Source organism: Halobacillus shinanisalinarum (genome assembly GCF_022919835.1).
In the GTDB taxonomy this organism is placed as follows: domain Bacteria; phylum Bacillota; class Bacilli; order Bacillales; family Halobacillaceae; genus Halobacillus_A; species Halobacillus_A shinanisalinarum.
This window is the reverse complement of the sequence record NZ_CP095074.1, coordinates 2764855-2952500: the sequence shown is the minus strand read 5'-3', so window position 1 is coordinate 2952500 and position 187646 is coordinate 2764855. Positions and strand designations below refer to the sequence as shown.

Sequence of the window (187646 nt, the reverse complement as noted above, 5' to 3'; positions counted from 1 at the left end):
GATCGTCACGTTCTGATTATCTTATCCAGTTTTCAAGGTTCACATTGAAAGATCGCTTGATCTCTCAAAACTGAACAACCAACCAGGTACATCTTCCGTATGCGGCAGCTTCCCGACTTTCTCGAAAGAGAAAGAGGTCGCCTTGCATATGTCCTTAGAAAGGAGGTGATCCAGCCGCACCTTCCGATACGGCTACCTTGTTACGACTTCACCCCAATCATTGGCCCCACCTTCGGCGGCTGGCTCACATAATGTGTTACCTCACCGACTTCGGGTGTTGCCAACTCTCGTGGTGTGACGGGCGGTGTGTACAAGGCCCGGGAACGTATTCACCGCGGCATGCTGATCCGCGATTACTAGCGATTCCGGCTTCATGCAGGCGAGTTGCAGCCTGCAATCCGAACTGAGAATGGTTTTATGGGATTTGCTACACCTCGCGGCTTCGCTGCCCTTTGTACCATCCATTGTAGCACGTGTGTAGCCCAGGTCATAAGGGGCATGATGATTTGACGTCATCCCCGCCTTCCTCCGGTTTGTCACCGGCAGTCACCTTAGAGTGCCCAACTGAATGCTGGCAACTAAGATTAGGGGTTGCGCTCGTTGCGGGACTTAACCCAACATCTCACGACACGAGCTGACGACAACCATGCACCACCTGTCACTTGGTCCCCGAAGGGAAAACCCTATCTCTAGGGCGATCCAAGGATGTCAAGACCTGGTAAGGTTCTTCGCGTTGCTTCGAATTAAACCACATGCTCCACCGCTTGTGCGGGCCCCCGTCAATTCCTTTGAGTTTCAGCCTTGCGGCCGTACTCCCCAGGCGGAGTGCTTAATGCGTTAACTTCAGCACTAAGGGGTGGAAGCCCCCTAACACCTAGCACTCATCGTTTACGGCGTGGACTACCAGGGTATCTAATCCTGTTTGCTACCCACGCTTTCGCACCTCAGCGTCAGAAACAGACCAGAGAGTCGCCTTCGCCACTGGTGTTCCTCCACATATCTACGCATTTCACCGCTACACGTGGAATTCCACTCTCCTCTTCTGTCCTCAAGTTCCCCAGTTTCCAATGACCCTCCACGGTTGAGCCGTGGGCTTTCACATCAGACTTAAGGAACCGCCTGCGCGCGCTTTACGCCCAATAATTCCGGACAACGCTTGCCCCCTACGTATTACCGCGGCTGCTGGCACGTAGTTAGCCGGGGCTTCCTCGTTAGGTACCGTCAAGGTACCGCCCTGTTTGAACGGTACATGTTCTTCCCTAACAACAGAACTTTACGATCCGAAGACCTTCATCGTTCACGCGGCGTTGCTCCGTCAGACTTTCGTCCATTGCGGAAGATTCCCTACTGCTGCCTCCCGTAGGAGTCTGGGCCGTGTCTCAGTCCCAGTGTGGCCGATCACCCTCTCAGGTCGGCTACGCATCGTCGCCTTGGTGAGCCGTTACCTCACCAACTAGCTAATGCGCCGCGGGCCCATCTGTAAGTGATAGCTAGAAGCCATCTTTTACCTTCCTCTCATGCGAGATGAAGGATTACCCGGCATTAGCCCCGGTTTCCCGGAGTTATTCCGATCTTACAGGCAGGTTGCCCACGTGTTACTCACCCGTCCGCCGCTCATTCCACAGGCTTCACCCCGAAGGGGATCCGCCTGCTTCCTGCGCTCGACTTGCATGTATTAGGCACGCCGCCAGCGTTCGTCCTGAGCCAGGATCAAACTCTCCATAAAAGTTAAAGTTTGACTTGCTCATTTGCACACCGAATGTGCTTGTTTCAAATTCTCTCTATTTAATAGAAAGAATATATTGACGTACTGGTTGGTTCGTTCAGTTTTCAAAGATCAAAATTGTTCAATGGTGGGCCTGAGTGGACTCGAACCACCGACCTCACGCTTATCAGGCGTGCGCTCTAACCAGCTGAGCTACAGGCCCCTAGTGGTAGTTAAATAATGGAGCGGGTGAAGGGAATCGAACCCTCATCATCAGCTTGGAAGGCTGAGGTTTTACCACTAAACTACACCCGCGTATATTTGATTTCATCATCCTTGTTCGGATATGCCTCTTCCTCTAAAAGCTTTTTCTAGGAAATGAATCCGTCGAGGCAACTCGATGTGTATTCGGGGAAGTTTTGCTCGTGGTTGAGGTTTCACCACTAAACTACACCGTACAATATAATGTTAAGGATGGAAAATCGATGGTCGGGAAGACAGGATTCGAACCTGCGACCCCTTGGTCCCAAACCAAGTGCTCTACCAAGCTGAGCTACTTCCCGTAATGGCGCGCCCGAGAGGAGTCGAACCCCTAACCTTCTGATCCGTAGTCAGACGCTCTATCCAATTGAGCTACGGGCGCCTTTTTTGAAGCGACATCATTCAATATACCATGTTTCAGCTTGAAATGCAATGCTTTTTTTAAATAAAAGCTTAGTGCGGCCGAGAGGACTTGAACCTCCACGGGGTTGCCCCCACTAGGCCCTCAACCTAGCGCGTCTGCCGATTCCGCCACGACCGCTAATTGAATACACTGAGTTTCAGTGAATGTATATAAGTGCGGGTGGAGGGACTTGAACCCCCACGCCGTGAAGCACTAGATCCTAAATCTAGCGTGTCTGCCAATTCCACCACACCCGCTAAAAATGGTGAGCCATGGAGGGCTCGAACCTCCGACCCTCTGATTAAAAGTCAGATGCTCTACCAGCTGAGCTAATGGCTCTTAATAAAAAGTTGTATCTTGTACGTTTAAAAGTGTTCTCGTCGTGTTGTAAATTAAACCAGTGAATCTGTACCCCTCGCAAGCAAGGATGTAACTCCAATGATTCGCTTTACTAGTTGAGCTAATAGCTCTTAAGTTGAAAGGTATTCTCGTACTCTAACAACAAATGTCCTATTAACTAACTTTAGTGAAAACTTCATCTGAAAGTTTCATTTCAAATCTGTTTTCTTTTAAAAGCACAAGGAACATCATATAATTTTATTTCATCTTTGTCAACCCAAGGGACAAAATAAAAATGGCTGGGCCAGCTGGATTCGAACCAGCGCATGACGGTACCAAAAACCGTTGCCTTACCGCTTGGCTATGGCCCAAAAACATGGCGGTCCGGACGGGACTCGAACCCGCGACCTCCTGCGTGACAGGCAGGCATTCTAACCAACTGAACTACCGGACCTAACATATGTAAATCAAAGTGACCCGTACGGGATTCGAACCCGTGATACCGCCGTGAAAGGGCGGTGTCTTAACCACTTGACCAACGGGCCATTTCACAAAAAATAAAATGGCGGAGAAGGAGGGATTTGAACCCTCGCGCCGCTTGCGCGACCTACACCCTTAGCAGGGGCGCCTCTTCAGCCACTTGAGTACTTCTCCGTAATGGCTCCACCGGTAGGATTCGAACCTACGACCGATCGGTTAACAGCCGATTGCTCTACCACTGAGCTACGGTGGATCAATGTTAATATCGCTTAGCTTATCATATGTAAATATCGTTACAAGATCAGCGACGTTCTATATTTTATAACACTAAATAGTTTATGTCAAACCATTTTTAATTAAAAAGTATTTTGTTATAAAAAGGGTTTTGCTTTTTTTAAGGCTTATTTAATTTAACACGCTCCTACACAATTCGTCAATGCCTTTCTAACTCTTTTTTAATTCACCCATGCATTTCCCACATCGGTATTTTTCTATATTTATTCTTTTCCTTCGAACATACTCATTTGCACAATGCGTACATATGTAAACATGTTTCTTCTTTTCTTCAGAAGGTAGCGGCTTACAGTGCCTTGGAGACCCTGTCTTTTTTAAGAGTTCCTTAAATGCTCGGTCTTTATGAGCGAATCCTTTTCCCTCGATGTGCAAATGATAATGGCAAAGCTCGTGTTTAATAATGCCGACGAATTCTTCTTCATTCATTTCCATTAAGTATTTTGGGTTTAATTCAATAACTCTCTTTGAAGGGATGTACCTCCCTCCTGTTGTTCTCAATCTGGGATTGAAGGTTACATGATCTACATATGGTTTCCCGAAAAATTCCTGCGATATTCTGTTCGTCCACTTCTGTAAGTGTTGTTGATTTATCGACATATCGGAACACCTCTCCCCTTTTTTGCATAGTCTATTATAAAGGGGAATGTCTCCAATTACAAAAGGAGGAGATTTAATTGCCACATTGGCTTCGTAAACAGATGTTCAATGCCTTTTTAAATAAAGATAAATATCAGATCAAAATGCTGAATCAATGTTGGTACTTTTACCATCATCGATTTAAATAAAATAAACCTGGAAGAATGGTATCTCCCAGGCAGCCTTTCACCTATTTTTGAAGCATTGTAAGTGCAATTCGTTGTTTTTGCACATCTACATTTTCTACCCAAATGGTAACGACATCACCTACTGAAACAACATCCATAGGGTGTTTAACAAATTTATTCGACAACTTTGATATGTGAACAAGCCCATCTTGCTTCACACCAATATCTACAAAAACCCCAAAATCAACAACATTGCGTACTGTTCCCTCAAGCTCCATCCCTTGTTCAAGGTCCTCCATTGACAGGACATTTGTTTTAAGTAACGGTTTCGGCAAGTCATCCCTCGGATCTCGACCAGGTTCCGTCAATGATTTAATAATATCTAGAAGCGTAGGTTCTCCTATATCAAGTTGTTCAGCTGTAGCAGGAATGTCAATTTTATTAACCTTTTCCTTAATTTCTTCGTTTCCTAGCTCCTCTGGTGAACAATCTATTTGCTTAAGCAACAAGTGAGCAGCTTTGTAGCTCTCTGGGTGAATCGATGTTTTATCTAATGGTTCCTCCCTTCTAAAACGCGCAAAAAACCGATACTTTGCTCGAAAGTCTTAGCTCCTAAGCGTGGAATATCCTTTAATTGCTTTCGACTTGTGAATTTCCCTACTTCTTCTCGTTTTTTTACGACGTTATTAGCAACGCTTTTACTAAGACCCGCTACATATTGAAGTAAAGACGAAGAAGCTGTATTCACGTTAACACCTACTTGGTTTACAGCTGTTTCTACAACAAATGTGAGGGAACCACTTAATTTCTTCTGGCTCACATCATGTTGGTACTGACCTACCCCAATCGATTTCGGATCAATTTTCACAAGTTCAGCAAGTGGATCTTGCACTCTTCTTGCAATGGATACTGCACTTCGTTCTTCTACTTGTAAATCCGGGAATTCTTCTCGTGCCAGCTTAGACGCAGAATACACACTGGCACCTGCTTCGTTAACGATCATATAGGAAGCTGGCAGTGTATAATTTTGAATCATCTCAGCAATAAATTGTTCCGTCTCCCTTGAAGCTGTCCCATTACCAATAGCAATCAGTTCAATAGGATATTGATCAAAATACGCACGAATCTTTTTCTCCGAACCTTCTACATCACTCTTTGGAGGTGTTGGGTATATCACCGATACATCGAGCATCTTCCCTGTTTCGTCAACTACTGCAAGCTTACAACCGGTTCGATAGGCCGGGTCCACCCCTAGCACTACTTTCCCTTTAAGAGGCGGTTGCAACAACAAGTTCTTTAAATTACTTGAGAATACTTCGATTGCCTTCTCTTCCGCAGTCTCCGATAGAGAATTGCGTATCTCCCTTTCAACAGACGGCTGAATCAAGCGTTTATAACTGTCTTGAATAGCTTCGGTTAAAATTTCGCGGAGATCCTGAGCTGTCGCTGTATGAATAACGTTCTTTTTAAGAAAATCAATAATTGCGTCTTCGGGCGGATGTATAGCAACCTTTAATACTTCCTCCTTTTCCCCCCGGTTTAATGCGAGCACTCTATGGGAGACGATGGATCGAACAGGTTCTTGGTATTCATAGTACATTTCAAAAATTGACTTCTCATCTTTTTGCTCATTTTTCACAGAGGATTCAATCGTGCCACTGCGATGTGTTTGCTGGCGAATACGATCTCGAAATTCAGGGCTATCTGAAATCCATTCAGCTAAAATGTCGCTGACACCGAGAGTTACCTCCTCTAGCGTATGTAGTGCATGCTCCTCAGAAAAATAAGTCGCGGCTTCCTCTTTATAATTAAAGCTATGTTGCTTCCACACGAGTAACGCGAGCGGCTCCAGCCCTTTCTCTTTCGCAACTGTCGCTCTAGTTCTCCGTTTTTGTTTAAATGGGCGGTAAAGGTCTTCTACTTTTTGCAACTGGACAGCTTCTTCAATTTGCTTTTTCAGGTCATCCGTCAACTTACCTTGTTCGTCAATTAAACGGATTACTTCTTCTTTCCTTTGCGTTAAGTTTAGAACATAATTCCACTGGTCTTCAATTGACTTAATTTGAACTTCATCAAGGCCCCCGGTTAATTCCTTACGATAGCGGGCAATAAATGGAACTGTATTCCCCTCGCCTAGTAATTCAATTACCTGATTGATTGGTTTGAGAGCCAAACCCGTTTGTTTAGCTACAAGACTTGCTACATCAGTTTTTTCAATTAATTCACTCAAAAATAAACCTCCTAACATTACCTTCCACATTTTATTGTATCAGAATAGATCGCTGATTTCCTAAACATCATGAAAGGGCCTCATTCTTAATGTAAGAATAAGACCCTTTCAGTTATATTCCATGGCAATGAGTGTTGTGTCATCCTCACGTGAATGTCCATAGAGTTCCTTATACTGTTCGGTGATTAAGTGAATGTTATGAGTGTTTGTATGCTTTAAAGATAATCGGCGTTCACTGACGCCATCTGAAAAGAGTAGAAAAATCATTCCAGACTTTACGTCACCACGAGTTACTTTAAGCTTTCGTGGGTACCCGGCTAAATAACCAGCTAACGGTATGTTTCTCTGCCGTTTTCCACCTTGTTCAAGTGTAATAACTCCAATGTTACCAATTGATGAATAGGAATAGGTTTGATCATTAAAATCAATCCTGAGTATGCCTAAAACAACGCCCCGTTTACCAAATAAGGCATCATTACACTTTTTTATGATCGATTCAATCGCCAGATCAGGGAACCTTTCGATGACATCCATGACGGCTTGAGAGGACTCTTTAGCTAATTCCCCACTCCCCAAACCATCGGCTAAAGCACAGATAAATGCCTCATTGGTTTCTTTGTGAAAATAACTATCTCCGCAATGGTAATTTCCCTTTTTTGCCTTCTGATAGACAGATACATCTACATGTTTGTACTCCCCATCCATTAAAACGCCTCAACGGACTCTGTTTGTAAGGCTTCTCTCAGCTTTTTCAATGCTCTTCGTTGCAGGCGTGACACGTGCATTTGAGAAATTCCAAGTTTTTCACCAGTATCTTTTTGGCTCATATTTTCAAAGTACGTGCACTGTAAAATCTCTTGTTCACGCTCATTTAGAGTCGGTAATACTTTTTGCAAGAGCATCTGTTGATCGATTTGATCATATCCACCTTCTTGGTTACCGATTAAATCCAAAATCGTGACCGTACTGCCATCTGAATCTGCTTCGATTTTTCGATCGACAGAAAGAGCCTTATAGCTTTTCCCCATCTCCATTGTCTCTAGAACATCTTCTTCAGATACTTCTAGGTAATCCGCAATCTCTATCACAGAAGGAGACCGTTGCAGCGTACTTGTTAACTCTTCAGCAGCTTTCTTAATTTTCGGTCCAAGTTCCTTTATTCTGCGTGGCACATGGACACTCCATGTTTTATCGCGAATAAATCGCTTGATTTCCCCTATAATGGTTGGAATGGCAAATGATTCAAATGATTTGCCATAGCCAGGATCATACCTACGAATAGCTGCAAGTAATCCTAACATTCCAACTTGTACTAAATCTTCATGAATCGTGCTGTTCTTAGAATATTTGCGTGCTATTGATTCCACAAGGTCTTTGTAGACTACTACAATTTTCTCTTGAACATCTTCATCACGCGGGTTCTCTTGTAAATATGCGATCCACTCATAGACCTCATCATTGTGTTGTCGAGATTTGGTCGCCATCTTGACCCACCTCATTTTCATGAAGGTATTTTGTCATTAGAACAATTACTCCATATTTACTGTTAATTTCCACTTTATCCATTAGAGCATCAATTAAGAATAGACCAAACCCGCCTTCCCGCAATTCGCCAATATCGTCGCTTTGGTTGTAAGGTCCAATATCTTCTTTAATTTCACCTAAATTAAAACTACCGCCACGGTCGGCTACCATGACTTCCAGGCGGTTCTCATAAATACCAAAACCAATAGTAATCTCACCTTCGCCTGTTTCCTTGTAAGCGTGCTTAACTGCATTCGTAATCGCTTCTGAAATCGCTACTTTTAAATCCTCAATATCCTCGTATGTAAAACCCATACGGTTAGCGATTCCTGATGTACTTAAACGAACAACCCCAACGTATTCAGCTTTAGCAGGGACCTTAACTTCAACAAAATCAAATGTTTCCATTATTACATCCCACCCCGCACTGTATTGTCGATGTTCATAATCTCAGTTAGGCCGGTAATCTTAAACAAACGGTGTACTCGATCCTGCATCTGAATAAGCTTCAGTTCTGTATTGTGTTCCTTCGTAGATTTTAGAGCACTAATAAATACTCCCAATCCCGTGGAGTCCATGTAATTGACTTCCTGAAGGTCTACTTCAATCGTCTGGCCTTCCTCTTTTGTTAAAGGCAGTAATGATTCTTTAAGTTTAGGAGCCGTAAATGCATCTACTTCCCCAGCTAGAGAAACATGAGTTATATTTTCTCCATTTATTACATCTATGGTCAAATTCATCTAGATCTCCTCCCAATGTCGCAAAAACTTCACCAGGTAAAAGTTACCCGATCTCATCTTATCTTAAACATTTCTTCGTAAAATAATTAGTGTAAAATCATCTCTTAATTGAAAATCCTGCAATCGTTCGAAGTGTTTGTAGACCTGTTCTACTGTTTCCTGTGCTGGAAGATGGGAGTATTCTCTTATGACCTCTAGTATTTCTTCCTGTTCTATAAAGCGGTCGCCTTGTCGACATTCCGTGACACCATCTGTCAATAGAACAACCATATCCCCGATACTTATTTCCTTACTATATTCTTTATAAGTAGCTTCAGGGGATACACCTAACACAAGACCTGAAGCTTCAATTTCTTCAAATTCATCTTTATTATTACTGTAATAAAAACCAGGTTCATGACCTGCTGAAGAATATTGAAACGTGTGATTAGTAATGTCATACATCCCGTAAAACATGGTTATAAACATACTAGGATCTATGTTCCTCTCAACAACACGATTTAGACTGCTTAAAATTACACTTGGATCCATCCGCATTTCAGGAAAGCTGTCCATTGAATATTTAATCATAGACATGCACAACGCAGCTGGAACTCCTTTCCCAATCACATCTGCGATAGCAATGCCAAGTGAGCCATTGCTATCCTCTACAAAATGATGGTAGTCACCATTCATCTGCTTAGCGGGTATACTCAATGCACCGACTTCCACGTCTTGACGTTCAGGTTTCACAGTAGAAAGGAGTGTTTTTTGCATATTGGCAGCTACAGATATCTCTGACTTGAGTTCTAGCTGCTTCTCCTTCATAGATTGATGTTCTTGATAGGCCATTCCATATGAGATCATCGTTTCTAGTAAAAAATTTAAAGATAATTGAATATATTCCGGCATATTCGGGTATAAGCCTTGTAATGACTCGATGTGCACATTGACGATTTCTTCAGGTGATATATTGTGTTGCATCGAGTGCTTACTAAATTGTTCTGCCTGATATAGAGCCTGTTCGTCTTTTGTTTTAATGTATTCCTGCATTAATTCTTTGTAATTTTCAAGATCAAGCTTAAGTGTATTCATTCATCTCCAACCTCCTTTAACGGAGCCACTTTATAACTTTGATTTCTGTTCCTTTTCCGTCCTCAGATTGAATATCAAATCCATCCATTAGCCTTTTGACCCCAGGCAGCCCAGCACCAAGTCCCCCGGATGTTGAAAACCCATCCTCCATGACTTGACTCAACTCTTTAATCCCAGGGCCGTTATCTATTGCAACAATACTTAATCCTTTTTGGTTCATATTTTCAAGGGCCTCAAAGCAAACTTTCCCCGTACCAGCATACAGGTAAATGTTCCTTGCTAACTCTGAGATTGCAGTGGCTATGCGCGCTTGGTCCACCGTTCCAAAGCCTACTTTCCTGGCCATATCACGTCCAACCTGACGTGCCCCCACAATGTCCCATTCCTTTTTAATATTTACACAGGATTGGAAGTCCATATCTACTCCTCCAGTTCCTGTTGAAGTTTAATCAACCCTTGTTCTAAATCTAATGCAGTAGGAACATCTTTCAGGTGTATTCCTAAGTCAATCAAAGTCATTGCAACTGCTGGTTGTATGCCGGTAAGAACAACTTTCGCCCCCATTAAATCGGACATCGTTACAACGTCACCAAGTACCTTTGCAATGAAAGAGTCTATAATGTCAACAGATGTTAAATCTATAACGACTCCTGTCGCTCCACTCTCATGAATTTTACTCAGCAAATCCTCTTGAAACTGAATAGCAGTCTGGTCGTCTAAGTCGATTTGGATGGAAATAAGCAAATAATTATGAAGCTTTAAAATTGGGATTCTCATTATCTTCACTCCCTGTTTAGAGAATCAACTAAGTTTTCAATATCTTTATCGTTCGTTTGAGCTTCTTCAATTGTCCGATTGGTTAATTCTAATGCCGTTTTAAATCCTTTACGCAAAGAACTCTTCGTAGGGAATTTCCCTAAATCTATTCCAAGGTTTACGATTGTTTGTGCAATTTCCGGACGAATTCCTACGAGGATACAACGTGAACCGACTAAACGAACTGCCTCAGCAGCCTGAATAATATGGTGAGCCACCATCGTATCTACGACAGGTACTCCTGTAATATCAATAAGCACGACTTCTGCATTATGCTTAATGACTCCATCTAAAAGGTTTTCCATTATCAATTTAGCCCGTTCTGTATCAATAGTTCCGATCAGAGGCATGATGGTAATATCATCCATAACCGGGATCAAAGGGGCGGAGAGTTCTTGTAAAGCAACACGTTGAAGAGAAACAATGTGCTCCCAGCTTCCTGAAAACTCATTAACCAATCGATTAATGACAGGATCAACCCAATCATCCACTTTCTTAAGCACTTTTGAGAAGTACTCTGAATCAATTTGATCAGACTGGGAAAGGATGAACTCCGTTATGACCCTCCGAAATACTTGCATCCCATCTGTCAAATAACTAAGAGGCCAACCTAAATTAATCAAACGCTCAGAGAAGTCATTTATCTCTGAAGAAACCCCATGTCGTTCGATGCTTGCGAAAATCACATTAACAAACTCACGATTCGTGCTTTCAAACAGCTCGTCCGATATCGTTGCAGTATAATCACTTTTCTTATGGTTATTTACCTCTTCCAGCCACATTTTCACAATCTCATCACTATGTTCAAGTACAATATTTTTTAATTTTTCATCCATTGTTTAGACCCCCGACTAAATTCTACAATGTCTTTAAATATAATTACCGTTCATTTGCCTATACAGGTATAATTTTATCAAAATATACAATGTAAATATACTAATTAATTTTTATTCTAGCCTTGTTCAAATGAACACGCCAACAAAACCCCTCTTCTATCAACAAAAATCCATAAAAAATAAAGCTGCCTAATTAAAGTCAGCTTTATCTTAAAAGTCGATTAGACCAAGGCTGATTTGCAACGATTCATTTACACGTTGCATCATAGATCCATCTAGTTGTGTGATCTTATCGGTCAAACGTTGTTTATCAATCGTTCTGATTTGTTCCAGCAGAATAACAGAATTGCGTTCGAAACCATATTTTTCAGCATTAATCTCAACATGTGTAGGAAGTTTTGCCTTTTGTATTTGCGCAGTAATCGCTGCAATAATAACTGTGGGACTGAAACGATTCCCGATATCATTTTGTAAAATCAGAACAGGACGCACTCCTCCTTGTTCTGATCCTACAACTGGGGACAAATCAGCGAAATAAACGTCTCCTCGTTTGACTATCACAGACTTCACACCCCGCTCACTAATTGCTCCAGGGTGTGATCTGCCTCCTCTTCGGCCTGAAAAGCTTCTGAAGCGATAGTTAGATTAATTCTCGCCATTTCCATATATCCACGACGCATGGATTCTCTAATATAGCGTTGTTTCTCTTCCCGCAAGTACATTTTCGTTGCTTTACACATGAAATCGCTCCGATCACTGTTTTCGAGTTGAACATGACCATCCACTTCGTTTAGCAGACTATCTGGAATACGAATGACAATCTCCTGCATGTTGTCGGACAAAACCATACACCTCCACCATCTTCTCTCAAAAAGAAACCAGTCAAATAAGTCCAATTTAATCTTATCATTCGCCCGTGTCTATTGCAAAGGAGTCTTGGTATTTTTTTTCGAAAAATGTTGCGCGGTGATTGATTATAAGGAGTATTGTCTTACGCTTACTAATAAAACCTCATAAAGTGTTGTCTACTTCTACAATATGCCCATTTATAAAATACATGCGTGGTACCCGGTAACTTATCATACAAGGGATCTCATAGTTAATGGTTTCCAAATAATCGGCCAGCTCATCTGTATGAATGATCTCGTTACCCTGCTTGCCAATTAATGTAACCTTAGTTCCAACAGAATATTCTCGATCCAGTTTAATCATGCATTGATCCATACATATTCTTCCGACTATAGGGTGACGTTTGCCGTCCACTAACACGTCCATTCCTTGTAGCTTTCGAATCCAGCCGTCTGCGTATCCGATCGGAATCGTTCCAATCCACTCCTCTTCCTCGGTTTGGTAGGTGGCCCCGTAGCTAATCGCTTCATTGGAATCCATTTTTTTCACATGGATTAATTGACTCTTTAATGAAAAGGAAGGATTAAGGTCAATCGGTCGCTCTTTCTTCACGACAGGAGACGGATAAAGTCCGTACATACTGATACCAAACCGAACAAAATGATGCATGTGCTCCGGGAAACGCTGACTAGCCGCGCTATTGCCTGTATGAATTTCTACAGGGTGCGGCCATACCCTTTTAAAGTGTTCATACATGTCTTGAAAACGCGCTGTTTGCTCCTGATAATAGGTTAGATCTTCTTCATCCGCCGTTGCAAAGTGAGTATACAACGCCTGTAATTCAAGGAGGGGACTCGCTTTAATGACGGAGAGAAGAGTGTCCATTTCTTTTGTACTTCGAATCCCGACTCTTCCCATCCCTGTGTCCCATTTCATATGAAGTTTAAGCGGTTTGTTAAATGAGGTTTCTTTCACTTGGTCAACCCATTCTTTCTGAAAAACAGTAACTGCAATATCATTCTCTGCAGCTATAGGCATGTCTTCTGGGCGGCTCCATCCCATAACTAGAATAGGTGCCGTGACCCCTGCTCTCCTAAGCTTAACTGCCTCATCCAGCAATGATACGGCAAGTCTCTTTGCCCCGGCACGCAGTGCTTGTTTGGCTACTTGCACATCTCCATGACCATATGCGTCAGCTTTCACTACAGCATAGATCCCTGTATGCTGCGGAAGCCGTTTCTGCATTTGTTCTATATTATATTCAATCGCTGATAGATCAATTTCTGCCCAAGTATCTCTATAAAATGCTTCAATTGACAAGGGAAACTCCCCTCTCTGTTTCAATATCTTTCTATTATTGAACGAGGGAAGCCAACTGTCAACAATGTGAAGAATGAGTTTCTTCAGTTAAAGTCCAGAGCTTCCCATTAAGACTGAAGCTCAAAAACACGGAGAAAGAAAGGCGCGTACTGCACATGGGCCATTCATCGTCGTGCCTCTAAAAATAAAAGCAGACCATTAAAGCCTGCTTGCGAGATTACTATTTGGAAGAATGGCTGTTGATTGAACTGGCAATTGATACCATCTCTTCTTGAGTTAATTCTTCACTCGCCAAGTTAAATGTTGTGTCGGATTGACTCCATTGCAAACGCTGACCCGACATTGCACCGAATGTACCTCCAGTTAATTGTACTGGGTCGCCACTTACAGGCACTGCCCGTCCGGCACTGGTAGGCTCAACCTCGGCTGGCTCTTGGATGAGAGTAAAACTTTTCTCCCCTTGATAGGTCATAATCACTCGAGTACCTTCATCTGTTTTTACTTCCTGTTTATCAACCAACTCAGCTCCAAGTGTCTCTTGTGGATAGAGGATATCATTAGCTTGAGTACCTTCTTCCATATTCGAAACAGGTGCTTCAGTAGGGGCCATTGCCATGTTTTGATCTACATCGAAATCTTCCTTCTTAAGTCCATCAGCTTTAGTAAAGTCCTTAAACTGCACTTCTACTAGCGCCTGCTTGTCTTGATCAAACACTTTCACCATGACAGGTTTAAAGTTTTTCTTATCGAAATAGATCTCTTGGGAAGGAAGCGTTTGATTGTTTTGGTAGTTTGTTTTTGTTTTAAACACATAATGATTCTCTGTTGTGTTAAATTCTGCCTCAGTATCTTTCTTAATATCCTCCACTAAAGACGCATAAAGGTAAGGCTGGCTTGTGTTTTCAGGCCAATCGCTTTGAAACTTGAAACTCTTGTTTAAAGCAGGCGTTAAGACATATACTCCGTTTTTGTTCTTAAGAATGATTTGATTTCCCTTTTCATCCTCTTCATTATGAAGCTTCACTCTATAAAAATCCTCTTTTTTATGCCAGATTTGAATCTGATATTTTTGTTCTTCCTTACCTGTTCGCATGGTCATAGTTACATCCGTTTTATAACCCGCCATCTCTTCGGCTTGTTGCGATAGTTTCTTCACAACGTCTTCTTTGGACTTCTCGCCGCAAGCACTGATTACGAGCATCATTGTCACTAAGACGAACAAAAGGATCAGAAAACGTTTCTTCATGCACTCAACTCCTTTGTCTCTTCTGAAGGACAAAGGGAACGTTTATTTGTGGATCAAGAGGAAAATGTACGAAAGGTCTGGGTTAAACCTTCAACTAAATCTGTCGCAAGTAAATCAACCATGGAGTGAGCATCCTTTGTTAACATTTCAGCTGTCAGTCCGTGCAACATACATCCGTTATTTAACGCATAAGTGATAGATCCTGATTGAAGCATCATGGCAAGTAAGATACCTGATAGCACGTCACCACTCCCGCCTTTTGCTAGCCCGGCGTTGCCTGACAGGTCTACAAACTGGCTACCATCTGGAGCAGTAATGATTGTGGCAGGGCCTTTTAACACAGTGTAGACACCGTACGCTTTAGAGAATTCACGACTGTAGGAAAAAGGTGAACGTACAATTGCAGAAATCGATTGATCTACTAAATGAGCAAATTCGCCAGGATGCGGAGTGAGAATTGTCGGGTATGTCCTACTCCTTAATAAACCCACGAGATTTTTCAGTTGATAGAGGGCGTCCGCGTCGATAAGCAGTGGAGCCTTCACAGTAGAGATGAGGTGACTCACTAGGTTATTAGATTCTTGCCCCCGGCCCATCCCCATACCTATTGCTACTCCATCATAAGCAGACACATCCACACCAGCCGAATCCTTTATGACACCCCGCTCTTCAGCAAGCGGCAGAAAAGTTGCCTCCTGCACATAGGAAGCAACGGCATTCATCGCACTTTTTGGTGTAGCAATCGTTACGAGTCCAGCACCACTTCTAAGTGCAGCCTTTGCTGACATCGCAATTGATCCAGGCATATGTGCTGCCCCGCCAACAACTAACGCCTTCCCATGGCTCCCTTTATGAGAGTTGGGATCCCTTCCAGGTAACACTCGCCTGCCCCCTTCCCTTTGCCATACTTTTCTACTGGGGGAAGGGAGTTTTTTCACGGGCAAACCAATATCACAAACTTTCCATTCGCCGTAATATACTCTGGTATGCTCCACTAACGCACTCATTTTTAAGGCAGCAATGATACACGTATAATCCGCCTTAAATGCATCAAACTCAACGATCCCTTCATCAGCTGGAACGCCAGTGGGGAGATCTACAGCTACCCGGAAAGCTCGTTGCTCATTGGCAAGTTCGACCACTTGTTTGACCGGCTCGCGCAAACGCCCTTTCACACCAATCCCTAGCATTGCATCAACAATAACATCTGCACTCTTAAGAGATTCGCTTAGATCATCTGTTTTTTCTAATTTGTATAATGTATATCCTGATTTGATAAAAATCTCTTTATGATAACGTGCGTCACCTTCCACTTTAGAGTCGGATACAATTTGCCATGCTTCAACAGAATAACCACGGTTCAGAAGCGTACGCGCAATAACAAAGCCATCTCCACCGTTGTTCCCTGCACCAATCAGGATGATGACCCTTTGATGCGTCCCTAGCTTTTTCTCTAAATCGGAACTTACAGCTCGCCCTGCATTCTCCATTAATAGTCTACCGTCTAACCCAGTTGACTTTATCGCCACTCGATCCCATTCGTACATCTCTTGTGCGGTCACAACATCCATTTCGTTCCCTCCTACCCGCATTACAATGTTATGAGACAACCTATGTAATTATGTCATTTGCTCTACCTTCCAGGACAATTTGCGCAACTGCCTGCTTTTTACTATGAGAAATAGCTACCCAAATAGTAAGGGTTTCATATCCCTTTGCTTGGACGACTGGGGCTCCCGCATCATTTGATGTAACTTCGATGTCATGAAAGCTAAGTTTACCAATCCCAGTTCCAACAGCTTTAGAAAAGGCTTCCTTAGCTGCAAAACGGCCCGCTAGAAACTCAACACGTCTGCGCTCATTTAATCGCTCATACTGCTGTTGCTCCGCCTCAGTTAATATTCTTTGAACAAAGCGGTGATTTCGCTTTATACTTTGTTTAATACGATCGATTTCTATAATATCGATTCCAATTCCCTTAATCATGTCCATCTTCCTTTTTTTACGCTTCGGTGTCTAGCTGGAGCGCCTTTCTTCAGAACTAGTTGTAGTATACCCGATAATTTCTACTGTAAAAAGAATACTAGTCTGCTGATTAGCTTATATTGTGAAGTAGAACCCTTTTTAAAGGAGATAAAAAAATATGTTTGTTCGAACAGAAAGCTTTAAGGAATTCCTCAAATTTTACCCTATAGTGTCAGGGCTTGTGTTGATTAACCTGCTATTATGGCTGTTTATTTCTGTGTTTCAATTCAACTTTGCCCTGGACTTGCTGCGTGCAGGGGTAGGCAATAATTACCTTGTATCACAGGGGGAATATTGGCGGCTTGTGACCCCGATATTCTTTCACGGCGGCTTTTCACACGCTTTATTTAATTCCTTTTCACTTGTTCTCTTTGGTCCAGCCCTTGAGCAAATGTTAGGAAAAGTGAAGTTTATTACTGTTTACCTCATTGCTGGAATTGCAGGGAACATGGGAACGTACATTGTTGCACCTGACGCTTTTTACCAGCACCTTGGTGCCTCAGGTGCCATTTTTGGCATCTTTGGTGTCTATCTATTTATGGTGTTATTCCGTAAACATTTAATTGGTTCAGCAAATTCACAAATAATCACAATTATTTTTGTCTTAGGACTATTCATGACGTTTGCGCGTCCGAACATAAACGTACTCGCACATGTTTTTGGTCTTATTGGAGGGTTTGCTCTAGCACCTCCTTTATTAAAGAATGCTAGACCCTTTTCTGTTTGGCAAAACCGGGCTAAGCATGAGAACATAAGTCGAAGCAGCGCAGGGTTTGACCCTAACCGCTGGAAAAAACGTAGTAGCAAAGGAAAGGGATATGGAAAGTACATCATTTGGGGGGTCATTATCTTCCTTGTAGCGCTTGCGTTAGTTAATAATTTTTTATAATTTTGCAGCCGCGCATCTAAAGGATGGGCGGCTTTTTTCTAGTGTGTGTTCAAAAAGTTGACGAATGAGAACGTCGACAAAGAACGTCACATCCTGTGACAAAGTCGACACTAGCACGTTCCTTGTGCGTCGCAAGAAGTCGAGGCGCGACAGTTTTGGGAACCATAACGTATGCTTTTCATATGTGAGGACCGGAAAAACCGAGCAACGAAGAAATGCGCCATTTATCATTTAGTGATTTTTTGAACATCCTTTTCTATGGATTAATTGCACATTTAAGAGGATACTTGCATTATTTAACACATTTCAAATACCCCAAAATAAAAAAGCTGCCGAACTATAGAAAGTCAGACAGCTTTAAAAATGTTATTTAGCGTTAGAGTTACGCCCTTTGTTTTGGAAGCCGCGATTTCCTTTACCTTTGAAATTACGGGACTTATTGTTGTGTTTATTAAAATTTCGCTTGCCGTCTTTACGGTAAGGTTTTTTACCACCTTTACCCCCACCACTGCGCTGTGCACCTTTAACACTGATCGGCTGTACAGAAGAAAGTCGAACAGGAACCTCACTGCGTTCTTTTGTAAGCATCTTCAATGCTGCAGCAACAAGGTCAGAGGCATCATGCTGTTCAAGCAGTTCATTTGCCGATTGCTTATACTTGTTTAAATCCTCATTATTAGCGGATTCGGTCATCTTATCAACAGCCACTTGTTGTTGTCCGCGGCGCGCTTCATCAGAAGATGGCACACTCATACGTTCAACCTTTTTCTTCGTAAGCTTTTCAATTAAGTTAAGCTGTGCTTTTTCACGTGAAGTGACAAAGGAGACAGATTCGCCTTTGCGTCCAGCACGACCTGTACGTCCAATACGGTGAACATAGCTTTCAGGATCCTGTGGAATATCAAAGTTATATACGTGGGATACCTCAGAAATATCTAGTCCGCGTGCAGCCACATCTGTCGCTACAAGAATTTCAATACGTCCTTTTTTAAACTTGTTTAGCACGGACATACGTTTTCCTTGTGTCAAATCACCATGAATTCCTTCAGCACGGAAACCGCGGGCTTGCAAGCCATCTGAAACTTCGTCGACACGGCGCTTTGTCCGTCCGAATACGATCGCCAATGCAGGTGCGTGTATATCAAGAAGACGTGTTAGTGTATCGAACTTATGTTTTTCCGGAATCTCAACATAATACTGCTCGATATTTTCGACAGTCATTTCTTTCGATTTCACTTTAACCTCTTCAGGGTTTTTCATAAGTGTTGTTGCAATATTACGGATTTCCTTAGGCATAGTCGCTGAGAACAATAACGTCTGACGCTCTTCTGGAAGCGCCTTAAGAATATCACGAATATCATCGATGAAGCCCATGTTTAGCATTTCATCCGCTTCATCTAATACTGCGGTATGAACGTTCTCCAGCTTAATCGTTTTACGACGGATATGATCAAGTAAACGTCCAGGGGTTGCTACAACGATATGGTTATCTTTTAGTGCACGAATTTGACGTTCCATATTCGATCCACCATAAATCGGCAGCGTGCGTATCCCTTTATTTTTACCGAGACGGTGCACTTCTTCAGCTACTTGGATAGCCAATTCACGCGTTGGTGCAATGACCAATCCTTGAACAGACTTGACATCTTTATTAATTTTTTCGATCATCGGAATTCCAAATGCTGCTGTCTTACCTGTTCCCGTTTGCGCTTGGCCGATGACGTCTTTCCCTTGTAAACCGAGAGGGATTGTTTGCTCTTGAATCGGTGTTGTTTCTTCAAAACCCATATGGTTTAAAGCTTTTAACACCGGATTAGATAATCCTAATGAATTGAATGTTGTCACTATACTTTCATACTCCTTTTTATAAAAAATCTTCTACCTTAATTATGATTAAGACATGTAAAAAAAGCCTCCTGCCAATGCTATACGGGAGAGGCTTTGAAGCACCTGCCTGATAGATTCATCCATCATAACACACATAACAGTATCAATTCTACACAATTTTATTATGCTTTTCAAACGTATCAATGATAAAATAATGTAAAACTGTTAAGAAAAGCGTGTGGTCCTCGAGCACGAAACGCGATTACCGGGCGCTGTTGCTTGATCTCATTTAAAAGGAGGGTTACTTTTTGGATAAACCTCCATTTCATCCATATATCATGTTAGCTATAGGTGTACTATCCATATCAACTGCAGCGATCTTTGTAAAACTGGCTGGTGGAGTGCCAGCTTCTATGATCGCCTTCTACCGGTTGTTATTCGCTGTGCTAATCATGGCTCCTTATGTCATGTGGAAACACGCCCATGAATTTAAAAGCGTCACTTCAAAGGATTGGCTGTTAGCCGTATTTGCAGGAATGTTCTTGGCCTTTCACTTTATTTTATGGTTTGAATCGCTTAATTATACGTCAGTTGCCAGTTCGGTTATCCTTGTGTCCATGCAGCCTTTATTCGCTTTTCTTGGGACATTTTTATTCTTCAAGGAGCGTTTTACTGCAGGTGCCTTGCTAAGCATGGTGATCGCCATTACGGGAAGTATCATCATTAGCTCAGGTGACTTTCAAATAGGCGGACTGGCTTTACTTGGCGATATTCTAGCATTGCTTGGAGCAATAATGGTAACTGCCTATTTTCTCTTAGGACAAAACTTGCGTAAGCGTCTCTCTCTTCTATTTTACACATTTATCGTTTACGGCATTGCCATGATCAGTTTATTCGTTTATAACCTTGCTATGAGTTACCCGTTTACTGGATATTCACCTAGTCAATGGCTGATTTTTTTAGCACTTGCCATTATTCCCACGTTCTTCGGTCACACGTTATTTAATTGGTCATTAAGATGGATCAGCACCTCTACGATATCAATGAGCATTCTTCTAGAGCCAATCGGTGCTTCCATCCTAGCCTACATTGTTCTTGGCGAGCAAATCACATCATACCAGTGGCTTGGAGGTTCAATCGTTTTATTCGGACTTGTGCTTTTCATTATTAGTACTAAGAAATTGAGACAGCCTAAAATAACTCATGCATCTAAAAGGTTTTGACGTTGTTATTGTGTGCTAAAAGTGTGTGTTCAAAAAGTTAACGAATGAGTAACAAGAAGTTCGAGGCGCGCGAACGTTTTGAGGACCACAGCGTATGCCTTTCATACGTGAGGGCCGGAAAAACCGAGCAACGTGACTTTTTGAACATCCTCTAAAAGGGAGCCAAGTTACACCATTACTTGAGAGCAGGTGAAATGATGACAATTCAACTTATAATTGATGGCGGGGCAGATCTACCGCAAGTAATGGTCAAGCGCCATAACTTGAAAGTCGTGCCACTGAACATCCACTTTGGTCAGGACCAATATAAATCTGGATTGACCATTGATTTACCAACCTTTTACAGAAGGCTAAAAGAGGAAAGCGACCTCCCTTCCTCCTCTTCCCCTAGCCCTAACGATTTTTACGAAAAATATAAAGAAGTAGATGCTGAAACACCCATAATCACCTTAGCTCTCACCCAAGGTTTGAGCAGTACGTATGAAAGTGCCGTTATGGGAAAGAACATGTTACTTGAAGAGGAACCTCACCGTTCGATTGCTGTTCTGAATACAAAAACAGCCTCCTGCGGGATCGCGTTACTTGTTGACGAGGCTGGCAAAAGAATAGAAGAAGGACTTAGCTTTGATTCTCTCGTCAGGCATATGGAAGAAAAAATCGAACAGACCACAACACTTTTTATATTAAAGACACTTGAAAATGTCATCAAAAGCGGGCGTCTAGACAAAGTAAAGGGTGCTATTGCTAAAACGTTAAACATTAAACTTCTAATGAAGGCCACAGAAGAAGGCAAGATTGATGTCTCGGAAAAAGTCCGCGGGGATAAAAAATCACTTCGCCGCTTCGTCGATAAGATTGGGGAGTACTCCCATCATAATGAGAATAAAGTCATAGCCTTGTCTCACAGCAATGATGAAAAGCGCGGAAGGTCTGTACTTCAAACAATCAAAGATCGCTACAATTTCAACGATTCAATTTTCACCGAAATGGGACCGTTAATTTCGACCCATGCCGGAGAAGGTGGACTCGTTATTGCCTTTTTTAAAGACTAAGTCAGAGAAGATATCTTCTCTGACTTTACCCTTTCGTATAGTCCCCATATCGAGGTTGAGGAGATTTTAATGCCAAATTCCAGCAGTTAACGGGAATACAATGGTCAGTACGATCACCTCATAATAGCCACCTAACCAATCCTTCCTCCCTCTTTCATTCACTATGGTTTAAAAACCCTTAGCAAAGGTAAGTACATGCTTAAAAAGTTCGTCTTTGTCATCACCATGACAAATCAAATGTTTTGATTTTGCGAGAAAAATGACTTCCTTGTCTGCCACTGGAATTTCTTTTTCCAAAAAGTTCGCCGCCTTGCTTGGAACCATTCCATCTAGTTTCCCTTGCATGATTAACACAGGACACTTGACCTTCTTAAGAAAAGGTTTCGTAAACTGAACACATCTCATAAACTCTAATGTGGAGAAAACGTACGTTTGCTTCAGCTTCTTCTGATAGCGCAAAAATAATTCATTCGAATCTAGTGTGCCTTGAGTTGCACCTAAGACCATTGCAGCAATATCTTTATACATTTGCGGCAGACTTATATATTTTAATGCTGCTGACAGCAAAACCAGTCGGTCGACATTATATTTTGCCGTTAAGTATGCAGCAATCATGCCCCCCATAGAAAACCCGATGATCATAATGCGATCATGTCTTTTCAGTAGTTCCAAAAGCGCTAATTCAGCTGTTGCAATCCATTCTTGATAATAATGGCCCCTTAAATCGAGATCGTCTCCGTGACCAGGTAACGTGGGTACAGAAATTTCCCATGCTGTACGGTTGTCAAGAAATTCGACTAAGGGCTGTACTTCGCTCGGGCTGCCCGTATAACCATGTATGCATAAACAACCAACACTCATCTTCTTTCACCGCCATCAATAGTATGTAGAAAAAACGCGCATGATAGAAATAGCGCGTTTTATCGCATTCCTTTTACGAAAGATCCGATTCCTTTTACAATCGGAGATACTTGCTGTATGGTTTGCACAACTTGCCCCGTTGTTGACATCATTTTATCAAAGTCTAGCTGCCCCTGCTCATCTTGGAAATAGGAGACCACACTACTCTTTTGTCCCGCTGCTGGTTCAGCATCATTATATCCTGTATTTCCATAACCATACGTGTACGGATACTGGTGCGTATAGAACCCTTGATTCCATGTGGTCCCAGGTGCTGCATTATAGTTTGTATAGGGGTGGTAGTAATTATAATAGGAAGGTGACGGTGACGGATTTGTCCTCTGGCTGGCTTGCCGATAAGGGTAATAAGGGTAATAAGGGTAATAAGGATAATAGTACACAGATTGTTCCACCTTTTTCATTCATTTTACTAATAGCCTATGTTATGAGAAGAAAAGAGTGTAAAAAAACAAGTGATACTAAACATCGCTTAAGACTCTTAAGAGAAATGTATCGTTTTGTAGATTGAAAGCGTGTACCCTAATGAACACCTAAAGTTCGCTTCAATTGACGTTCCTGATAACCGAGGATTTTCTCATTGTCAATCATTGTAGCTGGTGTAGCATATATCCCCTGTGCTTGTAAGTCTTTAAAGTTTCGCTTGTTACCAGTAATGTTTCTCTCTTCAAAGGCTACATTCCATTCACTCAGCATGGATAGGACTCTTTCACACTGGGAACAACCGTTACTGGTGTAAACAACAACCTTTTGTTTATTCATTGATGTCCCTCCCCTCTTTCTTTGTCTGGTCGTTAGTATGGTTTAACTACGGTTAAAGATAAATTCTTCATCAAAAGGGCATACAAGAGGTGAAACCCTTGTAGCCGGAATCAATTCGCTAAGGCTTCCTGAATACGCTGATCTCCACTTAACAGATCAAAATTCTTATTCTCAGCTTTCGACTCTGAAATTAAAAAGGATAGCGTTTCGGCGACATCTTCACGAGGGATCTCCCCATGACCATTTATATGCTCTTGAATATCGACCTTACCGCTTCCAGGTTCATTCGTTAATCTACCTGGTCGAACGATTGTATAATCAAGTCCTGACTGTTTTAAATACTCATCCGCGCGATGCTTCGCGTACAAGTAATGCTTCATTGCATCTGCACCGGATTCCGGTCGGTCGGCAGCCATCGAGCTTAGCATCACGAAGCGTTTTATCCCAAAATGCTTTGCACGTTCAATTGCTTTAATAGCACCTTCCTGATCAATTAGAATCGTCTTATCTGCACCGGTATGAGGTCCTGATCCAGCCGCAAAAATTACAGCTTCTATATTGTGAAAGGCAGATTCAAAATCTTTTTCTAAATCACCGATAACTGACTTAACACCTTTGTCTTCAAACTGCGGAACTTGGTCCGTGTCCCGAACCATAGCCACTGGTTCATGTCCTGCATCGTTCAACTTGTCAATAACATATTTCCCAACTTGACCATTAGCACCTATTACTAAAACACGCACAATTTATCCTCCTTATATTTACTACTCCTAGTAAACTTCCCCAGTATTAAAAAGAATAAACGAGCATTTAACTGTAATCCAGTACAAATGAACTTCTTCTTAAGCAGAAAAGCGACCACAGAAGCTTATCTGTGGTCGCCTTTTTATGAGTTGATCCATGATTCATATAGATGCTCAATTCTCTCTGTCAGCCGTTCTTTTTTTTCATGCAGAGCCATTAATTCATCAGCATTCGGTTCCTTTCCGATCTTCCCTTCAACTATACTCAGCTTATCCTCAAGCTCCATTATCCTATCTTCTATAGACACTTCAATTTCAATCGATTTACCTTGTTGTTTCTTGGGTATAGTTGTTTGGTATTGTTGGCATGATTGATCTAACAAGACAGCCCATTTTTCTTTCGTTTCCTTATAAGATCCGAAATAACGATAGAGCCTGCCATTCACAAGATAAGCTGTTTCACTGAAGCATTGATTTAGAAAGTGACGATCGTGTGATACTCCAATTACAGTTCCTTCAAAATGCTGCAGTGCTTCTTCTAGAACTTCCTGTGATTCAACATCCAGGTGATTGGTTGGCTCGTCAAGAACTAATAAATTTACCCCTTCATGCATAAAGATAGCTAACTTGAGCCGCATGCGCTCCCCACCGCTTAAATGGGCAATTTTTTGGAACACATCATATCCATAAAACATAAAGGCGGCCAGCAGGTGCCTGGCTTGCCCTTCCGTCACTCTAATATATTGTCTGAAATAATCAATCATCCGCTGTTGATCATCCACACCTTGCAAAGGGTTTTGTGGTAAATAACCGATTTGAATAGAACTGCCTTGTTTAATTACACCTGAATCCGGCATTTCCTGCCCCAACAGCAGCCTAAGAAGTGTCGATTTGCCGCTGCCATTTGCTCCAACTATGGCCAGCCTCTCTTTGTAACGAAGTTGGAGATCGACCCCTGTTAGAATTCGTCTGCTTTCATAGTGTTTACTGGCATGGTCTGCGATTAGTACATCATTTCCGCTTCGATCTTCAGCCTGTAGTGACAGCCCCATTTTCTTAGGATCAAGAACAGGGCGGTTAAGTTTCTCCATTTTTTCTAAAGCTCGTTCCATACTCTTGGCCTTTTTAAACAGCTTCGGGTTCGGTGGGTTTGCCTCATTAGCCCACTGCCTCAGCCTCCGTATTGCTTCCTTCATTTTCTTTATCTTCTTTTGCTGTTCCTGATACTGATGAAACTCTGCCAATAGCTTTTCCTCTTTCTGTTGCTCAAAGGAAGAATAGTTTCCTTTATAGCTTCGCGCTTCGCCAGATTCAAGATCAACAATTCCTGAAACCACGCGATCCAGGAATGATCGGTCATGGGAGATCATGCATACCGTACCTTTATAATGCTGCAAGTGTTGCTCAAGCCACTCAATGGCGACTAAATCCAAATGGTTTGTCGGTTCGTCAAGTAGAAGCACATCAGGTTTTTCTAACAAAATTCTCGCAAGCGAAAGTTTTGTTTTCTCTCCACCGCTTAAGTAAGTAAATGGTTGATGCAGCAAGCCTTCCACCTTAATCCCATTGGCTACCTGACTGATTAATGACTCTATTTCATAGCCGCCTAGTTCAGTAAATTGATCCTGTAACTCTCCGTAAGCTGCAAGCGCCTTTTCCATTCTAGCTGGATCCTTCATTTTATTCTCAAGTTGCTTCATTTCCTCAGCCAAATGCTTGAGTTCATTAAATGCTTCCTCTAAATACTCTTTCGCTGTACCAGTGAATTCGTCAGGAATCTGTTTTAAGTAACCAATGGATAGTCCCTTTTTAATAAACAGATCCCCGTCATCAAGTGATTCTTCCTTTGTAATCAAACGAAATAGCGTTGACTTTCCACTGCCATTCCTGCCTACCAAGCCGAGCTTTTGTCCTTCATTTATTTCAAAAGTGAGCGATTCAAATAATACTTTGCCCCCAATAATTTTATAAACATCTTTTAATGTAATCATTTCAAATTCCTCCTAAAGACAAAAAAAGCCAGAGGTCCCGTCGCCTCTGACTCTTCATTAACTATATGATCAGGTATGAGACGTTATCTTTTTCCATTATTTAACTATAAAATTGGACATACCAGTCCCCTATACAGTTAAACCATGAAAAAGCGCACGATTGATATACAATAATTCGCGATCAATCACGTGCATTGATAACATCTTCATCCTTCCTTTGTCTTTAGTCATACATCTATTGTACATGATTAATTTAAATTTTTCTACTTCTTTTGCTGCTCTGCATGCATGCCCAGTTGTTTCAATAGGTCAATAGCTTGCAGCTTTTCTTCATCAGACAGGCCACCTGTAATCGATTCAATTTGTTTCCAATGCTCTGGGAAAATCCCGTGCAAAAGATTTTCCCCTTTATTTGTAATAGCAGCAAAGGTAATCCTTCGGTCATTAGGGGATGGAACCCGTCTAAGGTATTCTTTCTTCTCAAGTTTATCTACTACATAAGTAATACTACCGCTAGCTAACAAAATCTTTTCCCCGATTTTCTGTAATGGCTGATCACCTTCGTGGTATAAAAGTTCAAGCACTCCAAATTCCGTCGTGTTCAAACCATGACTTTGAATATCGTCCTTCACTAAATCAGCTATCGCGCGCTGAGCCTTCGACAAAACGACAAATAACTTTAAAGAAGGGTCTTGTTTCTTTTTACGATACTGTTCTTGTTCATCCATAAATCCTCGCCCTCCCATCATCCTCTAGATAAAGACAGTATATAGATAAAAAAAATAGACTGTCAAACAAGAAAAGCGGAGAAGAGCGTTTAGCCCTGAACGCATAAGCAAAACCATGACGTGGCGATCTTTGCCACAGAATGGATTGCTTATGTCGCGAAGGGCTGCGTCGAAAAGGGCTGCGACTCGAAGCTAGACAATAGAAAAGCGGAGGCGCCTTGGTCAGACTCGTGTAGTACCCGATTGAATCGACGCAGCTGGTCATAATTCGGGAGTTTTTTACGAAATGTGCAAAAAAGTCACTAAACGTGCAATTATTCTGATTTATGTGCAATTAATGAGATTTTTGTGCAATTATTCAAAATTTCGTGCAATTAACCACGGTTTTCGCGCAATTCTTTCCTCAAGGGAGGATCACTTACCCTTCAATTTGCTCGTACTAAACATCGGAGATCAGGTACTTGTTTCCACGTCGAACCAACCGCTCATTTCCCCCTTTTTCTGGGAAAACAAACTTCACCCTAACAAATCAACTTTAACCACTTTTATGAACGATCGACAATTGTTCCACAAACCATCACCACATGCTCATCAGGATCCTGGATATGGAACCAGCCAAAATCTCCATGACTCTCTATTTCCTTTGTTATTATCACTCCTTTGCCCACGAGTTCTTGATAACTCTCCACTAAATTTTTAGAGCAGAAATTGAACACAGGTGTTCTCACACGCTCAAAACTGTAATTCGAGTCGTATTTATGGTCATCAATCGTCAAGTGAACACCGCCCTTTACAGGAAGGTTATACACAGGTGAGTGAACCTTTTCTTCTTCAAAAGGGAGATCTAGTAAATCGCTGTACCATCTGGCAGACCGTTTCAAATCTTTCGTATGTACAAAGACAGCATGAACTTCAGGGAGTAAGCATCTTGTCATCATTTTTCTCTCCTTAGATTAGTTATCTCTAGTTATAATAATTCGATTTTTATTTGACTAATCCTTGTTTTTGAGTAAAAGAAGCCCGCCCAACCTGCTTTGAGCGGACTCTTTTGTATTTACTGCATATTTCCCCTCTTATTCCGTTGTACATTATTAAAAACGTTCGTATCAGCGCACAGAAATGTAAAATGATTCGGGAGCCCTTTAATAATGGTTGGTGTTTTCCCTACTATCTCACCATCCATATCCACTTCTTTATTTTCTTCCACGTCGATACGAATTTTTTCTCCTTGCATATGTGATAGTTCTTGAAATTTACTTGGATCAGATCCAGGCTTGTTCATAGTGATTAATTCTTTGAATGTAGTCAAGTTAGAATTCTTCACAATTAATACGTCAAGTTTTCCATCCTGCAACCGGGAGGAAGGCAATGGCACTTCTCTTGTCCCGATAAATCGTCCATTCATAACGAGAACCATGACTGCTTCTTCACTAACCTTCTCCCCATCAACTTCAATTATAAAAGAAAAAGGATCTATTTGACTCATTGTCTTGAAGGCGCTTATAAAATAACTCAGCACACCGATACGATTCTTTTGCTCTTTATCTATATTCGAGGATGTCTCTGTCACAAGCCCGATACCCCAGAAATTTATAAAGTAGCGATTATCAGCCTTACCTATGTCTACTTTCACTTCCTCTCCATGAAGGAGTTGTTTAGCAGCCAATTGCAGGTTTTGCGGTGTACCTAACACTCGGCTAAAATCATTGGACGTTCCTGAGGGTAGAACAGCAATAACAGGCCGTTTTTCCTGATCTGCTAGACAATTTACACACTCATGTAATGTTCCGTCTCCACCTAAAATAATCAGAATATCCACTTCAGGTCCGTATTCACAGCAAGTTTGTTTGAAATCTTCAAGTGAATCGGTTTGGATAATCGTTAATTCTTTGATCGCCTGCGAAACACTCGGTAAAGTCACGGCTAGATTTTGTTCTAAATTTTCACTGTCCGTATCGCCGTTATATATAAATAAACCACTTTTATAACGAGGCATGTCACGTCCCCCTATCCATTGTCCTATATTAATGATTACCTATTATTGAAAGTTTGAAACGCCTATTGAGGCAGAGAGTTCTTTCAAAAAGATTTCAGGTTCATCAACTGTTAGGTAGATAGTGGACACCTTTTTCTTAAACCCGAAAACCATATAGGCATCCAAAGTGGTTCTGAGCATCAATTCAAACTGTGGAGCCTTTGTTTCTAACCCGCCCAGTGTCAAGTTCACTCCTTGTTTAATTTTGGAGTATTCAGCTGTTGTTTTTTCAAAAGGGGCAATAGCGGCAATTTCCTCAAAAGGGACCGTTATGTGAAAACGAAGGCCTTTTTGAATATGAAGGACCTGCTTTTTAATGACAACAGGAGATTTTCGTACGGCTTGGTAATCGCCAATAAGAAATAATAAGGCATACACATCTAAGAAGGTGGCGAGCCAGGCGGCCGTGTGACTAAATTGAGCGATCATAGCATGAACAGCTATAATTTCAATTGCCATAGCGTGGATAAGCATGAGGAACACACTGAAATACTCACTGTTTCGATGGTAGGAAAATGATTGCTGATGTGATGGATAGGAGTCAAGCCAGGGAAATAAACTGAAACGGATGGCAGCAGCATCTGTAGCAAGAAAACCGCCCAGCCTTTCAAAATAGGCAAGCTTCCCTTTAAAGGCAAATGTTTTTTCATTGGCGTAGAATAAGCGGGGCATAAGCAGAACATGGGTTGTTTTTGCATCTTTAAAGTGTTCTCTCCACTCAGGCAACTTCCGTATGAACATAACAGCTAGTATTAATTCAACACATAGGAAGCTGACTTCAAGCATGATCACAGTGTAATTTAAGTACAGTAAGTTATCCTTGGCATAGCTAGGAACAATCCAGTGCAAAAACAGCAATCCTGAGACCATTAACGGTGCAAAAACGGTAAGAGTCGGCTTCCTGCGCAGCACAATGAGAAATAAAACAGCAGGAACAACTATCATCACATCAATAATCGTAACGTATACGAGCCAGGGCTGAACGAGACCAGTCAATCCAAGTTTTTGCACAGAAAAGTGACTTAGCAAAATAAGCAGGATTAAACTTAACCCAATGTAAAATGATCTCCGTTGCAAGTAAAGGGTACCCCATAGGTCCATCCTCCTTTAAGTGATCGTTATACATTACATTTTACTTTATTTGGCAAGAAACCACCATCCCCTATGAGGTATTTTTCCTTACTCCAAGGCAGACATTCACAAATTTTACACGTACACAAAACAATTCAGGCAACTGCCGTACCTTAACCCACAAACAAAATCATTTACCTTTAATACCCGTTGATTTATAATTATTTTGTTTAGGAGGCTAACTAATTATGGAACGAGAAATACAACCACTGCTAGGATACAACATCAATGTGATTTCACATTTTATTCAAAATATATACAATGAAAAACTTAGTGAATATGGAGTTACCCATTCCCAAGCTAAAGTCATCTATTTTTTAGCAAAATACGGGGAGCAAAGCCAATCTGAATTACAGAAAAGATTATACATTAAAGCATCTTCTATGAACGGTGTTGTTGAATCACTACAAAAAAATGAGTGCATTACCAAACAAGCCTGCACCGAAGATAAACGCGCGAAAGTGATTAAACTCACGAGTAAAGGAGTTCAGCTGGATAAAACTGTTTGGAACCTAGTTCAAGAGATGGAAGCCGAAATTGGTAAAGGTTTTACTTCAGAAGAGCGGCAAGTCATTGTTTCCTGGTTACAAAAAATACAAGAGAATTTAAAAATCTCAACTGGGAGGACATAAACTATGAAGGAACAGAGTCAACGGTTAGGTACACAACCGATCCCGAAGCTGCTATTCAATTTATCCGTTCCAGCCATGATCGGTATGTTTGTCATGGCGTTTTACAATGTTGTTGACACATTATTTATTGCGAGAGGGGTCGGAATTCTTGGAGTCGCCGGTGTAAGCATCGCCTTTCCTGTCATGATGATTATAATGGCGATTTCAGCAGCGGTTGGAATTGGAGGTGCCTCGGTTATTTCAAGACGACTCGGTGAGGATAAGCCAGAAGAGGCCAATAAAGTGTTCGGTAATATTATCTTTATGGTTCTACTCGTAAGCGTCGTTGGACTTGTTGGGGCCTTCACCTTTATGGAACCGCTCTTAATCTTGTTCGGGGCTACACCTGACATCTTACCACACGCTGTCGACTACCTTTTTCCAATTATGCTCGGGTCAATCTTTTTCTCATTCGCTTTTACGACAAACAGCATTATTCGTTCGGAGGGGAATTCACGTTTTGCCATGATAACGATGATTATCCCTGCTGTTCTCAATATTATTTTAGATCCAATTTTCATCTTTGGGTTAGACATGGGCGTCCAGGGTGCATCGATCGCTACAGTTATTTCACAAGCTTCGGTTAGTATTGTTATCCTACGTTATTTTCTTACAGGGAAATCAACTTTAGAAATGAAGCTGCCTGATTTAAGGCCTCAACTTTTAGTCATAAAAGAAACACTAACCATTGGCATGCCAGCATTCGTCCGTCAAGTAGCAGGAAGTGCCATGATTATTTCCATTAACTTTATGTTAATCAAATACGGCGGTGACTTTGAAGTAGGTGTGTTTGGTATTGTGCATAAATTAACCATGTTTACAATCATGCCTATGATTGGCGTCCTCCAAGGCATGCAGCCCATTATTGGTTATAACTACGGCGCTAAACAATTCACCCGATTAAGGGAAACCGTTGTGCTCGGCATGAAAGTCGTCACAATCATATCCGCCCTTATCTTCATCATCATGATGACTTTACCTGAAGTTCTCATGCATATCTTTACAGGGGATCAAGCTGTCATTGAATCAGGCTCACAGGCGATGCGGATCATGTTTGCAATGTCTATACTCATTGGTGTTCAAGTCGTTAGCGGAGGTCTGTATCAAGCATTAGGAATGGCTAAACCCGCCCTTATTCTTTCTATGGCGCGTCAAGTTCTATTCCTTATTCCGCTCGTATTGATCCTCCCTAATTTCTTTGGTGTGACAGGAGTTTGGCTGGCTTTCCCATTGGCTGATATTCTTGCTTTTTCGCTGTCGATCTTCTTTTTATATGGAGACCGGACTCTCTTTTTCAAGAAATCGAAAGATACCTCCGATTATATTCCAGCTCATTCAAACTAGGAAATTCCATGAAAAGCGCCGCTCCATTTTGGAGCGGCGCTTTTCCAATAATTGATAGAATCATATAGCACGCTTTGACAAATTAAGTTAAACTTAGAAGAGAATAGACAGATCTTAAAGGATGAAGCAGATGATTTATTCGACCCATGTATTTAAACTCTTCACACGACTTCATGACCAGTTATTTAAACTAAGAGAGGCCGAGCGAATACGAAATCTATGGAAAGCTTTCTTCTCTTTAATGCTATTAACTATTCTTACATACATATGGATGGCATGGCTTGGACTAGGAACCGACCCTATATCGATGAACATGACTGAATTTAATCGCACAGAGTATGAGTTTTATAAGGCATGGTTCATTATCGGGAGGATTGGCTACAGCCTTCTCTTGTTCTTCGGGGTAATTTTTATCGCTTCTCTAGTATTTTGGATCATGTTTGAGTTGCCCTACAAAAAAACAATGATTATTCAAATGAACGTTTTACTTATAATGCTGATCGAGCGGATCGCTTGGATTCCACTTATAATTTATGCCGGTCTAGACTGGTATGTATCGCCTTTCTCGTTTGGCGTTGTTGCTTCCTACATAACAAACATAGAATGGCTGATTTATTTCTTTGGTGCAATCTCTCTTTTTCAAATTCTTATCATCTGGTTTCAAATCAAATGTATATCTTTCCTTTCCACATCAAAAAGAGGCTGGATTATTACAGGTGTCATTCTGTGGCACATAATCACATGGGCGGGAGCAGCTTCCTTGGCCCATTACGGTACGTATCTCGTACATCTACTTACATCTTAACGTGAGGAGGAAGACGATGAAAACACGCTATAAAGTTAGAATCATAGGACTATGCACCATTGCTTTTCTACTACTTAATGCCTGTTTAATATCCTTTGATCGTGACAGTGAAGTGGAACGGAAATCTTACATTAATGAATGGTCCGAATCCTTTACATACGACCTCTATGAAACAATCAATACTAAAGGTGTTTTTACTGCAAGCGATACAAATGCTATTTACTTTGATCAACAAACCGGTGCGTTTCAAGAGTTCTTAGTTGAAGAAAGCGATGAAATTTCAGAAGGTGATGAGCTTTATACATATGAAGTCGTCGATTATAACACACAAGTAAATAAGCTTGAGTCAGAAGCATCCCGTTTAGAAGAGGAGATCACCTCGATCGAGACATACATCAATGAATTGGAAGGCTTCACAATACCTGAATCAGAAGCGGCTAGCCTTCCTTCTTTTCCGCAAGGGTCTGAAATGGAGGGGGATAATAACCCTTTCCTTTCACCAGCACCTTCAACAGAGGATCGCTCTTCACAAGATAGAGAGTCTCAACCACAGGAGAGGAGGAATACGGATTCAACGGTCGAAATGGAATTTATGAAAGAGCAAGCACTCGCTGAAAAAGAACTAAAACTTTCGCAAAAGCAGGCCCAGCTTACTATGATTGAAGACCAACTTGGCCAGCTTGAGGAAACAGGACAAACGATCACGGTAACGAGCGAATTTTCTGGTGTTGTAACCGATCTATCCGAAAACCTTAAATCTCCTTTGCTTACCCTTTCATCAAGCAATTTAATGGTGAGCGGGGAGTTATCTGAGAATCACAGAAAACTTGTAGAGCAGGGGATGAACTCACTTGTCCGCATCCCTGACTTAAATATTGAGTTACCTGGTACAATTGAGACCATTCACCCTTTTCCTGAAAAAATAGATGTCAATCGTACTAGTGACTATCCGTATGAAGTGATTGTTGATGGTGAAAGTGAAGAAATTAAACCTGGCTATCACGCCGATGTTGAAATCATTACAGATAAAGCGATTGATACTGTCGCTGCTTTTGATGACCTGTTAATGACGAATGAGAATACGGCCGCCTGGATCATGAATGAGCGAGGGCGCCTGGAAGAAAGACAGCTTAAAACAGGCATCACTGAAGATGGAATTGTCCAGGTGATCGAGGGATTAGAAAACAACGAACACCTCGCTGACCAGCCTGTGGATGAATTCCGTAAAGGGGCTGTCTTTTTCACCCCACTTAAGTTAAGTGACTTACAGATGCGAGATCTTTTTCATATAGACCCCTCCCTGATGTTAGATTATGGATTATTAGGGCTGATGAATAGGTGAAAATAAGTTGAAAACGCAAAATGTGAATCGCAGAATACAATATTCACAGAAACGCAGGGACCTAATACAACGGACACTCCCCTTTTGGTAGATTTTACAATTTCAAATTATTAATTTTTGCCTTCTACCTTTTCACATGGGATAATAATACTACTATTCTAAAAGGGGTAAGGGAACATGAAATTAAGTGTATTGGACCAATCCCCTGTATTAACAGGAATGAGTCCTCATGATGCATTACAACAAACGACGGCGCTCGCCAAATGGGCTGACCAGCTCGGCTTTCATAGATTTTGGGTAGCAGAACATCATAGTACAAATAGCTTGGCAGGGTCTTCACCTGAAATATTGACAACCCATTTAGCCGCACATACAGAGCGAATACGCATTGGCACAGGTGGTGTTCTTCTGCCACATTACAGCTCTTATAAAGTAGCTGAATCCTTTCGAGTACTTGAAACACTGTACCCTAATCGGATTGACTTAGGTGTTGGACGTGCACCCGGCGGCATGCCAAACGTCAACTTGGCATTAAACCGAGGGGAGATCCCGAGTATAGAGGGATACCCTGCTCAGGTCGAGGAATTAATCGCCTATCTGCATGGCAAAGACCCTCAAGATATGGGTATCTTCGCCTCCCCACAAGGTGATACCGCGCCACCCGTCTGGATGCTTGGTTCAAGCGGAACAAGTGCAAGAGTTGCAGCGGATATTGGGGTTTCCTACTCCTTTGCACATTTTATTAATGGGTATGGCGGCGCTCGCGCAATGGATCGCTATACGAATAATTTTCAACCATCCCTTCAGCAGCAGACGCCTCAGGGGAACGTCTCCATATTCGTCGTTTGTGCAGAGTCCGATGAACAAGCTGAATACTTGGCAGCCAGTTTGGATCTTGCCCTTTTAAAAATTGAGCAAGGCGGAATCCGTCATCACTTCCCAACGCCTGAAGAAGCGTTTAGCTATCCATATACCATGTTTGAAGAACAACGGATTCGTGAAAATCGCAGCCGTATGGTCGTCGGCTCGATTGAAAAGGTCAAAAGTGAAGTAGAGAGTCTGGCAAATTACTATCAGGTAGATGAAGTCATTATTAACACGATTGTTTCTCCTTTTGAGGAACGGATGAAATCTTATGAACTGATAGCAGATGCCTTCCAGCTTCGTGAATCTGTGGCTAGTGAGAGTTTCCATTTTTAAAAAGAAGAGGACAGGATCTCGTTGATCAAAAAGGCCAATTCCCTTTATCTATAAAGGGAATTGGCCTTTAGTTATTCAAAAGCTTCTCCAGCTGATTGAATATTGATAATCATTTCAATTATAAGTTGACAGTGACGTCCGCATCTTTACGAAGTTTCTCAACGAGAGTTTGAGCCGCTTTTGCTTCTTTTTGGCTCTTCACCTGTGTTTCAAGTTTTGGTTTCATTTCATCAAAGGATGGGATCTCTGCTCCTCCACCCATTTGCTCTTGCTGTTTTTTGATCTGATCATAAGCAGCTTTTAGCTCTTTGTCCGTTGGCTCAACGTCACCAGCCTCAGCAGCAATTAGCTGATCTACTTTTACCTGAGTTTTAAGTTGGCTCATTACTTCTTCTTCATTCATGCCTTGTTTCTTCAAAGCAGACATAAACTCCTCTTTCGATTTAAGGCCATTTTGTTTTACTAATCCATTCAGTGTTTCATCGATGGCCTTTTGTGAAGCTTTAAGGCCACGGTTGTCTGCCTCCTGTATGAGGAGTTCTTGACTAACTAGACCCTCTGCAACCTGCTTTTTTAATTTATCCTGGTCAACCTTTTGCCCTGACATCTGTGATTGCATAGCCATTCGCTGAAATTGTCCTTCATAGCTAGTTTTAAATTTTTCCTTTGGAATTTCTTCTCCATTTACTTTTGCAACAACTTCAGGAACACCTTCTAAGTCAGGCTCAGGCATTTTTGTCTGCCCGGCACCCTCCTCGCCTTTTTTATCTTTAGCAGACTCTTCCTTCTGCGCTTCTTGCTTTTCATTATTGCCTTCAGCTGACTCATCCGCATTACCACATGCAGCTATTAGAGATGCAGTTACGACAAGGGATAAAAGTAATAACCATTTTTTAATCAATGTCATTCCCCTTTCTTAATGATAGTATTAGTTATTTTAACATATAATCACGTTCTATATACACACCACTTATATAGAACAAGACATTATGATAACCTTAATCATATAACTATACACTGTCATAAAGGCTTCCTATACAAAGCCGGTTTGAAAAATTCAATAAATGTGTAAAATTTGTGTAAAAATCAATAACTCTCTTTCGTAGAACTGAACACATTCTCATCAACTCTTCTTGCTATATGGTGAATGGCTCACGTTGAAACAGGTTCTGAAAACATGCAAAACCCTAACGTCTTCGTGATTTCATTTGAACAAGCTTCTTTAGTTACAAAAAAATCACTCCCCCTTGAAAGTATTATCTCCTAAAGTTCCCTACTACTTCAACAGTTTCACTGATGCTGACAAACGCTTTTGGGTCAACACTTGTAATAAGCGACTTGACTATAGCTAGTTCATAACGGGAGATAACGGTGTAGAGTACCTTACGTTCAGTATTAGAATAGGCACCTTGCCCATCCATTACAGTAATACCGCGTATTAAATTTTTAATAAGCTCACCTTTAATCTCATCTCCACGATCTGATACCACCATAAGACTTAATTTTATATGACGGGTATGAACACGGTCGATAATAATTCCGGTAATGTAGATCGAGGCCATTGTGTATAGTGCTAGATCCCAAGAAAAGATAAATCCTGATATAAACACAACGACACTATTTAAACCGAAAATTAATCCACCCAGAGGGATATCACGTTTTTGAGTAAGGACAAGTCCAATGACATCAAACCCTCCAGTTGACCCATAAAATCGTATAATAAAGCCAATAGATATACCCGCAATGACCCCTCCAAATACCGCTGATAGCAACACGTCATCGGTTACCTTAAGTACTGGAATATACTGCATCGAAATAGAGGTGATGACTACGGAAAATATACTGTTCCCTATAAATTCCTTCCCTAGTTTCATCCAGCCGATAATCAAAATAGGAATATTTAAAATGACAAGCCAAATACCAGAGTTTATTGGAGAGAGCAGCCCAAAAACCATAGCAAGACCTGTTATCCCACCCGTTAATACTTCATGAGGGAGCAGGAACATATTAAAGGCAAATCCTAAGACAATGGAAAATACAAACAGTACAGCAAGTCTATATAATTGATTCATTGGTATCACACCTCGATCAGGACATAGTAGAAATACCTAATGAATTCTAGTGGTCACGAAAATAAAAGTCAATACTTTTATCACCTGAAGTAAAGACCTCTTTCGCAACCAATCGATCTTTCCTTTTGGGAGGATTACACTTCTTAAACTTACGGACAAAAGGTCACTTTGGTGGAGTGGAGTCATTAAAAAACCATTGATTCGGTCTATTACTATGAGGTCGGCTTCTCATTAGCTGCAAGTACCCTAAGAGGAAGGTAAGGGAATCAGTGCCGGCCTTCTTTGACCGAAAGTGGGCTTGTCGGCGATTCGTTTGGGACTCGGTCTTCCAAGGATTAACAAGCTAATACGCATTATGAAAAATACGCTTATATGTCATTAAATCGTGCATAAAACGAGTTAGATACGCAAATACCTCATTAAATCCATAGAACTTCCCCACCCTGTCAATCTTTCTTAGCTATACAGACGAGCTCGGAAAAATCGTTAACTATAGCTTTGTCTGGATCCATTTCTACATCATATTTCATTTTAGTTAAGCCATCATAATAATCCTCATCACTTATAAGAGTAAGTACAGAAATGTCTCGGTTTTCTGCATGATCCAAGTAATCAGCTACTTTAATGTTCTCCATCTGGAAGCTACTCTCAATACGCACGGTAAATCCTCGGCTAGTAAGTTCATTAAAGATAACTTCCTTTTGCCAAAACCTGTCTAAATCCTCTTCAAAAGCTGCAGGAAAATAATGATAAACCCACCAGTTTTCCATGTCGTGAATGTTTATGTTATGTAGTTTGTAGATTCCATTTTTCTTTAATACTCGATAGAGTTCATCTATCACTTGTCCTTTCTTGGTAAAATGGTGAAATGCATAGTTATTTGAGATGAAATCAAATGCTTCCGATCCATAAGGAAGATCTTCTGCTAAACCTCGAACCAGGGTGACCCCTTCTAGTTTTTCTTCAGCTTTGCTAAGCATTTCTTTCGAAGCATCGAGTCCATGCCAATGGATAGGATGCGACTCAAAGTATAACGTTTGATCATTGAGATATATGCCTGTACCACAAGCTAAATCCATGACACTGTAAGATTGTCTCTGGTAATTTTGGAGAAAATCTGCTAGGTATGTGTCCATTTGAACCTCATCAAATCTAAACGAATTGTTGTCATAGACATCAGCTACTTTCGAGTAATCTGTCGTTTTCATCATAACCCTCTTTCTGATTTTAATGTTTTGTGAAAATGACTACATGCACCATCATTATTGTAGATTTGGTAACCATTTGTAGTATATAACTTTATTGCGCTTATCCAGTCATTATTTGTTTCTAATATTAGTCCAACGTAACCCATTTCTTTAGCAAAAGACTCAAGTTCTTTTAGCATCCTCTTCCCTAACCCTTTTCTTCTGCATTCTCTTTTAACGGACATTCGTTGAACCCGGCCAATTTTGCTGTTTTTTCTGGTCAAAGCACCAGTACAAACTAACTCGTTATTTATAAAACCTGCCAAAAACACATTTCCATTTTGACAATAAAGTCTTTCTATATGATCTAAGTCAGGGTTAAGAGACGGGTCGATCCAACCAAAACGTTCTAATAACCCATCCAATATGAGATTTTTAGCTTCTTCCTTAAATGGTTTAGTTACTTTTGTGATGACTAATGGATACTCTTTGTTCTTTATGTAACTCCACCTCCTTCACTTTTCGGCTTTAAGAACTGCCCTTTGTAAACGATAGTTTTTTCCTGTATCCCAATAACCAATTCAGGGCCAAATTATACCGCACAAAACATAACTAAAAACACGGTTACATTCAAACAGCTCATTTCCTCTTCACTACTTTATCTCCATTCACGTCATCACAGTATATACTTCAACAAAGCACTATTTATCCCTTTGAGATATTCATATTTCATGATCCATCCACCAATTATTTTTTAAAAAACTAGAGCCAAAGACTTAATAACCCCCGGCTCTCTTTTCATCAACTCGTAAATTTAAAATTCTGCGGTAGGGGAACGTAGTAAATCTATTTAAGTACATAAGAATCTGCATCGTTTGCAGGTCTCTCCTCACAAACCACCATACACTTCTCTATTTATTCTTACTCCTGCAGCAAGACCTAGCAAATAGATCGCCAATCCCGTTAGGCTTCCAAACATTCCCCACGTTTATAGATCCCCAGTTCGGAAGCAGATAACATGGCTTCGGTCAGCTGTAATTCAGCTGCGTCTATCTTTTCATAATCCTCTTCTATCGAGGTTGTTTCAATATAGTCGATAATTTTAGGATCCCTCCTCAGGTTTAAGCAATACGGGCGAACGCCGGATTGAAAAACTCTATAAAAATGGTTCTATTATCCAAAGTTATGGGAATCCTATATAAAGTTAGCTAATTTAATTGAGTGCATCCTTACCACATATCCAATTTACAAATAAGCTTTATAGAAGTTGTTCAAAAAGTCACAATGATAAGAGGCGAATCTCTTCGTTGAGGAGCGTGTGCACCTGCGTCTACGAGCCTATTCAAAGAAGTACATTTTTCGGTGCAAGGCAGCGGAGAAGGACATTCTCTGAAGTTGCCTCGCTACTCACGTATCATGAAGCAACAGTGGAACTTCTACTAAAACGTTGCTCGCGTGTCGTGGCGACCTTAGTCGACCTTCTAATTTGGCAACTTTTTGAACACTCACTTATATAATTTTTTCGAGGTGTTTTGAATGATTGATAAACTGTTTTATAAAACGTTACTGAAAAAAACCTTCTCGAATCCGATCGAGATCACCTTTTGGGATGGTGAAACGGTCAAATATGGGGACGGGGAACCAGACTTCACACTCATCTTTCATGATGTGATTCCAAAAGGGGAACTCATGCAGGACCCGTCCATTGCTTTTGGTGAAGCGTTTATGGACGGAACGATTGAAGTTGAAGGTGATCTTAAAGAAATCGTAACCTCCATGTACCGAAGTCAGAAAGGCTTCCTCGGCAATAGCAAGGTCTATGCCCAGTTTCTAGATAAGCTCTCAAACACAAAAAAACGCAGCAAAGAAAATGCTACGTTTCACTATGATATTGGTAATGATTTTTACAAGCTGTGGTTAGATGAAACGATAACCTATTCTTGCGGATATTTTAAGACAGCAAGTGATTCCCTTAAAACGGCGCAGCAAAATAAAGTGGCACATATTCTAAAAAAGCTAAACCTCCAAGAAGGGCAAAGGTTATTAGACATCGGATGCGGGTGGGGGCAGTTAATCCTCACTGCGGCCAAAGGCTATGGAGTGCAAGCAACAGGTGTCACTCTATCTGAGGAACAATTTGAACGGGTGAAAGAACGGATTAGAGAGGACGGATTGGAAAATTCCGTAGATGTGCATTTAATGGACTACAGAGATTTAAAAAAGCAGCAGCTTGAACGTATTGTCAGTGTGGGAATGATTGAGCATGTCGGCCAGGATCATTTACCGGAATATTTTCAAAAGGTAAATGAATTACTCGTAGATGGCGGGTTATCGGTTCTCCACTCGATTACCTCCCCCATTGAAGGTGGAACCAACTCTTGGATTGAGAAGCATATCTTCCCGGGGGTTATATTCCTGCTGTCAGTGAGCTAGTTAATCACATTACAGACAACAAGCTCTACTTAATTGATATGGAAAGTTTGCGGAGACATTATGCTAAGACACTTGAAAAATGGGCTGATAATTTTGAGAATGTCTTAGAGGAAGTTCGAAAAACAAAAGATGAGCGTTTCATTAGAATGTGGAGATTATATTTAAATTCCTGTTCGGCATCATTCCAAACTGGAAATGTTGACCTTGGCCAATTCATTTTCACAAAAGGGCCAAATGACTCCATTCCTTGGAGCCGAGAGTATATGTATAAGTAAAAGTACTAACTCTAAAAGAGACAAAGGTGCCTACACCTTTGTCTCTTTACTTGATTCGTTGGTGAACCATTCCGTCATCAATGCTTTTCTCCTTCTCTAGCCCACAATAGATATTTCTTCAATTCCAAGCCGCTCCGGTAGCCGGTTAATGCCTTTTGACGTTGCCGCTATAGAAAAATTTTAATTTTTCCATATTCAAACGCGACCAGTAAATATTGTCACTTTTCGTATGGTTCATGGCTAAGCCACTCCTCTCGTTTGACTAGGAGGGATCATTGGTGCTTTCCAATAATCAATGGTTACTTATGGTTTTTAAGTCGATTTCATGTGACAACCTCTACGAATAGCATACCCTAAATAGTTGACCATGTACGCGGTTGCCTTCCGAATGTAAAAGCAAGATAACGAAATCCACCATACAAATTGGAAATTTACGGTTCGAAACAGGACGTTTAGTGGACTTGACACAACTAAACAATAAAATGTTGTACGGAACAATCGGCTAAGTTTAAAATAAAATAGTTGGTGTTTTGATATAGAAAAGGAGATCAGTATGTTAAAAGCTTATAGTTGGCTAACTTTTTGTGTGATTGTATGGGGAAGTAACTTTGTTTTTGGTAAGATTTTAGTTCAGGATTTCTCTCCTGCATTGTTAACAATGCTGCGGCTTTTGTTTATTGTACTGCTATTAATTGGGATATCCTTTTACAAAAGGCGTTTGAAACGTGTGAATAAAGCAGATGCACTTACGATTTTCTTCCTCGGGGTTATTGGAGTCTTTATCAATCAATGGTCTTTTTTTGAAGGATTACAAACAGCTGATCCAACCACATCCGCATTAATTTTAGCGACGACCCCTATCTTAACTGGCTTTCTAGCAGCCATATTTCTAAAAGAAAAGTTTACAGTTCGTATGTTGATAGGGTCTATAGTTGCCATCATCGGTATTTATTTTGTTGTAACAAAAGGCAATTTATCCTCTTTGCATGTTGAAAAGGGGCTTCTATGGATTATTGTCACGATGATCACATTCGCCATTATGATTATTATGACGAGAGGGCTCTCAAAAAGGGTAGATCCTCTCACAATTACCTTGTATTCGAATATCGTGGGGTTCATTGTGTCTCTTCCATTTGCCTTTACACTAGACACACCGTTACGAATAAGCTCCGACCTTGCTGATTGGGCCTTTCTGGCTGGGACTGCCGTTGTTGTACATGGAATAGCTACATTAATTTGGAATAACAACATTAGGCACGTTGATGCATCAAAGGCTTCGATATTATCTAATTTAGAGCCTTTTGTTGCTATGATTATGGGGTTACTATTATTATACAAGCCCATCACAGGTATAGAAATAATTGGATCCTTATTTATAGTAGGAGGAGTTATGTTGTCTACCTATCAAAAAAGGAAAACAATATCCAGTCTTTAGCTGAAACGCAGGATAGCCACTTAAAACAATGGGGAGAGTTATTAATTAGCTAACCCCTTTTTCACCTTTACACCCCCTTACTATCCCTTAAGATCGGTGGGCCGCCCAGCTGGCCGTTCAAGCGAAAGTAAATCTTCGTCAAGATTCATTACCTTCTGCTCCACCATTTGTCTTGCATCATTTATCCCCTCATTATACAAAAAAGGCCCCATTTCTTGTATCATGAAGTGCAGGAATTGATCAGCAGCTAAATCTCCCATTTCTTCACCTTGCTCAAGTTCAAAATACTCTCTAATTCTAGCTTTGAGGTATTCCTTTTGCTCTTTTTTTAGTGATTTAATCATAAAACAATTCCCCTCTGTCATTCGTTTATATATTAGCCTACCACATTCTAGCCCTTTAGGAGGAAAACACGATGAAACCATATCATAGTCCTGTTCGCACCGTTGAAGAACTCCACTCTTTACAAGGAACTCCTGGTAAAATAGCCGACAATAAAGTCATTAAGTACATCGACGCTTTATCCAAGCAATTTTTAGCCCACTCCCCTTTTGCCATCGTCAGTACGTCTAACACTAAAGGAGAGTGTGACAGTTCACCAAGAGGCGATGCTCCTGGATTCACATATGTTCTTGATGATAAACATTTACTCCTCCCTGAAAGACTGGGGAACAAACGGGCAGATTCGATGAGAAACATATTGGAAAACCCACATATCGGTCTGCTTTTTCTCATTCCAGGCATAGAAGAAACGTTGCGGATCAACGGAGAAGCGACCATTATTAAGGATGGAGACCTGCTACGTAAATTGGAGGCTCAAGGACACGTTCCAAAGGTTGGCATTGTTGTGCATGTTAATGAATGCTTCATCCATTGTGCCAAGGCCTTTAAACGATCCAAGCTCTGGCGTTCGGAAGAGTGGATCGACACAACCTCACTCCCTTCTCCTGCAAAAATGATGGCCGATCACGCCAAACTAGACGTACATGATGAGGAAAGAGTTCAAGCTTCTTTGAATGAAAGCTATCACGCGCGGCTTTATTAATTTATTGCTACTGCGCACACCGTATTATTGGGCTTTGTTGGCTTAATGAAAATTTCAATTTGACTGAAGCCTGCACCATGGAGGATGGACTTCAGCTGACCTCCAAGCACTTCTGTCGTTGAGTCAGTAGCTCCATCCTCATGCGGACAAAGCGTAAGAGCGATTTTCCCACTAGTATTCATTTGTGAGCGAATATGCCTTAGTGTGTATACAGGGTTATTCCAATAGGTTATATTATTAATGGAATAAACCTTATCAAACCTTTTTTGCACATTCTGAATCATGCTTGCCTCTCCATGAATTAAGCAGATTTGTTGGAGACCGCGAACTTTATTTAGTCGCTTCAATGCCATGGTCAGCATAGCCTCAGAAGCATCAATTCCATAGAGGTTTACGGTCGGGTGTTTTTTAGCGATTCCCGCTAAGGCGGTGCCCGGTCCAAAACCGATTTCTAACACACTCTCCTGTTCATCAATCGATAAGAAAGATTGTGTCCACCTATTAAGCTCTTCGTTTTCTTTGGCCATGAAAAGGCCAACACCCTTCCCTATCCATCCCCTTGGCTTAGAAAATTGCTGGTCAAGCATGTTATATCCCCCCTTCCATTCTATTCCTACAAGATTCCCTAATTCTTCTTGCGTTATGCTTCTTTAAGAGGTTGTTCAAAAAGTCCCCAAATGATAAACGGCGAATTTGGCAACTTTTTGAACACGCACTTTAACATTTCCCAGCAGGTCTAATTGTTTGTATGATAGATTATAGAGTTTTATTTTAGGTTATAGTAAACTAGGAATAGTTACGGGGGTATAATATGAAACGTTTTTACTTTCTTTTATTTGTTTCCATTTTCCTGCTTATTGGCTGTGGGAATACTAACGAGCAGTCGTCAAACAGTTTTGATGAAATCACTAGCCAACCATGGTCTGAAATTGAAGAAGCGGCTGACGGGACGACCGTTCGATTGTATATGTGGGGCGGTGATGAAGGAATCAACCAATACCTTGATGAGTGGGCCATCCCTCATTTAAAAGAAAAGTACAACATTACACTTGAACGGGTGCCAATGGATACGGTGAAAATTTTGCAAAAGCTTCAGACGGAAAAGAAAGCAAACAAACAGGACGGGACCATTGATATCATATGGATCAATGGTGAAAACTTTAAAAATGCCAAAAAAAATAATTTACTAGCTGGATCTTTTACTGATAAACTTCCAAATTTTAATAAGTACTATCAAACAGATGATCCTGCACTTACAACTGACTTCGGCACGCCCGTCGAGGGAATGGAAGCTCCATGGGGGAAAGTGCAGTTTGTTTTTCACTATGACGAGTCCAAAATAGATGAACCACCAGCTTCTTTTGCACAATTACAGGAATGGATAAAGTCTCATCCTGGGAAGTTTACATATCCGAATGCAACAGACTTTACAGGGAATGCCTTTTTAAGACATGTTCTTTATGCGAAAGCTGATCAGCCTTCTGATATTTATAATGAACCCTTAGATGAAGAAGCGATTTCAGGAACCGCCAATAAAATGTGGGGATATTTAAATAACATTGAACCCGACTTATGGCGTTCTGGGGAACATTATCCTAACTCATTAACGGAACTCGATAAACTATACAGTCAGGGGGAAGTGTGGATGACGATGGGTTACAATGAAGCACGAGCAGAATCACTAATTGAGCAAGGGGTATTCCCTGAGACAACGAAATCGTTCGTTATGGAACCCGGATCGATTGGTAACACCCATTTTCTATCGATTCCTTTTAACAGTCCAAATGTGAAAGGTGCACTTACGACGATTAACTACTTACTCTCACCAGAAGCACAGTTGGCCAAATACAAGCCGAATTATTGGGGTGAAAACACTCCGATCAGTTTAGAAAAGCTGTCTGAGGAAATGAGGAAGAAGTTTAAGGCGGTAGATCGAGGGGATAGTGTAATTAGCCAGCAAAAACTAGAAGAGAGTTTCCTGCCAGAATCAGAGGCTGCTTATGTCGAGTGGATGGAAGAACAGTGGTTTAATGAAGTCGTCCAAGAGTAAATTGTGGTTTCTGCTCGCTCCTGCACTCGTTTTTCTAATTTTGCCTTTATACGGGATGTTTGCAGCGGTAAGAAGCAGCATTAACGGGAACCAAGGACTCACATTCACCTATTATGTACAATTATTCCAATCGGAGCGGTTTCTCTCATCCATCGCTTTTAGTGTACGAACGTCACTAGTCGCAACCGTAATCGCGATCATTATCGGATTAATCATAACGCGACTCTTCCACACCTATCTAGATAAAACCACCCCCCGTTTATCTGTATGGCTGCCTATGCTATTCCCTCATTTTGTTTGGGGATACTTAGTCATTCTCCTCCTTGCAGAAACGGGATTGATTGCGCAAATTTTTCTTGTTGTTGGTTGGATAGATGGGACAGGGCAATTCCCAGTTCTCACGCGTGACCCTTATGGCCTCGGAATCATTATTACGTACGTATGGAAAGAGATTCCTTTTGTTATTTTGATGCTCCTGCCTATTTATTCATCGATCCCGACAAGCTACTATGATCTAGTCAAAACCCTTGGCGGGAGAAGCTGGGAGCAATTTAGGACGGTCGAATGGCCACATATTCAGCCTGTATTAATCGAAACCTTTTTAATTTTATTTTCTTTTACTCTAACCGCCTATGAAGTTCCAGCACTTTTAGGTACAACGTTTCCGGAAATGATTTCTGTGCTAAGTTACCAATGGTTTTATGGAGGAATTTTGGAAGAGCGACCACTTGCCTTCGCTTCCATGGTATTTGTAAGCATAGTCATTTTAACACTCACTTTAGCTGGATACTTTTACATGAACCGCCGGCGCATGCGTGCCATGAGGGGGCGTTTATGATGAGATCTATGAAGTTCAAGTTTTATCTGCTCTTATTCTTTTTGTTCATAGGGCCTGTCCTCTTTCTAATTCTACAAAGTTTTAGTGAGGTTTGGCGCTATCAATCAGGGGAAGGCTTAACATTCAATCTACAGAGCTATCAGGTATTATTTTCTGACCCAAATATAGCCGAAGCCACCCTTTGGTCGCTAGTGATCGGTGTTTGTGTATTGCTTTTTAATCTATTGATCGGACTTTTGAGCGGCAAGGGATTAGCCTTGTATTCTTTTACTGGACGTTCCTTTCTCGAAGCCTTATTCCTAGCGCCAATATTAGTCCCTGTTTTGGCTGTAGCTATGGGACTTCATTTATTTATGATCCGGATTGGCCTTGCTGATACATGGATGGGGGTTGTTCTAATCCACCTAGTTCCTACAGTTCCCTATAGTATTAAAATTTTTCACAATACCTATAATCAGCTCGGTCACGGCATGTTAGAGCAGGCGTCTATCCTGGGTGCAACTTCTTTCAAACAGCTGCTTACGATTGAGTTGCCGCTGCTTAAGCCAGCCATTCGAAGCGTCACCTTTTTAACGATTGTCATTAGTTTAAGTCAATATGCGTCGACTGCTATTATAGGTGGAGGAAGAATTCTTACATTGCCAATGATCTTCTTCCCCTTCTTAAATACAGCAGATGCCTCATTAATGGCGGCATTCTCTATTTGGTTCGCACTACTCCCCTTCTTTATGTACATCGTTGTTGAACTATTATTGTTTCTATTGCCCTATACAAGAAAGCCTTGGAGGAATGGATGATGACCCATGTAATTGATGTCACTCAGCTGCACAAACGATTCGGTAAAACCGAGATCGTGAAGGATGTAAATTTTCAACTTGAACAAGGGGAACTGATTAGCATTGTTGGACCTTCTGGAAGTGGAAAAACGACTTTACTTCGGATGTTGGCTGGTTTGGAGCCTGTCACTTCAGGAGCTGTCTTGCTTAATGGTAAGGATGTAACAGATCGTAAGGCAAATGCCAGAAACATTGGGCTCGTTTTTCAACAACCTTTACTCTTTCCTCACATGACAGTGGAGGAGAACATTTCGTATGGTGTCAGAGTAGCTGGAAAAAATGCAGGAGACAAAGCGAAGAAACTATTACAGGCAATCAGTTTATCCGAATATGGGGGCCACTTCCCAGCTGAATTATCAGGGGGACAACAGCAACGTGTGGCGTTAGCTCGAGCGATTGCTACGGAGCCTGAAGTCTTACTGTTGGATGAGCCGTTCAGTAGCTTGGACGCCCAACTCAGAGAAGAACTGCGCTATTGGGTTAGAGATTTACTTAAAACTCATCAGATCACAGCGGTCTTTGTGACCCACGACCTGGAAGAAGCGATGTTAATGGGAGATCGCATTGCACTGTTTCATGAAGGCATCTTTCAACAATTTGCGGCAGCAGATGAGATTCATGAAAAGCCCGCCAACCCTTTTGTAGCCAGATTTTTAAAAGGGCATCTCGTCTTAAACAATGAACAGTATTCACCTATAAGTGCGTTAACGCTTACGGAACCAGTTAAACAGCACAGGGCATTTAAGGCACAACTTCTCCACACTACCTACTCCCAAGGTCAGAAACTGGGACACCTTTTCATTGAGGAGATAAATGAAAAAATCACATTACCGCTCACAGTAAATGAACATAGAGACACCTTTTCTATTTATCTTCCATTAGAAAGAATTTGCTCCTTTTCGACAAGAATGGGGAATCCCTTATGAATAAAATGAAACTCCTACGGGGGCTTATTTTTCTTATCGCCTTTGTAGTCATTGCATGGCTTGCTAGACAGTACTTAGATATAAGACCAGAGCAAATTCGCGATTATATTCTATCCTTCGGTTTGTGGGGACCGCTGCTATTTATGGGATTATATACGATAGGGCCGATCGTCGCCCTCCCTACCTCGATTTTATCGTTGGCTGCAGCTTTCGCATATGGACTTTGGCCTGGGATGCTCTATATTGTCATCGGAGCAACTGGTGCATCGATCACCGGATACTTTATCGGTCATTTCTTCGGTGCTTCTGTTATCAAATTCCAAGAAACCAAGTGGGCCCAGACCATTTACAAACGAATGAATGAGAAAGGATTTCTTTATGTTTTCATTCTTCGTTTAATCCCTGTCGTTGGATTTGATATTTTAAGTTATTTGGCTGGAATGGCCCGTGTGAAACTACGTTCTTTTGTGCCGGCTACGATCATCGGGATGCTTCCAGGAACATTTGCTTATAGTCTTGTTGGCACAAGTTTAGCGAGTGGTGAGCGCAGCCTCATTCTTATTGCCATCAGCGTTTTTACAGCCCTTCTTCTGATAACATTTATATTTAGAAAAAAGGTCCGGGATTGGCTTAACTTATAGATAAAGCGTTTGTTCCAAGTTGGAGGAACAAACGCTTTATCTAAACTTATCCATAAATGCACGATCAATCTTATTTTTCAGCTGCCATGTGCTCTTACTATGAACGGCCACAGGGCCATATAGTAGTAAAGCCTTCTCCATCCCTGTTGATAATAGATAAAGAACAAGCTTCTGGGCTGATACGTTATAAGTTCCTCCGCAGCAGCAAAGCGGCGCAAATTTTCATAAAGAATAGGAGCCTGTTTGACAGCGTGTACTCCGCTCTTGTCTAAATACGGGTTAGTCTTTAATGAGACACAGTCCCCCACTCCAAACATAAACTCATAATTGTCAAACTGCAATGTTGCTTTCACTAGTGGAAACCCTTTTTCGTCCACTTTAATTCCTGACGTTTCAAACAGGGGATCTGCAAGCGGCCCGCCAAGCCAAAGTACGCCGGTATGTCTAATTTTATTGTTTGCACTTGTCACAATATAATCTTCATACACTTCTTCTACTCTTTCCCGCTCCCATAATTGAACTCTTTTTTCCTGCATAATAGACTTTAGCTTTTTAGACATTCTTTTTGGCTGAGAACCGAGGATGTTTGATGAGCTGACCAAGCGAACCTGCCCATCTATTTGCTCCCTGGCTTTATAGGCTTGCAGCGAAAGTGCCAATTCACAGCCTCCTGCCCCACCACCTACAATAAGAGGGTGACTCGTTTTCCTTAATTCATTCACCTGTTCGACAAACTGTTCATGAGGCTTAATTGAGCGCGCAACTGTATGTCCAAAATGATCTGGGAGATGTTTGGAACCAATGTCAAAACTAATCATATCAAATGGGTATACAGCGCCGCCCCGGCAGAAAAGTTTTTTGAAGTTCGGATATACACGTGAAGCTCTCTTCCTAATAAAATGGATGCCCGCATCTTGAGTCAATTTCTTTAAATCAAGCCGTATCTCTTCAAGAGAATAGACTCCTTCCGTATAGCCTGAGAACATCCCCGAATAATAGAAGTATTCAGAAGGCGAAATTAAGCATACCTCAACATCATCGATAGGCTGCTCCTTCATGGAACGAATTACATCAATATGAGCATGGCCCGCTCCCACCAGCAATAATCGTTTCGACAGATCAAATACCCCCTTATCAGCATATGTCCCACAAATAGTTCATTCATATAATAGCGCTTTCTTTTATACTTACAAAAAACGTTCACATGGGTACTACCATGTGAACGCTCTATTACAAGCTAGCTTGTAAAAACTCCTCAACCTCTTCAGGAGTTTTTGCATTCGCACTATGCAAATGAGCTGTTCTCTCCCCCTCCTGAAAAATTAAGAGACTAGGAATCCCCATAACCTCATATTTATCAGCAATCTCTGGCAGTTCATCTCTATTCACATCATACCATTTATAGTTATTAAATTCCTTAAGGATATCCCCAATAAACATATCCATTCGACGACAATCTGGACACCAATCTGCCTGAAACTTGACAATCACAGGCTGCTTACTCTCAATTACGCCTTGAAATGTTTCGTTTGTATGAATAGACTCCATGCAACACTTCTCCTTTTTCTATAAAAATCTAACCTTATCATACGTGATTTACCTATTTATGTCTTTTCATCCGCTCACGAGTATTCAACGCGACCAAGGAACCAGGCAAACAGCAGCCCACTTATTAAAGTGATTATACTTAAAAGCCACGTTCCGAGGTCTCCAGGTATGCCCGGGAAAATAACAAAGATTGAACCAACAACTAACCCAATAATTAAAGCAAATGTGCCTGATGTATAGTTCTCCAGGAAAAATTCAATGAGTTTACTCATGAAAATAATCCCGCATAAGATACCCAAACCAACGACCAATATAACGCCGAAATTTAAGTTAGCCACCGCATTAATGATTGTACTATACATCCCGATAATCAATAAAAGGAATGAGCCACTAATACCGGGGACAATCATCGCACTACTTGCAAGCCATCCTGAGAAAAACAGCATCACATAAGATCCGAAGGTGAGGTTCGTTATAACTGCTGACTCTGAAGTTTGAAAGAATGCCATAGACCCTACCAACACAGCTCCTATCAATAACAGCACATAGTGATTGCTTTTAAAGCTATTTTTCATATCTGCCTTATGTGTTAAGTAAGGAATGACGCCAATAATAAGACCTAAGAAAAAGTATTTCGTTGGCCCAGGGTGGTGTTCAAACAGCCACTCAATCAAATTAGCTAATAATAGAATAGATGTTCCAATACCAATGCCAAGGGGTATTAAGAACTTCAGGTGCCTTCTCCACTCTTTACTGAAAAAGCCATTAATTGCTTCGATAAGCTGGTCATAAATCCCGAGAACAACAGCGATCGTACCTCCGCTCACACCAGGCACAACATCACTTGCCCCCATAATCATACCACGGTAAATATTTTTCCAATGCCACATAACATCGATCCCCTTTATACCTTAAAGTCACATCTTTTTCTATTTTATCAAATATGTATTAGCATATATCCACTATATTCACTTTGCAAAGAAAATAAGCCTGTAGACCCCCCACAGGCTTATGTTTTATCTTTGAAAAGAAATCGTCTCGTTGCATGAATCAGCCAATTTTTCAACTTGATGTTTAAAGTGCTTGAAATCTAACTCATCAAGCTGCTCGGTATGAACAGCTTTCATCATATACACTCCAAACTCCCAGACGTCTCCTTTAACAGTATCATCATTTACCACTGCCACTTTATATAATGCTTCCAGCACGCCATTCATGACAGATATGTCCTGACTCCCGTATATGCGTATTTGATAGAAGCTTTTATAAAGGTATTCTTCATACGCTATTGGTTCCATTATAAGGCATAATTCTTTGTTTCCATCTGCAAAATAACGGATGGGTTCATAAACTGCCCCAAGTTCAGCTAATAAAGAACCAATCCGGTTAATGCAGTTCACAGCTGTATGAGGGTCATTGGTACTAGGAGAGATTGCTTTAACAGCAATTTCAACCAGTTTCTGTAACGAAAATTCAATATCTTGAAGATCTGTTCTCTCGTTGCCAATCAGCAAATAATCATGACAGCCTTCTAACGCTTCCTCTTCCTCCGTATCACTCCAGCAATAAAAGACTGGCATTCCTTTTTGAAGATAGCTGCCAACAAAAAAGTCAGCTTCAATAAGTGTATCTCTTTTGCTCGCCCACTCAATTAAGGATGGAATTCCAACGGTTTGTGCATAACCAGATTCCCTCGCGTAAATTATCTTTTTCCTTTTTTTCTTACGTTCTCTGATCACTTGTTCATTCCAATCGCTGAACTCGTAGTAATTCTTCGCTTCATATGTCTTTTTGATCACTTTGGAGGTACTTGATCGAATAGTACCGATTAAATTATTAACTTGAACGAACCTTGAAGAATGATGAATAAATAATATGAAAAAAGCCAAACACACAATCGAAACAATGACCGTTAGGAATGGACTAATAAGTTCTTTACTCTGTTCACTTCCCATAAGAAGCAAATTTATGATCACAAAGATAAATCCAAATGAGAAAACACCAAGAACATGCTGAGTTACCCTGCTTTTCATAAAATCCTGCAGTGTACGTGGAGAAAATTGTGTCGAGTAAGTAGTCAGGACAACCATTATAGTCGAAAAGCTAATCGTTGTCATCGTTAGAATCGAAGTAATTAATGAGCCGTAAAGCGTTTGAGCAGCACTGGTGTTCATTAATAAGATAGATGGTATATTTTCTTTCACTTTAGGGATGATCCATAAATCGACCATTGTCACCAGGGATACACAAATAATCGATAGGATACTATAAATCGTTGGCAGAAACCAAAAGCTGTCCCGTATATGAATCCATGCCCTTTCCCTGTTCAAAAAAACTCCCCCTTTGATTTAGTAAATCATCTTTAATATAAAAGCTTTTCAAGCCAAGGATGAGTCGGTTGGGAATGCATAAGTGCCTGCTTCAGCCATTCCTTTTGATGCTCGTTCAAATGAGGGAAAACGTAATTGAAATCATCATGGTCCTTATCCCTCGTGTGTTTAGCTTTATATAAAAGAACAATTTCAGGATTTAAATACGGAATCCCTTGTTCGGATTGAAGATTCATCATGGATAATGGAAATGAGAGATTAGGTTCTCTCCTATAAACCCATCTCCCTCTATTTCTCTCATTAAGTAAAATTTCCAGCTTCTCACCATCTTGACGTGATGCATGAATTTCGTGAACCGGAAGTTCAATTGGGTCGTTTAAATCCCACTCCCTCTTCCGCTCTTCTTGAGCGATATAGATATCCCAATCAGCTAATAAAGAGGCTAAATCTGTCTGTTCATCACGAAAAACGGCCACCTCAATATCCTCATGCTCACGTGTCTCTTCCCCTATATGTAAGTCAATTGCCCAACCACCTGCCACCATCCACTTTCCATTATAATCCCTCATGAAATCCTTCACTTGTAAACAGCGATCAAACACTCTATTCCACCCCTTTCCATAATCCTATCATTCCCTAAAAATGAACACATATCACAAACGAAAAGCCAAAAAGGGCACTTTCATACATAAGGACCGGAAAAATCGAGCAACGAATAAATTCGCCGTTGATCATTTGGTGACTTTTTGAACAACCTCCTTTAAAAAGAAAGAATTGTAAAAGGAAGAGTGCCTGTTCAGTCAGGCACTCCTTTTAATAGCTAAATATACTTTTATAACCTCGTACAAACTCCCACAGGCACCTTGGATCACGTTGCAATATTCGCCTTGAGTCCAATCTCATACGTTTAAAGAAACCATTCTTTGCAGCTGTATAGGTGTTTGCCAATAATGAAGTATGAGCATCAGAGAGACCACGCTGTTTACATCGTTTCAAAAACTCATGTTTTGTTGGATTTATATAATTAACGTTGAAGTCAAGTTCTTCCGAAAGAATTTTAGCCACTTCATAGTACGTTAGCGACTGGCTTCCCGTCAGCTTAAAGGAGTTATTTTGGAACCCTGTATGGATCAGGGATAGAAAGGCTATTTCAGCTACGTCACGAGCATCAATAAAGCTTAACTTCCCATTTCCAGCAGGAACATAAATTTGATGATGATCGCGTATGTCTTCTAAATGTTGAGTGAGTAAATTTTGCATAAAAAAACTAGAACGGAGAAATGTAAACTCAAACCCCATGTTCATAATCAGCTTCTCAATTTTCCGATCTGGAAGAAATGGCATCTTCTCAGACCCTAAGAGGGACAAATAAACGATCTTCTTCACACCTGCCTGCTTAGCAGCTAATAACAGTCGTTTCATATCACTTACCTGGGAAACCTTTGCTGGACGTCGTAGAAACATACTTTTCATACCGCGGAAGGCATTATCATACGTAGCAGGATCGTTAAAATCAAGCTGTTTACACTCCACAGCCTCCCCCTAAATTGGTGCTCTATTATAGAGGGGGTTCTCGATACTGCTCGAAAAGAAATATTATTTCTCAATAACCAGTATGCAAGTTCTTTACCGACATGACTAGTCACTCCTGTAATCAACATGATGTTAGTACCCCTTCCAAAATTCATTATGCTTAGTATATACACTATAACTGGCTTTTCTAATCCTTCTAGCGATGGAAGTTTAGAAAAATTGGGTCATAAGAAACCAAATGTTCCAGATGCTCAAAGCGAAAACAATAATTTTCTCGATTTGTGACCCAGTTTTAAAGGTCAGGAAAAATCGAAAATGCTTTTTTGTAAGGGGGTACAATAGGGGGATTCCTTTACATGTAACCACGTCTCCCAACAGGTGAGATAATGTTCCTATCATTATACCGAGAAAATAATAGGACGGTACAGTAAAAAAGTAATCAATTAAGTAACTATATAATCCTAATAGCAAAACAAATAAAAAGGAGTGTGTCATTTTCCTGTGACTACGAACCATAATGAGAAGAGGGAGCATGAATATAACAAAGATTTTCAACTCATCACGATACACATCGAAAAACCCAGGTGAAAATAAATACAAGAGGAACACCGCTAACAGAATGAGCATTAGTATTCTCCAAAACTTTTTTCCGAGCGTTGAACGTGGTGTATCGATATCAGGAAGCAGCGCCCCAAATAAAACAAAAGCGAAGAACAAAATCGTTTGTAACGGTGTTTGTGGCAGAAAAGCTAGTTTGGGTAAAAGTGTCATCGCTACTACTCCACATGTAAAGCCGACGACTTGGTGCCCTGGTGCCATCATGTTGTCAAACCTCTCATCATAATAAAAATAGAGCCTTGCTCACAATAGATCAAGGCTCTTTTCATCCTATCCTAAAAACAAACCACCGTAAACTAGTGAGATAAGAATCACAAAGGCGGGGTGGACCTTCATCCGCTCAATTAGCAAGTAGCTGCTTCCTGCAATCAACAGCATTTGAATCCAACCAATTTGCGCTTGTGACTCTGCAAAGAATCGGTAAGCTATCAGTCCAAGTAAAATAGCTATGGCCGGGCGGACATATAATGTCATGCGCTGTACTTTGGGCGAATCCTTATATTTATATAACAGACCAAGTAAAAAGACCATAATGATTAAGGAAGGAGCAACTGTAGCGAATACACCAATGGCCGCTCCAAGGATTCCACCCTGTTCATACCCAATATAACCAGCTAATTTCGTGGCAATTGGACCTGGTAAGGAATTTGCCAAAGCTAACACTTCACTAAACTGCTGGACGTTCATCCACCCATAGCGGCCCACGACTTCATTTTCTACTAACGGAATCGAAGCGGGCCCACCGCCATAGCCTAACACACCTGGAATAAAGAAGGCGACGAAGATTTTCCAATATAAGATCATCCTTCATCCCCTCCTTTCACAGCACCCTTCTCGTCTTCATCCTTCGGCTCCTTGCGAAGGATAGCCGCAGCTAATAAAGCCGCAATAATAATACCAGGGTGTACATGTAACAGTTCCAATAAAATAAGGGCAACTACAGTGAATAGAATCGTCTGTACCCAGCCCATTCCTTTTCTAGCTTTATTGAAAAATTGCCATGTTAACACAGCCATCATTACACCAACAACAGGCATGACAGCATTCGTCATACCTTCTACCCAGCCGCCCCCTTGAACTGATGTTAAGGATCCTAATAAAACAATCATTAAGAAGATGGTGGGGATCATCACAGCCATCACCGCATTAATGAGACCGATCCAGCCACTTACCCGATAACCGATATAACCTGCCATTTTCGTAGCAATCGGCCCAGGCAGCGTATTTGCAAGCGCCAATAAATCACCAAAGTCCGAATCATCCATCCATTGATATTTTCCAACAACCTCTTTATGAACGAGCGGGATGGAAGCTGGGCCTCCCCCGTAACCAAGCATCCCTACTCGGAAAAAGGCGACGAATAAATGCCATTGTGTTTTCATGCTCTCATTCCTTTACCAAACAGCAATCGTTCCATCCGTACGTGATTCCGTACCGCCAGCCAGGACACCTGTTTCATTATTTCTTAAGATAATTTGCCCACGTCCGAAGCGGCCTGTATCCAGCTCCACGCGAATATGATGTCCTTTTCTCTCTAATCCTTGAGCAATGTGGTTAGGAAAGTCAGGCTCAATAAGAACTTCCTTTTCTTTTGTCCACTGCCATCTGGGAGCATCTAGGACCATTTGTGGATTTAACTGACAATCGATCAAATGACTGACCACTTGCATATGGCCTTGTGGCTGCATAAATCCACCCATGACTCCAAATGGTCCCACGGGTTTACTATCTTTTGTTAAAAAGCCTGGAATGATGGTATGAAAGCTCCGTTTACCACCTTCAAGTGCGTTCACATGCTTTGGATTCATCGAAAAGTTATGGCCACGGTTTTGCAAAGCAATTCCAGTTCCAGGTACAACCAGACCTGACCCAAACCCTTCATAATTACTTTGAATAAACGATACCATGTTTCCTTCAGCGTCCCCCGTAGCAAGATACACCGTCCCACCACTGGAAGGTTCACTCGCTTTCGGAAGGACCGCTTCATCACCGATTTGATTTGCACGCTTTTCCCCATAGTTATCGGATAGAAGATCATCGACGGAATATTTCATATTTCCTTTTTCAGCTATATGCTTATGACCATCACTGTATGCAAGCTTCAATGCCTCAATCTGCCTATGATAGTCCTCCATATTCAATGTTGATTCAAACTGGAAACGCTTCGTCATATTTAAGCCCATTAATGCAACAAGTCCTTGCCCGTTTGGTGGGGCCTCCCACACGTCGTAGCCCCGGTAATTTACCGAAATGGGTTCCACCCACTTGGATTTGTATCGTTGCAAATCTTGTTTTCGCAAAAACCCTCCATGCTTTCTTGAGTAACTATCTATTTGATCAGCTAAATGACCATTATAGAGGGATTCCGACTTCGTTTCGGCGAGTTCTCTTAATGTTTTAGCGTGATCAGAAGAAGACCAAATCTCCCCAACTTTAGGGGCTCGGCCATTTGGCGCAAATGTCTCAAACCAATTCGAAAATAGCTCATCGGTCAGCTTCTCTTTATATTGATTGTATGCCTTTTCCCAGTACTTTGCGAGAATGGGAGTTAACGCATACCCCTCCTCCGCGTGAGCAATAGCAGGGGCAAGCAACTCTTTAAAATCAAGTTTTCCAAATTTATCGGAGAGCTCTGCCCATGCCGCTGGTGCTCCAGGAACAGTAACAGGGATAAAACCGTGCGTCGGCATGGATTTATAGCCTTTTTCCTTCACAGCATTAATAGAAATCGATTGAGGCGCTGGACCACTTGCATTCAATCCATACAAATGATCCTTCATCCAAACTAAGGCAAAAGCATCGCCGCCAATTCCGTTGGATGTGGGCTCAACAACAGTTAAGCAGGCAGCCGTGGCGATGGCAGCATCTACCGCATTGCCTCCTTTTTTCAAAATATCAAGTCCGGCCTGTGCAGCGAGAGGTTGTGAGGTGGCGACCATTCCCTTAGTCCCGTAAGTTGTCAGTCTTGTGGAGGGATATGGATTATATAACATTCACATCACCCTTTCCTGTTTAATATGCTCACTATCTCAAATCTCGACTTTTGGGGTAGGGAAGAATCTCCGGGGTTTTCAGAAGAATTTTTATGGCGATGGACAGAATCATCAACATTTAGGGCAGAATCCCCTGAGCTTTTGGGAAGAATCCTTGATATAGAATCCATAACAGCATGATCTTTTCACAAACCGCTGGTCCCACACACAAAATTAAAGCTACTGTCCAAGCAGTAGCTTCTACTAACAGTCCTTTTCAGGGAGCCCGAGCATTTGAAATTTAGGCCCTTCCATCGTTTGTTTTCCTTCAATAGTCAGTTTCTCTGTTAAATGAATAATCTTTTGATCGATAGCCACAGGTATCGAATTAATATGATGAAGCTCATCATCCGCTTCAGGTTCAGCTAACGTCATCCCAATATCAGGTTCACCACAGCCAAAGCCTGCAAAGAACAAACGCAAACAACTTGCCTCTTCATCCTCGAGTAGCTGGTCAAGCAGATCACGGGCCTGATCGGTTATTTCCATAAAATCGTCCTCACTTTCAACCACATACTATTACTTTATAATTTATTATCAAACCTTTGGCACCTTTCTATCCACACTAGATACGCTAAGTTGAAAGTAGCACGATTATAGCATCAAGAAAAGTATAACGACTTCCTTTTTATCTTTTGAAAAAGGACAACCCGATCGTTTAAAGGCTATAGAAAAGAAGCTAATCACTAGGTGATTAGCTTCTTTTAAAAATCGTTATTTTTTCAGAATCCCAGAAAAATCCTGGATTCATTTAACATTTAATTATACAGCTTTAGCATTTAGCTCTACATCAATGTTTCCACGTGTCGCTTTTGAATAAGGGCAAACTTGATGTGCTTCCTCTACAAGTCCTTCTGCTTCCTCCTGGGAAACCCCTTTAACACTCACGTTCAGAACGACTCCTACCTTAAAGCCGCCATCTGACTCATCTTTTAGTAAACTGACATCTGCAGTTATCTCAGAATCGATGTCCTTCTTTTTCTTACTTGCAACTAAGTTAAGAGCACCATCAAAGCAAGCAGAATATCCAGCTGCAAATAATTGTTCAGGGTTAGATCCTTGTTCATTGCCGCTACCTGGTTGTACGAGATTCAGATCGATTAAACCATCATCAGATTTAACGTGACCCTCACGTCCGCCTTTTGCTGTAGCATGTGCTGTAAACATTACATTACTCACTATCAACCACTCCTTGATTATTTATAATGATCACACAACCTTTATGTTCCTCAAAAGCTGTGCTTTTAAACCTTTTTATTCCTCCATATCATATTCTTTCTTTAAAGATGAAGGTGCCATTTTTACGATTTGCTGTAAAATAAAAGTTAAAACGGCCACGTCATCGACCAGACCAAAGATCACTAGGAAATCAGGGATCACATCCCAGGGAAATAGGAGGTAACCGATCATAAGTAAAACAGCAGTCACTTTACTACTTCTTGCTACTTCGTGTGAACGAAAAAAGCTCAGTAAAAACGGTACCGATTTTCGTATATTGAATAAAAACTTTATTCTTCTCCATATTCTTCTCATTACAATTGCACCTCTTGCTAGTCATTTATTATACTATACCCTCTTACCAACCACCCTTACACCTATAGTCACAATTGCTTATTTGAAACGTATGATTTAACATAATGGTTGAAAAACATTTTTAAAAAACGTGCCCAAACTTGGAAGATTAAAGGGGAGAAAACTGGCCATGAAGGTCTTATTACTTAACGGCACCATCGTTGGAACGAAAACAAAAACGTTATTGGAAGAAATCCAAATATATATAAGCCAACTTGAAAACAAATACGAGACGACTATCATTAATTTAGAAAATTATGAGATGCAATTCGTAGATGGTCGTCCGTTTGATCAATATAATGAAGATATGCAAAAGCTGATAAGTGAAATGGAAAAAGCAGATGCTTATGTCATTGCCACGCCCATTTTCCAAGGATCTATTCCCGGAACATTGAAAAACCTTTTTGATGCCGTTTCACCTTTGGCTATGCGGTATAAACCTGTATCCATTGTAGCAAACGGTGGTACATTACAGCATCATTTAGTCATCGAGAGCCAGCTTAAGCCGATTCTTGACTATTTCCGCTGTCTGGTGACACCTAATTATGTTTATACGCACACGAACCACTTCTCTACTAATGGGGAGCTCATTGATGAGGATGTGCACAATCGCTTAAAGGAAATGACTAAAGTATTCGATCGATACATCCAAATGAGTCAGCATATATAGAAACACCGAGATCGAACAAAAGCGAACCAAGTCACTTCCCCTTGGTTCGCTTCGTTTACATATTTATTTATCTCAAAGGTTGAATCGATATAGCTAAAGCACCCCATTGCTTTTCTTGTTCTGGGGTATAAATTTCATACGTGCTATTCACCATTTCCTCCAAGGACAAAGCTTCCACTCCCAAATCCTCGCTTGGAATGTGCTCATACATCTCTTGAAACGTTGGATATGATTGAAGATTTATGACCTCCGTTCTCATTGTGCTGCTACTTTCTGAAAGGCTCCTAAATTCAATGACATCGCCAATCTTAACTTTTCTCCTTTTTTCATCATTCAAACGTACCTCTACATGTTTCTTCCCTTCTCTCATTAAGCGAAAAGGATTCTCGTATAATTTCATAGCATGCTCCATTTAACACCCCTCCTAAACTATGTACATTTTTCTTGAGCTAAAAGTAGATTTCTCCCAAGTAAGTTGTCCTCTAAAGTCTAATCCGTGATCGTACTTTTTTGTTTAAATAAAACGAACCTCCCTGACGTGCTATAAATCACGTAGAAGGTTAGCTTTTTTAGGCAAGGCCTAATACTTTATTCACATAGTTCTGTGTTTCCTCAAACGGTGGAACTCCTCCATATTTATCGACATTTCCCGGACCAGCATTGTATGCTGCTAGGGCGAGTGTAGAGTTACCATCGTATCGATCGAGCATTTGTTTTAAATATTTTGTCCCACCCATAAGATTCTGTCTTGGATCAAATGGATCTATGACACCCAATCCCCTAGCAGTTGCCGGCATTAACTGCATAAGCCCCTGAGCGCCTGCATGGCTGACTACATCGGGGTTGAAATTCGATTCTGCCTTAACGACGGAACGAATTAAGTTCTCGCTGACACCATATTTCTCGGAAGCTTCCTTTATAAGTGCTTCAATTGGCTCGTTGTCCACTTTCACTTTTACTTCAGGAGCTTGAACCGGGGCTTGAGAAATTACCGGAGGCGTTTGATATTGAATATGTAACGGCTGCTGCCTAAACGCATTAAAGTTTGTGAAGTTAGAACTATTATTTACAACTAGACTACTTGGAGGCTGGTCAGACATAACTGACTGTAAAATACTTTGAAAGGCCGTATCACTTACTGAATGATTGAACGAAGATGCCGATCCCCCACTCAATGTCGACATCCCCTGCATTTGGATCATAAAACGGATATTGTTAAAGTCCATGCGTTCACCTCGTAGAATTGATTAACTTAATTTTACAAGAAGCAAGATAAAGTAACAATATCATACTGAAAAATTTTCCTTTTACACAAACTACGGCATTCCAGTTTAATCTATAATGACTTCAATATGCTGTGGTTTTACTTCAATGGAAACGGGCAGCCGATCCCCTTCTTCTCCGTCAACATTTGTCACAAGATCTTCTGGTGATGCGATGTTCAACTTCCCTGCAGTGAAATACTCTACGTCCTTCTGATTCCTTAATTCCCCTCTTACCATAGATGAAGCAATCGAGGCCATTCGGATCATGTTTACATTTTCTATTATATAACAATGCAACAATCCATCATTTACTTTGGCTTGCGGAGAGAGCTTTTCAAATCCCGCCGTCGAGTTGGTTAACGCTGCTAGAAAAAGAAAAGAATCACCTTCCCACACTTTTTCGTCGTGTTCAATCCGAAGTGGGTAGGTTTGGGTCGAAGCCAATGTTTTCAACCCCTCCACGACATAAGCTAGCGTACCAAATTTCGTTTTTTGCTCAGGGGTCACATCATAACTTGCTTCTGCAAGCGCACCAACGGCAACAATATTAACAAAGTACTGATCATTGAAGCGACCCACGTCCACTTTTTTCGTTAGATCTGATTGTAAAACCTTGATCGCTTCTTCTGGATCTAGAGGGATTTGCAAAGCTCTGGCGAAGTCATTTACTGTACCTAGAGGAATAATTCCTAGTTTCGGACGGTGCTGTTGATCAACCAAACCATTAATCGTTTCATTTAGTGTTCCGTCTCCGCCAAGTGAAACAATCAGATCAAATTTTTCTTGGCAGGCGTTTTGACAAAACTTGGTCGCATCAAACTCTTTCTCCGTTTGGACGGTCTTTATTTCATACCCCTTATTTTGCAAAATAGCTTCGATTTGTTTTACGTAATCTACAGCTTCTTCTTTACCTGAAGAAGGATTCACGATTAACATAGCCTTCATAAAACTACCTTCTTTCATAAGTATTTCTGATAGACCTTCCCAACAGGCTTAAACCCTAACGATGTCATCAACTTTTCTATTTTTTCAGACCCAACTGGAGCAGATAAGTTTACTACCTCCGTCCCCTCTTCGCTCATCCAGTCAACGAGTGCCTGGTATAAACATGTTCCAATACCTTCTCGACGGTAAAACTCATCGACATAGATTTCCTGAATTTCGCCATCCTTTTGCTCATGAATGACCCCATATATGTAACCAACCATTTTGCCCCCGGACTCAGCAATTAATAGTTTTTTCACATCATCATCGTCGAGTAGGCGATCTGCTGCCCAAAATTTCCGTTCTCTCATCCATTCATTATTTTTCAGGTTGGATGGTTGGGGAAATTCGATGGCATAACGGGTTAAATGCATGAGATCTTTTTCTTTAGGCTGACGTATAATAGCTGGCATCCGAATCCCTCCCAATCTAATCATCTCATACCCTTTTCCATAGTTGTCTATGCCTGTTTCTAAAAAAAGAAGCCACCAGGTACACAGACCTGGTGGTTATATTCCGTTTAGATTAAGCTGACTTCAGATCATCTTCAAGGGGAATGTTTTGAATCAGTCTACGTCGTGCTGCCACAAAGAAAGCTGTTACGATAATGACAGTAATCACTGCTGCAATCACATAAGATAGGTTTAATGCTAGTCCAAATCCAATGGGTGCATTAAGAATATACGTGAACGTTGCCATCGTTATAAACGTGGCGGGGATAGCAGCGATCCAGTAATTTTTACGTGCTAGGAATAAATACATGGCTCCGACCCATAAGGCAATCATGGCTGTCGACTGGTTCGCCCAGGAGAAGTATCTCCACAGTAACGTAAAGTCAATTTTTGTTAAGGCAAAAGAGATCACGAACATTGGCAGGGCAATCCATACTCTGCTCAATACCTTCTTCTGAGAAACTTTAATATAATCAGCAATAATCATACGTGCACTACGGAACGCTGTATCACCTGAGGTAATTGGTAAAACAATAACGCCAAGAATAGCAAGTGTACCACCAACAGCTCCAAGCATCGCAACAGACACTTCACTTACGACCGCCGCAGGTCCTCCATTTGCAAGTACGTCGTTCAACCCAGTCGGACCATTAAACAGGCTCATCGCTGCCGCCGCCCAAATCATTGCAATAATTCCTTCGGTAATCATCATACCGTAAAAAATTCGACGCCCTTGCTTTTCCCGCTGTGTTGTCCGGGAAATGATCGGTGTTTGTGTAGCATGAAAGCCAGACAAAGCCCCACATGAAATTGTCAAAAACAACAAAGGGAAAATCGGCGCGTTATCAGGATGCATATTAGTTAACGATATTTCCGGGATCGGTGCGCCTGTGAAAACCAAAGCCGCCCCCACACCGATAGCACTAATAAGTAAAAGAGCGCCGAAAATCGGATAGAATCTGCCGATAATTTTATCAATGGGCAGTAGGGTTGCTAGTAAATAATAAGCGAAAATAGCAACTAAAATAATCGGAAGAGTCAACCAACTGCTAGTCAAACTGTACAGCAAATCTGCAGGTGCTGTTACAAATACCGTACCGACTAACACAAGTAAAAGAATCGAAAAAGCATTAACGACGTGTTTCATCACTTTTCCAAGAAATTTACCAGCTAACTCGGGTAAATGAGCACCTCGATTGCGAATCGAAATCATGCCGGTTAAATAATCGTGAACGGCTCCGGCAAAAATAGCTCCGAACACAATCCACAGAAACGCAACTGGACCATATAGAGCCCCTAAGATCGGTCCAAAAATCGGGCCTACACCAGCAATATTCAACAACTGGATAAGGGAATTCTTTTTCTCTGACATCGGCAGGTAATCCACACCATCACTGTGTGTGAAAGCAGGGGTCTGTCGGTCCGTGTTCACTCCGAAAACCTTCTCAACGTATTTACCATAAGTAAAATAGCCTATAATTAAAAGTGCAATACTGACAAGAAATGTAACCACGATGGTTCCTCCCTCACTAGATTTGTAATCGTTTTCACTATCATAGCAAGAGAACGTTTTCATAAGGTTAATTTATGTTCAACATGTCGAAAATAAGTGTTAACATGTAAAAAAACTGGTCCAACGTACGGAAGCAGCTGAAAAAGTGATGTTTGTTCATTTCTATAAGGAATGAGTCCCGTTTTTAAAAAAAGAGACGAACGGAACCGCCTATTAGATCGTGATAGGTGAGTCCTGTAATAAGAAGTCACTTGTTAAAGGTTCCCACAATCATTGGTGTACATTATCACTCGTACATGCTTAACGTGTAGCTTAAAGTTCTTAGCTGTCATAGGCTCGGCTATACAATAATGGAGTGGGCCATCTCCTTTTTCAGACTTTTCAGTGCCCTCAACGTACGACCGGTTTCTATTAGTGACTTTTTGAATATCCTCTATAGCTCTAATTGGTTCCTTAAGTTTTTTACATAGTTGCGGCTAACAGATAGCTTTTCCTCATGCCCCTTCAGCTCCAGGTGGTAAGCACCATTGAACCACGGGGTAAGCCTGTCGATGTAATTAAGATTAACGAGATAGCTTTTATGAATCCGAAAAAATGAAAAAGGCGTAAGTCTTGCCTCTATATCTTTAAGCGCCCAATTTATCTCATAGCTTCTGGCCTTTCCAACGACCTTCGTCACCCTTCCTTCCCTGTAAACATATAAAATGTCGTTAGGATCAAGATAACGAATATCGCCATCTTCTTCCACCGCCAATTTTGTCGGCATCCAAGTTTTCTCTTGATAACTCTTCTGGCCTATTAATTTCTTCTCCAGTCTCTCGATTGTGTGTGATAACTGCTCTTCATCAAACGGCTTTAATAAATAATCAACCGCATTATGACGAAATGCCTCAACAGCGAAGTCCGAATAGGCGGTCGCAAACACAATTTCAGGCACCTTCTTTAACTCCCGAACAGACTTTGCTACCTCCATTCCATCCATTTTTGGCATTTCGACGTCAAGAAATAACACATCCGGCTGCAATTGGATCGTCTTCATTAACGCCACTTCACCAGAATCAGCCTCCCCTATAACCTCAATGGAAGGGTAACGTTCTATTAAAAAGATAAGCTCCTCACGGCTGAAACGTTCATCATCAACGACTACGGCACGAATACTCATGCAGAAACCTCCTCTTCTTTTTCATATAGAAAGAAGGATATTTCAGTACCCTCTCCAGGTGCACTTATAATCCGCAACGTCGAACGCTCCCCATGCATATAGGCGAGACGTTTATTCACGTTAAACAAACCGAGACCTGTTCCTTTCTCAGACTCTACCTCTTGGTTTCCGAGTGTCTTCAATCGGTCTTGATCAATCCCTGTTCCGTTATCCATGATGGAAATCTTCACACCTTCTTCTACACTTTTAATTCGTACAATGATTTCACAATCTTCTTGCTGGTCCTTTATGCCATGCTTAATACAATTTTCCACTAATGGTTGAAGTGTTAGCGGGGCAATTTTCATATCTAGCGCACGCTGATCCACATCATATTGTACATGAAGCCTATCGACAAATCGTGTCTCTTCAATGGTTAAGTAAGACTTCACATGCTGCAGCTCTTCTTTTAGAGATGTCCACGTTTTCGTAGTTGCTCCAAGGTTTTGCCTAAAGAACTTAGACAAGGCTATCAGCAATGACCTTGCACGATCAGGCTCTGTTCGGGTGAGTGAAACAATGACATTTAATGAATTAAACAGAAAGTGGGGATTTACTTGAGCTTGAAGTGCTTTCACTTCAGCTTCACGTGCCAATTCACGCGCTTTCTCCGCCTCCGCAATTTCGAGCTGCTGACCTAGCAGGGCGCTCAAGCCCTGTATCAGCTCAAGCAGTACATTCGACACGTCCTTCTCAGAGCGTACATAAAACTTCAGTGTCCCGACGACCTCCTGCCTCCTTTTAAGCGGTGCAATCACAGCAGCCCCTAACGGACAGTTTGGCTCGCTACAATTGATATCCTCATGACGGGCTACAATGAGGTCTCCTGTATGAATGACATCTTTTGTCGCACGCGTCTGTATCCCTTCACCAGAATTGTGATGATCATCTGCCTCTCCGACATGAGCAAGGATTTTCTCTTGATCCGTCATTGAAATCGCCCGGACGCCCACCTCATCGTAAATGATCTGACAGGCTTTTTGTGCTGATTCCACCGTTAGACCTTTACGCAAATAGGAAACCGTCGATTCTGCTAACTTGAGCGCTTTTTGCGCTTGAATCGCACCTGCTTTTTCTTCTTCATTCAACACATTCCGAATAATAAGCAAGAACAAGGCCGATCCAACCCCATTCGCCACAATCATTGGCAAGCCTATCTCCTGCACAAGATCCCAGGCACGAGCAAATGGATTTGAAATGATTAGAATAACTGCCATTTGTACGGTCTCAGCCAGCGCCCCAACCATTAATGCCGTCTTCAATTTAAGGGGCTGATCTTTTTTATGAAAAAATCCGGCAATCAAACCCGCTATCACTGCTGAGATTCCACACGCAATTCCAGTAAACCCGCCAAGTGAAATCCGATGGAGGCCGGCAATCAAACCTGCTCCCACGCCAATACGGTAGCCGCCAAACAAACCGGCAGCAACCACCCCGATCACACGTGAATTAGCAAGCGCTTCCGACTCACCGAGATTGATTGCCCAGCTGCTATACTCAAATGAACTAATATCATAAGTAATTCCTGTGTATGTTCCAATAATCCCAAACAACCCGAAGAACACGACCGCCATATATTGCTGAGGGCGATCAAGTGTCTTTTGATCGATGAGCTCACGAAAAAACCGAAATCGAGTAACGATAAAGGCCACTGTTACAATAATCCCCAAACGTTCAAGCATTGGCAAAAGCAGCTCAAACATAGTCTTCTCCGCCTTTCTCTTTGATAGTTCATGCTTTTATTTTAGCATGGCTGTCAGTTTTTCATACAAATAAAGAACCAATGGTCATTTTCTGGTAAACTAATGGAAAGAGGTGAAACGATGACAACTAATTTAGCAATTATCCAAATGGACATCGCTTATGGGGATCCTGCTATGAACCGCAAGAATGTCCGTGCACACATTAAAGAAGCTGTAGCAAAAGGCGGTGAAGTCATTCTTCTTCCAGAGATGTGGACAACAGGCTATGATTTAAGCCATTTTGACAAAATTGCAGAAAAACTCGATGGACCCACCCATCAGCTGCTAGCCGAATTAGCCGAGAATCATAAAGTTATGATTGCAAGCTCAATTGCCGAACGGGATGGGGAGGATTTTTACAATACCTTTGTCGTCTATGACGAAAATGGTGAGCGCTGTATGAAGTATCGAAAAGCTCACCTGTTCCGATTAATGGATGAAGAGAAATATTTGAAGTCTGGTAATCAGCAAGGGAACTTTCAGTTAGGCGAAACACCTGTGGCAGGGGTGATCTGCTACGATATTCGTTTCCCTGAATGGATCCGTACCCACATGCTTGAAGGAGCTCGCGGACTGTTTGTTGTCGCCGAATGGCCAAAACCACGTGTTGCGCATTGGCGCCATTTATTAATCAGTCGCGCCATTGAAAACCAATGCTTTGTTATTGCCTGCAACCGGGTTGGAGCTGACCCTAACAATGAATTCGGCGGCCATTCGATCGTCGTGGATCCATGGGGGACCGTTGTTGGTGAAGCAGGCGAAGAAGAGGAAATCTTGATGGTTGAGGTTGACTTTACAAGAGTAGAGGCAATCCGCGATCAAATTCCTATTTTCCAAGATCGGCGGCCAGACCTTTATAAGTGATTCGCGACTATTTTCTAAAAATCGCGGCGAAACTCAATTATTAAAAATTTGGCACCAAAATTAGAAAAAGCCCGTCAACGGGCTTTTTTCATTTTTGGCAAGCAAAGATAAGGAACAACGGAATACGCTTCCGTCTCTCATACTCTTCCTCGCTATTAAAGTTGTCTCGCCTTGGTGTACACTCACTCACATCATCAATCTTAAATCCGGCACCTTTTACTAATCTGAAATATTCTTCAAATGTTCGATGATACTTTACTACCTTCTCATTAATCCATGGCTCCACACGCTTTTCGCATTCAAAATAATTATCGACTACCCAATTAAACTTTTTAGAGGATTGCTCGGCACTCACTTGGGAAGAGGTTAGTACTGGGTGCTGAACGCTGAAAACAAACCTGCCATTTTCACGAAGAGATTGATGAATTTTCTTAAAAACAGGTTGCAGCTTTTCTATGTAATGGAAGGAAACTCTTGAAATGATCACATCATAATGATCGTGAGGATAATCCCAATCTTCCATGGACGAGTGAAATACTTTTCCTTTTAGTTGACCAAGCGTACTCCTCGCTTGGTCCGTCATTTTACTTGACCCTTCTACTCCCTCATATGAAGCACATCCCTGTTCCAATAACTCTACACCAAATTGAGCATCCCCACATCCGAGATCAAGAATCTTCCTTTGACTGACATCGCCAAGAAATTTCATGAAAGCAGGGTGTTCCATCGTATTATTAGGACTCTCTTCACGATTTCTCCTTGCTAAAAAGTTATCCAAAAACTGCTCATTATCGTATGCTGACGGGCCTTTATATTCCATGGGGACCTCCTTAAGCGTACATATTCTGATTTTAGCGGATATGTTATCAAAATCGTGAGCAGTCCTGAAGAAAATAAAGGACTTTCCACTCAAAATGCTTTTTCTTGATAAAAGTAATTCGGTGTATCCATCCGATCTTCAAACGACTGATGAAAGATGTTCGTTGCGGCTGGCGACATCGGTGGGATCAACCATGTCCAATCCCCCGTCGCTTCCCGTCCGCACTTCACTTCTTTATTTTGAAAAAGTTGAAACTGCTGGGCAGCGGTATGATGATCGACGATACTCACCTTGGCAGCTTTATAAGAATAGAGCACAGCCTGGTTCAGCTCTACAAGCGCACGATCTTTCCAAAGGGAGCTGTTTCGATTTGTATCCAATCCCATCGCCTCAGCAACTGTCGGCAGCAAGTTGTAACGAAATTCATCAGCTAAATTACGTGCCCCTATTTCCGTACCCATATACCATCCATTAAAAGGAGCCGCAGTATAATCCAAGCCTCCAATTTCAAGGCACATATCAGAAATAAACGGAACGGCATACCATTTTAGCCCAAGATCCTCGAACCACTCATAATCAGGGTGATGAAGCGAAACCTCGAGCAGTTTTTCTTTTGGTATATCAAACCACTTTGGCTGACGGCCATCGATTTGTATAACAAGCGGCAGAACATCAAATCTTCCACCTTCTCCTCGCCAACCTAACTCTTGGCACTTCTTTGTGAATTCAACGGAAGCTGGATCTCCTACCATTCCGTACTCTTCCTCATAGCCGGCATATCGAACGAGTTGATGATTCCATATGCGAATCTCCTTGTCTTGCCGCTTCGGTTTAAAGATTGAGATGGTGGAGCGGATTTTACCTCCATTTGTCGCATAGTCCATATGGGTCAAGAGAGCATTACGAATCCCCTCTTCATCTTCAATGTTACGCTGGTCAAACACTTTCAAACCTTCCCAAAACAAACGCCCAATGCAGCGATTGCTGTTTCTCCAGGCAACTTTAGCACCATATTCAAGTTCTTCATACGTATGATGATAGGTTCCCGTGCGATCTATAAGCTCTTTCACTTCTCTTAGTCTTTCATCTATTTGTTCATTCGACTTACCAAGTTCCACATAACACTGACGAATAAACGTTTCAGCCTCCTGCCATAAACCAGTACTCAAAACAGAGATGCCTCCTGTATTCATGATTGCCCTCATTTTATCACATTTATTGTACCATCATGGGTATGGAGGGTTTTACAGAAAAAATGCACTAAGAGCCAACAGGTACTTCATATTTACCCAAAGAACAAATCAAAAATATTACTTCCTTTTGAAGCTTGAGTATTGTAAAACTCTGAATAACCACAATTCTTACAATAAACAACGGTAAACTTGTTATTTTGTACATCAAGCATTTTTGATAGACCTGAGCCTGTCATCGATACATCCTTCGTCCCGGCTTCTGTACTGCCGCATTTCATACATCCTTGTTCACCCATTACTCACTCACCCTTTCAATATTCAGTCCCCTTTTATACGGTCACACATCATTAAAGGTTTCACTTTGCCCGGCGAGCCGCTTGCTGGATCGGATCCCATACACTGTTATAAGGAGGAGAATAGGAGAGATCGAGATCAATAAGCTCATCTACAGTCATGTTGTGATAAATGGCTGTGGCCAGCACATCAATCCGTTTATCCACGCCTTGTCGTCCGATGATTTGACCCCCTAGCAACTGCCGTGACTGCTCATCGTATATCAATTTCAACGTCATCGGGTTATCTTTTGAGTAATATCCCGCCTCATGTGTCGATTCAATCGAAACAGTTTGGTAAGGAAAATGCTCTTCTTCTGCCTCACGAGATGACAAACCTGTCCGAGCAAGTGTCAGCTCAAAAAATTTCAGAATAGACGTACCTACGATCCCACGAAAAACTCGCCGTTTATCAATCATATTTAACCCAGCAACTCTCCCTTGTTTATTTGCGTGGGTCCCAAGCGGTACATAGTCCGGACGCTGTTTAACACGGTGAAATTGTGTGGCACAATCCCCAGCTGCGTAAATATCCATAATACTCGTTTCCATAAACGCATTGACCTCGATCGCCTGATTATAACTCGTATAAATTCCCGTTCCGTTTAGAAATGATGTATTCGGAGCGACACCAACAGCAGCTAAAACAAGGTCCGTCTCGTACTCTCCCTCGTCCGTGATGACACTTGCTACCCTGTCTTTCCCATTAAACCCTTCAACTGATTCATTAAGAACGAGTTCTACCCCCTGCCTTTCAGCTTCCTTATGAATCAATTCACTCATGTCCTCGTCAAAAATTTTACCTAAACGATCCCCACGATCGATCATCCTTACTTTTTTACCAATAGCAGCTAAATTTTCTGCCATTTCAAGACCGATATAGCCACCGCCGATGATGGACACCTGATGCACATCTTCCTGCAAATCATCCATGATCGCCTTTGCATCGGGAATCGTTTTTAACGGGTGAATTCCAGACAGATTCTTTCCTTCCCATGGAGGGAGTACCGGATCTGCTCCCGTAGCAATTAGTAAACGATCATAGGACTCCTCAAACTTTTCACCACTGCCATGATCAATGCCATAGACAATCTTGTGATCACAATCCACTTTTGTAACTTCATGCAGCAAGCGCGCGTCAATCCCGTATTTGTCACGAAATGTCTCGGGTGTCCGTGCAATTAAATCATTAAACGAATCAACTTCTCCTCCAAAAACGTAAGGCAAGCCGCATTGGCCATATGAATAAATCTCCCCACGTTCAAGAGTAACAATTTCATTACCTTTACTATTTCGAACCATTTGCATAGCAGCACTCATGCCGGCAGCATCCCCGCCGATAATGATAAACTTCATTCTTACACGTCCCTTCAAAGCTTCTTCTCTTATTATACCTACTACAAGTCCAACAAATTCAAGTTCACTTTACAAATCAACACTCCCGCGTTAAGATAACTTATTAGAATTTTTCAAAAAATATTATAAAAAGGTGTGACCACATGAAAAACTTCCCTCAATCTGAAACCCTAAAGAGACTACCCGATCAATTTTTTGCTGAACTCGTTAAGAAGTTAAATACATATCAACAAAAAGGCCACGATGTCATTAATCTTGGCCAAGGCAATCCTGACCAGCCCACACCAGACCACATCGTTCAATCATTACAAAAAGCCGCCGAAGACCCTGTCTATCATAAATATTCGCCATTCCAGGGATTCGATTATCTGAAAGAAGCGGCGGCTCAATTTTATAAACGAGAATATAACGTGACGCTTGACCCTTCATCTGAAGTGGCGATCATGTTCGGGAGCAAAGCCGGTCTTGTCGAGCTCAGTCAATGTTTCTTGAACCCAGACGATGTTGCGCTCGTTCCTGACCCAGGCTATCCTGATTATTGGTCCGGGGTGGCGATAGCAGATGCAGTGATGAAGTCCCTGCCACTTCTCCAGGAAAATAGCTTTTTACCGGATTATAACGCACTAGATAAAGAAACATTAGAAAAAGCCAAGTTGATGTTTTTAAATTATCCTAATAACCCAACAGGTGCTGTCGCGTCTGAAGAATTCTTCAAAGAAACAATTGAGTTCGCTGACCAGCATAATATATGTGTCGTCCATGACTTTGCTTATGGGGCAATTGGATTCGATGAGCATAAAAAACCGCTCAGCTTTATGCAGGTGCCCGGGGCAAAAGACGTCGGTATCGAAATCTATACGATGTCAAAAACGTATAATATGGCGGGGTGGCGTGTCGCTTTCGCTGTTGGTAATCCGAGTGTGGTTGAGGCACTTGAGAAAATCCAAGACCATTATTATGTAAGTTTGTTCGGAGCGGTTCAAGAAGCTACGGCCACAGCTCTGCTTGACTCCCAAGAGTCGGTAAAAGAGTTGCGTGAAACGTATGAATTAAGAAGGAATATTTTAATAGAAGGTTTTGAAGAAATAGGCTGGGAACTTATGCCATGTAAAGGTTCTTTCTTCGTATGGCTAAAGGTCCCTGAAGGTTATACATCACAATCCTTTGCGGACGCACTGCTTGAACAAGTTGGCTTATTCGTTGCTCCAGGAGTAGGCTTCGGTGCTTACGGAGAAGGATATGTCCGAATCGGTTTAAACAATTCTGAAGAAGACCTTCGTGAGTCCGTTCAGCGCTTTAAACAATTCCGACAATGAATAAGAGTCAGGGCGAATAGTGCCCTGACTCCCGTTTATTCTCTATTAGAATGGGAATTCGCGATAACCATTCATAACTCCAATCGTTTTGACTGTCGTAAATTTATCAATCGCAAAGGCTCCCCCAAAGCGTCCTAAACCAGACTGTTTTTCCCCACCAAAGGCGACGTGACCTTCATCGTTTACAGATTGATCATTGACGTGAATCATACCCGTTTCGATTTGTTTCGCTACCTCAACACCACGGTGGACATCTTTAGTGAACACGGAACCACCTAAGCCATATGGTGAATCATTCGCCACTTCAATGGCTTCCTCTTCACTAGTAACTTTAATAACTGCAGCTACAGGACCGAAGATTTCGTTTTTAGCAATCGGCATCTCATTCGTTACGTTTGTTAACAGGGTAGGCTGCATCAGATTACCTGACACCTCTCCACCAACAAGTTTCGTTGCGCCTTGCTCTATGCTCTCACCTATATCGTTTTGGATTCGTTCGGACGCCTCCTGATTAATGAGCGGGCCTACAACGGTTTGTATTTCAGCAGGATCACCAGACTGCAATCCCTCGACTTTCTGCTTCAATGCTTCCACAAATTGATCATGAACAGACTCATGAACAACGATACGGTTTAAGGCAATACAAATTTGACCCTGGTGTAAAAACTTGCCGAAAGCAGCAGCCTGAACTGCTTTTTCAACGTCGGCATCCTCAAGAACGAGCATGGCATTATTCCCCCCTAACTCAAGGGCTGTATCTTTGATATGCTTTCCCGCAAGTTCTCCGATATGACTGCCTACTTCAGTAGAACCGGTAAATGAAATAAGCTTTGGTACAGGGTGCGCAACAAATGCATCCCCAATTTCAGAGCCTCGACCAACGACGGCATTGATTACCCCTTTAGGAAATCCAGCTTCTTCAAACAGGTCAGCAAGAAGCAAGCCTGCCGTAGCGGGTGTACTTGATGCAGGTTTGACGACAACCGCATTGCCTGTTGCAATCGCAGGGGCCACGGATCTCATCGCTAAATGAAACGGGAAGTTCCATGGTCCAATCACACCGATCACTCCCTTAGGAGAACGATAAACACGGTTTTCCTTTTCCGGTATATTTGATGGCAAAATTTGACCCTCCATTCGAGTTGGGAATGAGGCGGATTCTCGTAGTATGCCATACGCTGATTGAAACTCAACTTCCGCTTTGATGAGCGTACTTCCAGATTCTTTGACCAACCAATCAACAATTTCATCCTTACGTTTAGTCATAGCCTTAAGTAGAGCATCAAAGTAAGCCTGCTTCTTACCAGGTGTAAGCTTTTGCCAATCTTTCTGTGCTGCCTCAGCAGCTTTATAAGCTTCATCCAAGTCTTGCTCGTTGGCAGACTGGATGCTTGCGATCGTTTGATTTGTATAAGGGTTCACGTTTTCGACTGTTTTTTCACTGGAACCAGTCTTCCATTCCCCATTAATATATTGTTTTGTAAATGTTTGTGGACTCATGTGAGCACCCTCCATGTTGTAAATCGTTATACAAGGGTACCTATTCCACCTAATAACCCTAGTCAAACATCATCTAACTACTACAACTTCATCAACATATCTACATGTGGAATGTCATCTTCGAGATAAACCTCAGATATTTCTTCAAAACCAAATGATGCATAAAAGTAGCGTAAATGTTCCTGTCCGTGCAATGAGATCTTCTCAACGTCCCTTCTTTGCTTCAGCTTATCAATTGCTTTATTCATTATATCTCTCGCATACCCCTTGCCGCGTGCCTTCTTCGTAACGAGAACACGACCGATTGCATCGTATTCGTCACTGGTTTGCGGTGGGAGAATCCGGCAATAAGCGAGCATTTCACCATCATCCTCAAGCCAAATATGTACGCATTCATCGTCACGTCCATCTACCTCTTTGTACGGGCAATTTTGCTCCACTACAAAAACATCCGTTCTATGCTCTAAAAGGGTATATAACTCATTCGTTGTTAACTGGTCAAATGTTTTTTCTACCCATTTCATAATCATTCTCCTCGGTGCATGATACTTCTACTATACAAAAACTCTTTACCTCCTTAAAGAAGTGAGCATAAGAAAAGCCTCCTTTTTGTGTTGTGGTGTTCGGCGATACCATTATACCAAATCTGGAGGTTTTTTCTTTTGTCTTTTTTAATTCCCTTTATTTAGGAGATGTTTTTCAGTGACTTCAGTGATTTCCCGGACCTCCTTCTCTATCCAAGGAAACGGAAACCTATCTCGAGATGGAGTCTTCCAGATCACTGCCCTTACCTAATAAAAATGATTTCAAATTTCCTACTTGACTAGATTTGGGGAGGTACTTCCTTTTTTGCGTTTTGAATCTCTTGGGGCAGAAGGGGCTTAAATTATGAAATTGATACAAGTAAAAGAAAATACGTAATAGTGTGTGTTCAAGGTGACGAATGAGAAACAAGAAGTCCGAGGCGCGAAAGTTTTGAGGGCCACAGCGTATGCCTCTCCTACGTGAGGACCGGAAAAACCGAGTAACGAAGAAATTCCCTTTTATCATTTGGTGACTTTGTGAACATCCTCTAATATAAAAGTCAGGCTTATTGTAGCATGACTTGCTAAATAAGCTTAAGAAAGAATACAGCATTTTACGTGTACTGAATTTTTTATGTGACGGGTTATTGACCCATAACATAATGACAAGTTAACGATCGTCACTGTTAGCAGCTCAAAGGACCCTCGTTTCTACAGCAAATGATGATAAAAGGCATTTTCCAACTAAAAGAGCTGCCAGCTTTTATGCCGGCAGCTCTTTCACGTTCATAAATCTAATCTTTCTGGCGTATCAGTATCACTATTCATTAGCCGAATATTCTCCGGGTAAATTTCAAGTACAATATATTCCGGGTCATCTTTCCCTGAAAACCAGCGCTCCATATGATTATTCCATAGCGAATCCTTCATTTTTTGGTCATCACGTATTTTTGCTTGACCTTCCACTTCGAGGTATACGTCACCAAACCCCTCTCCTTCATATCCAATCAAGATATGAACATTAGGATTAGACTCAATTTCCTCTGTTTTGTGTGTTTCTTTATTCGTTGGCGTGTAAAAAGTAAATTCGTCATCATTTGAAAAAGTCATAAATCTTGAATGTGGTTTGCCATTTTTTACTGTAGCAAGTGTACCTACACGATGCTGCTTCATTATGTCAAAAATTTTTTCCTTAAGCTCTCGTTGATTCAATGGTATTCTCCTTTCCATTGGGAACTTCTTAGGTAGTATTCCTGTACCAATGAATTGATAAACATGTCTAAACGCATTTACTATTCAAACTGTATGTTTGCTTTTGCTTTTTTCTACACCTTCTAACATATATAATTAAGAAAAGGAGTGACAGCATCATGCGAAGTGGAAATCCCGTTTTAAAAGATAAGGCTTTTCAAAGATCTAATACTGGCGCCACGATGTCCCTTGGGGGAACAGTTGCCAAAACCTTCTTTCTGTTTCTTTTCCTACTAGGCTCAGCACTTTACACATGGTACCAATTTTCACAAGGGGTAAATGTCAATCTCATGATGATCATTGGAGCAATCGGAGGGTTAATTTTTGCCTTAATCACGATCTTCATCCCAAAAGCAGCCCCGTTACTGCACCTATTTATGCGACACTTGAGGGTTTTTTTATTGGAGGTATTTCTTCCTTTGCTGAAGCTAATTATCCAGGCGTTGTCATTCAGGCAGCTTCACTCACCTTTGCTGTTATGGGCGCATTGCTCTTTCTTTATGCTACGAGGGTGATCAAGGTAACGAAGAACTTTAGATTAATGGTCATCTCGGCCACACTTGGTATATTCCTCGTCTACATCGTTAATTTTGTTTTAAATATATTTTTCCAGGCGAGCGTCCCTTACCTTCACTCAAGTGGCCCGATCGGGATTGGAATTAGTTTAATTATCGTTGCGATTGCGGCATTAAACCTTGTGCTTGATTTTGATTTTATTGAAAGAGGCGTCGATAGAGGGGCTCCTAAGCACATGGAATGGTATGGAGCTTTCGGGTTAATGATTACACTCGTTTGGTTATATATCGAAATTCTGCGATTATTACAGAAATTAAGAAGATAATAAGAATCAGTTCCTTTAAAAGGAACTGATTCTTTGTTCATATTAATTTTGTAACATTTGTAATGTAAATGTAATATTAATTATGAAAATATGTTAAACTGAAGAGAGAACACAATCAGGAGGCAAGTTATGCTCAATCCTTTTTTCTACCGTCAAAAAAAATATATTTTTATCCCCATCTTATTCTTTCTGCTAGGTAGTTCCCTCTTTTTTCTTAACTCAACACCTACGCGTTCTGAGGATACCACCCAGATGACACCGACCGTTTTTATCCACGGATTTAAAGGTGGCCCTGGTACATTCAATACCTTGCTTGAACGGTTTGAAGAAAACAATTGGGGAACTAAGCAGATGGTCGTACACGTATCTTCCTCGGGCAATGTACAAGTTCGTGGAAGCATCCCCTACACGATGAATCCGTTTATTCAAGTTCTTTTTGAAAATGACCGCGCAAGTATAAAATCTCAAACATATTGGTTGCAGAAGGTAATGTGGACGTTAAAAGAGGACTATGGGATCAACCAGGTTAATCTTGTCGGCCACTCTATGGGAGGTCTTGCTTCAACAAGCTTCTTATTAAATAACCAACGTGGAAGTTTTCCTACAGTGAATAAACTAGTCACCATCGGCAGTCCATTTCTAGGAATTGAGCAAGAAACTTATTTTGCTACAAATACCGGGGCAGCCACGGTCGATTTAAAAGTAGATGCTAATGCGTTAACATCCATGATTGAGAATAAGGGAAAAATCAGCCCAAAGGTGGGTGTGTTAGCTATTGCAGGCGTGATTAATCAAGAAGCTGCTCCCACCAAACAATGGGATGGTCTCGTTTCCAAGCAAAGCGCACTGGGGCTTAGCCATATTATCCCACCTGTAAATTATCAGGAAAGAACCTTCTTCAATGAAGCCGCGACTCACTCCGGTTTACATGAATTTGCCGAAGTAGACCAAGCGATAGCACAATTCCTCTGGAACATCCAAAGCAACCACGGCCATTAAACAGCACCTCTAAACGAGAGGTGCTGTTTAATTTGGGATTATCTGGATGACCTGAGGTGGAAATAAAATCCACCTCAGGTCATCCATGAAATGGGAGTTATAGATTGTGATAGTTTTTCTGGACGGTTTCTGCTATGGCGCCCATGGTTTGTTTTTTGAATGAATTAGTTACAGCGGTGTGAGTTGGATTATAATAGTAGAGGGCGCCCTTCTGTTTCTGATCCTCTTGATATCCTAACGACTTTAACTTTTTCTCAAGCTCGTATGGAATTGCTGTTAAGCCAGTTTTCCTTATAAAATACTCGCTAGGATATATTTTCACATCAATATCCTCAGGCCCAGTGGAAACAACAAATAAATCAGTGGGCTGTTGAGTCATCCATTGGCCTTTAGAATACAACGAAATTCTATCTCTTTCTAAACCAGATATCCCTCTAAATTAATCCTAAATATCTCAAGAATTACTCTTCTAATTTCAGACGGGGAAATTTCTTCACCATAGTCTTGAAGATATAAATCCATGGCTTCCACCTTTGTTAAAGATGCAATGTAACTATCTGTAGCTGGTGAAGCTTCTCTACCTAAAGCTGAGCGAATTCTTTTCATCACTGCATTTGAATACATCAACCTTCCTCCTGCTCTTTTTAAAATATGTAAGACCCCTCTATTATACAAAACTTTCCTACAATTGTATTTTTAGTAATGCCCTATACTGACTCCATCCTCCTGCTAATATTAAGGTCATGACAGTCAAAAATAGCCCGCCACCTCCCATTTGAGAGAGCAGCCACCCACCAATAAACGGTCCAATTGATCGTGAAATATCCCAGTGAGTGCCGAATATCGCAAAATATCTCGCTCTCCCGTTAACCGGAGCCAGTTTGCTAATCGTTCCTTGTAAGTGGTTTAAGCTAATCATTGATGCTAGACATAAAAGGATCTGTGCTACAACCAGCGCAATAATGTGGTGTGCTAATCCGAAAATGAGTGCGGCCATGGCATATAAGATATAGCCTGAAACGACTACTTTCTCGATCCTAAATTTGCTTGTTCGATTTACGACCACCACTTCCAGAAACAGATAAACCACACGCCCCACTGTTTCAAGCAAGGCAAAGATCATAAGGTAGTTGACAAAATATGCTTCTAAGTAGATCGGCCAATTGGTTTCCATTTGTGAATGAAAAAAACTGATCGGCAGAGCACTTCCCATCATCAACATTAATAGAAGACTGTTCCTTTTTTCATCAAAATCAATAGTCTCTGTATCTAGGGTCCGTTGTCTACCCTCACCATTTGACTCTGGAAGATATTTTATACATAGCAATAAGTATAGAAACAAGAGCCCCGCCGCAAACAGGAACAAGTAGCTCCTCGATACTTGGAAGAACAACGCCCCAAGAGCCGGGGCCAATAAGGAACCCAAGCTCTCGGCCATTCCTAATATCGCAAACGTTTCAGCTTGTTTTTCCAAATGAACCAAATCTGCAATTTGTGCTCGTGACACCGGAATATAAATGAATCGTCCGAAGGCGTTTAGTACACCAAGGACAGCAAACATCCATACTGTTTCTGCAAATGCAAAACCCGCAACGGCAATGAATTGCAAGCTGAGTGAAGTGAGAATAATAGGACGCCTCCCCAGCGAATCTGCCCATTTCCCGAGTGTAACTGTAAGCAGAATCTCACTCAGTGGCTGCACACCAATAATTAGTGTAGTAAGAACGAGATTACCATCAAATTCGTTATACATATGTAACGTTAAAAATGGCAGCAGAATCACCGATATTAATGCTATAATGGCATGACCAACTGTTTGAATCCAAACAATGGGTTGAACATTTTTCAAGTAACGAAGCATGGCATGAACGACTCCCCCATTTTTTAGAATAGATTGATCATAATAAATTGGGGCCGGATATACTTTTCAATTCTTGCTCCTTTTATAGGCGAATCTTGCTAAGGTGGTGACGAACATGGAAATGAGACTTGATTTGGTCCATACGGGGTTTATTCATTTTGACTTACAGAATGGAGAGGCAGACGAAGTACATACACACGATCACTTTCAGTTAAGCGTTCCTCTCAACGGGGATCTTTTAACACATCACAACGAGAAACCTCTGTTGCTTGCTGGACATGAGGGGTTATTAGTTCCGCCATTAGATTCTCACCAGCATGAGGCCACCAACCTTCGAAAGGAAATTCTATTAATTAGTGTCAGTGAGGAGATTTTGCGAAGGGCTTATGAGAGAGAAACTGGTCTTATCATTGATGATATCGCCTTTTATACAAAGCAGCCTACTTCAAGTGGATTGCTACAAGAAGTTAAAAAGATGTATCAAATAGCTGCTCAAGATGGTGTCACAGCCGCCATTAATTTAGAAGAGCAGTTTGCTCATACTTTTCTTGATTACACCTCCGGAAATCATTCAGAACGCTGGAGGGAGAAGGCTATACCAAACATTCAGGGAGAGATGGTGAAAGGAGTACTGGATTACATTCAAGCCTATTACGATAAACCACTCACTCTTGAACAAATGGCTTTAGGATTAAATGTTAGCAAATACCACCTTCATCGCTGCTTCTCGAAGGAAACTGGGCAATCCCCCATTGATTACTTACACTTGGTTCGATTAGAAAAAGCTAAAGTATATTTGTTAAGTGGTCAAAGCATTACGCAAACAGCTTTTGACATCGGCTATCAATCCCTCAGTACTTTTAATCGCGCCTTTAAAAAATTTAATCATTGTACACCAAGAGAGTATATCAAAACTGCTGCTAGAGAAATCAAATTCTAACAAAAGCCACCCCCAGGTCTATGCATAGACCTGGGGGTGGCTTTTGGAAATTTATGTATGACCTGAGCTGGAAGTAAAATCCACCTCAGATCATACATAAAAAGGAAATTAGTGTTAGAATTTAATCCTGTCTTTGTATTTTTCAACGAGTGATTGGTTGTGCTGTTCGACACCGTCTATGTTACCACTCAAGAAAATCGGCGGGGCTTCCCCTAACTCTTTGAAGCATACAATGGTTTTTGCAAATAAAGCCTGAATGAGGGCTGTCCCAATCACAGATGAAGCAGGTGCAAATGCCTGAGCAATGCCCTCTTTTTCTATCATTGAATCCCCAACAGACACTTGAGTATCGATAACCACATCAACTACTTGCTCTAATCTCTTCCCTGAAGGATGTCTGGATGGTTGTGACGAGGCATACTTTTTTGACATCAAGCCGATCACGTAAGCCCCTTTTTTTTGACCAAATAAAGCAACATCAATAGGGGCAGGATTACGACCTGAAGTCGATATAACAATCAATACATCACCTTCCCGGATATCCTCTTCAAGCAAATAGTCATTTACGAAATCAACTGTTTTCTCCTTTATACTTGACTGAACAGCCCCTTGATGAAGCATAAGAGGCTCAATTGTGATCGGTCGAACAGGCACCAGCCCACCAGCCCTGTAGAAAGGCTCCTGGGCAAGCAAGCTGGAATGTCCACAACCAAACAGGTGGATAATCCCTCCTTGTCTAAGCTGTTCAGCAATCAACCCGCCAATAGACGTAAGCTGTCCACTTGTCGATGCTTGGAGGCTCTTGAGTTGTTCAGCCACCTTCGATAAATAGTCCACGAAATCCTCTCCTTAAGCACGATAAATATCACTAATAAATTTGTAACGGTCGGCTCGATAGGATGATTTAACAACTTCAAAAGGTGTTCCATCTGTTAAGAAACTGTTTCGTTCAATATACAAAATGGCAGACAAAGGAGGTACTTCTAGCAAGGAAGACTGATTCTGATCAGCAGTTGTTGCTTCAATCATTTGACTCGCCTTCCCAATCTGCAGTTTCTTCGTCTTTTCAATATAATCATAGAGCGACCCTTGAACAACACGTTCACTTAGCCCGGGAAGCATAGCAACGGGAATAAAGGTCGTTTCAACCGCCATCGGTTTCTGATCAGCATAGCGAATCCTTTGTATTTTATATACATCTGCTTGTTCATCAATTTGTAATTTGCGGGCAATATCAAAGGGAGCCGTTATCTGTTCAAAAATCAACAATTTGCTGCTCGCGTCCATCCCTCTTGACTTCATATCTTCAGTGAAGCTTGTCATCCCTTGGAGAGGCTGTTCAATTTTTTTATCTGCAACAAACGTCCCTCTCCCTTTTTCCCTAAACAAAACACCTTCGTTCACCATATTTGTAATTGCTTGTCTCACTGTCATTCGGCTCACTTCATAGGTTTCAGACAGCTCTCGTTCAGATGAAATCATGTCTCCTGGACGATATTCATCATCGGCTATTCGCTGTTTAATATCTTCTTCAATTTGATAATAAATCGGGAGTGGTGACTGTTTATCTATCATAAAAAATGTCTCCTCTCAAAGCTCAAGCATCCTTATAAGCTTGTTCATCAACAATTAACGTCACATCATCATGATCTTTTAATGCAGAAGCCGGAAACCCCTCATTCGGTTCATCTTCCAGCAAGCACTTTATGGCTTCAGCCTTTTCTTCTCCTGAAGCTAACAGTACGATCTTCTTACTTTTTAAAATGGACTTGATCCCCATCGTGATCGCTTGTTTAGGGACATCATCAATCGAAGGAAAAAACCTGGCATTAGCTTTTCTTGTTGATTCAGCTAAATCTATGAGGTGTGTTTCACGACCAAAAGGAGTACCGGGTTCATTAAAGCCGATATGTCCATTTTGACCGATCCCAAGCAACTGTAAATCAGGCGGTCCTATTTCTTCAATTAACCGTTCATAGCGCTCACACTCATGCACAAGATCATTCGTTTTACCATTAGGAATAAACGTATGATCAGGATCGATATTAATCGAATCGAATAAATGGTTACTCATAAAGAAATGATAGCTTTGAGGATGCGATTTGTCCAATCCAACATATTCATCCAAATTAAGCGAGTAGGCTTGATGATAATTAACAGACCTGCTTCTATACCCTTCAATTAATTCCCTATACGTACCGAGGGGCGTCCCTCCTGTTGCTAAACCAAGTACAGAATCCGGCTTTCTGTTCACTTGACTTTCAATATATTCACAAGCTTTCTTACTTAAGTCATTATAATCTTTCGTTACGATGACCTTCATGTTGTATCCCTCCTGTGATCATGTGTTACTACCCCACGGCAGACTGTCATCACTACACTAAGATTTTCATCTAATATAACTAAATCGGCATCTTTTCCTTCAGCAATGATTCCTTTTCGGTGCCCGATCCCTAATTGGTTGGCGGCGTTCGTTGAAGTCATACGGACCAGTTCTTCCATGCTTATGTCATTATTTTGCTTCATATTGGATACAGCCTGTTCCAATGTCAAAATACTCCCTGCTAATGTACCATCAGGTAAACGAGCTTCATTTCCTTCCACGTTCACATTCTGCCCGCCAAGATCATACGTACCCTCGGGGAGACACTTCGCTCTCATCGCATCTGTAATCAAAATCGTTCGATCAGCCTTAGTATGGTGATAGGCAAGTTGCACCGCTTCTGGTCGTGCGTGAACGTGATCAACAATCATTTCCACCATTAATTTTTCATTTAAAAAAGCTGCGCCAACGATCCCTGGTTCACGATGATGCAATCCGCTCATTTGATTGTACAAATGAGTGACATGCCTTGCTCCTGCTTGTACAGCCTCGGTTACTTGGTCAAAGGTAGCTTGGCTGTGCCCAATGGACGCAACAATTCCTTTCGCACTTAAATATTTAATCAAATCTATCCCGCCTTGGGATTCAGGAGCTAATGTTACAAGCCTGATGTTATCGCCACTCTCTTCATGCCATTGTGCAAACTGCTCAATAGAAGAGGGAACAATGTGTTCTAATGGCTGGGCACCCGCTTTTTCTTGTGAAATAAATGGTCCCTCTAAGTGAACACCAAGAATTTCAGCTTGCCCTGCCGCTTTTTGTTGTTTCATATATTCCCCGACTGTTCTTACTGCACGGGAGATATTTTGTTTTGATTGTGTCATCGTTGTGGCCAAAAAACTCGTTGTGCCTTCTTCAGGTAAACGATCCGCCATGCCTGCAAGCGCCTCGTTACTTGCGTCCATCACATCATACCCATCCGCCCCATGGATATGGACATCAATAAAACCTGGAACGAGCGTCCAGCTTTCGCCTTTCCCATCAATAACTGAATCAGCTCCTCCAATGGGGTGATCGGATATAGCAATGATCTTTCCATTTTTCACCTGTAAACAACCAGATTCAATGGATTTGGTTTCCGTTATAATCATTATATTTGTAAATTCAATAGTTTCGGACATCGTTCCACTCCTTTGTCAGTAGTTCAGGGAGAAGCGAATAAGCTTCTCCCTGATATTAGTGAACTGTAATAATCCCCGTTTCACCTTTTTGCTGTCTCCCCTGTTTCAGAAGATGGACTGTTTCATTTTCTAAATTCGTAAAAATGACTGGAGTAACAACGGAGGGAGCTTTCCCTTTCACTAAATCAAGATCTACACGTATAAGCGGATCCCCTTGCTTGATTGGTTGATCGGCTTCAACAAGCGTTTCAAAACCTTCACCTTTAAGCTGTACTGTATCAAGACCAATGTGAATAAGAATTTCCAATCCGCCTTCAGTCTCTAAACCAATCGCATGTTTGGTTGGAAACACTTGAACAACCTTTCCGTTAATAGGTGAAGTGAACGTGTCACCTTCAGGGTCAATGGCAAAACCTGGGCCCATCATCTTCTGTGCAAACACTTCGTCCGGTACATCCTCAAGCGGCATAACGAGACCTGTGTTTGGCATAACAAAATCAGTCTCAGTGAGCTGACGGCTGCTATAGGAAGCTTCTGCTCGTGATTCTTCCTTATTCACAGCTTCGGGTGGGGCTTCATTGCCTTGTTCCATTCTTCTTCTCATCGCATCCGCCAAAAATTCAACCGTTGTTCCTACGATGACTTGCAAGTTCTGCTTCCCGACTTTCATTACTCCACGTGCTCCGTATCGCTTCAACGCTGTTTCATTCACTTTGTCACGATCGGACATTTGTAAACGAAGTCTCGTTGTACAATAATCCAGTGTTTTAATATTCTCAGGTCCACCGAGAGCTTCAAGATATTGATAGGCTTTTGCCTCATAATCATTAGACGCTCCTCCAGGCTGACCCACTTCTTGTGTTTCTTCTACGAAATCTTCATCTTCATCTTCTCTCCCTGGTGTTTTCAAATCAAGCTTAATAATCAGGAAGTAGAAAACAACAAAATAGATAGCACCTAAAACCAGCCCTATTATAATTAACATGAATGGATTCTCGGCAATACTGTAGTTTAGCGAATAATCGATCAGTCCTGCTGAGAAGCCAAAACCGTGCCGTATATCCAGCATATAAGCTGCTACCATAGATACACCTGTCAATAAGGCGTGGACCAAGTAAAGCAGTGGTGATAAGAACATAAAGGTAAATTCAATCGGCTCAGTCACACCTGTCAAGAATGCTGTTAGAGCAATACTTAGTAACATTCCGCCGACAGCTGCTTTACGGTGTTTTTTAGCCGCTGCATACATCGCTAGACAGGCAGCTGGCAAACCAAACATCATAACAGGGAAAAATCCTGCCAAGAAATGACCTGCTTCAGGATCTCCATTTAAGAAACGGTTGATTTCACCTTTAACGACTTCTCCTGATTCGGTTGTAAAAGTACCAAAATCAAACCAAATTAATGTATTCATCACGTGGTGAAGTCCTACCGGAATAAATAAGCGGTTCAGAACTCCATAGACACCAACACCAAGTTCACCAGCATTTAAGATCCAGTTCGCCGTTGCATCAAGTACATTTTGCGGGTACACCCATAAATACCCAAACACAAAAGAAAGAGCAACCATAACTAAAGACGTTATAATCGGGACGAATCTTTTTCCCCCAAAGAACGATAGAAATTCTGGAAACTTCACATCATGAAAACGATTATATAACATGCCGGCAATAACACCGGCGATAATTCCGGAAAATACCCCCATGTTAATCTCTTCATTTATCGCTCCGATACCGCCTTCAAGGACTAAAACCCCAACTGCACCTGCAAGGGCAGCCGCTCCGTTTCCATCCTTTGCAAATCCCATAGCGATACCTATTGCAAAGATCATGGAAAGGTTGGTTAAGATTCCATTACCCGCTGCCGTAACAAACGGAATATCAAGCATGTCCTCCATACCAAGGCGCACGAGAAGCGCAGCCGCTGGCAAGGTTGCAATTGGAAACATTAATGATTTACCAATTCGCTGTAAAAAGTTCAACATTGTAAGTCCACCTCTTTATATTAAAAATGGTATGAAAACGCTTCATACAAACACTGTATCATCTGAACATATAGTTGTCTATACCAATAAGTAACAATTCTATAATCCTTTCCGTAAAATTTTATACATTCCGACACTCGATGTGTCAATATCTCATAATTAGATCCTCACATGACAAGGACGAGCATATTTACCGATAAAGTGTCATGTTTCAAAAAGCTGTACATACGTATTTATAGAAGCCGACTTGGCTGGAAAGGAGAGATACTTCTATGAGCGAAGAAAGGAATAACAGGAAAGACGATAACCTTTTCAAAAAGACTTCCCAAGAAGCCACAGACTTGTTTGGCCATACTGTGGATACGTCAGGGAAGATCATCAAGTCTGTTTCTGGAGAAGGAGGACTTGTTGGAAAAACGGTTGATTCTTCAGGAAGAATCTTAAAAGGAACCGCCGGAAAAGCAAATGATGCGATTGGGAAAACTTCTGAGGCGCCAGGAAAATTTTACAAAGGTGCTAAAAACAAGTTTAGTAAAAAGGAAGGTAGACATAAAGGATCGGGCGATAAGGAAGAATAACATCCATATGTGTAACATTGTCTCTGCGACGAACCCAGTGATTACAATCTGGGTTCGTTTTCTTTTTTGTCTGATTGATTATTCCAATCTTCCAGCACAAGCTCATGGTTAATCACGACCCCCGCTTCATACCCCTCCCCTGCAGCACCAGCTATCCCAACGAAGGCATTTTTGGCATCACCAATAACATATAGCCCTTTCACACTTGTCAGTCCATGGCCGTCCGATTCATATCCACCCCGCTCATTTTTCTGAATTCCAAGGTTCATTGGAATAGGAGAGGCTTGTTTTTCTCCCGTATTCACGAGAAATCCACCTGTTCTTTGAAACACTTCCCCGCTCTGCACTATGACCTTCTCTAACTTCCCACTGTTTGATTGAAGTTTTGTTATTGGAGTTTCTATAACAAGAATATTATAGTCGATAAGTTCTTGTTTCTGACAGTCATCAAAGCGTGGAAAACCATTCGTAAATACGATAAGGTCTTTACTCCAATTATAAATTAATTTTGTAAAATCCACTGCATTTGCTTCCCCACCAAACACAGCTAGGGGGTCGTCCCGTCGCTCCCATCCATCGCAGTATGGACACGGGAAAACGGACTTTCCGTAGACCTCTCGTATTCCTGGTATGTCAGGCAGTTCTTCTACCATCCCAGTGGCCATAATCACTCTCCTGCTTAGAAACATGTTCCCTTTTAGAGTCCATATCTTAAATATGTGATCTCGTTGCTCCACCTTCTCAACCACGTCCTCGATACACGAAACGTTGCTATATTCCGTTAATTGCTGTTTGGCAATGTTCCGTAGTTCCTGTGGTTTAATACCATCTCTTGTGAGATAACCATGTGTTTTAAGCGTTACACCATTGCGAGGATTGCCTTCATCAATTACGACTACCTTTCTACGTGAACGCCCTAGTACAAGTGCAGCGCTCAAACCTCCAGGACCTCCCCCCACTACAACAACATCATACATAGGTGCAGTCATTGCTCATCTCCTCCCTTTTCGGACTCTTTTGCTAGTTTTGTTCATTGAAGCGGGTTCTATCCTATTTACCCCGACCTTTCCTTGCCGCGCAATTTATAGAAAAGGGGCTATTTATGATTCGCGCTATGCTGTATAGAACCTTTTATTTCAGAAATACTATCATTGGTACCCGCAAACGAACCAAAGAATTCCACCTTTTAGGGGAGGATTCAGAAAGGGGATAGAAATGAAAAAGGTCACTTCGGTTTTTTGGATTACGTTGGCTATCACATTAGTTGCTTCCCTTTGGGGCTCTTTAGCTCCTAAAAGCTTCGAAAGCATGTCAAGTACAATTCAGAGTTACATATCCATTAACTTTGGCTGGTATTATTTATTAATCGTTTCACTGTTTGTCCTTTTTTGTTTATATATGATCTTCAGTCCGTATGGAAAAATTAAACTAGGGAAGCCAGACGATAAGCCTGATTTCCGCTATCCCACATGGTTTGCCATGCTGTTTAGTGCAGGTATGGGGATTGGGCTTGTTTTTTACGGTGTTGCTTCTCCAGTATCCCACTATATTGAAACCCCTCCAGTCGCTGAGCCAGGGACAAGGGCAGCACTTGAGGATTCATTGCGTATTACCTTTTTCCATTACGGGGTTCACGCATGGGCCATCTATGCCATTGTCGCTTTAGTTCTCGCTTACTTTAAATTCCGCCATGGAAAACCGGGATTAATCAGTGCTACACTCGAACCGCTTTTTGGTAATAAAATGATCGGTCCATGGGGAAAGACTATTGATGTCGTGGCGGTATTTGCAACCATTGTCGGAGTGGCTACTACCCTCGGGTTTGGCGCAACCCAAATCAATGGCGGTTTCACGTACCTGTTTGGGATCGAAAATCAATTTTGGGTTCAACTCATAATTATCCTAGTGGTGACCGCGTTATTTATGATTTCTGCTTACACAGGACTAAGTAAGGGAATTAAATACTTAAGTAATGCCAACATGGCACTAGCTGCTATCCTGTTCTTTGCAATGTTGTTCATAGGCCCAACCCTTTACATTCTAAATTCATTTACCGATACTCTTGGTACGTATATTCAACGTCTTCCCTCTGAGAGTTTACGCATATCTCCAAATAATTCGGAAGAACAACAATGGGTTTTGGATTGGACTGTCTTCTTCTGGGCTTGGTGGATCGCCTGGGCCCCTTTTGTTGGAATCTTCATTGCGCGCATATCAAAAGGGCGCAGCATACGGGAGTTCCTGTCAGGGGTTCTTATCGTCCCTTCTGTCGTCAGTTTTTTGTGGATGACTACATTCGGAGTAACAGGCATTCAGGTACAGAATGAGGGGGCAGAAATTGCTAGCCTTCCTGATGAACAAGCGTTGTTCGGGGTATTTGATCAGTTCCCTTTCAGTGTAATCTTATCCATTCTAGCTATCATGCTGATCGGAACTTTTTTTATCACATCAGCCGATTCAGCCACCTTTGTATTGGGGATGCAAACGACAAACGGTTCGCTAAACCCGCCAAAAATGGTCAAGTTCGCATGGGGGATTGCTCAATCAGCCATTGCTGCTGTACTTTTATATACTGGAGGTCTCCAAGCCTTACAGAATGCATTAATTTCAGCAGCGTTCCCTTTCTCATTTATCATGCTGCTAATGGTATTCTCTTTTTATAAAGCTTTGAGAAAGGATAAACAGGAAATCCAAACAAGCGATGAATGAAATGGCTATGGGGCTTGTTTCCGGTTCTTTATACAACCAGGGACAGATTCCATAGCCATTTTCAATTTCATTGTTTTTAACAGGTGTGGGTGTCATGCCATAGCGATCCTAACAATGAAGGTTTCTTTATTTCAAAGATTTTTCCAGCGCTAATCATTGATGGGGAATTTATTCGGAGAACTTTGGTGGCTCAATAATTGCTGGCTTCCTCGCCAATTGCAGTTATAGAATACGCTAAAATCCTATTACCCCCCTAGAATAAAGGGGAACTAAAATAATCTCAGAAAGCCTATCCTAGAGTTTTTCTGAGATTATTTATGAATCCACATCCTTTCCACTTGAAGAATGATAACGAAAAAATACGGTTAGAATAATGGGTACAGTCACAAGGGGATATTGAGGGATAACTATGGAACTGCAATTAATCGAGGTATATGCACCGGAAGATTTCAGCTATCAAAATGGCCTTTTGGAGAAATTCTCATTCATTTCGTACTGGATATCCCACGAAAAAGATAATGACCTGCACATTCGAATTCTTGTTGAAAAAGAGGATGCCGAAAAAATTTTGAATTACTTAGAAAAAGCTGCTTATGATGAAGATAGCGAGTTTGACGCTATGCTTTACTCAGTAAAAGCTTATATACCTAGTAAGTATAGTGAAAAGAACACCCCTAGTGATGATCAGGAGGAATTTGAAAGAGCCAGCAAGCACGAGTTATATTCCATTGTTCATACATCGAGTAAAATTGACGTCAGCTTTACCTGGTTTACGGCATTTGCCGCACTTGTCGCTGCTGTTGGTATAACCCAAAACAGCCCAGCCCTAGTGATAGGAGCTAATATCATTGACCCATCGATCAGACCGATCATAGGTATTTCATTTGCGTCTGTTCTCGGTGAACAAAAACTCGTACGTCAATCGATAACAACTGCAATGTTTGGCCTTTTCATTCCCCTAGCAATTGCTGCATCGTTCGGATTTCTATTTCCGTTACCGTTTCATAGCAATGAATTCATCTCTCAAACCAATGTACAAATTATAGATCTTATTGTTGCTATTTCAGCTGGAGCCGCCGGGGCTTTATCTTTTGTTAAACGATCACAGGGGCAATTAGTTGGAGTAATGGTCTCCTTAGCCGTATTGCCTCCAACCGTTGTACTCGGAATGATGCTTGGTGCTGCTCAATGGCAAAATGCTGTCATGCCCTTCTTATTACTAGTCATTAATATCAACGCCATTCTGTTAGCAGCCATTTTAGTTTTTTGGCTTAGCGGCATTAAACCAGTTAACTGGGCAGAAATCCAAGACGCGAATACATCACGTATGAATTCATTATTATTCACCGGAATAATCGGTTTAATATTGATTGCTACTGTTGTATTAATACAATTTTAGTTTTCCCCATGCTTCTGATGATGGAGCTCAGGTCCCTCAATCAAGTGCGCCTTATCCCATCGAATTTAATGGAAGATGATAGATGATTTAAGGCGCCAACCTTTTAATTTAATAGGAACCACTGTAGGGAAACGGAAAAACAAATACCGAAGCATAATGTTTATGTACCCCAAAATCGTTTTGAGTCTTTTGAGGTTCGGCACTCCAATCGCTAGCACAAGTGCCCTTTAAAATAACATCAAGTATGGCATCGACTCAAAATTTAGACTCTAACTTGAAAATCAGCTATTGCTAAAATCATTCTACAATTTTTGAGCAATGTATCTCCCCCGTAATGTTCTCATTTATGCTATCGTCTATGACCAGTAGCGATGATTATTCCACCTACAAACGTCCCTACCACAGTCCCAGTAATGACAGAAAAACCCAATAAACTTAACCCCATTCCACCAAAACCGCCCATAAATACACTAGTAATAATAATGATAATAGCTAACGAAAAGATAGCTAGGCTTGTTTTTACTACCATGGCAGTAAATCGTTTAGATTTAGTTTCAGAGTTTTTTCGTCTTGCAACGACGCTCAATACAATTATAAACATTGTGATCACTGCACCAATGAACGTAAATAAGTTCATACTCACCCGATCTATACACCCCTCCCTTAATGCAACAACTCTTACAAAGTATCTTATTATTACCTTAATTCAATCGCCATACCATGTAAAATATTTCAAGGAAAGACACGATCCTATTTTTTGAATGTCGTCCGATTATTGAAGCGTGCTAAATATAGCAGGGGTATTAGTATATGTGTCCTTACAATTTTCTGATTTGGAAGTTGTCTTGGAGGACAGCCCAATTTTGCGGAAATGGATTGCCTAGCGACCAAAAGGCGGCCCCTCTCAGACCGTAACTTTTTATCGTCTCATATTTTGCCTCAACGCTGCGTGCGTCTTCAAACCACACTTCATATCTCTGTCCATTTTCGCCCACGTAGCGAAAGAAGGGAGATTGGTATTGCTTATTATACTGGATGGCGACACCGTACCTTGCAGCTAGCTGAACAGCTTCTTTAGGACTGATGGTTCGAGCCGTTGTTCCTTCAACCCACGGAATTTCCCAAACTCGCCCATACAGCGGAATCCCCATTAGAATTTTGCTGCGAGGAATCACCGTTACGGCATAATCGAGGACTTCACGGACTTCGTTTATCGGGGCAATCGCCCATGGCCGACCGCCTGCCCACCCCCATTCATAGGTCATGAGTACAACAAAGTCAACGATCTCCCCGTGGGCTTGGTAGTCATGTGCTTCATAAAGCAGCCCCTCCTGATCAGCACTATCCTTAGGAGCAAGGGCTGTTGAGACCAGTAAACCTTGAGGGCGAAAGCGAGTAACAACTCTTCGGAGAAATGCATTGTAGTTTTCTCGGTCTTCTGAGTAGACATATTCAAAGTCAAAATTTATCCCCGCATAACCTTTCGTCTTAATTTTTTCTATTAAGTTAGTAATTAGTGTCTCTTGCAAGTCTGGATCTCGTAAAATAGAAGCGGCCAAGTCGGAACTAAAGGTGCCTGCTGAGAAGTTTGTGAGTACAAGTAGCGGAGCGATATTGTTGGCTTTTGCGGCTTCTAAAATAGAGAGATCCTGCAGTTCTGTTATGCTGCCGTCTTCCTCAATAGTGTACAAAAATGGAGAAAGATACGTTAAATTCGCCCCTAAAGCCATTACTTCTTGCGTTCCTTGGGCATTCAACTGGGTTGTATAGGCATTAACTTCTGCCACGGGCTTAGCAGGAGCGGGAATTCTTAGGATACTCCCAGAATAAATTAAAGAAGCATTTGTAATATTATTGGCTCGAATAATCTGGTCGACCGTTGTGCCATAACGTTGTGCGAGTCCCCAGAGTGTATCTCCCGGTTGAATACGATGTGGAAAATAAGGAAGTTCTAACAACCCACCAACATAGATCAATGAAGGATTGGCAATATTGTTGACTTCAATCAGCTGTTCGATGGAGACACCGTACATTTGAGCAATGGACCACAAATTATCACCTGGCTGCACAACATATTCTCGGCTAGGATCTGGAACAACAAGCGCCTGCCCGACTACAAGAATGTTAGGATTCTCAAGCTGATTGGCTAATATAATTTGGTTAATGTTGGAACCGTATATTTGCGCTATACTCCATAACGCTTCACCTTTTTGAACGACATGAATTTGCATGTAACCTCTCCCTCTCAGCATTATCTATATATCATGGTATTCATAGAATGCCTGTTTTATTTTGAATGGAGAGAGAATCATTCCAATTAATGGTTAATTATGCCCATTATCACTCATATTTCCCACAGGTTCTATTTAGAAAATGTAAAAAGAGCGCTGATTCATAGCTATGAATCAGCGCTCTTTATGAAAATAACGATAGGATTGACTCGTTAGCTTTCGGTAACTGTCCGGTTGTTTACTTGTGACTTAATTTGATCGGGATCATCTTCTTCTGGACGTGAACGTTTAATGAAGAACGATAATACGAGACCAATAATCGAGGTAATACCTGCTACGATAAATGAAATATTTACACCATGTACCAGTCCATTTACACCTTGCTCTGGCAATGTATTATTGACCATCACCGTTACAAGCAAGGCCGTTCCCACTGCCCCTGATACTTGGCGCATCGTATTGTTCATTGCTGTTCCATGTGGGATTAAACGCTGTGGCAGCTGATTTAACCCGGCTGTGGTTACGGGCATCATCACCATTGCCACACCAAGCATCCTGACCGCGTTGACCACCGCTATATAGGTAAAAGTGGTCTGAGCTGTTAGATTGGTAAACATGAATGTTGTAATGGTTAAGATAGCTAACCCGATAATCGCAAGCCACTTTGCCCCAAATTTATCAAATAGACGGCCAGTTACCGGGTTCATAACCCCCATTAAAAGCGCTCCTGGTAATAGCGCCAACCCTGATTCAAATGCTGTGAACCCAAGCATATTCTGCATAAGCAACGGTAGAACCGTTGCTGCGCCGATCATAGCAATAAATACCACCATACCAAGGGCCGTAGTTAACGTAAACATTTTATACTTAAATACCCTGAATTCAAGGATTGGTTGTTTTAATTTCATCTGTCGAAGGATAAACCATGTCAAGGCAAGGGCACCAACGACCATGGAGATAATCACCTGTTGACTATCCCAACCACTACTACCCGCAGTGCTAAATCCATATAGTAAACCACCAAATCCTAACGAAGATAGAATGATGGACAAAATATCAAGTTTTGGAAATGTCCGTTCCGTCACATTTTTAAGAAGGATATAGGCTAGAATGAAATCAATGATGACGATAGGTAAAATTACATAAAATAGACTTCTCCACGGAAACTGTTCTACAAGCCACCCTGATAAAGTTGGACCTATTGCGGGAGCGAAGGCAATAACCAGACCGAACATCCCCATCGCTGTCCCTCTTTTTTCAACTGGAAAAATGAGAAACAAGATGGTTTGCATCAATGGCATGATGATACCGGCACCCGCTGCTTGAATAATCCTCCCTACCATCAATAGGGAGAAAGTTGGTGCAATGGCACAAATAATAGTTCCTACACCAAAAAGCCCCATTGCTGTTAGAAACAATGCTCTCGTCGTAAAACGACCGATCAAAAACGCTGTGATCGGGATCATAATTCCATTTACCAGCATAAAAATAGACGTTAGCCACTGGGCAGTGTTAGCTTCTAAATTCAAGTCAGCCATAATATGGGGTAAAGCTGTCGCTAAAAGAGTCTGATTCAATATAGCGGCAAAAGCCCCTGAAATTAACACAAGCATTAGTGGTATTTTATTGATGGTTTCTCCTGACTGTGCTTGATTGTTATTGTTGACCATACTCTTCCTTCTTTCTTTATTGTTAATTTCCAATTTATTCTCTTCTAAAATCAGTACTTGCAGAGTCCCTTCTTGAGCAAATCCAACTCTGTCGTATAGTTTTTCACTGCTGTTTCTATAGGTAAGTCCCTCGCAAAACTATGAACAAGATTATGCATGGTCACAGCCACAATTATTTGCAAAACATGAAATAGCTCTCGCTCACTTGAAATGTTCAGGTTTTTGGTGTTAACTAAATGATAAACTTCCATATATCTATTACTAAATGTTTCCTCGTTCAAAACCTTAGCAAATGTATTTTCAATCTTGTAGTTCATATTTAAAATGGCATTCCTAATAAAGTCATTTTTTCCTCTCTCTTGGGAGTGTTCGAGGGCAGATTGAAATAACCCTTTCATCGTTTCAAATAAGTCACCATCATAGTTCTTTAAATAAGAAACGAAATGTTCATGTCTATCTTTAGCGTCTTCATTTAATAAATAGAAGAAAATATCTTCCTTATCCTCAAAGTATTGGTAGAAGCTCCCCCTTGGTATACCTGATGTTTTAAGGATATTTGAAATAGAGGCATCATATAATGACACCCTTGAAAACTCCTTTTTAGCTGCATCGATTAACGTTTGTCTTTTTTCTTCCTTTAAGTTAAAAAACGTTTGTTTGGGCATTTTCTCTTCCCCCAATCCATTAAAAGGTGACAACCTGTCATATAAGAACAAGAACAACTATAAATGACACTGTGTCACATGTCAACAATAATAACTGTTTTCACCCTCATCAACATCAATCCCTTTCCCCTTCTTCATAGCCTCCAGCCTCTTACAACGAACATTCCATACAAAAGGGTGCCTGCTCCCCTGCGCTTTAGCACGCTGGAAACAGACACCCTTTACTTTAAGATTTTATTTATGGCTATTCAGCTTTCTCCACAACGGTGAGTTCTCCCGTTTCAGGGGAGATGGCAAGGCCGTGGACCGGCGTGTCGGCGGGTAGAAACGGGTGACGACGAATGATATCAACACTGTTACGTACATTCTCTTCAACATCCTCAAAACCTTGAAGCCACTTTTCCACATCCACGCCATCATATTTTAAATCATCTAGCCTGGAAGGATCCATTCCTTGTTTCAAAGCTTTTTCAACAATAGGTTCGGACTTTAATCCAGTCATACCGCAGCCGTAATGTCCGATCACAGCGACCTCATCAGCTTGTAATTCATACAGCGCTACAATAATGCTTCTCATCGTGTTTCCAAAACGATCAGAGATAATGGCACCCGCATTTTTAATAACTTTTGCATCACCATTGTTCAAATTCATTGCACGAGGAAGCAGTTCCAAGAGTCTTGTATCCATGCAAGTCAAGATCACAATTTTTTTATCCGGAAATTTTGTTGTTTCATATCTTTCATATTCTTTGTTTTCCACAAACTGTTTGTTGTAGGCCAATATAGATTCCATTACTGACATGTGATGCACTCCTTTTTCATAATAATATAGAATTATTTCATTGTATCAAAAAAGAGAAAACTTCTACATATATTTTACCATCATGATGTTCTAACAAGAAAAAGGCTACAAAATTCCGAGTGAGTTTGCAACCTTGTCCTGCCTATTCCCCCGCATTTTTGATCACGGGCTCGATAGGGTTGATTGGTATATCTTCCTCGCTATCCACCGGTTTTTTTGACCAAAATGTTGCCAAAATCGGTCCAGATATATTGTGCCATACGGCTGCGATGACACTAGGTAACGCGGCTAACGGACCAAAGTGTGCAGCAGCCAAGGCTACACCAAGCCCAGAATTTTGCATCCCAACTTCTATTGAAATAGCGCGCCGTTTGCTTTCATCTAACTTCATAAGCAATGCGACCACATATCCGAGTAGAAGCCCTAATAGATTATGAATCATAACAGCTGAGAAAATAAGCGGTCCTGACGCAGCAATGCTCTCAACGTTTGCCGATACAACTGCGGATACGATAACAATGATGGCAATTACTGAGATAAGCGGAATTGCCGAACTGCTTTTATCAACGACTGTCGGGAGTATCTTCCTAATAATAATACCGAGCGTTATTGGAATAATGATGACTTGAACGATCGAAATAAACATGGAAATTGGATCTACAGGTAACCACTGTCCAGCCAGCGCCAATAAAATCAGTGGCGTGGCAATAGGGGCAAGCAATGTAGAAAAGGACGTCATCGCCACTGATAGAGCGAGGTTCCCTCTGGCTAAGTAAACCATTACATTAGAGGCGGTTCCACCAGGTACTGAACCTAATAACACTAACCCTGCAGCGAGTTCATTTGACAGATTCAGTGCAAATGCAATCGCGAGTGCTATTAGCGGCATAATTAAGAATTGGGCGAACACTCCAATGATTACAGGCAGCGGTTTGCTTATGACTAACTTAAAATCCACTGGTTTAAGTGTAAGCCCCATTCCAAACATTACAACCCCTAAAAGAATGGTGATGTAACTATTTAGAAAGAGAAAAGGTTCCGGTACAAAGTAGGCTACAACAGCCACACCAATAACCCAAAAGGCAAAATACTTTCCTGCTAAGCTGCTGATTGCTTCTAGAAGTTTCATAAGCTGTTCCTTTTTTGATGAACGAGCTTGTAAGGATTAAGAATCTCTCTTTGGTCTAGGGCTAGCTTGATTTTCTCCATTACTTGTAACGCTTGTCCATGTTCTTTGTGTTGATATTTCATTTTTCCAAACCCTACCCCATGTTCACCTGTACAGGTACCGCCACGTTGTAAAGCATATTCAACAATTTGCTCATTCAACTGTTCCGCTTTTTTCACTTCTTCTGGATCATCCATATCCATCATGAGCAGGATGTGATAGTTTCCATCACCTACATGACCGAGAATTCCCCCATTAAGGTTTAATTCATTCACCTGCTCTCTGGCGTGTTTAATCGCACCGGCCAATTCCGAAATCGGCACACAAACATCTGTAACCATCAACTTTTTACCTGGATTTCCATGTACATAAGCATAGGCAAGATTGTGTCTCGCTTCCCATAAGCGATTTCTTGCTGCATTATCATCCTCAAAATAAATGGCTTCACAGTGGTGATCCTTTACAATTTCTTTAGTAAATTCTACGTCATGGTTCAGCCCTGGTTCATTACCGTGAAATTCTAAAAATAAAGTAGGTTGTTCTTTGTAATTCGTTTCACTAAACAGGTTGGCTTGCTTCATCGACGGTTCGTCCACAAGCTCCACTCTAGCAATTGGTACACCTGCCTGCAAAATGGAGACGACAGCTTCAACTGCATCATCCACGCTTCTAAACGAGGCCCTTGCTGCAACAACATGCTCAGGAATCCCGTAAACCTTTAACGTTAATTCTGTAATACAGCCTAACGTCCCCTCTGAACCTACAAAAAGACTATTTAAGTTGTAGCCTGACGATGACTTTTGTGCCAAGTTACCTGTATGGATTACTTCCCCTTCAGCAAGAACGACTTCTAAATCACGTACTTGATCACGCATAACACCGTATCTGACAGACGTCGTCCCACTAGCGTTAGTAGCAGCCATACCACCTAGCGTAGCATCTGCACCTGGATCAACCGAGAAGAAAAGCCCATATTTCTTGAGTTCCTTATTCAACTGTGACCGCGTGACGCCTGGTTGAACTTTAACTAAAAAATCCTTTTCCCTAACCTCTAACACTTTGCTCATCTGGGAAAAGTCGATCGTAATTCCATGTTGATATGGAATAACATGACCCTCTAAACTGGTTCCAAGTCCATAGGGAACGACCGGTGTCTTATACGCATTTGCCACTTTAACAACTGCGCTCACTTCGTCGGTACTCTCTGGAAAAACGACCAAATCCGGAGAACTGGCTTTATGATAAGATTCATCATGACTATGTTGTTCAATCTGTGTTTCATTTTTCGTTACTTGGTGGTCTTGCAAGAATCTTCTTAATTCTTCATATAAGTTGCTCTCTGTTAAGTTCATATGTAAATCTCCTTCTATCAAGATGAGCTAAAGCTATTAACTACAATTATACTAAATAATCAGTCAATTATAAAGAAAGCTAGTAACATTTTATCCACTACTCTTAGAGAATGAACCATTACATCGATATAGGAATGCTCGACTTTTTTAGTAAAATCCTCTTTTTCCAGAGATCCTTAGCTCTCCCCTTTTCCCATTGAATACCCTGCAAACAAACGCCCTCCATATTTTTCTAGCACGCTGTCTGCAACAGCTATCACTTGCCTTTTATCCCCCATCCTATAAAATGTGTCGAAGGCTTCCACTATTCGGTCAGCAAACTTATCATCGTATTGCCTCAACGCGCGTATCGCCCATTTTGAATGCCCGACCCATTGTTGATTTGTTCTTAAGTAGAATTCAATGATTAGTTCCGCTAACACTGGGGCAATGAATAAATCCTCTTCTCGTTTAGTGCTACCCAAGAAATCATCTAAGGCATCAGTTAAAAAATAACGCTTTACCTCAATCGTTTCCTTAGTCCATGCTTCAGGACCCTTCACCAAAAGCTGCTCCGCTTCTTTTTTAACAGCAGAAATAAAGGGGTGCTCTTTTACTATGGTTCCTTCTGCCACCATCCTCGGCAAAGATGGTCTGCCGCGGTCTACATCACTCTTAAAAAATTCCTTATAGGAACTCAAATTATGTACAAACAATTCGATCGGCCATCCTTGATCAACAAGTGATTCTCGATAAGAGTTCTTGCAGCCTTCCTCAAAAATAACCATATCTAAATCTGATGTTGCTGTTTCTTCCCCGCGCACAACACTCCCGGAAAGTAATGCTCCTGTACAGTTAGGGAAGTATTTCTTAGTAAACTGTTTCGCTGATTCTATTGGATGTGGTCGTTGCTTCATCTTCCTTCCCCCTCCTTTCTAGGAAAGCTTTCATATCGGGAAGCAGTGTTGGATCACTCCAATGCACATAATGCCCTCCCCTCACTTTCCTGTATTCAATAGGGAGTGCTTTCCTCTTCAGCTTACGGATATTTTTGTATGTAATTTTACGTTCTTTTTCATTTATATTTTCAAAAGAACCATAGGCCAGATAAGTTGGCACGGTAACTTTCTTTAGAAGTTTTAGGATATTCAAGTTATAGAAACCGAACATTAGCTGAAGTCCTTCCGCTGTGAGGCTGCTAGGTTGTTTCAGAGCTGTCCTTACATAAGAGGTATCCTTGATCAACACTTGATCGCAAAATTGACTTACTTTCATTTCAAAATCCTCATCCGCATTTCCACCTGAGAATAGCGGTTCAAGTCTTTTCAAAAAGGTGCGCCCAAATAGTTGAACGAATCGATTCATTAATGGAAAAGCAAACGCAAATACCCCATATTCAGAGGTTGGGATTCTGGGAAAGGATTTGTGTCCTTGATCCAGCAGGAGAAGCTTTTTCACTCGTTCGGGGAAGTGAACAGCAAAAGCCAAAGTTAATGCCCCGCCAAGTGAATGTCCCACCAGATTGGTTACCTTGATCCCTTCCTGGTCGAGGTAGTCAGCAAGCCACTTGGCCATATCGAGTGAAGTGCAGCGACCTGCGTGCTTCTTCCCTCTTCCAAAACCAGGCAAGTCTATCATATGTATTTCATAATCGTCTTGGAGATATTCCGCTATATTCATTCCCTCGTTCCCAGTAAATCCACCTGCAGGAAGAAAAACTAACGGTTCTCCCTGTCCAACCTTTTCAACGTGGTAAGCCGGCATAGATTTAAGCACCTCCATATACGTTTCTAGGGTCCTCCGTTTTACATGAAATAGTCTACATTCTTGAAGGAGAGCCCACCAACTAAGGAATCTACCCCCAATAGGTACAACTAGTTCCGGGGTGCCCACAACATCACAGACACTCCTATTAAACATATTACCGCGCCAATCCAATCATATGCATCTGGTGTTTTTTTATCAATTAGCCATCCCCAAAGGAGGGATAATATAATAAAAACTCCTCCATAGGCTGCGTACACCCTTCCAAAAGAAGGAAAGGTTTGAAACGTAGCGATCACTCCATACATAACTAGGGAAAATCCGCCAACTATCCCCCAATAAAAAGGTTTACCCTCCCTAAGCCAAAGCCAAATGAGATACCCACCGCCAATTTCAGCTAGTCCAGCTAAAAGGAACAGTATAACCACCATGAACATTCTAAACTCCACCTCTTTTATTTACAGCAGACGTAATTCCTTAAACAACCAATAGTAACCTTTTATTCCTTTTCAAAAATAAACACCCACATAAACGTTAGCGCTTGCTGAAGTTCGACGGGTAAACCAGACAAGTCTTCCTTCTCCACCTCACGTTTGTACACACCATGTCCGTCTTTAAGTTTCCAGCCTGTTTCCCCAGCCATTTGTTCAAGCTCCCATGGCATCATTGTGTTGCAAATTACCTTTTCTCCATAAACGCGACGATAACTATTCATTCTAGGCTTCGCAGTTGGACCTAATACCCCGATACAAAGCTTCCCTCCTGGTTTAAGTACGCGTTTCATTTCCTCCAGCCCCTTGAAGGGTACTTCTGTCCACTCAAGGCTGTTCACAGCCATAATTGCATCAAAGCTCTCTTTTTCAAAAGGAAGATTGACGAGATCGCCTTGAATGAACTTCAGATTGTCTTTCTCAAGACGGGACTTAGCCCGCTTTATCATATCCTCGGAAATATCAAGTCCTGTCACGGTATATCCTGCCTTTTCAAGCTTGTAGGACCCGTATCCATCGCCACATCCTAAGTCAGCTACTTTACTACCTGCTTCCACATGGTTTTGTAAAAAAGGAATAATTGTTTTCCTACTGCCCTCATCCCACATATTCTTACTGTTGGCATTCCAAAATTCTGCTCGTCCATCCCATTGTTTCTCTGCTTCCTGATGCCAATTAAATGAATTCATTCGTGTTTGCCTCCTATGGTTTGCGTGCCTTGATTATAAAAGTTGCCGGAATCATACGCGCTTTATATAAAGAGTAATAACGCTCAGAGTATTCTTCCTTTTCCTCATGACTATCCACTTCCCCTTCTATGATTCTCTCAATCTGAAAGCCTGTCTGGATGAGTTCGTTTATGTACGTACTAAGTTTTCTTTTTGGCAAAATAGCTGCCGCTTCTTCTCCCTTAAAGCTTTCGATCAAACGATCCTCCTTTGCCTCGTAAGGGTTCGCAACGACAAGCCTGCCATCTTCTGCATTCACTACAGGATAAAAGGGATGCTCCCAGCTAAAGATCAAGCTTCCCCCTGCTTTCAGGTAAGAAAAAATCAATTGGAGAGTCTGTTTTAAATCCACCGTCCAACCAAGCGCATAGATTGAATATACAACATCAAAATGATCTGTGGGAATTATACCCGCTTCTTCCATTGGAGCACAACGAAGCTTAACCTTATCATCCTTCAATGTCTGTTTTGCTGTATCAATTTGTGCCTGTGATAGATCAACCCCCAGAGCTCACTCGCACCTTGCTCACTCATACTTTTTAACGAATGGCCGCTGCCACACCCTATATCGAGAACACACGTCCCTTCCACTACATCAAAAAGCTGAAGCTCTTCTTCTGTTTGAACGAACGGTCCATAGTTCGGTAGTGCATCGATTCCATTGTAGTGATGTGCAACCGTATTCCAGCAAGTTCGGTTCATGTCAATTGCTTGTTTTTCATTCAATATAGTCACTTCCTTCTTCTTTCACATAACTCCCTCGTATTAGTAATTCTACATGTCTGAATCTATTCCTCTTTGATCGTTAAACTTCCCCTTCTTTATTCCCATTCGTCAAAAAAACTATTGCGCGGTTCTACAATCTTCGTTATGATAAAAACACAAGATAAGCTAACGAAATATTAAAACAACACTATATATTGTATTAGCGAAGAGAAGATGCCACTAGGCTTAATAGGGAATCCGGTGTAAGTCCGGAACTGCCCCCGCAACTGTTATCGCTCTAGAAACGGATAATCCACTGTGCCTGCGTGCATGGGAAGGACCGGAGTAGAAATGAGCGTTAAGTCAGGAGACCTGTCTTTCTACGCACGAAAGTTTCTACTTCTTCGGGGATTGAGAAGATGAAGCGATGGAATGAACAGGCGTTTTCAGTTGCTCTTTTGGGACGTGCACGCCTTCGTTTCATGGTTTCATCCGCTCAATTTTAATGAGCGGATTTTTTTATGGCTAATTATTCAGACAGCGTGATTGTGATGTGGCGTACCCTTTTTCATCAGGGATTCTCACATGACCTTTTTCAAAAGCTGTTTTAAAGGAGTGATTTGATGGAGATGGTACATACATTAGATTGGCAAGATTGGTTGGAACGTCAGAAGGGAAATTTCCTGTCGCTTGATGTGCAGCGATTGTTGGACAAGCTACCTTCGATGAATCTGGGCCAGATGGGGCACGAGGAGCAGGCGAAGGCATTGATCTTGGAGTGTTTGGCGGAGATTAGTGAGACAGAGCCGGATTGGACGTTTCTCGCGGCGAGGATGCAGCTTGAGATGATGTATGAGGCGTCGAACCGTAACCGCGGGATGAGCGAGCCTTATATGGGGTTGCATCATTTGATTGAGTTGTTAATGGACGAGGAAATTTATAGTACAAATCTACTTACTTCTTATTCGAAACAGGAAATCGAGGAGCTAGAAGCGGCGATTGTGCCTGGTCGTGATCATTTGTTTACTTATATTGGCTTAAAGACGCTTGGAGATCGTTATTTGGCAAGGTCAAAAGCTGGTAATATGTTTGAGCTTCCTCAGGAGCGGTTTATGATCATTGCGATGACGTTAATGGCACAGGAGGATCGTTCAAAACGGTTAGATTTGGTAAAAGAATCTTATTGGGCCTTGAGTCATCTCTATATGACAGTGGCAACGCCAACCCTGGCTAATGCAGGGAAACGTTATGGTCAGCTGAGCTCATGCTTTATTGATACCGTCGACGACAGCCTGCAGTCGATTTATGATACGAACACGGACGTTGCAAATTTGAGTAAGCATGGTGGCGGGATTGGTGTTTATCTAGGGAAAATTCGCAGCCGCGGTAGTGATATTCGTGGCTTTAAAGGTGTTTCCTCTGGGGTACTGCCGTGGATGAAGCAGCTTAACAATACAGCTGTCAGTGTGGACCAGCTCGGTCAGCGGCAAGGTGCGGTTGCCGTCTACCTTGATGTTTGGCACAAGGATATTTTTCCGTTTCTCGACAGTCGGTTGAATAATGGTGATGAACGGCAGCGGACACATGACTTGTTTACGGGAGTCTCGATTCCGGATGTGTTTATGGAAGCTGTTGAGAAGCGTGAAGACTGGTATTTATTCGATCCGCATGAGGTCCGCTCCGTAATGGGCTTTTCTCTTGAGGATTATTTTGACGAAACACGTGGGGATGGCTCGTTTCGACAGCGTTATTACGCTTGTGTTGATAACCCTGATTTGTCAAAAGAAACCGTGCCCGCGATCGATGTTATTAAGCGGATCATGATTGGCCAGCTTGAAACGGGAACACCGTACATGTTTTACCGTGATGAGGTTAATCGCATGAATCCGAACAGTCATAAAGGGATGGTGTATTGCAGTAATTTGTGTACAGAAATTACCCAAAATCAAAGTCCTACTGTCCAGGAAGAACAATATGTTGAGGATGGCAAGATCATTACTGTTCAAGAACCAGGTGAGTTCGTTGTTTGTAACTTATCGAGTGTGAACTTAGGGCGCGCGGTTCCAGCTGGAGTTCTTGCAAGGCTGATTCCGATCCAAGTCCGGATGCTTGATAATGTCATTGATCAAAATTCAATTCCAGTGAAGCAGGCACAACTGACGAATCAATCCTACCGCGGCATCGGCCTTGGTACGTTTGGCTGGGCTCACTTACTTGCTCAGAAAAAAATCGCCTGGGAATCAGATGAAGCAGTTGACTATACGAAGGAAGTGTATGAGGGAATTGCTTACTATTCCATCCTTGCCAGCAGTCAACTTGCCCGTGAAAAAGGCAGTTATCCATTATTTGAAGGGTCGGACTGGGATACAGGAGCATTTTTTGTTAAACGGTCGTTTGATCAAGATAGTAGTTGGAACTGGGAGCAGCTACAACGTGACGTGGCCGAGAGGGGAATGCGTAATGGATACTTAATGGCTGTGGCTCCGAACTCCAGTACCTCAATCATTGCCGGTAGCACAGCAAGCATTGATCCGATTTTCAAAAAGTTTTATTCCGAGGAGAAAAAGGATTATAAGATTCCTGTGACGGCCCCTGATTTAAGCACAGAAACGTATTGGTATTATAAATCAGCATACGATATTGATCAGCATACAAGCATAAAGCAAAATGCCGTGCGCCAGAGATATGTGGATCAGTCGATATCATTTAATATCTATGTTCGTAATTCGATTAAAGCTAAAGAACTGCTTGCTATACATTTAGATGCCTGGAGACAGGGATTGAAGACGACTTACTATACGCGCTCCACCTCTAGTCAAGGGGAATATGACGATTGTGAGAGCTGCTCATCCTAAAGGAGGTTGATGGAATTGGATACTGCCATTCATAAGCGGAAGCTTGTCGATCGTGAAGCACCAAATGCTTCAACAGGAATTGTTAACGGCCGAAGCTCAAACGTACTCAATTGGGACGATACCCGTTATTCTTGGGCTTACCCCATGTACAAACGAATGCTCTCGAACTTTTGGATTCCGAATGAAATTAATATGAGCAATGATTTAAAACAGTGGCCTCAGTTAACGGAGCAAGAACAGGCTTCTTTTAAAAAGATTATTGGTTTGCTTGCGTTCCTTGACTCAATCCAAACTGATTATGCCGGGAAGATTACGGACTATCTAACTGACTCGAGTTTGTCGGCACTCATGCAAGTGCTGGCTTTTCAGGAAGTTGTCCATAATCAATCCTACTCTTATGTGCTATCGACGCTCGTTGATCAAAGTGAGCAGGAACGTATTTTTGAATATTGGAAACATGATGAGGTATTGGTTGAGCGGAACGAATTTATAACTGGCGGCTACCAAGCTTTCTCTGATGAGCCTACATTAGAGAGTTTTCTAAAATCACTGGTATATGATGTCGTACTTGAGGGATTGTTCTTCTATGCGGGTTTTGCGTTCTTCTACAATTTGGCACGCAATCAGAAGATGGTATCGACGAGTACAATGATTAACTACATTAATCGTGATGAACAGATTCATGTCAATTTGTTTACGCGAATCTTCAAGGAAACGTTGACTGAAAATCCAGAGCTTGATCGTAACGAGTATGAGCAATTTGTGACGGAGACGTTTGCTGAAGCGGCGGAGCTTGAAATTAAGTGGGCCCATCATATTATTGGCGATCGCTTCCCAGGAATTCCGATTGGCGACCTTGAAGATTACATCCGGTTTATGGCCAACAATCGGTGCAGCCAAATGGGTGCTGAAAAGCCATTTCCCGGCTATCAAGAGAATCCGCTCAAGTGGATTCGTGCCTATCAAGAAGTCGACGAAGGGAAATCAGACTTCTTCGAACAGAAATCAAGACAATACACCAAAGTATCAGAAGACAACGGCTTTGATGACCTATAAATGGAATATTAACCCACCTCAGGTCATCCATAATTTGGATGACCTGAGGTGGGTTTTATTTACGAACTTACCATTTTTCCTCCATTTACATGGATCACTTGACCAGTGACGTAGCATGAATCATCAGAGGATAAATATACATAGGCTGGGGCGAGCTCAAACGGCTGCCCTGCCTTTTTCATCGGAGTGTCCGCACCAAACTTTTCAACATCCTGCCTGGAAAAACTCGCTGGAATAAGCGGTGTCCAAATCGGCCCAGGCGCAACAGCATTCACTCGAATGCCTTTGTCCGCAACATTTTGTGACAAGGCACTGGTGAAGCCTACAATAGCTCCTTTAGTAGCTGTGTAATCAATGAGTTGTTTGTTGCCTTCATAAGCCACAACAGACGTCGTATTGATAATTGCATCTCCTTCATTTAAATGTGGCAGTGCAGCTTTTGCTAAGTAAAAGAAGGAGTAAATATTGGTTTTAAATGTGTCGTCAAATTGTTCATTTGTAATATTAGTTAAACTTGCCTGCGGAAATTGAACACCATGATTATTGACAAGAATATTTAACTTGCCAAAGCTTTCAATCGTTTGATTGATAACACTTTCACAATGTTTCGGTTCCCTAAGATCACCCGTTATGAGAAGACACTTGCGTCCAAGTTCTTCAATCCGTTTTTTTGTTCGGAATGCATCCTCATTTTCATACTCATAAAAGTACGGAATAACCAGATCTGCTCCTTCTTTCGCATAGGCAATCGCGACAGATGCACCAATTCCGCTATCTCCTCCCGTAATAATGGCCACTTTATTTTTTAATTTTTCACTGCCCTTATAATCGGGGTTTTCAATAATTGGCTTTGGATCCATAGCAGTTTCAATCCCAGGCTGTTGGTCTTGATGTTGGGGTTTGAAGGTCAATGGCTGTTGTTTAGTCTCGGTGATTTTCTTGTAGTAAGGGTATTTAGGGTACATCATTATTCCCTCCAGTAAAAAGTATCCTTTTAATTTCCCCTAAAAATCAATTATTTACCCCTTCTAATTTCCAACTATGTAAAATCAATAGGGAATCCTGTGTTAAACTAAGTCATATAGGAATCCATATATTTTTCATTATATAAAAACCTTAATGAGAGGGGTGTCGTCTATTCTATGAGGTGGGACAAGTTGATTAGCAAAGAGCAAACAGAGGATATTCCACAACTGCCAAATGATAAGCAAACTGAACCAACTATTAATGAATTAGTTGAAGAATGGATTCACGTGTACGGCCATGATCTCAAATGGCTCGCCTACTCATATGTGAAGGACCACTCCTTAGCTGAAGACCTAACCCAGGAAGCGTTCATTAAAGCCTACCAAAAATATTCAACGTTTAAGCAACAATCTAGTGTTAAAACGTGGCTTTATAAAATAACGATAAACTTATGTAAGGATCATCTTAAGAGTTCCTACATTAAAAGAGTGATCAAGAAAAGTACAGAAGTTTTCCGTAGTATCCCTTCCCCACACGCCACACCAGAGGAGTATCTAGTCAACAAAAGTGAGGATGAAGAGCTTCTTGAACAGATTCTTAAATTGGATAACAAGTATAGAGAAATGATTATCTTATATTATTTTGAGGAATTTGATGTGAAAGATATAGCCCATGTGTTAAAAGTCAGTCCGAACACAGTTAAAACGAGACTAAGGCGGGCACGTCAGCTTTTGCAAGAACAGCTGACCTCAGAAGGAGGTTCACAAGATGAATGATTTACTAGATCATCGATTAAAGAAAATGGATCATAATATGAAATATCAGAAGGTTCCCATGAGAAAACCCGATATTGAGAATATGGTACATCAAGTCACTCATCAGCCGACGAAAAGGCCAGTGAAAAAATGGATGAAGTTCACCTTCCCCATGCCTGCTGTAGCTGCCATCGCTTTCCTCTGCTTCCAGGTAACCAACCAACCTTCCGAAACAGCTATGCATAAGGCTGTTCCGCTCTCAGAGCGATCCTTAGTCACTGAGCATAAAGCGCAGCAACCTATCGAGTCAAGCACAAATGTCCAATCCATTCAACAAACAAGTGGTACGGAAATCTCTGAACAGAAACAGAGATCCACAATGGTTCGCCAGACTTACGTCATGTTTGATGACCACATGTTCGTGCAAACAGGAAAGCGCGTAACAGAGACAGAGCTTAGCAAAGTCATTGGCACAGTGAAAACAAGTACAGCGCAAGAACAACAAAGAAATAATGCCTTTTTCCCTGAAGCAGATATTTACAGCATTAAAGGGGCGGATGCCTCCAATAAAATTGCCATTCAAAGCAGGCGAAGTACAGGTATCGGGTCAAGCTCAATCAGCCAACAAGGCTATTTCATCTTCGAAAAAAAAGAACCCTTACCAGCCGCCCAATAAACCCATTAACTTCCACCTCAGGTCATCCAAAATTTGGATGACCTGAGGTGGAAGTTTTTCTCTATGACTTTTCTATAAGATTGTGATCAGCCAAATAGGCTTTAAGGTTATCTAATGAAGCATAAATATCTCCTTTAATTTTAGGATTATAGAAAACGGCTGCAGGGTGATACATTGGAAAAATGCTAAACGATTTATAGGAAAGCCGATATTCTTCATTCCGAAGCTCCTTGATAGGTGTTTCGATCACCTGACCAAGGACGTCTGCCAGCTTATCTCCTCGACCTGTTAAACGTTCGTAAGCAACTCCACCTAAGGTAATAATGAGCGAAGGTGATAGTTTTTCAAGCTGATAATCTAAGATAGGCGCATGTGCTAAGACTTCCTTTTTATTAGGTTTACGATTAGCTTTACGCTCCCCACCTTTATTCGTTTTCACCCACTTATACGGTCGGCTCCGCACAGCACTCGTAATATAGATGTCTTCTCTTTTAAGTCCCACATAGGCTAGTTGCTTATCAAGTTCATCACCTGCTCTTCCGATAAAAGGTTCCCCTTTTACCGCTTCATTCTCCCCAGGTGCTTCACCCACGATCACGACCTCTGCATTCTCATTGCCTTGTCCAAGTACAAACCCTTCAACATGATAGGGCTCCATTTTCTCTCTAGCCTTATCCAGCAGCCAATCCGGAAGTTCCATGCATTCCACCTCCCTACTAGCCTTTCCATTTTCCTCCACCTCAGGTCATCCAAAAACTGGATGACCTGAGGTGGAATTGATTGGGTAATTGGAATTAGCGGTCCCCTTTCACAGGAAAAAGAAAGGGGTAAAAGCTCATTAAAGCGACAAGCTCGTTGTAATTAACAGTTAACGGCAGCGAGTTTGCTTAACTAAGTTGAAAGACCGCGTATGTCGTTACAAAATAACACAAGACAATTAGAATCGAAGGCATCATATAACTCCATGTTGATCTTACTTTTCGACGGGTTATGCTATAAATGATGAATAGCATGAACACAACCGAGACCCCACCTGTAATTAAGTTTGCAGAGCTCGATTCCTTTAACAAATTTCCTTGCAGATAAATGATATCCGTAAAAGCTAAAATCATTAGATTAAATGCATTACTTCCTATTAAAGAACTAACACCTAAATTAAAGTTTCTAAGCTTTAATGCAACGCCTACACTCACCGCATCAGGCAAAGATGTACTAATTGCCACAAGGAAAGATCCTACAAACGAAGCGCCAAGTCCTGTAATCACAGCAAGTCTCTCTGCAGCAACTGTTAAAATAGTACCCATGATCATAATTCCAACCGCAGCTAAAACAAAGCGATTCAACACCTGTTTATACGTGTAGTCTGTGTACTTGCTATTTTCCATTTTTGCTTTTCGACCCTGGTAATTTGTCCGGCGATTTATCCACCTTGTTCCAATAAAATAGAGCAACGTCATTATGATCGTTGTATAACTTATATGATAAAAATGGGCAGGAAGAGTTAGTATTAATCCCACCATTACAATAAGCGTCATAGCAACAACAAGCCAACCATACAGCTTACTCTCACGTGTTGTATGATCCATGATTTGATGACGTCGGTAAACAAGATCAAATATAGCCAGACCCATTAAGTTAAATAAATTACTGCCAATTAAATTCCCTACTGCAAGATCAGGAGAATCTATGGCAATAGCTGTTATACTTGAAGTTAACTCAGGCAGGGAAACAGCTACGCCAATGATCACTCCCATAAAGGCGGAGGAAAACTGACTTTTCTCCTTTACAGCATCACCAAACACAGATAACCTTGAAGCTATAAAAAATGTTGCCGCACCTGACAACAAAAATAATAATATGATTAATAAACTGTTCATCGATGTGTCTCCTATAGAGATTGTCCTGTTATGTAAGGGTTCCCTACATTAATCTCACTCAAACTAAGTAAATGATGCCAGCAAAACAGTAATTTGTTTCTATATAAACTTGAAAAAAATGACACAAGAGCAGTATGATTATAATAGGGAGGGCCGTTTATGACACTGATTCAAACCTTATTTATAGTTGCTTTTATCATTAGTTTATTCATAGTAATTAAAAGAGCAAAAAAATACAAACAACGTACCGGTACTTACGGGCCTTTCAAAATGTACCTTTCTTCCATATGCCTTTACATGGTAGCTGTCGTTAATTTTATTGTCCTCAGCTTCGAGTTGCTAGGCATAGGAAGCTGGATGTTAACAATCACCTTACTCGTGCTTGGTGCTTATTTCACCAAGTACTTAAGTGATGAGGACAAGAAAAGGTATGTATCATGAACCTCGTATATTGGATTTTTATCCTGCTTGTCGTTATAGCCACCTTTTACATTATTTTTAAAAAACTTACCCAGCAAAGTTACATCATTATTTTCGTGACTGGTATTTTATACATTGTGATTCTGGCAATTTCCTTTCTCTATAATTAAAAATAGACAGGCCGACTTTCGCCGGACCTGTCTATTTTTTAATTTCCTCGTGTTGTTTCCTTTCGCTGCTTGTTCACGGCTTCACGTATATGGTAAAGCTCAGCATACATAGCTGCCAAAAATACGCCAATAATGCTTAAAAACATGGATAATATGAAAACAGATCCATCAAGATCAAAGCCAAGAACAGCACTAAATCCTACAATCGCCCCAATAATGATGCCCCAACCTGTAAATATTAATATCTTTTGAAGTGTCACCGAATAAAACAATCTAACTCACCTCTCTACAAATGTCCTCTACTACATTTATACCCAAGTTTCAGGTGAACAACACATTTATAATTTGTATAAACCTTCCACCTCAGGTCATCCATAAATTGGATGACCTGAGGTGGAAGAAATTAGATAAAGCAAAAAGGCTGCCTCTTACAGGAGCACAGCCTTTTTGAGTCTTTCTTATTAGTTTTCTTATTGTTGTTTAGATTGTTTACGAATGAACACTCCAGCTGCACCAACTAGTGCAAGGATGGAAGCAAAGATCCATAGGTCACTGTTTGCGGCTGTACCACCCATACCTGTTTTCGGCATGTCAGATGGCATATTCTCCATAGCAAATTTGTCTGGGAATTGGCTAACTATTCCTCCCGAAAGAGCTTTAGAAGCGCCAAACATGTGAGCATAAGAATCTCTTAAAGTCGTATAAGTTTTTTCATAATCTTCTGCGGCATACTGATCAAAAGTATCGAACAGATAATCAGCATGCTTTTGTAGACTTGGAGCTAGTTTTTCAGCGCTTACCTCACCACCTGTAGCCTCTTCAAGGAACATTGCAAAATTATCTCTATAATCTTCCAATTCCTTCATCGCTTCTTTTTGCTTCTCTTTGTCTTCATTAGCTGTTGCTTCTACGTAAGAGACAAAATCATCAATGTGATCAGACCAAATTTGATTAAATTTATTTCCAGCTTCTTCTCCATAAATAGAAGTAATAGCTTTAGTTAGGTCATCTGTATTATTCGCTAAGGACTGTGCAGATGCTTTAAAATCTTTAGATCCATCTAGACCATTCTGCATCGCCATCGTAGCAAGACCAACATGTTCACTTAACAAATGGTTTAAGTTGGAACGAAGGTCGGCAGCTGGCGTAACAGCTTTCGTATTGTTAAATTTATCTGGGAATTGATTTACAATGGCCTTAGACATTCCTTTACTTACACCGTACATGTGATCAATAGCTTGACGCTCTTTAGCATAAGCCTCATCATAATTACCTGCAACATACGCATCAAATGCTCCGATTAGCTGATTAACATGCATTTGCAGACCCTCAGCCATTCCTTCAGCTTTCACTGCACCATCTGTTGCTGTTGAAATGAATTGAGAGAAGTCTTTCCGGTAATCATCAAGCTCATCTAGAGCCATCTGCTTAGCTTCTTCATCTCCACTGCCCGTTGCTTTCACATAATCAACGAAATAGCCAATGTGCTCGCTCCACATATCTTGGAATTTCTGTCCCGCTTCATCACCATAAACAGAAGCGATCGCTGCAGATAGATCTTCCGTGTTGGCTGCTAAAGCATTTGCTGAAGCTTCAAAGTCGGCAGCTCCTTCTGCTCCTTTTCTCATTGTTTCAACAGCTAGGTACGCATGCTCACTAAACAATTTATCTAAGCTTGCTCGAAGTTCTACAGCTTCCGTTTCAACCGTTGGCATATTGTGCTCTTCAGCATTTACAACATCAAGTGACGTAGGTAGTAACAGTGATACACTTAAAGGTACGGCAAAAAGTGCTTTTTTCATATCCATCTTAAAAATCTCCCCTTCTTGTTTTGTTTATTCACCTAGCTATCGAACCCAAATTACATTTGGATCACTTTTCCCCTAAAAAATATCAAAAAAATTGCAGACAGTTGTGAAAAACTGTCTGCATAGTCTAAAAATCGATTATAATTCTGCTTGTAAGATCACTTCACCTTGTGGTGCCTGGCTTGTAGCATCAGGTTCCCTTGAGATCGCTACAGCATTCCAGTCCGTACCTTCAGGAAGTTGATCCATTGCATAAGCTACTGCACCTTGACCATTTTCATTTGCTACAAATGTTCCAGCACGATGTGGTGTTTCTCCTTCAATCAACCACACTTGATACACTTCTTCTCCTTCTAATTGCTCGAGGGACTCAGCCTGCAATGTAAGAAGGCCGCCATGCTCTTGTTGAATCATAGAGGCAGTTGCCTGAGCATTCGTTGTACCTTGCAGTTGTACTTTAGTTGTAACTTGGTCCGTACTTTGAGTAGGATCTCCCGGCCCTTCCACCGGACCTTGAGTAGCCGTTTCGTCTTCATTCATCACAGCATATAAATTCCCAGCTAATGACAGTATCAAAGCCGCGGCTAATCCTCTCAAAATCCACGGTTTTTTAGTTTTTCGAGGTTGTAACCCTTGTTCAGAGCGATCTTTTCGTGGTTCATAGGCTACTACAGATGAATCTTCCTGACCCTCCGCTTGCTCTGACCTTTTATCGTCTGTGTCATTCAATTCTCCCGCAAAAACAGCATCTAACACACGATCTTTCATACCTTCTGGAGGGTTGACGGGCTCTGAAGCGAACGCTAAATCTTCAGTAAGTGCACGAAGCTCAGCCAACTCTTCTTGGCAATCGTCACACGTTTCCAGATGCTTCTCGAATTCTCTCTCTTCAACATCTGACAGCTGATTATTGAAAAAATCAATCACTTTCTCGCATTCGTTACGCATCATTAACGCCCCCTTTCCCGTTTGTTAAATGTGTTTTTAGATGCTTTAATGCCAGTCTAATCCTGCCTTTGACAGTACCAAGTGGAAGATCACACTGATTAGCAATTTCCTGTTGACTTAATCCTTTAAAATAAAATAGATCCACCATTTGTTTTTGTTCATTAGATAATTCTTTTACTGCTTTCCTTATCTTATCACCTTGTTCTTTCCACTCCACTATATCCTCAGTGGAATCCCCAACTTGTTCCGGGAGGTCCGTTTCCTCTTCCAAAGCAACCGTCTGATTTTTATTTTTACGAATAATATCAATGGCTGTGTATCTTGTGATGGTTACGATCCACGAAGAGAACTTCCCCTTCGTTTCATCATATGTTGCTTTGTTCGTCCATAGCTTAATGAATACCTCTTGCAATACCTCTTCTGCTAATGTCTGATCCCCAGATAACTTAATGACAAATGAATAAAGCAGCTTCTCATATTTATCGTATATTGATTCAAGTGCTTTCTTATCGCCATCCATCATCTGGTGATAGAGCCCTAAGTCTTTATTGCTCATAGCACACTCCTTTATGGTGGATAAAGCTATCATAGCATATCAGCAATATAATTTTCTTCTATGGGAGTATGCTATATAGCTATCGAAAAAAATCACCTTCTGGATCACTTTTTTAAAAAATTCCTTTTATGGAAGCCCTGTCATGTAGGGTTCAAGCCCTCTTCCACCTTATTTTCTACTGTATACACGTTTAATGACTTGGGAAAAGGGAAAATAAAAAGTTTATTTATATTATTAATGGTGTGTGTTCAAAAAGTTGACGAATGAGAACTTCGACAAAGATCGTCACCTTTGTGACAAAGTCGACACAAGCACGTTCCTTGCGCATCGCAAGAAGTTCGAGGGGCCAACGTTTTGAAGACCACAGCGTATACCTTTCATACGTGAGAACCGGAAAACCGAGCAACGAAGAAATTCGTCGTTGATCATTTGGTGACTTTTTGAACATTCTCTTATAGCAAAACAAAAAGCAGGGGATTAGCCCTGCTTACCCTGCTTGATCAATCTCACCTTTTTTCAACTCTCTTCTCAATACTTTTCCACTGATCTGAGTTTTCGGCAATTCCTGTATGACCTCGATTTCACGAGGGGCCGAGTGGGCAGCCAGCCGACCTCGTACAAATAACCGAATTTCCTCCAAAAGTTCTTCGCCTTCCTTATAACCCGTGTTCAACGCAATGAAAGCCTTGACGATTTCGCCACGGACTGAATCTGGCTTGCCGATTACTCCAGCTTCCTTCACGGCAGGATGTTCAAGGAGTTTGCTTTCGACTTCAAACGGACCAATCCGTTCGCCCGCAGAATTAATCATGTCGTCACTTCTACCTTGGAAAAACACGTACCCTTCTTCGTCTAAATAAGCGAGGTCACCAGCTATATACCACTCTTCTCCATAAGGAAAGTAAGAATTAAATTTTTGTTCATTCTTCCATACTTCCTTCATAATGGACGGCCAAGAAGCGCGGATAGCCAGATGACCCGTTTCGAATGGCGGCAGTTCTTCTCCCCCCTCATCTAAGACTGCGACTTCTATGCCTGGGATCGGGCGCCCCATGGATCCTGGTTTAATGGGACGCGTTGGCAGATTTGCTACTAATTGAGCACCTGTCTCTGTCATCCACCAGGTATCATGAATCCTTAGGTTTAATGCTTCCACTCCCCAATGAATGACTTCAGGATTTAACGGCTCGCCCACACTAAGAATGTGTCTTAATGAGGAAAGGTCATATTTTTCTAATGTCTTATCCCCTGACGCCTTTAGCATGCGAAAGGCAGTCGGTGCACTGTACCATACGGTCACTTGCGCTTTCTCAAGAACTTGATACCATGCCTCTGCCGAGAAACGGCCACCGTGAATAACTGTTGTTACTCCATTTAGTAATGGGGCAAACACTCCATACACTGTGCCTGTCACCCAGCCTGGATGGGCCGTGCACCAGTAGACATCATCGTCCTTCAAATCAAGGACCCAACGACCTGTTTGATATTGCTGGATCATGTTTCGATGGGCATGGATAATTCCCTTTGGTTTTCCTGTAGAGCCACTCGTATAATGAATATTCAAGCCATCCTCAAGATCTACCCAGACTGTTTCGAACTCATCATCCGCCTTCTCCGCTTCCTTTGTGATCGAAATGTCAGCCTCCCCTGCTTCTTTATCCGTTGTAAAAACCGTCTTCAAACTCGGAATCTCTTCACGATGGACACGAGATAGAAAGCTGGAGTCAGCTATTAAAAACTCTCCTTCGCAATCATTAATCCTATCGCGAACAGCTTCTTCCATAAAGGCTTCAAATAACGGCCCTACAACAGCACCAACATTAATCGCAGCAAGCATCGCAATGTAGCAATGTGGGTGCTTCGGTAAGAAAACAAATACAAAGTCGCCTTTCTTAACACCGGACGCCGTCAACACATGGCTCCAGCGATTCACTTCCTGCTGAAGCTCTCTATAGGTTAACGACCAATTCTCCGTTTCGGAAATATAATGGAGGGCTGTCTTCTCACCCTTTCCATTAAGTACATGCCGGTCTACAGCTTCATAGGTCATATTTACTTTCCCTGTTTGATACCAGCTAAATATTGGGTGGACGCGTTCCCATGAGAAGGGTTCGCCTTCCATCCATTCTTCAGAAATATTATGACTCCCACGTTTTGGTGGAAGAATTACATCTGCCATGTTTACGATCCTCCTTAAACTCTAGTGAAATCTAGCTCCTGTAGAATATCCTCTTTGAGATTAGCTAAATAGGTGTCACCTCGTCTACGCGGCTTAGGTGTGTCGATCGAAATTTCGGACTGAATCCCGCCCGGCTGTCCTCTCATAATGACAATGCGGTCACATAGATAGAGTGCTTCATCGATATCATGCGTAACTAGCAGTGTCGTCGTATGATGCTTTTCAAAGATTGATAGAAGCAAATCTTGGAGCTGCATCTTCGTAAACGCATCAAGTGCACTCAACGGCTCATCCAGCAATAAAATTTCCGGACGATTCAATAAAGAACGGGCAATAGCTACACGTTGGGCCATTCCGCCTGATAAATCCTTAGGATAATGGTTCTCGAACCCCTCAAGACCGACCGTTTGGATTAAGTCCAAAGCTTGCTCCCTACTCTGTTTTTTCGCCACACCAAAGGTGATATTCTCCCAAACTGAAAGCCATGGCATCAGCCTCGGCTCTTGAAACATCATTCCAAAAGCACGCTCAGGGTCACTCACATTTGTTTCAATATGCCCTTTATAATTTAAATCTAGCCCAGAAAGCACGCGTAAAAGTGTACTTTTTCCACAGCCGCTCGTTCCTAGAACACCGACAACCTCGCCTTCGGTTAGCCGTATGTTGACGTTTTTGAAGCCAGCTTTTCCGTTCTGGAAAACACGTGAAACTTGATCAACTGCCAGCATGATTTCTCCTCCAATCTATGACGCATTTTCAATACTGTCTTGCCATCTCAATGTTCTCATTTGAATTTGCTTCAAAATCTCGTCGGATACCTTCCCGAAGATCGCAAACAACACGATACTACCAATGACAAGCTCCGGGGAGGAGGTGTTTTGACCAAACACCATTAAATAGCCAAGACCTTGACTTGCACCCAGCAATTCGGCTGCAACGACAAACATCCAGCCGAGACTAAGGCCGCTTCGTACCCCTACTAAAAAGGAAGGCAGTGCAGCAGGAAAGATGATTTTGCGGATTTGCTGCAGAGTTGTAAAATGATACATACGACCCACTTCGATTAACTTACGATCCACCCCTTGAATACCAGAGGTCAAATTTAAATAAATCGGAAAGAATACCCCTACAGCTACCAGCGTGATTTTAGAGGCTTCCCCGATACCGATCCATAAAACAAACAGCGGCACCCAGGCTAATGATGGGATCGCCCTCAGTGCCTGCAACATTGGATCGAGAACCTTTTCAACGATTCTAATATAACCAGTTGCAGCCCCTAAAATGGTAGCTGCGACCATTCCTAGTAAAAACCCCGCAAATACGCGGTATAACGTAATTGATATGTGTCCCCATAGTTCTCCATCCTGTGCCATGCCTACTACTTCCTCAAAAACCACAGAGGGAGCAGGAAGCAAATAGGGAGCCACCCAGCCATTCCTTGAAGCAACCTCCCAAATGATAATGAGAACGATAGGGAGGTGACTTCCTACAAATAAATTAGACGTGAACGGATTAAAGTTTGTTTTTCCGCGACTTTCAACTGAAGGTCTGACGGCTGTTTCTGATTGACTTGACACCTCTTCACTCCTCCCTATACTCCATTATTGGATTACTTCTTTTGCAAAACTTGGGTTAACAAGTTCTTTCGTTAGTTCTTCTATCTTCACGTCTTGATCAATGATTTCTACTTCTTTCAACACCTTCCCAGCGCCTTTAACCGTTTCTTTTAAGGGTTCTCCCGGAATAGGGTCGGAGAAATCATTGCGTTCCATTTCTTTTTTGGCTACAGCTAAATCAATATTGGCTTCTTCTGCTAATATTTTTGCCGCTTCCTCAGGATTTTCAATCGTCCATTTTCTTGCCTTTTCATAAGCTTCAATTACCGTTTTCACAACTTCAGGATGCTTTTCGGCGTAGTCAGAGCGTACGTTTAACGATCCATAAGTGTTGAATGTGGGCTCACGGTAAAATAATTTCGCATCAGATTCGAGTTCAAGTCTCGCCATGTGTGGATCAAGTCCAGCCCAGGCATCAACATTGCCTGCAGACAATGCTGATGCACCGTCTGCATGCTGCAAGTTTACGAGTTCAATATCATCTGGTGACATCCCGTGTTCTTTTAACGCTCGAACTAAGAAAATATAAGGGTCTGTTCCTAACGTGGCTGCAACCTTTTTCCCTTTTAAATCCTCAACAGAAGAAATATTAGAATCAGCATTCGTAACAAGTGCCGTCCACTCGGGCTTAGAGTATAAGTACACTGACTCAACCGGTGAACCATTTGCCTTTGCCATAAGTGCCGCCGCTCCTGCTGAGGAACTGAAGTCCACACTACTTGAGTTTAGGAATTCGAGTGCCTTATTACTTCCTTGACTTAAAACGAATTCGACATCAATACCTTCTTCCTTCAATGCTTCTTCAGCCCATCCCTTTTCCTTCAAAACGAGACTTGTCGGGGAGTAGTAGGCATAATCAAGCGTCACTTTATCAGGTTTTCCGCTTTCACCTTCAGCGTTATTCGAACAACCTATTAAGGTGATAGTCAGTAACAATGCTAAGGTGGGTAATATATATTTAGTTTTCATCTACTGGCCTCCCTAAAAATTAAATTTCACATGCATACGTATCAATCGTGCCTCTTAGACGCTGAGCTTCCTTGTAGGTGCAACGATTATGCACCACTTGCAGGCCTGCTTCACTGGCAATGCGTGCTGCCTCTGGAGCAATCACACCCTCTTGCAGCCAAAAGACCCCAGGTTGTACAGTAGCTGCTTCTTTAGCAATTTCAATTGCCGCTTCAGGGCTGCGGAAAATTTGAACAACGTCAACTTTGAAAGGAATTGAGCTAATGTCTGGATAGGCTTTTTCTCCTAACACCGCATCTTCCCTCGGATTAACCGGAACAATTTGATAACCGAGACGCTGCATCTTACGTGCTAATCGATGGCTTGGTCGAGAAGGCTTGCCGCTTAAGCCAACAACAGCTAAACGCTTCGGACGAGTCACTTGTTCTCCACCCTGCTCTTCAGTTACTTGTGCAGATTGAAGCGCCCATTTGATCACACCTTCATCGTTCTCAGTAATTGCAGAACTCGTATCTTTACCAGTTGCTGTTGCAATTGAACGGTCCAAGTCATTCACCAAGTCCTTCACTGACTCTAAGCCAACAGATAAACGAATCAACTCTTCTGATACACCACTTGCGGCCAAGTCTTCAACAGATAGCTGTTGGTGTGTCGTTGAGGCGGGGTGGATAATGAGCGATTTTGCATCACCTACGTTGGCTACGTGTGACCATAAAGCAATGTTATTAATGACTTTTCGACCTGCTTCACGGCCTCCCTTGATCCCAAAATTGACAATCGAGCCGTAACCACCTTCTAGGTACTTATCAGCTAATGAATGGGCAGGGTGCTCTTTCAGCCCCGGGTAGGAAACCCACTCAACATCAGGATGGCCTTTAAGATATTCTGCCAGCTCTAACGCATTATCGTTATGACGCTCGATTCGTAATGGCAATGTTTCAAGTCCTTGCAATAATAGGAAAGCATTTTGCGGACTTAAGCAGGCACCCAAATCCCTCAATAATTGAACGCGTAATTTTGTTACAAACGCTAGTGTGCCAAAATCAGAAGCATAACGGATACCGTTATAACTCTCATCCGGCTCAGTGAAAACAGGGAATTTGCCGTTCGTCCAGTCAAACCTTCCCCCATCAACCACAACACCACCGATGGCTGTTCCATGCCCGCCTATCCACTTCGTAGCGGAATGAACAACGATATCCGCCCCAAGTTCAATTGGCTTACAGGAATAAGGAGTAGCAAATGTGTTATCAACAATTAGTGGAACACCATTATCATGGGCAACTGCAGAGACCTTTTCAAAATCTAATACATGAAGACTTGGGTTACCAATCGTCTCAGCAAATACAGCCTTCGTCTTATCCGTCAATGCATTACGGAAGTTTTCCGGATCTTCAGGGTCAACAAATTTCACTTTAATGCCATATCGCGGCAAAGTGTTAGCGAATAAATTATAAGTACCACCATATAAATTCGATGCAGCCACAATTTCATCACCGGAGCCTGCTAGATTTAAGATTGATAGAGCAATCGCTGACATGCCTGAAGCTGTAGCCACAGAAGCAACGCCATTTTCGAGCAAGGCCATTCTTTTTTCAAAAACATCTACTGTCGGATTTCCAATTCTTGAATAAATATTTCCTGGCTCATCAAGGGCAAATAAACTTTGTGCATGATCAGTGTCATGAAAAACATAAGAAGTCGTTTGATAAATCGGTACCGCTCTTGAACCTGTGGTTGGATCCGGGGATTGCCCACCATGAAGTGAAACCGTGCTTAAATCGTAGCTTTCAAATGAGTTTGTCATTTTACATCCTCCTAAAGTTTTAAATAAGATTTGAATGACAAGAGGGCATTGAGGCGAGGCCAAAGAAGATGATTTAAATACGAAAAACCCCTCTTCGATAAGAAGAGGGGTTTGAATAATCATGTCCTCCTCTTATCTCTCAGATCCTTGATCTGTAGGATTTGGCACCTTTTCAAACCGATGTTTGAAGGTTGCCGGGCTTCGCAGGGCCTATTCCCTCTGCCGCTCTTGATAAGAGTACTTGCTATTTAATTTGGCTATGGTTAAAAATTATAAGGTATAACAATTAGAAAAGTCAATCATTTTTGACTATTTCATCTACAGATCCATGAATGGCTTCCTTGAACTGGGCTATGATATCCGCTGACTCTTCTATTCCAATCGACAGTCTGACCACATAATCATTGACACCGATAAGGGCGCGCTCCTCATCCGTTAACGCGCGGTGTGAAGTTCGAATCGGATAGGATACAGTCGTTTCCAATCCACCAAGGGTCGGTGTTAGTTTAATCCAACCTAATGAACGAAAGAATTGATCGAGATCAACCTTTTCACTAAGTTCAACCGTGACAATGGCCCCGTGTCCCTGCTCTGAAACATATTCTGGATAAAATACTTGATTAACTAACTCATCTTGTTGTAGAGACTCTGCCAGTGTTTGTGCATTAGCAGATTGCTGTTTCATACGTAAACCGAGTGTCTTTACCCCCGCTGAGTTAGCCATGCCTCAAAGGCACTGAGGTTCGCTCCAAGTGCACTCACCTTTTGCTTTGCTCTTGCCATTAATTCCTGGTTGCCAACGACGATCCCTGAAGTCACATCACTATGGCCGCCGATATATTTTGTTGCACTATGTACAACAATATCGATCCCCTTATTATAGGGCTGTAATAAGTATGGAGTGGCAAAGGTATTATCAACCATTGTGTACAGGCCATGATCCTTCGCGAGACTTACAAGCCCTTCTAGGTCTTCCACCCTTAGAAAAGGATTAGAGACCGACTCTGTATAAAGCAATTTCGTATTTGGCTGAATCGCCTCTTCAATCTTTTCTTTATCGGCAAATGAAACAATTGAAACTTCAAAGCCAAAGCTTGTCAGCTCCTTTGTAATCAAATGATGGGTTCCGCCGTAAAGATCTTCTGCAGCAACGATATGATCACCGGCTTGCACTACAGAAAGAATGCCAGCCAAAATTGCCGAGGTGCCAGAAGAAGCGGCGACACCAGCTTCTGCCCCTTCAAGATTCGCAACGGTTTGACCGAGTTCTTCGGTATTCGGATTCTTCTCACGGGAATACGAATACGATGCTTCGCCAGCATAATAGCTTTCCAGGTGATCTAAGTCCTTAAATGTAAAGGAAGATGTTTGATAAATCGGAGTTGATTTACTATTTAGTGCATCTCCCTGATCCATTTTGTTGTGTACAATACGTGTATCAAATGATTGATGGCTCATAATCTCTCTCCTTCTGCACTTGAATGCATCAAAGTATATCGATCAACACAATATTCTGTCAATAACTATAGTTTACCGGCTACTTAATATAGCCTGTACAACAGATTGGTAGTAATCAAAATGATGAGGGCAGAAATCCGAATAAGATAGAGGGATCTGCTCGCCAGTAAAGATGGATTCAGCCTGTAAATTCGGGCTTTTTTTGGAGATCATACTAAGAAAATCCTCGAGCTCAATCTGAACTACATCTGTTACCTCTTCATTGATCTTCAGCTTCAAATGATTCTCATATGGAAATAAATAAATCTGACAAATTTCTCGGTCTTTTATCGTTTTAAGCAACAACTCTTCTTTGTAAAATCCACAATAATTTAACTGACCCTCAGACAAATTTAAACCAAGCTCCTCTTCAACCTCACGTAACCCCCATGGATTCGGCTCTCGCTTGCTGCAATGTGCCCCGCGGCCGTAATATCATAGAGGGACGGAAAATCCTTCTTACTATCTGCACGCTTTTGAAAATAGATCCAGCTCCGATTCTCCTCATGCTTATAAAACCAGCAATGAAAGCTTTCATGCCAATCCCCATCACGATGAACCTCTTCCCGCTCCTTTTCACCAATAGGGGTTAACCATTCGCTATAGATCTTAAGCACTTCTTTCATATCCCCACTCATTTCTAATTATTGTCCTGAACTTATTACATCGACTCTACTATTCAGTGTACCATACCAATAGAAAAGCAAGGTCCCAGGAAACAAGAACAAAAGCGCGTGGCCCTGGTCAACCCGCGATATAGGATTCGGCTAAAATCTGGGGTAGAGGAAGTTCGACTAAATTCGACACGCTTTGCGCCAACACCGAACGACCCAACTGCAGGGCCACGGAAGTGATTGACATATGACCTCGATTGGCTAGGTGCTGGAGCTGGGCGTAGCCCCACGCAACGCGAACTTATCCAACAATAATTTTATAAATTCCTGGTGACAGAAAAAAAAGCGTGGGTCACTAGCATGACCGCACGCTCGCAACAGGTAAAGGTTTACTATAGTAATACCCTTGGTACTCGTGACATCCCTTTTTGCTTAAGTATTCTATATGCTCCTGTGTTTCTACACCTTCAGCAATGATTTGCAGGTTTAAGCTTTTAGCCATAGCAATAATTGCACTGATGATCGCTACATCATTCGCTTTCGAACCAATTTGCTTAATAAAAGAACGGTCAATTTTAATTGCATCAACTGGCAAGCGGCTTAAATAACTCAGCGATGAAAAACCTACACCGAAATCATCCAAGTGAACTTTAATACCTTGCGAACGCAGTTCTTCCAAAGTTCCGGTACTATGTTCAAAATCCCTCAGAACCATAGTCTCAGTGATTTCAATGATTAAGCAGCTTGCGTCAAGATTTGCCTGCTCTAACGCGTTAAAAATTTTATCCTTTACATACTGGTCAGCGAACTGTTGGGCGGATAAATTGACCGCGACACGTAAATCAGGGCGATTAAATTCTTCCTGCCATTTTTTCACCTGCAAACAAGCTTCCTGGAGTACCCATTCACCAATTTGAATAATCGTCCCGCTTTCTTCAGCAAGGCTAATAAAGTGATCAGGTGTTAACAATCCCATTAGCGGCTGATTCCAGCGAATAAGTGCTTCGTAACCACTAATCTCCGATGTTAACCCACACACCTGTGGTTGATAATGAAGGGTGAATTCTCCCCGCTCTAATGCATGGTGCAAGGCTTGTTTACGCTGCATTTCATCATGCATTTCGATACTCATATGAGGATTGTACAATTCGTAACGATTTTTTCCTTTTCGTTTGGCCTTATGCATAGCAGCGTCTGCATAACGCAGTAAGGCACCTCCATCTGAAGCATCCTGGGGGTAAAAGGCCACCCCGACGCTTGCTGTGCTGTAGTATTCTTTTTGATCTATAAAAAAAGGACGCTTCATCGAATGAATAATGCCTTCCGCTTTTTCACGCGCACGGTCTACATCTTTCTGATCTGCCAGTAAAACAGCAAATTCATCACTGCTGATTCTTGAGATTATACAATTTACTCTTGGAAAAATCCGATTTAAATGACGAGCAAATTGCTTAAGCAGTTCATCTCCTTTTTCATGCCCCCACGTATCATTAATCATTTTAAAATTATCCAGGTCAATTAAGATTACCGCTGATTTCTGATGGGGCTGCTTAAACTTAGCTAGCTGCTCCCTCAATAACTCTTTAAAATAATTTCGACTAATTAGTCCAGTCACCGAATCAAACTGTGAAATATGCTTTAACTCTCTCTCTGTATGGCATTTAGATAATTCATTCGCCATTCGGTCGGCAAAAATGCGAAAAAGCGCCTTACTCATAGGACCATTCTTTTTAAGACCAGCATTCATAATCGAAAGGATTCCAATCACCTCCCGATTTGAGTTAAGAAGCGGAGCACCAAAATAACTCTCTAGTTCATTTTTCACTAACATGTCGTCATTGGGATAAAGTTCATAAGCCCCCTAGGTATGTAACACTCTTTGCATTTGATTATTACCTCTTCACACGGCGTACCTTCTAATTGATAGGTCATTCTTTTAGAGATCTCACCCTTATGAAACATAGAAACCGCCGTAATCTGATCACGATCGCCACCAGTCAGTTCTCCTATTATGACTGTGTCAACCTGAAGCACCTTGGCTAGGCACTTCACGAGAAAATCAAAGAAAGACTGGCCCGCATTTGCCGCGAATGATTCACCGATTTCAATCACCGATTTCTTCAGGTCTTCCAGTTCTTCTTTATAACTCAATAAAGAGAGCGATTGACCCGTATACCCGATAAATCCGCCATTTTCCGCATACAATGGTGCGATCATGTCTTCAATCCATTTATATTCACCGTTCATTTTTAGACGATAGTTCAAATGAACGGCATCCCCTCCTGGCCGCTGAAGTAATTCCCTTACATGTTCAATATCATTAGGATGAATGACGCGACCCAAGTCGGCTAAACTATAAGAGGAACGCTCTGCCAAAATCCTCTGCATTAAAGGAGCATTAATATAAATACTACACTCCGAGCTGTTAAAGAACCAGACTGGAATGGACAGCTGTCTTAGTATGTCCCAGGGGTGTCCAACCTTCTGAACCATTTCGTTCACCTTCTTTATTTAGGGATCACCTTTCTTCTATTATCGGAAATTCCTAATGAACCTTAAGAAGAGGTTTACAGCTAATTTAAAGAAGGAAAAGTAATTAGAGGAAGGGAGGCTTAAAAATGACTGATAAGAAACAGAATAGCGATGAAAAACCTACAAACGAAGTTGCCAATTCATTTAGAAAACAGGCAAAATTAAATGACGCCTTTGATCATCAGCATGAGCAAAAAGATAGTGACCATGAGAAAGAATCAGATGCTATGCTTGAGCATTATGCTGATGATGATAACCAATAAAAAGCTATGTCTCTTAGCCAGGGACATCGCTTTTTTTACATTCTAACTTTACAATTTTCCACCCTGGTATTGCTCGTCATTAACGTATCGACCATTATGAGGATTAAAAACAAACTGGACCGCATCCCCGTTTCGGATTCCATTTATTTTATAGTAGACAGCTCCTGATTTGGTTGAAAGCGTTCTGGAATAAGATTTAAACATTTTGTTCAGTTCCTCTTCTTGCTTCACAACATTCACTTCCTCATCAAAAGTGTAGTCAGGGACTTTAGACCAGAACAGATACGGGACACCTATAATGGCCGTATACTTCGTTTCTTTACTTTTATAATTCTTCCCTAATAAACCTGAAATCGCTATCACACAAGCTCCCATCAAGCCTAGAAAACAAGTAAAGGCTCCCTCGATATCTCTAAAGGGCAAAATGATATACATAATGACGGAAGTTTCAACTGCAGCAATAACGAGGATTAGCCAATACAAACGCTTTAAGTCCTCCACTAAACTCCCCTCCCCAACTATCTAACTTTTCTGTTACTATTATAAGAAGTGAACCAATTTTTAACAAGAAAGGGTTTTCATTATTTATGAAAAACAAAAAGTTAATGAAGTGGGCTGGAATATCTAGCCTCCTGATCATCTTTGCTATCGCCACCCAATGGTCCATGGATGATGGAACAAAACCAAAGCTTACTCACGAAACTTCCCCCGCCATGGCAAATGTCGACATTCCTGACAATGTAAAAAAGGCTGAAAGTAAGGAAGAGGTAATGAAATTTTATGAGAGCCATACACCTGGAATAGCGAAGGCTAAATCGCTTGAAATTGCTACCTCACCTAAGCAAACCTATTCAATTCCAGAGCACGAAGGCAAATTATACATAAACAACGTTTGGTATACGAGGGAAGTCATTTTCATTTATTACAGTTATGACCTTAGTATGCTTGAAGCAAGTGACAGCAAGGAAGGATCCATTAAAAAACTCCCAGTCGGAATTGCTGATGTTCAAATGGAAGCTTTAGATGGAGACATTCCTACACAATCATTTGGAGGACACTTAAACACGGTTCGCCCTGAGCATTCAATTGCTTACAACGGCAAGCTTCATACCTTTACGGCCATTCCACCTATTCGTCAGAAAGATGCTGGGAATTTCCAACGGAGGAGTGGTGTCCCTTTTGATCAAACCGTACTTACCTCTTTTCATATAGAGGTGAACGATGATCGATATCAAACTGATGCCTCGCCCATCAATTTCACATATGACCCGAAGAAAGTATTTTAAAAACAGTTAAGTCTGACAAGGTCTTTCAAGATAAAGGGTTGGTTATTAAGCCAAAGAAACTCGAGGTTGGGTTGACGGATACGAGGGTTATTTTAAACATGGAACATCAATCTTTCCCTATCACAACTTCCTTCCGTGCCACACTAAAGTCGAACCATGGTGAAGAAAAAGAATTAAGGTACTTGGCCCCTTATAAAGAAAACGAGGAATTTTATGTCGCTTCATTTAAACCATTTGAAAAAATACCTGACTCTGTAACACTAACGATCGAACAAGTCGGGCTACAGTCAGACCAAGACTATTCATTTACTGTAGATGTAACAGATTACAAAGAAAAAATGGGTAAAAACAACCGCGGAGAAGAGGTTAACGTAGGGAAACGAGTAGCCAGCCTATTTAATACGGACGTTTATTTAAAGAAGAAAAAATACCATCTCCCCGATGATTCAACGTTTATACTGACATTTGAACCTAAGCAAGAAAACCAGGACATATCGCTTGTGCCCTACAATAGTTTTGCAATGAGAGGAAACCAATCAGAAAGACCTATTATAGTTGAAAACCATGAAGGCCGTACAGATAGGTCGCATATGTATTCGCCTGATCCAAACACACTGCACATAACTATTCCTGCACTATCAATTATGGGGGCGAAAGAGCTGAAGGTTACTATCAATAAAGCAGCTATCGGCCAGCGAATCGATCAAGACTTCACATTTGAATTAGAATAAAGGAACAGCAAGTGAGTACCTCACTTGGCTGTTTTTTCTGTTCCAATTTTTCGCTGGATGAAGTTTATAATAGATTGATTAAAAATCGGACCGTGCGTGGCAGGAAGCTGATGCAACGCACGATCAACAATGACTAACGTAGCATCAGGACACTCACAGTAGAAACGAGCATGATGATTGATCCAAACCGCCCTTTCCCCATACATCAGTAACAGTGGCATCTCTAGTTTAGCAAGATCATGTCGACAATCATGTTTTAGGGCTTGCTTGTAAAATTCACTCCACACCTCGGGATCCGATTTAGCCATATGATTCCGCAGTTCATGTTTAAATTCTGATCGTCTAAAATGTGATTTCGAAAGGAGCATAGCCAGCGACCGAGGGCTCCTTCCCGCCCATTTAATCCCCATGAAAAACTCAAACCAAAGGAAAAAGGTATCCACCTTTGGAAAAGCACCTGATAAGATAAGAGCTTTGACCTTTTTCGGATACTGAAGTGCAAAATACTGTGCTACAGCACCTCCCGCTGAATAGCCTACGAGAATAATTTGCTCAATACGTAAATGATCCATTAATTGCTTTATCTCTGAGGCGAAGTCCTCCAAGCTTGGGGAGAGATCCGTTGTATCTGAATCTCCGTGCCCGCTCAAGTCCGGAAAGATCAACCGGTAATGATCAGCGAGCTCATGCTGCTGCTTGAAAACCTTCCTCCCCATACCAGGAGGGTGTATGAATAGGAGCACCTCCCCTTTTCCAATATCTTCATAAAATAATCGTTGACCAAAATGGTTTGTATAATAAGGCATACGCATCCTCCGCTTACATTTCTTAGAACGTTATTTTCTCCGAAACAGTTACAAAGTATGCAGGAGAGAACCCGCTTTGTGAAATTTTCATGAAGATAGGGAAAACAGCATCGAAATTGCCTGTAATAAAATTGACACTAGCTTTCACTGAGTCGTAAACTGATGGATAGAACATAGGAAGGAAAGGTGTACCTTATGACATACAAACGTTCTCTTATACTTACGATCATTATCACCACTGCTCTTATATTAGCCAGTTGCGGTACAAAAGAGCTTGAAGATCCATTAAATTGGGAAATTGGCAGCCTTCAAGGCACGACTCAAGCCAATGAGGAATTTTCCATTCAGGACATGGAAGGTAAGGTTTGGCTTGCCGATTTTATTTTTACGTCCTGTAACACTGTCTGCCCACCAATGACTCGCAATATGGCAAAAGTTCAAGATATGCTGGAGAAGGAAGGTATTGAGGCTGAGATTGTTTCGTTCAGCGTTGATCCAAAAGTGGACACACCTGGGAAGTTGAAGGAGTTCGGCTCAGCCCAGGGAGTTGATTTCAGCAATTGGACTTTTGTAACAGGTTATTCCCAAGATAAGATTGAAAATTTTGGAAAGGAAAGTTTCAAAACCATTGTTCAAAAGCCAGAGGGAGCTGAACAAGTGTCCCATGGTTCTCAGTTTTTCCTAGTTAATCAAGAAGGAAAAATTGTAAAATACTATAAAGGTGCCACAAACGTTCCTTTCGAACAAATTGTGGAAGATGCCAAGATTGTAGCCAATCAATGAGAAAAGCGCTCCATTTGCTGGAGCGCTTTTCTTATTGAATCTAGCTTTCAAATTAGGAAGTACTCTTACCAAACCTGCTTCATGAATTACTTTTACTTTAGATTCAGCCCAATAAATCAGGTAGCGATTGAAGAAAAATGCACATTTTCCTTATGTTGCACAAGCTCTTCTCCTAAATGATCGCGCGCCCGCTTCATTCTCGTCTTAAGCGTATTTTCATTCATGTGTAGCACCATAGACATTTGTTTTACAGATAAATCATTGAAATAATAAAGATGTAACGCTTCATGATAATCTGGCTTCAACAAGTCTATGGCTTGATGAATATCATCATAGTCCTCTTGCTGGATCATGATATCCAAAGGGTTATGCGGATCCACTTGTGCAGCATGGATCCACTGGTCCTCCCACGGGGTTACTTTTCGTTGCGTGTAACTGCGAAGGTGATCTTTGCACTTATTGATCATGATCCGAAATAACCATGCCCGCAAGCTATTCCCTGTTTGGAAGGAATCGAATTTTTCATAAGCTTTTAGCAATGCTTCTTGAACCATATCTTCTGCTGTCATAGCATCTTTAACATACGACTGTGCTGTCCTTACTAAAGATGGATATTCATGTTTGACTAATTCTTCAAGAGCTAGCTCTTTGTTTGTGTTTCTCACCTTTGCCCACTCCATTGTTTATCCCTATACTCAATCGTTCTTTCTATTTACTCTAATCGTACTACATTTTAATGATTTTCAAATCTTGTTATTGGACTATTATAATTGAGTAAAAAGGCAAGTATGACTGAAAATATTACACTTAAAAATGGAATTTCCTTTACTTTTTACAATTGTTCCAAATTCATCGTCCTTTTGACCTATTCACAATCTGTCGAAACATGTATGATAGAGTTAGGTAATTTTTTCTAAGAGGACGTGTGCACATGAACATCGGAAGAAGAATTTCCATTTACCGTAAACGAAATAATATGACATTACAGCAAGTTGCGGGCGGGAAGCTTTCAACCGCCCATCTTAGTAAAATCGAAAATGGCTATCGCCGCCCTGGTGTACACACACTGCACCTTATCGCGGCTGCGTTCGACCTTTCAAAGGATTTTTTTCACCATTATCAGGATGAGGATGAGGAAGTGAATCATCTCTTGGCACAGCTACAGCTATTTATTATTACAGACTTAGAGAAAGCTGCTCCCCTCATCGAAGCTCTTGATGAGAATTACTATGAATATTTATCAAATGTGCATCAGGAGATTTACTTTCTTTTATTAAAGTGTGCCTATTACTGTAAGTCCAAGATGCCGAGGGATGCAACAGAGTTGTACAATGAGTATATTGATGCTTACCTTCATGATGATAAGCTTGACACTTTACCTGTTCGTATCCAAAATGCCTATCATTATTGTCAAGGTATTAGATACTACCAACGGTCTGATTTCCAGAATAGCCTACATCACTACAAGAATTTCTCTTTATTGAAAAGTCCTCTCCCAGTGAAAGCAGCATTAACCTATAATCGAGCAGTGTTGTCTAATGCTCTTGAAGATTATCAAATGGCAATCGATTACTGCAAAGAAGTCCGCACATATTATGAAAGCCTAAATCAAACAGAAGATGTAAGTATGATCCTTAATTTGCTCGGTATCGTTTATTTAAATCAGAAAAAGTATGAGCCTGCCATGGACTATTTAAATGAAGCCCAGGCTCAGGCTGAAAAAGATGAAAATCGTTATTTACTTGGGCAAATACTTCATAATAAAGGTGTAGTGATGCGAAGTTCAGGTCAAAGTGAACAGGCTTGCGTTTACCTTGAACGTGCTCTTAAACTTAAGAACTTGCAAGGAGTCTCAGCAAATAAACAAATAACCTTCCACTCATTATGTAAAGCCTATGTAGAGAGAGGCCTTTTGAAACAGGCTTTAAGCATCTATAACACAGCAAGCAGAGGGATTAGTCAAACTTCTGATCATTACTACCTTCTCGAAGCCTTCCTTGATTACTACAAACAAATTGGGGACATGAAAAGCTATGAACAAAGCCTAGCAGAATGTATTGACTATTTTGAACATGATGCAGATAAAGAACCTTTAGAAACACTTTATCAAAAGCTCGGCCACCACTTCTACCACATAGGCAGATACAAACGCGCCGCAGACTGTTACCGCGCCCAAATAAAATCCACCTCAGGTCATCCAAATAATGGATGACCTGAGGTGGAAATTAGTGGATTTTTTCTTGTATGGTTTTTAAAATTTGTTTGGATAAAAAGGTGTAGCCTAGTTCGCTGAAGTGAAGACCGTCATCCTTTTTTAACATCTCTCGGTAATTTGATTCATGAATCATCAAATCAAACAAAGGAATGACATAGGCTCCCTTCTGACAGGCGACAAGCTCCACTGCGCGAGCATATCTTCCTATCACTTCATTCTTTCTCACCGTTTGTAGTACTTCATCAATCGGCGGCGGGGTAAGAAGAATGGTCTTATCGGGACCAATAAATGACACAATTTTACGTATGTTCTCCTCGTACTCTTCAATCGTAACCTTGTTGTGTTCTTCCACATCATTTGTACCGAACAATACTGTTACAAGATCAGGCTCCTGGCCCAATACATCACTTTCTATTCTTGCAAGTGCATCACGTGTGGTGTTACCTGATACACCTTCATTGAGTACAAACCATTCCGATAAATGCTGCTGAAGTAGGGAAGTTAATCTGGGTGTCATATGTCCTGCATTTTGTGCGGTTATGTTATCACCAAAACAGACCAGCTTTCTCATGACAACCACCTTTCCTAGTCTTATACACATCATGAAAGCCGCTGACGTTAGACTAATTAACTAATGACTGAACGGAAAAAATCGGCTATTGATTGAAAAAAGCCTCGTACAGCTGATGTAAGGCTATTCCAGAAGCCTTCATCATTGACTAAATTTTCGATTCCTCCGGCCAGTTCGTCAAGCTGGCTTTTCACTTGATCAAAGTCAATATTTAAACTACGCATTTGGTCAAAAAGGTCAATCAAACGTTGACGATCTTCAGGACTTAACTCAATATTCAAATTTTGCAGCTGTTCCTGAACAATTTGCTCTATCTCTTCTTTTGTTGCTGGATTTTGTTCAGCAATTGCTTTTTTTATCTCTGTCAGTAATTCACTGACTTGGGCTTGATCAACCCCCTCTTGATTACCAATCGAAGTGGCTACATCAAGCTCTTCGCTCGCGACCTCCATCCGTTCCTTATCAAGGGCAACCCCTTTAGCATCATAGGCTTTATAAATACCTGTCAGTGCAGAATGTCCGCTAACTTTCACTGAAGAAGCTACAAGTACATCTGCATTTTCGACACCAGCCGTTAATAGTGCATTGGTGTACATTTCTTTCGTTACCTCTGTAATGTTGTCTGGGGTTACGATCTCAATGTTTAGTCCTGCCCCATTATCTTGATGAATAATTTTTACAGAAGAATACATATTTGAGTTCGGGTTCCCCCCGATATAATTGGCAATGTCCTGCCCTGTGACCGTAAACTCGTCCACCTGGTCATGTTGATTCACCTCTAACAGCTTAGTAACCTTGGCTTTTTGGGCATCTGTCAAAGCCTCTCCATAAACAACTATTGGCAGGCCTAACTTTTCATTAATTCCTTCTCCACCTGTAGAAGCAGATACTCCGTTAGGGAGAGCAAAACTGACCATTATAAGAAAAACAAGCAACAATAACCCTATATTTTTCTTCATTCTAGATCGACTCCTTTTGCTAGATTCAAACTCGAGTAAAATTATGCTAAACTTAAACCTTATTATACCTATTTATAAATATATAACATCAACTCTTCGTCTTATTTTTCAAAATTCATCATTAAACTATACGCTCAGGAAGGAAAGCTTTACGTTTCCCTCTGTTAGAAAGGAAGAATAGGAATGACAATCGTGAGGCAAATCGGACTTTATCTATTTGCGGCGGGACTTTTCATAGCAGGAATCACCCATTTCATCTATGACAAAGGGTATGCACAAATGATTCCCGACTTTATACCTCTTAAACTAGAAATTGTCTATATGTCTGGCAATACAGAATGGCTGCTCGCACTGCTCCTTATTTTCCCACAATCCAGACGTGCAGCTGGAATAGCAACGGCAATTTTTCTGGTCGCGGTGCTCCCAGCCAATATTTATGCAGCTATTAACGGAATTCCCGCACCCTGGGAGGAAAGTACAAGCATGATAGCTCTTTGGATTCGCCCCTTACTACAACCACTGCTTATATGGTGGGTATTAGCCGTGTCGAAATAGTCGAAGTCATCGATTCTGTTTGGTACACTTAGATTATCACAGTCATGAGGAGGCGAGCCGCATGCGCTTACAAGGAAAGAAAATTATTCAACTCGTAAGTAAAGACTTCGAAGATTTAGAACTATGGTACCCATTGCTGCGATTGCAGGAAGAAGGTGCCACCGTACACCTCATTGGAGAAAAAGCGAACGAAGAGTATCCAGGTAAATACGGGGTTCCAGCCACCTCTCAGTATGCTTTTGATGATATTGATCCAGCAGACTATGATGGAATTCTCATACCAGGGGGCTGGTCACCTGATAAATTGCGCCGTTACGACAGCGTAATCAATATGGTCCGTCATATGGACGTCAACAAAAAACCGATCGGTGAAATTTGCCATGCTGGCTGGGTTCTGATCTCCGCAGGAATCTTAGAGGGTCGTCAAGTAACGAGTACGCCTGGGATTAAAGATGATATGATTAATGCCGGAGCCACATGGCACGATGAGGCCGTTGTACAGGATGAGCATATTGTCTCCGCCCGCCGTCCACCCGACCTCCCGCCTTATGCAAAGGCTTTTGCAGATTTATTAGCTGAATCATAGTTTCAGTTATAACAGCCCGTCACCTTAAAGGTGACGGGCTGTTATATTTTTGCTTCAGGGTGAGAGAGAAAGTTGGAACTCTTAGCCCGTGCGCTCCACTCCGTTCCAACTTTAAATCAGCCTAACTACTATAAGTCGTGCGTATGACACTAAGAACCAAGAACTTTAAGCTAAACGTTAAGGATGCAGGCATGAAAGTGTACACCAATATTGCGGAAATGGAATACCTATAACAAGTGATTCTTATCACTATCTAATAGTACAAGCCGATCCCCTCTTCAGCAACGATCAATGTAGAGCTTCCTTCCGCCTTCATAGTCTCTCTCCTCTCACGCTGCTGTTTTAATGAAGGTACTTCTTTTCCCTGTTTGAATCAGTATGAATGATGATTCTGTTTCAACCTATTGTATAAGATGCACTAACTCCTTTGCATCTTCAAATTCGGCTTATTCAATTCTATCACCCCACCCCTTATGTATGATTATCATCCACTTCCGTTTAAGGTGTTGATATTCCCGCTTTAAACGAAGAAAAAGGGTGAGCATTAATAGGCTCACCCTTTTTCCTAACGACGGTGTTGAACAAGGTCAATGCTTCCTAATACTACGTGTGCCAGGCCGAAACCAAATACTGTGTTTGCGACCATTTTATTTGAACCCCGCTTCTGCTTCATGGCATAACCAGTAGCTGTGACAGCTGAACCTAAAGCAGTTGGAATTAAACCTTCACGCATGTTCATAGTCATTTTCCTCTCAAATCGAAGTTAGTTGGTGCTTAAACACCATTTTTATTATCACCTCAGTGAGAAGAAATATGCAGGATATAAAAACATGCTTCACTAAAAAAAGTACTGTGCTATCGCAGACAATTCGACATATTGGCCGTCCTTAATTTCTTGAAGCTTATCTGTATTCATCGATTCTTGTTCTTGTGAAATCCTGACATGATCCTGTAATTCTTTTTTATTTGAGAACACGTTTCTATCTCCTTAATAAAGGTTTTCCCATTTCAGTGTGTGTTCAAAAAGTTGACGAATGAGAACGTCGACAAAGTCGACACGAGCACGTTCTCTTGCGCGTCGCAAGAATTCGAGGCGCGAACGTTTTGAGGACTACAGTGTATGCCTTTCCTACGTGAGGATCGGAAAAAACCGAGCAACGAAGAAATGCGCCTTTTATCCGCATGAACGGTCAGTAAAACCCCCAAGATATCGTCGTGAAAAGAAGCTAAGCGGTGGGGAAACTGTCCGTAAGTGTCCTATTTCAAGGAACACATACTAGGGTCGCCACGTCGTGTAGGTCTCGACGAACCAACAGCGAAAACCCCACTGATGGAAGTTTCAATTTATGGTGACTTTTTGAACACCTTCAGGAAGAGCCCATTTTTAACTAGAGAGTCATGTTTTATTATCAGATGTAGAATTACCATTATCCGTGTTTCTTTTACTGCTGATTAGGCTGAATTCCTCCACCATTCTGCATGATCCTCATATCTAATGGCGGCGTACCATGAATATAGGCTGCTTTCTTCACCTTCAGAAAAATTCATAAACGAGTAAGCGACATCTTGTATCTCATGTTCAGGACTGAAGGTACTCGGCACGACCGCTCCTTGTGTCTGTTCTAACTCCTCAATCGCAGCCATCCACTGGTTCTGGTGCATCTTATCCCTGGCAATTAAGAAGGAAAGCATATCCCTGACACCAGGGTCTGTCGTCATTTCATATAGACGAACAACTTGAAGACGTCCTTGTGATTCTGCATTCAAGTTAGCTCTGAAATCTGCCAGCATGTTGCCACTTGCAATCGTATAACGAGCATTCCACGGATACCCCGCCGCATCGTTTGGCTGGGCTCCAAGTCCATTGACGATGGCATGCTGTGGATTCATTCCTCCAAGGACCGCTTCCACTGCAGGGTCTTTTGCTCCTTGTTCCTGATCATGAGCTGGGGCCCCGTCGAGTAATTGAGCAATCATTGTGGCAATCATTTCGACGTGAGCGATCTCTTCTGTACCAATATCTAAAATCATGTCTTTATATTTACTTTCTGCCCTGCAGTTCCAGCCTTGAAAAAGGTATTGCATCATAACAGTCATTTCACCATACTGCCCGCCTAGTATTTCTTGCAGTTTTTTTGCATACACTGGATCGGGCTGAGAAGGTTTGGCATTGTATTAAAGTTCTTTCATTTAAAAATCAAAATACTCCTTTTATTTTTGGATAAAAAGAATACCGCTATCCACCTCAATTTCTGTCAAAATCAAAAAGACCGCATCGTTTATAGAAGGCGGTCTAACTACTTGTCTTACTGCATGGGAACTGGGATGAAAAAGCCTGCCATATCCTGAACACTTTCCTGTGGTGCGGGCATTAAAAGATAGTATCCTTTTTGTACCATATACTGCCACGTTTCATAAGCATGGCGGTTACTATTCAAAAAAGCCTTTTCAAAGAAGTGGCGCAAGTCGGGATTTGCACACTCAACGGCTGAAGCCGCATAGTTTTCAGCTGAGCCCTTTTGATTTAACAAATAAGCTGTAGCAATCTCTCTATCGTTATGCGTTTGTACTTCTGTTCGTGGTTGACCAGGCTGAAAAGGTACGGTTCCAGTTGTAAAGTCAGAAAGCTTTCTAACTGGTTGATCTGGCTGGAATTTATTAATGTCAGGAGTTGTTTGACTTTGTAAAAATTCAACCTTTAAGTTGTAATCAGCTACATGTAACGGAAATTGACTTGTAAGCATATCCTTAAGCTCAGGATCCTGTGCCTGTTGGATAAATCCTGCCATACAGCCAATTGTGTTGTAGCAGCCCATTGTCAATTCTGTTAAATCATGTAGTTCATGTGAAGCTAACTGCATGTTTTTCCCCACTTAGTGATTATTCAAAGCACAACCTTATTCTGTACAGTTGTTAGGGGATAAAACATGGCCCCTTATTTTACTAACCTATCCGCTTTTATTTCATGAATAGACAGCATCATTCAAAGGGGAGATACGTATATTTCTAAGTTATCTCCGGAATAAAACGATTGATATGGGCATCCAATTCATTTTTATAATGTTCCAAATCAGGCGCCTTTTTCACATTAAAGCAGGCAAACGTTTCGATCGATTTCATCCCAGTATATTTGTGGATAAGATGTAAATGAAAAAGAATCTCCTCCACATTCCTTCCCTCAAAAAACTTTGAAGGATCATTAAATGCTGAACGCGGAGCATTCCAAGTTGTTGAAAACATGTATCTCTTTCCATGCAATAGTCCACCCGTTCCGTAATCGCCTGGGCTCCCTTCGAAAAATACCCCGTACTCATGAACCGTATCAAAGTATTTCTTAAAGAGTGCGGGAACACTATAGCAGTAGATAGGTGTTTGATAAATCACGATATCCGACCACTTCACCTTCTCCTGTTCCTCTTTCACACCGTAGCCATCCTGGATTACGGTTGTCTGTATCTGATATTTTCGGGTGAACTTTTCAACCATATAGTTAAAAAGTGTTTGATTGAGATCTCCTTTTGAATGGTTGTAGTGTTCATGACCATTAATGACAAGTATGTTCATAGCCTATCCCCCTCATATTATTTTATTGATACTATAATAATAAAACAAGCATGCTCCTTTGAGGGAACATGCTTGTTATTATTGATCAAGGGCTTTTCCCGCAAGCATACTTACCACGGCATCGTCCATTGGTGGATTATGGAGCCCTGCCCGCACATCACGATAGTACCTTTCAAATGGCTGCTGTTTAGAGAGCCCACGTCCGCCAGCGATCCGCATCGCTAAATCAACGACCTCATTTGCCGTGTTCGTAACAGCAAGTTTCACTGCTGCAAGCTCTGCACCCATTTCTGATCGCTTCTCTGGTTCCTCATCCCATTTCCTAGCTGTTGAATACATAAAGCTATGGGCCTGCATAAGTTTCCATTCCATCTCACCGACTTTATCCCTAATGTGTCCTATTTCTGAAATGGTTGTATCAAGACTATTCGGCTGGAAGGTGGTTGCAAATTCAATACTGCTATTTCTTGCGGCCATTGCAATTCCTAAATAACAAGCAGGAATATGCAGCAGCCATCCTTTGGGAGATGGTTTCGCTTTCCCTTTTATTTCGACTAAATCATTCACACTTACTTCTACCTGATCCAGAACTAAGTCATCACTTTCCGTTCCGCGCATTCCTACCGTATCCCACGTTTTATCGACATGAAGACCAGGCTGATGACGATCCACTAAAAACCAGCCAACATTATCCAAGTCTTCAACATAGGCGGACACAATATAATAATCGAGATGATCTGCCATTGAGGCAAACGTCTTCCTTCCTGACAATACGTACCGATCATTTCGTCTCACTGCTGTTGTTTCAGGGACTCCCCCTCTTGTCGGGCTGCCTGTTGCCGCTTCTGATGCGATTCGATTCACGACCTTTTGCTCGTTTGCTACTTCATGAGCTAATCGTTCAAAAGCCTCCTTTTTCCAAGGGTTATCCTCACTTAATTCCATCATAATGCCAAGATGCCACCCCATTGATAAGGCAGTTGACCCATCACCTTCAGCAATGGTCTCTTGTAACAACAGAAATTCATATAAGGAAAGATCTTCTCCTCCATACTTAGCAGGCAAACTAAAAGATGGATATTTCTCTTGCTTGATTACTTTTAATGTTTGATCAGAAAAGGCAGCATCCCGATCCGTTTCTTTCCCATGGGAACGAGCTTCACCAGCAATGATGGAGGCCTTTTTAATCAGCCGATGCTGTCTCTCGTTTTTCACCAATGACTGTAATAAATCATTCACTACACTCACTCCCTCATTCAATCGTTCTTAAATCATACTAAATGAGTCGGCTTTATGCGAATCATTTTATTCGAATGTTTATTAGAATCCCCTCATAAGCTTTTATAAAACAACCTCTTTACAAAACCATTACATTTTGACTACGTATTTAAAGGAAATCGGAGTTGCAGCTAATAAATTTCATGTAACAAGCATATATTCAGTGTAATCGGAAAATTTAGAGTTTGCCGTTTTTTTAGAACATTGGTACGATTAACAGTACTTATCTAGACACCTAGCCCCATGACTGACGCACCATTTACCCCGTCTTTATACTTAAAATACTAATAAACCCAAGGAGGTCTAACATGAAGAAAAAACTATTATCAATGATTATAGTTACATTATCCGTTCTATTATTAGCTGCCTGCGGATCTGAGGAATCCAGCGGAAGTGGCGAAGGCGGAGATTCTGCTCTATCAAAGGTTAAGGATCAAGGCTATGTTACTGTCGGTTTTGCTAACGAAGCACCTTATGCCTATAAAGAAGACGGTGAACTTAAAGGTGTAGCCGTAGAAATTGCTAAAGCAGCCTTTGCAAAAATGGGAGTAGACGAGGTTAAAGGGGAAATCGCCGATTGGAAACAGCTTATTCCAGGTGTGAAAACAGGCAAATTTGACGTTATTACCGCTGGAATGGCCATTCTACCAAATCGTTGTGAGCAAGTGGATTTTGCAACGCCAGGTATTAAATATGGTGAAGGTATGGTAGTAGAAAAAGGCAACCCGGAATCCTTAAAAAGTTATGCAGATATTGCAGCCAACGGAGATGTAACGGTAGCTGTTATGTCCGGCGCAACGGAAGTTGACTTTCTGAAAAGTGCTGGTGTAAGTGAAGATCAGATCGAAACCTATCCAGACATTGCCGCTACACTTGACGCTGTTAAAACAGGTCGTGCTCAAGCCACGACAGCGACTGAGCTAACAGTGAAGAAAGCCATGAAATCAACAGGTGGAGATTCATTAGAATATGTGCAGGATTTTGAACAACCTGATGTAGAAGGTGTTCCAAGTTATGGAGCGGCAGGCTTTGCACAGGATGCTGATGACCTTCGTGAAGCATATAATGAGGAGCTTGCGAAAATGAGAGAAAGCGGTGAACTTGCAGAGATTGTTAATTCCGTTGAATTTTTCGGCGATGGCAACCTCATCACAGAGGACATAACAGTAGAAGAGCTTTGTAAAGGGTAAATAAAGAATCTGAAAGGCACCCGAAGTCGGGTGCCTTTTTTCACCAACAAAAGGACAGCCATTTTTACTATCCAAAAGAAAGGGTGAGCTCATATTAGCAACTATATTGATATCATCCCCATATTGTTAGAAGGGTTGGATATAACAATAACCGTATTAATCGGATCAGCTATTTTTGGCTATCTCATCGCATTCCTAGCTGGCTTCGGAAGACTTTCCAAAAACTTTATTATCCGTAACTTTACCACGGTCTACATTGAAATATTTCGGGGTACATCTCTTGTTGTACAATTATTCTGGTTCTTCTATGTCTTACCAGGTTTGTTAGGGTTTGAATTATCCGCCTATCTCATAGGTGTTATTGTAATTGGAATGAACTATGGCGCCTATATGTCCGAAGTAGTTCGCGGATCCGTTTTGGCCGTATCTTCCGGTCAAACGGAAGCAGCAACAGCATTAAACATGTCCCGCTTTCAAAGGATGAGGTTTGTCATCCTTCCTCAAGCCATACGCATGATGCTGCCCGAATTCGGGAATTACTTAATCCAAATGTTAAAGGCAACCTCACTCGTTTCCATTATATCGCTTTCCGATATTACGTACGTAGGCTTGCTTTATCGGGATGCAAATATATCTGAAGGTGTAGCCGTATTTACGATGCTCCTCGTGATGTACTTTATCATTGCCCTGCCACTCATCGGTTTAACACGCTGGCTCGAACGCTGGGCTTCGAAAGGGGTTGCTACTGAATGACATGGGATTGGAGTACAGTTGTTGATGTCTTTCCGCACATTTTTGAAGCCATGTGGACGACCCTCGGCTTAACGATCGTCTGTTTTACGGTGGCTCTAATTGTAGGTGGTATATGGACTTTTCTGAAAAGAGTAAAATTCAAGCCGTTCAATTGGCTTATTAGCTTCATTATAGAATTTATCCGTTCCACTCCACCGCTAGTACAGCTTTACTTCTTGTTTTTTGCATGGCCTTTGATTCCTTATGTCGGGGTGACGCTTGAACCATTTACCGTTGCTGTGTTTGGACTTGGCATACATTTTAGTACGTATATTTCCGAAATTTATCGTTCCGGAATTGAAGGTGTTCCAAAAGGACAAATAGAGGCAGCAACAGCCTTAAATTACACTACTTTTCAAAAATGGACAAAAGTTATTTTACCGCAAGCCATTCCACCCGTTATCCCGATGCTTGGAAACTATTTAATTATTATGTTCAAAGAAATTCCTTTGACTATAGTCGTCGGAGTTGCCGGTATGTTAACAGCAGCTGAAGTATATGGGGTCAATAATTTTGAATACTTAGAACCCTACACACTCGTTGCCTTTTTCTTCCTAGCGATGAGTTACCCGTCTGCTCTATTTGTGCAGTGGCTTGAACGTAAGCTGAATAAACGTCATGAATCAGATAACAAGAAATCAACTAAAAAAGGAGTGACGACTTCATGACCCAGCCTCTCGTAGAATACAAGGATGTTCATAAATCATTTGATGATGTTGAAGTACTAAAAGGAATCGACCTCACTGTTGCCCCTGGTGAGAAACTTGCATTGATCGGGCCAAGCGGCTCAGGTAAAACAACCATTATCCGTATGTTAATGACGCTTGAGCAGCCAACCGAAGGGATCATCAATGTGGACGGCGCCCCGCTTTGGCATAAAGAAGTTAACGGCAGCCTCGTCCCGGCTGATGAAAAGCACTTACGTCAGGTTAGAGGAAATATTGGAATGGTCTTTCAGCACTTTAATCTCTTTCCTCACATGTCAATTTTAAAGAATTGCACCTCAGCACCTATCAATGTGTTAGGCGTGCCAAAAGAAGAGGCTGAACAACGAGCCAAAGATATGCTTACTAAGGTCGGGCTCGGTGATAAGATCGACTCATATCCGGCTCAATTATCCGGGGGCAGCAGCAACGAGTAGCCATTGCCCGGGCTGTAGTGATGCGGCCTAAAGTCATGCTTTTTGATGAGGTGACATCTGCTCTCGATCCAGAAACGGTCGGGGAAGTACTTGAGGTTATAAAAGATATTGCTGAAGAGGGTGAAATGGCTATGATTCTAGTTACACACGAAATGGACTTTGCCCGTGATGTAGCCGATCGTATTGTCTTTCTTGAGAGCGGAGTAATTGCCGAGCAAGGTCCACCGCAGCAAATCTTAGAAAATCCTGAAAGCGAACGTCTTCAATCTTTCCTAGAACGTTTTCGCTCCACAATATAAGAGCTGTAAAAAAACACTTCACTGACGATGAAGTGTTTTTTACAGTTTATTTGATATCCGACTAAGCCTTTACCCCTTCATCGTAATAAAAGGCTGAAGCCTCAAGCAATTTATCCATACCATACGGATAATAAGGAATAAGCTCTGCAGCCTTTTCAATAGATACCCAGCGCAGCTCAGAAATCTCATCAGGAAAAGCAATCGACTCGCTTCCACCAGTTATTTTAGTTTGAAAGATGAAAAATAACGCATGGTGTTGACTAGTCGTTAGCAATGCCTCATTTACCGCCACTAAATGGACTGCTTCCACTTCCAACCCTGTTTCCTCTTTTGTTTCCCTCACTACAGCTTCATAAAGCTTTTCACCTGCCTCAACGGCTCCACCAGGCAATGACCACTGATTGCGATCTTTATTATGTACGATAAGTACTTCATTCTTCTTATTTGTCAGCAAAGCATATGCCACATCTATACGCTCCATCCCACTCATCGCCTCCTTGGTTCAATATACTAACTCAAATGAATAAACTGATCGACTCTATATCTTCCTCTCCTCTATCCCTAAGGCCTATTAAACATTTCGTTATATTTTATTGAATACCTCCTAGAACTTGTAAAAAAGTCAGATTTATTTAATCGGTGTGTTTAACCCTTCCTATTTCGGGAATTCCTAAAAATAGAAAAGCCTGATCAATTACAGAGGAGCTGATACCTATGAGAAACCATGATAGGGTCCCCCGGGACAAAGGATTAGATAATAGTTTGACTTTGCTAGCTGAAGGTTATCAGTTTATACCAAATAGATGTCGTCGTTTTGATTCAGATATTTTTCAAACCCATTTATTTGCGGAAAAAGTAATCTGCATGAGTGGAAAGAATACGGCAAAAGTTTTTTATGATACCGAACGGTTTCAAAGAAAAGGCGCGGCTCCAAAAAGAATCCAAAAGACGTTGTTTGGTGAAAACGCGATCCAAACTATGGATGGAGCTGCCCATGAACACCGCAAATTGCTTTTCATGTCCCTCATGACAGAAGAAAAGTTGAATCTACTTGCTGAATTAACGAAACAACAATGGCAAGACAAGACACATGCATGGGAAAAGAAGAAAAACATAGTACTGTTCGATGAAGCACAGGAAGTATTGTGTTTAGCAGCTTGTCAGTGGGCAGGCGTTCCTTTAAAAAAATCGGAAATAAACCAGAGGGCCTCAGATTTTTCCACTATGGTAGACGCTTTCGGAGCTGTAGGGCCGAGACATTGGCGCGGACGTAAAGCACGAGCAAGGGCAGAGGAATGGATCAGGGGAGTGATCAGCAAAGTCCGATCTGGTAAGTTAGGTGCAATCGAAGGAACAGCGCTATATGAGATGGCCTACCATAAGGATTTAGAAGGAAAACCTCTAGATAAACAAATGGCAGCTGTTGAATTAATTAATGTATTGCGACCAATTGTAGCCATTGCTACATACATTACTTTTGGCGCGTTAGCCTTACATGACAATCCACAATACCGTAGAAAATTGAAAGCGGCTGATAACGACTATATCCGAATGTTTGTTCAAGAGGTTCGGCGTTATTACCCTTTTGGGCCATTTTTGGGTGCAAGGGTACGCCGGGGATTTATCTGGAATGATTGTCATTTCAACGAAGGACAGTTGGTGTTGCTTGATATCTACGGAACAAATCATGATCCGCGGCTATGGGAGAAACCTGAAACTTTTTCGCCCGAGCGGTTCGAAAAATGGGATGGAAGCCTCTATGACTTAATCCCACAGGGTGGCGGTGATTACTACAAAGGGCATCGGTGTCCTGGAGAATGGGCGACGATCAAGGCTATGAAAGCAAGCATGGATTTTTTAGTAAATCATATTGATTACGAGGTTCATGCTCGCCAAGATTTGAGCTACAGCCTGGTAAGAATGCCCTCACTACCTGAAAGTAAGTTTGTCATGAATAAGGTTAGACAAGCGACTAATTAGCTACAAAAAAACCAGTCTCCGAATTAATAAGTAAGAGGCTGGTTTTCATTTTATATTCAGATCATTCTTTTATAAAATGCTTTCAGTGAAGGGTACATGATATACCTTTTTTATCTTTTCTAATTCACTTTGACCCATCTATACCCATGTTTTATTTGCAAGCATACTTACAAAAGCTTCTACCTGTGGAAGTGATCGTATTCCTTCTTTAAGACAAACCCACGTCTCTCTCGCTATAGGTTTCCCTTCTCGCTCTAATGGAATATGTGGCAGTTCTAGAAGATCATCTGTCGCTATGCTCTTAGGAAGAACTGTTATTCCTAGACCTATTTTCATTAACTGCTTTGCTGTTTCAAATTGATCCACTTTGATCGTGCGGCGTATTCGCAATTCTGTTTGATTGATCATCCAGCCCTCAACCAGCTTCTGATATTCAGCATCTGTTTTAAATTCAATAAACGGCCGTACAACATCATCGGCAATCTTTTTTGTGTCAAACAGGTAGAGCGGGTCACTGAACAGGTGGATGCACGTATAGTCCGGAAGCGGCTCTCCTCGAACGATACAAACATGGAAGTCTGCTGCAGATTGACGTATCTCCTCACTCACCCCAGTAATTAAATCGATGGTTACTTTAGGGTAAGCTTTTGTGTATTCTTCTAGAATGACAGGAAGATTATGTTGGCTCACTAGTGATGATACTCCAAGTGACAATGTCCCTCCCACTTCTCCTTTAGACTCCATAAGCTCATTATGTAACTGTTTTTCTTGTAAAAGCATTTTTTTTGCGTGTTTGATGACCTGTTCTCCCCCGGGTGTAAGAATTAACTGTTTTGGGGTCCTAACAAATATTTTCACTCCAATGTAATCTTCTATATATTTAAGCCTCTGAGTGATAGCAGGTTGTGATATAAGGACTTTCTTAGCGGTTGAACGAATTGTTTTATAATTGGACAATTGCAATAGCAATCGGTAATCTTCAATTTTCATAACACACGCCCCCTATATAAGTTTTCGTTATCACTTTTTATTATAAATCAATATTATACTTATTCAATAGGGTGGGGTAGGATGAAAATAGTCCAAAGATACGGGGGAGATAGCATGAGTCGAACGAACACATATAAGCTTTTGGCTGGCTACTTTTTATATGAATGCGGAAGGGCAATGTATTTCGTGCTCGTCACTTGGTTTCTTTTTCAATGGACGGAAGACGCCCTATTTACCGGATTATTCGTAAGTATCGGCTTTGTGCCTGGATTGTTTTCCAATTTAATCTTTGGTGTACTTGTTGATCAACATAACCGCAAAAGACTTGCAAATATTTCTGGCGCGGTCAGTGTAGTCATTTTAACCGTCCTCCTCTTCTCCTTTGTTTATAGCTGGATCAATCCTTGGTGGATTATCGGAACACATATGATTTTGCAAACGACAGGGTCATTGTTCCGCCCTTCCCTTCAAGCCTTAGTTGCCGAAGTCTTTGACCAAAAAGAGCTGCCACGAGTTTTCTCGTTATCCGGTTCAGCTACAATTTCCGGAAGTTTGTCAGGTGCAGCCTTAGGAGGGATTTTCTCAAGTGTATTTCCCATGCCCTTGTCACTCAGTATTGTGCTCGTCTTTTACCTTGGAGCCTTTATTTCCATTTTAATCATGCACTATATTCCTTCGTCTCAACTACAAAACTTAAAGAAACAGCGTTTTTTCACTGAAATGATTGATGGATTTGTCTATTTGAAAAGTCACAAAATGCTCCATGGACTGTTTATGATGATGATGCTCGGTCAACTCACATTCCATACGACACTGGGATTTCTTTCTGTCTATACGAGCGCTTATTTAAATCATTCAGCCATGGTATATGGGTTTCTTGATGTTACTTTCTCCATTGGAGGAATTACAGCAGGACTTTTAGGGGCATGGTGGTGGATGCGAATGAAAAACAAGCTAGCCATTTGGTCTTTAGCCACTGTGGGTCTTGGGCTATTTCTTTTAGGTATGACTCAAAATGTATTTACTGCTTTTATCGGCGTGCTTTTTGTTGGTTTAGGAACGTCTTTTATAAGAGCTTTACTTCAGTCTGTTCAACAAATAGCAACCGATCAGGAGTATCACGGCCGAATGTCAAGCTTTCGGATGCTATGTAATCAAACGTCTGTTGTCATTACAGGTCCACTGTTCGGCATGATGGCCTCATCTTTTGGTGCAAACTCAGTATTTCTAGCACTTCTTATTCCTGTCAGTTTAGGATTCATTTGGTCTATCCACCAATCCCGGCAACCTCTTTTCGTAGAAATCACAAAACAGAAAACTGCATAGCAATAAGGTATGACCATAAGGACCATACCTTGCTGCTTATATGTTTGCTTCTTCATTATTAAGTACGCGTTATCTCGTCTCTTCCTTCGGTGTTTTATAAACTTTCTCTACCTCTACTCCCAGAGTCTTCAAATATTCGACAAACTGGTCTAGGCTCCTCATGTGTTCACCTCAGTATAGTATGCAAGATTTGGCTCGAAACCACACCTGTTTCGTTCCGATATTTTATCTACGTTTGAGTCTTACAAACGTTTCACTTTTCTCCACTTTTAACATACCCTCATTACTATTGAATTATTCTGCTTTTCACACTCATTTTATTTTAAAACCTCTTAATATGATATGTTGTAAATTTTTTTTATGGAATCAATAAATACAGATGCATTCTTAGATAATTCCTGTTCAGCTGCTGGAACGACATAAGAGAAAAAACGTGTGGGCGGCTTAATAAATGGAAGTGCATAAACATAATCATTTGCATGTGTATGCTCAACTACTGTTTTTGAAATTAGGGATAAACCGAGCCCTTGTTTCACTCCTTGGATCACTCCGTGGTTACTGCCGATCGTAACCATTTTTTTGGGGCGGATATTATAAGATTCGAGGATAGAATCCATGACTGCCCGTGTGCCCGAGCCAGTTTCCCTTGCAATCCATGTAAGGTCTTGGAGCTGATGAAAATTCACTTCTTTTTGTTTACGGATCGAATGTTCGAGCGGCACAACAACAACCATTTCATCCTCTAAAAAAGGAACAGAATGCAGTTCCCTTTCCTTCACCTGTCCTTCGACAAGTCCAATGTCCATTTCATGAAGCTGAACCGACCGATTAATCCGTTCCGTATTTTCTATCTCAATTCGCAAATCAATCTCTGGATAAAGGTCGTTAAACACTTTCAACAACCCTGGAAGAATATATTCACCTACCGTGTAACTTGCCCCTATATGGAGGGTTCCGCGCAGTTGATTGTGGTAATCATAAACTTCTGTGCGCGATTTATCAATCACACTCAGGATCTGCCGCGCCCTGCGATGCACGATTTCTCCCGTTTGAGTCATCCGAAACCGCTTAGGGGAACGATCAATTAACGTCGATTGATAAAATGCTTCCAGATTTTTAACATGAAAGCTTACGGTTGGCTGGGAAAGATTCAACATTTGCGATGCCTTCGTAAAGCTCTCCAGTTCAATAACAGTTACATATGTTTTCAATGCTTCTATATCCATTGATCCACCCCGCGGATTAATATTATTAATACTTATGATTATAAAGTTTTATTTTACTAATGACCAGTCCCGCTCGTATAGTATTTTTATAATCTATTTTTTAAAAAGAAGGTTTTAAATATGTTTGGATTTAACGATGCAAATGCGAGAAAACCGCTGTTGTTGGGAATCGGTTTTACTTTTCTTCTTGCGTTGGCTGGCTATGGAATTGCCCTCCTACCAGGATTAAGCCAAGTCGGTCCGCTTGCCTCATCGATATTGATCGCCGTGCTGTACCGGCATTTCTTTGGCTACCCGGAAGCGATTCATTCAGGGATTCAATTCTCCGCTAAAAAATTGTTACGTTTTGCTATCATATTATTTGGTTTGAAACTTAATATAAACGTTGTCATGGATGAAGGTGTGCCATTGCTTCTAAGAGGTCTTCTCGTCATCTTTTTTGCCATCGGTGTCATGATGCTTCTCGCATACTTGTTTAAAGCCGATCCGTCCATTTCCTTACTCATTGGCGTCGGTACAGGAATATGCGGGGCTTCAGCCATAGCTGCTGTTTCACCTATTTTGAAAGCAAAGGAAGAAGACACGGCCATTAGCGTAGGGATCATCTCATTCATTGGAACTGTTTTTGCCTTAGTCTACACAGTGATTAGACCTTTTCTTCCAATCGATGCAGAGGCTTACGGAATGTGGGCGGGGCTCGGACTCCATGAGATAGCAAACGTAGTACTGGCTGGGGAACCTGCGGGGGAGGATGGATTGGCTATGGCCCTGCTTGCTAAGCTTGGGCGTGTATTCTTGCTCGTACCTTTAAGTATAATTCTCATTTGGTTTATGAAGAGAAAGGGGAATGGGGAAACAGATAATCAAGTATCCTTCCCTTGGTTTTTGGTGGGCTTTATTATCATGAGTGTGTTAGGAAGCTATGTGCTTGGCCCTTATATTCCTGCACCTCAGCCTGTTATGGATACTGTCGGAACCATCACCTCCTTTACCTTAACGATGGCGATGGTTGGGCTCGGAGTAAATATAAATCTCCATGACTTACGCAGCAAGGCCTTAAAACCGATCTTTGCGGTTGTGATCACTTCGATCCTTTTATCTATCATGACTTATGTAATAGTGTAGAACCTGTTACTTGGAGGTGCAGCAAATGATTTCGATATTAAACCATGAAGATGCACAGACTGCGCGCCAAATTAGAAGCATTCAACTTCCTGCCTATCAAGTGGAGGCAGGCATCCTGCAAACCGATCGTATTCCGAGACTCTATGATTCTATTGAGGATATACAATCATGCGAGGAAACATTTGTCGGATTTTTCCGAGGAGATGTACTTGTAGGCTTTATTTCATATAAAAGGAAAGCAAATTTGGTAGATATCCACCGGCTTGTTGTCTTCCCTCCCTATTTTAGGCAAGGTATCGCGAAATCATTGCTTACTTCATTGTTAGATATACTCCCCTCCTCAACATTTAAAGTCAGTACAGGTAAGAACAATATGGCCGCACAAAGGCTCTACCATAGCCTGGGGTTCCAGAAAGAGAGCGACTCAGAAGCAGAACCTGGCCTATGGCTCACCCACTTTAAACGAACACCAAAATTGTAAAACCCAGAAGTTCCCACCTCAGGCCATCCAATATTTGGATGACCTGAGGTGGGGTTAGCTCTTTTTCAAGAAATAAAGCCCGGAAGCCCGGGCTTTATTTTGGTAGTTTATATTGATGTTTTTCTTCTACATGACGGTTGTATCTAAGCTGATACCAGTAGAATAAATGAACGACGAGCACTTTAAGAATCGCATAGCCTGGAATAGCCAGAATTATCCCAACCACCCCGAATAAATGTCCCGCTGTTAATAAAACAAAGATAATCGTAACAGGGTGTATGTGTAAGCTTTTACCCATAATTTGAGGGGAAATAAATTTACCTTCTAAAAGCTGCACAGCCGTCCAAACAAAAGCAAGCTTTAACACCATAAATGGTGAGGTTACGATCGCAATTACTAAGGCTGGCATAATTGCAATCGTTGGTCCAAGGTATGGCACGACGCTTGTCACACTAGCAATAGCTGCCAGGAGCAATGCGTAATCAAGGCCAATAATGACAAATCCAATGTACATCATGACTCCAATACAGAAGCTTACAATAATCTGTCCTTGAATATAGGCACTGAGCTGATGGTCGATCCCCTTGAACACCCTAGATACTTCTGGTCTTACCTTAGGTGGCATAATTTTAAGAAACATATTTGGCAGTTGTTCTCCATCCTTTAGAAGGTAGAACAGAATAAATGGCAGCGTCACGATCGCAATGATGACACTTGTCAAAGTAGAGATGATATTGGTAATCCCTTCAATTGTGGACGATGCATAGGAAGAAAGATCCTCCGGCAATTGTTCGACTAATCCACCAACATCTTTAAATAGGTTATCATAGTATCCAGCAAACATAGAATTTCTTAACCATTGGTCAATAGAGTCAGCCATTTCCATTAAATATTGAGGAAGCTCCTCCGCAAGACTCATAAACTGTTTTTCCAAAAACGGAATAATGAGGATCACTAGTAATGTAATCATTCCTGCTACGAGTACAAGTGTAATCAAAATGCCCCATATACGCTTGATGCCAAATTGCTGCAGCAGTCCAATAATCGGTCTCAATAGGTAATAAGCCACTACAGTTAAGATTACTGGTAAAGCAATGGTTTCCAAAAACACAATAAACGGACCAAATATAAAGGACACTTCTGTATAGACTAATATATTGATACCCACGAACAGGATAACTGCAAGTATGTATAACAAATTACGTCCGCCGAAAAAGCGAATGATCGGTGTTGAATCCCATTTATCCATTTCTGCCACCCCTTTTAACCTCAGCTGAATTTTTCTATTATTTATCATTTTAGCATATTATAAAAAAATCGCGCCTTAGAAAGGCACGATTCCTGTACTATCTTTTTGCTCTGCGTTTTCTCATAAATTTTTTTATGATTGGATAGATCATTGGACCATATTTAATCAAACGTTTGATCAATTTACCCATATCGAGCTACCTCCCAGCTAATTAAGCCTTTGACACTATGTTTCCCCGATGTAACAAATTTAAAACGCTCCCTACCTTCAACCTAAAATCTTATGATAGAGACGGCGAGCTTCTGTAACATTTTTAGTCCCATGGATAAGTACACGTCCATCCTGAAAAAAGATCATTCGATGTTCATCGGTTTGATAAGATAATAAGAATGGGTTTTGCATAACCTCTCCTTCATGGAGATTTTCCCTTAACGCCTCAAGGTCCCGTTTTTGTTTTGAGGCCGGGCGGATCTGGACTGTATCCCGTCCGCATAGCACTGCTGTTTTCATTTGATTCTCAGGTGATAAGAAAGGATAGCTTGGCTGCTCTCCACAAGATGGACAATCCGGCTTCTTAACGTTAGCCATTTTGATTGCTGTGTATTGATTGTTCCACAGGTCGAAGGATACCAACTTACGATGCAGCGATTCGTAATCCTCCACGAGAATCTTCAAAGCCTCTGTCACTTGATGGGCTGTAACCATTTGAACCGCAGGACTGATTACCCCGACCGTGTCACACGTAGCTCCACCCAGGGGCACCGATTCTAATAAGCAATGTAGACACGGCGTCTCCCCGGGTATAATCGTATAACTAATTCCATAACTCCCTACACACCCTCCATAAATCCACGGAACATTATACATTTGCGAAACATCATTGATCATCATTCTTGTTTCGAAGTTATCTGTCGCATCCAGAACAAGATTTACTTGTTGGCAAAGTTCTTCTAACTCCTCTCGCTGTACATCCATAATGTGTGCCTCTATGTAAACTTCTGAATTGATTTGCTGGAGCCGTTCTTTAGCAGCAATCGCTTTTGGCATTCTTTCCTGTGCATCTTTTTCCGAAAAAAGCTGTTGTCTTTGAAGGTTGCTCATTTCAACATAATCACGGTCCACGATGGTTAAATTTCCGATTCCGGCTCGAACCAGCTGTTCCGCACTACTTGTCCCTAAAGCGCCAGCTCCGATAATCAAAACGTGTTTTTGGATTAACATCTGTTGCCCAACCTCTCCGATAGGTGTGAACAATTTTTGTCGTGAATAGCGATCTTGACTCAAAGACTTTCCCCTCCTCTTTTTGTTTTCTATTTATTAGTGTAGCAGAAATTTAGCTTATTACGCCGAATATAAAAAATCAGCGCCTAATAGACAAATTTTTGTCTCTGAGACGCTGATCCAAGGAACGGCCTTTGGCTCATTCACTTTTATTATTTTGTTAATTTGTTCTCGCATAGCTAAAACGTCACCACTTCTTGATCTTTATTTCCGTTTGTTCTTACGGAAAGGGATTAGAAGTTTCCCGCTCATGGTCCGCTTTACTTTTGGAGCGGCCATGTTAGATTCCTTAGCCTCAGAGCTATTTTTGTAGTCCTCGTCAAATAGCTCACGAGCCTTGGAATAAAGCATAGTCATCGTGGTGACCTCCTTTCTTATAGGCTATAAAACAATTCCCGTAGTTTTTCCAACTAAAACTAAGGAATTAAGGAAATTTTACTCCTTATAATAGGGATTACGCAAGAGTTTTTTATAACCTTTTTTACCCATTTTTCGACCTTTTTTTTACAGAATGCTTTCACACTGCTTCTAGGTCATTAAAAAGGCAGTTCATTTATTATTATGCCCAAGGAAAGTTTATATATGAGCACATCCCTAGCATTATATATTCTTCTCTTCTATAATCAATATACGAATATTTTATTGAGCTTGAGGAGGATTTTTCACCATGATTAAAGTCGCCGCCCTTGTTGGGAGCATACGAAAGGACTCATATAATATGAAGTTGACTAACTTCATTCAAGAGAGATACAAGGATTGTTTAAATATTACTATCGTGCCCATTCGTGATCTTGCACATTATGACCAAGATATTGAGCATGAAGTACCGAACTCTGTACAACGCTTTAAAGATGAACTGAGCGATGCAGATGCTTTTCTTATTGTTACACCTGAATTCAACCATTCGATACCTGGCGTATTGAAGAATGCTTTGGACTGGCTGTCTCGTGGAAAACGTGAAATGGCCGGCAAACCTACCTTTATTGCTGGTGCCTCAATGGGGATACTTGGAACAGTAAGAGCACAGATGCAGCTCCGTCAAATTCTTAACGCGCCCGGTATGGGAGCAAACGTTTTGCCTGGAAATGAAATTCTAATTGGTTCTGTTCAACATAAAGTCAATGATCATGGTTTGCTCAATGACCAGAGTACAATTGAGTTCATTGACGGAGTCATTGACCAATTTATGCTCTTTGCGGAAGCAGAGCTCGTCAAGCCCTAACAATTGTTCATTTACCCCCCTTATACTGCTCTAGTATAAGGGGGGTTTTCTATGATCCTTACAGATAAAAATCACTTCTCTAATAAAATGTTTCACAGAAACTAATTCCGGGAATATACCCCCGTCACTATTTTTAAATACGTTAATCACCGTTGACGTTCTACAGAGAAAGGAGCTCCGTAATGACCAAGACAACTATACATTTTACTCACTGCTTGAAGGAATGCAGCCTTGAAGGTCCTTCCGAACAGAAGGTCAGCTCAATTATATACGATTCAAGGGAAGCTTTGGATGGAGCAGTATTTGTTTGTATAAAAGGTACACACCATGATGGTCACCTCTACATTGAACAAGCTCTAACCTATGGGGCTAAGGCGATTGTCGGAACAAATTCCGCACTCTTACACAGCTATGCTCGCCTCCACAGTGATGTGAGCTTTATTACTGTGAACGACAGTAAGGAAGCGCTAGCTTTGTTATCCACTGCCTTTTACAATCACCCTGCCCAATCCTTATCTACTGTAGGCGTAACTGGAACGAACGGGAAAACCACTGTCACCTCCTTTATATATTCCATGCTCAACTGCTTATCTTACCGAACGGGTTCAATAGGAACGGCAGGAATATGGACCGATCAAGAGCGGACTAATTTCAAACAAACCGTTCCTACAACACCTGAATCCCCAGACATTCACTATGTTCTTGATCATTTTCAAAAAGTGGGGATTCAAGGAGTCGTTCTCGAGTCAACTTCGATAGCTCTTGAGCAAAAGAGACTGGCTGGTATCAACTTTAATGTTGCTGTTCACACTAATTTGACACCTGAGCACCTGGAGTTTCATGAAACAATGCAAGATTATAGGAAGGCTAAGCTTAAGCTTTTCAAACAAGCTGAATACGCTGTTGTTAATATAGATGATCCCGGTATGGCAAGGGAAATCGTTGAAACATTCAATGGTCCACTTCTCACATATGGGACCGAGAAGGAAGCCGACTTCGGGGCAGATGATATACGCGTTTCTGTGCATGGGTCGACATTCACCTTACATGCGTGTGGGGAAATTCACTCCGTCAGCGTCCCGGTTCATGGGAAATACAATGTATCTAATATATTAGCGGCAATGGCAGCATGCTATCAATTAGGCTTTTCACTTAAGCATATTCTCTCGGTTGTAACAAAAGTTAAAAGTCCGGAGGGGCGCTTTCAAATCGTGAACAACGATGCCCCTTTTCAAATTGTCCTCGACTACGCCCATACGCCGGATGCTCTCTCACATGTGCTGCAAGCTGTGCGGCAAGTCCCTTATAATAAACTGATTGTGATGATCACGGGGATTGGGTTGCGTGATCCTGGCAAGCGTCCGCAAATGGCTAAGGAAGTAGAGGGAATAGCAGATGAGGTTATCGTAAGTGTCGATCAACCCGGATTCGCGGACCGCCAAGAAGTGATTAACGATGTATTACAAGGCTTTACTAATCCAAACTCAAATCACATCCATTCACTACTTCATCGCGAGCAAGCTATACACTATGCCTTTGACTTAGCGAGCGACGGCGACCTGGTTTTACTTACAGGGATAGGTTTTGGCGGCTATCAAATTATTGGGGATGAAAAGGTTCCCTATTCAGAGCATGAAGTGATTAAGCAATACTTTTCCAGCAATGAATCTCTAATACAGTCTGTTTAATAAAAATCGCCCGCTTACTATAAGCAGGCGATTTTTATTATTGATTATTTAGCCACATGTCCAACTTCCGTTAGCAAATCAATCTAATACGGTATCTTTTCACCAAATCCCTACCTACTTGAGATAGAAAATCAGCTATCCACTACATTCCCTTGTGGGGGAATCGGATGATCCTTAAGCATTCTGGCTAAATGAATCAGGTTGTAAGCTTCCATTGTCGCATGGCTGTCGGTAAATTCGTTTGTTCCACCATCTGCCTCCATATAGGATGGTCCTGGTCCAGCCTCCCCAAGCCAATACGTATCCACATTTGGTGGAATGACAAATCCTACATGGGATAGAGCATAAAGCACGGAACGAGCCGCCGTCTTTGCTCCATCCTCATTACCTGTTACGACAACACCACCAACCTTGTTGTAATAGATTGACTGCCCTTTGTCATTAGTTATTCCCGCCCCTCCGTAGATTCGCTCAATGGCTAGTGTAGCTAAACTACTTTTCTCACCCAACCATAACGGAGTACCTAAAATAAGGATATTCGCCTCTTTAATCTTTCGAAAAATTTCCGGCCACTCGTCTCCCTTCCCTAAATTATCACTTATTCCATACTTGATGTTATAGTCAGCGAGCCGCACCATTTCATATTCGACCTTTTCTTTTGTAAAGATATCCGTGATTTTTTTTATTAATTCTGCAGTATTAGATGGCTCATCACTTTGTTTAAGTGAAGCATTTAAAATAACTGCTTTAATTTTACTCATAAAAAAAGCCTCCTTTAACTCTATATTGTTCTATTCCCTTTCACAAAATTTCAAATCATTTACTACGTCAAATGTAAGCGTTATCATATATATAACACACATACTAAATGAGGCGGTGAACCACTTGTTAGAATTGAAAACGACCTTACCCAGTCTCATCCGTCCTTATTCCGAAGCTGATATAGGCAAGACAGTCAAACATCCATCCTATCGCGCTGACTTGCGTAAATTTTCCGAAAAAGAGTATAACAAATTTGTTACTTTAAACACGGTAAGGGACTGGTCACAAATTAGTTGGAAGGATGTGGGCAGACCTTATGAGGTAAAATCCTATGCTAAAGACCGGACAGATTGGGAAGAGAAACATAAAATGGAAATGGACCCCCATACATCCTGGACCTTTTTCAACAAGGCATTTCACGAATGGTTTATGAAGGATGTACCAGAAGAAACAGATACAGCAAAAAAAGAATTTATCAACAGCTTACGAACATTTAACACAGGGGAAGTCAAACAGGCATTAGGGTCTATCGTACAACTCCAGTTATGGAACTATGTCCATCGCATTCAGGATGGTGTATGGGACCCCCGTGGGAAAAGGGCACTCTTTGAGGGCTTGGATGTTCAAAAACCCCGCATACTATTTCTCGGGGCTGCCGAGGGATATGAAGCCATGCAGTTAGGTGCAATGTATCCTGGTGCCGAAATTGTTATGGTCGATTATGATGAATATTGTAGGACGAATCGATTCCCTGATTTCCCTGAACATTACCCCTTTCTTGGGGAAAATCCTTCTACAGGTCAACACAAAGTATTCTACAAGAACGACTTTCAGATTGAATATATCGTTGATGATATTCGCAACCTTGATTTCGGCCGCGAATTTGATATTGTATTGTCAGTAGGGCTTCTCGAACATTTCCCTGATGAATACAAACACGAAGTTGCTGACTGGCATCGCCGTTTCTTAAAAAAGGGTGGGTACGCTGTTATGACAACCCCTCGTAAACAGATCCGTTCTAAGATTTACTACAGGATTATGGCAGATGTTATGAATCACACTTACCGAGAATTAATGACAGTGAAACAAATGGGATTATATATGTATGAAAGTGGCTTTGATATACTAAAACACGGCTATATTAAAGTTCATAATGGGTTGGTTTGCCGGCCTAGATGAATAGCATTCATATGGTTGATTGAAGTACCCATCTATGAAAGTGGGTGCTTATTTTTTGCGATATTTGTCTTTTAAGCATTCGACATTTTAATCGAAATGAACTGAAATCCATTTTTATACAACTGATGATACCCTATTATAGCAGCATTTTAAAATTTATTAGATATCTTTTCAGTATAGAATAAGTCATTAATTCGAGGACATTCTTGCATTTACCCCAGGATTATTCATTCTTTTTCTACATCAATCTATAACGTTACGTCATTGTCAACGATTATTTCCCGGGGAATATTGTCGCTTGTTGGGAATTTTTCTGTAGTATTGTCAAATCTCTTGTAATAGTAAATAATAGTTTTATACTAAACCTATAGTAGAGAAAGGTTGAGGGAATACCATGGTACGTCATAAGGTTATTGAACCTAGTAGATTAAGCGAAGCCCAAATGAATGAAGTGTCAACCATTTATCAGATTTATCATGATCAACTTAGACACACTTCTAGCAAAAAGGCTGCTAAAGCTACGATGCATTATTGTCTTTCAGGCGCGCATGTAAAGACAGAGGACCAATTAGCAAGCTATGAATTCTTGTATATGAACGATTATTTTTGGGAACTCGATACTGCCCTTTCTACTCAACATGATGGTTCAGAGATTCCACTACTATATCGCGTTCTATTAACACGTTATTCTAAGCCTTTGACTACTGAAGATCTAAAATGGTTACAAACCTTATCGTTCAGCCACCCTTCACTAAAATGCCTGCATTTATTTACCCTTGTTTATGCCTACTATGATATAAAGCAATACACAGGGTTAGATAAGTATGTAGATGAGTGCTATGATGCCCTCCTTCATGTTAATGAACCTTTATTCTACTACTATATGAAACTGAGATTTGATGAATTACTTTTTCAGCATTATTGGAAGACTAATAATCTTCTCTTAGCAAAAAAGTATATTTATAAAGTGCTTAATACAGACCTTTCACCAAGGAAACTAAGTAGTATGAATCACAACCTAGCATTATGTCATCTTTACGAAGACTATGATTTAGCTATTGGCTATGCTTGTACAGGACTCGGCATTGCCAGGGAGAATAACTTAGTCAAGGCGATCAAATCTATTCAAAATTACACGATTCCTTTCATTTCAGCTTTCCATAAGAGAACACAGAATATAACAACACCTGATAAAGTTGAAATGGCTCATTTAGCTATTGCTAAAGGCGATTCAAAAACGGGAGAAGCCATTCTTTCAAGGTTATCCTCATTAACCCCGTTCCAAGAATGTTATTTAGGCTTAGCGACAAGTGATCGAGCTATGCTGAACCGGGCACATAATCGCTTTATTAAAGAATATGGTGATCACTTTTTTGCCCAGCTACCCCTTTACTACTTGGAGCGAATCAATAATAATTAGGAGGAATTTTAATGAAGAAATTACTTTCTGGTGCATTTTTAATGTTGATTTTATTGGGGCTTTTGGTTCCGGTTATAGTTTCTTTGGATATGACCCAGGCGATCCGGGCATGGGTTCTATTGAACTAGCTGTCGATCCTGGTGATCCTGGGATGGGTATTACTGCGAGTGAAGGGCCAGCGTTTGTGGATCCGGGCGATCCGGGCATGGGGTAACATCAGTTATAAATTTAGAGGCAGCCGAGTACTCGGCTGCCTCTTTTCTATGTGTTTTTGTTGTTAAGAACGGAGAGTTCAGCTTAAAGAGTTATACTTTCTTATCTTCGAGACAAGGGATTCAGGAATGAGACGGCGAATTAGAGTTTAACTACTAATTTAAAAATGAGGTATTTCATATGAACCTATATTGTCAAAGTGCCTTTCACCAGCTGGAGGTAGTCATCGCATCACTTTCTGAAATTATTGGACAGTTGAAAGATGAAGACTTATCTTTTCGCCCGACACAAGAGAAGTTCTCGATCGGGGAAACCCTTGAACACTTAGCCATTATCCCAGCCGCGGATGGCAAAGCACTTGAAGAAGCCACCGAAAAAGACATGATTGCTTTTTACAGTTCGGTTACGTTAACGACAACTTCAGAAATATCAGAAACCCTATACGAGCATTTCGCTTTATTAAAAACTCAATTCGAGAATTACACAGAGCAACACCTGTTCACAGAAACTACCTCATGGTGGGGGTAACATACACACGATATGAATGGCTCCTTGAAATTATAGCTCACATGTATCACCATCGCGGTCAGCTTCATGCAATGCTCGTTCACACTTACAACAAGGACCCTGAAGTACTATTATTTGAATAGACCCTCAACTTAGCAGCATTTTTTAATTGAAAATAGATACACTTAATTGATAGTTAAGATTCCGTATTTCTCATCACAACTATATGATCAAATTGCTAAATCGCTTGTAATCCTCACAGACAACTTCAATCACTTTCTATAAATTATTTATTTATATTTATTATAAATAAATATTGATTTTCATGAGATTCATATTATAATGATTATTGTAGAATATGTTGAGAGGGGACGAAATAATGACAGACCACAATCGTAAACCACAGTTAACAAACAGTACCGGCGCTCCCGTCGGTGACAACCAGAATTCAATTACAGCAGGGTCCAGAGGGCCTACTTTAATACAAGATGTACATTTGTTAGAAAAATTAGCTCACTTTAACCGTGAACGTGTTCCTGAACGTGTTGTACACGCAAAAGGTGCAGGAGCTCATGGCTATTTTGAAGTGACGGGTGATGTTACTGACTACACGAAAGCGAAATTTTTGGACGAGGTTGGTAAACGCACTCCAATGTTCGCTCGATTTTCGACAGTCGCCGGAGAAAAGGGCTCAGCTGACTCTGTGCGCGACCCTCGTGGATTTGCGTTGAAGTTCTATACTGAGGATGGAAACTATGACTTGGTAGGGAACAATACTCCCGTCTTTTTCATAAGAGATGCTATTAAATTCCCAGACTTTATTCACACGCAAAAGAGAAACCCAGCTACGAATTTGAAGGATCCTAATGCGGTATGGGATTTCTTCTCGCTTTCACCTGAGTCGTTGCATCAGGTAACGATTCTTCATTCTGACCGTGGAATTCCTGCTACTTTTCGCCATATGGATGGATTCAGCAGCCATACGTTTAAATGGACGAATGGTGAAGGTGAATCTGTCTGGGTGAAATATCACTTTAAAACGGAGCAAGGGATTAAAAATATTGATGAAGCTACAGGTACACGTTTAGCTGGGGAAAATCCTGATTTCCATACACAGGATCTGTATGCGGCGATCGACAATGAGGAGTATCCTGCTTGGAAGGTCTATGTGCAAATTATGCCACTTGAAGATGCGGATACGTACCGCTTTGATCCATTCGATGTGACTAAAGTTTGGTCACATAAGGATTATCCTCTTGTTGAGGTTGGCCGTATGGTGCTTGATCAAAATCCGAAGAATTTCTTTGCTGAGGTAGAGCAGGCGACGTTCTCCCCAGGTGCACTTGTTCCTGGAGTTGATGTGTCCCCTGATAAGATGCTGCAAGGTCGTTTGTTCGCTTATTCTGATGCACATCGTTATCGTGTTGGGGCAAATCATGAAGCACTTCCTATCAACCGTCCCCGTGCTCAAGTGAATAACTATCAGCGTGATGGTTTTATGCGCTTTGACGATAATGGCGGCGGGCAGCCGAATTATGAGCCGAACAGTCTTGGCGGCCCCGAGGAACAAACGGACAGCAAACAAGCAGCTTATGAAGTGTCTGGACTTGCCGACAGTGTTAGCTATGATCATCATGACCACTACACGCAAGCTGGTGATCTGTACCGTTTGTTGAGTGAAGATGAACGCACCCGTCTAGTTGAAAATATTGTTGGTTCTATGAAGCCTGTGGAAAGAGATGAAGTCAAACTTCGTCAAATCGAACATTTCTATAAAGCAGACCCAGAATACGGCACACGCGTAGCCGAAGGCCTTGGCCTGCACGTTCCACAAGAAGCTTAAAATTGGAATTATCCTCCACCTCAGGTCATCCAAATTATGGATGACCTGAGGTGTTTATTGGTAATTATGCTTTTAGATATTTGATAGGTAATTTTTCTTCTATAGTTTTATCTAAGGCTTTATAAACATGATAGGCTTTGGCTTGTGGACGTGAACTGATGACATCGTGAACTTCTTTTCCTACATAATGTAAAGCTGCCCCATCGTCTAATGCGTATCCTGAGAGCATGTTTTGATCGTGAATGTAATTTTTGTAAGCTGGCCTTCTATTTTCCTCTCCGTCGTAGTGTGGAGTGCAGCTTCCTTTGATAAAGCCTAAACACGGGATCGGTTCAACTTTATCGCCATACGAATCTGTTAGTCCCTGTTCAAACCAGCAAATCGCACCAGCACTAACACCGGCTAATACAATCCCTCGTTCCCATGCTTCCTTAAGAATTAGATCCACATCCCACTCCTTCCACAAAGCCAGCATATTCTTCGTACTGCCTCCGCCAACATAAATAATGTCCTGGTCCAATAGGTAACCGTGAAGATCTCTTGTTAGCGGTTGAAATAATGAAAGGTGTGTAGGCATGCACCGTTTCTTGTCGAAGAAGTTATAAAACCGTTGGATATAGCCTTCTGCATCTCCGCTAGCTGTTGGAACAAAACATATTTTCGGTACTTCTGCCTTGGCCTGTTGTAAAACATATTGGTCAAGCAAGGGGTTTTCAGGCTCCATAGAAAATCCCCCGCCACCCATAGCAATTATTTGCCTGATTTCCTTCATCTAACCGCCTCCCTTTCCCATTTTATGTATGACCTGAGGTGGTAGTATATGGATTTTGTCATCTCATTTTAGTATCTTAGCGTTGGTTAGAGTATAGACCCTAAACTTTCTTCAGTATACAAAAAACCCTCAGGTCATCCATAATTTGGATGACCTGAGGTGGAAAAATATATAAAATTGTACAGAGTTATTGATTGTTTTTTTTCTTTTTTTGTTTGCCTTGGCCCAGAGAAGTCTGGATATCCTCTTTGTAGGCATAGGAGAACAGTAAGGACACTAATATACCTCCACCAATTAAATTTCCGATACTTGCCGGTACAAGATTGAGGAAAACATACTCATACCATGTGTATTGGTCTGAAGCAAGAATCCCCATACTAAAGTAGCCCATGTTTGCTGCACTATGCTGGAAGTTCCCGGCTACGAATAGTACGACAGGCAGAACAGTGCCCAGTACCTTCCCTGTAAAATCCCGGGCTGCTGTTGTTAAAAAGGCTGCCATTCCAATTAACCAATTGGCCAATATACCTGACACAAGTACTTCAAACCAGCCTTTTACACCATGATCAATAAATTTCATTTTATGGTCCAGGTACATTGAAAACTCATTATAGAATTCAGGAGCTAATGAACCGGACATTTGTATTAAAACAGCAACTAAGAAAGCACCGATAATATTACCAATATAGGTAGCACACCAAAATTTATAAATGGTCCTTTTCATCAAATTAGCTTTATTAAACAAGTAAGAAGGAAGCAGAACATTAATTTCCGTAAAGAGTACAGCGCCTGAAATAAATACCATTGCATACCCCGCAGCAAAGCCTAACCCGGAAAGCAGATAGTAGAACCCTTTTGTTTCAACACCGACAGCCAACAATACGGAAAAGACTGCTCCAAATGTCATAAACGAACCAGCCGTCATAGCAAGTAAAAACTGTCCGCTAAATGGTTTGTTTAAGTGGTCTCTCCCTTTTTCTCCGAATTCATCAACAATTTGCGAAGGGATATAGAACTGACGACTTGGACGGTCGACCTTCCCTTTAGACGTCACATCTTGTTCATTTGTATTTTCATCAGCCATTGGTATCACCCTCCAATTCTTCTGATATACCCGATTTTTTAAAGGGATAACCTTACCAAGTATATTTTTAGATTGACTAGCACACATTACTAAACACAATACCCTTATAAAGGAGGGCTCACATGCCTAGTAGAGATAAGGTTTGTCTAGCCTGTGATGGCCGAGGTTTGCTTATGGATGATGAAGAATGGCATTATACTTGTAAAATTTGTGACGGGAATGGATTTATGCCTCAGAGTACGAATGTAGCTAACCGACAGCTAGCTGATGTTGATGAAACAAACCGCATTTTAGATTAGTAAAAGAAGGACTGGTTCCATGACCAGCCCTTCTTTTTATGATTGATTCAATTTTTGTCTAGGTATCGAAGGTTGTTGTATTGCAACATTTCTTCTATAAAGCTGGCTGGTTAACTGAACAGTAGCGTTCCCCAGTTGATCCAATCGTTCTTGAACATCTTGATCTACAAGCTTACCTTCGCCAAAATGACCGTTATGGACATACACACCTCCCGGTACAACATGCGCACGGAAATAATTAGCGAGGGGTTCAATTGGTGGTCAATGACTAAATAATGGTGAAAACTCCCCCCCAGTGGCAATGAATCCATTAGATCTGCTAATCCGGGTTCTTATATCTATTATTCACTTGCGAAGGAACTCTCGTCTTCAATCGGTCTTTTTGTCTTTCTTACTAAAGCAATAATTCCTGCGATAAGAAAGGCTAGTCCGCCAAACAGTCCGAAGCCAATGGTGCCGACTGTGGTGACGATTCCAGTAATAATCAAAATAATTCCAGCAGGCTTCGGCTTCTTATTCCCCTTTAGAAAGACAATAGCCACAATTCCAAGAATGATCGCTACCAGTGCTGAAATAACAATAATCCATGTTACCGAGGCAACCCCTTCCATTATTTGATCAACTGAGATTTGAGCTTGCTCCATGTTTTGGTCTTGATTCAGCATACTTTGCATATCCGCTCGCCATCCTGGATTATCCTGCACATTGAGAAAGACTAAGCTTAATACTGCTGTAAGGCCATAAATAACTACACCGATAACTGTAAAAACGATTTCTACAATTCGCTTCATTCTACTCACGCTCCTTTAAAAGTTTATGCATTCGTTACATCCCGTTTGGAAAAGAAAAACCACGACAATCCAAGGAACAGGATTAAATAGACGATCAGTACTGTTACAGAAAAGCCTAGTGTTAAATCAGATATAACCGGTGTACCTGTAAAAAACTGATTCAAATTCGTGTTGGCGAACAGAATGAACTTCGCCCACTCTTTTCCACTAAAGAACCCTACAATTGCATTTCCAGACATCATTAAGAAAATCGCTACCCCAATTGCAAGCGAACTGTTTCTAAAAATGGCGGAAACCATAAAGGCAAAGGTTGCCATCATCAGCAGGTTAACTGAACTCAATCCGTATTGTGATATCGTAAGTTGGAAGATCGGTGCCTGATGAACCTCTTCACTCTGCCAGTACAAGTATGGTGCTGTTAAACTTTCAAACCCAAATAATACTGACCCTACTAAAAAGGATAGCACATATAAAAATAATAGCATGGTAATTGCAAAAATAAGCACAGAAACATATTTTGATGCCAAAATTTTTGTTCGTGAAATCGGTCTTATGAGCAGCAGCTTAATCGAGCCCCATTTAAACTCGTTCGCAATCATACCCGCTGCTACAATAATCGTCAGCAAACTAATGATTGAAATATTCGTACGGTTGTCCTGGACAAAATCCCATACGTCATAACCACCCGGTTTAATATCGTTTTCGATCCGATACTCATTCATGGCCATCGTTTGCTCATTATAGGGCGCTGCAAACTCTTGTTCCTCCATTTGCTTTTGAAGCTGTTCGTTCTCAGCCTGCAGTTCCTGTTTCCAATCATCCCCTGCCGCTTGATTACCGTCCGTCATGGATTGATCAATTTTCATAAATACACCGAATCCTATAATAAATACAGCAAGTACAATGTACATGATCCATGTTGCAACTTGTGAGTATGTCTTCATTTGTTCATTTTTAACTAACTGGATAAAATTACTCAATGGTTCCCTCTCCAATCAAATCCAGGAATTTATCCTCTAACGTGGAACGATTTACATTCACACTGAAGATATCAATATTTTGCTCGACAAGCTTGGCTATCACTAAAGGAATCTCCTCCTTTTTAACCGACATCATCAACTCGTTTTGATGCTGATTAACCGAACCTTCAACAATCCCTTGCAAAATCTCATAAGCGTCGTTCATTGGTCTGGCTTCAATAGTGACTTCCTTTTGATCGGATTGCTGTAAGGCATCATGAACAGACTGAATCGATATAAGCTCGCCATTCTTTATAATCCCGATCCGGTCACACATCATTTCCATTTCAGATAAAATGTGACTTGAAACAATAACCGCCACGCCCTCTTCTGCAGCGAGTCTTCTTATGTACGAACGAATTTCACGGATCCCTGATGGGTCAAGACCATTCGTTGGTTCATCGAGTATGAGAATAGAGGGATTATGGAGCAAGGCCTGCGCTATGCCAAGCCGCTGCCTCATTCCTAACGAATACTTGGACACTTTATCCTTCATTCTTTTTTCAAGACCGACAAGGCGAACCACTTCTTGAATCCGTTCCTTGCTGATCCCTGGTACCATTCGCGAGTAGTGAATGAGATTCTTCCATCCCGTCATAAATGGATACATTTCCGGGTTTTCAACAATACCGCCAACATAGCGGATTGCTTTTTTGAAGTCTTTCTTTACACTTTGTCCTTTTATTATGACATCCCCATCTGTCATGCTCATTAACCCAACCATCATTCGTATGGTTGTCGTCTTTCCTGCCCCATTCGGGCCTAGAAAGCCAAACACTTCTCCACTGTAGATTTCAAAATCCAAGCCCTTTATGATCGGCTTATTACTTATTGACTTTTTCAGATTCTTTAACTTCATTACGGGTTCTCCCATATAAAAGCCCCTCCTTCTCTTAACACGTCCCCTTATTCTACGATCATCGTTGGAACACGTTTCAAAAAATTACTATTTTTTACGAAAAACTTATTCAACCTACTATTAATCCCATCTTCCTAACGAAGCCTGGAGCTGTTTGAGCTTTCTCCCGACCGGATTGTGGCCTTGTTGCTTTTGCCATTCGTTGTAGCTTGCAATGCCTATGAGCAAAAGCCCCGCTACGAGCAAGTAAACCCACCATGGCATATTACCCCAATACGGACGCGTTTGATAGATAACGTTGAATATCAATACACCCATCCCTACGAAAAAGTAAGATTTGATACGCAGCTGCATACCGACAACCATAGAAATCAAAGACAGGCTGCCAATAATCCATGCATCCCAGATGGTATGACTGAAAATAGCATCAACGACTAAATAGGCTGAGATCCCTAACAGTAAACTCAACTGAATACGTTTCATGATTTGTCTATAATCTGACCACGTTTGCTTCTGCAGAAAAATCATTACACCTATAAGCGGAAGGACCTCCAATTCCGCTTGTATCAAATCGCTCCATAAGTCACGATACTCATAAATAACAAGTAAATAAGCCGGGTAGATAGTGAGTACACTTAACGTTTCAAAGATGGCTGCAGCCATTTGAGTGCCCCACCTCAGTCGGTTTAATATAAACCACACACTTAGTAACAGGTACGGAACAATTTGAAGCCATACTGTCGTATTCTCCTGCAAAAAGGTGAACAAAAACGGACTGTAAAGCAAGGCCACCCATGTAAAGCTGTCTAAGATGATAGAGTCCTTCTTCTTTTCAACTAAGTGACTGTACATAACCCGGCCAATTACAACAAGCACGACAAAACTGATCATTAACAACACGAGCATCACTTGACGGTCAATAATCATACGGTATTCTTCCCACATACACAGGATTGCTAGTAATGGAAGAACGTTGACCCATGACCATTTTCTATACAAGATAAAAAAAACAGTAAGTGCCACGTAAGCTAGGATTGGGACTATCTCTACTACTTGCAGTAAATCAGGCTTATAAATAATACTGTACATCCCAATAAGCGAAAACGGGATGAGATACCACTCAACCCTTCTTCTCCACACCACAGGCAATGATAGCCAAGTGAGCGAAAGAATTACACTTGTTATCATAATTGAATAGGGGGCTGGAATCGCTTGAAACAAGTCATAATGGCCACCTATATTGGTAATCAGGAAGAAAAGAGTCGTGAAGCTAGCATAGAGAAAGACTTTCACTTGCCACTCCCGCTTTTTCACTAAACTGCTATAAACATAGACGGCAATCGGGACCATTAGGATAAATGGGGTCAGTCTCATGGAAATAGTTTGTTCCAGCAAAATGATAGCCGTAAGAATAACCATCGATCCATGGGCAAGCCAAAAGAAATACGGATTCATATCTGGCCATTTCTTACCGCCTAAAGAACCGATGGAAATGAGTAGCACCGGGGCGGCGATCATAAACATTAAAATGTCTGGTAACCCATGTAATTCCAGCAACGGAAGCAATGACACATAAAAGGCCAGCACAGTGAGTGAAACGACGATCCAAAGTTGTGATATACCTGACCGGAGAACTAGCCACGTAAACACAGCTATCCCTGCAGCAAGAATAACAGCACGCATCCAATCAGCTTCAACACCTGTACCATTTAATAAAAAGAAAATGGCTAACGCGTATGAAGACTGCCCGATATAAAACGTCGACATCGAAAAATCTTCTTCCTTCGCCCTCCTAAAAGCTTCACTGATAGCTAATAGCAGCAGTCCAGCACAAGCAAAATGAGCAGTTTCTCCATAAACACTTCGTAACCCAGCAATATGTTCAACAAGAATGAAATAAACAGTAACCAGTGCCGCAAACCAACTTAGAGGTTGGACCCAAACGGCCGTATCCATTACTTCCTTTACATGTGATTTCTTAAATGCCAAATAGGCCCATACTCCAAACGTAAACAACATAGCAGCGGTTTCACTATATTGATTCGTCTGAGCTGCAAAACCAATGCAAAGGATCATAATAACAATGGACGTATAAAAGCTACTTTCTTTAATGGGCAGGAACCAGTGATGCTTAGCCCAGAGGCCAAGGTAAAGCAATACTGCACTCGCTACCGCAAACAGGAACAACTCCATACTCGCAAAATCACTATCCACTACCAACCATAACTGCCAGGCAGCAGCAAAAATAAACACTGGTGTTAAGTATTGAAAGACCTGCTGTTTAACAAGATAGGAAAGCACACCATAGTTAAGTGCAACAATGAGGTAGGATAGAAACAGCAACAATGAGCCATCTTCCGCTTGGATAAGAATCCCTTTATAACTCACATAAATAAAGGCGAAAAAAGAGATTAACCCACTCATATACATGAACATCCTACTTACAAATGTATGGCTTCTCCAGGCGTACGCGAATCCAATGTACAACAATCCGGCCGCGCCATACACGACAAAATCAACAGTCTCTAGCGCTGAGTGTTCAACTAACTGATATATTCCGTAAGCAACCAGTGTAGAAAAGACAAACTGGTACTCCCTTGTCTTGTAGACAAACACCATTGCCATGTAAAGGCCTGCTGTCAGTAGTAAGTTGAAACTGTAAAACAGTTCATTTTCAAAAAGTACCAACATGAGCAAGGTCGATAAAATTAAGTTTGCCTGTGTATATAACGGGACTTCTTTCATGAAAAGCTGAAGCCGCTTCCTTTCTTTATATTGATGGTAAAGTACTAATAAAACAGCATTAAACACCATCAGCAAAAGGTAAAAGGCGTCTACTGATAACTCTAGAGCCCTTAAACCAAACCCAACTGTAAGCGAGATGGAAATAAATGAAATCCATACGAATAGGCGGGAACGGTGCATATAGGCATTTCTAATATATAGTGGGAGCGGAAGCGCTGCCCTATTAACCCCAATATGTATCTGCCTTCGCCATAAAGAGATAAGTAATTTCCGAGAAGCTCAAAGTAACCAATTGCCAGAATAACAATTGGCACAAGCATACTTCCAAGTGTCAGAAAGGCGAATGCCGTCTGTTCAATACGTAAATATTTTCTTGAAATCAAGCTTAAACCTAAGAAAAACAGTGAGACGAATGAGATCGAAAACACCTTCATTACTGAACTCATTTGATCCCATTGGCTTGTCGCTACAACTAATCCGCTAATTAGTAAAAGGACAACACCAAGAATCAAAGACCAAGTGATATTCCGTTCTCGTACTTGTTCTTTGGTACGCACTTTCTTAGGTTTATGCTCCTTAACAAGCTTCGTTTTTGGCTGTAGCTGGCTCTCATCAGGAGCTTTCTCTTGTGATACGGTTTCTTGTTTAATAGCTGGTTCACTTGCAACCTGCTGGTTCTTCACATGTCGATTATGTGCCTCAGTTAATCGCCTATATTCATCTCTCGTTATGTATTGTTCTTCCCTCAGATCCCTCAACTCTTTACGAAACGCGGCATCAAGTTGCTGGCGAGATAGCTCCTCCATCTACTTCTCCCCCTTTTCCATTCTTTTCTAAGTGTAATATTACATTCCTGATATAGGAATATCAACCTGTTTTCCCCCCTACTTTACCCTATGTGCCTAACAATGGAAGTAACCATCGTTCTTTGATAAAATTAACTTAATGAATACAATGAGGGGGAATGAGAATGAAGATTGTGTCCATAGAGCCGACGCCCAGCCCTAACTCAATGAAAATTAACTTGAATGAAGAATTACCAAGCGGGGAGACCCGTAACTATAAACAGGGGAGTAATTTGGAATCAGCTCCTGACTTCATTGCACAGCTTTTTGACATTGAAGGTGTTAAAGGACTCTATCATGTTACGGACTTCATCGCTTTAGAACGGCACCCAAAAGTAAGTTGGGAAGGCATCTTACCTGCAGTCCGTTCAATTTTTGGTTCGGAAGAAACGTCTGATGTTGCTTCTCAAAACAACCAGGAGACACCTGATGATTCTTTTGGCGAGGTAAAAGTGTTTGTCCAAATGTTCCGCGGTATTCCGATGCAAGTGAAACTCGAAGATGGCGATGATGAGAAACGTATCGGCCTGCCTGATATATTCATGGAAGCAGCGATGGAAGCGGCCCCTGCTTCTCCAAACATGATTATGGAGCGAAAATGGGTCGAACAAAACCCACGCTATGGCGATCCCTATGAAATAGGAGAACAAGTCAAAGAAGAACTCGCAGCCAGTTACGATACGAACCGATTGAAGACCCTTGTAAAGCTTGCTGCTGAAGAAGATACGAGTGAAACCGAGGCAGTTCCCAAACAAAAAGTTTCTATAGAAGTACTGAATGACCAAGATTGGAAAGTCCGGTATGCCGCCCTTGACCGAATGGATCCAACAATAGAGGATTTACCCGTATTAGACAAAGCGTTGGGTGATCCCAAAGCTTCGATAAGACGTTTAGCTACGGCTTACTTAGGCATGATTGAAGAAGCGGAAACCCTTCCTTACCTTTACAAGGCTTTAAAGGACAAAACCGTAACAGTACGGAGAACTGCTGGGGATTGCTTATCTGATCTCGGCTTTAAAGAAGCCATGCCTGAAATGATCGAATCACTGTCTGACAGCAACCGATTAGTCAGATGGCGTGCGGCTATGTTCCTTTATGAACTCGGGGATGAAACAGCTCTTCCTGCTTTAAAAGAGGCATCCAAGGATCCTGAGTTTGAAGTACGCATGCAAATCAATATGGCGATTGAACGAATTGAAGGCGGCGAAACAGCAAAAGGTTCCGTCTGGCACCAGATGACACAAGCTACTAAACAAAAACAATAGGAGGCTTATATATGAACCCATATGAAGCGTATATGAAAGAAATATCTCAACCAATGAGAGACGAGCTAACACAAGCAGGCTTTTCTGAATTAACAACCCCTGAATCTGTCGATGAGTTCATCAGTTCAACAAAGGGAACGGCCCTTGTCGTAGTCAATTCTGTATGTGGTTGTGCAGCAGGACTAGCCCGTCCTTCCGCTAGAGAATCACTCGTTAATGAGAAAAGACCGGAACACCTAGTGACTGTATTTGCTGGACAGGATCGTGAAGCGACAAGCCGTATGCGCGATTATTTAGAAGGCTATGAACCTTCCTCCCCATCTATGGCTTTATTAAAAGATGGGCAAGTCCTTCATTTTATTCCTCGAGAAGAAATTGAAGATCATGACGTCGAAGAAATTGTAAGTAATTTAACCTCTGCTTATAACGAACATTGCTAAAGCTTTTGCTGTGCCGTCACCTTTTATGTAGCGGCTTTAATTTTTAAAAAAACTTGTTAAGTTACGTCGATATTTCCCGGGAAATGTTTTTTACTGTGATAATATAAAATCATCTGTTTAATCACATGTGGCAGTTACCTGAGATCTTCCACTTCACAGATGTGGACGGAACTCGACCAAACTGGGAGAATTTTTTCGAAAAGTATGTAAAATAAGGTTAGACAAAAACAGACACAATTCACCCTCTGAATTGTGTCTGTTTTTTATGATGAGATCCCCGTTTCAGTAATATCCATTGTCACCTTTACATCCACAGGTGTATCAGGGTATTTATCATTCCAAGCCTTCACATCAAAATTCCTACTGCGGTTATCTAATATGCTGCCAAGACCTAGGGGATCAATATTGTTTTCCTGGAATTGTTGAATCAGTGCAAGACATTGTTTCTCAAAAATTTCATTAAATTCCTTTTCCATTTTGTGTATTCGCTTGGGATTTGAACTATCCTCCAAGTTAGAAATTTCATTTAAGACTCCTGTCACACGAATATCTATTAGAAATTTGGGGTTTTCAGTTCCACCTTCTATATAATATTCCACTTTTGAATTGATACTTTCTATCATAATCCCATCACCTTGGAACTGGATTTCTTGTACTCCTTCACTTACTTTCTCTTTCATCATCTTAAAGAACAAACTTTTTGAGTAAGGAATGGTAAGGGCTAATCTCGAATCATCTAAAAAGGCGATCCCTTCCATTTTTATAAAGTCCTTTGATTTTTTCAGATAAGGGAGAAACCCGTCAACTCCATTCCCATAGTAAGAATGTAAAAAACTGTGTAAGTTGGTGTTTGGAAAGTTCCTCTTCATGTTGTGCTCTATAATCCCCATTATATATCTTGCCGTTGTCTCGTTTTGTTCATATTTCCCTTCAATCATCCCCTGTGCTTCGCCATTTACAACCGCAAGAAAGATGTCTCTCCCAATTCTTGGATCACGAGTTAAGGAATCAATAAATTTGGAAATATCTTGTTTTGCAAGTTCTTCATTAAATAGCGCAATGGACATTTTCCCTGTTGATATTGGTTTAGATGATTTTGTCTGTAGATTAGCATGAATATTTTTCGCTGTATCTGCTGTACTTGTTAAATATATTTCCGTAGCTGCTGCCTTTTGTTCACCCTTAGTGTACTGGGCAACAGCAAACGTCCCTTTAATTTGATTTTCATCAATATAATCGTATCCGGCAAGTTGAACGATGGCCACATCTTCTATACTATCATTGGGCATACAGCTGGTAAGTACCATTGAGGAGGCAACTAATAGGGAAAATAACCACTTATATTTCATTTCAATTCCTCACTTTATTGATAATCTTCGAGAGACAGAACAAGACTGGGATGTATAACAAAACATAAAGGCCAACTTGACTTGTAAAACTGTTGAGTGTATCAATGGTATGTCGGGTCTTTAACAACCCGCTCGCAACCAAAAGGATCGCACAAAATAACCAAAGAACATACCTTTGTTTTACCTTAAACACACGTTTTGGTATACGGGATGCCCCCCACAAGGCCAAAGCTATGTTTGGTAACACTACATAAAACCACATAGCTATACCGATGTACTCGAAACGTTCAACAAAGGGAAACTCGACAATTTTCCATAGGGTAATCGTCCCCCAAATGACGTACTCGAGTTGTCCTTCACTGAAATAAACAAAAGAAGTAATCGCTGTGATTAAATAGATTAAAACCGTAAAAAACACTCCGAAATGTGCCCATTTTTTAGAGGCATGCGGATTCTTGATAAAAGGATAGAAAATCAACAGTAATTCAATACCGAGAAAACTTAAAACACTTTGTTTTGTAGCAGCGATCAGCTCTGAAACACTGTGATCAACAACAGGATAAAGACTGCTTACATCACCTTCTAAGATCGGGTAAAATTTAAGCAATAAAATCGGAAGACCCAAGATAACACTAATTAAGCACATACCGGTTACAACCCGAAACCCACTTACTACGAAATAATAGATAAGTAATATGGATGCACACGAGAAAAGCCAGAGTTGCAACTCCGGAAAGATCCATACTTCAATAACCTCTATAAATGTCCTTAGAACGGTAAGAGTCAGCAGAAGAAAATAGATGCTAAAAAGTAGACTGAGAAAACCTCCGATATATTTACCGAAGATATTCTTGTGAACTGACACAATATCTCCTTTACTGTCTTGAAGGATATGGTAAATCATCCATAATAGAATATGAATACATAAACCACCGAATAATATCGAAATCCAAGCATCAAAACCTGCATACTTGGAAATATAGGTTTCAAATCCAAGGATACCGACCCCCACCTGCATGGCATGGATTAAAAAAAAGACATAGGTGGGTGTAACTAAAGAACTTTCAGGTACAGAGAGCCCTTCCTTGAAGGGTGTTATATTATTCATCAATATCCCTCTTTCCCTTGATACGGTTTGGGTCAAAACGGGTTGAATGAACCGGACGAGTTTGCATAGGTCTTTTCTTCTGTTTGTTAAAAGGCAAACGAATAAATGCATCCTTTAAATCATTAAATCTTAGTGGATACAAGGGAGCAAAAAAAGGTCTCCCTATAGACTGTAAATTCATCAAATGACCGATAAAGAATGCCATACACATCGTAACACCGATTAATCCCCACATTTGCGCCCCGATGATAAACGGAAACCGCACAAGACGGACCGTGTTACCAATTTGATACACAGGCGTAGTAAACGAGGCAAGCGCCGCTAATGCGACAATAATTAACAACACATTACTTGTCATACCTGCTTCAACTGCAGCAGTCCCAATAACAATACCGCCAACAATACCAATCGTTTGGCCGATCTTGGTTGGCAGCCGCGCCCCCGCTTCTCTGAGCAATTCGATCGTTAATTCAAGAATAATAACCTCAAGAATAGGAGGGAAAGGAATATCGGCCCTTGAAGAAATAATCGTTGCTAATAACTCCTGTGGTATCATCTCATGATGATAGGTTAATACCGCGACGTATAGCGGTGTACTAAGTACGGAAAATAAGATAGCACACAGGCGAATTAAACGGAATACTGTCGCTAAATGCCAAGGTAAAAAGTAATCATCCGAGGATGAGAAAAACTCAACGATTGTTGTTGGGCAGACAAGGGCATGAGGCGAGCCATCTACAACCACCGCAATTTTCCCTTCTACAAGGGTCCCTACAACACGGTCAGGTCTTTCTGTATCTAGAAATTGTGGGAAGGGGGAACTCGAATTATCCGCTATCATTTGGGTGATAAATGAACTATCAATAATCTGATCGTATTGAATATCATTTAATCGCTGCATAACTGTATTCACGTTTTCCTTGTTTGCAACCTCATCAATGTAAACCACCGCAACACGTGTTTTTGTTAGTTTGCCAACAGATACTTCTCTCATCGTTAATTCTGGTATTGGCAAGCGTTTACGAATAAGATTGATGTTCGTGTCTAATGACTCAACAAACGCTTCCTTAGGCCCTACAACACTAAATTCCACTTCAGGGATACTAATGTTTCGGCTTTTATTTTTGGTTGCGGGAATTAGAAGCGCTTCCTCCTCGCCTTCCTGCATTTGAATCACAATATACCCGCGTGTAATTTTTTCTTTTACTTTTGTTAACTGCCTCGTAATATAAACATTTTCAACAGGCAGTCTTTCTTTTATATCTTCTAAAGAAAATAATGCATGTTTTTTTAAGATAGGCAAAACCAATTCATTCATAAATTTTGAACCACTTAATGTCTTATAATAGGAAAGAACACAGCTCGTCCGACCGCTGTGTTGATAAATAACAAAATCCTTGGACTGTTTCATCATTTCATATAAGTCCTGAAACGATGCCTCTGGGTTTTGACCCTCTTGTTTTAGCATCCCTTGTGGTTGATAACTTTCCTTGTCTTTCCCCTTCTTTTTTTTCGTCCAATTAAACATTAGAAAGCTCCTTATCATACAATATACAAAGGTAGTAGACTATTTTGATTGTATGAACACGTTTGTTCTTAATGATTTACCTATAAAATAGCGACTCGATTAACTTTTATCCTTTACATAAAGGTTATAAATTATACTTTTTAGGAGAGGATAATGGGGACTTAGTGAAGAGGGAGGAAATATCGTGCTCCAGATTCTTATATATGTAAGTCCACTGGGTTTAATCCTATCTTTTTTTATATCTGTATTTTTTTTTATGGATGGGTTGGCGAAGTTTTTTCTGTTCACCTATATACTTTGGATTATGATAATACCTTTCATCCTTCTTTATAGAGAAGAGGTTAGGATAAGCAAAAGAAAGGATACAGAAGATGAGATTTGGTAGCTCATCAATGCACCTAGAATAATAATAGTTGGTTAGGCAAAGATAGTTGAAACCATGTAAAAACTAGGGTCGTTTTGGATAAGCTACGTTTAACTTCTAATGAACTTGGAGTGCTTTGGACACAGTACGTTCAAAATAGTATGGTTGATCAAGTATTAAAATATCTTTTAGAAACAGTAGAAAATGAACAAATTAAATCTATTGTTGAAGAAACGTTAACGATTCTGTAAATACCGCTGAGGAGAGCAGACGCTTATTAGAAGAGGACGGATCCCCTGCCCCGAACGGCTTCAATGAGCAAGATGTTGACCTTAACTCATCGAAACTTTTTACAGATGCCTTTATGCTCGCATTTATTGAACATATAGGGAAAGCCGGAGTAGCTGCTAATGGACTTTCTTTAGGATCTTCGGTAAGAAAAGATGTTAGAGACTTCCTAAGTGAAACCACTTGAAAAACGATTGATTTATTTAATCACTGTATAGACACATCGCTATCTGAAGATTTATATGTCCGTGCACCCCAGGTTAATGTCCAAGATGAGGTGGAGTACGTGCAAGGAAAAAAATACTTAAATCCGTTTAAGAAAAGATCATTGAATACAGTAGAAATCTCGCATCTGCTTGAGAACGTAAAGACGAATGTTATCGGTGAAAAGCTGTGTACCGGTTTTGCACAAACAACAAAATCGCCGGAAATTAAGTCCTACCTTAAGAAGGGGAAGAAATTTCGAAAAAGCATCTGAATACTTTTACCAATACCTTGAAGGAATCAGATATCTACCCGCCTATGTCATCCAGTAGTTTGGTTACAACTTCAACAACACCCGCTTTCCTAATCGATTAGTCATTTTTCTTATGACGATGTTAAGCTCAACTGGGCAAGCTAATTATTCAGCGGGGTCGAGCGCAAGTTTTCGTTACGACCTCATATTTAATTATCAGAGGCTATCTGCAGAAATCGGCTTATTTGCTAAAGAAGGAGCAGATATCATGATTAAGAACGGGTGGTTGGAGGAGCCGATTCAAGCTGCAGACCGTTCGGATCTAATGAAATAATTTAAGCTAAAGAGGAACTTTATGCATTATAAACAGTTAGAAGCTATTTTATGGAGTATCGCTTTCCCTGGATTTGGGCAATTTTTAAACAGAGATTTAATAAAGGGTCTTACCTTTCTAGTTTTAGAGATCGTCATAAACTTGTGCAGTAGCTTTAATAGGGCCATTATCTTTAGTTTTAATGGAGAAATCACGAAGGCCATAGAAGTGACCAACTATCAATGGCTCATGTTCTACCCCTGTGTATATATGTTTGGAATTTGGGATGCCTACAAATACTCCCATCCTGACGTGAAGCCTTTAGCTTTTCTACCTTTTGTAATTTCGGCTTACTTTGTCACAGTCGGACTCATTTATTCATCCAAAATTAAGATTATGGGAATGATACTGGGTCCAGTATGGATGCCGATTATCTTTTTATTGCCAGGCTTAGTCATCGGCTTTTTACTAAGAAAAATCATTCTAGTCAGAACACACCAATAAAATTAACCAAAATTCCAATAAACCCCACCTCAGGTCATCCATTATATGGATGACCTGAGGTGGGGTTTCTACTTGATTCAACTTTCATATAAAATGTGTAAATAAACCATTTTAGACATCTATGTTAAAATAAGTCTAATGTACTATAAACAAACGAGATTAACAACCGAGAGGAGACATAAGATGACCCAACAATCCCATTATCAATCATTGGTCGAGGAATTTGAGTCTAAAATTAATAGGCCACTGGATGAGGATGAATTACAATTTATTTGCTGGATCGTGAAAAAACATCAAAACATGTGTGAAGATAATTGATTACCCTCCCCCCCCCCCCGTAAATGTTACCTAACTCGTCTCTTTAACAATAAAACTTTATCAAGATCTTGGAATAAATGAATTACTTAACATACCATCGTGGAGTTTTTTCCATTCTTTCCTCTGTTAAGGTACTCGAACAGTTTGGGCAAATCACTGCTGGTTTAGGGATGGGCATACAGCAGTAAGGGCATTCTTTCTTCATCAAGGATGCCATTGGGTTTTTGTGAGGTTTTCTCCAACGATTAATTTGTCTAACGACGAGAAAGACAGCAAACAGTACGAGTAGAAAGCGGATGGATGCAGTAATGAATAAGCCGTAATTAATGGTTGCAGCACCAGCAGCTTTTGCTTCAGCTAAAGAAGAAAAGGTTTCCCCACTCAAACTAATGTAGAGGTTCTCAAAGTTCATCTTTGTGAGAATTACCCCAATTGGCGGCAACAACATATCAGAAACGAGCGAATCAATGAATCCGCCAAATGCCGCACCTAAAACAACCCCCACCCCCATATCAACCGCATTCCCTCTCACAGCAAACTCACGAAATTCCTGAAATAGTTGCAATAGCTCTCCCCCCTTCCTAGTAGCGTATGAGAATAAGGGACAAGCTATGATGTTAGACGAGGCAGAAAGAGCGGTAAATGGGAAAACTCCCACACAAAAACCCTGAACCATAATGGCTCAGGGTTTTAATCGGTCACATAAAGGCAACCACTTTCTCCTCTGGATGATTACGCGATTGTTCTTGTACTAAATCATACGTCAAACAGACCGGCTTATTTGTCCGCGGATCAGTAACGACATCTGCATCAATATGAAAGACGTCTCTTAGCACACGTTTCTCAATCACTTCCTCTGGTGTACCTTCTTTGATAATTTCACCTTTATGGATAGCCACAATATAATCAGCAAATCGAGCTGCCTGATTTAAATCATGAATCACCATCACGATTGTCCGACCTTCTTCTTTGTTTAGACGTTCAAGTAATTGAAGCACCTCTAGCTGATGCGCCAGGTCTAAGTAAGTAGTTGGCTCATCTAATATGAGAATTTCCGTTTCCTGTGCTAGTGCCATAGCGATCCAGACTCTTTGGCGCTGACCGCCGGATAAGGAATCGATAAATCGACTCTCAAATTCAGCTACACCTGTAATATCAATTGCCCATTTTATCATTTCATAGTCATGTTTCGTTAATTTCCCAAACCCTTTTTGGTGTGGAAAACGTCCATAGGATACAAGCTCAGCTACCGTTAATCCGCTAGGAGCTTCAGGTGATTGAGGTAAGACGCCCATTTTCTTAGCAATTTGTTTAGACGATTCTTTTTTGATCGCTTTGCCATCTAAGTACACAAAACCACCATTTACAGTTTGGATCCTTGCAAGTGACTTCAATATGGTCGACTTCCCGCACCCATTCGGTCCGATAATTGTCGTGATTTTATTTTCAGGAATATCCAAAGTCAAATCTTCCACAACTTGATGATCACCATAAGCAATGTCGACATGTTCAGTCGTTAACTTTGCCATGCAAAAGTCCTCCCTATTTATATGTAAGCCTGTTATGATTATATTCACGATAATGAAAATCATTATCATTAAAAATTATATTCGATAACTCTTTTAAATGCAAGGCATAACGGGGGAAGCAAACGCCAAGTTCACTTAAGACACTAAGTAGATCAGCACTAGGTACCTTGGTAGAAATCAGACTATCCGGCACAGGCCGATGGTCTTTTGTTTCGTCATTATAAGGGCTAAATAGAATCATACTATCTATTTACTTGCTGTCCACATTCACTTTACACTGATCATGTACTCTTAAATTAATTAAAAATTTAGAAAGGTGTGGTGATGTGAAAGAAAAAGCCCTAAGATCGAAACTGTCTGTTATTTTTATCATGATGATGATTGTTACAACGCTCTTGCCTCAAACCATCCTAGCTTCAGGAAGCGGCCATTGGTCCTCCCCTTACTCTGTAGATCAGGCTATTCATGATCAGGATGGAACAACACATGCTGTGGAAGGATTCGTGGTTGGTAAACCAATTTCATCAAGTTCGATTATTACTAATAATTTCCCCGATGACTACGCAATCGCTATTGCCGATTCAGTAAATGAAACAAACACGAACGAAATGGTCTATGTGCAGATCCCCTCACAATATCGTTCACAATATGGTCTTCAATCGAATCCGGACTTACTCGGTAAAAAAATTAAAATTGAAGGCTGTTTAGTAGATTATTATGCCCATCCAGGAGTTAAATGTTTATCAAATATAGAACGAGTCGATTCAGAATCTAAACCAGACCCTGACCCTGATACAGGAGAAAACTATTATAGTCCAGCAATCGGACTATCAGGTGAGGCTTTAAAACAAAGCTTACACAATATCATTGATGACCACGAAGAGTTATCCTACTCCGAGGCATGGGAAGCCCTCCGCAATACTGATGAAGACCCTGCCAATCCAAATAATGTAATTCTCCTTTATACCGGGCGATCCCAAAGTGAGAACTTAAATGGCGGTGATGTAGATGATTGGAACCGTGAACATGTATGGGCTAAATCCCATGGTGATTTCGGTACATCAATGGGGGCTGGAACCGATTTACATCATCTCCGTCCTACAGATTCCACGGTAAATAGCTCCCGTGGCAATAAGGATTTCGACAACGGTGGCGATCCACACCACGAAGCCGGTGGAAACTATGCCGACAGTGATTCATGGGAGCCTCGCGATGAAATTAAAGGGGATGTAGCCCGGATGCTTTTCTATATGGCGGTGCGCTATGAAGGGGATGTCTCTGATGAGGTTGATTTGCAGCTAAACAATCAGGTGAACAATGGCTCCAATCCATTTCACGGTAAACTTAATGCCTTAATTGAATGGCATAATGAGGATCCAGTCAGTGACTTTGAGCGTCATAGAAATAATCTGATTTATACACATTACCAAGAAAACCGCAATCCCTTCATCGACCACCCAGAGTACGTACAACATATTTGGTAATCTAATGTGCCATAATTTGTCAGACCAGGTCATCCATTCATTTCCTTTCATAAAAGGGTGATTTGTTGTGCTTATCACATTCTATTCAAATAGAGTATTACTCTTATCCTTTTCTTTAGCTTACTATAGTATTATCTAATTCAATGGAAGAAGGCGATGGAATGTCTGAGAAAATGAAACAGCGTGTGAAGGAAACTTTTTCTAAAAATAATGAAGCTTATGTCCAAAGCAAAGTTCACAACAACCAGTCTGATCTGGACTTAGTTACACAATGGCTCAAACCAAATTCTTCCTGGACTGTTCTGGATATTGCTACAGGTGGTGGCCATGTCGCCAGGCAATTAAGTCCATATGTGAAAACAGTGTTCGCAACTGATTTAACAGAAAAGATGCTTGAGAATACGGCATCCCATCTCACATCATTCGATAATATTCATTATGTGATTGCGGATGCTGAGGAATTGCCTTTTCTTCAGTCCAGTTTTGATGTAGTGACGTGTAGAATTGCACCTCACCATTTCCCACATCCCGATCAATTTATCTCAGAGGTACAGAGAGTACTTAAACAGGGTGGATACTTTATAATGATTGATAATATAGCCTCGGAAAACAATGACCTAGATCACTTTTATAACACATTAGAAAAAATGAGAGACCCAAGCCATGTCAGGGCATTGAAAATATCTGAGTGGGAGAAGCTTTTTCTTAAGTACGATCTTCAGCTGAAGGAGCAATTACAACGTAAGAAAAACCTACCTTTCTCAGATTGGCTTAATAGGACACTTGATAATGAGTCAGAGAAAAAACAAGTGGTAAGCTTTATTGAAAATGCAGAAGATCACGTGAAATCATATTTTGCTTTTCAGAAGAAGAAAGGTGAGATGATTGATTTTTCGATCGATGAATGGATGGTCATGACTGTAAAACAATGAACGGTTGAGGGAAACATCTAGAAAATACAGGAAGACCAGGTTATACATTATTTGGAATTAAATCCAATGTAAGGATGACCTGGTCTTCTTCTTTATATTTAAGATACTTGTTTTTTTGTTTCGCTTTTATCAACAATCGTGGTTCCAACTAGATCGCCGGTTACATTCAATGAAGTCGCTGCCATACCGAGCAGCACATCAACTCCAGCTATTAAAGCGACCACTTCTACGGGAAGGCCAGCTTGAACGAGAACGGTTGCAAGTGTAATTAACCCCGCTCCAGGCACTCCAGCTGTACCGACCGAGGCTAGCGTACCCGTAAGTACGATGCCAAGCATTTGTGGAATCGTTAAATCTAACCCTACTACGTTTGCAGCAAACACTACGGAGACGCCGACACGCATGGCAGCACCATCCATATTCATCGTAGCACCTAACGGCAGACTGAAGCCGTATAACCTCTCCCTAATCCCAAGTCTCTCAGCGGAACGCATCGTGACGGGAAGTGTACCTAAGCTGCTGCGAGTAACAAAGGCTGTTAACGTCGCTGTACGTGAATGTGCAAAAAATTTCTTTAGCGAAACTCCGAAGAAAAATAGTATAACATAGTAAAGTCCATATTGAATAAGTACCCCTGCATACACAACACCTACAAACAGAAGCAATCCATTAAGAGAATCCGCCCCCTGTGTCCCGATCGTCGTTGCGATTAAAGCAAACACACCAATTGGAGCATATTCTAAAACCCAGTCCATGATGCGGAATGTGGCTTCTGATCCTGCCTCAAAGGCAGTATGAAGTTTCTTACCATAGCCGCGAATTTGCGGTTTTCTAGAATCGCGCATTGTACCTATCGCTAAGCCAAAGGCAATCGCAATAAAAATAATTTGCAGTAAGTTTAGTTCGGTAAAGGCTGTCACCATATTTGTTGGCACAATGCCAAGCAAGATGTCAACGAACGATGGTGTATCCGGGACTTCCACACTTGCCCCACTCGGGATAGATAGCCCGATTCCCGGATTAACCCATGATGCTATAACCAAACCAATCGTTAATGCGAGTGCCGAAGTTACTATATAAAAACCGAGTACCTTCACGCCCATCCGACCAAGCTGTTTTGGTGTCGTTTGGTTCAAGCCTGTAATGATAGTGAATAAGAGCATCGGAATAATAAGGAATTTTAGTAAGCGCAAGAACAAGTCGCCAAACGGCTGCACGACATCTATAGAGGGACCAAAGATAAATCCAGCAGCAATCCCTAACAGGAATGCTACGCCAATTTTCCAAATGAGCGAAACATTACGATAAGACCTCCATAATTTACTCATGTTGTTTCCTCCTTCTGTTGTCATTCATATAACCTAGTAAGTTCGTTGGTTATATTACTACACGTTTAAAAAGGATACAACTAATTGAACTTTAGTCTACTTTCCGTAGGACTGGAAAGCATACAAATAAGACAAACACGCTAACCATTAATGGAAAAGCACTCCAGAAAAGGATCGCTTGAATGGAAATTCCTAGACTAAGGATGAAGGAAGTAGCGGCATAGGAAAGCGGCATTAATCCAAATGATGCCATCCGAATTAGGCTCATGACTCAGCCAATTTTGTCTGTATCCGTATATTCTTGAATCATTGAAATAAGCGGAATGTTCACCGAAGGATTCAATACGCCGAGAAAAATAATGATTACAACCGCCAGCCAAATCGTGTTTGTTTGACTGAAAGATAAGATGACAAGGGCTTGTGCTGCCATAAGGAAAAGAGCATACGAGCCACGTTTTCTCCGAAGATTAATTACACCCATCATGATTGACCCGACAATCATGCCGAACGTCAACCCTCCTTGAACATAGCTATAATCCAGTGCACTTCCATCGAGAAAACCTTCAACAAAAATCGGCAGCCCCATAAACAGCGGACCTGATAAAAAGAAATTCACAACAATTGCGATAATAAACAGCGCCTTAAGCAGGGTGGAATTCCATAGGTAAGTAAATCCCTCTTTTAGCTGATCCCAAAACCCCGGTAAGTCGTCTGATTTTGCCTTCGTTGGTTTATTCGTTCGTACAAATTGAACACAAAGGGCTCCAATAAACAAACACCAATGAGCAAAAATAGTATCCCATACCCTGATATCCCAAGTACGATTCCGGCGAGTAACGGACCAGAGAAAAGTGCCACCTGCATCGTCCCTTGGATTATCGAGTTCGCACGGGTCAGCAGTTCAGGATGGACGACGACAGGTAAAATCGAGTCGCGTGCAGGTTCAAAAATCCCTCCTAATGTGCCAAACAAAATGGCGTTCACCACTAAAACCCAAAGCGGAACCGGTTGGGCAAACACAAATAACAGGACAAGCACCAAGGCGAGAAACGCGCTTGACAAATCGGACAAAAACATAATCCGTGACTGATCTTTGCGATCTGATAGAACACCGCCCACCATCATAAATATAATCCTTGGTACTGACAAAGAAATCAACACAAGCCCCAATGCCACTTCAAGCCCCAGCCCCTGCACTACATACCAGGACTGCACGAACATAAACATCGACATACTTAAGCTGGAAAAAAGTGATGCCACCCATAACATCACAAAGAAACGCGTTCTAAATAACGAGTCCCCCTCGTTTACCGATTCCACAGCTTGTTGTGTTTGTTCCACTTGATCCACTCCCTTTAAAAATTAATTACCCAGTAAATTTTATTTAACCGAATTAGTAAAAAGAAAGCCTGAGTCAGTTTTCATCTTCAGGCTTCTTACGTTCAAATATTGGCTCATCTACTTGAATCCCTAACGAATGGAAATAATAAGTTTTCGCGTCCGGTGAAGGATTTTGTTTCTGAATTTCACTCAACTGCTCCATCAATGAAAAATATTTTTTCAACCATGCCTTAAAATCATTCTCTGTTGCCTTGAATTCAAACGCGCCTGATAAATACTTCCACTCGGAGGGGTCTTGTGAACCAGTCTCATCGTGCAGCGCTTCTTCTGGTGCACTTAACACTCGCTTCTGAGATCGTTCAAGCATATTAATCATCATTTGCCGTACCGTTTCGCTCATTTCTTCAGGATGAGGTAGTAATGAACGATCGGCCACAAAGCCGCTTGCTACAGACTGGTAAAACTTCTGTACAATACCATTTTTCTCCTCTTTCTTAACTATGTGGACGAGATCGTTTTTCTCTAGCTCCTTTAAATGATAATGAATACGCGCCCTTGATAGATTGAAAACTTCTGACAGCTGCTGTCCTGTCATTGGTTTTTCCATTAATCGAAGCAGCAATTGAGAACGAAACGGGTCACTTAATACCTTTAACTGTTCATGGGTGGTTAGCAGTTGTATATCTTTCATAAATAACTCCTTTTACACGGTAAAATTTATTTAACTATATGATATACCAAATCCATGAATTGTAAAGTCAATTAGGGAAAAATTAAAAATAAAGTTATTTTACAGGTCCACTAGGTAAGGAGTAGTGTCTTATGAAACAATTAACAAACGAATACCTAAATGAAGCCATCGAAGACTGCAGACCTTATGCGGTTAATGGAAATGTAAACACTTCACTCCCTAATTTTGATGATACATTGAGAGATAAACTGGGAGTATCAATTATGACGACTGATCAAAGTGTGTACTCTGCAGGAAATTCAACTCATTGCGTTCCCATGCAAAGCACTGCAAAAATTATTGCGCTTATGCTGGCTTTGCATGATTTCGGAAAAGAACGTGTCTTTCAAACAGTAGGCATGGAGCCGACAGATGAGATGTTTAATTCCATTGGTGCAATTGAATCCCATGACAAAGTTAAACCATTTAATCCTATGGTTAACGCTGGTGCGATCGTTGTTTGTTCACTGATAAAAGGAGGAAACAACGACAATCGTTTTGATCGTTACTTACGTTTTTTGAAACAAATGACCAATAATAATGAGTTGGCTATGGACGAATCTGTTTATCAAGCGGAAATAGCTAATGGCGCTCGCAATCGTTCATTGGCCTACTTCATGCAAAGCACAGGAGCGTTAATCTTCGATGTTGAAGCAGCACTGGACCTTTACTTTCGAATAAACGCAGTGATGATGTGCTGTGAGGATTTTTCCAGAGTTGGGTTACTTCTAGCACGCGACGGCGTTGATCCGGGTGGAGAGAGACTGATCCCTCCCCACCATTTACGTACAGTAAAGGCGATCATGATGACCTCGGGAATGTATAATTCTTCGGGAGAATACGCTGTTGACGCCGGATTCCCTTGTAAAAGTGGGGTTTCCGGCAGTATTATTGGGGTAGTCTCAGGTCGTATGGGTATTGGAATTGTTGGTCCGGCTATTGATAAAAAAGGAAACAGTACAGCTGGAGGAGCACTTATTAAAAAACTATCCAGGGATTTAAAGTTAAATATGTTTCGGACTGAAACGTTATAACCCATTTATTTTTTCCAAAAGCAAACATCCCACTTCTGACTGTATGGTAAAAGGGATAATGCCATGAATGTACACTGAAGCCTTAATGGTGATGATAGCTAATTGTGACCTTAATCGCCCTCATCATGGCAATTATACGCATTAAAAAACAGACACCCTGTCAGCTAAAACGGGGTATGTCTATTTTTTCCAAATTAGGCCGAACCCTATTCGAACCACTACCTAGGATCACGGTTCATACCTCTTATGTTTATCCTATTTCTGCTTTTATCATTGTGTTGTTTCATACAAGTAAAAGATATAATCAGTCGAGGCACCTTCATAGCCTAGCTGTCTTAACATGGCTGTAATGTTTCCCCGATGATATGTACCATGATTCACCACATGCTGAATAAGATCTGAATAGGAAGCGGTTAGTGTTCCAAACTCCGGATGTTCAACCGTTATCTGCTCCTCACCCTGTTTATCTTGAAGAAAGAGCCTGTACTCTTGAGCAAGATTTGCAAACAGCTCCTCCATATCCTCAATACTGCCTACCTTAGCTTCGTCTGTCCATTGGTCGATTGAACGGCAGATCTCAGCAAAGCTTTTTCCGGAGATCGCTCCCGAGCCAGAGATGATCAACGACATACACGTGTGCAAACACTTCTGATAACGAACGAAACACACTCTGCACTTCCTTTTCAAAGAGGTCTCCTGGAAGTTTCCTTAAATGGCTGAACGTTTTTTCATAGGCCCATACATGGAAATCATACTGCTTCATAATTGCAATACTCCCCTCTCTTATTGGGTAATGGTATATTTTAATATTACCTTA

General features: G+C 41.3%; 189 protein-coding genes, 12 tRNA genes, 1 rRNA gene, 9 pseudogenes and 2 riboswitches. Of the genes and pseudogenes, 64 read left to right on the top strand and 147 right to left on the bottom strand.

The annotated features are described in order from the left end of the window. Nucleotides 1–158 precede the first annotated feature (158 nt). The 14 genes from MUO14_RS14905 to MUO14_RS14840 form a co-directional block, all read right to left on the bottom strand. Nucleotides 159–1726 (bottom strand): 16S ribosomal RNA (locus MUO14_RS14905). A 125-nt stretch (nucleotides 1727–1851) separates the two neighbouring features. Next, nucleotides 1852–1928: transfer RNA gene (locus tag MUO14_RS14900), tRNA-Ile, on the bottom strand. 18 nt (nucleotides 1929–1946) lie between these two features. Further along, nucleotides 1947–2020: transfer RNA gene (locus MUO14_RS14895), tRNA-Gly, on the bottom strand. 171 nt (nucleotides 2021–2191) lie between these two features. Next, nucleotides 2192–2268, bottom strand: a tRNA-Pro gene (locus tag MUO14_RS14890). Nucleotides 2269–2271: 3 nt separating this feature from the next. Beyond that, nucleotides 2272–2348: transfer RNA gene (locus MUO14_RS14885), tRNA-Arg, on the bottom strand. A gap of 75 nt (nucleotides 2349–2423) precedes the next feature. Beyond that, nucleotides 2424–2507 (bottom strand) — tRNA-Leu (locus tag MUO14_RS14880). A 37-nt stretch (nucleotides 2508–2544) separates the two neighbouring features. Then, a tRNA-Leu gene (locus MUO14_RS14875) sits at nucleotides 2545–2626 on the bottom strand. Between the two features lie 6 nt (nucleotides 2627–2632). Next, nucleotides 2633–2708 (bottom strand) — tRNA-Lys (locus tag MUO14_RS14870). A gap of 296 nt (nucleotides 2709–3004) precedes the next feature. Then, a tRNA-Gln gene (locus tag MUO14_RS14865) sits at nucleotides 3005–3079 on the bottom strand. Nucleotides 3080–3085: 6 nt separating this feature from the next. Beyond that, nucleotides 3086–3162: transfer RNA gene (locus tag MUO14_RS14860), tRNA-Asp, on the bottom strand. A gap of 19 nt (nucleotides 3163–3181) precedes the next feature. Then, nucleotides 3182–3253: transfer RNA gene (locus tag MUO14_RS14855), tRNA-Glu, on the bottom strand. A gap of 18 nt (nucleotides 3254–3271) precedes the next feature. After that, nucleotides 3272–3362: transfer RNA gene (locus MUO14_RS14850), tRNA-Ser, on the bottom strand. 4 nt (nucleotides 3363–3366) lie between these two features. Beyond that, nucleotides 3367–3441: transfer RNA gene (locus MUO14_RS14845), tRNA-Asn, on the bottom strand. A gap of 191 nt (nucleotides 3442–3632) precedes the next feature. After that, on the bottom strand, nucleotides 3633–4079 hold the full coding sequence (locus tag MUO14_RS14840; RefSeq protein ID WP_244755606.1) for a SprT family protein: 447 nt from the start codon (nucleotides 4077–4079) through the stop codon (nucleotides 3633–3635). Nucleotides 4080–4156: 77 nt separating this feature from the next. Here MUO14_RS14840 and cmpA point away from each other — a divergent pair, with 77 nt between their 5' ends. Beyond that, a complete protein-coding gene (cmpA, locus tag MUO14_RS14835) occupies nucleotides 4157–4267 on the top strand; it encodes a cortex morphogenetic protein CmpA (RefSeq protein WP_244751421.1) in 111 nt (36 codons plus the stop codon). 41 nt (nucleotides 4268–4308) lie between these two features. On the opposite strand, the pseudogene MUO14_RS14830 reads toward cmpA, so the two are convergent. From MUO14_RS14830 to acpS, 15 genes and pseudogenes are all read right to left on the bottom strand, one after another. Further along, a pseudogene (locus MUO14_RS14830) lies at nucleotides 4309–6494 on the bottom strand (Tex family protein). Nucleotides 6495–6584: 90 nt separating this feature from the next. Beyond that, nucleotides 6585–7181 carry a SpoIIE family protein phosphatase gene (locus MUO14_RS14825; RefSeq protein ID WP_244751420.1) on the bottom strand — a complete coding sequence of 199 codons (597 nt, stop codon included), beginning with the start codon at nucleotides 7179–7181 and terminating at the stop codon, nucleotides 6585–6587. After that, the gene (sigB, locus tag MUO14_RS14820; RefSeq protein ID WP_244751419.1) at nucleotides 7181–7960 is read right to left on the bottom strand and encodes an RNA polymerase sigma factor SigB; all 780 of its coding nucleotides are present in this window, start codon (nucleotides 7958–7960) and stop codon (nucleotides 7181–7183) included. The genes MUO14_RS14825 and sigB overlap by 1 nt, the downstream gene beginning before the upstream one ends. After that, a complete protein-coding gene (gene rsbW, locus MUO14_RS14815) occupies nucleotides 7932–8408 on the bottom strand; it encodes an anti-sigma B factor RsbW (RefSeq protein WP_244751418.1) in 477 nt (158 codons plus the stop codon). Before rsbW ends, sigB begins: the two co-directional genes overlap by 29 nt. A gap of 2 nt (nucleotides 8409–8410) precedes the next feature. After that, a complete protein-coding gene (locus MUO14_RS14810) occupies nucleotides 8411–8740 on the bottom strand; it encodes an STAS domain-containing protein (RefSeq protein WP_244751417.1) in 330 nt (109 codons plus the stop codon). Nucleotides 8741–8803: 63 nt separating this feature from the next. Continuing rightward, nucleotides 8804–9814: a PP2C family protein-serine/threonine phosphatase gene (locus MUO14_RS14805; protein WP_244751416.1), complete on the bottom strand. Its 1011-nt coding sequence runs from the start codon at nucleotides 9812–9814 to the stop codon at nucleotides 8804–8806. Between the two features lie 16 nt (nucleotides 9815–9830). Then, nucleotides 9831–10232 (bottom strand): anti-sigma regulatory factor, encoded by a 402-nt coding sequence (locus tag MUO14_RS14800; protein ID WP_244751415.1) that lies wholly within the window; start codon nucleotides 10230–10232, stop codon nucleotides 9831–9833. A gap of 2 nt (nucleotides 10233–10234) precedes the next feature. Then, nucleotides 10235–10591, bottom strand: coding sequence for an STAS domain-containing protein (locus tag MUO14_RS14795; RefSeq protein ID WP_304654187.1), 357 nt, complete (start codon nucleotides 10589–10591; stop codon nucleotides 10235–10237). A gap of 5 nt (nucleotides 10592–10596) precedes the next feature. After that, entirely contained in the window at nucleotides 10597–11466 is an 870-nt protein-coding gene (locus MUO14_RS14790; RefSeq protein ID WP_244751413.1) for an RsbT co-antagonist protein RsbRA, read from the bottom strand. Between the two features lie 210 nt (nucleotides 11467–11676). Then, nucleotides 11677–12027: a type II toxin-antitoxin system PemK/MazF family toxin gene (locus MUO14_RS14785; protein ID WP_244751412.1), complete on the bottom strand. Its 351-nt coding sequence runs from the start codon at nucleotides 12025–12027 to the stop codon at nucleotides 11677–11679. Nucleotides 12028–12032: 5 nt separating this feature from the next. Further along, entirely contained in the window at nucleotides 12033–12314 is a 282-nt protein-coding gene (locus MUO14_RS14780) for a CopG family ribbon-helix-helix protein (protein ID WP_244751411.1), read from the bottom strand. Nucleotides 12315–12477: 163 nt separating this feature from the next. Next, nucleotides 12478–13635 (bottom strand): alanine racemase, encoded by a 1158-nt coding sequence (gene alr / locus MUO14_RS14775; protein ID WP_244751410.1) that lies wholly within the window; start codon nucleotides 13633–13635, stop codon nucleotides 12478–12480. A 220-nt stretch (nucleotides 13636–13855) separates the two neighbouring features. Then, the gene (locus MUO14_RS14770; RefSeq protein WP_244751409.1) at nucleotides 13856–14881 is read right to left on the bottom strand and encodes a LolA family protein; all 1026 of its coding nucleotides are present in this window, start codon (nucleotides 14879–14881) and stop codon (nucleotides 13856–13858) included. A gap of 53 nt (nucleotides 14882–14934) precedes the next feature. Then, on the bottom strand, nucleotides 14935–16452 hold the full coding sequence (locus MUO14_RS14765) for an NAD(P)H-hydrate dehydratase (protein ID WP_244751408.1): 1518 nt from the start codon (nucleotides 16450–16452) through the stop codon (nucleotides 14935–14937). Nucleotides 16453–16492: 40 nt separating this feature from the next. Beyond that, entirely contained in the window at nucleotides 16493–16867 is a 375-nt protein-coding gene (gene acpS / locus MUO14_RS14760; RefSeq protein ID WP_244751407.1) for a holo-ACP synthase, read from the bottom strand. A 157-nt stretch (nucleotides 16868–17024) separates the two neighbouring features. On the opposite strand from acpS, the gene MUO14_RS14755 reads away from it, so the two are divergent. Further along, on the top strand, nucleotides 17025–17795 hold the full coding sequence (locus MUO14_RS14755) for a rhomboid family intramembrane serine protease (RefSeq protein WP_244751406.1): 771 nt from the start codon (nucleotides 17025–17027) through the stop codon (nucleotides 17793–17795). Between the two features lie 366 nt (nucleotides 17796–18161). Here the strand turns inward: MUO14_RS14755 and MUO14_RS14750 are convergent, their stop codons facing one another. Beyond that, nucleotides 18162–19640, bottom strand: coding sequence for a degradosome RNA helicase CshA (locus MUO14_RS14750; protein ID WP_244751405.1), 1479 nt, complete (start codon nucleotides 19638–19640; stop codon nucleotides 18162–18164). Nucleotides 19641–19930: 290 nt separating this feature from the next. On the opposite strand from MUO14_RS14750, the gene MUO14_RS14745 reads away from it, so the two are divergent. Both MUO14_RS14745 and MUO14_RS14740 read left to right on the top strand, forming a co-directional pair. Beyond that, on the top strand, nucleotides 19931–20845 hold the full coding sequence (locus MUO14_RS14745; protein WP_244751404.1) for a DMT family transporter: 915 nt from the start codon (nucleotides 19931–19933) through the stop codon (nucleotides 20843–20845). Nucleotides 20846–21042: 197 nt separating this feature from the next. After that, nucleotides 21043–21897 carry a DegV family protein gene (locus tag MUO14_RS14740; RefSeq protein ID WP_244751403.1) on the top strand — a complete coding sequence of 285 codons (855 nt, stop codon included), beginning with the start codon at nucleotides 21043–21045 and terminating at the stop codon, nucleotides 21895–21897. 168 nt (nucleotides 21898–22065) lie between these two features. Here MUO14_RS14740 and MUO14_RS14735 read toward each other — a convergent pair whose 3' ends face one another. From MUO14_RS14735 to MUO14_RS14695, 9 genes are all read right to left on the bottom strand, one after another. After that, the gene (locus MUO14_RS14735) at nucleotides 22066–22758 is read right to left on the bottom strand and encodes an alpha/beta hydrolase (protein WP_244751402.1); all 693 of its coding nucleotides are present in this window, start codon (nucleotides 22756–22758) and stop codon (nucleotides 22066–22068) included. 59 nt (nucleotides 22759–22817) lie between these two features. Next, entirely contained in the window at nucleotides 22818–23198 is a 381-nt protein-coding gene (locus MUO14_RS14730) for a YppG family protein (protein ID WP_244751401.1), read from the bottom strand. Nucleotides 23199–23337: 139 nt separating this feature from the next. Further along, nucleotides 23338–23577, bottom strand: a complete 240-nt coding sequence (locus MUO14_RS14725; protein ID WP_244751400.1) for a glutaredoxin family protein — start codon at nucleotides 23575–23577, stop codon at nucleotides 23338–23340. Between the two features lie 110 nt (nucleotides 23578–23687). Next, nucleotides 23688–24320: an SDR family oxidoreductase gene (locus MUO14_RS14720; protein WP_244751399.1), complete on the bottom strand. Its 633-nt coding sequence runs from the start codon at nucleotides 24318–24320 to the stop codon at nucleotides 23688–23690. 143 nt (nucleotides 24321–24463) lie between these two features. Beyond that, complete coding sequence (gene abc-f / locus MUO14_RS14715; protein WP_244751398.1) at nucleotides 24464–26311, bottom strand: ribosomal protection-like ABC-F family protein; 1848 nt, start codon at nucleotides 26309–26311, stop codon at nucleotides 24464–24466. Between the two features lie 263 nt (nucleotides 26312–26574). Next, a complete protein-coding gene (locus MUO14_RS14710) occupies nucleotides 26575–27039 on the bottom strand; it encodes a MarR family winged helix-turn-helix transcriptional regulator (protein ID WP_244751397.1) in 465 nt (154 codons plus the stop codon). Nucleotides 27040–27584: 545 nt separating this feature from the next. Then, nucleotides 27585–27974 (bottom strand): VOC family protein, encoded by a 390-nt coding sequence (locus MUO14_RS14705; protein WP_244751396.1) that lies wholly within the window; start codon nucleotides 27972–27974, stop codon nucleotides 27585–27587. A 119-nt stretch (nucleotides 27975–28093) separates the two neighbouring features. Next, entirely contained in the window at nucleotides 28094–29035 is a 942-nt protein-coding gene (locus MUO14_RS14700) for a YegS/Rv2252/BmrU family lipid kinase (protein WP_244751395.1), read from the bottom strand. 42 nt (nucleotides 29036–29077) lie between these two features. Beyond that, complete coding sequence (locus MUO14_RS14695) at nucleotides 29078–30175, bottom strand: hypothetical protein (RefSeq protein WP_244751394.1); 1098 nt, start codon at nucleotides 30173–30175, stop codon at nucleotides 29078–29080. Between the two features lie 218 nt (nucleotides 30176–30393). Here MUO14_RS14695 and MUO14_RS14690 point away from each other — a divergent pair, with 218 nt between their 5' ends. The 5 genes from MUO14_RS14690 (at nucleotide 30394) to MUO14_RS14670 (ending at nucleotide 35567) form a co-directional block, all read left to right on the top strand. Beyond that, nucleotides 30394–30837, top strand: a complete 444-nt coding sequence (locus MUO14_RS14690; protein ID WP_244751393.1) for a MarR family winged helix-turn-helix transcriptional regulator — start codon at nucleotides 30394–30396, stop codon at nucleotides 30835–30837. 3 nt (nucleotides 30838–30840) lie between these two features. Next, nucleotides 30841–32220, top strand: coding sequence for an MATE family efflux transporter (locus tag MUO14_RS14685; protein WP_244751392.1), 1380 nt, complete (start codon nucleotides 30841–30843; stop codon nucleotides 32218–32220). 130 nt (nucleotides 32221–32350) lie between these two features. Further along, on the top strand, nucleotides 32351–33025 hold the full coding sequence (locus MUO14_RS14680) for a hypothetical protein (RefSeq protein WP_244751391.1): 675 nt from the start codon (nucleotides 32351–32353) through the stop codon (nucleotides 33023–33025). A gap of 16 nt (nucleotides 33026–33041) precedes the next feature. Continuing rightward, nucleotides 33042–34367, top strand: coding sequence for an efflux RND transporter periplasmic adaptor subunit (locus tag MUO14_RS14675; protein WP_244751390.1), 1326 nt, complete (start codon nucleotides 33042–33044; stop codon nucleotides 34365–34367). Nucleotides 34368–34544: 177 nt separating this feature from the next. Further along, entirely contained in the window at nucleotides 34545–35567 is a 1023-nt protein-coding gene (locus MUO14_RS14670) for an LLM class flavin-dependent oxidoreductase (RefSeq protein WP_244751389.1), read from the top strand. A 118-nt stretch (nucleotides 35568–35685) separates the two neighbouring features. Here the strand turns inward: MUO14_RS14670 and MUO14_RS14665 are convergent, their stop codons facing one another. The 4 genes from MUO14_RS14665 to MUO14_RS14650 all read right to left on the bottom strand — a co-directional run bounded on the left by MUO14_RS14665 (nucleotide 35686) and on the right by MUO14_RS14650 (nucleotide 39251). After that, nucleotides 35686–36474 (bottom strand): SurA N-terminal domain-containing protein, encoded by a 789-nt coding sequence (locus MUO14_RS14665; protein ID WP_244751388.1) that lies wholly within the window; start codon nucleotides 36472–36474, stop codon nucleotides 35686–35688. A 349-nt stretch (nucleotides 36475–36823) separates the two neighbouring features. Beyond that, nucleotides 36824–37639 (bottom strand): YitT family protein, encoded by an 816-nt coding sequence (locus MUO14_RS14660; RefSeq protein WP_244751387.1) that lies wholly within the window; start codon nucleotides 37637–37639, stop codon nucleotides 36824–36826. 446 nt (nucleotides 37640–38085) lie between these two features. Continuing rightward, nucleotides 38086–38847 (bottom strand): class I SAM-dependent methyltransferase, encoded by a 762-nt coding sequence (locus MUO14_RS14655; protein WP_244751386.1) that lies wholly within the window; start codon nucleotides 38845–38847, stop codon nucleotides 38086–38088. After that, a complete protein-coding gene (locus MUO14_RS14650; RefSeq protein ID WP_244751385.1) occupies nucleotides 38847–39251 on the bottom strand; it encodes a GNAT family N-acetyltransferase in 405 nt (134 codons plus the stop codon). Before MUO14_RS14650 ends, MUO14_RS14655 begins: the two co-directional genes overlap by 1 nt. Nucleotides 39252–40362: 1111 nt before the next feature. Between MUO14_RS14650 and MUO14_RS14645 the strand changes: the two are divergent. Together MUO14_RS14645 and MUO14_RS14640 are read left to right on the top strand one after the other, a co-directional pair. Further along, nucleotides 40363–41534, top strand: a pseudogene (locus tag MUO14_RS14645) (class I SAM-dependent methyltransferase). A 553-nt stretch (nucleotides 41535–42087) separates the two neighbouring features. Beyond that, a complete protein-coding gene (locus tag MUO14_RS14640; RefSeq protein ID WP_244751384.1) occupies nucleotides 42088–42969 on the top strand; it encodes a DMT family transporter in 882 nt (293 codons plus the stop codon). A gap of 80 nt (nucleotides 42970–43049) precedes the next feature. Here MUO14_RS14640 and MUO14_RS14635 read toward each other — a convergent pair whose 3' ends face one another. After that, nucleotides 43050–43313 carry a DUF2164 domain-containing protein gene (locus MUO14_RS14635; RefSeq protein ID WP_244751383.1) on the bottom strand — a complete coding sequence of 88 codons (264 nt, stop codon included), beginning with the start codon at nucleotides 43311–43313 and terminating at the stop codon, nucleotides 43050–43052. Between the two features lie 71 nt (nucleotides 43314–43384). Here MUO14_RS14635 and MUO14_RS14630 point away from each other — a divergent pair, with 71 nt between their 5' ends. Beyond that, nucleotides 43385–44014: a pyridoxamine 5'-phosphate oxidase family protein gene (locus tag MUO14_RS14630; RefSeq protein ID WP_244751382.1), complete on the top strand. Its 630-nt coding sequence runs from the start codon at nucleotides 43385–43387 to the stop codon at nucleotides 44012–44014. On the opposite strand, the gene MUO14_RS14625 is transcribed toward MUO14_RS14630, so the two are convergent. After that, the gene (locus MUO14_RS14625; protein WP_244751381.1) at nucleotides 44011–44601 is read right to left on the bottom strand and encodes a class I SAM-dependent methyltransferase; all 591 of its coding nucleotides are present in this window, start codon (nucleotides 44599–44601) and stop codon (nucleotides 44011–44013) included. The genes MUO14_RS14630 and MUO14_RS14625 overlap by 4 nt on opposite strands. 224 nt (nucleotides 44602–44825) lie before the next feature. Here MUO14_RS14625 and MUO14_RS14620 point away from each other — a divergent pair, with 224 nt between their 5' ends. Genes MUO14_RS14620 through MUO14_RS14600 form a run of 5 tightly spaced genes read left to right on the top strand, consistent with a single transcriptional unit; the run spans nucleotide 44826 to nucleotide 49305 of the window. Beyond that, nucleotides 44826–46064: an ABC transporter substrate-binding protein gene (locus MUO14_RS14620; protein ID WP_244751380.1), complete on the top strand. Its 1239-nt coding sequence runs from the start codon at nucleotides 44826–44828 to the stop codon at nucleotides 46062–46064. Then, the gene (locus MUO14_RS14615; protein ID WP_244751379.1) at nucleotides 46015–46902 is read left to right on the top strand and encodes an ABC transporter permease; all 888 of its coding nucleotides are present in this window, start codon (nucleotides 46015–46017) and stop codon (nucleotides 46900–46902) included. The genes MUO14_RS14620 and MUO14_RS14615 overlap by 50 nt, the downstream gene beginning before the upstream one ends. Then, the gene (locus MUO14_RS14610; RefSeq protein WP_244751378.1) at nucleotides 46902–47699 is read left to right on the top strand and encodes an ABC transporter permease; all 798 of its coding nucleotides are present in this window, start codon (nucleotides 46902–46904) and stop codon (nucleotides 47697–47699) included. The genes MUO14_RS14615 and MUO14_RS14610 overlap by 1 nt, the downstream gene beginning before the upstream one ends. Continuing rightward, the gene (locus MUO14_RS14605; protein WP_244751377.1) at nucleotides 47699–48664 is read left to right on the top strand and encodes an ABC transporter ATP-binding protein; all 966 of its coding nucleotides are present in this window, start codon (nucleotides 47699–47701) and stop codon (nucleotides 48662–48664) included. Before MUO14_RS14610 ends, MUO14_RS14605 begins: the two co-directional genes overlap by 1 nt. After that, complete coding sequence (locus tag MUO14_RS14600; RefSeq protein WP_244751376.1) at nucleotides 48661–49305, top strand: TVP38/TMEM64 family protein; 645 nt, start codon at nucleotides 48661–48663, stop codon at nucleotides 49303–49305. The genes MUO14_RS14605 and MUO14_RS14600 overlap by 4 nt, the downstream gene beginning before the upstream one ends. Nucleotides 49306–49382: 77 nt before the next feature. Here the strand turns inward: MUO14_RS14600 and tilS are convergent, their stop codons facing one another. From tilS to MUO14_RS14535, 13 genes are all read right to left on the bottom strand, one after another. Then, complete coding sequence (tilS, locus tag MUO14_RS14595; protein ID WP_244751375.1) at nucleotides 49383–50402, bottom strand: tRNA lysidine(34) synthetase TilS; 1020 nt, start codon at nucleotides 50400–50402, stop codon at nucleotides 49383–49385. 133 nt (nucleotides 50403–50535) lie between these two features. Next, nucleotides 50536–50853 carry a thioredoxin family protein gene (locus tag MUO14_RS14590; protein ID WP_244751374.1) on the bottom strand — a complete coding sequence of 106 codons (318 nt, stop codon included), beginning with the start codon at nucleotides 50851–50853 and terminating at the stop codon, nucleotides 50536–50538. A gap of 74 nt (nucleotides 50854–50927) precedes the next feature. Then, complete coding sequence (locus tag MUO14_RS14585) at nucleotides 50928–51743, bottom strand: DUF368 domain-containing protein (RefSeq protein ID WP_244751373.1); 816 nt, start codon at nucleotides 51741–51743, stop codon at nucleotides 50928–50930. 126 nt (nucleotides 51744–51869) lie between these two features. Continuing rightward, complete coding sequence (locus MUO14_RS14580) at nucleotides 51870–53183, bottom strand: DUF2254 domain-containing protein (RefSeq protein WP_244751372.1); 1314 nt, start codon at nucleotides 53181–53183, stop codon at nucleotides 51870–51872. Nucleotides 53184–53215: 32 nt separating this feature from the next. Next, nucleotides 53216–53785 carry a nucleotidyltransferase domain-containing protein gene (locus MUO14_RS14575; RefSeq protein WP_244751371.1) on the bottom strand — a complete coding sequence of 190 codons (570 nt, stop codon included), beginning with the start codon at nucleotides 53783–53785 and terminating at the stop codon, nucleotides 53216–53218. Between the two features lie 211 nt (nucleotides 53786–53996). Continuing rightward, the gene (locus MUO14_RS14570; RefSeq protein ID WP_244751370.1) at nucleotides 53997–54716 is read right to left on the bottom strand and encodes an NmrA family NAD(P)-binding protein; all 720 of its coding nucleotides are present in this window, start codon (nucleotides 54714–54716) and stop codon (nucleotides 53997–53999) included. A 210-nt stretch (nucleotides 54717–54926) separates the two neighbouring features. Continuing rightward, on the bottom strand, nucleotides 54927–55538 hold the full coding sequence (locus MUO14_RS14565; protein ID WP_244751369.1) for a metal-dependent hydrolase: 612 nt from the start codon (nucleotides 55536–55538) through the stop codon (nucleotides 54927–54929). Between the two features lie 66 nt (nucleotides 55539–55604). Further along, entirely contained in the window at nucleotides 55605–56138 is a 534-nt protein-coding gene (locus MUO14_RS14560) for a chromate transporter (RefSeq protein WP_396265618.1), read from the bottom strand. After that, nucleotides 56135–56716, bottom strand: coding sequence for a chromate transporter (locus MUO14_RS14555; RefSeq protein ID WP_244751368.1), 582 nt, complete (start codon nucleotides 56714–56716; stop codon nucleotides 56135–56137). The genes MUO14_RS14560 and MUO14_RS14555 overlap by 4 nt, the downstream gene beginning before the upstream one ends. A 12-nt stretch (nucleotides 56717–56728) precedes the next feature. Next, a complete protein-coding gene (locus MUO14_RS14550) occupies nucleotides 56729–58327 on the bottom strand; it encodes a gamma-glutamyltransferase family protein (protein ID WP_244751367.1) in 1599 nt (532 codons plus the stop codon). 243 nt (nucleotides 58328–58570) lie between these two features. After that, nucleotides 58571–58855, bottom strand: a complete 285-nt coding sequence (locus tag MUO14_RS14545) for an iron-sulfur cluster assembly accessory protein (RefSeq protein ID WP_244751366.1) — start codon at nucleotides 58853–58855, stop codon at nucleotides 58571–58573. Nucleotides 58856–59128: 273 nt separating this feature from the next. After that, a complete protein-coding gene (locus tag MUO14_RS14540) occupies nucleotides 59129–59545 on the bottom strand; it encodes an organic hydroperoxide resistance protein (RefSeq protein WP_304654186.1) in 417 nt (138 codons plus the stop codon). A gap of 75 nt (nucleotides 59546–59620) precedes the next feature. Next, on the bottom strand, nucleotides 59621–59899 hold the full coding sequence (locus MUO14_RS14535) for a YkvA family protein (RefSeq protein WP_244751365.1): 279 nt from the start codon (nucleotides 59897–59899) through the stop codon (nucleotides 59621–59623). Between the two features lie 169 nt (nucleotides 59900–60068). Here MUO14_RS14535 and MUO14_RS14530 point away from each other — a divergent pair, with 169 nt between their 5' ends. After that, nucleotides 60069–60608 carry an NADPH-dependent FMN reductase gene (locus tag MUO14_RS14530; RefSeq protein ID WP_244751364.1) on the top strand — a complete coding sequence of 180 codons (540 nt, stop codon included), beginning with the start codon at nucleotides 60069–60071 and terminating at the stop codon, nucleotides 60606–60608. A 67-nt stretch (nucleotides 60609–60675) separates the two neighbouring features. On the opposite strand, the gene MUO14_RS14525 is transcribed toward MUO14_RS14530, so the two are convergent. From MUO14_RS14525 to MUO14_RS14495, 7 genes are all read right to left on the bottom strand, one after another. Next, nucleotides 60676–61020, bottom strand: coding sequence for an ASCH domain-containing protein (locus MUO14_RS14525; RefSeq protein ID WP_244751363.1), 345 nt, complete (start codon nucleotides 61018–61020; stop codon nucleotides 60676–60678). A 157-nt stretch (nucleotides 61021–61177) separates the two neighbouring features. Next, on the bottom strand, nucleotides 61178–61834 hold the full coding sequence (locus MUO14_RS24480) for a lytic transglycosylase domain-containing protein (RefSeq protein WP_304654185.1): 657 nt from the start codon (nucleotides 61832–61834) through the stop codon (nucleotides 61178–61180). Nucleotides 61835–61939: 105 nt separating this feature from the next. Further along, complete coding sequence (locus MUO14_RS14515; RefSeq protein ID WP_244751362.1) at nucleotides 61940–62818, bottom strand: diacylglycerol/lipid kinase family protein; 879 nt, start codon at nucleotides 62816–62818, stop codon at nucleotides 61940–61942. A 14-nt stretch (nucleotides 62819–62832) separates the two neighbouring features. Then, nucleotides 62833–63270 (bottom strand): GNAT family N-acetyltransferase, encoded by a 438-nt coding sequence (locus tag MUO14_RS14510; protein WP_244751361.1) that lies wholly within the window; start codon nucleotides 63268–63270, stop codon nucleotides 62833–62835. 112 nt (nucleotides 63271–63382) lie between these two features. Continuing rightward, nucleotides 63383–64822, bottom strand: coding sequence for a carbon starvation CstA family protein (locus tag MUO14_RS14505; RefSeq protein WP_244751360.1), 1440 nt, complete (start codon nucleotides 64820–64822; stop codon nucleotides 63383–63385). A gap of 433 nt (nucleotides 64823–65255) precedes the next feature. Then, nucleotides 65256–65984: a LytR/AlgR family response regulator transcription factor gene (locus tag MUO14_RS14500; RefSeq protein WP_244751359.1), complete on the bottom strand. Its 729-nt coding sequence runs from the start codon at nucleotides 65982–65984 to the stop codon at nucleotides 65256–65258. Then, on the bottom strand, nucleotides 65981–67726 hold the full coding sequence (locus MUO14_RS14495) for a sensor histidine kinase (RefSeq protein ID WP_244751358.1): 1746 nt from the start codon (nucleotides 67724–67726) through the stop codon (nucleotides 65981–65983). The genes MUO14_RS14500 and MUO14_RS14495 overlap by 4 nt, the downstream gene beginning before the upstream one ends. Before the next feature lie 120 nt (nucleotides 67727–67846). Here MUO14_RS14495 and MUO14_RS14490 point away from each other — a divergent pair, with 120 nt between their 5' ends. Continuing rightward, entirely contained in the window at nucleotides 67847–68629 is a 783-nt protein-coding gene (locus MUO14_RS14490) for a carbon-nitrogen family hydrolase (protein ID WP_244751357.1), read from the top strand. A gap of 88 nt (nucleotides 68630–68717) precedes the next feature. Here the strand turns inward: MUO14_RS14490 and MUO14_RS14485 are convergent, their stop codons facing one another. From MUO14_RS14485 to MUO14_RS14470, 4 genes are all read right to left on the bottom strand, one after another. Beyond that, the gene (locus MUO14_RS14485) at nucleotides 68718–69449 is read right to left on the bottom strand and encodes a class I SAM-dependent DNA methyltransferase (RefSeq protein WP_244751356.1); all 732 of its coding nucleotides are present in this window, start codon (nucleotides 69447–69449) and stop codon (nucleotides 68718–68720) included. Nucleotides 69450–69538: 89 nt separating this feature from the next. After that, the gene (locus MUO14_RS14480; RefSeq protein ID WP_396265617.1) at nucleotides 69539–70642 is read right to left on the bottom strand and encodes a nitric oxide synthase oxygenase; all 1104 of its coding nucleotides are present in this window, start codon (nucleotides 70640–70642) and stop codon (nucleotides 69539–69541) included. A 92-nt stretch (nucleotides 70643–70734) separates the two neighbouring features. Next, on the bottom strand, nucleotides 70735–70938 hold the full coding sequence (locus tag MUO14_RS14475; RefSeq protein ID WP_244751354.1) for a zinc ribbon domain-containing protein: 204 nt from the start codon (nucleotides 70936–70938) through the stop codon (nucleotides 70735–70737). A 60-nt stretch (nucleotides 70939–70998) separates the two neighbouring features. Beyond that, a complete protein-coding gene (locus MUO14_RS14470; protein ID WP_244751353.1) occupies nucleotides 70999–72330 on the bottom strand; it encodes an FAD-dependent oxidoreductase in 1332 nt (443 codons plus the stop codon). Between the two features lie 143 nt (nucleotides 72331–72473). Between MUO14_RS14470 and MUO14_RS14465 the strand changes: the two genes are divergently transcribed. Beyond that, nucleotides 72474–73646: a pyridoxal phosphate-dependent aminotransferase gene (locus MUO14_RS14465; RefSeq protein WP_244751352.1), complete on the top strand. Its 1173-nt coding sequence runs from the start codon at nucleotides 72474–72476 to the stop codon at nucleotides 73644–73646. Nucleotides 73647–73691: 45 nt separating this feature from the next. Here MUO14_RS14465 and MUO14_RS14460 read toward each other — a convergent pair whose 3' ends face one another. From MUO14_RS14460 to MUO14_RS14450, 3 genes are all read right to left on the bottom strand, one after another. Beyond that, nucleotides 73692–75146 (bottom strand): aldehyde dehydrogenase family protein, encoded by a 1455-nt coding sequence (locus MUO14_RS14460; protein ID WP_244751351.1) that lies wholly within the window; start codon nucleotides 75144–75146, stop codon nucleotides 73692–73694. An 80-nt stretch (nucleotides 75147–75226) separates the two neighbouring features. Further along, on the bottom strand, nucleotides 75227–75670 hold the full coding sequence (locus tag MUO14_RS14455; protein ID WP_244751350.1) for a GNAT family N-acetyltransferase: 444 nt from the start codon (nucleotides 75668–75670) through the stop codon (nucleotides 75227–75229). Nucleotides 75671–76456: 786 nt separating this feature from the next. Beyond that, the gene (locus tag MUO14_RS14450) at nucleotides 76457–76882 is read right to left on the bottom strand and encodes a pyridoxamine 5'-phosphate oxidase family protein (RefSeq protein ID WP_244751349.1); all 426 of its coding nucleotides are present in this window, start codon (nucleotides 76880–76882) and stop codon (nucleotides 76457–76459) included. Nucleotides 76883–77040: 158 nt separating this feature from the next. Here MUO14_RS14450 and MUO14_RS14445 point away from each other — a divergent pair. Both MUO14_RS14445 and MUO14_RS14440 read left to right on the top strand, forming a co-directional pair. Next, nucleotides 77041–77762: pseudogene (locus tag MUO14_RS14445) on the top strand (Bax inhibitor-1/YccA family protein). Nucleotides 77763–77891: 129 nt separating this feature from the next. Then, complete coding sequence (locus MUO14_RS14440) at nucleotides 77892–78761, top strand: alpha/beta fold hydrolase (protein WP_244751348.1); 870 nt, start codon at nucleotides 77892–77894, stop codon at nucleotides 78759–78761. A gap of 97 nt (nucleotides 78762–78858) precedes the next feature. Here the strand turns inward: MUO14_RS14440 and MUO14_RS14435 are convergent, their stop codons facing one another. The 3 genes from MUO14_RS14435 to MUO14_RS14425 are packed head-to-tail and all read right to left on the bottom strand — an operon-like array spanning nucleotide 78859 to nucleotide 80622. Then, nucleotides 78859–79161, bottom strand: coding sequence for a hypothetical protein (locus tag MUO14_RS14435; RefSeq protein ID WP_244751347.1), 303 nt, complete (start codon nucleotides 79159–79161; stop codon nucleotides 78859–78861). 17 nt (nucleotides 79162–79178) lie between these two features. Then, on the bottom strand, nucleotides 79179–79385 hold the full coding sequence (locus MUO14_RS14430) for a hypothetical protein (RefSeq protein ID WP_244751346.1): 207 nt from the start codon (nucleotides 79383–79385) through the stop codon (nucleotides 79179–79181). A gap of 58 nt (nucleotides 79386–79443) precedes the next feature. Beyond that, nucleotides 79444–80622 (bottom strand): MFS transporter, encoded by a 1179-nt coding sequence (locus MUO14_RS14425; RefSeq protein WP_244751345.1) that lies wholly within the window; start codon nucleotides 80620–80622, stop codon nucleotides 79444–79446. Between the two features lie 115 nt (nucleotides 80623–80737). Here MUO14_RS14425 and MUO14_RS14420 point away from each other — a divergent pair, with 115 nt between their 5' ends. Further along, nucleotides 80738–81562: an AraC family transcriptional regulator gene (locus MUO14_RS14420; RefSeq protein WP_244751344.1), complete on the top strand. Its 825-nt coding sequence runs from the start codon at nucleotides 80738–80740 to the stop codon at nucleotides 81560–81562. A gap of 114 nt (nucleotides 81563–81676) precedes the next feature. On the opposite strand, the gene MUO14_RS14415 is transcribed toward MUO14_RS14420, so the two are convergent. From MUO14_RS14415 to nagE, 5 genes are read right to left on the bottom strand one after another with little or no spacing between them, the layout of a single operon-like run. Beyond that, nucleotides 81677–82399, bottom strand: a complete 723-nt coding sequence (locus tag MUO14_RS14415; RefSeq protein WP_244751343.1) for a sugar isomerase domain-containing protein — start codon at nucleotides 82397–82399, stop codon at nucleotides 81677–81679. 12 nt (nucleotides 82400–82411) lie between these two features. Beyond that, a complete protein-coding gene (gene phnF, locus MUO14_RS14410; RefSeq protein WP_244751342.1) occupies nucleotides 82412–83137 on the bottom strand; it encodes a phosphonate metabolism transcriptional regulator PhnF in 726 nt (241 codons plus the stop codon). 22 nt (nucleotides 83138–83159) lie between these two features. Then, nucleotides 83160–83885: a glucosamine-6-phosphate deaminase gene (gene nagB, locus MUO14_RS14405; protein WP_244751341.1), complete on the bottom strand. Its 726-nt coding sequence runs from the start codon at nucleotides 83883–83885 to the stop codon at nucleotides 83160–83162. Further along, nucleotides 83882–85066: an N-acetylglucosamine-6-phosphate deacetylase gene (gene nagA / locus MUO14_RS14400; protein WP_244751340.1), complete on the bottom strand. Its 1185-nt coding sequence runs from the start codon at nucleotides 85064–85066 to the stop codon at nucleotides 83882–83884. Before nagA ends, nagB begins: the two co-directional genes overlap by 4 nt. 55 nt (nucleotides 85067–85121) lie before the next feature. After that, nucleotides 85122–87050, bottom strand: coding sequence for an N-acetylglucosamine-specific PTS transporter subunit IIBC (nagE, locus tag MUO14_RS14395; protein ID WP_244751339.1), 1929 nt, complete (start codon nucleotides 87048–87050; stop codon nucleotides 85122–85124). A 272-nt stretch (nucleotides 87051–87322) separates the two neighbouring features. Here nagE and MUO14_RS14390 point away from each other — a divergent pair, with 272 nt between their 5' ends. Further along, nucleotides 87323–87628 (top strand): hypothetical protein, encoded by a 306-nt coding sequence (locus MUO14_RS14390; protein ID WP_244751338.1) that lies wholly within the window; start codon nucleotides 87323–87325, stop codon nucleotides 87626–87628. Between the two features lie 41 nt (nucleotides 87629–87669). Here the strand turns inward: MUO14_RS14390 and MUO14_RS14385 are convergent, their stop codons facing one another. Beyond that, nucleotides 87670–88617, bottom strand: coding sequence for an NAD(P)/FAD-dependent oxidoreductase (locus tag MUO14_RS14385; protein WP_244751337.1), 948 nt, complete (start codon nucleotides 88615–88617; stop codon nucleotides 87670–87672). A 226-nt stretch (nucleotides 88618–88843) separates the two neighbouring features. Between MUO14_RS14385 and MUO14_RS14380 the strand changes: the two genes are divergently transcribed. Both MUO14_RS14380 and MUO14_RS14375 read left to right on the top strand, forming a co-directional pair. Continuing rightward, nucleotides 88844–90337 carry a glycine betaine uptake BCCT transporter gene (locus MUO14_RS14380; protein WP_244751336.1) on the top strand — a complete coding sequence of 498 codons (1494 nt, stop codon included), beginning with the start codon at nucleotides 88844–88846 and terminating at the stop codon, nucleotides 90335–90337. A 409-nt stretch (nucleotides 90338–90746) separates the two neighbouring features. Beyond that, the gene (locus MUO14_RS14375) at nucleotides 90747–91736 is read left to right on the top strand and encodes a TIGR00341 family protein (protein WP_244751335.1); all 990 of its coding nucleotides are present in this window, start codon (nucleotides 90747–90749) and stop codon (nucleotides 91734–91736) included. A 349-nt stretch (nucleotides 91737–92085) separates the two neighbouring features. Here the strand turns inward: MUO14_RS14375 and MUO14_RS14370 are convergent, their stop codons facing one another. The 12 genes and pseudogenes from MUO14_RS14370 to MUO14_RS14315 all read right to left on the bottom strand — a co-directional run bounded on the left by MUO14_RS14370 (nucleotide 92086) and on the right by MUO14_RS14315 (nucleotide 103312). Further along, complete coding sequence (locus MUO14_RS14370; RefSeq protein WP_244755602.1) at nucleotides 92086–92373, bottom strand: YesK family protein; 288 nt, start codon at nucleotides 92371–92373, stop codon at nucleotides 92086–92088. A gap of 181 nt (nucleotides 92374–92554) precedes the next feature. Continuing rightward, nucleotides 92555–93967, bottom strand: a complete 1413-nt coding sequence (locus tag MUO14_RS14365; protein WP_244751334.1) for a glycoside hydrolase family 18 protein — start codon at nucleotides 93965–93967, stop codon at nucleotides 92555–92557. 212 nt (nucleotides 93968–94179) lie between these two features. Continuing rightward, entirely contained in the window at nucleotides 94180–95637 is a 1458-nt protein-coding gene (locus MUO14_RS14360; RefSeq protein WP_244751333.1) for a DHA2 family efflux MFS transporter permease subunit, read from the bottom strand. A 50-nt stretch (nucleotides 95638–95687) separates the two neighbouring features. Then, nucleotides 95688–96302 (bottom strand): TetR/AcrR family transcriptional regulator, encoded by a 615-nt coding sequence (locus tag MUO14_RS14355; RefSeq protein ID WP_244751332.1) that lies wholly within the window; start codon nucleotides 96300–96302, stop codon nucleotides 95688–95690. Between the two features lie 244 nt (nucleotides 96303–96546). Next, on the bottom strand, nucleotides 96547–97104 hold the full coding sequence (locus tag MUO14_RS14350; RefSeq protein ID WP_244751331.1) for a beta-class carbonic anhydrase: 558 nt from the start codon (nucleotides 97102–97104) through the stop codon (nucleotides 96547–96549). Between the two features lie 142 nt (nucleotides 97105–97246). Beyond that, complete coding sequence (locus MUO14_RS14345) at nucleotides 97247–98233, bottom strand: bile acid:sodium symporter family protein (protein WP_244751330.1); 987 nt, start codon at nucleotides 98231–98233, stop codon at nucleotides 97247–97249. Beyond that, complete coding sequence (locus MUO14_RS14340) at nucleotides 98230–99624, bottom strand: FAD-binding oxidoreductase (protein WP_244751329.1); 1395 nt, start codon at nucleotides 99622–99624, stop codon at nucleotides 98230–98232. Before MUO14_RS14340 ends, MUO14_RS14345 begins: the two co-directional genes overlap by 4 nt. A 176-nt stretch (nucleotides 99625–99800) precedes the next feature. Beyond that, a complete protein-coding gene (locus MUO14_RS14335; RefSeq protein WP_244751328.1) occupies nucleotides 99801–100520 on the bottom strand; it encodes a nucleotidyltransferase domain-containing protein in 720 nt (239 codons plus the stop codon). Continuing rightward, nucleotides 100474–101367 carry an alpha/beta fold hydrolase gene (locus MUO14_RS14330; protein ID WP_244751327.1) on the bottom strand — a complete coding sequence of 298 codons (894 nt, stop codon included), beginning with the start codon at nucleotides 101365–101367 and terminating at the stop codon, nucleotides 100474–100476. The genes MUO14_RS14335 and MUO14_RS14330 overlap by 47 nt, the downstream gene beginning before the upstream one ends. Nucleotides 101368–101477: 110 nt before the next feature. After that, entirely contained in the window at nucleotides 101478–101804 is a 327-nt protein-coding gene (locus tag MUO14_RS14325) for a YnfA family protein (protein WP_244751326.1), read from the bottom strand. A 62-nt stretch (nucleotides 101805–101866) separates the two neighbouring features. Beyond that, entirely contained in the window at nucleotides 101867–102547 is a 681-nt protein-coding gene (locus tag MUO14_RS14320) for a class I SAM-dependent methyltransferase (RefSeq protein ID WP_244751325.1), read from the bottom strand. A gap of 13 nt (nucleotides 102548–102560) precedes the next feature. Beyond that, nucleotides 102561–103312 (bottom strand): annotated as a pseudogene (locus MUO14_RS14315) (class I SAM-dependent methyltransferase). 193 nt (nucleotides 103313–103505) lie between these two features. Then, nucleotides 103506–103685, top strand: a riboswitch (cobalamin riboswitch). A 229-nt stretch (nucleotides 103686–103914) separates the two neighbouring features. Between MUO14_RS14315 and MUO14_RS14310 the strand changes: the two are divergent. Both MUO14_RS14310 and MUO14_RS14305 read left to right on the top strand, forming a co-directional pair. Next, a complete protein-coding gene (locus MUO14_RS14310) occupies nucleotides 103915–106146 on the top strand; it encodes a ribonucleoside-diphosphate reductase subunit alpha (protein WP_396265611.1) in 2232 nt (743 codons plus the stop codon). 15 nt (nucleotides 106147–106161) lie between these two features. Next, nucleotides 106162–107202, top strand: coding sequence for a ribonucleotide-diphosphate reductase subunit beta (locus MUO14_RS14305; protein ID WP_396265609.1), 1041 nt, complete (start codon nucleotides 106162–106164; stop codon nucleotides 107200–107202). A gap of 59 nt (nucleotides 107203–107261) precedes the next feature. Here the strand turns inward: MUO14_RS14305 and MUO14_RS14300 are convergent, their stop codons facing one another. Continuing rightward, nucleotides 107262–108167, bottom strand: a complete 906-nt coding sequence (locus MUO14_RS14300) for an SDR family oxidoreductase (RefSeq protein WP_244755597.1) — start codon at nucleotides 108165–108167, stop codon at nucleotides 107262–107264. Between the two features lie 192 nt (nucleotides 108168–108359). Between MUO14_RS14300 and MUO14_RS14295 the strand changes: the two genes are divergently transcribed. Together MUO14_RS14295 and MUO14_RS14290 are read left to right on the top strand one after the other, a co-directional pair. Next, the gene (locus tag MUO14_RS14295; RefSeq protein ID WP_244751324.1) at nucleotides 108360–108944 is read left to right on the top strand and encodes a sigma-70 family RNA polymerase sigma factor; all 585 of its coding nucleotides are present in this window, start codon (nucleotides 108360–108362) and stop codon (nucleotides 108942–108944) included. Further along, entirely contained in the window at nucleotides 108937–109599 is a 663-nt protein-coding gene (locus tag MUO14_RS14290; protein WP_244751323.1) for a hypothetical protein, read from the top strand. Before MUO14_RS14295 ends, MUO14_RS14290 begins: the two co-directional genes overlap by 8 nt. A 61-nt stretch (nucleotides 109600–109660) precedes the next feature. On the opposite strand, the gene MUO14_RS14285 is transcribed toward MUO14_RS14290, so the two are convergent. Continuing rightward, complete coding sequence (locus MUO14_RS14285; RefSeq protein WP_244751322.1) at nucleotides 109661–110299, bottom strand: uracil-DNA glycosylase; 639 nt, start codon at nucleotides 110297–110299, stop codon at nucleotides 109661–109663. 187 nt (nucleotides 110300–110486) lie between these two features. Then, nucleotides 110487–111476 carry a sodium:calcium antiporter gene (locus MUO14_RS14280; RefSeq protein WP_244751321.1) on the bottom strand — a complete coding sequence of 330 codons (990 nt, stop codon included), beginning with the start codon at nucleotides 111474–111476 and terminating at the stop codon, nucleotides 110487–110489. 159 nt (nucleotides 111477–111635) lie between these two features. On the opposite strand from MUO14_RS14280, the gene MUO14_RS14275 reads away from it, so the two are divergent. After that, nucleotides 111636–111917: a hypothetical protein gene (locus tag MUO14_RS14275; RefSeq protein ID WP_244751320.1), complete on the top strand. Its 282-nt coding sequence runs from the start codon at nucleotides 111636–111638 to the stop codon at nucleotides 111915–111917. A 187-nt stretch (nucleotides 111918–112104) separates the two neighbouring features. Here the strand turns inward: MUO14_RS14275 and MUO14_RS14270 are convergent, their stop codons facing one another. The 14 genes and pseudogenes from MUO14_RS14270 to MUO14_RS14205 form a co-directional block, all read right to left on the bottom strand. After that, nucleotides 112105–112338, bottom strand: a complete 234-nt coding sequence (locus MUO14_RS14270; protein ID WP_244751319.1) for a hypothetical protein — start codon at nucleotides 112336–112338, stop codon at nucleotides 112105–112107. Between the two features lie 198 nt (nucleotides 112339–112536). Continuing rightward, nucleotides 112537–113874 carry a copper amine oxidase gene (locus tag MUO14_RS14265; RefSeq protein ID WP_244751318.1) on the bottom strand — a complete coding sequence of 446 codons (1338 nt, stop codon included), beginning with the start codon at nucleotides 113872–113874 and terminating at the stop codon, nucleotides 112537–112539. A 138-nt stretch (nucleotides 113875–114012) separates the two neighbouring features. Further along, a complete protein-coding gene (locus tag MUO14_RS14260) occupies nucleotides 114013–114822 on the bottom strand; it encodes an anti-sigma factor (protein ID WP_244751317.1) in 810 nt (269 codons plus the stop codon). Then, nucleotides 114815–115378 (bottom strand): RNA polymerase sigma factor, encoded by a 564-nt coding sequence (locus MUO14_RS14255; RefSeq protein WP_244751316.1) that lies wholly within the window; start codon nucleotides 115376–115378, stop codon nucleotides 114815–114817. The genes MUO14_RS14260 and MUO14_RS14255 overlap by 8 nt, the downstream gene beginning before the upstream one ends. Nucleotides 115379–115865: 487 nt before the next feature. Next, nucleotides 115866–117557 carry an acetate--CoA ligase gene (gene acsA, locus MUO14_RS14250; protein WP_255822121.1) on the bottom strand — a complete coding sequence of 564 codons (1692 nt, stop codon included), beginning with the start codon at nucleotides 117555–117557 and terminating at the stop codon, nucleotides 115866–115868. 14 nt (nucleotides 117558–117571) lie between these two features. Beyond that, entirely contained in the window at nucleotides 117572–118285 is a 714-nt protein-coding gene (locus tag MUO14_RS14245; protein ID WP_244751315.1) for an ABC transporter ATP-binding protein, read from the bottom strand. Nucleotides 118286–118300: 15 nt separating this feature from the next. Beyond that, on the bottom strand, nucleotides 118301–119134 hold the full coding sequence (locus MUO14_RS14240; protein ID WP_396265603.1) for an ABC transporter permease: 834 nt from the start codon (nucleotides 119132–119134) through the stop codon (nucleotides 118301–118303). Nucleotides 119135–119158: 24 nt separating this feature from the next. Beyond that, nucleotides 119159–120142, bottom strand: coding sequence for an aliphatic sulfonate ABC transporter substrate-binding protein (locus tag MUO14_RS14235; RefSeq protein WP_244751314.1), 984 nt, complete (start codon nucleotides 120140–120142; stop codon nucleotides 119159–119161). A gap of 19 nt (nucleotides 120143–120161) precedes the next feature. Further along, nucleotides 120162–121949, bottom strand: a complete 1788-nt coding sequence (locus MUO14_RS14230; protein ID WP_244751313.1) for a PLP-dependent aspartate aminotransferase family protein — start codon at nucleotides 121947–121949, stop codon at nucleotides 120162–120164. Nucleotides 121950–122078: 129 nt separating this feature from the next. Beyond that, nucleotides 122079–122187, bottom strand: a riboswitch (SAM riboswitch). 153 nt (nucleotides 122188–122340) lie between these two features. After that, nucleotides 122341–123365 (bottom strand): annotated as a pseudogene (locus MUO14_RS14225) (trans-sulfuration enzyme family protein); the annotation flags it as partial. A 114-nt stretch (nucleotides 123366–123479) separates the two neighbouring features. Next, complete coding sequence (locus tag MUO14_RS14220; protein ID WP_244751312.1) at nucleotides 123480–123797, bottom strand: NUDIX hydrolase; 318 nt, start codon at nucleotides 123795–123797, stop codon at nucleotides 123480–123482. Nucleotides 123798–123799: 2 nt separating this feature from the next. Further along, entirely contained in the window at nucleotides 123800–124072 is a 273-nt protein-coding gene (locus MUO14_RS14215; RefSeq protein WP_244751311.1) for an NUDIX hydrolase, read from the bottom strand. Nucleotides 124073–124415: 343 nt separating this feature from the next. Continuing rightward, entirely contained in the window at nucleotides 124416–125885 is a 1470-nt protein-coding gene (locus MUO14_RS14210; protein WP_244751310.1) for a putative bifunctional diguanylate cyclase/phosphodiesterase, read from the bottom strand. Then, nucleotides 125885–126553: a PAS domain-containing protein gene (locus MUO14_RS14205; protein WP_244751309.1), complete on the bottom strand. Its 669-nt coding sequence runs from the start codon at nucleotides 126551–126553 to the stop codon at nucleotides 125885–125887. The genes MUO14_RS14210 and MUO14_RS14205 overlap by 1 nt, the downstream gene beginning before the upstream one ends. 125 nt (nucleotides 126554–126678) lie before the next feature. Here MUO14_RS14205 and MUO14_RS14200 point away from each other — a divergent pair, with 125 nt between their 5' ends. Then, a complete protein-coding gene (locus MUO14_RS14200; RefSeq protein WP_244751308.1) occupies nucleotides 126679–126855 on the top strand; it encodes a hypothetical protein in 177 nt (58 codons plus the stop codon). 48 nt (nucleotides 126856–126903) lie between these two features. Here the strand turns inward: MUO14_RS14200 and MUO14_RS14195 are convergent, their stop codons facing one another. After that, complete coding sequence (locus tag MUO14_RS14195; RefSeq protein WP_244751307.1) at nucleotides 126904–127356, bottom strand: hypothetical protein; 453 nt, start codon at nucleotides 127354–127356, stop codon at nucleotides 126904–126906. An 86-nt stretch (nucleotides 127357–127442) separates the two neighbouring features. On the opposite strand from MUO14_RS14195, the gene MUO14_RS14190 reads away from it, so the two are divergent. Both MUO14_RS14190 and MUO14_RS14185 read left to right on the top strand, forming a co-directional pair. Continuing rightward, nucleotides 127443–128141: a hypothetical protein gene (locus MUO14_RS14190; RefSeq protein WP_244751306.1), complete on the top strand. Its 699-nt coding sequence runs from the start codon at nucleotides 127443–127445 to the stop codon at nucleotides 128139–128141. Between the two features lie 98 nt (nucleotides 128142–128239). Next, the gene (locus tag MUO14_RS14185) at nucleotides 128240–128872 is read left to right on the top strand and encodes a hypothetical protein (RefSeq protein WP_244751305.1); all 633 of its coding nucleotides are present in this window, start codon (nucleotides 128240–128242) and stop codon (nucleotides 128870–128872) included. 20 nt (nucleotides 128873–128892) lie between these two features. On the opposite strand, the gene MUO14_RS14180 is transcribed toward MUO14_RS14185, so the two are convergent. Continuing rightward, nucleotides 128893–129678, bottom strand: a complete 786-nt coding sequence (locus tag MUO14_RS14180) for an alpha/beta fold hydrolase (RefSeq protein WP_244751304.1) — start codon at nucleotides 129676–129678, stop codon at nucleotides 128893–128895. Between the two features lie 195 nt (nucleotides 129679–129873). On the opposite strand from MUO14_RS14180, the gene MUO14_RS14175 reads away from it, so the two are divergent. Beyond that, a complete protein-coding gene (locus tag MUO14_RS14175) occupies nucleotides 129874–130461 on the top strand; it encodes an SCO family protein (RefSeq protein ID WP_244751303.1) in 588 nt (195 codons plus the stop codon). Between the two features lie 116 nt (nucleotides 130462–130577). Here the strand turns inward: MUO14_RS14175 and MUO14_RS14170 are convergent, their stop codons facing one another. Continuing rightward, nucleotides 130578–131126, bottom strand: coding sequence for an RNA polymerase sigma factor (locus tag MUO14_RS14170; protein WP_244751302.1), 549 nt, complete (start codon nucleotides 131124–131126; stop codon nucleotides 130578–130580). A gap of 266 nt (nucleotides 131127–131392) precedes the next feature. On the opposite strand from MUO14_RS14170, the gene MUO14_RS14165 reads away from it, so the two are divergent. After that, nucleotides 131393–132673 (top strand): helix-turn-helix transcriptional regulator, encoded by a 1281-nt coding sequence (locus MUO14_RS14165; RefSeq protein ID WP_244751301.1) that lies wholly within the window; start codon nucleotides 131393–131395, stop codon nucleotides 132671–132673. A gap of 13 nt (nucleotides 132674–132686) precedes the next feature. Here the strand turns inward: MUO14_RS14165 and MUO14_RS14160 are convergent, their stop codons facing one another. Continuing rightward, nucleotides 132687–133247 carry a GDSL-type esterase/lipase family protein gene (locus tag MUO14_RS14160; RefSeq protein ID WP_244751300.1) on the bottom strand — a complete coding sequence of 187 codons (561 nt, stop codon included), beginning with the start codon at nucleotides 133245–133247 and terminating at the stop codon, nucleotides 132687–132689. A gap of 56 nt (nucleotides 133248–133303) precedes the next feature. Then, entirely contained in the window at nucleotides 133304–134206 is a 903-nt protein-coding gene (locus MUO14_RS14155) for a DUF1002 domain-containing protein (RefSeq protein WP_244751299.1), read from the bottom strand. A gap of 183 nt (nucleotides 134207–134389) precedes the next feature. On the opposite strand from MUO14_RS14155, the gene MUO14_RS14150 reads away from it, so the two are divergent. After that, entirely contained in the window at nucleotides 134390–134761 is a 372-nt protein-coding gene (locus tag MUO14_RS14150) for a DoxX family protein (RefSeq protein ID WP_244751298.1), read from the top strand. Nucleotides 134762–134822: 61 nt separating this feature from the next. Then, nucleotides 134823–135347 (top strand): type 1 glutamine amidotransferase domain-containing protein, encoded by a 525-nt coding sequence (locus MUO14_RS14145; RefSeq protein ID WP_244751297.1) that lies wholly within the window; start codon nucleotides 134823–134825, stop codon nucleotides 135345–135347. A gap of 565 nt (nucleotides 135348–135912) precedes the next feature. Here MUO14_RS14145 and MUO14_RS14140 read toward each other — a convergent pair. From MUO14_RS14140 to MUO14_RS14115, 6 genes and pseudogenes are all read right to left on the bottom strand, one after another. Further along, complete coding sequence (locus MUO14_RS14140) at nucleotides 135913–136086, bottom strand: asparagine synthase (RefSeq protein WP_244751296.1); 174 nt, start codon at nucleotides 136084–136086, stop codon at nucleotides 135913–135915. A 99-nt stretch (nucleotides 136087–136185) separates the two neighbouring features. Continuing rightward, complete coding sequence (locus MUO14_RS14135; protein ID WP_244751295.1) at nucleotides 136186–136323, bottom strand: manganese catalase family protein; 138 nt, start codon at nucleotides 136321–136323, stop codon at nucleotides 136186–136188. 530 nt (nucleotides 136324–136853) lie between these two features. Continuing rightward, nucleotides 136854–137492, bottom strand: a pseudogene (locus MUO14_RS14130) (manganese catalase family protein); the annotation flags it as partial. 161 nt (nucleotides 137493–137653) lie between these two features. Continuing rightward, nucleotides 137654–138208: a spore coat protein gene (locus MUO14_RS14125; RefSeq protein WP_244751294.1), complete on the bottom strand. Its 555-nt coding sequence runs from the start codon at nucleotides 138206–138208 to the stop codon at nucleotides 137654–137656. Between the two features lie 145 nt (nucleotides 138209–138353). Continuing rightward, nucleotides 138354–138911 carry an NAD(P)H-dependent oxidoreductase gene (locus MUO14_RS14120; protein WP_244751293.1) on the bottom strand — a complete coding sequence of 186 codons (558 nt, stop codon included), beginning with the start codon at nucleotides 138909–138911 and terminating at the stop codon, nucleotides 138354–138356. 78 nt (nucleotides 138912–138989) lie between these two features. Next, nucleotides 138990–140150 carry an acyl-CoA dehydrogenase family protein gene (locus MUO14_RS14115; protein ID WP_244751292.1) on the bottom strand — a complete coding sequence of 387 codons (1161 nt, stop codon included), beginning with the start codon at nucleotides 140148–140150 and terminating at the stop codon, nucleotides 138990–138992. Between the two features lie 347 nt (nucleotides 140151–140497). Here MUO14_RS14115 and ehuB point away from each other — a divergent pair, with 347 nt between their 5' ends. The 4 genes and pseudogenes from ehuB (at nucleotide 140498) to ehuA (ending at nucleotide 143611) form a co-directional block, all read left to right on the top strand. Further along, on the top strand, nucleotides 140498–141379 hold the full coding sequence (ehuB, locus tag MUO14_RS14110) for an ectoine/hydroxyectoine ABC transporter substrate-binding protein EhuB (RefSeq protein ID WP_244751291.1): 882 nt from the start codon (nucleotides 140498–140500) through the stop codon (nucleotides 141377–141379). Nucleotides 141380–141472: 93 nt separating this feature from the next. Next, complete coding sequence (ehuC, locus tag MUO14_RS14105) at nucleotides 141473–142132, top strand: ectoine/hydroxyectoine ABC transporter permease subunit EhuC (RefSeq protein WP_255822205.1); 660 nt, start codon at nucleotides 141473–141475, stop codon at nucleotides 142130–142132. After that, nucleotides 142129–142839 carry an ectoine/hydroxyectoine ABC transporter permease subunit EhuD gene (gene ehuD, locus MUO14_RS14100; RefSeq protein ID WP_244751289.1) on the top strand — a complete coding sequence of 237 codons (711 nt, stop codon included), beginning with the start codon at nucleotides 142129–142131 and terminating at the stop codon, nucleotides 142837–142839. Before ehuC ends, ehuD begins: the two co-directional genes overlap by 4 nt. After that, a pseudogene (gene ehuA / locus MUO14_RS14095) lies at nucleotides 142836–143611 on the top strand (ectoine/hydroxyectoine ABC transporter ATP-binding protein EhuA). Before ehuD ends, ehuA begins: the two are co-directional and overlap by 4 nt. Nucleotides 143612–143672: 61 nt before the next feature. On the opposite strand, the gene MUO14_RS14090 reads toward ehuA, so the two are convergent. Beyond that, nucleotides 143673–144092 (bottom strand): NUDIX hydrolase, encoded by a 420-nt coding sequence (locus MUO14_RS14090; protein ID WP_244751288.1) that lies wholly within the window; start codon nucleotides 144090–144092, stop codon nucleotides 143673–143675. Nucleotides 144093–144325: 233 nt separating this feature from the next. Between MUO14_RS14090 and MUO14_RS14085 the strand changes: the two genes are divergently transcribed. After that, nucleotides 144326–145591: a CYP152 family fatty-acid peroxygenase CypC gene (locus MUO14_RS14085; protein WP_244751287.1), complete on the top strand. Its 1266-nt coding sequence runs from the start codon at nucleotides 144326–144328 to the stop codon at nucleotides 145589–145591. Between the two features lie 138 nt (nucleotides 145592–145729). On the opposite strand, the gene MUO14_RS14080 is transcribed toward MUO14_RS14085, so the two are convergent. Beyond that, nucleotides 145730–146581, bottom strand: coding sequence for a LysR family transcriptional regulator (locus MUO14_RS14080; RefSeq protein ID WP_244751286.1), 852 nt, complete (start codon nucleotides 146579–146581; stop codon nucleotides 145730–145732). A 114-nt stretch (nucleotides 146582–146695) separates the two neighbouring features. Here MUO14_RS14080 and MUO14_RS14075 point away from each other — a divergent pair, with 114 nt between their 5' ends. Further along, a complete protein-coding gene (locus MUO14_RS14075; RefSeq protein ID WP_244751285.1) occupies nucleotides 146696–147907 on the top strand; it encodes an MFS transporter in 1212 nt (403 codons plus the stop codon). Between the two features lie 332 nt (nucleotides 147908–148239). Here MUO14_RS14075 and MUO14_RS14070 read toward each other — a convergent pair whose 3' ends face one another. Next, nucleotides 148240–149133, bottom strand: coding sequence for a LysR family transcriptional regulator (locus tag MUO14_RS14070; protein ID WP_244751284.1), 894 nt, complete (start codon nucleotides 149131–149133; stop codon nucleotides 148240–148242). Between the two features lie 120 nt (nucleotides 149134–149253). On the opposite strand from MUO14_RS14070, the gene MUO14_RS14065 reads away from it, so the two are divergent. Beyond that, nucleotides 149254–150258, top strand: a complete 1005-nt coding sequence (locus tag MUO14_RS14065; RefSeq protein WP_244751283.1) for a YeiH family protein — start codon at nucleotides 149254–149256, stop codon at nucleotides 150256–150258. A 25-nt stretch (nucleotides 150259–150283) separates the two neighbouring features. Beyond that, nucleotides 150284–150739 carry a GNAT family N-acetyltransferase gene (locus MUO14_RS14060; protein WP_244751282.1) on the top strand — a complete coding sequence of 152 codons (456 nt, stop codon included), beginning with the start codon at nucleotides 150284–150286 and terminating at the stop codon, nucleotides 150737–150739. A gap of 94 nt (nucleotides 150740–150833) precedes the next feature. On the opposite strand, the gene MUO14_RS14055 is transcribed toward MUO14_RS14060, so the two are convergent. The 3 genes from MUO14_RS14055 to MUO14_RS14045 form a co-directional block, all read right to left on the bottom strand. Then, on the bottom strand, nucleotides 150834–151988 hold the full coding sequence (locus tag MUO14_RS14055) for an AI-2E family transporter (protein WP_244751281.1): 1155 nt from the start codon (nucleotides 151986–151988) through the stop codon (nucleotides 150834–150836). 267 nt (nucleotides 151989–152255) lie between these two features. Continuing rightward, nucleotides 152256–153272 carry a thiazole biosynthesis adenylyltransferase ThiF gene (locus MUO14_RS14050; RefSeq protein ID WP_255822120.1) on the bottom strand — a complete coding sequence of 339 codons (1017 nt, stop codon included), beginning with the start codon at nucleotides 153270–153272 and terminating at the stop codon, nucleotides 152256–152258. Nucleotides 153273–153473: 201 nt separating this feature from the next. Continuing rightward, the gene (locus tag MUO14_RS14045; protein ID WP_244751280.1) at nucleotides 153474–153626 is read right to left on the bottom strand and encodes a hypothetical protein; all 153 of its coding nucleotides are present in this window, start codon (nucleotides 153624–153626) and stop codon (nucleotides 153474–153476) included. A gap of 313 nt (nucleotides 153627–153939) precedes the next feature. Between MUO14_RS14045 and MUO14_RS14040 the strand changes: the two genes are divergently transcribed. Beyond that, nucleotides 153940–154491, top strand: a complete 552-nt coding sequence (locus MUO14_RS14040; protein WP_244755590.1) for an NADPH-dependent FMN reductase — start codon at nucleotides 153940–153942, stop codon at nucleotides 154489–154491. 182 nt (nucleotides 154492–154673) lie between these two features. Next, nucleotides 154674–156179: a UDP-N-acetylmuramoyl-L-alanyl-D-glutamate--2,6-diaminopimelate ligase gene (locus tag MUO14_RS14035; protein ID WP_244751279.1), complete on the top strand. Its 1506-nt coding sequence runs from the start codon at nucleotides 154674–154676 to the stop codon at nucleotides 156177–156179. A 131-nt stretch (nucleotides 156180–156310) separates the two neighbouring features. Here the strand turns inward: MUO14_RS14035 and MUO14_RS14030 are convergent, their stop codons facing one another. Further along, on the bottom strand, nucleotides 156311–156940 hold the full coding sequence (locus tag MUO14_RS14030; RefSeq protein ID WP_304654183.1) for a flavodoxin family protein: 630 nt from the start codon (nucleotides 156938–156940) through the stop codon (nucleotides 156311–156313). 124 nt (nucleotides 156941–157064) lie between these two features. On the opposite strand from MUO14_RS14030, the gene MUO14_RS14025 reads away from it, so the two are divergent. The 4 genes from MUO14_RS14025 to katA all read left to right on the top strand — a co-directional run bounded on the left by MUO14_RS14025 (nucleotide 157065) and on the right by katA (nucleotide 162103). Further along, entirely contained in the window at nucleotides 157065–158120 is a 1056-nt protein-coding gene (locus MUO14_RS14025; protein WP_244751278.1) for a class I SAM-dependent methyltransferase, read from the top strand. A 394-nt stretch (nucleotides 158121–158514) separates the two neighbouring features. Then, nucleotides 158515–159540 carry an AimR family lysis-lysogeny pheromone receptor gene (locus MUO14_RS14020; RefSeq protein ID WP_244751277.1) on the top strand — a complete coding sequence of 342 codons (1026 nt, stop codon included), beginning with the start codon at nucleotides 158515–158517 and terminating at the stop codon, nucleotides 159538–159540. 393 nt (nucleotides 159541–159933) lie between these two features. Further along, nucleotides 159934–160281 (top strand): DinB family protein, encoded by a 348-nt coding sequence (locus tag MUO14_RS14015; RefSeq protein WP_244751276.1) that lies wholly within the window; start codon nucleotides 159934–159936, stop codon nucleotides 160279–160281. A 358-nt stretch (nucleotides 160282–160639) separates the two neighbouring features. Beyond that, nucleotides 160640–162103: a catalase KatA gene (gene katA / locus MUO14_RS14010; RefSeq protein ID WP_244751275.1), complete on the top strand. Its 1464-nt coding sequence runs from the start codon at nucleotides 160640–160642 to the stop codon at nucleotides 162101–162103. Nucleotides 162104–162167: 64 nt separating this feature from the next. Here katA and MUO14_RS14005 read toward each other — a convergent pair whose 3' ends face one another. Then, a complete protein-coding gene (locus MUO14_RS14005) occupies nucleotides 162168–162866 on the bottom strand; it encodes a Type 1 glutamine amidotransferase-like domain-containing protein (RefSeq protein WP_244755586.1) in 699 nt (232 codons plus the stop codon). A 196-nt stretch (nucleotides 162867–163062) separates the two neighbouring features. Next, nucleotides 163063–163959, bottom strand: coding sequence for a formate/nitrite transporter family protein (locus tag MUO14_RS14000; RefSeq protein ID WP_244751274.1), 897 nt, complete (start codon nucleotides 163957–163959; stop codon nucleotides 163063–163065). A gap of 122 nt (nucleotides 163960–164081) precedes the next feature. Between MUO14_RS14000 and MUO14_RS13995 the strand changes: the two genes are divergently transcribed. Beyond that, nucleotides 164082–164258, top strand: a complete 177-nt coding sequence (locus MUO14_RS13995; RefSeq protein WP_244751273.1) for a hypothetical protein — start codon at nucleotides 164082–164084, stop codon at nucleotides 164256–164258. 36 nt (nucleotides 164259–164294) lie between these two features. On the opposite strand, the gene MUO14_RS13990 is transcribed toward MUO14_RS13995, so the two are convergent. The 6 genes from MUO14_RS13990 to MUO14_RS13965 form a co-directional block, all read right to left on the bottom strand. After that, complete coding sequence (locus tag MUO14_RS13990; RefSeq protein WP_244751272.1) at nucleotides 164295–164465, bottom strand: hypothetical protein; 171 nt, start codon at nucleotides 164463–164465, stop codon at nucleotides 164295–164297. 134 nt (nucleotides 164466–164599) lie between these two features. Continuing rightward, nucleotides 164600–165049, bottom strand: coding sequence for a DUF4064 domain-containing protein (locus tag MUO14_RS13985; protein ID WP_244751271.1), 450 nt, complete (start codon nucleotides 165047–165049; stop codon nucleotides 164600–164602). A 23-nt stretch (nucleotides 165050–165072) separates the two neighbouring features. After that, nucleotides 165073–166029 (bottom strand): ABC transporter permease, encoded by a 957-nt coding sequence (locus MUO14_RS13980; RefSeq protein ID WP_244751270.1) that lies wholly within the window; start codon nucleotides 166027–166029, stop codon nucleotides 165073–165075. Further along, nucleotides 166022–166942 carry an ABC transporter ATP-binding protein gene (locus MUO14_RS13975; protein ID WP_244751269.1) on the bottom strand — a complete coding sequence of 307 codons (921 nt, stop codon included), beginning with the start codon at nucleotides 166940–166942 and terminating at the stop codon, nucleotides 166022–166024. The genes MUO14_RS13980 and MUO14_RS13975 overlap by 8 nt, the downstream gene beginning before the upstream one ends. Nucleotides 166943–167047: 105 nt before the next feature. Next, nucleotides 167048–169852 (bottom strand): SCO7613 C-terminal domain-containing membrane protein, encoded by a 2805-nt coding sequence (locus MUO14_RS13970; RefSeq protein WP_244751268.1) that lies wholly within the window; start codon nucleotides 169850–169852, stop codon nucleotides 167048–167050. Then, nucleotides 169783–170478 (bottom strand): hypothetical protein, encoded by a 696-nt coding sequence (locus MUO14_RS13965; protein ID WP_244751267.1) that lies wholly within the window; start codon nucleotides 170476–170478, stop codon nucleotides 169783–169785. Before MUO14_RS13965 ends, MUO14_RS13970 begins: the two co-directional genes overlap by 70 nt. Nucleotides 170479–170642: 164 nt before the next feature. Between MUO14_RS13965 and MUO14_RS13960 the strand changes: the two genes are divergently transcribed. Further along, complete coding sequence (locus MUO14_RS13960; protein WP_244751266.1) at nucleotides 170643–171782, top strand: conserved virulence factor C family protein; 1140 nt, start codon at nucleotides 170643–170645, stop codon at nucleotides 171780–171782. An 11-nt stretch (nucleotides 171783–171793) separates the two neighbouring features. Continuing rightward, nucleotides 171794–172222 (top strand): BrxA/BrxB family bacilliredoxin, encoded by a 429-nt coding sequence (locus MUO14_RS13955; RefSeq protein ID WP_244751265.1) that lies wholly within the window; start codon nucleotides 171794–171796, stop codon nucleotides 172220–172222. A 263-nt stretch (nucleotides 172223–172485) separates the two neighbouring features. Here the strand turns inward: MUO14_RS13955 and MUO14_RS13950 are convergent, their stop codons facing one another. The 3 genes from MUO14_RS13950 to MUO14_RS13940 are packed head-to-tail and all read right to left on the bottom strand — an operon-like array spanning nucleotide 172486 to nucleotide 176207. Next, the gene (locus tag MUO14_RS13950) at nucleotides 172486–173571 is read right to left on the bottom strand and encodes a Ger(x)C family spore germination protein (RefSeq protein ID WP_244751264.1); all 1086 of its coding nucleotides are present in this window, start codon (nucleotides 173569–173571) and stop codon (nucleotides 172486–172488) included. A gap of 1 nt (nucleotide 173572) precedes the next feature. Further along, a complete protein-coding gene (locus MUO14_RS13945; RefSeq protein ID WP_244751263.1) occupies nucleotides 173573–174679 on the bottom strand; it encodes a GerAB/ArcD/ProY family transporter in 1107 nt (368 codons plus the stop codon). Then, entirely contained in the window at nucleotides 174672–176207 is a 1536-nt protein-coding gene (locus tag MUO14_RS13940) for a spore germination protein (RefSeq protein ID WP_244751262.1), read from the bottom strand. Before MUO14_RS13940 ends, MUO14_RS13945 begins: the two co-directional genes overlap by 8 nt. 459 nt (nucleotides 176208–176666) lie before the next feature. Here MUO14_RS13940 and MUO14_RS24355 point away from each other — a divergent pair, with 459 nt between their 5' ends. From MUO14_RS24355 to MUO14_RS24345, 6 genes and pseudogenes are all read left to right on the top strand, one after another. Then, the gene (locus MUO14_RS24355) at nucleotides 176667–176822 is read left to right on the top strand and encodes a DUF3231 family protein (protein ID WP_255822119.1); all 156 of its coding nucleotides are present in this window, start codon (nucleotides 176667–176669) and stop codon (nucleotides 176820–176822) included. Between the two features lie 20 nt (nucleotides 176823–176842). After that, a pseudogene (locus MUO14_RS24795) lies at nucleotides 176843–177046 on the top strand (DUF3231 family protein); the annotation flags it as partial. A gap of 90 nt (nucleotides 177047–177136) precedes the next feature. After that, the gene (locus tag MUO14_RS24790) at nucleotides 177137–177337 is read left to right on the top strand and encodes a DUF3231 family protein (RefSeq protein WP_396265580.1); all 201 of its coding nucleotides are present in this window, start codon (nucleotides 177137–177139) and stop codon (nucleotides 177335–177337) included. A 97-nt stretch (nucleotides 177338–177434) separates the two neighbouring features. Continuing rightward, nucleotides 177435–177650 (top strand): annotated as a pseudogene (locus MUO14_RS24350) (DUF3231 family protein); the annotation flags it as partial. 21 nt (nucleotides 177651–177671) lie between these two features. Next, nucleotides 177672–178133 carry a hypothetical protein gene (locus MUO14_RS13925; RefSeq protein WP_244751261.1) on the top strand — a complete coding sequence of 154 codons (462 nt, stop codon included), beginning with the start codon at nucleotides 177672–177674 and terminating at the stop codon, nucleotides 178131–178133. Between the two features lie 183 nt (nucleotides 178134–178316). Continuing rightward, nucleotides 178317–178451 (top strand): hypothetical protein, encoded by a 135-nt coding sequence (locus MUO14_RS24345; RefSeq protein ID WP_255822118.1) that lies wholly within the window; start codon nucleotides 178317–178319, stop codon nucleotides 178449–178451. 82 nt (nucleotides 178452–178533) lie between these two features. Here the strand turns inward: MUO14_RS24345 and mscL are convergent, their stop codons facing one another. Both mscL and MUO14_RS13915 read right to left on the bottom strand, forming a co-directional pair. Beyond that, nucleotides 178534–179016: a large conductance mechanosensitive channel protein MscL gene (mscL, locus tag MUO14_RS13920; protein WP_244751260.1), complete on the bottom strand. Its 483-nt coding sequence runs from the start codon at nucleotides 179014–179016 to the stop codon at nucleotides 178534–178536. Nucleotides 179017–179149: 133 nt separating this feature from the next. Then, complete coding sequence (locus tag MUO14_RS13915; RefSeq protein WP_244751259.1) at nucleotides 179150–179980, bottom strand: ABC transporter ATP-binding protein; 831 nt, start codon at nucleotides 179978–179980, stop codon at nucleotides 179150–179152. 326 nt (nucleotides 179981–180306) lie between these two features. Between MUO14_RS13915 and MUO14_RS13910 the strand changes: the two genes are divergently transcribed. Both MUO14_RS13910 and MUO14_RS13905 read left to right on the top strand, forming a co-directional pair. Then, nucleotides 180307–181464 carry an endonuclease gene (locus MUO14_RS13910; protein ID WP_396265577.1) on the top strand — a complete coding sequence of 386 codons (1158 nt, stop codon included), beginning with the start codon at nucleotides 180307–180309 and terminating at the stop codon, nucleotides 181462–181464. 161 nt (nucleotides 181465–181625) lie between these two features. Beyond that, entirely contained in the window at nucleotides 181626–182396 is a 771-nt protein-coding gene (locus MUO14_RS13905) for a class I SAM-dependent methyltransferase (RefSeq protein WP_244751258.1), read from the top strand. A 98-nt stretch (nucleotides 182397–182494) separates the two neighbouring features. Here the strand turns inward: MUO14_RS13905 and MUO14_RS13900 are convergent, their stop codons facing one another. The 4 genes from MUO14_RS13900 to MUO14_RS13890 form a co-directional block, all read right to left on the bottom strand. After that, entirely contained in the window at nucleotides 182495–183724 is a 1230-nt protein-coding gene (locus MUO14_RS13900) for a dicarboxylate/amino acid:cation symporter (protein WP_244751257.1), read from the bottom strand. 271 nt (nucleotides 183725–183995) lie between these two features. Beyond that, nucleotides 183996–184499 carry an MFS transporter gene (locus MUO14_RS24340; protein WP_255822117.1) on the bottom strand — a complete coding sequence of 168 codons (504 nt, stop codon included), beginning with the start codon at nucleotides 184497–184499 and terminating at the stop codon, nucleotides 183996–183998. Beyond that, nucleotides 184406–185065, bottom strand: a complete 660-nt coding sequence (locus tag MUO14_RS24335; protein ID WP_255822116.1) for an MFS transporter — start codon at nucleotides 185063–185065, stop codon at nucleotides 184406–184408. Before MUO14_RS24335 ends, MUO14_RS24340 begins: the two co-directional genes overlap by 94 nt. Before the next feature lie 73 nt (nucleotides 185066–185138). Beyond that, nucleotides 185139–185756, bottom strand: coding sequence for an ArsR/SmtB family transcription factor (locus MUO14_RS13890; protein ID WP_244751256.1), 618 nt, complete (start codon nucleotides 185754–185756; stop codon nucleotides 185139–185141). Between the two features lie 131 nt (nucleotides 185757–185887). Here MUO14_RS13890 and glsA point away from each other — a divergent pair, with 131 nt between their 5' ends. Continuing rightward, entirely contained in the window at nucleotides 185888–186829 is a 942-nt protein-coding gene (gene glsA / locus MUO14_RS13885) for a glutaminase A (RefSeq protein ID WP_244751255.1), read from the top strand. A 270-nt stretch (nucleotides 186830–187099) separates the two neighbouring features. Here the strand turns inward: glsA and MUO14_RS13880 are convergent, their stop codons facing one another. Both MUO14_RS13880 and MUO14_RS24330 read right to left on the bottom strand, forming a co-directional pair. Further along, a complete protein-coding gene (locus tag MUO14_RS13880; protein WP_244751254.1) occupies nucleotides 187100–187459 on the bottom strand; it encodes a DinB family protein in 360 nt (119 codons plus the stop codon). Further along, complete coding sequence (locus MUO14_RS24330) at nucleotides 187407–187592, bottom strand: DinB family protein (RefSeq protein ID WP_255822115.1); 186 nt, start codon at nucleotides 187590–187592, stop codon at nucleotides 187407–187409. The genes MUO14_RS13880 and MUO14_RS24330 overlap by 53 nt, the downstream gene beginning before the upstream one ends. Nucleotides 187593–187646: the final 54 nt, after the last annotated feature.

What these genes read in the sequence shown, in the direction of transcription:
- MUO14_RS14840 (WP_244755606.1), bottom strand. Translation starts at nt 4,079, where the DNA reads ATGTCGATAAATCAACAACACTTACAGAAGTGGACGAACAGAATATCG.
- MUO14_RS14825 (WP_244751420.1), bottom strand. Translation starts at nt 7,181, where the DNA reads ATGGATGGGGAGTACAAACATGTAGATGTATCTGTCTATCAGAAGGCA.
- sigB (WP_244751419.1), bottom strand. Translation starts at nt 7,960, where the DNA reads ATGGCGACCAAATCTCGACAACACAATGATGAGGTCTATGAGTGGATC.
- rsbW (WP_244751418.1), bottom strand. Translation starts at nt 8,408, where the DNA reads ATGGAAACATTTGATTTTGTTGAAGTTAAGGTCCCTGCTAAAGCTGAA.
- MUO14_RS14810 (WP_244751417.1), bottom strand. Translation starts at nt 8,740, where the DNA reads ATGAATTTGACCATAGATGTAATAAATGGAGAAAATATAACTCATGTT.
- MUO14_RS14805 (WP_244751416.1), bottom strand. Translation starts at nt 9,814, where the DNA reads ATGAATACACTTAAGCTTGATCTTGAAAATTACAAAGAATTAATGCAG.
- MUO14_RS14800 (WP_244751415.1), bottom strand. Translation starts at nt 10,232, where the DNA reads ATGGACTTCCAATCCTGTGTAAATATTAAAAAGGAATGGGACATTGTG.
- MUO14_RS14795 (WP_304654187.1), bottom strand. Translation starts at nt 10,591, where the DNA reads ATGAGAATCCCAATTTTAAAGCTTCATAATTATTTGCTTATTTCCATC.
- MUO14_RS14790 (WP_244751413.1), bottom strand. Translation starts at nt 11,466, where the DNA reads ATGGATGAAAAATTAAAAAATATTGTACTTGAACATAGTGATGAGATT.
- MUO14_RS14780 (WP_244751411.1), bottom strand. Translation starts at nt 12,314, where the DNA reads ATGGTTTTGTCCGACAACATGCAGGAGATTGTCATTCGTATTCCAGAT.
- MUO14_RS14770 (WP_244751409.1), bottom strand. Translation starts at nt 14,881, where the DNA reads ATGAAGAAACGTTTTCTGATCCTTTTGTTCGTCTTAGTGACAATGATG.
- MUO14_RS14765 (WP_244751408.1), bottom strand. Translation starts at nt 16,452, where the DNA reads ATGGATGTTGTGACCGCACAAGAGATGTACGAATGGGATCGAGTGGCG.
- acpS (WP_244751407.1), bottom strand. Translation starts at nt 16,867, where the DNA reads ATGATTAAGGGAATTGGAATCGATATTATAGAAATCGATCGTATTAAA.
- MUO14_RS14755 (WP_244751406.1), top strand. Translation starts at nt 17,025, where the DNA reads ATGTTTGTTCGAACAGAAAGCTTTAAGGAATTCCTCAAATTTTACCCT.
- MUO14_RS14740 (WP_244751403.1), top strand. Translation starts at nt 21,043, where the DNA reads ATGACAATTCAACTTATAATTGATGGCGGGGCAGATCTACCGCAAGTA.
- MUO14_RS14735 (WP_244751402.1), bottom strand. Translation starts at nt 22,758, where the DNA reads ATGAGTGTTGGTTGTTTATGCATACATGGTTATACGGGCAGCCCGAGC.
- MUO14_RS14725 (WP_244751400.1), bottom strand. Translation starts at nt 23,577, where the DNA reads ATGAATAAACAAAAGGTTGTTGTTTACACCAGTAACGGTTGTTCCCAG.
- abc-f (WP_244751398.1), bottom strand. Translation starts at nt 26,311, where the DNA reads ATGATTACATTAAAAGATGTTTATAAAATTATTGGGGGCAAAGTATTA.
- MUO14_RS14710 (WP_244751397.1), bottom strand. Translation starts at nt 27,039, where the DNA reads ATGGATGAACAAGAACAGTATCGTAAAAAGAAACAAGACCCTTCTTTA.
- MUO14_RS14705 (WP_244751396.1), bottom strand. Translation starts at nt 27,974, where the DNA reads ATGACAAGATGCTTACTCCCTGAAGTTCATGCTGTCTTTGTACATACG.
- MUO14_RS14700 (WP_244751395.1), bottom strand. Translation starts at nt 29,035, where the DNA reads ATGCCTCGTTATAAAAGTGGTTTATTTATATATAACGGCGATACGGAC.
- MUO14_RS14695 (WP_244751394.1), bottom strand. Translation starts at nt 30,175, where the DNA reads ATGGACCTATGGGGTACCCTTTACTTGCAACGGAGATCATTTTACATT.
- MUO14_RS14690 (WP_244751393.1), top strand. Translation starts at nt 30,394, where the DNA reads ATGGAACGAGAAATACAACCACTGCTAGGATACAACATCAATGTGATT.
- MUO14_RS14685 (WP_244751392.1), top strand. Translation starts at nt 30,841, where the DNA reads ATGAAGGAACAGAGTCAACGGTTAGGTACACAACCGATCCCGAAGCTG.
- MUO14_RS14680 (WP_244751391.1), top strand. Translation starts at nt 32,351, where the DNA reads ATGATTTATTCGACCCATGTATTTAAACTCTTCACACGACTTCATGAC.
- MUO14_RS14675 (WP_244751390.1), top strand. Translation starts at nt 33,042, where the DNA reads ATGAAAACACGCTATAAAGTTAGAATCATAGGACTATGCACCATTGCT.
- MUO14_RS14670 (WP_244751389.1), top strand. Translation starts at nt 34,545, where the DNA reads ATGAAATTAAGTGTATTGGACCAATCCCCTGTATTAACAGGAATGAGT.
- MUO14_RS14665 (WP_244751388.1), bottom strand. Translation starts at nt 36,474, where the DNA reads ATGACATTGATTAAAAAATGGTTATTACTTTTATCCCTTGTCGTAACT.
- MUO14_RS14660 (WP_244751387.1), bottom strand. Translation starts at nt 37,639, where the DNA reads ATGAATCAATTATATAGACTTGCTGTACTGTTTGTATTTTCCATTGTC.
- MUO14_RS14655 (WP_244751386.1), bottom strand. Translation starts at nt 38,847, where the DNA reads ATGAAAACGACAGATTACTCGAAAGTAGCTGATGTCTATGACAACAAT.
- MUO14_RS14640 (WP_244751384.1), top strand. Translation starts at nt 42,088, where the DNA reads ATGTTAAAAGCTTATAGTTGGCTAACTTTTTGTGTGATTGTATGGGGA.
- MUO14_RS14635 (WP_244751383.1), bottom strand. Translation starts at nt 43,313, where the DNA reads ATGATTAAATCACTAAAAAAAGAGCAAAAGGAATACCTCAAAGCTAGA.
- MUO14_RS14630 (WP_244751382.1), top strand. Translation starts at nt 43,385, where the DNA reads ATGAAACCATATCATAGTCCTGTTCGCACCGTTGAAGAACTCCACTCT.
- MUO14_RS14625 (WP_244751381.1), bottom strand. Translation starts at nt 44,601, where the DNA reads ATGCTTGACCAGCAATTTTCTAAGCCAAGGGGATGGATAGGGAAGGGT.
- MUO14_RS14620 (WP_244751380.1), top strand. Translation starts at nt 44,826, where the DNA reads ATGAAACGTTTTTACTTTCTTTTATTTGTTTCCATTTTCCTGCTTATT.
- MUO14_RS14615 (WP_244751379.1), top strand. Translation starts at nt 46,015, where the DNA reads ATGTCGAGTGGATGGAAGAACAGTGGTTTAATGAAGTCGTCCAAGAGT.
- MUO14_RS14610 (WP_244751378.1), top strand. Translation starts at nt 46,902, where the DNA reads ATGAGATCTATGAAGTTCAAGTTTTATCTGCTCTTATTCTTTTTGTTC.
- MUO14_RS14605 (WP_244751377.1), top strand. Translation starts at nt 47,699, where the DNA reads ATGACCCATGTAATTGATGTCACTCAGCTGCACAAACGATTCGGTAAA.
- MUO14_RS14600 (WP_244751376.1), top strand. Translation starts at nt 48,661, where the DNA reads ATGAATAAAATGAAACTCCTACGGGGGCTTATTTTTCTTATCGCCTTT.
- MUO14_RS14590 (WP_244751374.1), bottom strand. Translation starts at nt 50,853, where the DNA reads ATGGAGTCTATTCATACAAACGAAACATTTCAAGGCGTAATTGAGAGT.
- MUO14_RS14585 (WP_244751373.1), bottom strand. Translation starts at nt 51,743, where the DNA reads ATGTGGCATTGGAAAAATATTTACCGTGGTATGATTATGGGGGCAAGT.
- MUO14_RS14565 (WP_244751369.1), bottom strand. Translation starts at nt 55,538, where the DNA reads ATGATGGCACCAGGGCACCAAGTCGTCGGCTTTACATGTGGAGTAGTA.
- MUO14_RS14560 (WP_396265618.1), bottom strand. Translation starts at nt 56,138, where the DNA reads ATGATCTTATATTGGAAAATCTTCGTCGCCTTCTTTATTCCAGGTGTG.
- MUO14_RS14555 (WP_244751368.1), bottom strand. Translation starts at nt 56,716, where the DNA reads ATGAAAACACAATGGCATTTATTCGTCGCCTTTTTCCGAGTAGGGATG.
- MUO14_RS14550 (WP_244751367.1), bottom strand. Translation starts at nt 58,327, where the DNA reads ATGTTATATAATCCATATCCCTCCACAAGACTGACAACTTACGGGACT.
- MUO14_RS14545 (WP_244751366.1), bottom strand. Translation starts at nt 58,855, where the DNA reads ATGGAAATAACCGATCAGGCCCGTGATCTGCTTGACCAGCTACTCGAG.
- MUO14_RS14535 (WP_244751365.1), bottom strand. Translation starts at nt 59,899, where the DNA reads ATGAGAAGAATATGGAGAAGAATAAAGTTTTTATTCAATATACGAAAA.
- MUO14_RS14530 (WP_244751364.1), top strand. Translation starts at nt 60,069, where the DNA reads ATGAAGGTCTTATTACTTAACGGCACCATCGTTGGAACGAAAACAAAA.
- MUO14_RS14525 (WP_244751363.1), bottom strand. Translation starts at nt 61,020, where the DNA reads ATGGAGCATGCTATGAAATTATACGAGAATCCTTTTCGCTTAATGAGA.
- MUO14_RS24480 (WP_304654185.1), bottom strand. Translation starts at nt 61,834, where the DNA reads ATGGACTTTAACAATATCCGTTTTATGATCCAAATGCAGGGGATGTCG.
- MUO14_RS14515 (WP_244751362.1), bottom strand. Translation starts at nt 62,818, where the DNA reads ATGAAGGCTATGTTAATCGTGAATCCTTCTTCAGGTAAAGAAGAAGCT.
- MUO14_RS14510 (WP_244751361.1), bottom strand. Translation starts at nt 63,270, where the DNA reads ATGCCAGCTATTATACGTCAGCCTAAAGAAAAAGATCTCATGCATTTA.
- MUO14_RS14500 (WP_244751359.1), bottom strand. Translation starts at nt 65,984, where the DNA reads ATGAGTATTCGTGCCGTAGTCGTTGATGATGAACGTTTCAGCCGTGAG.
- MUO14_RS14495 (WP_244751358.1), bottom strand. Translation starts at nt 67,726, where the DNA reads ATGTTTGAGCTGCTTTTGCCAATGCTTGAACGTTTGGGGATTATTGTA.
- MUO14_RS14490 (WP_244751357.1), top strand. Translation starts at nt 67,847, where the DNA reads ATGACAACTAATTTAGCAATTATCCAAATGGACATCGCTTATGGGGAT.
- MUO14_RS14485 (WP_244751356.1), bottom strand. Translation starts at nt 69,449, where the DNA reads ATGGAATATAAAGGCCCGTCAGCATACGATAATGAGCAGTTTTTGGAT.
- MUO14_RS14480 (WP_396265617.1), bottom strand. Translation starts at nt 70,642, where the DNA reads ATGAATACAGGAGGCATCTCTGTTTTGAGTACTGGTTTATGGCAGGAG.
- MUO14_RS14475 (WP_244751354.1), bottom strand. Translation starts at nt 70,938, where the DNA reads ATGGGTGAACAAGGATGTATGAAATGCGGCAGTACAGAAGCCGGGACG.
- MUO14_RS14470 (WP_244751353.1), bottom strand. Translation starts at nt 72,330, where the DNA reads ATGAAGTTTATCATTATCGGCGGGGATGCTGCCGGCATGAGTGCTGCT.
- MUO14_RS14465 (WP_244751352.1), top strand. Translation starts at nt 72,474, where the DNA reads ATGAAAAACTTCCCTCAATCTGAAACCCTAAAGAGACTACCCGATCAA.
- MUO14_RS14460 (WP_244751351.1), bottom strand. Translation starts at nt 75,146, where the DNA reads ATGAGTCCACAAACATTTACAAAACAATATATTAATGGGGAATGGAAG.
- MUO14_RS14455 (WP_244751350.1), bottom strand. Translation starts at nt 75,670, where the DNA reads ATGAAATGGGTAGAAAAAACATTTGACCAGTTAACAACGAATGAGTTA.
- MUO14_RS14440 (WP_244751348.1), top strand. Translation starts at nt 77,892, where the DNA reads ATGCTCAATCCTTTTTTCTACCGTCAAAAAAAATATATTTTTATCCCC.
- MUO14_RS14430 (WP_244751346.1), bottom strand. Translation starts at nt 79,385, where the DNA reads ATGTATTCAAATGCAGTGATGAAAAGAATTCGCTCAGCTTTAGGTAGA.
- MUO14_RS14425 (WP_244751345.1), bottom strand. Translation starts at nt 80,622, where the DNA reads ATGCTTCGTTACTTGAAAAATGTTCAACCCATTGTTTGGATTCAAACA.
- MUO14_RS14420 (WP_244751344.1), top strand. Translation starts at nt 80,738, where the DNA reads ATGGAAATGAGACTTGATTTGGTCCATACGGGGTTTATTCATTTTGAC.
- phnF (WP_244751342.1), bottom strand. Translation starts at nt 83,137, where the DNA reads ATGATAGATAAACAGTCACCACTCCCGATTTATTATCAAATTGAAGAA.
- nagB (WP_244751341.1), bottom strand. Translation starts at nt 83,885, where the DNA reads ATGAAGGTCATCGTAACGAAAGATTATAATGACTTAAGTAAGAAAGCT.
- nagA (WP_244751340.1), bottom strand. Translation starts at nt 85,066, where the DNA reads ATGTCCGAAACTATTGAATTTACAAATATAATGATTATAACGGAAACC.
- nagE (WP_244751339.1), bottom strand. Translation starts at nt 87,050, where the DNA reads ATGTTGAACTTTTTACAGCGAATTGGTAAATCATTAATGTTTCCAATT.
- MUO14_RS14390 (WP_244751338.1), top strand. Translation starts at nt 87,323, where the DNA reads ATGAGCGAAGAAAGGAATAACAGGAAAGACGATAACCTTTTCAAAAAG.
- MUO14_RS14385 (WP_244751337.1), bottom strand. Translation starts at nt 88,617, where the DNA reads ATGACTGCACCTATGTATGATGTTGTTGTAGTGGGGGGAGGTCCTGGA.
- MUO14_RS14380 (WP_244751336.1), top strand. Translation starts at nt 88,844, where the DNA reads ATGAAAAAGGTCACTTCGGTTTTTTGGATTACGTTGGCTATCACATTA.
- MUO14_RS14375 (WP_244751335.1), top strand. Translation starts at nt 90,747, where the DNA reads ATGGAACTGCAATTAATCGAGGTATATGCACCGGAAGATTTCAGCTAT.
- MUO14_RS14370 (WP_244755602.1), bottom strand. Translation starts at nt 92,373, where the DNA reads ATGAACTTATTTACGTTCATTGGTGCAGTGATCACAATGTTTATAATT.
- MUO14_RS14365 (WP_244751334.1), bottom strand. Translation starts at nt 93,967, where the DNA reads ATGCAAATTCATGTCGTTCAAAAAGGTGAAGCGTTATGGAGTATAGCG.
- MUO14_RS14360 (WP_244751333.1), bottom strand. Translation starts at nt 95,637, where the DNA reads ATGGTCAACAATAACAATCAAGCACAGTCAGGAGAAACCATCAATAAA.
- MUO14_RS14355 (WP_244751332.1), bottom strand. Translation starts at nt 96,302, where the DNA reads ATGCCCAAACAAACGTTTTTTAACTTAAAGGAAGAAAAAAGACAAACG.
- MUO14_RS14350 (WP_244751331.1), bottom strand. Translation starts at nt 97,104, where the DNA reads ATGTCAGTAATGGAATCTATATTGGCCTACAACAAACAGTTTGTGGAA.
- MUO14_RS14345 (WP_244751330.1), bottom strand. Translation starts at nt 98,233, where the DNA reads ATGAAACTTCTAGAAGCAATCAGCAGCTTAGCAGGAAAGTATTTTGCC.
- MUO14_RS14340 (WP_244751329.1), bottom strand. Translation starts at nt 99,624, where the DNA reads ATGAACTTAACAGAGAGCAACTTATATGAAGAATTAAGAAGATTCTTG.
- MUO14_RS14335 (WP_244751328.1), bottom strand. Translation starts at nt 100,520, where the DNA reads ATGAAGCAACGACCACATCCAATAGAATCAGCGAAACAGTTTACTAAG.
- MUO14_RS14330 (WP_244751327.1), bottom strand. Translation starts at nt 101,367, where the DNA reads ATGCCGGCTTACCACGTTGAAAAGGTTGGACAGGGAGAACCGTTAGTT.
- MUO14_RS14325 (WP_244751326.1), bottom strand. Translation starts at nt 101,804, where the DNA reads ATGTTCATGGTGGTTATACTGTTCCTTTTAGCTGGACTAGCTGAAATT.
- MUO14_RS14320 (WP_244751325.1), bottom strand. Translation starts at nt 102,547, where the DNA reads ATGAATTCATTTAATTGGCATCAGGAAGCAGAGAAACAATGGGATGGA.
- MUO14_RS14310 (WP_396265611.1), top strand. Translation starts at nt 103,915, where the DNA reads ATGGAGATGGTACATACATTAGATTGGCAAGATTGGTTGGAACGTCAG.
- MUO14_RS14300 (WP_244755597.1), bottom strand. Translation starts at nt 108,167, where the DNA reads ATGTACCCTAAATACCCTTACTACAAGAAAATCACCGAGACTAAACAA.
- MUO14_RS14290 (WP_244751323.1), top strand. Translation starts at nt 108,937, where the DNA reads ATGAATGATTTACTAGATCATCGATTAAAGAAAATGGATCATAATATG.
- MUO14_RS14285 (WP_244751322.1), bottom strand. Translation starts at nt 110,299, where the DNA reads ATGGAACTTCCGGATTGGCTGCTGGATAAGGCTAGAGAGAAAATGGAG.
- MUO14_RS14280 (WP_244751321.1), bottom strand. Translation starts at nt 111,476, where the DNA reads ATGAACAGTTTATTAATCATATTATTATTTTTGTTGTCAGGTGCGGCA.
- MUO14_RS14275 (WP_244751320.1), top strand. Translation starts at nt 111,636, where the DNA reads ATGACACTGATTCAAACCTTATTTATAGTTGCTTTTATCATTAGTTTA.
- MUO14_RS14265 (WP_244751318.1), bottom strand. Translation starts at nt 113,874, where the DNA reads ATGGATATGAAAAAAGCACTTTTTGCCGTACCTTTAAGTGTATCACTG.
- MUO14_RS14260 (WP_244751317.1), bottom strand. Translation starts at nt 114,822, where the DNA reads ATGCGTAACGAATGCGAGAAAGTGATTGATTTTTTCAATAATCAGCTG.
- MUO14_RS14255 (WP_244751316.1), bottom strand. Translation starts at nt 115,378, where the DNA reads ATGAGCAATAAAGACTTAGGGCTCTATCACCAGATGATGGATGGCGAT.
- acsA (WP_255822121.1), bottom strand. Translation starts at nt 117,557, where the DNA reads ATGGCAGATGTAATTCTTCCACCAAAACGTGGGAGTCATAATATTTCT.
- MUO14_RS14245 (WP_244751315.1), bottom strand. Translation starts at nt 118,285, where the DNA reads ATGCTGGCAGTTGATCAAGTTTCACGTGTTTTCCAGAACGGAAAAGCT.
- MUO14_RS14235 (WP_244751314.1), bottom strand. Translation starts at nt 120,142, where the DNA reads ATGAAAACTAAATATATATTACCCACCTTAGCATTGTTACTGACTATC.
- MUO14_RS14230 (WP_244751313.1), bottom strand. Translation starts at nt 121,949, where the DNA reads ATGACAAACTCATTTGAAAGCTACGATTTAAGCACGGTTTCACTTCAT.
- MUO14_RS14215 (WP_244751311.1), bottom strand. Translation starts at nt 124,072, where the DNA reads ATGAAAGAAGTGCTTAAGATCTATAGCGAATGGTTAACCCCTATTGGT.
- MUO14_RS14205 (WP_244751309.1), bottom strand. Translation starts at nt 126,553, where the DNA reads ATGGTTCAGAAGGTTGGACACCCCTGGGACATACTAAGACAGCTGTCC.
- MUO14_RS14200 (WP_244751308.1), top strand. Translation starts at nt 126,679, where the DNA reads ATGACTGATAAGAAACAGAATAGCGATGAAAAACCTACAAACGAAGTT.
- MUO14_RS14190 (WP_244751306.1), top strand. Translation starts at nt 127,443, where the DNA reads ATGAAAAACAAAAAGTTAATGAAGTGGGCTGGAATATCTAGCCTCCTG.
- MUO14_RS14185 (WP_244751305.1), top strand. Translation starts at nt 128,240, where the DNA reads ATGGAACATCAATCTTTCCCTATCACAACTTCCTTCCGTGCCACACTA.
- MUO14_RS14180 (WP_244751304.1), bottom strand. Translation starts at nt 129,678, where the DNA reads ATGCCTTATTATACAAACCATTTTGGTCAACGATTATTTTATGAAGAT.
- MUO14_RS14175 (WP_244751303.1), top strand. Translation starts at nt 129,874, where the DNA reads ATGACATACAAACGTTCTCTTATACTTACGATCATTATCACCACTGCT.
- MUO14_RS14165 (WP_244751301.1), top strand. Translation starts at nt 131,393, where the DNA reads ATGAACATCGGAAGAAGAATTTCCATTTACCGTAAACGAAATAATATG.
- MUO14_RS14160 (WP_244751300.1), bottom strand. Translation starts at nt 133,247, where the DNA reads ATGAGAAAGCTGGTCTGTTTTGGTGATAACATAACCGCACAAAATGCA.
- MUO14_RS14155 (WP_244751299.1), bottom strand. Translation starts at nt 134,206, where the DNA reads ATGAAGAAAAATATAGGGTTATTGTTGCTTGTTTTTCTTATAATGGTC.
- MUO14_RS14150 (WP_244751298.1), top strand. Translation starts at nt 134,390, where the DNA reads ATGACAATCGTGAGGCAAATCGGACTTTATCTATTTGCGGCGGGACTT.
- MUO14_RS14145 (WP_244751297.1), top strand. Translation starts at nt 134,823, where the DNA reads ATGCGCTTACAAGGAAAGAAAATTATTCAACTCGTAAGTAAAGACTTC.
- MUO14_RS14140 (WP_244751296.1), bottom strand. Translation starts at nt 136,086, where the DNA reads ATGAACATGCGTGAAGGTTTAATTCCAACTGCTTTAGGTTCAGCTGTC.
- MUO14_RS14125 (WP_244751294.1), bottom strand. Translation starts at nt 138,208, where the DNA reads ATGCAGTTAGCTTCACATGAACTACATGATTTAACAGAATTGACAATG.
- MUO14_RS14120 (WP_244751293.1), bottom strand. Translation starts at nt 138,911, where the DNA reads ATGAACATACTTGTCATTAATGGTCATGAACACTACAACCATTCAAAA.
- ehuB (WP_244751291.1), top strand. Translation starts at nt 140,498, where the DNA reads ATGAAGAAAAAACTATTATCAATGATTATAGTTACATTATCCGTTCTA.
- ehuD (WP_244751289.1), top strand. Translation starts at nt 142,129, where the DNA reads ATGACATGGGATTGGAGTACAGTTGTTGATGTCTTTCCGCACATTTTT.
- MUO14_RS14090 (WP_244751288.1), bottom strand. Translation starts at nt 144,092, where the DNA reads ATGGAGCGTATAGATGTGGCATATGCTTTGCTGACAAATAAGAAGAAT.
- MUO14_RS14085 (WP_244751287.1), top strand. Translation starts at nt 144,326, where the DNA reads ATGAGAAACCATGATAGGGTCCCCCGGGACAAAGGATTAGATAATAGT.
- MUO14_RS14080 (WP_244751286.1), bottom strand. Translation starts at nt 146,581, where the DNA reads ATGAAAATTGAAGATTACCGATTGCTATTGCAATTGTCCAATTATAAA.
- MUO14_RS14075 (WP_244751285.1), top strand. Translation starts at nt 146,696, where the DNA reads ATGAGTCGAACGAACACATATAAGCTTTTGGCTGGCTACTTTTTATAT.
- MUO14_RS14070 (WP_244751284.1), bottom strand. Translation starts at nt 149,133, where the DNA reads ATGGATATAGAAGCATTGAAAACATATGTAACTGTTATTGAACTGGAG.
- MUO14_RS14065 (WP_244751283.1), top strand. Translation starts at nt 149,254, where the DNA reads ATGTTTGGATTTAACGATGCAAATGCGAGAAAACCGCTGTTGTTGGGA.
- MUO14_RS14060 (WP_244751282.1), top strand. Translation starts at nt 150,284, where the DNA reads ATGATTTCGATATTAAACCATGAAGATGCACAGACTGCGCGCCAAATT.
- MUO14_RS14055 (WP_244751281.1), bottom strand. Translation starts at nt 151,988, where the DNA reads ATGGATAAATGGGATTCAACACCGATCATTCGCTTTTTCGGCGGACGT.
- MUO14_RS14045 (WP_244751280.1), bottom strand. Translation starts at nt 153,626, where the DNA reads ATGACTATGCTTTATTCCAAGGCTCGTGAGCTATTTGACGAGGACTAC.
- MUO14_RS14035 (WP_244751279.1), top strand. Translation starts at nt 154,674, where the DNA reads ATGACCAAGACAACTATACATTTTACTCACTGCTTGAAGGAATGCAGC.
- MUO14_RS14030 (WP_304654183.1), bottom strand. Translation starts at nt 156,940, where the DNA reads ATGAGTAAAATTAAAGCAGTTATTTTAAATGCTTCACTTAAACAAAGT.
- MUO14_RS14020 (WP_244751277.1), top strand. Translation starts at nt 158,515, where the DNA reads ATGGTACGTCATAAGGTTATTGAACCTAGTAGATTAAGCGAAGCCCAA.
- MUO14_RS14015 (WP_244751276.1), top strand. Translation starts at nt 159,934, where the DNA reads ATGAACCTATATTGTCAAAGTGCCTTTCACCAGCTGGAGGTAGTCATC.
- katA (WP_244751275.1), top strand. Translation starts at nt 160,640, where the DNA reads ATGACAGACCACAATCGTAAACCACAGTTAACAAACAGTACCGGCGCT.
- MUO14_RS14000 (WP_244751274.1), bottom strand. Translation starts at nt 163,959, where the DNA reads ATGGCTGATGAAAATACAAATGAACAAGATGTGACGTCTAAAGGGAAG.
- MUO14_RS13995 (WP_244751273.1), top strand. Translation starts at nt 164,082, where the DNA reads ATGCCTAGTAGAGATAAGGTTTGTCTAGCCTGTGATGGCCGAGGTTTG.
- MUO14_RS13985 (WP_244751271.1), bottom strand. Translation starts at nt 165,049, where the DNA reads ATGAAGCGAATTGTAGAAATCGTTTTTACAGTTATCGGTGTAGTTATT.
- MUO14_RS13975 (WP_244751269.1), bottom strand. Translation starts at nt 166,942, where the DNA reads ATGGGAGAACCCGTAATGAAGTTAAAGAATCTGAAAAAGTCAATAAGT.
- MUO14_RS13970 (WP_244751268.1), bottom strand. Translation starts at nt 169,852, where the DNA reads ATGCACCGTTCCCGCCTATTCGTATGGATTTCATTTATTTCCATCTCG.
- MUO14_RS13965 (WP_244751267.1), bottom strand. Translation starts at nt 170,478, where the DNA reads ATGGAGGAGCTATCTCGCCAGCAACTTGATGCCGCGTTTCGTAAAGAG.
- MUO14_RS13960 (WP_244751266.1), top strand. Translation starts at nt 170,643, where the DNA reads ATGAAGATTGTGTCCATAGAGCCGACGCCCAGCCCTAACTCAATGAAA.
- MUO14_RS13955 (WP_244751265.1), top strand. Translation starts at nt 171,794, where the DNA reads ATGAACCCATATGAAGCGTATATGAAAGAAATATCTCAACCAATGAGA.
- MUO14_RS13950 (WP_244751264.1), bottom strand. Translation starts at nt 173,571, where the DNA reads ATGAAATATAAGTGGTTATTTTCCCTATTAGTTGCCTCCTCAATGGTA.
- MUO14_RS13945 (WP_244751263.1), bottom strand. Translation starts at nt 174,679, where the DNA reads ATGAATAATATAACACCCTTCAAGGAAGGGCTCTCTGTACCTGAAAGT.
- MUO14_RS13940 (WP_244751262.1), bottom strand. Translation starts at nt 176,207, where the DNA reads ATGTTTAATTGGACGAAAAAAAAGAAGGGGAAAGACAAGGAAAGTTAT.
- MUO14_RS13925 (WP_244751261.1), top strand. Translation starts at nt 177,672, where the DNA reads ATGCATTATAAACAGTTAGAAGCTATTTTATGGAGTATCGCTTTCCCT.
- MUO14_RS24345 (WP_255822118.1), top strand. Translation starts at nt 178,317, where the DNA reads ATGACCCAACAATCCCATTATCAATCATTGGTCGAGGAATTTGAGTCT.
- MUO14_RS13915 (WP_244751259.1), bottom strand. Translation starts at nt 179,980, where the DNA reads ATGGCAAAGTTAACGACTGAACATGTCGACATTGCTTATGGTGATCAT.
- MUO14_RS13905 (WP_244751258.1), top strand. Translation starts at nt 181,626, where the DNA reads ATGTCTGAGAAAATGAAACAGCGTGTGAAGGAAACTTTTTCTAAAAAT.
- MUO14_RS13900 (WP_244751257.1), bottom strand. Translation starts at nt 183,724, where the DNA reads ATGAGTAAATTATGGAGGTCTTATCGTAATGTTTCGCTCATTTGGAAA.
- MUO14_RS13890 (WP_244751256.1), bottom strand. Translation starts at nt 185,756, where the DNA reads ATGAAAGATATACAACTGCTAACCACCCATGAACAGTTAAAGGTATTA.
- glsA (WP_244751255.1), top strand. Translation starts at nt 185,888, where the DNA reads ATGAAACAATTAACAAACGAATACCTAAATGAAGCCATCGAAGACTGC.
- MUO14_RS13880 (WP_244751254.1), bottom strand. Translation starts at nt 187,459, where the DNA reads ATGTCGTTGATCATCTCTGGCTCGGGAGCGATCTCCGGAAAAAGCTTT.
- MUO14_RS24330 (WP_255822115.1), bottom strand. Translation starts at nt 187,592, where the DNA reads ATGAAGCAGTATGATTTCCATGTATGGGCCTATGAAAAAACGTTCAGC.